Here is a 210,045-nt window from a genome sequence, read left to right as displayed (position 1 = left end):
AGGAAGTTACATCCTTCTAGGTAGGATGAGGCTAGTCCGTGGGTGTACCAGGAGGTGACGAAGGTTGTCCCTGTGAGCCAACCGCCTAGTGCTAGGAAGGCGCAGGGGAATAGTAATAGCCCTGACCATCCTATGAATACGAAGCGATCGCGCTTCAACCAGTCGTCTAGTACGTCAAACCACCCTCTGCTACTCGTGGGGCGGCCTACTGCGATGGTCATCTAAGTAAAATCCTCTTTTTTACTAAAATTGCGACGTTTTTAAGGCAGATTCTTGAGTTTTGTGCCTGGGAATTTCTCCCTGGTATGACTCTTGAATCACTACCGTGAGGAATTCAACGTGTTTTTTGACACTTTTATCTACTGAACAGTAGATAGGTTTCTGAGAATTTGCTGCCGTAATTATTTGGCCATTTCTCAGGATTATGCCATTATCGGTACCATCCACTAGTAATCTAGTTTGTGGTAACTTAATGATTCTTAACTTATCACATTCATCCAGATTTGCGTGGGAGATACGCAAGTGAATTAGGTATTTAAGATATTTATTACTATCAATATCAGAAATTTAACAATCTGACACAACTTTTCTCAGAAAGATCACAACTTGCAATACAGACTCGTGAAGTGGCAGACTTTTAAGGGGAATAACTCATGGGCTAAGGTAGTTCTATGACGGCATCATCAACGATTAATAAAGGCGATAGCGTTCTCCATCAAAACGTTCTCGGTTCTCGTCGGTTTAGTAACTACTGGTGGGCCAGTATCGTCACTTTAGGAGCTTCAGGCTTTTTATTAGCTGCTATCTCCAGTTACCTCAAAGTCAATTTACTCATAGTTACTGATCCAACTCAATTAGTCTTTGTCCCCCAAGGGTTGGTTATGGGCTTATATGGCACTGCTGGTGTGTTGCTAGCCTTGTATCTATGGCTGGTCATTCTTTGGGATGTAGGCGGTGGCTATAACGAATTTAATCAAGAAACAGGTAAACTCACGGTCTTTCGGTGGGGATTTCCTGGCAAAAATCGCCGGATTGAGATAGAAAGCCGCATTCAAGATGTACAATCGGTGCGGATTTATATTAAAGAAGGTCTCAATCCTCAACGTGCATTGTATCTGCGGGTCAAGGGTAGACGGGACATCCCTCTGACTAGAGTTGGTCAGCCCTTATCTTTGTCAGACTTGGAAATTCAAGGGGCTGAGTTAGCTCGCTTTTTGGGTGTACCTTTAGAAGGTCTGTAAATTTTAAATTTTGGATTGGAGATTTTGGACGAGGGAATACCAAACATCAACCCTGCCGTTGTTTAGGGTGGATAATGAACGCAACAAGTTGATTTCATGGCTAAGATACCCTAATTGGTAGATTTCTTGCTTGGTAGCCCTAAAATCCAAAATCTGATCTGGAAAATTTCAAAAGAGAAGTTAAGATACTCTGGTTGAATCAGTAATTGGCAATGCGGTTAAAGTTTTCGCAATTTTTAGTTGCGCTGTTGATGATTGGTACTTTGATGTTGACAGGTTGCTCAACAGGTCAAAGTAGTTCTAATGCTTCTCCCACCTCGACAGCTAACCCCAATGCGGCCGAGACAAACAATCAAACGACTACTGAAACTAAACAAGTAGCAGAAACAACTACACAAGCAACTACACCAGCAAATACTAGTGAGAGTATTCCAGGAATGAAAGATTTACCACGGCTCGAAGGAAAAGCTACGGTAGTAATGACGGTAAAAGGTGCGCCAATTACGATTGAAGTGGATGGAACCAATGCACCAATTACAGCCGGAAACTTTGTAGATTTAGTTAATAAGGGTGTTTACGATGGCTTGATGTTCCATCGTGTGATTCGTGACCCCCAACCATTTGTGGCTCAAGGTGGCGATCCTCAAAGTAAAAATACCAGTGTTGCTGTCAATCGGTTAGGAACAGGCAGTTACGTTGACCCCAAAACTAATGCTATTCGCTATATTCCCCTAGAAATTAAGCCTCAGGGGGAAGCTAGTCCAATTTATAGCAAAACTTTTGAGATGGCTGGTGTAACTAAACCACCTGAGTTAAAGCATAAGCAAGGGGCGATCGCTATGGCTAGATCCCAAATGCCCGATTCTGCTTCTTCACAGTTTTATTTTGCTTTAGCTGATTTAGCTTTTCTCGATGGTAACTATGCTGTTTTTGGCTATGTCACCCAAGGCTTTGATTTAGTTAACAAAATTCAGCAGGGCGATCGCATTGATTCTGCTAAAGTTACCCAAGGATTAGAAAATTTGAAATAAGTGACAGGTGACCGAAGAGGGGTATTGACTGTTTCTATCTCCTCATCACCCTTCTCTATCATGTTCATTGACAGGGACAGAATATTAGCAAATCCTGTTTTTTCAATCCAAAATCTCAAATTCAAAATCCAAAATTGTCCCAGGTTGTTGTTACTGGTATTGGTTTAGTTTCCGCATTAGGTCAAACCCTAGAGGATAGCTGGCAAGGTTTATTAACTGGTCAGACGGGAATTAAGTTAAATCAACCATTTCCTGAACTACATCAGATTCCTCTAGGGTTGATTTCTTCCCAACCATCGGAGTTAGGTCATTTGACGCAGATGCTTGTAGCTGCTGCCTTAGCTGATGGAGAACTGGTTCCTCCTTTAGCAGATTGTGCGGTGGTGATTGGTTCTAGTCGTGGCTATCAAGCTGTTTGGGAAAATATGGCTAGGCAAATGTCTGGTCAAGATGGGCAACCAAGATTCCTAGAAAGATGGTTGGATAGTTTACCCCACATGAATGCCATGGCAGTGGCTCGTCAAATTGGTTCTGTGGGCACAGTTTTGGCACCAATGGCAGCTTGTGCTACGGGGATTTGGGCCATTGCTCAAGCAACTTTTTTAATTCAAACTGGACAATATCAAAGAGCGATCGCTGGTGCTGTGGAAGCCCCAATTACACCGCTCACAATTGCTGGTTTTCAGCAAATGGGTGCTTTAGCTAGTACGGGGGCCTATCCTTTTGACGTTCACAGGGAAGGATTAGTTTTAGGTGAAGGTGGAGCGATATTGATTCTCGAATCAGCAGCATTAGCCCAGCAACGTCAAGCCAAAATTTATGGAGAGATATTAGGTTTTGGTTTAACAGCAGATGCTTATCACCCTAATCAACCAGAACCAACAGGCAAAAGTGCGATCGCTGCTATTCAACAATGTTTGACCCGCAGTGGACTCAATCCTCAAGATATAGATTTCATTCATACTCATGGTACGGCTACTCGTTTGAATGACCACATTGAAAGTCAAATTATTGACCATCTATTTCCACCACAAGTGTCAATTTTAGCCACTAAAGGTAGCACTGGTCATACTTTGGGTGCATCGGGTGCTCTAGGAGTAGCTTTTGCCCTCAAAGCCTTACAACAGAAAACATTACCCCCTTGTGTTGGTTTGCAGCAGCCAGAGTTTGATTTGAATTTTATCTGTACACCGCAAACAACTCCTGTAGAAAAAATGCTCTGTTTCAGCTTTGGATTTGGTGGGCAAAATGCTGTTCTGGCTTGTGGTCAACCTCGGTTATAAATTTATTGGTTGGAGTGGGTAAATATGTTTAACTGCACTCACCCGTTCACCTGGTTTCATCATTAATTCGGCGAGTTTGCGGACAGCGCCAGTAGAAATACCCATAATAATTTCGTTTCTGTAGCTGAAACAGCTACCGGATGCTTGTCTGTAGGTAATCCAATAAACTTTAGGTACTTCTGTCCAAGCTAAAAGACCTTGTTCGGCATTTTCATAGTTACCCATAATTTTTCCGTTACCTTGAAGTAGATTGCAGCCTGAGAATTTAGAGTAGATATTTGGAGAGTACGGTACATTTGTGGAAAAATCGTGGAGGAGGATGTGGAAATTTCACTCCCACCATGGATGATCATCAAGGTGGAAGTGCGGAAATAAGCGATCGCTCTCTTGTGGAATTCAAGCAGCACAATAAATAGGGGCAGGTTGTGAACCTACCCCCATTGGTTCTGATATTGTCCGTCCTACGGCTGTGGCTACTGGCTTTAAACTATTGACTAAATTAGCCATATCTGCCAAGGAAAGGGCTTGACGAGCATCGGAAACGGATTTTTCTGGTACTGGGTGACATTCGATAATTAAGCCATCCGCACCACAAGCCACCGCAGCCTTAGCCACAGGTGCAATTAGTTCCCGCTTACCAACAGCATGGGAAGGATCGACAATTACGGGTAAGTGAGTGATTTGTTTCAGTGCTGCTACTGCCCCTAAATCTAAGACGTTACGGGTGTAATTATCGAAACTGCGAATCCCTCTTTCACAGAGGACGACATCAGGATTCCCGTGACTTAAAATATATTCGGCAGCCATGACAAATTCTTCAATGGTGGCTGCTAATCCCCGTTTGAGTAATATGGGTTTACCAGCTTGTCCCAAAGCCTTGAGTAAGTCGAAGTTTTGCATATTACGGCTACCTACTTGCAGCATATCCACATGGGCAGCGACAACTTCAATTTGGGAAATAGACATAACTTCTGTGACTACTGGTAAATTGTAGAGCGATCGCACCTGAGCCAAAATCGCTAAACCTTCTTCACCTAGACCTTGGAAAGCGTAGGGAGAGGTGCGTGGTTTATAAACACCACCCCGCAACCCGTGAACAGATGTAGCTGCCAATTCTTGAGCGACGGTCTCCATTTGTTCCCAACTTTCCACCGCACAGGGGCCACCAATAATCACTAATTCCTCTCCCCCGAAAGCCACTGTTTCGGAAAGTTTGACCACAGTTTGGTGATCACTATGGGATTGAGCAGCCAGTTTAGCGTTAATCATCTTTTGAGTCTCCTTACAACAAAAAACCCGGACTCTTGAGAGTTCCGGGTGCGTTCTGATTCATTCACATGACGCTATCTACCCGGAACTGAGGCTGGGCCAAAAGTAAAAGCCATAAAACCAGTTAGTTAGATAGGACATGATCGGGAAATTTTCTCCTAAAAAAACAAAAACCGCAGAGTTCGCTCTGCGGTTCACCGGGCAGTTTCCATCAGGAAACTCGATTCACCCCCGGTGAACCACCCTAAACCAAAAATAAAAATAGGAATTATTGCTGAACATTTGTGTGGCGTTGCCTAAGAAAAGTTTATAGACTTATTCACAGACGTTAACAAAAAGATTCTTGGCTGTCAAGATCCCCATCTCAGGACAAAAAGCGATAGACTCATTACAACTGTGAGAGTTACGGGTGTGCGACAGTCTAAAATAAAAGGCTCAATAACTTTTAGTTTCAGGTTTGGCACAGCTTTAGATTGTAGCTCTCTATGAGCTTTTTCAATATTGAATCTTGGATTTTTGATTTTTAATTCCGCCTAGCGGTACTCTAGCTTGTTCATGAAATTCATCTTCCAGCAGTACCAGGTTGATTATGTCCAAACCCAAAATTTTTGCTACACCTTTAAACTTTCATGAGGATTATCCTTGTCCTGTTTGTCGCATTGGTAAAATTTCCCATATGCCGATGATGGAGGCTATGTCTTGTGATTTTTGCCAGGAGATTTTTACTGTTAATCTAGAACTTCAGCAAATCAAAATGCCCTCTAGAGAACCTCCTCTCATGTGGCGGTGGAATGGTGTAAAGTGGACAGAGGCTCAGTTAGAGGGTGTAGAACTAGGCTGGGGTTATGGATTAGCAGCGATCGCGTTTGTGATTTTACCCACAGCTTTAATTGGGTTAGGAGCTTATTATTTTCCCCCTACTCCTCATGCTCCTCTCACCTGGATTCCCTATATTTGGACAATCCTAACTTTTTTGTTACATTTGTCAATTATTATTTGGATTTTTATTGAAGTTTATCAAATTCCTATTTCAGCTTATTTCCGTGCCATCACCCGGTGGAGAAATAGAGCCACTAGGTAAAATTAAAAATTACAAATTACCAGTTAAAAATAACAGTCACTCTTACTTTGTCAATATCTGAATCATCATGAATAAATACCTACCGTTTTTAGTAGTATTTTTTACTAATTGACAGCCCAAAAACTAACCTTGATTGCCAAAGAATTTAAATATTCACCAGAAATAGCAAATAAACTAGAAATTTACTCAATGTCTATACTGACAGATGGCTATTTTACTCATAATAATTAATTTAATTATGATCTGATTGTCTACCAATACATCGTATGAGCGAAATGGAGCGGTATTATAGAGTCTTGGAATTGGAGCCAGGAGCCACATTAGAAGAGGTAAACCAGGCTTACAAAGATTTGGTCTTTGTTTGGCATCCCGACCGCCTTCCTAAAGACAATATCCGCTTACAGCAAAAAGCACAAGAAAAGCTCAAAGCGATTAATGAAGCACGGGATAAGTTGCGGTCTATTAAAGATAAACCCCATACAAACCACTACTCTACGGCTTATCAGCAACCGACAAAATCATCCAGCTACAGTTACCAAAGTCAAAGCAAGTATCAAGCACCACAACCAAATCAAGACTTGAGTGGTCAAAACTTCTGTCGTGCTAATTTGAGTAATCGAGATTTATCTGGACGTAACTTGAGTTATGCAAATTTAAGCGGTGCAAATCTCAGTGATACATTTATGCACAAAGTCATCCTCAGAGGTGCGGACTTGTCAGAAGCGAATTTATTTAGAGCCAATTTGTTGTTAGCTGACTTGAGAGAGGCAAATTTACGTTCAGCGAATTTAATTGGTGCTGATTTGAGTGGTGCGGACTTACGGGGTGCTGATTTGACAGGGGCAAGGATTCGCTCAGGCGATCGCCTACTGGTAAAATTAATAGGCGCTAACTTAGCCGGTGCAATTATGCCTGATGGTGCTGTTCATCACTAAAATCAAACCCAGATAAAACTACCGGCTATATGGAAGATTTGGCAATACTCTCTCACTAGTCATAGATATTGCCAATACTTATAAGTAATTAGTCAATAGTCAAAATTTCTGCGATGATTGAAAATTGACTAAAAATTAGTAATTTATTTTTCTTAAATAATCATGAATATAGCAATTATTGGTTGTGGTTATGTGGGTTATGCTTTAGCTCGATATTGGCAGCAAAATCATAATTTTGTCCTCACTGTCACCACCACAACCCCTGAGCGCATACCAACATTAGAAAATGTCGCGCACAAAGTCATCCTCACTCGTGGTAACGACCTAGAAGGATTAAAATCAGTTTTACAGAATCAAGATGTTGTTTTATTGAGTATGGGAGCAAAAAACGGTAATGCCTATGAAGAAACTTATTTAGAGACTGCTAAAACCTTAGTCACTAGCTTGCGGCAATTTACTAATATTCGTCATTTAATTTACACCAGTAGTTATTCAGTATATGGAGATAGAAATGGTGTTTGGGTAGATGAAGAAACACCACCAGCACCTCCAAATCGCAACGCTCAAATTTTGCGAAAAACAGAAGAGGTTTTACTAGGTGCAGAAAATGAAAATCTCCGGGTGTGCATTTTTCGCTTAGGAGGAATTTACGGACCGGGTCGAGAATTAATTAAAATCTTTGGTAGAGTAGCTGGTGCAACTCGTCCTGGCAATGGTGATGAAATCACCAATTGGATTCATTTGGATGATATTATCGGGGCTGTAGAATTTGCCCGTCTGCATCGCTTACAAGGTATTTATAATCTTGTTGATGATGCTCATTTAACCAGTCGTGAATTAATTGACCATGTTTTAACTAAAAATAATTTACCCACTGTAATTTGGGATGCAGCTAATAAAAGTAACCGTTCCTATAATACATGGGTATCAAATCAAAAACTCAAAGATGCAGGATATCAATTACTTCATCCTCAAATTATGTTTTAAATCCTGCTGTGATAGTGATAATTTTTGATGGAACGGGTTTTATTATTACCCGTTCTCTATCGTTCTAGTTAATATGTTGTGGTTAATATTTTACTTTTAGACAGATGTTAGAACCTACATTTGATGAACAAAACTCATCTTATCCCCAGTTTTATACTTGGCAGAATTATCGTTGTGCTTATGAAGTTCACCAACCTAAAAATACTAGTTCTACAGGTACTCCCCTATTATTAATTCATCCTATTGGAGTAGGTTTATCAAGACTATTCTGGCAAAGATTTTGTCGGGAATGGTATCAGACAAATCATCAAAACTTAATTTTTAACCCTGATTTATTAGGCTGTGGTGACAGCGACACACCTTGCAAGGCTTATAAACCTATTGATTGGGCCGAGCAATTACAATATTTTCTCCAAACAGTAGTAAAACAACCTGTTATCTTAATTGTCCAAGGTGCTTTACTACCAGTAGCCATTGAATTAGTCAAATTAGCACCTAGTTTCATTGCTGGTGTGGTCATGTCTGGCCCACCACCTTGGAAATTGATTACTAAAAAGCCTGTAAAATGGCGGCAAAATTTACTTTGGTCTATTTTTAATTCACCTATCGGTAATGCGTTTTTCCGTTATGCACGTACTCGTAATTTTCTACGTTCTTTTTCTGAAGAAAGATTATTTGCATCATTAGAAAACGTTGATGAAGATTGGTTAACAACATTATTAAAAGATGCACAAAATATGGGTGGACGCTATGCAGTCTTTGCTTTCTTAGCGCGATTTTGGCAACGGGACTATACTGATGATATTGCCAAGATTGAGCAACCAACATTAGTGGTGGTTGGAGACACAGCATCAAGTATTAATAAAGATACAAATCAAGAAACACCAGATGAGCGTATATCAGCTTATATGGCTGGTTTACCTAATGGTCGGGGGATAAAAATTATCGGTAGAAATGTTTTACCCTATGAATCAACGACTGAATTTGTCGCAGCAATTTCTCCCTTTATAGAAGCAATAAATTAAAAATTCCACATGGGAAATGTCTGATTTTATGCCTAACCAAAGGCCGCGGGAATATATTCTTGCAAATCCAAGCGGTATAAATCAGTGGAGAGGCTAAATAGAGATTTTGGAGTCATTTCTATTTTTTGTAATGATGGGGAGTTGGGTTGACAAAAAACAATAGCTACGTCAAAGCGACATGGATAGTCGGCTTTTTCTGGATACTTAGCTAAAAAGATTTCTGCTGTGTGCCAAAGTTTCTCTTGCTTTTTGGCTGTGATAGCATTTCTCCCTCCTGCATCCCAACTACCTCGACTCCGGGTTTTGACTTCCACAAAGGCTAATGTTGACGGCTGGGTGCGATCGCCTGATACTGTGGATGCTATATTGTTTCCGTGATACTGTGCAATTAAATCTATTTCTCCCCACCGACAAGCAAAACGACGGTGTAGAACTTCCCAACCCGTAGATTCTAACCACTTGGCTACTAAGTCTTCGCCCAAGTGACCAATATCTAGTGGATAATTAGATGGAGGAGGGTTAGGCATTAATTAAAAATAGCATGAATACTCATTTCTACAAGCGAATTTGGACTGTTTGCCTTAGTCTGACAATTTTGGCAATTATTTATACTACAACACTTTTAGGTATTGTGCCTGCTGCTTCGGCGCTACAATACAACAAAGAAATTTTAGTTGAATCTGATTTTTCAGGACGAGATTTAACTGATTCCAGTTTTACCAAAGCAAATCTCCGTTATAGTAATTTTTCCCATGCTAATTTGCGTGGTGTCAGCTTTTTTGCTGCTAATTTAGAATCTGCAAACTTGACTGGTGCTGATTTGACTAATGCGACTTTAGATTCCGCAAGGTTAATTAAAGCCAATTTAACCAATGCTGTTTTAGAAGGTGCATTTGCAGCTAATGCCAAGTTTGACGGTGCTATAGTGGATGGTGCAGATTTTACTGATGTGTTACTGCGTAGTGATGAACAGGCAAAATTATGCAAGTCAGCACAAGGAACTAATCCCGTCACTGGTAGAGAAACACGAGATACTTTGTTTTGTGATTAGCGGTTGTAGGAATAATTAAAATATCTCTTTGAGCACATGCCCAGGTAATGTTGAGTCTTCTGTGAAAGTTCTCTAGTCTTTTGGATCTTTATCCTCATTAAAATGTTCCTGAACCTTTTTAAATCAAGACTATCACGGTACATTGTTACCTGGGTATTTACCAGCATTATTGTCATTGAAATTATCATTCTCATCCCTTCCTATTGGCGGCGTAAAAATGAACTTTTAGGGAAAATAGAAAAGATTTCTGATGAAGTTTTTGCAACTTTAATTTATCAAAATCATTCGGAAGCTGATGCAAGAAAATTGCTAGAAGAAATATCTCGAAACCTCAAGCCAGAATCATTAATTAAAGGTGGAGTGCTGTTAAAAAGAGATGGTAAATTAATTAGCAAATTTGGCGAACAACCAGAAATAGCATCTCAAAATTTTTCCAATCTTCCAGTCATGAGAGCGATAAATAAACAGGGAAATCGCTATGATATTGCTTGGATTGTTCCCATGCATCAAGGAAAATATTTGTTAGTTATCCGTCATGATGCTACTGCCGTTCAAAAAGAATTATTTGCCTTTTCCTTAAGAATATCTGGGTTGATTATTATTATTTCTATTTTTGTCACCCTCACAACCATGCTGACCTTGGGAGTAGTAGTCATCAAACCAATTTTACAATTACGTGATGACCTAGTTGCTGCGGGAGAAGCTATTAGTGAAAACGGTGATGATCCAAAATTTACTACATTATCTCTTCGTCGTGCTGACGAAATGGGGGAAGTAATATGGGCATTTAGTCAAATGTTTTCGCGAGTGAGACAAGAAATTACTAATCGTCAGAAAGTAGAATCTTGTTTAAGAGATGAACAGGACAAATCAGAACGATTATTGTTGAATATTTTACCAGCAGAAATCGCCCAAGAATTAAAGAAGGAACAAAGTACAATCGCTTCGGGAAATGAACGTAGTGCCATTGCCCAACGCTTTGATGAAGTGACTATTCTCTTTGCTGATATTGTCAGTTTCACAAGTTTAGCAACCCAAATTTCCCCCATTGAATTAGTTAATTCTCTCAATCAAATTTTTTCTAGCTTTGACCGTCTCGCAGAAGCTTATGGTTTAGAAAAGATTAAAACCATTGGAGATGCTTACATGGTAGTCGGTGGTTTACCCACTCCACGTGCTGATCATGCGATCGCTGTTGCTAAAATGGCATTAGATATGCAAAAATCCATCTCCCATATCCAAACGACGACAGGACAATGCTTTCAACTCAGAATAGGCATTAATACAGGTGCCGTTGTCGCGGGAGTTATCGGACTGAAAAAATTTAGTTATGATTTATGGGGTGATGCAGTCAATTTAGCTAGTCGCATGGAATCTCATGGTGTAGTTGGCAAAATTCAAGTTTCAGAAGCAACTTATTCCTTAATCAAAGATGCCTTCCAAGTAGAAAAGCGGGGAGTAATTCCCATCAAAGGTCGAGGAGAAATTTGTACCTACTTCTTGCTTGCTGAAATTTAGATTTACAGTAGATTTCACATTAATAAGATAAAAATTTGAACCACACAACAGTAATTGCGGTAATTAGGAACTGTTACACCATCACGTAACTGGACTTAGCAATAAAAGAGACAAAAAAGGTGATGATGCAGAGATAGCATATTTTGCCAACCCTTTGAGAAAAGGAACTTCAGCCATCAAATCAACCTTGTCAATCGGGAAAGTTTTTTAGACTCCAAACCGTAGATTTATTATACAGCAAAGCCTACAAGCTGTGACAGTATATCCGCACGCCAGGCGTTCAGATGAACACTTCGATGATTGCTTCTCTTACTTCTTACGATTTCATTCTTGAAGCTTTATTTAGCGCAGCTTCATAAAGAATTGGTATTACATGATTTCTTGGTAAAGAGAGATAAAAATACATAGGCATGATGTTATTATATTATCATTGCAATTACAATGTTAATAATAATACCTTTAGATTGAAGTTAAAAAAATTACAACCATATAAAAGTAATAATTTATACGATTTTTAACTAAAATCAACTCAAAATCAAATTTAAAAAGAACTAAGGTCAGGTTATGAAATCGGAAGCACAAAAGCTAGTATCTAAAAACCAGAAATGGCCTTACTTGATGGCTTTACGTCCTCGACAATGGACAAAAAACTTAGTTGTTTTTGCTGCGCCACTTTTTGGTTTTAGCTTAAATTTACCAATACTTTTTGGTAGTTTGATGGCATTTGTACTTTTTTGTGCCACATCAAGCAGTTTTTATCTAATCAACGATATTGCAGATGTGGAATCTGATCGTCAGCATCCTGTGAAGTGTCAGCGGCCGATTGCTGCGGGATTAGTAAATATTAGAGTTGCTTTGGTAATGGCTGTAGTGTTACTAGGTGCTTCTCTCCTGATTAGCTGGTGGAGATCGCCCTATTTAGGTGCAACTATCACAGCTTATGCCATCCTGCAAATAGCCTATAATTTGAGGCTAAAACGTTTGGTAATATTGGATATTGGTGCGATCGCAACTGGATTTATTTTACGTGCATTAGCTGGCGGGGTAGCTACAGGAATTACACTATCACCTTGGTTTTTACTGTGTACAGCTATGTTAGCACTTTTCTTAGGCATAGAAAAACGCAAAGCTGAACTGCGTTTGACACAAATAAAAGGTACAAAACCTCGTTCTGTACTAAAATTCTACTCTTTATCCCTGTTGCATCGGATGGAAAATGTGGTAACAACAGGTGCAGTTTTAACCTATGCTCTTTGGAGTGCAGGACCTTACTTAAATGGAGCCTCAACGTCTTGGATGCTCATCACATTACCATTTGTTTTATATGGTATTTTCCGTTACCAATTAATTAGTGAACCAGGAGAAAATGTTGCCAACAGTGAACAAGAGCAACCAGGAAATCGGGCTGAAAGACCAGAAGAAGTGTTATTAAAAGATGTTCCAACCTTACTCACGGTAACAGGTTGGATTTTCACCTGTTTTTCGATTCTCTTGCTCAAACAACAAGGAATAATTCAGTAAAAATTTTAGACAGTTTTCTCAGCCATATTTAAGGAATAATAAATGATAAGTATTCGGAAAATATTATCTAGAATATACAAAAATTATTTTCATAATCATAAATTTAAATCATCACAATCAGTATATAAATTAGCCCAAATAAATATTCACTTATTAACTCAATTAGGCATTAGAGGAGTTATCCTTGATTTGGACAACACCATTATTTCTGAAGATGATCGCTATTTATCTCCTTTGGCTGAAAATTGGCTAACACAAGCAAAATTAGCAGGATTAGAATTTTTTATTCTCTCTAATGGTAAACGCTTATATCGTGTTAAATATTGGTCTGAAACTTTAAATATTCCAGCTATTAGTCCGGCAAAAAAACCTTTTTCTAAAGCATTTAAACAGGCAATGGCTAAAATGCAACTACACCCAAAACAAGTAATAGTTATTGGCGATAGTTTTCATACAGATGTTCTGGGAGCTTGGCTGTGTGGATGTTATTGTATTCAAGTTGCTACATTACCCCATCCACCAAGATGGTGGGAAAAAATCGCTGGTAAATGGGTGCAAAAACCTTACCCAAACCATAGTGAACTAGGATACTTTAATAATCATAGCGAGTATAATAAATTCAAATAAAATCAAAATTTGATGTTGAATATGAACCATCCATTTATTTTATTTTTTCTGATTTTAATTACAGTTGTTCTGAATACAATCGCCCAAAGTCTATTAAAATTAGGCTCTGGACAAAATCCATTAAATATTTATTTAATAGGTGGAATTTTATCTTACGGACTTAGTACTGTTGCTTATATCGCAGTCTTATCTAAATTTAATCTATCCTTTGCTTATCCTGTAGTTATAGGTTTGACTATTTTGGCCACAACATTTGTAGGAATTGTACTTTTGCACGAGAAAATTTCCATAAATCATGGAATAGGAATAGGTTTGATATTAACTGGTATTTGGGCTATTCTTTTGAAGAGATAATCATTTAATTAATGTTAATGACAGTGAGGTAAATCTTGTAATTGTTTAAGGAGTAACCATTTAAATTCATGATTAACTCTGCTGAATTTTGTAAAGCTTGGGCTAAAAATAATAAACTAATCGTTAGTTTGTGTACAATTATTTTATTAGGCATAATTGTATATTTTCTATTGGCTCATCACATTATCACAGCAATTTATAGTGATAAACTGCCAGCATTGGATTTTCTGATTAAACATAAATCTCAAAACCCTCTAGATTTTTATTTGCGACGTGCAGATAGTTTTTTTATTAAAGGCAATATTTTCATTTTTCTGGGTATATTAGGTATATCCTTTTTGTCAAAAATTTTTATTAAGGATAAAGTCAATTTAATTACCATTCTTGGCAATGAAATCACCAAATTTAAAACCTTAATTATTGATAATAGAAAAATACTATCTTTTTTGACTTTGTTGTCTGTTGGCTTTTTTGCTTTATACTTAGCGCTTGGTCTCTCACTAATTCCAGGCTACGCTTACAATAAATTTACTTTTTTCTTTGCCGATCAGGGAGATTGGATCAAACTTGAATGGAGTAAATATCATAAGGGTTCCCATGCTTTGAGATTGCTAATTTTAGCTCCCTTTAGCGTTCTCAAGTTGATATCTCCTCCAGTACCGAAAATAGTGATTGCTATCATCATAAATGCTTTTTGTGGCGCGATGAGTGTTTTTTTAGCATCGCTTTGTTTCTGGAATATAAGCAAAAAGCGTATAGTCACTTTTCTGTGGACTTGTCTTTTCGGACTGAGCATGACCCATCTATTTTTTAGTACATTGGTTGAAGCTCGTGCTCTTGGTACGGCAAGTATAATTGCTACTTATCTACTATTTATTATTTCTTGGCAGCACCAAAAGCTCTATTTAGGGTATTGGATTTTAGCTGGATTATTCTCCTTTGGTGTGACAATAACTAATTTTTCAAATACTATTATATGTTTTTCTGTCTTACTTTTTGGGTTAAAAAATAACAATAAAATTACGAGGATTCTTGAGTATCTAGGAGGGATTTTTCTGATAGCTTTTTTCCTCAGTCTTGTACAAAAAAGGTTTTTTGGCGGCAAGTATTTTTTTGTTACCGAGACTCTTGATACAGAATTGGAGTGGGTGAAAGTAACTATATTCAATCATCCGCTACTAGTGTTGTCAGAGTTATTTAAACACTTTTTCTTAGTCAGTGTTGTCTCACCATCACCTTTTCCAGAGAAAATTGTTCCTGGTACTAAAATAGTTTTAAACTTCTTTGATCAACCCATGCTGTATAGCGTAGTTGGTTTAATCGCTGTAATTCTCTGGATATTATTTCTAGTGATTGGTTTATATAAGAACTTTCGAGATATTAATCAAGAAGGCAACCTGTATTTTTTAGGTGCAACTCTTTTAGCGACAGTATTTAATATCTGCTTCTATTCAGTATTTGATACGCCCGAAATGTTTATTTTCACTTCTTACTTTAGTTTTCCCTTTCTACTACTCATATTGAATACTTCCATCATGAAGCAGCGTTATTATATGCTAGGAACAATTTTATTAATTGTTTTGTTAGGTATTAATAATTTGCATATTATGCAACAAATTATTTATTTAGCCCGAACTTAGATGCTGTCTAGATGCGATAATTTTATATCGTAAAGAAATAGCCTTTCTAAAGGACTCTAAGCATCACCAAAAGTGTGCAAATGTTTAGTTTCCCACCTACGTCTAAACCCGTCAGTAAGCTGATGCCAAAGAATAAAAGTATAGGCAAAAACACCAAGATAATCAGCTATATAGCAACAGCCACTAAGATTAGGACGTAAAAAATTATAATTTGTAGGGGTTTAGCACTGCGCTTTACCTCTACAACTGAAGATGATCTAATGTCCTAATTATCTTGGCTACAGTTATATCACACTAAAGCAGCTTCAGGTATGGCACCCTGCATTTTTTCAAAGGCATCAATTAAACTATTTAACTGTTGTTCAGCTTTAAATACTCCTAAACCTCTTGCTGTGATTTTCCCAGGAGAATAAACAAACCGACTACGCATAGTTTCAGTTAAATTCTCTGCTAGTAAGTTCCAAGCTGGTTCTTCCATCGGAGTTTCTAACACTATATGCTGTTTATTTTCTGGTTTGATGCGGCTAAAACCTAATTTTTTCGCTAATTGCTTCAATTCCATCACCCGCAATAGTTGATTTGCCGGGACGGGAATGGTACCATAGCGATCGCTCCATTCTCCAGCAATGGCTTTTAATTCCTCTTTGGATTTGGCAGTGGCTACAGCCCTGTAAGCACTCATCTTTTGGTCAATATCCGGAATATATTCGGAAGGAATAAACGCAGTTAAATTCAGGTCAACTTGGGTATCGTCAACCTTGGGAATTTCTTGACCACGAATTTCGCGAATGGCTTCTTCTAGCATTTCCATGTACAAATCAAAGCCAATTGCATCCATTTGACCGGACTGTTCTGCACCGAGTAAATTACCCACCCCGCGAATTTCCATGTCCCGCATGGCTAATTGATAACCGGAACCCAGTTGAGTAAATTCCTGAATCGCTCGTAATCTTTGCCGTGCGGCATCAGATAATACTCGTTGTTTGGGATAAAATAGCCAGGCGTGTGCTTGAATACCTGCGCGTCCCACACGACCACGTAATTGGTATAATTGAGCTAATCCAAAACGGTGGGCATCTTCAATTAAAATAGTATTTACACGGGGAATATCTAACCCAGATTCAATAATTGTTGTACAAACGAGAATATCCGCATCATTATTGCTGAAGGTGAGCATGGTTGACTCTAACTCACTTTCATCCATTTGACCGTGGGCCATAGCGATACGCGCCCCTGGTATCATTTGCTGCAAGGAAGCTGTGGTTTCTTCAATGCCTTCAACTCGTGGTACTACATAGAAAACCTGTCCACCCCGGTCTAATTCTTGGCGAATGGCACTGCGGACAGTTTCTGGGTTGAGGGGTGCCAGATGGGTTTGAATGGGTCTGCGGGTGGGGGGTGGAGTGGTAATTAAACTCATTTCCCGAATTCCCGACAAGGACATATATAAGGTGCGGGGGATGGGAGTTGCAGAAAGGGTGAGAACGTCTACTTGGGTTTTCAGACTTTTGATTTTTTCCTTTTGGTTGACCCCAAATCTTTGTTCTTCGTCTATGACTAACAGTCCCAAGTCACGGAATTGGACACTTTTGCCTAAAAGTTGATGTGTCCCCACCACGATATCTAATTCCCCAGTTGCCAGACGTTTGAGAATATTCCGCTTTTCTTCTGCGCTGCGGAAACGGTTGAGTAAACCGACATTCATCGGGTATGGTGCAAACCGTTCTTTAATGGTGTGGTAATGCTGCTGGGTGAGAATGGTGGTCGGTGCGAGGAGTGCCACTTGTTTCCCTGCTGTGACGGCTTTGAAAATAGCACGAATAGCTACTTCTGTTTTGCCAAAGCCTACATCACCACATACTAACCGATCCATGGGGCGATCGCTCTCCATATCCCGTTTCACATCTTGGACGGCTTTTAGCTGGTCTGTGGTTGCTTGGTAGGGGAAAGAATCTTCTAATTCTTCTTGCCAAGGCATATCTGGGGGAAAAGCATGACCTTGTTGTTGCGATCGCGCAGCATACAACTTCAATAAGTCTACCGCTAATTTCTTGATATTCTTGCGGACTTTATTTTTGGTATTATCCCAAGCCTTACCAGTCATTTTGTGCAGTTCTGGGACTTTATCCCCTGCACACCGGAACCGGGACAAGGAACCCACTTGGTCAGCAGCGACTCTCAACAAACCATCAGCGTACTGCACCACCAAATAATCACGGGTTTCGTTATTAATGGTCAGACTTTCTAATTTAACGAATTTACCAATGCCGTGACTGCGGTGGACAACATAATCACCAGGACGTAGTTTATTGGGGTCAACTTGTTTAGAAGCAGCTTTGCGACGTTTGCGGATATAACCGAAACTAGCTAAGGAATGTTGACCGTAAAATTCTCTGTCGGTGACAACAACCAAGCGAAATGAAGGGAGAACAAAACCTTCTAATTCTGCTAAACCGGAATATTTAATTGCTACAGGAGTGCGGTTGATTTGTAATTTTTCAATTGCTTGATAGTCACGGGGATTAGGAATAAATTGGGCTGGACAATCGTGTTCTTGTAATAATGAGACAGAACGGGAAGGTTGGGCAGAAAGTAGCCAGACAGAAAATTTTCGTTCCCTTTCTTGACGAATTGTTTCGGCTAATTTAGCAAATTGATGGGGAGTAACGGGAACTGGTCTACTAGCTAGATTCATCCCGCCATTTTCTTCAGCTAATTCTGATAAATATAAAGTATTAAATTGATTAAATGCGGCTAAACATTCATCAAAGGAACGATGGATTTTTGGTAATGTCTGAAATTCCCTGACCAATTGCCATTGTTCTTCAGCATTTTCCACCCAGCGATCGCTATGGGCATGACACTGTTCTACCTCATCAATGGCTAAAATGGTATTTTCTGCTAAATAATCTAATAAAGACGCAGGTTGATCAAAAGCTAAACCTAAAAAACGTCTGCTGCCTTCCAATTCTGAATTGGTAAAGTCTTCAGTATCAGTATTTAACTCCCTACTCAATACATCCAACTGTTGACTATCTTTCAGTGCAGCCATCACAATGGGTGAAAAGCTAGTGGGAGTCAGGGAAATTTTCTCAACTTTATCTAAGGCAGAACGTTGGGTTGTGGGGTCAAATTCGCGAATTTGTTCTATTTCATCCCCAAACCATTCCAACCGCACAGGTAACTCGGAAGATACAGGAAACACATCTACAATATCTCCCCTGCGACTCCATTGACCTTCTGTTTCTACCAAAGGAACTCTTTCATATCCTAAGGTCGTAATTTTTTCAGCAAATTCATCTAAATCAAATTCCATCCCCTTGTTTAAGGTCAAACAAAAGGATTTAAAGACGGATGGTGGTGGTAAATGGGGTTGTAATGCCCCAATAGTAGCAATTACCGCCGTATTTTTCCTAGCAGACTGACCACCCACTAAATCAGCCAAAACCTGCATTTGACCCCAACTCAATTCATTTTCTGGGTCAAATGGTTCATAGGGTGAAGCTTCGGAAGTGGGGTAAAAATGTACAGTTTTCCATCCCATCCCTTCCATTTGCGCGTAAACTCGACCAGCTTCTTCTAAAGTCGCACAAACTACGCATAAATCCCTATCTTCATAACTGGCCAATGCAGAAGCTATTAAACCTTTGGGCAAGCGGGGAATGCCATTTAACCGTAATTCCTGCTGTTTATTGAGTTTGGTTGTGAGTTCTGAAGTGAGAGGCGATCGCACCAAAGCACGCACAATAGAAGAAAAAGCCATAGACTCTACACTAAATGGAAAATCATTCTTGTTACCCTGTCACCCTGTCACTGCCTATCACCTCTATGAGTGTAACCGTTCTCATCCCGAAATCTTGGCACATGAAAATCGTAGCTGAATTAGTGAAAACTATTTCAGATGGGTACAGACCAAGTGTATGTTAGCTTAGGTCAACAGGAAAATGTTAGCTTTACTGAATGGAGAGATACAAGCCAGGGTGGCATCCCCATACTAGCACAGCCCTAAACTTCTCTTTTTCCACTCAGCATTTGCCAAGCAGGAGGATTCCATGAACAGCTGTATTGTCACTGCGGAAATTTATGATAGCCCTCAACTCCGTCATACACCAGATGGGTTGGAAGTCACGGAAATGATAGTACATATCTCTGGACTCAGACCAGATGACCCATCCCATCCACTAAAGGTAGTGGGTTGGGGTAATTTAGCTAAAGAAATCCATCAAAACTATCATCCAGGCGATCGCGTCATTTTGGAAGGGCGCTTAGGGATGAATACTTTTGAAACTCCCCAAGGATACAAAGAAAAGCGTGCTGAGTTGACACTACAACGCATTCACAATATTGGTGCCACTGTTCCTTCTCCTACTAGAACCCCAGTTGCTGCACCTCCCCCATCCCAACCTGCACCATACCGTTCTCCAGAGTATGAAACCACCCCACCAGCACCAAATCCCAGTTTTACAGCTACTCCTGAACCAACTTATCAACCAACTACCTTTGACCGTCCCGCCTACACTACCACATCAGTAACAGAAGCTGAACCAGACCCAGATGATATTCCCTTTGCACGACCTGTTTATGCTCACACCAGTTTAGTCAATGAACTGTGGGATACATGTGAGGTAGGAGCGAATTCTTCCTGGGAAGGAATCAAACAGATTAAACCTTAATGAAAAAGGCTATGCAGAAACAACCCAACAGGTCAGTTAACCCTGCAAGCTAGGGATTTAATTGTGATTTAACCTAGCCCCAAGTTGTATCTGTTCTTTGTCTATCCCACTGCAATCACATAAAACTTAACTATTGAATTTACTACGAAAATAGGGAGGTAGAGGCTGCCAAAGACAGCCTTAAATCTGATGTTGAAGACCACCAAATCAGTTATCTAGACTGGGATTGAATTCCAGTTAATAATTAATCTCATTAGATATCTGGTGGTAATTAGTGGTAATTAAATGTGCATGGTTTGAAACCCTTGTAGAGACGTGCTGGTGGCACGTCTCTACATTCATTTTTGGATATGTCTATTTGGTCAATTTACACTTACAAAGCAAAATGTGAATTTTTGTACAAGATCCGATGAAAATGAAATTAATACTGGTACAAGCCTCGTCAGCTATTGTAAACTTTATTAAGTATTTAGAGTTACCATCAGCATTTCCTGAAAATTAAAAAACTTAGGAATAATGCCAAAATATTCACTGTTCTTCACAGTTTTTCGCATTTATATCAAAAAAATCTATTCATTTTTATGAGGGGGGAATCAAATCATGATTTTTTCAAAACGTCATCCCCTCAAATATTTTTATTCTCTATTGGATAGAGTTTATGCCAAACTGCCTTTGAGAGCAGTTCTTATTGTGCCTTTTGTATTACAAATTGGTGGTGCAGTCGGGTTAGTAGGCTATATTTCTTTTCAGAATCAGCAAAAATCTATTAATGATTTAGTTACTCAATTACAAAATGAAGTTAGTAATCGGATAGAACAACATCTTTATACTTATTTAGCTACACCTCACCAGATTAATCAAATTAATTTAGATGCTATTAATCTGGGATTACTCAATCTTAATGACTTTGAGACTACGAGTAATTATTTTTGGAAACAAATGCGGGTTTTTAATGTTGGCTATAACAGTTTTGCCAATCCTCAAGGTGAGTTTATTGGTATTGAAAGACTAGACAATGGCTCATTATTAATTAATGAAGTTTCTGAAAAGAAAGGATTAGGTAAACTGTATGTTTACAATTCTAATCAGCAGGGGAAACGAAATGTTTTGCAGGAAACAAAGGAATACGACCCTCGGTCAGAGGCTTGGTATTCAGATGCTGTTAAAGCTGGTAGGCCTGTATGGAGTCAAATTTATCAATGGGAAGATAAGCCAGAAATCTTATCCATTTCTTCCAGTTATCCAGTGTACGACCAAAATAAGCAGCTAATGGGGGTAATTAGCATTGATTTATTACTATCTCAAATTAGTGATTTTCTCAAACAATTAAAAGTTGGTAAATCTGGTAAAACTTTTATTTTAGAACGTTCTGGACAAATAGTAGCTACATCTACTGGTAATCAACCTTATGTATTAGTCAATGGCAAGCCAAAACGCCTACTGGCAATTGAAAGTCAGGATTTTTTAATTCGTCTCACCGCACAGCATATTCAGGAAAAATTTGGTAACTGGCAGAAAATATTTGGTGAAAATCAACTAATTTTTCAACACCAAGGTTTGTCCTATTTTGTGCAATTAAAAAATTGGCGAGATCGTCTCGGACTAGATTGGTTAATTGTGGTTGTACTTCCTGAAGCTGATTTTACACAGGAAATTAACGCGAATAATCATATGACAGTGATTATTTGCCTAATTGCTTTGGTACTATCCACAATCGTGGGTATTTTTACTAGTCGCTGGGTAATTCGACCAATTTTAGAATTAAATACCTCATCCCAAAAAATCGCTGCTGGTGACTGGAATAACTTAACAAGAATGAATCGCATAGATGAATTAGGTGAATTAGCAAATTCATTTAACACTATGGCACAGCAATTACAAAATTCTTTTTTAGAATTAGAAGATAAAAATCAGGAATTAAATTCCTTAAATACCGCTTTATCTGAAAGTCAGATGTGGCTCAATAAATTCTTGGAAGCCATGCCCGTGGGTGTATTTATTACTGATGCCAAAGGTACTCCTTACTATGTCAATCATATTGGTGAAGAGATTTTGGGTAAGGGATTAGTTGCAGATGCGTCTCTAGAAAATTTAGTGACAGCTTATAAAGTTTATTTAGCTGGGTCTGACCAACTTTACGATAGTCAGGAATTGCCAATTTTTAAGGCATTACAAGGAAAAAGTGTCAAAGTTGATGACATAGAAATTCATGTAAATAATAAAAAAATTCCCTTAGAGGCTGTAGGTGTTCCTATTTATGATGAAGCTGGCAATATTACCTTTGCCATTGCGACTTTTTTTGATATCAGTGAACGAAAACATACGGAAAAATTATTAGCTGAATATAATCGGGTTTTAGAAGCTAATGTCAAACGTCGTACCCAAGAATTACTCAAGGTGATTCAGGAACTACAAAGCACTCAGAAACAGTTAATTGTTGCTCAAAAAGTAGCTGCTAGAGGAAAATCGGCTGCTGAACAAGCTAATCGAGCTAAAAGCGAATTTTTGGCGAATATGAGTCATGAATTGCGTACACCCCTAAACGCAATTCTTGGCTTTACCCAAATTATGAGTAATGACCATTCTTTGTCTGAAGAAAATATTCAGAATATAGCCATTATTAATCGGGCAGGTGAACATCTACTGAATTTAATTAATGACATTTTGGAAATGTCAAAAATTGAAGCTGGAAAAACTACATTGCACCTGACTGATTTTGATTTAGCTTGTATGTTAGGTAATTTGGAATCAATGTTAAAACACCGGGTGCAGTCTAAAGGTTTAGAGATGGTGTTTGAATTAGCACCCAATTTGCCGAAATATATTAATACTGATGAGAATAAATTACGTCAAGTTTTAATTAATTTGCTGGGTAATGCAATAAAATTTACAGAAACAGGGACAATTACTCTCAGAGCTTTTGCTGACCAAGCGGAAGGAGAAAATAACCAGAAAATACTCCGCTTTGAAGTTCAAGATACAGGTTTGGGAATTGCCGCAGACGAATTGGAAATTTTATTTTCTGCATTTGGACAAACAGAAACAGGGAAAAAATCTCAACAAGGAACAGGATTAGGATTAGCCATTAGTAGAAAGTATGTACAACTGATGGGAGGAGATATTACTGTTCAAAGTAGTCCTGGAGTGGGTAGCACTTTTGCTTTTAATATTCAAATTCATCTAGCTTCAGTTACCGAACTTCCTACTCAACCCAGCAAAGAAGAATTTATTAAATTAGCACCTGATCAACCAACGTATCGAATTTTAGTAGTGGATGATGCGAAGGAAATTCGATTATTGCTAGTAAAAATGCTATCTTACGTAGGTTTTCAGGTAGCAGAAGCGACAAATGGTCAAGAAGCGATCGCTCAATGGCAATCTTGGCAACCCCATGTGATACTTATGGATATGCGAATGCCTGTCATGGATGGTTACGCAGCCACAAAAGCGATTAAAGAGCACCCAGAAGTGGCTAATACGTTGGTTATCGCTTTAACAGCTAATGCTTTTGAAGAAGAACGACACAAAATTCTTGCTCATGGTTGTGATGATGTCATTCGCAAGCCGTTCACCCAACAAATCTTATTAGATAAACTCCAAGAATACTTGGGTGTAAAATATAGCAGCAATGTAGCAACTACCCAAGCACCACTCCCAGGGACTACACCACAAGTTTGTGCTAATGATCTGGAAATACGTCAGCATTTATCAAAACTGCCCTCAGATTGGCTACAACAAGTCAATCAAGCCGCAGCTATAGGTAGTGATGACATGATTTTAGAACTTTTGCAGCATTTAACATCAGAACACAGCCAAATTTGCGATTTGATTAGAGACTTAGCTCAGAATTTCAAGTTTGAAACCATCATGGAAATGACTGACATTTCTGTCTAGCTTTTCCCTCTCTACTCTTTTAGCCTAAGGAATTTCTTTTTAGCTGGGTGTATAGTTACTAGGGTGTAGACTATGGGAATAATCATCATATGCACTCTTGGGTAAACGCGATCGCTTACCACGAAAATCGTTTTTGAGCAAATGCTATCACATCAAGATCATCAAAAAGGGAATATTTTAGTAGTAGATGATACTCCAGATAATTTACGGCTTTTGTCTGCTGTGTTGACTGCTCAAGGTTATGATGTTCGCAAAGCCTTAAGCGGAAAAATGGCACTGACAGCATGTCAAACCAAGATTCCAGATTTAATTTTGCTAGATATTAACATGCCAGACATGGATGGCTACCAAGTATGTCAGGAATTAAAATCTGATCACACAACTAGCCATATACCAGTAATTTTTATTAGTGCCCTGGACGATGTTTTAGATAAAACAAAAGCCTTTCAATTGGGTGGTGTAGACTATATTACAAAACCTTTTCATAGTACAGAAGTTATATTAAGAGTTGAAAATCAACTTAATGTCCGGAATTTACAATTAAAATTACAAGAAAAAAACCTGTTATTATCTCAAGCTTTAGTAGATTTAGAAGCCGCCCAAGTCGAGCGTATTCAAAAAGAAAAAATGATATCTCTCGGCAGATTAGTAGCCGGTATTGCCCATGAAGTCAATAATCCCATTAGTTTTATTTACGGCAATCTTCAATATGCCAGTCAGTATGTCCAAGACTTGGTAGATTTAATCGAAGTTTATCAACAAGAATATCCCCAACCCACAGCCAAAATTCAAAGTATTTTTGAAGACATCGACTTATATTTTGTGTTTAATGATTTGCAAAACTTGATGTCAGCTATGCACCGAGGTGCAAATCGCATTCGGGAGATTGTCCATGCTCTGCAAAATTTTGCTCGACTAGATGAAGCAGAAATGAAAGAGGTAGACATTCATCAAGGAATTGAAAGTACCTTGCTGATGCTAGAACATCGGTTGAGGAAAACTGAATCAAGACCAGAAATTACTATTATCAAAGATTATAGTCAATTACCTTTGGTGGAATGTTACGCTGGTGAACTCAATCAAGTGTTAATACATCTTTTGAGTAATGCTATAGATGTATTTGAAGTACCAGAGATAGATGCTAGCCTGTCAAAATTAGGAGAAAAGAATAATTCCCAGCGACATTATTTAGAAGTAAATCTTTTATCAAAACCAATTGAACATCCCGAAATTCGCATCACTACCCAGCTAACCACAGCACAAACAGTGAAAATAGCGATCGCAGATAACGGGCCAGGCATACCAGAAGCAGTGCGATCGCGTTTATTTGACCCCTTCTTTACTACCAAGCCAGTTGGTAAAGGCACAGGACTAGGACTATCTATTAGTTATCAAATAATTGTTCACAAACATCACGGCAAACTCACCTGCAACTCGTCTCCAGGTGCAGGTGCAGAATTTGTTATGGAAATACCCATCCAACAACCCCAGATGGAATAGGGAGTAGGAAAGACTGAAAGTATCCTACCTGCTCCTCCTCGCTTATTTATGGCGCTGTTGATGCCATTGCCAAGCGTGGGCAACAATATCTTTAATGCCTGGATAGCGGGGTTGCCAACCAAGGGTATTAATGGCTTTTTGACTGGTACCTATCAGCATCGGTGGATCTCCAGGACGGCGATCGCACTCTTTAACTGGTATGCTTAATCCAGTTACATCTTCTGCCGCAGCAATCACTTCCCGTACAGAAAAGCCGTTACCGTTACCTAAATTGAAAATTTCGCTGTCTCCATCTGCCAATAAATATTCCAAACCTAGAACATGAGCATCTGCTAGGTCGCTGACATGAATATAGTCCCGAATACAGGTGCCATCGGGAGTAGGATAATCTGTACCAAAAATTGAGATGTTTTCCCGTTTACCTAAAGCTGTGAGTAAAACTAAAGGGATTAAATGGGTTTCTGGATGATGGTCTTCTCCTAGCAAACCACTAGGGTCAGCACCGGCAGCATTAAAGTAGCGGAACTGCACGGATTTTAAATTATATGCCACATCAAAATCAGCCAGAATGCGCTCCACCATCAGCTTAGTAGCCCCATAGGGATTGATGGGATGTTGGGGATGGGTTTCTGGGATGGGAATAATTTCTGGTACACCGTAGGTGGCACAGGTGGAAGAAAACACAAATTTTTGAATGGAAGCGGCTACCATAGCCTCTAATAAAGTGAGAGTACCGACCACATTGTTGCGGTAGTATTTGGCGGGGTCTGTGACTGATTCACCTACATAGGCATAGGCGGAAAAGTGCATGACTGCGGCAAATTCATAGGTTGTAAACAATTGATCTAATAAAGAGCGATCGCTAATATCACCGATCACTAGCTCAACCTGCAAAACTTTTTCTACCAAGTCACGATGCCCATAGACCAAATTATCCAGGATAACTACCTCATAACCTGCTTGTTTCAGGGCTAACACGGCATGAGAACCAATATATCCTGCTCCCCCTGTCACTAAAATCCTGGGTTTTGGCGACGACATAGTTTTTCCTTTTTAGTTGACAATTACTCAACTAATCTAATTCAATCCCGCTCCCCTCAGTTTCTAATATATCCACAGACTGATAAGGCTTTGTCATTACAGCTTCGAGGGTGTAGTATATGCAAACACCAGCGGTTCAAATTTTGCAGATAGACTTTGTGTTGTTCGCTGAATTTGCGGCTTTGGTGCCAGGAATAATCACTGGTGATACATTACTCCTGTATAAATTTCTGAATAATAGCCCCAGTGTCAAAAAATTGCACTAAAATCACTACGACGGTAGTCTTTGGGTGTGAGGTTTGAGATATTTTTTCAGTCAGCTTATGGAGAAATTACTGTTTGACGATAAAATTCATCCACTTCTCGCTGCCTCTTGGCTGACCGCACTAGAAAATTAGAGAGTGAATCTATGTTTCAACTGCTAAGCCGGGTATTGCTTTGGCTACTTATAGGTGTTGTAGCCTTTTCTCTGTTCCAGCGATTTTATCCTACAGCAACCTTTGTTGGCAGATTTGTCTTAGGGTTGGTGATATTTTTGTTAGCTTTAGCTTTTCTGAATCCTAATGAGCCTGCCGTTGCGTCTCTATGGCGGATGATTTCTTTTCCACTCAAGCCCCTAGGTGCTTCAGTGTTGATGTTATTTGTGGCCGCTCAAAAGATTAAAGGTGGTGGAATAGATAAACCAGGAGGCTATTTATTAGGATGGGCTTTGGCAGTTTTACTGTTAGCTAGTACCCCAGCTATTGCTTATTTTTTAGTCAGGTCTCCTATTGCTACTACCACTGCCGTTAACCCAAGCACATTAGTAGCTTTAAGCCCAACAAATTCTACCTCTAACATCTCAGATGTAGGCAGCAATAACATCTTACCTGCGGCAGATATGGGTGAAACAACCGTAGCCTTAGCATTCAGTCCTGTGGAAGTGAAAATACCGACTTATTTGCTACAAAATCCTCAAGAAATTAGAACCAGAGGTTTACGGGTAGAAGATTTTGTCCCCAATGCGGAAACACTACAACTTACTACCCAAGTTTGGGAAAGTTATCTAAACCAAATTTATATTTTCTTACGTGGTCGTCCTGCCTAAGATTCAACAATTGATACTCACAAGGCCGCTATGCTCACAGCGAATAGCTGGCCTTATTTTTGTGCCTTGTTTGCGATGGCTTTGTCATCGGCTAGAGTAGGTTATTACAGGGTGCTGAATAGAAGAAAAAACGATCAAATCTTGCATGGCACAATCTCGACGACTAGGAAAAATTGGCAATTATTTACGTCCCCATTGGCAACAAACGACATTGGGTATTATTGCGCTATTGTCCGTAAATGGATTAGGTGTATATATCCCTTTATTGATTCGCTCTGGGGTAGAAAAACTCTCAAAAAACTTCAGCTTAAATCAAATAATTAATTACGCAGTTATTATCATCTTGCTCAGTTCGGCGATGTGGCTGCTGCGAATGGCTTCTCGTATCTGGATTTTTGGTGTGGGTCGTCAGGTAGAGTATGAACTGAAACAGCGAATTTTTGAACATCTCCTGAAATTAGAGCCATCTTACTTTACTAAGAATACTCCTGGAGATTTAATTAGTCGCGCCACTAGCGATGTTGATAATGTGAGACGGTTGGTAGGCTTTGCGGTGTTGAGTTTAGCTAATACTGTCTTTGCCTATGCTCTAACATTACCTGTAATGATATCGATTAGTTGGGAATTAACTATATATGCTCTAGCAGTGTATCCAATTATGTTCTTTTTGGTACACTTATTTAGCGATCGCTTGCGCCGAGAGCAAGCTGAAGTCCAAGAACAACTTGCCGATATTAGCGGACTGATTCAAGAAGATATTAGTGGCATTGCATTAATTAAAATTTATGCTCAAGAAGAAAATGAGCGTCAAGCTTTTAATCAAAAAAATCAGCAGTTATTAGCGGCTAATTTGAAACTGGCCCAAAGCCGCAACACTTTATTTCCGTTGATTGGTGGTTTGGCAAATCTCAGTTCCCTAATTATTATTTGGTTGGGAACAATGCGAATATCCGCCAACACTTTAGCTATCGGCGATTTTTTGGCTTTGTTGATTTATGTGGAAAGATTGGTGTTTCCTACCGCTTTGTTAGGTTTCACCATTACAGCCTATCAACGAGGTGAAGTGAGCATTGACAGACTAGAATCCATTCTCAGTGTCACACCCAAAATTCAAGACTCTCCCGATGCTATTCATATTGGGGAAGATAAAGTTAAAGGTGAATTGACGGCTAAAAATTTGACTTATACCTATCCCGAAAGCACTACCCCAGCTTTAGATCGTATCAACTTCACCATTGCACCTGGAGAAATTATTGCCATTGTCGGTGCCATTGGTTCTGGTAAGTCCACCTTAGCTAATGCCCTACCCAGGTTATTAGATATTGAACCGGGACAATTGTTTCTAGATGGCATCGATATTACCAAAATAGCCTTAAGTGATTTACGGAGTGCGATCGCTTATGTGCCCCAAGACAGCTTTTTGTTTAGCACCACCATTCAAAATAATATCCGCTATGGTGACCCAGTTAGCGAGCAATCATTAGTTAAGTCCGTGGCCACTCTCGCACAAATAGATGCAGAAATCACGAATTTTCCTCAGCAGTATGAAACACTAGTCGGTGAACGGGGAATTACCCTCTCCGGTGGTCAAAGACAGCGTACAGCCTTAGCTAGAGCCATGCTCATCGATGCACCAGTGCTTATCTTAGATGATGCTCTTTCTAGTGTAGATAATCAAACTGCTACACAAATTCTCAACAATCTGTCTTTGGGCAATCAAAAGAAAACCGTGATTTTTATTACTCATCAACTATCTGCTGCGGCTACAGCTGACCGAATTTTTGTCATGGATAAAGGCAAAATTATCCAAACCGGTAAACATTCTGAATTGTTAACACAGCCAGGACTTTATCAAACTTTATGGAGTCAGCACCAAATTGAGGAATTGCTGCGTTAGTTATAGCAGGTGACAGGTAACAGGTAAGCCAGCGCGGTCTTGGGGGTTTCCCCCATGAGCGACTGGTGCACCCCTATGGCTAACGCCACGCTCCGCGAACAGGGTGACAGTGCTAAAAGCCTTTTGCTGTCTAAGTTTTATTCTTATACCCATTCCATAAAAGAATGCGACAGATGCGTAGGTTGGGTTGAACAAAGTGAAACCCAACGTTTACAAGGTTTTAGAGTGTTGGGTTTTGTACCTCAACCCAACCTACATCTGTAACAATCATTTTTTAAATTGGTATTAGTTAATGTCCTAACCGCTCTGTCCATTGCTATATCGGCTAAATTTGCTCATCGTCATATATTTACAGCCGAGGGGAAGAGACACAGAGCAGGGTTCAGATTGTCCCTTATAGACCTGAAATCAACTGTAAGTCTTGTGGTGCGGGCATCTTGCCCGCCAGCCTGATATAATAGTTGCAAAAATCAACATCAATATAATGAGGATCATTAGGGCTATATCATGATTAAATATTTACCAAATCTCGCTTTCTAACTGTGCGATCGCTACTGGCATTTTTAATAGTTTCAAAATATATACTACAAGCATTGTCTAGAATATTTTACGTATTTACTATATTTACACAGTTTGGTTTCTTAATTGTGACTAACTTCACTAATTAAAGATTTCAATTTTGCTTCCACTGTTGGCGGTTTTGAGGTAAAAGAAATATAAAAATTTCCTTGACTAGTAGGCTTTGTTAACACCTTAGCATAGACATCTTCATCAGCTAATTCATGCAGAGGAAAACTTAATAAGTTAAGTTTGATATTGGTTAACTCGGCAGGTAATTCTTCTGGTGAAATATTTTCTACACACACTTCTGCTTCCTGACAAGAGAGTTTAATGAAACTGCCTTTAAATAAAGTGTCACATATATCTTTGCCATCGAGAACCGCATATTGAATGGAAATAGGTTGTGGTAGAGTCTTTAATTCTTCTTTTTTGCTTGGTAAAACAAGATTATATGGATCACTAATCCCACCAATTTGATAAATTGTAATTGGTTCCTTTACTCCTTGGGGTTTGACTTGTTTTTGTCCAATCACCATAGCGATTGAACCCACTTCCTTTAAGGTAGATTCGGAAATTAAAATTTGTCCACCAATTGTATAACCTTCAATGCGATAGGTAAGATTAACTTGGTTGCCAACAATGCCGTATTTGGTGCGTTTTTCTGAGCCAATATTACCAACTACTACAACACCTGTATTAATACCAATACCCATTGCTAGTGGTAGTAAACCCCATTCCTGCATTTTTGTATTCACTTTCTCCATAGCTAATTGCATAGCCACTGCACAAGCCACGGCTCTTTCTGCGTCATCTTTTCTTTGGGTGGGAGCGCCAAACAAAACTAAAATCCCATCACCCATAAACTCATCAATGGTTCCTTGATACTGGGTGATTACATCTGCCATACATTCCAGATAAAAGTTGAGGATTTTCACTACTTCTTCTGGTTGTAATCGCTCTGATGTGGCTGTAAAGCCTCTTAAATCAGAGGTGAGAATGGTGATTTTGCGACGTTCACCACCTAGTTTTAATCCTTCTGGACTTTCTAATAAGTTAGCGACGACTGCTTCATTGAGATAACGTCCAAATATTTTGCGAATGTCAGCAACTGAACGAGCTACAAAAGCTGTAATACCAATGGCAGAGCTAATGAGAGCTATTAAGGCTGGGACGATGGGTAACCACCAACCCCAAATAAAGGCAATATAGCCACTTCCTAACAGAATTCCCAGAGTGATAATACTGCAAACAAATCTTTCCAAGGCAAAGATTGAGTGATACCGTAATTGCCAAGTGAGGGTAGCACCAACGAAACTCCAGAAAAAGATCCACAGCCATTCTTCTGGTTCAGTCCGACTTTTAAATAAAGAGCGGTTGTCTAAAGCTGCGCTGATAATTTGGCTGGTGAGATTGGCGTGAATTTCTACCCCTGTCATGGGTTCTGGCAGACTGAGGAGGGTGCTGCTGTAGGGAGTAAAGAAAAAGTCTTTTGAACTTTCAGCTACATTCCCAATTAAAATAACGCGATCGCGTCCCCAATTTTTTGGTACTTTATCTAGGAGAACATCGGTCATGGAAATGCTCTCAAAGTAGCGACTGCCCCCTCGATAGTTGATTAGTATTTGGTAACCTTTGGCATCTGCTCTCACATACCCGCCATCATAAGCCTCAAAGGGACGAAATTGGGCTTTCCCTATTTGCCAATCCTTATTAGGGAAAATTCCTTCTTTTTCTAGATAATGGAGAGCTAAATGGAGACTGAAGCTAAATACTGTTTTCCCGTTGTTATCTGTGAGGTAAAAGAAACTGCGTCGAACTTTGTTATCGGCATCAATGACGAGATCATTTGCTCCTACTTGATCTCGTTCCTTGAGTATAGGTGGTGGAGCCACGATATCACGATCGCTTTTACCAACTACTTTTTGAATCCCCACTAAATTAGGGGTAGAGGTAAATACTTTCGCTAAGTCTTCATAACCGTGGTCTACAGGTAAATCTCGATAAATATCTAAACCAATAGCTCGCGGCTGTTGGGCTTTGAGTTTATTGAGTAGTTTGGCTAAAGTTGCATCAGAAATGGCGGAACGCTGGAGATGATGAATATCTCTGTCGTCAATACTCACAATGACAACGCGATCGTCTTTTGGTTCCTGGGGTCGCCAACGCATGTATAAATCGAAAACTCCCCATTCCCAGGACTGTAATAGACCGAATAAGCGGAGCAGGATAATCAAACCTGTCACTGTGGGAGTAGTGATCCAGACACCGCGCCATTGCCAAACTAAATTTTTGACCTTTGTCCACATTGTCAGATGCGTCAAAATCAAGGTTTAGGTATACAGCAGTCAAAAATTGGCTCTTTTGCGATCGCTTTTAAGTCCACTGATTCTAACAACTCTTCCCATTCAGCAGGTTGTTGAGTACGAATTTGTGCTACCCGGTCTAAAGTGTCATACCAAATTTTATACTGAGCGTAAATTTTGGCTTGCTTGAGAGGAGCAGAACGATCCAAATAATTGTCTAAAGAAGAACTGAGTGTAGTCCGTTGAATAGAACCAGAAACGAACTGATTTTGACTCCAATCATCAGTATCACACAACATCGTGAAATACCATTGATAGTTTTTGCCGATTTTCAGAGAAGTAGTATTGGGAAGACTAAATCTGACAATGCTAGCAATATCCGGTAACTTCACATTTGCTTTGTGAATTTCTTCTCCCTGGTCATCAATCAGCACAAATTCTCCCATTTTCGCTGTAGTTTTGGGGACGTACCAATAAAATGTGGGATGTTCAGAAATAGTTTGCCCCGCATTTTCCTTAGTTGGCATTACAGCAGTTAAAGAAGGCTTTCCTTCCTCCAGACTCAAACAAGAAGGACTCCTCGTTCCTCCTCCAATAGTGCGTTGCGGAGCACCTCTATCATCAACTACTGGAAATTTTAAACTGATTTCCATGGGTGAAGATTGGGCTAGCAACTCTGACGGCAAACCAGCAACAATTACTAAAACAGGAGCAACTGTAACAGCTATTTTCTGGATAGGATGTATATATTTTTGTAAATTCATCATACTAATACTGAGGCTTATCGTTTGATTAAAACCTGCATATCACTAATTATATTGGTATTATTTTTCATTTGCCTATGCTTTTCGCATAGCCAACATAGTAATATCATCGTATTGTGGCGCATCGCTAATAAAAGCGAATAATTGAGTTTTAATTGACTCCAGCAACGCAGTAGCTGAAGGTGCGGATTGGTCTAGTAAGGCTTTCAACCGATGAGCAGTAAATAATTTACCATCAGGATTTTTGCCTTCTGTGACACCATCTGTATAACCAAATAATATATCCCCTGATTCCAGCTTCACCTGCTGAATTTTAAATTTCATGCCTGATATCATGCCTACAGCGGGGCCGGTTGATTTCAGGATGTTCTTTATCCCTGATTCATTCACAATATACACTGGTTCATGACCACCATTAATATAAGTAAGTAAGCCTGTTTCCGGTTCTAACACACCAAAAAAGATAGTAGCGAACATATTCAACTGCCAATGATTGAGGGCTACATATTCATTGGTACGAGAAACAGCTTGCAAAGCACGCACATGGGCTAGGTTAGTATGAACAGATTCACCAATCCAACCACCAACAGGTTCATTAACTTCTAAAAGATTTAATTCTGTATCTTGTATTTGACTTTCTGTAGAAAATATCCGTAACAAACTCCTAATCAAGGGCATAAACAGTGCCGCACACACACCTTTGTCGCACACATCAGCAATCACCAGTCCGATATGATGATTAGGTAATTCAAAATTATCGTAAAAATCCCCAGCTACCTGACGTGCAGGGTAGAAACAAGCTGCAATTTCCCAATTAGGTAATTGCACAAGTTGATAGGGGAGAAAACCGATTTGGATTTGTCGTCCTTTTTCTAACTCTGCATCTAAAGCCTTAGAATATTTTTCGAGTTTCGAGTACAGCCTAGCATTTTCTAACACTAAAGCCATTTGATCAGCAGTTAATTGCATCAAATTAGCAGTTTCTGGACTAAAATGTCTTGGCTGGGGATGCAAAAGGGTAATAATTCCTAATAACTCTTCACCCCGCAAAATCGGCACAGCCAAAGCAGAACGAACAGTATAGGGCTGATTTGGTAAAGTTAACCACCTTTGGTCATTTTCCGTATCCATAATTAGTCCCACTTGACGATGACGGATGACCCAACCCGCTAAACCTTTATCTAACACGCTGCCAATCAAATTCTGACGCTGTTCTGGTGTCACTTCAGACCGGGACAAAATGGCATCCGAGACTTTACCAGAAGGTTCTATCAAAAAGAGGCTACCTTTTTCTGAAGCTGTTTGCTCTGTAGCCACATCTAAAGTAGTTTGTAAAGCTCCTTTTAATACCTCTTCTTCTGAAGAAGACCTAGCGATGGATACTAATTTTTCTAATAGTTTACTTTGGGCTTTGAAAGCTGCTTCTTCATTTTTGAGTCTGGCTATCTGTTGGCGTAATATTTCTATTTCCTGCAACTCATCTTCATCAGATTGATTATTAAAATCCATATTCCCCCGATAGCAAATGATTCAAATTTTTAATTGAACCTGTGTTTTTGAATAGATATCTCCGACTTGGCAATACAGCCTGTAGCAGGTTCATGCAGTACAACGATGAATCTTATAAATCTTGTCTTGCAGTCATTTCCCCGCTATGGAACTGCTCTACTTTCTGGTTTAGAGATGTCTAATAGATGCGTGCAACCTTTGTCTAGTAAAACACAATTGAGTAAATTTTTGGTACGTAGGTTCTTATCTAGTCACAAAAACATTACTAAGTGATGAATTAACAGAGTATAATATTATGATGTTAAGCCAGTATATTTTTTAGCAGTAAATCCTACACACGGTTGACTATAAAAATGTTGCGATTTCTGTTTTCTACCCGTTCATACAAATACTGATCAACACATTGAATTGCCAAATATACACCTAATCCACCGATTTTTCGTTCTTCTAAGGGTCGGCTTAACTCTTCCGTGGTAACAGTGTTCATGGTATGGGGGTTATATTCAGTACCAGTATCTTCGATCACAATTGTTAAGTGATGCTCATTCATATGAGCAGATAAGCTTAATTCTCCATTTAAACCTGCTTCTTCATAACCATGAATAATAATATTAGTGGCAATTTCATCAATAGCTAACCGCAGTTGATAGGATGCTTTTTTATCTAAGCCAGCAGATAGTGATGCGGCCTTGACAAATTCGGCGATCGCACTCAAAGAGTGGAGTGTTCCCGATACTGTAAGATTTTCCATAGACAGGTGCAGTAATCATCAATAAATCCAGCAACCTTGATATCAGAGGTAATGGTAAAAAAGATGAGTCAGGAAGGTATTAATTTCTTAATTACCAACCTCAAAGCTTTCTATCTTGTTTGGGTGATACTCATCTTGTCCAATCATGGTGGGGTAATAAATGTATATTTATTGACTTAATCAACGACGACACAGCGATCGCCTAACCATCTCCCTGAGTGCTGACTCGTGAATAATTCCCTCTATTTCAGCGCTTCTAAACCTTGGGTAATGGTTTCGCTAGTGGGAAGAAATTCTAGGCATCCAGTCACAGACATGGTGTCTTTAATATCTTCTGTTAAACCCACGAGTACCAACTTACCTTTTTTAGCAGCAGTTTCCCGATACAAAGACAGCAGCATCCTCAGTCCGGCACTAGACATATAGGATACTTTATTCATATCGAGTAGGATTTTACAACCTGGTTCCACCACAGGTCGAATAGTCTCTGTAACTGATGGTGCGGTACTAGCATCTATGTCACCTGCAACCACCGCTAAGGTTACGTCTTCAATTGTCTGGATATTAATGTCCATGTTGCCGAGTTCCACTGAATTCGTAATTTTCAACTGGGGAATAAAGAAGAAAACTTATTCTCCATTGTTTCATTGATCACTATACAGGGACAATCTGTCCTTTAACTTTTACCCGGTGATTGATTTTGAGGAATGCTTGGATTATAAGTTACTTTTTATACAAATGTATACAAATGCCACATAATAATGATAAAAAGTGGACAAATATTGTCAACACCAACCTATGAAACCGAGCAAAACTTTTGTTCGATGGAGTTATTACTTAATCCTTTTATTGACTTATCCAATAGATATAACCTTTGCACAAATCATTCCTGACCAAACCCTACCCCAACCATCAGTAATAGAAACAGGATGTAATTCTAATTGTCAAATTACTGGTGGTACTCTTATTAGAGACAATTTATTTCACAGCTTCAAGGAATTTTCTATCCCCACTGGAGGGGTAGCTTATTTCAACAATAATGCAACGATTCAAAACATATTCACTAGAGTTACAGGTAAATCTATTTCCCATATTGATGGGCAAATTCGAGCTAATGGTAGTGCCAATTTGTATTTTCTTAACCCTCACGGAATAGTTTTTGGTGCCAATGCCAGCTTAAAAATAGGTGGTTCTTTTATAGCTAGCACGAGAGACAGTTGGCAATTTACTGATGGTAGTGAGTATAGTGCTACTAATCCTAAATCCCCACCATTATTACAAGTTAATGTTCCCATGGGTGTGCAATGGGGAGCAGATTCTTTAGGAGAAATTAGTAATGCCGGAAATTTAACTGTATCACCAGGACAAAGGCTAACTTTATTAGGAAATACCGTCACCAACACGGGTTCCTTGGTGGCACCAGGAGGAACAATAGAAATTATCGGCACAAATATCAATTTGTTGAAAAATAGTCGCATTGATGTGGCATCGATGGAGAAAAACCAGGAATTATCATCTCGAAATCCACATATAAATTTGCAAGCAAGTAATGATATTACAATCAAAGATTTAACTGATAATCAGTTGAATTTCATCACCAATGGGGGTCAGATTGATTTCACTGCTGATGCAGATGGTAATGGTATTGGTGGTGTGGTGATGACTAACTTGGGCGATACTATCAATACCCATGGTAGTGATATTGCTATTTCTGGGGCAAGTTTGCAGTTGGGGAATATTTATGCAGGTGTAGAGGGACAAAATCGTCATGGTGGGGCGATCGCTCTCCACGCTACCAATGGTGATATTATCACTACATCTTTGGATACTTCTGCCTTTTCCTTATTTGGTGAACCTGGCAATGGTGGCAATATATCTGTACTAAGCACAGGCAAGATAGAGACATTATTTGTGGATACTTCCTCCTATTCTGCATCTGGTTATGCTGGTGTGATCGCTCTCCATGCAGAAGGAGATATTAACATCAGTAAGTATGGCATATTTGCCTATGGCAACAGTCCAAATATCAATCAAGCTATTAATAACAATATTAATATTATTAGTAATACAGGATTAATCACCCTCGACAACGCTTATATTAGTAACATTTATACTGGTTTGACTAAAGGCAGTGATATTAATCTCACAGCCACATCTGGGTCAATTTTGATCAAAAATGGTGGTCGTATCCAGACAACCACAATTAGCAAAGGTGATGTAGGTGCTGTCAATGTCTATGCTAAAAAACAAATTGCTATTGATGGAGTAGGTGAAAATATTCTTACTAATGAATTATTCACTAGTCAAAAAATTAACAGCAAAAAACTGGATTTTCTGGAACAAGCAAATAGCAATATTGTTTATAGTGATATTTCTAGAAACCGCACAACCAGACATGAAAAAAAATTAGTCAACACAAATTTTCTCCCTAGTGGAATTTTCAGTAATATCGCAGCCCTAGCCGAAGGAAATGCTAGGGATATGCATATAACTGCCGAATCCCTCTCTCTTTCCCAAGGTGGTCAAATCCTTGCCAGTACATTTGCTAAAGGAAACACAGCAAATATTCATATTCATACCGACAATCATATTTCCTTAGATGGAACAGCTAAAAATAATTTATCTTCTGGGGTATTTACTACAGTCCAAGCAGGCGCGAAAGGCAACGGTGGTGATATTAACATCACTACTACTTCCTTATCAGTGACGAATGGTGCACAAGTCAATGCCACCACCTTTGGTAAAGGTTTAGCAGGCGATGTCCTCATTCATGCCAAAAATCAGATTACCTTAGATGGAGTAGGTATGAGTGGTAAGCCCAGTGCAGTATTCAGTATAGTAGAAACCGACGGTAGAGGTGATGGTGGGACTGTCAACATTCAAACTGGCTCACTGTCTGCTAGTAATGGGGCGCAAATAGCTGCTGCTACTCGTGGAAAAGGAGATGCAGGTAAGGTCATTATTCATGCTCAAGAACATATTTCCTTTGATGGAATTGGTAATAATCAATTTTCTACGGGAGTATTCAGTTCAGTGGAAGAAAATGGAGAAGGCCAGGGAGGTGATATTGAAATTAACAGCCGTACCCTATCAGTTAGTAATGGAGCTTTCTTAACTGCTAGTACCTTGGGAAAAGGCGATGCAGGTAAGGTCATTATTCATGCTCAAGAACATATTTCCTTCGATGGAGTTGGTACTAATGGTTTTGGCAGTGGAGCCTACAGCAATATTGAACCGGGAGGAAATGGAAAAGCCGGCGGTGTCAATATCACTACTCAGTCTTTATCGGCTACTAATGGGGCGCAAATAGCTGCTGCTACCCGTGGGAAAGGAGATGCTGGTAAGGTCATAATTCATGCCCAAGGGGATGTTTCCTTCGATGGCCTAGGTACGAATGGTGTTGCCAGTGGAGCATTTAGCTCAGTAGAACCAGGCGCAGAAGGACAGGGGGGTGATATTAATATTGTGGCTCGTTCTCTATTTATGAATAATGGTAGCCAATTGAATGCCAGCACCAGTGGAAAGGGAGATGCAGGCAGTATCACTGTTAAGACTAAAAACCTTTTTTCCGCAGAAGACAGCAGAATATTTAGTGTAGTGCAACCGGGAGCAGAGGGTAGGGGAGGAGGAATTAAGATTACTACAGGTGATTTATCTGTGAGTAGAGGAGCACAGATAGCTGCTGCTACTCGTGGCCAGGGGGATGCAGGTACAATCGTGATTCGTGCTGATAATCGTGCTGCTTTTGATGGAATAGATGATAAGGGATTGTTTAGTGGAGTGTTTAGTACAGTGGAATCAGCTGGAGAAGGTCTAGGAGGAAGTATTGATATTACCGCTGGTTCTTTATCTTTTTCTAATACAGCTACAGTCTCTGTCAGTGCGGTGAGAAATCAGGCAGGAAATATTAAAATTACGGCAGATAAACTATTTCTTAATAAAAGTAAATTATTAGCAGTAACTGGCGCAAATGAAACCACAGAAAGCGGAGAAATTAGCTTATTTGTCAAAGATTTACTCCTAATGAGAAATAACAGTGGGATTTCAGCCCAAGCTTTTAACAGTGCTAAAGGAGGAAATATTAATATTGATGCTAATAGTGGTTTTGTAGTAGCGTTGCCCTTGGAGAATAGTGATATTATTGCCAATGCCAGCAAAGGTAACGGAGGCAATATTAATATTACAACTCAAGGCATTTTTGGTTTAGCGGCTCGTCCTCAAAATACCTATAAAAGTGATATTACTGCTAGTTCTGAGTTTGGTTTAAATGGGGAAATCACTATTAATACATTAAATATTGATCCAGCCAAAGGATTAATTAATTTGCCTGTTAATTTTTTAGACAATAAAAATCAAGTTTCTCCCAGTTGTGGTACTAATTCAGGCAACCAACAAAACAGATTTATTGTGACTGGTAGGGGAGGAGTACCATCCAATCCTAATGAGTTATTCACAGGTGCAAATTCTTTAGTAGATTTAGTAGATTTAGTAGATTTATTACCGGCCCAGAAAAATCACCAGACTGTCAACATGACTAGTGCTTCTAGTCCAACCATTCCTATGATTCAAGCACAGGGTTGGGCTGTTGATGCTCAAGGTCGTGTTTATTTAGTTGCTCATACTCCTAGTGCCAATCCTACTGTTCCTCAGCCTCAATCTGCTTGTTCTAGTTTTCTTGAAAATCAATAGGATGTGCTGAATCAATGATTGGGCTTGTGCTGAACCCTTGAGTGGCGAAGTGGGCAAAAAAACTCAAGCAGAGGAGTTGCAATTTGTTACATCTATCTGAGAAAATGAAAGAAATATGAAAAATACTTAATGGACTGCCTGTGAAACTTGACTCTGCACCTTTAAAAATCGCTGAAGTATCGGCAACTGATGGTCAGTTAGCACTAAAAGAAAACAATCATGCTCAACCCCAGTCTGGATTAAGCACAGGTAGCAAAAAACAGGAGTCTGTTTGGGCAGTATTTGCCACTACCTTTATTACCATATTTTTAGCGGAAATTGGTGACAAAACTCAACTCTCAACTTTATTAATGAGCGCAGAATCCCATCAGCCTTGGGTCGTGTTCATTGGTTCAGCACTGGCCCTCATCACTACTAGTTTATTAGGTGTGCTGTTAGGTGGTTGGATAGCTAGCAAACTCAGCCCGAAAACCGTGGAAAAATCAGCTGGGATGATGTTGTTGCTGATTTCTGTGATGTTGATTTGGGATGTAATCCAAGGTTAGACAGTTATTAAATCTCTGCACAAATTTATCTGCACAAATTTGAATTATGAATTGGCATCTTTTAGGACTCAGCTTTATCACAGTGTTTTTATCTGAATTAGGTGACAAAAGCCAGTTAGCAGCGATCGCTCTTTCTGGTCGCGGTCAGTCTCAAAAGGCAGTTTTCTTTGGTACAGCCGGGGCACTGTTATTAACCAGCTTTTTAGGTGCATTAGCTGGAGGTGCAGTGGCAGAAATATTACCAACCAGGTTATTAAAAGCGATCGCTGCTTTAGGGTTTGCTGTCCTGGCTATTCGCCTACTTTTGCCCAGCAGTGAAGCAGAATCAGAATCATAGTTGTTAAACTTCCCGCCAGCACCAACTCAACAGCGTGCCACCTGCCACTAATTTCAAAGTTTCCAGCAGAAAATAACCACTATGAAGTAAATTCATGCTGGTGGGAACAGGATTTGCTGCTGTAAATAAATTGAAATGACTGCCCAAAGCACACATTTGCGGTGTGAGAAAGTAAGTATCTAGGAAAGTTACTGTTAAAAGCAATCCAGATAACAAGATACAGCTAACACGCCAGTGGGACTGCAATTTACTCACAGCCAAAACGCCAGTAAAGATAGTCGCTGCTGCTAATATTTCTAAGCGATTAAAGTTCCAGAAAATTGAATAGCCAGCGGTGGCAAAACTCGCCTCATTCATCATGCCTGCAAAATAAAGAATAGGCATGATTACCCAATCTAAAAGCAAACTTGCACTTAGCCACAAGCCCAAGGTCAAGGCAATAGCTGTTTGCCAACCTGGCCGATGAAATTCCAGTTTAGAAATAGTATTCATAAAGCATAATTGCCAGTGTTATATTCTTTTAGTTTCTAACCTCAAGAATTGATTTGACAATAAATATCAACTATCCTTTACAAAATAGATATATTAGATACAAAATCTTGAAAATTCTTTTTACTTTGCCCTGGCTTGCTAAATCCTACCAATTTCTCCTAACCTGTTTTTCTCTTAGTGCTATCTTTACCTACCAAGCTGCATCAGCAACTATCACTGTACCTGTACGCAGCAAAAAGGCTATGGTAGTTTCTGCACACCCTTTGGCAACGGCAGCAGGACTATCAATATTAAAAAAAGGTGGAAATGCGGTTGATGCAGCAGTGGCTACAACTTTTGCTATTTCGGTAGTGGAACCTTTTTCGGCGGGTATTGGTGGTGGTGGTTTTTTACTTTTACATTCTGGCAAAACAGGGTCAATTCAAGCTTTAGATTTTCGGGAACGGGCACCCCTGACAGCTACTAAAAATATGTATTTGGATAGAGAGGGGAAAGTGCGTCCTAATGCTAGCACTACTGGATATTTAGCAGTAGCCACACCGGGAACTGTGGCAGGTATGTATGAAGTGCATCGGCGTTATGGCAAGTTACCTTGGCCAGATGTAGTTAAACCTGCGATCGCACTAGCAAAAGACGGTTTTATAATTAGTAATAAAAGTTCTTGGCGTTCTCTTTCTGCCTTTTCCATTCGTAAACAGGCTATTCTCAACAACTTAGCCGCCAAACAAATCTTCACCCGCAACGGCGAATTTTATCAACCAGGAGAAAGGTTAATACAAGGTGATTTAGCTAAAACTTTAACCAGTATTGCTGAAAATCCCCAAAGTTTTTACACAGGTAACATCGCCCAAACTATCGCCGCAGATATGGCGAAAAACGGCGGTTTAATCACTCTTGCAGATTTAAAGGCATATAAACCCATTTGGCGCACCCCTGTATGTGGTCAATTTCGCCAAGCTAGGGTTTGTTCTATGCCACCCCCATCATCTGGTGGTGTCCACCTATTGCAGATTTTAAATATGATTGGTGACACAGATTTACAAGCGTGGGGATGGCATCACCCGAAGGCTTTACATTTGTTAACAGAGTCCATGAAACGGGCCTATCGCGATCGCGCTGAATATTTAGGCGATCCTGATTTTGTCAAAGTTCCCGTTTCACAACTGATTAGTCCGGCTTATGGTCAAAAGCGCCGCCAGGAAATTAATATGGATGTGGCTACACCTTCGACAGATATTAAACCAGGACTAGATACAAGGCAAAATTCCCTCATCAAAAGTCGTAAATTTTCTCGTCTTCCTCAAGAGTCAACAGAAACTAGTCATCTGAATGTTATAGATGCAGATAAAAATGCCGTCAGTTTAACTTTCACCATTAATTTAGGTTTTGGTGCAGCCATTGTCACACCAGGAACAGGAATAGTTTTGAACAACGAAATGGATGACTTTGCTATTGCACCGGGAGTACCTAACGCTTTCGGTTTAGTTGGCAATGATGCCAATGCCATAGCACCAGGCAAAACTCCTCTATCTAGCATGACTCCTACTATTGTCACCGAAAGCGATCGCCTGCGAATGGTAGTAGGGGCCCCTGGTGGTAGCACCATCATTACTCAAGTATTGCAAGTGATTTTGAATATTCTCACATACAACATGGATGTGGGCGCAGCAATATCCGTCCCACGCATACATCACCAGTGGCTTCCTGATGAACTGCGTGTAGAACCTTGGGGTTTAGATGCCCTAACGCTGCAAGACCTAAGCCGTCGGGGACATAAAATTAAAGAAGTTATGCCTTGGGGGAATGGAAATGCGATCGTTGTTCAAAAAAATGGTAATCTAGAAGCAGCAGCCGATCCTCGCGGAGAAGGAACTGCTCAAGGCTATTGATTATGTACAGTCGATTCTGCATAAACAGGATTGGCAAATTCACTAGCTCTGGCACTAGGAACTAAAGTCCAACCAACCTTTAACAGTTTTTGATAGGTTGCCCAACCTTTAGAACCCCCAGGAATCCTGTAATCTGGCACTGAAAACTGAGGAAAAGCTGTGTAAGGTCGCCAAGGTTGACCAGGTGCAGCTTGCAAGTACAATATTTTTTCATCATCGCCATTAGACTTAGACAACCAGCACATTTGTCGTTGCATGGCAAACTCCTTTGCATTAGCGTATGTTGCATAATGACCGACTACGGTGAAGCAATACCTCACCCTTGCGGTGTACTTTATGGCTTCATATCCAATATAAAGCCCTTAAATCATTATTCTTTGCAGGGAAATTACTGAAATCTGCCTACTCCTTTGGGTGGCTAATCTGCCAATGGGGAAATAAACATGTACAAAAAATGTTCCTTTGATTATATACATCTCCTGTAAGGAGAAGATTTTTTTAATGTTATCTACGGTTTTGGGAAATGTATGTAACAAGTAATACTATTTTTAGAGAAATATGGAAAATTGATTAATTTATCAGGACTTACGCAACTGTCACAAGCGACGGTGGCCAGTGCCAAACAACTAGACAATAAGCATGGGAACATCCAGCTGTTTTAGTTGCTGAACTAAATAATTTGACAGTAAGGAGTGCTTAATTTGATAAATTGTTTGACCAGTTTTATACACTATATCTTTGAGTCGAAGCCAGAGTAATAGGGACAGAAGTTATACCAATTTTAGACAAGAATCAAACAGATGAGTAGGCTAGGTGGTAGCTTGCTTCCCGCAGATTACGAAGTGATACCTAACCCAGAAAAACTATAAAAAAAGAGAGATAGAAATCACTACCTCTCCTTGGGGGATAAATAACTTAAATTAAACCAACTCAGGTTTTAGTATCTGTTGGGTTTGTGAACGATGAAGCTGAGGATTTGGCATTGCTTAATGTTGTCAAAACCTACAACACGGATGTAGTGGGTAGGATATTGAGAACGGCAAGCTTGAACTTCACCCAATACTTCACGAGTGGTTTTTGCATTGAACAAAGGTAACTTCCACATTGTCCAGAAGAACTCAGTAGGTTCGGAAGTTTCGTTGAATTCAATCGCAGGAATATAACCTTGGTTCAGAATGTACTGAACTTGCTTTTCGATTTGTGCGTCAGACAGGGGGGGTAAATAAGAAAGGGTTTCGTAACGACGCTCTTTTGGTAAGGTCTGCATAGCTAAATGATGAGTGGCTATTGTTTACTACTTAATTAAGGCGCTAACCGGATATGTTATCCGAGTTAGAATCTGTTTCTGGGGTGGGTTCAAATAAACTCAATTGCGTAATGCGTTCAAGATGCTGCCGACGTTGTTCCATATTGGCTTGTTGAATACCCGCGCGCACCATTTCTGGTAAGAAATCTGTCACTTCTTCAGCGATATGCTCTCTTACAGTCATAATCCGCAGGGCTAAATCTGGCTTCTCTCGAAACAGTTCTTCGATGTATCTTTCTCCATCCTGAACTTTTCCCGCAGAAAAGTTATGTAACCAGATTGCCAATGGTGGATTTGTTTCATCTAGCTGTGCCAAAACAGTCCTCAGCGCCTGATAAGTCAGATAACTTTGGAGAGTTTTGGCCGCGTCTTTCGCAATTTGCTTGAGATTCATGCTTGACCCGTCCCCTCTATAGGATGAAGAATGCAGTTTAAAGGATGAGGTTATTATCATTAACCTTCATCCTTGCACCTTCAGCCTGGATCAGACGGTATCAACTGTCTCAAACTCGAACTTGATTTCTTTCCACAGTTCGCAAGCAGCAGCCAATTCAGGAGACCACTTAGCAGCTTCGCGGATGATGTCGTTACCTTCACGAGCCAAGTTGCGACCTTCGTTACGAGCTTGGATACAAGCTTCCAGAGCCACACGGTTAGCGGTAGCACCAGGAGCGTTACCCCAGGGGTGACCCAATGTACCACCACCGAACTGTAGTACGGAGTCATCACCGAAGATTTCTACTAGTGCGGGCATGTGCCATACGTGGATACCACCGGAAGCAACAGCCATTACACCAGGCATGGAAGCCCAATCTTGGGTGAAGTAGATACCGCGAGACTTGTCTTGTTCAACGTAGTTTTCACGCAACAAATCAACGAAGCCCATGGTGATAGCGCGATCGCCTTCCAGTTTACCAACAACGGTACCGGTGTGGATGTGGTCACCACCAGACATCCGCAGAGCTTTAGCCAATACACGGAAGTGGATACCGTGGTTTCTTTGACGGTCGATTACAGCGTGCATCGCACGGTGGATGTGCAACAGAATACCGTTATCACGACACCAACGAGCCAATGTGGTGTTAGCGGTGAAACCTGCGGTTAGGTAGTCATGCATGATGATGGGCATTCCGAGTTCTTTAGCGTACTCAGCCCGTTTCAGCATTTCTTCACAGGTAGGCGCAGTTACGTTCAAGTAGTGACCCTTGATTTCACCGGTTTCTGCTTGAGACTTGTGGATAGCATCAGCTACGAACAAGAAACGGTCTCTCCAACGTTGGAAAGGAGCAGAGTTGATGTTTTCGTCGTCTTTGGTGAAGTCCAAACCACCGCGCAAACATTCGTAAACAGCGCGACCGTAGTTCTTAGCAGACAGACCCAATTTAGGCTTAATTGTACAACCCAACAGAGGACGACCATATTTGTTCAATTTGTCGCGCTCTACTTGGATACCGTGAGGAGGCCCTTGGAAGGTCTTCAAATAAGCTACGGGAATCCGCAAGTCTTCTAGACGCAGTGCTTTCAGAGCTTTGAAACCAAATACGTTACCTACAATGGAGGTAAACATGTTGGTTACAGAACCTTCTTCAAACAGATCCAGAGGATAAGCAATGTAAGCAATAAATTGATTATCTTCACCAGGAACTGGTTCGATGTCGTAGCAACGACCTTTGTAGCGATCAAGGTCAGTTAACAAGTCTGTCCATACAGTTGTCCAAGTACCTGTGGAAGACTCAGCGGCTACCGCAGCACCTGCTTCTTCAAAGGGAACTCCAGGCTGGGGTGTAACACGGAATGCAGCGAGAATATCTGTATCTTTAGGAGTGTAATCGGGTGTGTAATAAGTTAGTCTGTAATCTTTAACCCCGGCTTCATACCCAGCTTTAGACTGAGTCTTCGTTTGCGCGTAAGACATATTTTCCTTCCAAGAAGTCACTCTTTTTACTATCAAATCACGTTATGTGCTAATTACTCTCACCCTTTTTTTTCTTCCTTTCTCATAGCTGATATAAGGAAAACTTATATTTTGGGGCGAACTTTAGGACAGGATCTGTGTTGATGCAAAAAACCACTTTATACGCAGTAAAATACAATACCTTTTACATTTACTTATAGGTACTCAATTTTGGACGCAGTAGTTTTTCATTCTGATCACTAAATACTAAAGTTTTTTTATCTGTCCTAATTACCTGACTAAACTGACTCAACACCATAGGAACTTCTGCCGTTTTTATTATGTCTGGGCAGTTATTCTGGAAAATTGGGTAGTTTTGAAGGGGAGTTGGCTTAATTGCTGATTCTCCTATTTTTTCTGATACCTTTCCTTTGCCAAGGAACGATACACATAATACTTGCAGTTTAGTAACAGGTGGGACAAGGATAAAAAGGTTGCACACCACGAAATTTGTAACTTGTCTCACAATATATCAAGATTTCAATAAGTTATTCTTTGAAACTTTTTAACTTATTCATTTAAATTTCTTATTAAAGAAAGTTTTCAATATTTTATTAAGAATGCTTTACAAAGGACGGCCTTTAGTTGTAAGTGCGGAAGTTCAGGAGTGAATTTGACGCTGTACCATCAGCAGTGAGCAGATTAAAAAATTTTTAGCTCAAAAAGTTTAAAAAATGCTAATAAAGGGAACACTGGTAATGAATTTTCAGCCAGTTTAGGCAATAGTTATCTAGTTATAGTCATTACTCTGTAAAGGAAGTACGATTGTGGCCTTGTCTTTCAGGTGTGCTAATTTATTCATGACATCAGCTGTGCTGGGGTTAATAGCGTTACCGAGCATCATCTTTCCAGCAACTGCACAAAATCAAACTGTTAACACCAACCCTTATCGTTCTCTCAATTCCCAACCTGCCTATCCTGCCGTACCTCCACCACCACGGATAGATAGACTACCCAATGAGCGGGATGTGGAAGAACGCTCTCTAGAAACAGATTATCGGATTAGTCATCTATTGGGAGATGTTACAGGTAATCTTTGGGTGGGGTCTTGGCGAGGTTTATCGCGGATTAACCCAAATACAGGCAGAATTATTTCTCGGATCAGTTTGCCTAACATTACCATTGACGCATTAGCCCAAGATAAAGTCGGTAGGCTGTGGGTGGGAAACTATGAAGGTTTGACCAGAGTTGATCCACTTACTAACCAAATTACTGCTCAAAATTTATTGTTGCCTTCCAAGCGAGTTTTATCACTGTTAGTAGATAAGCGTGGTTATTTATGGACAGGTACTGATAGCGGCTTAGTTTTGATTAGTCCCGACCAAGGTTTAATCATGACTACTTTGAGAAATCTGCCTGGTGTCAGTGCCAATGCCATGACTTTAGATGCAGATGGTCAACTTTGGGTAGGTACGTTGGATGGATTAATACGGGTAAATACCGCTAGTGCTTTAATCATGAAGCGCATTGATAATTTACCAGGGGCAACAGTGCAAGCTTTAGCTATTAGTCCAGAAGGATTAATTTGGGCGGGAATGCCAAACCAATTGTTAGTAGTTAATCCTAAAAATGGTATAGTGTTGCGGTCTGTTACTCCTCTGCGCGGCAGAAGTGTAACATCGATCAAATTTGCTAAAGATGGTAGTGTCTGGGTAGGAACTACTAATGGTTTATTAAGATTAAATCCCCATACAGGATCTGTGTTGGATATGGTGACTGGACTACCTTCTAGCCAGGTAGTGACTCTAGCCGCAGATATGGGTAATAAATTGTGGGTAGGAACTAGCGAAGGTTTAGCTTGGGTCATGCCTAATATGAGGAAAGCAGAACCTCACCTGGCTTTTGGTCGGGCAGTGAAGTAGGGATTGGTGATTGGTAATTGGTAATTGGTAGTTAATGATGGTCATATGTTTTATTATTTCTTAACCCTATTGCCTCTTACCCATTACCTCATCCAAAATCTAAAATCCAGAATTTAAAATCACTTATGGCAGTTACCAACCAGCAATTAATTCAATGGAAACAGCAGGGACGTGCTATTGTGGCCTTGACTGCCTGGGATTATGCGATCGCTCAGTTGTTAGATGCAGCTGGTGTAGACTTAATCTTAGTAGGTGATTCTATGGCGGCAGTTCTCGGCTATGAAACAACACTGCCAATTAGCTTAGAGGAAATGATTTATCATGCTAAAGCTGTACGTCGCGGGGTAAAACGGGCTTTAGTAGTAGTTGATTTACCGTTTTTGACTTATCAAGAAAGTATTTCCCAGGCCATGCACTCGGCGGGGAGAGTGTTGAAAGAAACAGGAGCGCAAGCAGTAAAATTAGAGGGTGGATATCCAGCAATGGTGGAAACTGTAGGACGGCTGGTACAGGCAGGTATTCCCGTGATGGGTCATGTGGGTTTGACACCCCAATCTGTTCATCAACTAGGTTTACGACAACAAGGCAAAACCCAGGAAGCAAGCGAGAGAATCTTACAAGAAGCGATCGCCCTAGAACAAGCAGGAGCCTTTGCGGTAGTATTAGAACATATTCCCAGTCAGTTAGCATTAGAAATTACACAAAAATTACGAATTCCTACTATTGGTATTGGTGCTGGGGGAGACTGTGATGGTCAAGTTCTAGTTACTTCTGATGTGTTAGGACTAGCAGAAAGACATCCTCCATTTGCCAAAGTTTATACAAATCTGCGAGAACAAATTACTACAGCCGTAGCAACTTACGTTTCAGAAGTGAAGGAAAGAAAATTTCCCTAATTGGGTAATTAATTAGTGCCCCAAATCCCACATACTATTTACTACGGAGACAAAACATGGTTCTGCAAACTCCCCCCATTCCCAAAAAACCCACTATCACTTGGGAAGCACTTCCCGCAGACTATATTTTACCTGACGACCCCGTGGAAAATATCCAGCAACCAACCCTAGCTGCGGCACTAACAGATGCTTTAGGTAATGCAGGACGCATTCAACCTCAAATGCTCATTGGTTCCAACTTTGGACTAGTAGCCACGGTTAACAAAAAAATTATCGTTAAAGCCCCTGACTGGTTCTATGTACCACAAGTACAACCTGTAGCAGCAGATATTATTCGTCGCAGCTATACCCCCAACTTAGAAGGTGAACAAGTAGCGGTAGTGATGGAATTTCTCTCTGATACAGATGGTGGAGAATTATCTGTGCGCTCAACTCCACCCTACGGTAAACTTTACTTCTACGAACAGATTCTCAAAGTTCCCGCTTACGTTACCTATGATCTTTACGAACCGAGTTTAGAAGTGCGGTACTTAGAAAATGGCAAATATACCTTACAATTAGCAGATGCCAACGGCAGGATATGGATTCCTGAGATAGAGTTATTTCTCGGCATTTGGCAAGGTGAAAGATTATGCCAAACCACAAATTGGCTACGGTGGTGGGATAAAGAAGGAAATTTACTTCTTTGGAGTCAAGAACAAGCAGAACAGGAACGCCAACGGGCCGAACAAGAACATCAACGGGCCGAACAAGAACGCCAACGGGCTGATTTATTAGCCCAACAGTTAAGAGAACTAGGTATTGACCCTAACTCAGTCAGTTAAAATTTATCCTCAAAGCCTAAAACTCATGCCCAGCCCTAACCATACTCCTGTTCGCGTAGCGTGCCGTAGGCATACTTCTGAACTCCTGAACTTCTGTAACTCCTGTTCGCGCAGCGTGCCGTAGGCATACTTCTGTAACTCCTGAACTCCTGTTCGCGTAGCGTGCCATAGGCATACTTCTGAACTCCCAAATTTCTATGTCACAATCTTTGATATTCTAGGATTCTGTGGTATTTCAAATCTACCGACACTCGGTGTTCATCAACCGATGTTGTCTGGTCAAACATACAGACTCTTAACATCAGTCAGGAGTTTGCTGAGACTGGTTTGATATAAAAACACATAATTTTTTGCTGAAGGGCAACAGATAAAGACTAAACTTAAAAGTCTTGTCCAGCAAAATTTGTAACTTTAAATGACCTAATTATGTCCAAGGTTCTTGTCTCCGATCCCATTGACCAGGCTGGTATTGACATCCTTTCCCAAGTGGCAACAGTTGATGTCAAAACAGGTCTTAAGCCAGCAGAACTAATCGAAATTATTGGTGAATATGACGCACTGATGATTCGTTCTGGAACTCGCGTCACTCAAGAAATAATAGAAGCTGGCACACAATTAAAAATTATTGGTCGTGCTGGTGTGGGAGTGGATAATGTGGATGTTCCCGCCGCTACCCGTAAAGGTATTGTAGTTGTAAATTCCCCTGAAGGCAATACCATTGCTGCTGCGGAACATGCTCTAGCAATGATGTTATCGTTATCCCGTCACATTCCAGATGCTAATGCTTCTGTGAAAAAAGGTGAATGGGATCGGAAAACTTTTGTTGGCGCAGAAGTATACAAAAAAACTCTCGGTGTGGTGGGTTTAGGGAAAATTGGCTCCCATGTAGCGAATGTTGCTAAAGCAATGGGGATGAAATTATTGGCTTATGACCCCTTTATCTCCACAGAACGGGCTGAACAGCTGGGTTGTCAATTAGTAGATTTAGATTTGCTGTTCCAGCAAGCAGACTATATCACTCTCCACATTCCCAAAACACCAGAAACAACTAATTTAATTAACGCTAAAACCTTAGGGAAGATGAAACCTACAGCCAGAATTATTAACTGTGCTAGAGGTGGAATTATTGATGAAGCAGCTTTAGCAGCAGCAATTCGTGAGGGTAAAATTGCGGGTGCAGCGTTGGATGTGTTTGATTCTGAACCATTGGGTGAGTCAGAATTGCGATCGCTTGGTAAAGATATCATCCTCACTCCCCACTTAGGTGCATCCACCACAGAAGCCCAAGTCAACGTAGCTATTGATGTAGCTGAACAAATTCGCGATGTTCTCTTAGGACTACCAGCCCGTTCCGCAGTGAATATCCCTGGACTAGGCCCCGATGTCTTAGAAGAACTCAAGCCTTATATGCAGTTGTCAGAAACCTTGGGTAACTTGGTGGGACAATTGGCCGGAGGTCGGGTAGAAACCTTAACGGTGAGACTGCAAGGGGAACTAGCAACCAATAAGAGTCAGCCTTTGGTAGTAGCAGCTTTGAAAGGATTACTTTATCAAGCTCTCCGGGAACGAGTCAATTATGTTAATGCCACTATCGAAGCCAAAGAAAGAGGCATTCGGGTAATTGAAACTAGAGATGCTTCTGCCCGCGACTATGCAGGTTCAATTCATCTGGAAGCTACAGGTAGTTTAGGAACTCACTCTGTTACAGGTGCTTTGTTAGGTGATAAGGAAATTCACCTCACAGATGTTGATGGTTTCCCCATTAACGTCCCCCCCAGCAAATATATGCTATTTACCCTCCACCGAGATATGCCAGGAATTATTGGTAAACTCGGTTCCCTACTAGGCAGTTTCAATGTGAATATTGCCAGTATGCAAGTAGGACGGAAAATTGTCCGTGGGGATGCAGTTATGGCATTGAGTATCGATGATCCATTACCCGATGGTATTTTGGATGAAATCACCAAAGTTCCTGGCATCCGTGATGCCTATACTGTCACACTGTAACTTTAGATTTTGGATTTTGGCTGGAAGATAGCTAATTGGTAAGTGGTGATTGGTAACTTAAAAGATAGTACCGATTACCATTACCAATGGGAAATCAAAAATCTAAATTTAAACTTTTATGGCAAATACCTGGTGGGAACTGAAAATTTTATGTGAACCAGACCTAGAAGATTCTATCTTTTGGCGACTGGAAACATTTGGTTGTCGTGGAACAGCTTCGGAAAGTAAAGGTAATTCTTCATTAATTAAAGGTTATTTACCCAGTTTTCAAGCCCAATTGCTAGATTTAGGGGCACTATCCTTATGGTTGCGTCAGGATGCCCTCTGTGTGGGGCTTTCTGCACCGATATTGCATTGGCAGTTAATTGATGAGGAAGACTGGGCCAGTAGCTGGAAACAATATTGGCAACCCCAAGAAATAGGCGATCGCTTTCTCATCAACCCCGCTTGGCTACCTTTTCCAGCTTCAACAGAACGCCTTGTCATTCGTCTTGACCCTGGAGTAGCTTTTGGGACAGGTAACCATGCGACAACTCAGTTGTGCTTAGAATCACTGGAAATGCGTCTGAGTGACCTGCCTAAATCTTTTATTGGGTCAGATGAACAAAACGAACCACAAATTATTGCTGATATTGGTTGTGGTTCTGGAATTCTCTCCATCGGTGCATTGCTGTTAGGTGCGAAAAAAGTTTATGCCGTTGATAACGACCCATTAGCAGTACAATCCACCATTAGCAACCGCGCCCTCAATGATATTACATCAGATAGATTGATAGCATTACAGGGTAGTGTAGAGGCTGTACAGGCGCAAATTGATGCACCAGTCAATGGTGTTGTCTGCAATATTTTGGCTGATGTAATTATCGAATTACTACCAGAAATTAGCAGCATTACGGCATCCAGTAGTTGGGGTATTTTTAGCGGTATTCTCCTTGAACAATCTAAGGCTATTGCTGATGCTTTGGAACAGAATGGTTGGATTGTAGCTACTCTTTGGAAGCGGAAAGAATGGTGCTGCTTCAATGCCCGTAGGATTTAGTTTACTCGTTAATTTTGCTTTCTCGTCATCCCCTAGATATGGGGGATGACGATAATTTAATCAAAATAACTGCCAGCTAGCAAAATTTTTTACACAACCTATCTCTGAAAATAGTTGTGACTAAAAATTGGCAAATAAGCTTGATTAAGTATGAGATGGGTTTTTGGCTTTCAATTTAATTTTCATACCCAATAGCAGTAATGTAGTCCCCATCAAGACCATACCTGCTGAAGAATCGGGTTCAGGAACAGGACAAGCCCCAGTAGCATAGGCTGGGGTAATTAATAAACCTAAAACAGAGTCTAATAACCCCCACGCAAATTTAGAACCTGATGTTTTGTTAGAGTGAAGTTCTACTTTTTTATCAGGGCTGGTTAGACAAACTTTTTTTCCGTCAATTGTCCAATAACTCTTGGCATCAACAATACTAATAGCTTGTGTTCTTTGATCTTGTGCGTTATACCCAAAACCCATCAAATCCTGAAAACTCCATATCGGTTTATATTCAGTAGGTTCAGTTCCTGCATTGAAAAAGAAATCTGTTTTCAGTTCCTCATTTTTCCCAGTGTTCTTGTTCAGAACACTAAGTGTAATATGTAAATCATTTATCTTGTTTGATATATCTAAATCCTTTATTGCCTGACTTTTAACACACCCACCAATTGTTAAGGATGTTGGTGGAATTGCTTGAGATATATCCAAACTACATGTTCCACCCAACCATGTTAGCGTAGCAGCAGAGGCAGGAATTGAAGCTAAAGAAGTGATAGGTAAAGCTAAGAGTAAAGACCAAAATGAATTTGATTTAATTTTCATACAGCACAGCAATTTTGATGTCAGTGAAATCTATAAGGGCAGGCAAAATGTCTACCCCATCATCTTGATGGCATTCAGATAGCAGTGTCCTTTATTTACATGCAACGTACTGTAAGGAGACCAATCTGAATTACTTAAAGTTGAGCACCTGATGAGACAACTAGAAAATGTACGTAATTTTTAAGTATCACGATTTATGGTCAGTAAAAATTATGAAGATATAACTTCATAAATAATTTATATTTTTCTGTAAAGTTTAGAACAAGAAATATCTATTTAATAGCTTGATAGACTGAAAAGTAAATCAGAAGTGGAAATTCTTATCCTGAAAGAATAACAACTATCAAAAACAGTTAATAACATTATGTTTAGTCATATCAAATCTTGCTATTTAAATAAAATTACGAAAATCACTTATCTTTATCTAAAATTCATAATATAAATTTTTCTTAAGTAAAAACTACATATTCCCAAACTAAAAAGCCACCTTTTGGTTTTGGCTAAATTAACCATTACCATCTAGTGGCTAATTAATGCTGAGGCTTGTCAAGCTTTATAGGTTACTATGAGCAGATAAAATAATTCTTTCTGTTTCTTCCCAACTAATACATTTGTCGGTTACAGAAACACCATATTTTAAATCTTCCCGTTTACCAGTAATTGCTTGATTGCCTTCATATAAATGGGATTCCAACATCATTCCTACAATGGAATTATTTCCATCTATAATCTGTTTAATTACTTGCTCAAATACGGCTGGTTGTAATCTGTAGTCTTTGTTCGTATTGCCATGGCTACAATCAATTACTATTCTGGGAGGTAAATTTTCAGCCTTTAATTGTTCCTCGACTATTTTCACGCTTTCTACATCGAAATTAGGTTGATTTCCACCCCGTAAAATCACATGGCCATAGTCGTTACCCCTAGTTTGAAATAAGCTTACTTGTCCTTTTTGATTAATACCTAAAAAATTGTGGGGGGTTTTTGCAGATTTCAGGGCATTTAATGCTACTTGAATATTACCATCAGTACCATTTTTAAATCCTACAGGCATGGACAAACCACTAGCCATTTCTCTGTGGGTTTGTGATTCGGTAGTACGTGCCCCAATGGCTGACCACGAGATTAATTCACTAATGTATTGAGGAATAATTGGGTCTAGGGCTTCTGTGGCTGTGGGTAATCCTAGTTCAGCGAGTTTTAATAATAAATTTCTCGCCATTAAGATACCTTTTTCAACATGGAAAGAATCATCCATATCTGGGTCATTGATTAGCCCTTTCCACCCTGTTGTTGTTCTTGGTTTTTCAAAGTAAACTCGCATAATTAATAGGAGTTTATCTTTGACTTTTTCTGCTAATACTTTTAATTTATCAGCATATTCTAGGGCTGCTTGTGGGTCGTGAATTGAGCAAGGTCCAACTACAATGAATTTTCTGCTATCTTTAAAATCTAGAATATGTTCTAATTCTTGTCGATACTTTAAAATAGTATGTTCAGCAGTCTTCGTTAAAGGTAATTTCGCCTTAACTTCATGAGGTGTTAATAAGACGTGAGAACTTTTAATGTTAGTGTTAATTAATTTGTTCATAATCCAAGCTTTTGGTTCTGTGTGTGCAGATGCAATTTAGTAGGGTAATTATTAAATATACACATTTTTAAGTAAAAATACAATATATTAGACATCTCCAGAAAAGATTATAGAGACTTTCCATGGAAAGTCTCTACAAGGTTTCTAGGAACAACACATTTAATTTTCACCAGATACCTATTATATCTAATTAGTATAAATAAGGGTGAGCAAAATACTCACCTCAAAGCTTTATAAGCAGCAATAAATTATGATTTTTCTCTGTTAATTAGACTGGGTAGCTAACAATTTCATATGGCTTAATAACCAATTTGCTGCCGTTGCTCTCCGAGTTTGTCTTGGTCCAAATTCTCCAATTTTATAACCTTTAAACCCTAGTTCTTCTTTCAAAAGTTGTTTGTTGGGTTGGGGAATAGAACGAGTTAATTTCATGGTAGCTGGACGAGATTCTAGAAAGTTTGGGGGTTCGGGGTACTCTTCTTTCCACTCTGGTGCAACTTGACTAGTGTCCCATTGATCTGTTGTTAAATTGTAGCGATAACCCAAGTAATACCAAACTAATTGATTAACTGTGTGATCATCAATTGTATCATTGATAATTGCCCAAAGTGTGTCTGTGTTGAGTGGTGGAAGGCTAGACATGATAGGTTCAAAATCTGTAATTATAGAGATGTTGTTTGTGAGTATGTATCTAAATCATACTGAATCTTGAAAAAATATCACAATTCAGTTTTAGATAGGGGATGAGGGAAGATATAAATGATATTAGTTGTTCAAAAATTAATTATTTGCTTTAGTGACTACAAGATAAATTAAAAATTAGTAAAATTACACGGTGTTGATGAGTATGTCTACAATAGGATGTTTATAATTTTAATGTATGACTTCCATTAATATCCAATATACTGGAGTATAAGTCATCAAAAATTATCATTCCCTAACTAAAATCATGACGCAGTAACTGTTGAAAATAGTGGAAAAGAATGTCAAGATTAGCTTTTTTACATTTTTAATTAAGCAGATTTGTTTATGCAAAATAGTTCACCACCAAAACAAGTACGCGCCCATGTTTTTATTGCCGGTCGAGTTCAAGGGGTAGGATATCGCTATGCCACTGTAGATACTGCCACAGAATTGGGTTTAACTGGTTGGGTGCGAAATTTGCCTGATAGCCGTGTGGAAGCAGTATTTGAGGGGGCTAGGGAAGTTGTGGAGGAAATGGTAAGGTGGTGTCATGCTGGGCCACCTGCGGCAATGGTGAAGGAAGTGGTACTGGAATATGAGTCACCAGAAGGGTTGTCGGGATTTGAGGTGAGGCGTTAGCAGTTAGTTTCAGTATATTGGTGCTAAGTTTCATCGGTCTATATTCCCAAATGTTGAAAAGTTTATGGACTCCCCTCCATGCCCAAGTACACCGCACTATCCGCAGCCGTTGTTTATTTAAACATAACCAAAGTTTATTAGTGGCTGTTTCTGGTGGTCAGGATTCTCTATGTTTAATTAAATTACTATTAGATTTACAATCAAAATGGGGATGGAATTTAGGTATTGCCCATTGTGACCATCGGTGGCGGAATGATTCCCAAGCTAATGCGATACATGTGGAAAATTTAGCGCAAGGTTGGAATCTACCATTTTATTTAGCTGTAGCTGAAGAAGATGTTTCTACGGAAGCAAAGGCGCGAAATTGGCGATATCAGGCTTTAACCAGAATTGCCCAGGTTCATAATTATCAATATATCGTCACTGGACATACGGCGAGCGATCGCTCGGAAACCCTACTTTATAATTTAGTGCGGGGTACTGGTGCCGATGGTTTACAAGCCTTAACTTGGCAACGTCCTATAACAACAGCAATTACCGTCGTCCGTCCACTTTTAGATGTTACCCGTTCCCAAACTGAGGCATTTTGCCAACAGTTCAACTTACCCATTTGGGACGATTCTACTAATCAAGACTTACAATATGCTCGTAACCGCATCCGTCTCGATTTAGTGCCGTATTTGCAACGAAATTTCAACCCCCAAGTAGAATTAGCCTTAGCACAAACGGCAGAACTCTTACAAGCAGAGGTAGAATACTTAGAAGAAATTGCTCAAAAATTACGAGAAGATGCAGAGGAATTACTGGAGGAAAATGACCAGGAAATCTGGCGTTTAAACCGCAAAAAATTAAAAAGCGCACCCTTAGCCTTACAACGGCGAGTGATGCGTCAAACCTTACAAGCTATATTGCCACAGGCACCAGGGTTTGAACATATTGAAAAATTAACAGCTTTAATTACTGCCCCTAACCGTTCTCAAACAGATCCTTTTCCTGGTGGTGCGATCGCCAAAGTAGAAGGAGATTGGATATATTTTATACTAAATTAAACTAGTTCTTGTTTTAATTTAGTGGGTATAGGTCTTAAAGGTTGCAAAGGTGTGGATGATAATATCTCTGTATCCGTTAAAATTTGCAAACTATTCAAAGCTGCTTGACGAATCACTTCTTCTTCTTCTTGAGTCAGTAATAGCTGCAAACATTCAATTACATCTTGCTGTATAGCTGTATCAACCTGGGGACGGCTAAGATATTTGGTCAACTGACGAACTGCAACCAAACGTTTTAAAGGGTCTGGTGCAGTTAAATTATGTAATAGCTGTTCTAAATAATCTTCTTCTCGCTTACCATTGAGACTGAAGATTTGCCACACCAACAGCACTAAAGTTAAGATTGTCCCTATTCCTTGGACAATGGCACCAGCAGCAATCCAATGACTTTGAGCATCAACCCAGATGGATGCAGCCATATATGTCACAACTGTAGCTATACCACCACTGGTAACAGCTAAAGCTAACCGATGGTTAGCACTATCTAAAAACTTACGGATTTCTAACCAACTGAGTTGCCAATTCCATTTTTGCAGGGAATAAGCACAAGTCATGACACTAATACCCACTACTAGTGCTAATAACAGCTTCCAGTTCCAGAACAGCATAGCGACAATAACTGTTAGCAACCCAAGCAGCAATCCTGGTTCTGAAAAACGCTGGAGATGACGCTGCTTTGCGCTTCCTGTTTTCATTCCTGGAACTTGATTGATTAATTGCCACCAAGAAGAAGCCTGTGTCACCGTGTGTACCTACGCGAATACAAGATCAATAACTTTACAATCTTTACCTAATATCAGGCTAAGGAGGAAAAACAAAAGCGAAATTCATCAATTGTAAATTGCCCATCAAAGGCACAGAAAGTCACGCTTTTGATATCCTTTGCCTCTAATGATAATAATGTATTCGGTGACATTGCGGAGTCGGAATTTGCCAGATTAGCGGTCGGTAAAGTTGATTGAGTCAGTAGCTGGCCAGTTTTGTTGTAAGCAGAAAATATCAATGGTTGTGAACTGGTCACTAAGGCACTCACCCAAGCTACAGGTTCGAGAAATATGACTTCTAATACTCCATTTTTAGGAGAAGCCATTAATACTGTTGCCCCTGAATTGGTTGGAAATGCGGGATTAGAAGGCTGTATAGCTAGAGAATTATTAAAGATTACACCCCAGGACTCATATTGACGTTCAACAACTTCAAAGGATTTAAGATTATCAAAATTAATGCGAATACATTTAGAAGTATCACTATGAGAAGGGTCTATGTATTCTTCAACGTTATTTTGACAAATGGGGGTGACAATTGGGCTTGGCAAATCAAAGTTGTCAAACTCTTGATTTAGTTCTTCAAAACTGAGCATTTTTTCCGCTTGCAGAGTACCCAGATTGCCCATGACAAAGTGCTTTTCCCTACTTTAAGTTTTTATCTTTATCAACCGATTGTTTTGTGGGATATACGATCGCCTACGCGGTTCAACACAACAAATTTATTTTCGTAAACCGAATTAATACTGGTTTTTTAATCAAAATAGCATAAAACCCCATGCCCCTGTTCCTCCCTTAGTGACAGTTTATATACTTGTACATGGTTAATACATGGGAACCGGAAAAATTTGGTGAATAAATCCCTTGTCACCTCTGATTTACCTTCAATTTAGCGATCGCTATCCTCAGTCAACCGATGTAATATCAGACAACTATGGTCTCTGTAGGCAAAGAACAACCAATGAAAAAATACGGCCACAGCATCCAACGCTAGTGAGAAGCAGGGAAGGGATTGGTTAGTTGATAATAAACAAGAGAGATTAATTAATCATTCAAGTTGACACTTGATAATTTCGACATAACAAAAAATACTTATGTTGCAACCACTGGGATTTGAGCAACGCTCCATCAAAACTTCTCTAGGCAGGATGGTATACTATACTGCCGTAGGCGCACCTTGGCAGGATGAAAAATTAACATCTGACCGAGAAACTTTAGTATTTTTACATGGGTTTGGTGGTGGGTCTTCTGCCTATGAGTGGTCTAAGGTATATCCAGCTTTTGCCTCAGAATACCGAGTCGTCGCACCAGATTTAATCGGTTGGGGTCGTTCCGAACATCCCCAGAGAAACTATAAACTTGATGATTATTTGACCACGATTCAAGAATTTATTAGCCAAATTAGCAACGGGCCAGTAGTAGCGATCGCCTCTTCTCTCACCGCAGCCTTTACTATTAGAGTAGCGATCGCTTATCCTCAGTTATTTAAATCTCTCATTCTTGTCAGTCCTGCTGGACTCTCAGACTTTGGTGAAGACTACACCCGCAGCATTTTTGCCCAAATAGTCAGTGTTCCCATTGTTGACCGTCTATTATATAACACTGGCATTGCCACAGAAGGAGGAATTCGGAGCTTTTTAGACCAAAGACAATTTGCTCAATCTAATCGAGTCTATCAAGAAATTGTCGATGCCTATCTCCAATCTGCCCAGCAACCAAACGCTGAATATGCAGCACTATCCTTCGTGCGTGGTGACCTATGCTTTGACTTGTCCCTCTACATTCAACAGTTGACCACTCCCACAGCGATTATTTGGGGTCAAAAATCCCAATTTACTGGGCCAGATATTGGTCGTCGTTTAGCACAAATTAATCCTCAAAGTATCAAGTTTTTCCAACAATTAGACAATGTTGGTTTAACACCACAATTAGAATTACCAGCAGTAACAATTGGCTTAATTCGCAAGTTTATCAAGTTGTTAGCTGAGTAAGTAAATAAGTAGTTATGCAAAATAGGGAATAGGTGATATTGTTTCACTTTGATAATTGTCATTTTGCATAAATATTTTTTGTTTTACGTAGTCTTCGCTGGCCACTCCAAGCGATCGCTCGTCCTGGTGAAATCAGGTTTACTGATGCTTTGCCGAAAACGCGATCGGGTATTATGCGTCGGTTGTTGCGGAATTTGACTGCTGGTCAGGGGGTGTCGGGGTATACTTCGACTTTGGAAGACAGCAGTGTTTTAGATAAATTACGGGAAGGTGCATAGTTTAGGTTAGTTTCGCGCAAAGACGCAAAGGCGCAAAGTGTTTTTTGTGTCTTTGCGTTTTTTAATCATATTTCAAGTCAAGTTCACCTTCGGGGTAAATTAAGTTATGCAGAATTAATGATGAAAAGTGGACGCGCAACCGAGAGATATTCAAAACTACATCACACTAGAAGGAAAAATTCCTTTTGAAGAATGGCTTGATTCACTGCGAGATAGAACGGCAAGAGCTAAAATAAGAAATAGGCTCAAGCGAGTAGAATTAGGTAATTTAGGAAACTATCGTGCAGTTGGGGAAGGAGTATGTGAACTCAAAATTGATTACGGGCCAGGTTATCGTGTCTATTTTGGTCAGATAGGAACTACAATCGTACTCCTGCTTTGCGGTGGCGATAAAAGTACACAAGAAAAAGATATTTTGATAGCTAAGGAATATTGGAGAGATTATGAAAGAAGTAATAACCCCAACAAGTAAAAGTTATAAAGAATATTTAATTTCATCTCTCCAAGATGTTGAAGAAGCAGCTGCATATTTAGAAACTTTTTTAGAATCGAATGAAGAAGGACGTGAACCTGAAGTCTTACGTTCTGCATTAAAAGATATTATTGACTCCCGATTGGCAGCAAATAATCTTTCGGAAACAGCTAAACAGAAATATCAACAACTTGAGCAGATGCTGTCTGAAAATTCTGGAAATCATCTTTATACTTTGATTGAATTTTTAGACGCTTTAGGATATCGAATTAAGTTAGAAGTTAAAGATAGTTAGTTTTAGGGTGATATTAGGGTAGGGGTTTGGATAGATTGTTTGTGAGGATGTTGGGTATTTTATTTGTCTGAATCAAGATGTCCAGGATTTTAGGATTTACAGGATGTTTTTTGATGATTGTCTTTAAATGATTATAAACAATCTAAAAATTACGGCTCTTTCGGATATTTTATGGTAGTTGAGAATTGATTATCATAAAACCCTTACGGGGCAAGGGTTATAAACAATTATGCCCATATTTTCAATGAAATGCCGACACAATAAGACTTTCAATGATTTTGAACTGGGTTCTCCATAAAAAGTACCGAAGAACCAAAATTACCATCCTGTTCATCCTTTAATCCTGGTTATCCTGATTCAGACAAATATCATTATGGTGAGAAAACTTGAGTATGAATGAGCGCACAGAGTTCTATAACAAGAATCAGGAAGTTAGATTTTTGTCAAGGGGTGGAGAAATATTTTTTTAGAGAATAACTCATTGGGAAAATACAAAATCTCCAAATGTTTGTATTTATTTAGAAAACCGTTTAAAAAGCTCTGCGTATTCGTCAACTTTAATTTCTTCAATATTTGCACCAATACGTTGATAAAATTTTCCATCGTATGATATTGGGTTTTCTCCAGCTTTTAAACAAAATATCAGTACACTTTTATCGTAATAATCAATTATTTTAATCTCTCTACCTATAGTGTCTTTAACTGTTTGATGAATAGGTTCTGATTTAATTTGTTGAGTAATCCAGCGATAAAAATTATCAATATTCCCCTGTAATTTCTTGGCTTCGTGTTCTATTCCGGTTATCTTAAAATTTTTATATTCTATTGGTTCAATATTGTATAAATTTTTTATCCTTTCTGCTGTCTGATCATTATCTGCTACTCCAACACAAACATAACCAGTTGCACCAGGCGAATGATTTGCCATTGCAGTTAAAGTTAGAATTATTTTACTAAAACTGTCTTGATCAAATTGTCCTCGTTCATTTAGTTGTGTAAAACCTTGTTTAAAATCATATAAAGTTTGTTCTGTTTTTGATTGAGTTAGTAGAGTTTCAAACTCTGTTAACCATGAATCTTTAGCAGGATCGTTATTATCTCTTACTTTAAAAAATTCTCTAATAATACCTTTAACCTTGTTAATGTTACGTCTTTTATTTTGATAGCTCCATGTTTGTCCACTAGTGATATCTATATCTTGATTAATATTTCTTAAGGATTTTATTAATCCATCATAATTAGCTATTTCCATTTTCTCACGAAAAACCAAATCGTAAAAACTGAAAAATATTACTTGAAAAGGACGAGGCATATATTTCAAATTGTTTAAAGTAATTAATTCACTAAAATTTCTTTTTGATTCTTGTAATATCTCACGAATATGATTATATATAATCATAAATTCTTTTCTAATAGATTCAGGTTGCTTCAACACTAATGAAGTTTCTATTTTTTCCTGATGTTGACCATTTTTAAAGCCATAATATTCATCCGAGATAGATGCACTACTTCCAGGTGTCTCAGGTAACAGCATATATGCAATAATATCAGCAACAATTTGTTCATCTCTTGACTCTCTCAGCATTTCTTTTGTTAAAATTTTGTTTTTCACCCAAAAAATATCATCAACTTTAATACCATATTCCAGTTCTTTATTAGTAATACTAATTTTTTTCATCTCATTAAGAAGAACAATATCTGAAGCTGATGCATCTGATCTTATTTCGCTTGAGATTATTCTTACTAAATTAGCAAATTTAGAAGTTGCACCTGCTGAACGTAATTCCTGTTTTGATAAATGTTTACCATTAGAGTTAATCCTTCTAAAAACTTCATCCACTTTATCATTATCATCAAAGGAATAAACAGAAAGTGGAAGAATATAACTGCCTATAGTTTCACAGTATTTCCTTTCGAGAACAGGAGTTTTTTGTACTAACTGTTGTTGATCTAATCTAGATTTTGATTCTATCATTGTCTGCAAATCAAAATATTTACCTTGAATATCAAATTCTCCTTCAATAAAGGCCGTAATAGCATTTAATCTTTGCATTCCATCTATAATTTCAAATACAGATTTCTTATCTTTTTCTGTTTCTGCTAATAAAATTATAGGCACGGGAAAACCTTGTAAAATTGAATCTATAAATGCCCTTTTTTCTTCTATAGTCCAAACTAACTTTCTTTGATATCTCCTATTAGCATAAAATAGATTATTTACATAAAAATTATAAATTCGTTGTACACTTTCACTTCTAATTGAAAGTTCTCTTTGAACAGGAGATGATTGAATGTTGCTTGTACTCATAATGATTACCCTTCCTAAAAACTACTATTTCTACTATTTTTTGTCAAAATTTAAGATCATTACTTGTAAAATAAATATAATACCAGACAATCAGTCAAGTGATCACTCTTAATATTAAATTATTAAATCAAATCAACATCCTGTAAATCCTTTAATCTTGGTTATACTTATGACTTCCTTTTACGAAGTAGCAAAAGCACAAGTCGAAGTTTATCATTTGGTGGATAACAATTATCAATTAATGACACCCAATGAACGGGGACATTACTCCATTGCACCTTTAGGAGTAGAGTTAGGAATTTGGCAAGGTTTATATCAAAATGCTGATTTACCTTGGTTGCGTTGGTGGGATGAAAAAGGGAATTTATTGTTAACAGGTGAGGAACGTGCAGAAGTTGAAAAGCAAAAAGCAGAAGTTGAAAAACAAAAACGATAACAACTTGTAGAAAAATTACGCGCCCTTTCTCTTGAACAACTTAATGCTTTAGGAATTGATCTAGAAATGTTAAAATAAATAAAGCAAATTTCAGATCCCCGACTTCTTTTATTAATCTTTCTATTTTACATATTAATTATCTTAGAAATCAGGGATATTTGATTACAAAAATCCTGTAATTTCTTTAATCCTGGATATCCTGATTCTGACAGTTAAACCTAAAAACATACCTCAGACAGATGAACAGCTATAAACTCAGCGTCTAAAATCTGAATGCCGGATTGATACCAAGGGTATGAATTCAAACTTTCATATTTGGACGCTGACACCTCCAGATGTCTACAAGACTCTAGCAACTACTCCTCAAGGTATCAGTGAAACAGAAGCAAGTTTAAGATTAAAACAATTCGGTTATAACGAACTTCCCGAACCACAAACACGCCCTTTAATTCTGCGTTTTATTGACCAGTTAACCCATTTTATGGCCTTGCTATTGTGGGTAGCGGGAATATTAGCTTTTATTTCCCAAACACCGGAATTAGGTTGGGCAATTTGGGCAGTAATTTGGATTAATGCTATTTTTAGTTTTTGGCAGGAATATCAAGCGGAAAAAGCTTTATCAGCTTTAAAAAAAATCTTACCTTCCCAAGCTAAAGTTTATCGAGATGGGAAATTATCGGTAATTGCTGCCCGTGAATTAGTTAGCGGCGATGTGATGCAGTTGGAAGAAGGTGATAAAATCTCCGCTGATGCCAGACTGATTGAAAGTCAATCTTTATATGTAGATGTCTCCGTACTCACAGGGGAATCTTTGCCAGTTCCCCGCATTAGCCAACCTGTCACCGCCGCAAATATCCACGCTTCAGACGCTAGTAATTTGGTATTTGCAGGTTCTACCGTGGCAGCTGGTCGGGGACTGGCAGTAGTTTATGCCACAGGTACTCATACAGAATTTGGTCAAGTAGCCCATCTCACAGCCCATGTGCAGCGGGAAGCCAGCACTTTAGAAGTGCAGATTTCTAGAGTAGTTCACATCATTACCATCATTGCTTTGAGTATGGGGGTAGTGATATTTTTACTGACTAAGTTGTTGGTGGGAATGCAACTACGAGAAAGTTTCATTTTTGCGATTGGGATTATTGTGGCATTTGTCCCGGAAGGTTTACTACCTACTGTGAGTTTAGCTTTAGCCATTGGTGTTAGACGCATGGCTACTAAGAATGCTTTGGTGCGGCGCTTGTCTGCGGTGGAAACTCTGAGTGCAACCACTGTTATTTGCACTGATAAAACTGGGACTTTGACTAAAAATGAAATGACTGTCCGCCAATTGTGGATTCCTAATACTCAGATTAATGTGACTGGGGTGGGTTATGAACCCAAGGGAGAAGTAGAAATTACCTCTAGTGAATATCAGTCTCAGGTGCGGTTAATGTTGGCTGGTGCTGCACTTTGTTCCAATGCGCGGTTAAATCATCCCCCTAATTCCAATCAATGGCAAGCAGTAGGTGACCCTACGGAAGCGGCGTTATTAGTGGCAGCAATTAAGGCTGGGTTGAAGTTGGAGGAGTTGCAACACCAAGCGCCCAGAGTTCGGGAAATTCCTTTTGATTCTCACCGTCGGATGATGACGGTTTTGTTATCAGGTAATTTGCAGTTAGATAATGTTGAAAATTGCGAGTATTTGATTTTTACCAAGGGTGCGCCTTTGGATGTGTTGCAACATTCCCGGTATTTATGGCATTCAGGGGAAAACCTGGAATTGACGGAAACCCAGCGCGAGGAAATTGTCGCGGCTAATGATCAATTAGCAAGTCAAGGTTATCGTGTATTGGGGGTGGCGATAAGGCAAGGTAGAACGGAATTAAACCAGGCAGATAATAATTTATTGGAACAGGATTTGACTTTTTTGGGATTGGTGGCGATGATTGACCCACCACGGCCAGAAGTTGCCGATGCGATCGCTCTTTGTCATCGTGCCGACATTCAAGTTACGATGATTACAGGTGATTATGGTTTAACAGCAGCTGCGATCGCTCAAAGAATTGGTTTAGGTAACGGTAAACCGAGAATCATCACCGGTGAACAATTAGGACATCTTTCTGATACTCAATTGCGGCAAATACTCCACAAGCACAAAACTGGATTAGTATTTGCCAGAGTCATACCAGAACAAAAACTCAGGTTAGTTGAAGCATACAAAACTCTTGGTAATATCGTCGCTGTTACAGGTGATGGTGTTAACGATGCCCCCGCTTTACGCGCTGCTAATATCGGTATTGCAATGGGAATTAGCGGTACAGATGTTGCCCGTGAAGCTGCTGATATTGTGCTGATAGATGATAACTTTGCAACTATCGTTGCCGCAATTGAACAGGGTAGGGCAGTGTATCAAAACATCCGCAAGTTCATGACTTATATTCTCGCTTCCAATATGGCGGAGTTTCTACCCTTCCTCGCAATGGTGTTTCTGAAAATACCCCCAGCCTTAGTAATTTTGCAAATCTTAGCCATTGATTTAGGTACAGATATGTTGCCCGCGCTGGCATTAGGGGCAGAAAAACCAGAAGCTGGTGCAATGGAGTTACCACCACGAAAAAAATCTCAACCACTGTTAGATTTACCTTTATTGCTGCGTGCGTACTGCTTTTTAGGACTGTTGGAAGGTTTGGCAGGGATGGCAGGATTTTTCTTAGTTTGGTGGACAAATGGCTATAACCTTTCCCAATTGCAGGCATTCAGCCCCAGTATTTTATCTCACTCAGCTAATGCCACCACAATGGCTATATATCATCAAGCCACGACAATGACTTTAGCGGTAATTGTTGCTTGTCAAGATGGTAACGTTTTTGCCTGTCGTTCCGAACGGTTTTCGATTTTGCGTTTGGGCTTTTTTACCAACCGTTTGATTTGGATAGGAATTGCTGTGGAATGGTTTCTGATTCTCTCAATTATTTACTCTCCTACCCTCCAAAAAATCTTCTCAACAGCACCTTTAAAACCATCATATTGGCTGATATTATTGCTTTGTCCACCGTTGATATTGATAGCTGACGAACTACGAAAACGAATTATTGTCCAAATCAACCGTGACAAAGTTCAGAATAGTAACGGCTGATATAGCAGGTGACCGGTAACAGGCTTCGCCGTGAGTTTCGACAACGCTCAACTACCGCGTCAACCGAAGGGTAACAGTGCTAAAAGCCTTTGGTTATCTCAGTTTTAGCTGTAATTAATGTCTTAACTGCCTTGTCTACGGCTATAAAATTAACATCCAAATAGCCTACTGAACTTTATCTAAAAAAGTTGTTTACGGCTAAAAAAGTATCTATTAATTAGCCGTAACGGAAGATAATTGATTGGTGTATGAAACGCCAGAAATTATTTATCTTTGAGGCGAATATCAATCACAGAAGCATTGAAATTATAGTTAAAACCTTCTAATTCAAAAGGCATCCCAATTTTGACTTTACTGTTACCTAAAACAGGCCCGCTATCTGTAACTTGGGCTTTACCTTCTAAAGTTAATAGAAAATCTGTACTGAAATTATTACTCTTGGGATCTGGTAACTCTTTCACCGTGCCGTCGGGTTGGAAGACATTTACAGTTCTGGGTAGCATTTGAATGGATTTAATCGCAATCTGACCATAGGGTTGATTGCGGATAATGACGTTAGTTTTTCCATCTTTCTTCAAGCCGTTGTTAAATAACTGTTCAGGGTCGCGCACATTCAACCCACGCACGACTAAATCAACCTCCATAGGTACTGTTTTTGAGCCAACTTGAGCAACAGAACCGGAAGTACCAGGAAAAACAAAGATGCCGAATATCACCAGTAAAATTACTAATGTAGCACCTAAATCAAGGATGTTAATTTTCCCAAACAAGCGACCTTTAGAATCTAAAATAGCCATAACAATTTTCCTGAGATGACGGCGAAGTTATTGTAGCAGTAGGTTTTTCCAAGAGAGTGGCAATCTTGTGATTTTTTACCTAGCACTTCACACCGATTTAAGGCAATCCTACACCATCACTTTACAGGGTGGTAGTTAAATATTCTCGACTGTCTACACCCCCCATTGTCAGGGTAAATTGTATATGTAGTGCTATATTTATATGCAAATAAGCGTGACAGGGGGAGATTGGGGAGGTATTGGAAGTTCAGTTAGTTTATGAGAATTGACGTTTTTTACGCAATGATTCAAGATTATTACGATAAAGTATTGTTCTGGGATGATTGGCACCTAACTTTAGTTCAGCAATGGCTAACGCTTGTATATACAACGGCTCGGCTTGTTCATACCGCCTTTGGTAGTCGTAGAATGCAGCCAAATTATTCAGGCTATTGGCGACATCAGGATGTTCTGCTCCCAACAGGCGTTGTCTCATCTCCAATGCTTGCAGATACAAAGGTTCAGCTTCCTTATACTGCCCTTGATAGTCGTAGAGTAGTGCTAAATTATTCAGGCTATTGGCGACATCAGGGTGTTCTACTCCCAACAGGCGTTGTCTCATCTCCAATGCTTGCAGATACAAAGGTTCAGCTTCCTTGTACCGCCCTTGGTAGTTGTAGAGTGTAGCCAAATTATTCAGGCTAGTGGCGACATCGGGGTGTTCTACTCCCAATAGGCGTTTATATATCTTCAAAGCTTGCAGATACGACGGTTCGGCTTGTTCATACTGCCCTTGGTTATGGTAGAGTCCAGCTAAATCATTCAGGCTAGTGGCGACATCAGGATGTTCTGCTCCTAATAGGCGTTGTCTCATCTCCAATGCTTGCAGATACAAGGGTTCGGCTTGTTCATATCGCCCCTGGTCTTCGTATAGTCCAGCTAAATTATTCAGGCTTTGGGCCACATCTGGGTGTTCTGCTCCCAATAGGCGTTTATATATCTTCAAAGCTTGCAGATACAAAGATTCAGCTTCCTTATACCGCCCTTGGTGATGATAGAGTATTGCCAAATTATTCAGGCTAGTGGCGACATAAGGATGTTCTGCTCCCAACAGGCGTTTATACATCTTCAAAGCTTGCAGATCCAAGGGTTCGGCTTGTTCATACCGCCCTTGGTGATGATAGAGTGTTGCCAAATTACTCAGGCTAGTGGCGACATCAGGATGTTCTGCTCCCAACAGGCGTTGTCTCATCTCCAATGCTTGCAGGTACAAAGATTCAGCTTCCTTATACCGCCCTTGATAGTCGTAGAGTCGTGCCAAATTATTCAGGCTAGTGGCGACATCAGGATGTTCTGCTCCCAAGCGGGATTTTAATTCTGATACGCATTGCTCCAGCCAAGGTGCAGCTAAGTTATACAAACCCTGTTCCTTATAAAATAGACCCAACCCAACAACAAAAACCAACATTAAATTGTCATCACTGACCACATGAAGTAAATTTTCTGCTACTTCTACTAACTGGGGGATGGCATCTTTAACAGAATTAATTTTTTCTAAAGTGAGAGTGCCAGGTATTGTTTGAGCAATAGCGACGAAAATATCAGCGAATGCTGTTTGTAATTTCTCAGCTTGTCCTGAAACTGCTAGTTTGGTTTGGAGAAACTGTCTAATTAAGGGATGAATGTTGTAGCCTTGCTCCCCATCTTCCACCAAGTTGATTAAATGGCGCTCATAAAGTTGCCAGTTGGCCGTTTCCACATCTTCAGTATGCCAACTTAACTGACTAGCCGCAGCTTCTACCCACTCCCAAGCAATTACGGAAGGGGCAAATAAGCTTAAAAATTGCGCTATTTCTTGGGTATGGGGTTCAAGTTCTTGCCAACTTAACTCAAAAGCTGCTTTTACTCCGCGTTGGGCTGTACTCAGGGTTTTGTAAAGTTCCTGGTTGAGTGCTTCATCTTCAATACTCTGGGTTTTTAGCCGTTCTAATATCTTGGCTAAAGTCCATTGTGGGGGTTTTTTCGCTAAATACCGCCCCACTAACTCTATCCCCAATGGTAAATATCCCAACCATTTACATAATTCTTGGGCTGTTTCTGGTTCCCGTTGTACCCGCTTGACATCTAAAGCTGTCAGCAGTTGCAATGCTTCCTCCTCTGACAGCACATCTAAAGGTATTTCCCGAATATTGGGGTCGAGGTGGCGTAATCTGGTGGTGATGAGAATACGAAAGCGGTTAGATGTGGGGAAAAAGTCTCGACAGTGAGCTAAATCTGTTACATCGTCTAAAATTACCAGCACTAACCCCTCTGGTGGTTGCCAATGTTGCCAGCACCAAGCCACCTGTTGAGTCAGATTTAATGGGTTTCCCAATACGTCCTTTTGGGGGACTTCCAATTTCAGATCATTTTGGGCAAACTGCACAATAGCCCCAGCCAGATTTTCCCCTCTCGCATCTAACCAACAAATGCCACCAGGGTATTCTCCTTGATGTTTGTGGCTGTAGCGACTAGCTAACTCGGTTTTTCCCACGCCACCCATCCCCGCAACCGCGGAAATAGCGACGATTTCCGGCTGCTGTAATTGTTGTTGTAGTGCTGTTAGCTGTGCTTCCCGTCCGACAAAGTTGGGGTTATCTCGATAGGGGAATTGTTTGACTGGTTGAATGGGCGAATGTGGGGAAAAGTTTAATGTTGGGTTGTGAATATCGACTTTTCCGCCTGTAGTGATTATTCCTTGGGAGTTTTCTATATTCATTACAATTGGTATTACTCAATTGATCTCTGCCTGAGAATGAATTCTCAGTCTAATAGCAGAAGTCGGCTTAAGCCGACTAAACAAAACTCTCTGAAATGACAATTTATCAAATCAGTCAGCTTTAGCTGACTTGAACTATAAGACTCAGAATTCATTCTGAGGCGGACAGTTTTGTGTCCAGATTATTTTTGACCAAAATATAAATTAGGTTGATTAATAGTCACAGTTCCACCTGTGGTAATTATGCCTTGACTGTCAGTAATAGTAGTTGTTTGGCGTTGAGCTTTCACAACTTCTATCAAATCTTGAATTGCTTTCTCTAAATCTGGGTTGGTTTTCTGTGCAGTCTCAGCCTTAGTATTTAATTCCTCAAAGGCGGTTTTAATTTCTGTGTCTTCTTGTGCTGCGGCTTCTAGTTTTTCTACTAATACTGCTTCCCCGACATCTTCCCGTTCTCCTGGGGGTAAAGCACGACTTTCTAAGGCTGCTTCTATTTCTGCTACCGTTGCCGATGATTTGTGTTTAAGTAATTTCAAAATATGGTCAAATGCTTTCCCAAGGGAGATTTCGACGGTTTTTTCGAGGGTTTTTTCTCCCAAGAGAGTTAAAAAAGCGAGTATACCAACAGTTACAGGTTCCATTGACTACTTACGCGCAAATGTAGTCTATTAATATTACATACCTACTATTACATATTTGAAAATTTAAACTTTTTTCCATATCTTAATTCCTGCGTTAGGGAAGGCAAGCTACAGGTAGGATGCGTCCCCTCACGCGAAAAACTACCTTTTCACCACTTGTAAACGCTGGGTAATCATGGTGACACCACCACCTCTGACGATAACCGCAGAAATCCATTGATTTCCAGGGGTGGATGGTGCGCGTCCAACTTTAAAGAGTCCTCCAGAACTAAGTAATTCTAAGTTGACGGTGGTGGGGTTGAGAAATTTGTTTGGTTGTACAGATTCTTGTATGGCTGAACCTAAAAGGAAATCTTCGCCCAAGGGTTCCTGAACAATAGCATCAAAACTATATTGCTGTCCGACTCTGACCTGTTGTGGCAATTTAATTTCTACTTGAGGGGGTTTGCTACCAGAAGTTAATTGAGTGCGTTCTGACAAAATATCTTGCTGGACAATTTTGGCATCGGTGAAACGCTGACGAGATTTAATGGTGGAGTTGAGGGCGATGTTATTACTGTTAGCTGTGGGTACACCTGTGATGGTGGTGACGGTTTCTGCCACAATGCTTTTCCCTTCCGACTTCCAAGATTGGATGCGGGTGTTGTAACGTAGTTGGGGATATCTTTTCCACAGTGCTGTCAAGGACTGTTCTAGACTCTGACGGTTTAACCCATCACCATGAGTGAAATTAGGGCTGTAAAATTGCATTACTCGTTGTACATCCCCTTGACTTGCGGCTGTGTCAATCTGAGATAACAGTGTGGTCAATTCGGGGGGTGCTTTGTCTGGTGTATTGGCTTGAACAACTTGACCAACACTGGTAAAACCAAGTGTCAGTAGAAAAGTTAGCAGAGAAATGGAGGGAGAAAATTTTCTGTTGCGTTTTATTAAAAAAGCAATAATGTTACTCATCGTCAAATTTTACTGATGTAATCAGAGAAGATAGGAATTTGTTTTATCTTAGTTAAGCTAAACGGTAAATGGTATAGCTTTGATGGCAAACGCACAAATAAAATTACTTATAGCCGCGAGTGGTACAGGTGGACATTTGTTTCCAGCGATCGCCCTGGCAGAAAAATTACCTGATTATCAAATACAATGGTTGGGTGTGCCTAACCGCTTAGAAACTCAACTTGTCCCTCAGCAATATTCTTTGACTACTATTGCTGTAGAGGGTTTTCAGCAAGGTTTAAGTTTTTCTTCCTTACGAATTTTCCTGAAACTAGCTGGTTCTATTCTCACCGTCCGACGCATTCTCAAACAGGGAAAATTTCAAGGTGTGTTTACAACCGGTGGTTATATTGCTGGCCCCACAGTCATTGCTGCCCGTTCCTTGGGTTTACCGGTGATTTTCCATGAATCTAACGCTTTACCTGGAAAAGTCACCTGCTTTTTTGGCCCTTGGTGTACGGCTGTAGCTTTAGGTTTTGATGTAGCAGCCAAATATTTACCCCGTGCCAAAAATGTCTGTGTGGGTACTCCCGTGCGATCGCAATTTCTCGAAATAGAAGCCCCTAACACCCTAGACTTACCAATTCCCGATGGTGTTCCCTTAATTGTTGTATTTGGCGGTAGTCAGGGGGCTGTAGCGGTGAATAAATTAGTGCGTCAAGCTGCACCTGCTTGGTTTGCGGCTGGTGCTTATATCGTCCATTTAACAGGGGATAAAGACCCAGATTTTGCCAGTCTGGAACACCCCCAATACATCAAATTACCTTTTTATGACAACATGGCGGCATTATTACGCCGTGCGAATTTAGCTATCAGTCGTTCTGGTGCCGGCAGTTTAACAGAATTGGCAGTGTGTGGTACACCAGCAATTTTAATTCCCTATCCCTTTGCCGCAGAAGACCATCAAACCTATAATGCCCAAGTGTTTACCAAAGCTGGTGCAGCTATAGCTTTTAAACAATCAGCATTAACATCGGAGATATTACAAAATCAAGTGTTGCAGTTGTTGCAGTCTCCCACAGAGTTAGCGAAAATGGGAGAAAGAGCAAAAGCGATCGCAGTTCCTGATAGTGCTGATAAGTTAGCTTCTCTTGTGCGGGAAGTGTTGGAAACTTAGAGTTATGGGTAAGGGCAGGGGAAACAGGAGATAAACAAAAACTACCTATTCCCCAAAAGTCACGCAAGGACTATCAACTTCCACCAATGGTTGAAAGGAACTACAAAAAGTCACTGTAGAACAATTCACCCCAGCTTCGTCAGGATGAACACATTCGACCATGTTGTTTACCAATACTTGAAAAGCACAATCTTCACAGATAGTTTTCTGTGTTAATTTTGTTGATTTGCATGTCGAATTATCCCCAAAGTCTGCGCCCGGCATTGCCTTGTAATCTTTCATGGGTGTCTTTTAATAAATCGGGAATCGCTAAATTTTCAGGACATCTTGGTAAACAATCACCACATTCTGTACACCGATTAGCTTTCATCCCTGGAAACCAATGTCCTGCATTTTCAAACATACCATAACGGTATTTACTAAAGTCTTCCATGTCATAGGCTACGGCTAAATTACGTAACCTTAAAGCTTCAGGAATATTGATATTTTCAGGACAAGGTAAACAAGCAAAACATTGACTACATTTATCTGTGCCTAATACAGTGTTTTGTTCCTGTTCTAATCTGTGAAAAACATTAATTTCTGCTGGTGTTAGTTCACCCACACTATCAGCTACTTTCAAAGGTTCTATTAATTCTGCCGGGTTAGCTGGCCCCACACTCAAGGTGGTAATGCGACTGTCACTCAGCAGAAAGCGATAGTTCATTTCTAACGGTGTTAAAGGTTGACAAAGTTCTCTTAATTTATCTGGGGGTGTATATAGTCTTCCTCCCTTATCCGCAGGAGAAATAATAAAAATACCCATATCTTTTTGGGCAGCTAGTTCAATGGCAGGTAAATTTCTTTGGAAAAAATAATAATAATGCAAATTGACGAATGTAAATAAATCAGTATTGATAGCTGCCAGCAAAACATCTAAGGGTGCATGGGTAGAGAAACCAACATGTCTGACTTTGCCATCCTTAACTGCTTCCTGCACGGCTTGCATACAACCGTTTTTATTTTTGACCCATTCTAAATGCTCAGCTGTGTTGATGCCATGAATACCTAAGCAATCAACATAATCTGTATTTAAGCGTTGTAAAGATTCATTGATCTGCTGACCCATGGTTTCTGCGTCGGGTGTGGGAGAAATTTTGGTCATCAGATAGAACTGACTGCGAGGGACTGATAACCCTGTTTTAATCGCTTCACCAATATATTCTTCACTTTTACCGTAGCCCCTAGCGGTTTCAATATGATTAATGCCTAAAGAAAAGGCTTTTTCGATAGTTTGGTAAGCATTTTTGCTATCAGCTAAATAGCGCATTGCCCCCAAGGAAAAAACCGATAAATGTAAATTAGTTTGACCAAAGCGTCGATATTGCATAATTTAAGTTCTGAGTGGTGAATAAAGAAAGAAAAATGAGGAATTAAAGACAGGAGAATCAAGAAATGAATTCCTTTATCTCTGCTTGATAATTCCTTCTTTTATTCTTCATCATTTCTGCTTTTTCAGCACTCAGTACAGACCATAGTTTACTCAACTGTCACCATTACCAAATCGCTTAATCAAATCCTCTGGACGAAGATTAGAAACAAACTCCCGGAAGGCTTGTTGTTCTGCTTCGTCAGCGTCGCGGTCAACGGGAATGGAAGCATCAGCGATTACTTCTTCCATCACCCAAATGGGGGTATTTGTACGGAGAGCAATAGCGATCGCATCACTAGGACGGGCATCGATTTCTTTTTTCGTCTCTCCTTGCTGAAGAATCAATACTGCATAAAAAGTATCCTTTTGTAGGGAATGGATGATGACCTTATCTAAGGTCATATTCCATGCCCCCATAATATTGACTATCAGGTCATGGGTTAAGGGTCTAGGAGGCTTCTGATTTTCCAAAGCACCCATAATTGCCCTAGCCTGTTCCTGACCGATATAAATGGGCAAAGCGCGACGATCTGACCCATCTTTAAGAAGCACGATGGGGCTGCGGGTGATGGCATCTAATGCTATGCCAGCGACTTTCATCTCAATCATTGGCGAAGCCTCTACAATTTTGGGAGAGCTTGGGTGCTAAGTAACAAATATTACTCATTTTTGGCGTAAATTGAACGGAAATAAACATAGGGCTTTTATTCTCTATAATTGCTTCTATTAAACTGCGAACTTGTAGTGAACACTAGAGTAAGTCAAATTGCTCTTGTCAGACAAGAACCTTCTTACCCAAGTATGCCTTGAGATTGATGATCATGTGTTAGCATTCATCTATCAAAAAAGAGCCAGAAATTATACTCACAAGTTTTACATTTTTTGTCAGAATTACGAGTTAATTTCCCCCAAAATTAAGCAATAAATAGAGTTAGTTTGGCAAAAAGCTGTGTTTACAGGATTAATTCAAGCGTTAGGAACCATAAAACCTTTAAGTGAAGATAGTTGGCAGATTACTTGTGTCAGCCATGGGGATGCGATTATGCAAGATATCGCCGATGGCGACAGTGTAGCGGTAGATGGCGTATGTTTAACTGTTGAAGAAATATTAAAAAATGGATTTATCGCCACTGCTTCACCAGAAACCTTACGCCGCACTGTCCTGGGCCAAGAAGAAACCCAACACAGGTATGTGAACCTAGAAACTTCGCTGCGGGTAGGTGGCAAAGTTGGCGGTCATTTTGTCATGGGCCATGTAGACGGAGTGGGTCAATTAGTTTCCGCCCTCCAAACAGCAACTTCTTGGGAAATGACTTTTACCGCACCCGATGCGATCGCTCGCTATATTGTTCCCAAAGGAAGTATTACTGTCAATGGTATTAGTCTGACTGTAGCTACCTACGCACCAGAAATTTCCCAGTTTACAGTCGCAGTCATTCCCCTCACCTATGCAGAAACCAACCTCCGTCAGTTATCACCTGGCAGTTGGGTGAATTTAGAAGGGGATATTCTCGGTAAATACGTGGAAAAATTCCTCTCTTCAGGAAAAAGTAGCAAACACGGCAAAACTGATCAGGATGAAAACGAAATTACACCCGCATTCTTGATAGAACACGGGTATTTGTAAAAGATATAGCAGGTGACAGGTGACAGGTGACAGGTGACAGAAAGAGAGGGGGAGGAAAAAGAAGATATTCTTCTTTGTCGTCCTTGTCTCCCTTGTCGTCCTTGTCCCCTTTGTCCATTTCTATAAAATTGGAGATTTTGGATTTTAGACGCATCTAAAATCCAAAACCTATCACCTGGTTTATCTGCCTGGTTCTTGGGCAATTTGGGCAGTACGTAAACCGCGTACTAACTGGCTAAGTCCAGCTTGTAGTTGTACACCAGGGTCAACTGCTACCCATCCATTTTGGGTGAGGTGACGGACTTCAAAGTGGAGGTGGGGGCCTGTGGAGTTACCAGTGCTGCCCACCCGACCGATAACCGTTCCTGGTTCCACCCATTGACCAGGGCTAACAAAGATTTCCGACATATGCCCGTAGAGGGTTTGTTGGGCAGAACTGTGGCTGAGGATGACCGTTAAACCATAGCCACCTACCCAGTCAGCAGTTTGCACTTGACCCTTTGCTGCCGCTAAAATTGGTGTGCCCATAGGAGCGCCTAAATCTGCACCAGCGTGAAAACGGCGATCGCCTGTAATCGGGTGAATCCTCCAACCAAATAAGGAAGTAATGGGGGCAGGAACAGACAAGGGGAACACCATCCCAGAACCACCCGCAGCATAAGCAACAGTGGGGTTATAGGGCACCTGAGGCAGCACAGAGGCTAGAGAAAAGTCATAGGAAACTGTACTTGGACGCGGTGCGACATTGCCCTCTGCCATTGGTGCAGGTAAAGTTCCCGCACTGGGTGCAATGGGATTAGCACTCACGGTAGTAGTGGCAAATTCGCTGGGGCTAGGAATAAACCGATTGGGACGATATGCGGTTTTTGTATGACCTGTTCCACCAGTAGAGGACATTGCCCAATTTCTGCTATTCACACTGTTAGCTAAAGGTTGAACTACACGTTCATTGGTATTGCTAACTTTCGTTTCTGATTGTTTAACTGATGGCACATTAGCTAAAGTAGCGGTTTCGCTTTTCTTCAACCAACTAGGTGCTTCTTTCTTCCCATTTTCCGCAACACGGGGAGTTTGAGGTGCCTTAGCACAAGCACCACTAGCGCCTTGTCCCACCTTTAACACTGCACGACAGCCACTAGCGCGTTCTGTAATCACAACAGAACTGGGGGCTTGATAATTACCTGTAGCCCCATTGCTGTAATCTGTCGGGTCAATATAGGCGTTATTAAAATCTCTGGTTTTTTCCCCACCTACATTGATATTAACTTTGCTATCATTACCGGATTGAGCTACTTCCGGCAGCTTTTCGGGGGTGGGAACCGTAGGTTTAGGAGATACAGCTGTGTTATCTTTTTGGGGCTGAGAATTTCTGGTACTAGCCGCAGCTTCAGAATTTTCTATTTTGCGTTTAGAAGTTCTGATTTTCACGATGGGTTCAGAACTTTCAGCCTTGGGAGTGGAAGTCCTCACCGTCACAGCTGGTTCAGAACTTTCAGCTGTGGGTTGAGACTTTTTCACCGGTGCAGCGGCTTGAGAATCTTTTTTCTGCTGGAGTTTCCGTTCTAGTCTGGTTCTCCGTTCAGAAAATTCTACCTGTGGCTTTTCTGGTTCCGACACCGCAGCCTCTTTCTTGACTGGGTTAGAAGCTGCTGTTGATTGGGAATTCTCAATAGTTGGCACAATATTATCTATTGAAGAAGGTTCGGTTTGAGCAAACACGAAACCTCCACCCAGCATACTAATGCTACCCAACCAACATAAGCTTTGCGCTGGCAAAGTAGAGGCAAAGCGTTTAGGAGTGTTATCTTGCTGTCTGGAGTTGTGCAACTGCTGGTGGGCAGATTTTTTGCGCTGCGTCATTTGTTCCCTCAGTTGTGTGATTAGCAAATAGAGATGTAGTAATTTGTCTAAAGAAGGAGTTGAGAAGTTCAGAAGTTCAGAAGTCAGTAGGGGCGGGTTTACAGATATCATCAACTATGAACGAGAATTTTGGTAAACCCGCCCGTACAGAAGTATGGCTGTGCCACGCTACGCGAACAAACAAGAGTTAAAAAATGCAAGAATTCAGTAGCAATCCTATGAATTATTCTGTAACTCCTGCAACTTCTGCAACTTCTGTAACTTCTATCTTCTGTAACTTCTGTCTTCTTCTCTCTGTCACCTATTCCCGTTTAACGGCGATTAAACCAGAGATTTTTGATAACCCAGGCTGATAGTACCGGGTTGGACAGAAATTTCTGATATTACCGCTTCTGTTGTATCATATGCTGTTGTTCTTAAGCGGAGATTACCTTCAGGGGTAACACCGACTACTGTTCCTAAAAGATTATCGACATAAACGCGATCGCCCATGTTTGTGAGTAAATCAATATAACCAGTTAAGATGTGGCTAATTCCTGTTTGAGTTAGACACTCTATCCCGGATTCTATACCTAATAAAACAGTGGCGGCTAATGTTTCTAAACAAGGAATAAATTGAGAATTTTGAGCTTTTTGCCACAATTCTAAATTAATACCTGTGTCTGGGACGGGATTTGTCCAGTTAATGCCTACACCAATTACCGCTTGGGTGATTTGTCCTTGATGGACTTTGGTTTCAGTCAAAATACCGCCGAGTTTGCGACCTTCTAATACTAAATCATTAGGCCATTTTATTCCCACACTGACACCACATTTTTGTAATTGTCTGGCAATTCCCCAAGCTGTGGCTAAGGTGAGTTGATAACTTTGGGTTGCTGCTATTTCTAGGGAAACAGCTACAGATAAATATAAACCACCTTGTAGCGATACCCACTGACGGCCCCATTGTCCTTTGCCAGCAGTTTGTTGTGTGGCCATAACTACAGTGCCTGATGTTGCACCTTGGTTGAGTAAGTTCCACAAGGTTTGGTTGGTAGAAGGTAGACTATCAAAAATTTGTAAATTGAAGGGTAAATATGGATACTTGCGTTCTGCTGTTAAAGCAGTTTCTAAAATTTGCCGATTGAATTTCACAGCAGTTCCCCTAAATCCCGTTGTTCAAGTTAGCATTAATTGGCGGTTTTTAATTTTTTGTTTAGGTTTGAAGCAAGATGCACACTTGGCACTGGTGTAATTGGGAAGGACTGCCTTACCTGAATTGTAGTTTGTTAGAACTTTGGCCCCATGGTTTTTTTACTCAACAGTTTTGGCCGCGTCCACCACAAGAGTTAACAAAAGTGCTGGAACCAGAGGCTACAACTTATCGTTTAAAACAGGTTCATGGTAATACTGTTCTGACTCCCCAAGAAGTTGATCACCATTTAAATAGCACCGACGAAGATTTTGCTTTGGCAGATGGTTTAATCAGTGAACAACCTTTACAGGCTGTGTGGGTTGCTTCTGCTGATTGTACACCTGTGTTGATTGGTGATGTGAAAACTGGACAGGTGGCAGCTTTGCACGCTGGTTGGCGAGGTACAGCAGCTAAAATTGTCCCTCAAGCGATCGCTCGAATGCAATCCCAAGGTAGCAAACTTGCAGATTTATGCTTTGCTATGGGCCCTGCTATTGCTGGCGAAGTTTACCAAGTTTCCTTTGAGGTAGCTGCGGAAATAGGAAGCTCAATTATACCACATGATGACCCACAAAAAATTGTTGCTGCTGTACAAGATTTGCCTAATTCTCCTTTATTCCCTGATCCGGAACCGGGTAAAGTGCGTGTAGATGTGCGACAAGTGAATGCGATTCAATTAGAGCAATTGGGAATTAGTAGAGAACAAATAGCGATCGCACCCTATTGTACCTACCAACATGCAGATAACTTCTTTTCCTATCGACGAGAAAAAGAGAAAAAAGTTCAATGGTCAGGAATTGTCAGTAAGTTGTGAAAGGAGGAAGAAGAAGACAGAAGTTACAGAAGACAGAAGTTGCAGGAGTTACAGAATAATTTAATGCGATTGCTGCTGAATTCTTGCATTTTTCAACTTCTGTTCGCGCAGCGTGCCGGAGGCATACTCCTGAACTCCTGAACTTCTGTCTTCTGAACTCCTTCTTTCCTCACTTTTTAACTAAAATATAGGCATTTGTATATTCAGGTAACTGCCGAATATATTGCTGAAAATCCTGTTGACTTTGAAAAACACCTGCCAAAAAGTCTAACTGATGTAAATTTGGTAAAAAAGCCCCACCTGTGTCAGCAATAATTCCCATTTGTAATTGTTTTCTTCTACCTTTGTTACTCTCAATTACAATAATTCTTCCCAAACCAACATTTAATACATCTCCGGCAAATGTTACACCTGGTTTAATGGAAATTTTTGCATCAATTTTATAACCATAGCCTTTGATAGCGTCAACTTGCTTAAAATACCAATAGCGTTTTTGTTGAGTCGCTTTTAACCCTGGTACATAGGACATACCATTATTTTTATCAACATTAAAAAATGCCTTAGTACCATCAGTAAAATTCACTAAAACTGTTCCTTGCATCAGTGCTTCTTCTAAACCTTGGCGCGTCAGATAGGCAATTGGTTCAACCTTACCAAACTCTTTACCACCTGGTTCATAAATACCTGATAAAACATCCTGTTTTGTATACTTTGTATAAAATTTATCGCCTTTATTTTCATCTTTTAAAGCATAAAGCGGTGTATTATAAGTTGCTGTCTTTTTATGGGAACCAGGATGGGTAAAAGCTGCATATTTTGTCAATCTTAACCGCTTTTGCTGAGGTTTGTCTGGATGATTAGCAGTCCATTTAATTACCCGAAAGTTTTTATTAATGAAATCAGCATCTTGTAACCTTGTCACCCGCTTATTACTAATATCTTCTTCTAAGACATTAATCATAAAATCCAAGGTTTTTAAAATATCTGCAACAGTCACACCTTGACTACCCAGTATTCCACGACGTTGAGTATCTGGATCATCCTCTGCATGTTCTTGAAAATACTGTCGTGTATTAATGAGAACTGTTAATAAATCTGTTTGTTTAAAATTAATTTTAGCATTAGGTAATTGGCTAGGTGATAATACCTGTTTGACATCCACACTATATCTATATTTTTTCCATTCATCGATTACTGAATAAAAGGTTGTTGGTGCTGGATTATTTTGAGTAAAGTTAATAGCTGGTTGTTGACGATTAACTGGAGCTAGGCTAGTAGCTGCTAAATTAGCATTAAAAGTAGATGCAGTTGTCATCTTCTGCGACTGTATCAATGCTTGGTGATAAGTAGGTTCTTTTAAATATTGGTTAGCAAAATTTACTAATAATAAAGTACAAATCCCAGCAGTAATTTGTAACTTGTGATTGAATAAGATACGCATATAAGCAATTGGCGGTGATGAATAATTTACGGTTGTCGTTCCGTGTGATTTCAACCCAACAGTATATACTTAAAATTTGGTTATGCCAATGGTCGTAGAACCTCTAGAGAAATTACAGCATATTCATTACAGGTGAGGAATTACAGAATAGGTGAATTTAAATCGGAGATGGTTAGCTAGGATAAATTGATACGACAATTAAATTTTTAGAAGATAAAATTCGATTTTATGGTTTGGGAATAAGAAGATGAACTGATTGTAAGTTAATGCAAATTAAATCACCAGAGTTATGGTGGAAGATACATCTAACAAGCAGTTTATTTATTTTAGAAAATATACAAATTCAATTAATCAGCTTATCAGGAAAATAATGTATTTTTTTGCTAATACCAATTTTGTCTGAAGACCCACATGATAGAACCCCCCTGTAGTCCCCCTTGGCAAGGGGACTACAGGGGGTAAATATATGCAGGCACATAAAGAAACGGTATAAGAAGTATTAAATATGATGCTAATTATGCTATACAAACCATAATATGGCTAAGTGGTCAATTTTTGGTGATAGCTAAATGGGATTGTCAAATATTGCTGCACAAGTACGAGTCAAAGAAGTTGAACAACTGAAGTTTTTGCTTCTTCGTAGTTTGATTGCTTCTGTGTTTCTCCATGTTGGTGTGTTGATGCTGGATGTTAGTAATTTCTGGTTGTCAAAAATTTCCCCAGAAACTGAACCTATTGAAGTAGCAGTCATTGAACTACCACCCACAGAAAAAACACCAGCGAAGTCACCAGAAGCAGAGAAAATATCGGGTGGTACAGGTGGTGGAGGACAAAAATTAGACCAATTTCTAAAATCTGCTGTTGTTTTAGCTAATAACTCTCCACCATCACAACCTTCAGTAAAGCTTAAACAACAATCTAGTCCATCTATACCGCAAACTCAGCCTGTAGAAGCTGCTGAAAATAATATCAAACCACAACCAATTAGTCCTGCAAGAACCTCAACCCCTGTTATTCCGCAACAACCTGAATCCCAGACAGAAGTATCAAAACCAGAAATTGCAGTCAAACCAGACGCGGATGCTTCACTAGTACCTACACCTCCGGCATTAACCCCTAAGTCTAGCTTACCTTTCAGTAGTGACAGATGGCGATCGCTCTTAGCTGAAGCCAGAAATAATCTTTCCCCAACAAATACCACAGCTACAGGCAATCACAGCATTAGAGATAATGCTGGTATTGGTACTCCAACTTCTAACAATATTACAGGCAGAGGAAGCGGTTCTGGTACGGGAAATGGCACAGGAAGCGGTTCTGGTACGGGAAATGGCACAGGAAGCGGTTCTGGTACGGGAAATGGTATAGGAAATGGTTCTGGTGATGGAAATTTTGGCAATGTAAAATCCCCAGAAGAACAAAAAATTGCTGTTGCACCAGCACCAAAAGCACCCCCAGTCGCAATTACCAATAGCAAATTAAACCCAGCTGATTGCCAAGAGTGTAAAATCAAGTATCCCGACAGCGCTCGCAGAAGGGGAATAGAAGGCAATCCAGAAGTATCAGTAGATTATAATGATAAAGGTATAGTTACTAAAGTTGTACTTAGCCGTTCCAGTGGCAGTGAAGAACTAGATAATGCCCTAATTGAACAAGCTAAGAATTTTCAACTCAAACCCAGTGAGGGGGGAAGAACTGGAGTCCGTGTATTAGCTAACTTTGCAATTCAAGGTTCTCGACGTTATCGGCAATTACGCGATCGCCAAACATCTCGTCAACGTCAACGTGAAAATTCCCAGTCTAATTCTAACCAAACTGAGGCGAAACCAGCAAAATCTTCTCTGCAAAATCCCACTGCTGATAGTTCCCCCGATATCCAAAGACGACAGAATCAGGAAAGAACCATAAATAATGATGTAACTCCTCAGCGTCGTCTCAATTCTGATCATTCCCCAACCAAACCCAAAAAACGCCGTTCAGTAGAATCTAGCAATTCCAAAGAAAAACCTTCTGTGCATCGTCGTTTGCGTCTCAATAAACTCAAACCTCGTCCTACAGAAAAACGTCCAACGGAGGACACACCAAATAAATTCAGACGACTGCGAGAAGCTTTAAATCGCAACCAACCTGCTAATACACCAACACAAGAACAGTCCGTTAGTAGTGACAACAATTAATTATCTTCCTGGTTATCATCTCAAAATGGAGAAATTAGGGTAAATCTATGCGACGAATTCATTACTTACAACACGTCCCATTTGAAGGACTCGCTAGTATTGAAAAATGGGTAACAAAATCAGGCCATACTATTTCGGCAACCAAGTTTTATCAAGATGATACTTTACCATCTATAGACGATATAGATTGGCTGATTGTCATGGGTGGTCCGATGAATATTTACGAAGATAGTAAATATGCTTGGCTAAATCCTGAAAAACGTTTTATTGAAGCAGCAATCGCGCACAATAAAGCAGTAATTGGTATTTGTTTGGGTTCCCAACTAATCGCAGATGTTTTAGGTTCTCCAGTTTACAAAGGGTCAGAAAAAGAAATCGGTTGGTTTCCCATTACCATGACCCCAGAAGCACAAAATTATCCTGCTTTTGCTCCACTACCTCAATCTTTTCAGGTTTTTCATTGGCATGGTGACACCTTTGATTTACCATCAGGTGCAGTCCGACTGGCTTATAGTCAAGCCTGTGCAAATCAGGCATTTATCTATGGTGAAAAAGTTATCGGTTTGCAATTTCATCTAGAATCAACTCAGGAAAGTGTGAGGCAAATAATTGAAAACTGTGCTGATGAATTAGTACCAGGAAAATATATACAACAACCTGAAGACATGCTGTCTCAAGATGATAATTTTTCACAAATCAATAATTGGATGCAGCACATTCTAGAACAGGTTGCTATTTTAACTTAATTGTTAGCATTGATAATTACTCGTTCATTTCTTTTAATGTTGCTAAGGCAGAAGGAGATAAACGACTCAGATAACGGAAAATCCAATATTTAAATATAGTATCTAAAATTACTGGAAATGTGGCAATAAATAGGAAAATCCCATTTCTATTAGCCGCTAGACCCAAATGTTCTGCTAAACCTTCTAAAATGACTTCCCAGCCATGGGGAGAGTGGAAACCTACAAAAATATCAGTAAATAAAATAATCAAAAAAGCCTTGGCACTGTCACTTAAGCCATAGACAATTTCATCCATAAAAGACTTGAGAAAAACTATATCTTTCTTACTAAAGAAGATCACTAAAGCAAAGGAAATTAGGGAAAGTACATCGGCAAAAGCATTACTAATCGCATTACTACTTTTCTTTCTTGATGCTGCTGCTATCTCCACAGCTTTCTCTTTAACTTTTGCTTCTATTACCTCTGGGGTTATCTCTAAGGTCGGATTAATCAGTTTCTCAAGTTTTAATATGGCTTCAAAATGCCTGATTTCTTTAAATGCTTCTTCCTCCATATCAGTATTGATAAAAATTTGTGCTGCTGCTTCTCCTCTCACTCGTTCGACCATGGGATTAATCAGGACTATTTTCGAGATGTTTTGAGTAAGGAGGGGCACAATAATTAATAATATTAAAAATCTAACTGACCGTTTAGTTCTATTTCTAGAAACTGCGTAATTTTTTAAAATATCCTGCTCGGCACGGGGGGATAAATCTCTGCTGATTCTTTTAAAAGTTCTGCCAATTGAGCGCGGAAATATTCCTGTTTTTTGAGAAATTTTAGGTAATTTTGAAGCATGAATATTGTTTTCTGATGATGTACCATTATTAATAGTTAAGTTAGTGGGATTAGATTCAATTATTGTGCTTGTGCCGGGACTTAGCTCTATTTCTTCATCTTGACTTTTATATTTATTAATGACCTCATCAATAAATTTTAATTTTTCTAGGAAATCAATATCATCATTTTTAATGAAAGACCGACTTAATTGAAATTCTGTCAGTCGAATGTTAATATTATTTAAATTTCTCTGAAGACAGCCTTGCCAGTAAGTCATTACACTCTCAGATAATTTATCTGAATCAACAGTAATTTTCTGTCCATTAAAATGTTCTATTTCTATATTTCTGATTAGTTGTGCTGATGTGTAAGCTTCCGTTAAAGCTCTGATGGGAGTTGTCATCAACCAGCGATTCCATAAATGCCAAGAATGTTTCATTTTATGACGGATGAATGCAGTATTTATTCTGAAAGATGGTACTTTCATTGCTGATATATAAATGGCAAAAATGATGGCGAGAGAATTAGAATTTAATATGTTTACACAACAAATACGTACAAAGCGCAAAAGCTTTTATTAGTGTTCAACTAATTCATGAACTACCTCATGTTTGTTGATTTTATTAGTTAATTCCATAATCAATAATGGCATATTTTCTCAAAATTTTTGCCTAGATAATGACTATTTAATTTTTTAAAAATTAGGCTCGTGAGGTCAAAAGTGCAACTTGATTTTTGCGGGGTGGTACTGACGATGCTATACTACCTGTTGAGTTAATCTTGAAGCACTACATTGCTGCTTTCAAAGGTAAGTTGTGGTGGATTTAATTTGTATAATTCTAGCTGGCAAGACTTGTACTGAGCTTGTCATTCGCGTAGCTTGGCATTAACCATAGTATACACGCACCACAAGAATTAACTATCTTAAGATGATAAAATTTAGCTACGTAACAGTCAATCAAGTTACACTATTCACCCTGCACGTTGAAATCACTTGTGTAATAAAATAATCCATAGAATCAAAAATACTTAATTTTTAGAGTTATTTTTTTATTATTATGAAACTTAGCCTGTGCATGATTGTTAAAAATGAAGAATCTGCTTTACCTAAATGTTTGAGTAGTGCCGTCAATGTAGTGGATGAAATAGTTATTCTCGATACAGGTTCAACGGATAAGACTCCGCAAATAGCTCAACAGTTTGGGGCACATGTATATCATTTTGAATGGTGTAATAATTTTAGTGCGGCTCGTAATGAAGCTTTGAAATATGTCACAGGTGATTGGATTTTAGTGTTAGATGCTGATGAAACTCTCAAACCAGAAATAATTCCTCACTTAAAAGAGGCAATCAAACAAAAAAAATATATATTAATTAATTTACTCAGACAGGAAATAGGTGCAACTCAATCACCCTATTCCCTGGTATCTCGACTATTTCGTAATCACCCCAAAATTAATTTTAATAGACCTTATCATGCTTTGGTTGATGATAGTATTACGGCGATTTTAGCACAGGAACCCCATTGGCAAATTGGTTATCTTCCTGAGGTGGCAATTCTCCATGCTGGCTATCAAAAGGCTGTAATTAATCAACAAAATAAATTTGCTAAAGCAGCCTTAGCCATGGGAGAGTTTTTTAGTGCTAACCCCAATGACCCTTATGTTTGTAATAAGTTGGGTGCTTTATATGTGGAAATGGGGAAACTTCAGGAGGGAATTGAACTATTGAAAAAAGGATTAAATGCGGTTATTGAATTAGAAGAAAGTAAAAATCCAGAACAACCTAATAACTCGAACTATGAAATTCTCTACGAATTGCATTATCACTTAGGTATTGCTCACGGGAGTGTAAAGGATTATGCTTGGTCGATTTTTCACTATCAAGCGGCTGTAAATTTGCCGATTTACCCTCTTCTAAAACTGGGAGGATATAATAATTTGGGAAATTTACTGAAAATATCAAAAGACTTTGCGGGTGCAAAATTAGCTTATGAAATGGCAATAGAAATAGACCCTAATTTTGTTGCTGGTTATTATAACTTGGGGATGGTCTGTAAAGAAATGGGGTTATTTGCAGAAGCGATTAATGCCTATGACCAAGCAATTCTCTTAAATCCTGATTATGCGGAAGCTTATCAAAATTTAGGAGTGGTATTACTGAAGGTGGGAAATGTTCAAGCTAGTTTAGAAGCTTTTGAAAATGCGATCGCTCTCCACGAACTCCACAACCCCCAGGAAGCGCAAAGATTACGCCAAGGTTTACAGGATATGGGAATACTTCGTCAATAAGGGAACAGGGAACAGGGAATAGGGAAATGAGGGAAACGGAGAACAAGGGATATAAGGAACATAAGGGGACAAGGAAGAATATCTTCTTTTTCCTCCCCCTCTCCCCATCTCCCCCTCCTCTCTACTCTGTCACCTGTCACCTGTCACCTAATTAAATGCGAGAACGCACGAACTTCTCTAATCTATCCATTCCCTTTTCAATAGTCGCCATATCAGTAGCGTAGGAAAGGCGAATATTGTGATCAGCACCAAATGCACCACCGGGAATAACCGCAACTTGATGTTCTTCTAATAAAGCGTTGCAAAATTCCAGGGAATTCAATCCGGTTTTGCTGATATCAGGGAATAGATAAAATGCACCATCTGGTTTAGCGGTACTTAAACCAGGAATGGCATTGAGTCTATCTAACATCACCTGACGGCGTTTCGCGAAGGCTTGACGCATTTCCTCCACACAGTCTTGGGACTCTTCCAAAGCAGCGATCGCTCCATATTGAGCAAAGGTACACACATTTGATGTACTATGCCCTTGGATGGAACTGGCGGCTTTAATAATCTCCACAGGCCCAGCTAAATAGCCCAGTCTCCACCCTGTCATGGAGTAAGCTTTAGCAAAACCGTTACTAATTAAAGTCCGGTCAAAAATTTCCTTACCCAAGGAACCGATGCTGATATGTTCTGCACCGTCGTAGAGGATTTTCTCGTAAATTTCGTCAGAAACAACGAAGATATCTGCATCAACTACTACCTTAGCCAGTGCTTTGATTTCCTCTGGTGTATACACCATCCCTGTGGGGTTAGAAGGAGAGTTGAGAACAAATAACTTGGTTTTGGGGGTAATGGCTTTTTTCAGTTGTTCTGGCGTGATTTTATAGCCGGTGGAAGCATCTGTTGGCACGATTACCGACTTACCACCCACCAATGTCACCATTTCGGGGTAACTCAGCCAATAAGGTGCAGGAATAATTACCTCATCACCGGGGTCAATCAACGCCACAATCAAATTATAGAGAGAATGCTTACCACCATTGGTGACAATCACATTCTCTGCCTTATAATCAAGACCATTATCATTTTTTAACTTGCGGGCGATCGCTTCCCGTAATTTTGGTTCCCCAGCTGCCGGGCCATATTTGGTTTTCCCTTCGGCCAAAGCTTTCGCTGCTGCGGCTTTGATGTGTTCCGGGGTGTCAAAATCTGGTTCTCCAGCGCTAAAACTACAAACGTCTATACCCTCTGCTTTCATAGCCTTAGCTTTAGCTGCGATCGCTAAGGTGATTGAGGGTGTCACCTGACTTACTCTTGCTGCCAGCTTCATTCTACTTTATTCGGCGAATCTCATCCTATCTAAGGATATCCCAGAATCCCAATCGAGATTTGCCTATGTGGGGAAAGTTTAGGGAAAGGGTACAGGAGGAGAACAATATCATCCCCATAGGGGAGTTTTGTATCGGTCAACTTTTAAACCAAGGTTATCCGTCTACAGTCCGATTCCTGAAATTTGATAGCGGAATTCAGACCTTGAGTATAACTTTGCCGAATAGGTATTTTGATCACAAATTCCGTGCCTTGTCCATGGGTAGAAATACAGTCTAACTCTCCACCATGTCTATCTGTAATAACTTGATAACTAATAGACATGCCCATTCCTGTCCCCTTGCCGATGGGTTTGGTGGTGAAGAAGGGATTAAAGATTTGTTTTTGCACTGCTTCTGGTATACCCACACCATTATCAGCGATCGCTATTTTCACATAGTCAGAATCGATTAATGAGGTGTGAATAGTAATTGTTGGCTCAAATGGTTCTTTAGTCCTTCTCTCTTCAACTGCATCAATAGCATTGGCGAGAATATTCATAAATACCTGATTGAGTTGTCCAGCATAGCACTCTAGCAAAGGTAATTGACCGTAGTCTTTGATGACTTTAATTGCTGGACGGTTCGGTTGTTCTTTCAAGCGATGTTGCAAAATTAGGAGGGTACTTTCCATCCCCTCATGAATATCCACAGCTTTAAACTCCGCTTCATCCATGCGTGAAAATGTACGCAATGATAAAACAATTTCCCTAATTCTTTGGGAGCCAATTTTCATGGAATTCAAAAGTTTAGGTAAATCATTTTCGATATAATCTAAATCAATATCTTCTAACAATAAATCAACTGCTTGATTACCATTTGGATGTTGATTTTGATATAAATGAATCAATTTTATTAAATCTTGTATATATCCTTCTAAATATTGGATATTGCCATAAATAAAGTTAACAGGGTTATTAATTTCATGAGCCACACCCGCTACCAGTTGTCCTAAACTGGACATTTTTTCATTTTGTACCAGTTGGGTTTGCGTTCTTTGTAATTCTAATAAAGTTTTTTCTAGCTGTTCAGATTTACTTCTTTCCCTTGCTTCACTTTCTCGTAACACTGACTCTACTTTCAGGCGTTGGATAATCTCTGCCTTGAGTTTTTCGTAAGCCTCTAGTTGTGTAAATGCCGATTGAAATGTATTTGCTAAAAATTGAATTTCCTTAGCTGATATTTTCTCTGGCATGGAGAAAGTAGCAGTTTCCTTACTCAGCAACACAGCTTGATTTAAACTATCCAGAGGTGCTAATAACTGTTTGCGAATTAACCACCAGATTAACAGCAAAATAATCACAATTCCTACTAACATGGTGATGGTGGAAGTCAAAAAAGTTTTGCCGACTTCCTGCTTCATTTGTCTCAAATCAATAATAGCGATCGCTAAACCCCGTCTACCTGAAGTGCCAAATAGCAGACTGTTGAAGGGTAAAATGTAGACTAACGCTGATTTCTGATGGAAGGTAATCTCACGGGAAACTTCTATTCCTGTACTTGCAGCTTCGTTAATGGCAGATAATAGTTCTGTATATTCAACCCCATAGGACAGTTCTTGTTTACTGCCTTTACTATCAGCTAACACCTGGCCATCTGGATTAACAATAGCAATTTCCACCACAGTGGGTAAAGTAGCATAATTCTGCACTACTCGCCGCAAAATATGCCGCTGTTCTACTTCTAGTAATCCCTCAGTTGCAAATTCAATTGATTGGGTAATCGATTGAGCACGTGTGCGAATTTGTTTCTCTAAGTCTGATTGAATTAATTGATAATTAATTAACAGGGTTCCCAACCCCACCGTTAACAGAGATAAACCGCTATTGACGAGGAGTTGCTGGGACAGACTATGTTTTTTGAACCAAGATAATCCCTTCAAGGTTTCCAAGCCTCAATAGCAGTTGTAATAAGTTCTCGATTGATTTCTAGGTCTTGACGTGGTAAACGTCCTGCTCTTTGATCAGATTCCAGCAACTGATTCATCTGTTTAAGAGATTCCTGTAATCGACTTTGGTCTTGAAACATGCGTTTTTGCATAGCAATATCGCCCTTTTTTAATCCAGCGTAGTCACTAGCAAATGATTGGGGTGATTGTTGCAGCAATTGACCAACTTTTGTATAAACTTCTGTTGGTTTGGTTTCCACTGCGGACATCACATCTAACCAAGCTGAGAGAAATTGAATGATTTCTGCTTTTTTCTCTTGGATTTTTTGAGATGATGTGAGCAATGTATCAATTACTAAACTGTCAACTTCCTTAGTTGTATAAATAATATTGCCCTGAACCTTCTTGGCAGTTTCACCTAATAATGGTTGCCAAATGACAGCAGCATCAAGTTTTTTCTGTGCCATCAACTGAGCAGAAGTTTCATTGGCAATATCTTCTATTCGCACCTGATTTGGTGGTAATTTGTATTTATTTAAGGCTTCCAGTAAAATTAAATGGTTAACTGTGCCTAGCTTGGCTCCTACTCGCTTGCCCTGTAAATCTTGGACTGATTTCATGGGAGATTGGGCCACTATGCCATCAGCCCCGGCAGAAATATTTGTCACTAGGACAATCACAGGTTTATCATTACCTGGGTCAACCTGGACTGCATCCCAGAGTGCCACAAAAGCCGCATCTAGAGAGCCTCGCATGACTGCTCTGGCAGAATCTTGTTGATTTTCAAACCGCACTAACTCTACTTCTAAACCCCTACGTTTAAAGAGGTCTGCTGCTTCAGCATATAAGACAATATCAAAGCCTGGCCAGGTGGTAATTCCTATTTTCAAGGGTTGCAGCTTGGTATTGAAAGCTATGCCACAACCATGTAACATTAAACTCACGCAGAAAGCGAGGGAAAACAGGACACCAAGCGATCGCTGAACTTTTTGTCTCATACCTGACAGCAGCGTATTTTTAAGTAGAGGAGACATAGATTTACTCTTTGGGATTGAGATTCAACGTATAATTACATAGAAGTCTAGTAATCTTTTTTGTAAATGCCTGATGTAAATAGAGTTAATCACCTGAAGAATTGCCAGGTTTTTATTTTAGCTATGAAAAAACTATAATCCTGATAAAACATAGTTATCAACAGTGAAAACACTCACAGGTTTTTAGTTTTTGAGCATCTACTGCTGTGAGTAATTACAAATGTTGACTCGATTTCTTTAACTGGATTTGCGAGTAAAAACTATAGTAATCAGCACTGAAGGAAAAACTATCTATATTCCCAAGTTATATGGGTGATTCTCTCAGATGCTATCACTGGTGATGTTGACTTAAATCCTTCTCAGCTTGAAGCCAATTTTCTAGAGACTGTCCATCAGGACAACCCTGTTGTTGCCAAATTTTATAAGCTTGCAGCCGAATTTTTTCTACATCTGGACGATTACTTATAAAGTCTTTACAGGAATTAGAGACAAAGTTATAGGGTGTGTGTACAAAGAAATCTTGACGACCGCAAATTTTGGATGTGAAGCGGAAGCAACTGTGTTTAATTGGGCAATTTTTCCCTGGACACATGGTCAAATCATAGGGCATAGATAACCATCTTATTGATATTGTTAAAATCAGCTAATAAACCTTTAATTTACATAACCAGTAAGGTCAGGATGCCTACACCGCAAGAGTTATTATTTTAGATAATATACAAGTTAAATGTCCAACATCTGATGATCAAGGGTAAATTTTCATATATTTTTCTGAATAAAATTATTCATATGCTAAATTCATAATAGTTTTATCTCTGGAAGATATAAAGTTTTCGCCTCAATCATTCAGTTTCCAACCTTACATCCCCCAGGCAGAGAAACATTCTCACCCACCATTAAAATCTAAAGGTAGTGCGGAGAACTCCAGTAAAAATAGTATCGTTATTACTGTTGTGTTCTGGGTTAAATATGACAATTAATCCTGGTGTGATAGAAAGATTGCTGTTTACTTGATAACGATACAATGCTTCTAAATGATAGGAAGTATCATTGTCTACTCGTCTATCTGCCACTAGATTGGTAGGAGATACAGCAGATGAGCCAAAGTCATTACTTGTCACCTTTGGTGGTTGTCCAAAGATAATCCCACCCAAGTTACCTTTTTTACCTAAATCAGGGAAAGCTAAGGTGACGGCCCAATTCCAAATTTCTGCTTGGTCTCCCCTTTTAACGTTAGCACCAGCATTATTTTCTGCGATCGCTTGGGTGTATCCCAACCACCCGGACAAGGTAAACTGAGGGTTGAATCGATAGCTGGCTTGCAACCCATAATGATTAGTGGTGGTATTGACAGAATTAGCAGCACTAGAGTTAAAGGGATTATTGGCAAAAGCACTACCGTAGGAACCTGAAACTACTACATCCCCATCATTATTTTCCCCTCTCAGGTAAGAATGGGCATAGGTTAAGCCCAAGGTCAAGTTATTATTGGGTTGAAAAGTGATTTGTCCCAATGCACCGTAGGTGCCATCAAATAAGCCTTTTCCTGTGGAGGGATCACTACCTCTTCTCGCTAAATAACCCCCTGATAAAGTAATAGCATCATTGATTTTCCAGTTGGCACTAATCCCCGAACCTGTATTACTTGCAGAACTGGTATTACTAGCACGATAAATCGGAGAAAAGCGACCAAAGCGAGAAATAGCACCGATGGGAGTCGAAGATAAGAGGGGGTTAATGGTGTTGAAGTTGTCGTAAAATTCACCACCAACAGCATCGACGATGACGTTGATTTTATTTCCAATGGGGAAGCGATAATACAGTTTACCTAATTGCACACTATTGTCGGCACTATTTGTAGTATCCCAAGATGTACGAGTCATATTCGTACCAGTGACTGGTGCATTAAAAGCCGTACTATTATTAGCTTCAAGTCTGGCAAATAACTGGTCTTGGCCTGTAAAACTGCTAATCAAGTTCAATCGAATGCGATCGCTAAATGTTGTATTATCTTGTAATCTCCTGCCTCCAGAACCGTAAGCAGCATTTTTAGCAGATTCTCGATTTGCAGAACCATTAATCTCATTCCATTGGTCAGAATTTAGTGCCCTATCTCCACCAAACACACCCCCCAAGCTCATTATTACTTCTGCATTTAACTTGGTAGTTGTGGAAAATTGTTGACTTTCTAATACGGCAGTACGACTTTCTAAGCCATCCACTCTCCCCCCCAGTTCTACCAACCCATCACTAAATTCCTGTTGCAATCTTTGCAAAATCTCTAAATCTTCCTTCTTCACTGCATCCGCAGTATTATTCGCAATTAATTCTTGCACCCTATTTAAACAAGCATCCAACCCAGCAGCGAACTCATAGCGCGTCATCGCGCGATTTCCTCGAAAAGTACCATTAGGATATCCAGCTATACAACCATAACGCTCAACTAAAGACTGCAACGCTTGAAAGGCCCAATCACTTGGTTGCACATCTGACAATTGCGACACAGATGTTACCTGTTCTACCTCTCCCTGTTCATCCTCCAACAACGCTTCTATATCCTGTGTAGGTGCAGCTTTTGCCCCCGCTGTTGTTAAAACTTGAGTAATTAATAAGACTGGGAATACATATAACAACTTGCAAGTCAATCTAGACATCTACATTCACTCCTCATCAAACTATTGCCAGTAACTGGTTGGTAATTATTACCAACTAAGTAAGTAAATTATCACAGATACCCTATTTTTGTTAATCAATTCTCAAATTGATATGTTGTATTTTTTTATACTTAAATTTAACTGCGTTTTGCACAAAATTAGCTGTTTTTAACTTACTGCTGTAAATTTTGGTATGAAATATATCAATTTGAATTTGGATCTTTTATACTCGATATAGTATTCCTCAATTCATTGAGAATCTATTCTGTTCCCTGTTCCCTGACCAAACCAATCCAGATGCCCAAGCCATAGAAGTAATGAAGAATCACTCTAGATTCTGCAAAGCTTTTGTATATACATTTGCCATGATTAACTTCTCCAGAACATATCAATGGCATAGATTATTTTTCAACCCATAAATAAATCGGCTAGAGAAATTACTACATGGGAAGTTGATTTATATCAACTTGATACTTATAAATTCCCAGTTATATTTTTATGGTTATGACACCTCGTAGAAATGGTGAGTATTTAGTTAATTGATATCCAGTGCTTATTCTCTAGTAATGCAGATGATATATGCCTGAAAAATCATTTCTCGTCATAGATGATTCAGAAATTCGCCTAATTGCAGAAATTTTAGCGGAAGAAGGGGAAGTTAACTTTCTACACTATAAATTTAATACTCTGAAACGTCGTATCCATCATCGTTGTTCAATTATTGGCTGTAACAACATCAATGAATATATTCAGACGCTGCGGGATTCTGAAGAAGAACGCAAGCAAATGCGTCAAGATTTATTAATTAGTGTTACTAGCTTTTTCCGCGATCCAGAAGCATGGCTATATCTGGATACAGACATTATTCCTCAAATATTAGAACCAATACAACCAGGTGAACAAATTCGATGTTGGATAGCTGCTTGTGCTACTGGAGAGGAAGCCTACTCCCTCGCCATACTTTTTGATGAAGCTATTAATCGCTGTGCATTAGATGTTAGTTTCACAATTTTCGCTACTGATATTGATACTAATGCCTTAAACCAAGCATCAAGAGGTATCTATCCTCCTAGCATTATCAAAGATATTACACCAGAACGTTTAAAACGTTATTTCCTTAAACGTGAAGAAAACTACGAAATTTCCCGCCAATTAAGAGAAAATATTGTTTTTGCTCCTCATAATTTGGTGCGAGATGTGGGTTTTACCCGCATGAATTTAATTACCTGTCGCAATGTGTTGGTGTATTTACAACCTAAATTTCAGCAGCATGTATTACAAATGTTTCACTTTTCATTAATCAATAAAGGTAAGCTATTTCTAGGTAAATCAGAATCTCTAGGTAACTTAGAAGAAGAATTTACACCTCTAAATAAAAATTGGAATATCTACGAGAAAAGACGTAATGTCTGCCTACCTTTTGGAATTAGGACATTTTATGATACCTTAATTCCTAATTACTATAATAGAACCTCTCCTAAAGAAAAATCGAAACCCAATATAGAAAGAATGTTAGAAATCGCCTTCAAAAGCTTCTTGATGAACCGAGAAATGACCTGTTTTTTGGTCAATCAAGAAAATAAACTTTTATATGTTGTTGAAGATTTAGCTAATGTACTACAAATACCCAAAGGAATATCTACTAATGATATTACTAAAATGGTGATTACACCATTACAATTACCATTAAATACCGCCTTGTATCGCTCAAAACGTAATCGTCAGACAGTGATTTATGAAGGGCTACAAATTAAATATGATAATTTTTCACACATCATAAAAATGACTGTTACCTATCACCCTCATACTTCTATGGGAGAGGATTTTCTGATGGTAAGCATAGAGAGAGAACATAGTCAAGAAATTAATGGTAAAACCCAAAGCTTAGATATAAATACAGAAGCTACACAAAGAATTATTGAATTAGAATGCGATTTAAAGCATTCACAAACAATGCTGCAAACTACCTTAGAGGAGTTAGAAAATAGAAATCAAGAGCATCAAGCCGTATGTGAAGAATTAATTGCCTCTAATGAAGAACTACAAAGCACCAATGAAGAATTACATTCTTTGAATGCTGAATTATCAACCATTAACAATGAATACCAACTCAAAATCCAAGACCTCACCCAATTAACTAATGATATAGAAAACTTACTTGCTGCCACAAATATAGGTGTTGTCTTTTTAGATAGCCAGTTAAAAATTAGGAAATTTACACCCGCTGCTACTCAAGTCATTAATTTACTAGACACTGATATAGGTAGACCTATTGCCCATCTTTCCCATAATTTACACTGCGATAATTTTATGGGTCTATTAGATGAATCTTTAAAACTACAGCAGGAAAATAAATACGAAGTTAAGCTGAAACATTCAGATATTTACCTATTAATGCGAATTCATCCTTATCGCCTTCCTCATATTAATAAATTTGATGGATTGGTCTTAACTTTCATAGATATTAATGAAATAAAGAAAACTCAGGAAAAATTACTGAATACAAATTTAGAATTACAACGCAGCCAATCACAGCTACAAGCAATTTTAGATAATTCACCAACAGTGATTTATGTGAAAGATTTAGAAGGTAGATATATTCTCACTAACCGCCAATCAGAAAAATTATTGAGCTTGAAGAATGATGTAGTTATCGGTAAAACAGACTTTGAATTATTACCCCAAGAAATAGCCACAATATTTTGGCAAAATGACCTACAAGTTCTAGAGCAAAAATGCTCACGGAAATTTGAAGAAACACTCCTTCTAGAAGATGGGATTCATACCTATATTTCTGTCAAATTCCCCTTGGTCAATCAAAATAGAGAAATTTATGCAATCTGTGGCATTTCTACTGATATTACAGAACGCAAACAAACAGAGCAAGCTTTGCTTCAAAGTGAACTAAAACTCAAAGAAAGTGAAGAACGTTATGCCCTAGCAGTACAAGCAACAGGAGAAGGATTATGGTATTGGAATCTACACACCAACGAAATTTATTTTTCTCCTCGCTATGAAGAAATTCTTGGATATCAACATAACGAATTAACTGCTAATTACGAAACTTGGATCAGTCTATTACATCCTGAAGACCGTGAACTAGTGGATTATACTATCAATGATCATTTAACCTCTGGCGCCAATACCTCCTATAAAATTGAATTTCGTATTCGCAAAAAAGACCATACCTATTGTTGGGTAAAAGGCACAGGACAAGCTTTATGGAATGCACAGGGAGAACCTATTCGTATGGCAGGTTCTCTACAAGATATTACCGAAAGGAAAAAAGCCGAATTTGAATTACAGAAACTGACTGAAGAACTCCAACAATTAAATCTAGAATTAGAAACTAGGGTAGAGACTCGGACAGCACAACTACAAGCAGCGAATGACCAACTGAATATTGCTAATAATGAACTAGCTCGTGCCACACGCTTAAAAGATGAATTCTTAGCTAATATGAGCCATGAATTAAGGACTCCTTTGAACTCGATTTTGGGTTTAACAGAAGTTCTCCAAGAAGGAATTTATGGAACAATGAATCAGAATCAACTAACAACGATAGAAACCATCGAAAAAAGTGGTAATCACCTCCTGGCTTTAATTAATGATATTCTGGATTTAGCTAAGATTGAATCAGGTAAAGTTGAACTAGTCATTGCACCCACAGATATTCGTCAATTGAGTCTGTCTAGCGTAGCTTTTGTCAAAGAAATAGCTTTCAAGAAAAATATCAACTTAAATATAGATATTGCCACAGAAATATCCAACTTCAATTTGGATGAATTGCGGATGCGTCAAGTGTTAATTAATCTACTCAGTAATGCCGTGAAATTCACCCCAGAAGGTGGTAATGTGAGTTTACAAGTCCAACTAGAAAATGATAATTATTTAGTCTTTTATGTAACAGACAATGGTATCGGTATTGCTCCAGAGAACCTAAATCAGCTATTTCAAACTTTTGTACAAATTGATAGTAGTCTCTGTCGTTATTATGAAGGAACTGGTTTAGGACTAGCTCTGGTGAAAAGGTTAGTTGAACTTCATCATGGTACAGTAACAGCTACTAGTGAGATAGAAAAAGGTAGCTGTTTTGTAGTTCGCCTACCTGCTATTACTGAAGTTTCTCACCCCGAAGATAATCCTGTAAATACATGGAAAGCAATCAATCATAGTTCAAAATCTCCTAATCTGATGACAAATTCCTCCCTAATTCTGCTCGCAGAAGATAATCCTGATAATATCCAAGTCACACAAGACTATTTGACTCATTTTGGTTATCAACTCATTGTGGCTATGCAGGGTTCTGATGTGATTCCCATGGCTAGAAAAGAAAAGCCAAAATTAATTTTAATGGATATCCAAATGCCAGAATTAGATGGATTAGAAGTAATTCGTCTCATTCGCGTGGATGAAGATCAAGATTTGGCAAATATTCCCATCATCGCCGTGACAGCACTCACCATGAGAGGAGATGAAGAAAGGTGTTTAGCCGCAGGTGCAAATGATTATTTATCTAAGCCTGTATCTCTAAAAACTTTAAGAGATAAAATAAATTATTGGTTAAATTTAGCTGAAAATAATGATTAGTCAGTAGATATAATCTACACATTTAACCCGTAATTGTTAATAGTATTTAGAGAAATGTCAGGTAGATTTAGTAGCATTTCATCCCATGTAAGATGATTTTGTAACTTTTCCACTACTAATGGCAGTGGTGCTGGCAAAATATTAGTGAATTCTGCTTCCTCTGGAAATCTAATTTTAAAAGCTAATTGTTCTGTGGGTGGGATAAATTGGGCATTGACACCTGGTTTATTGCCCCTTGCATCAACACGATACCAGCCAATAGATGGTAAATATATTGCATTAAATCCGTGTAAGCTATAGGGTTCACCATTTTCATAAAGACTCAATCTTTGATAGCAAAAACCTGCGGGAATACCATTAGCTCTTAGCAGTGCTGCTAACAAATGACTTTTGGCATAACAATAACCTGTTTTGAATTGGAGGACATCTGAAGCCTTACAGGTGACTGGATTCATTTGATAATCAAAACTATGATGAATTTCATCTCGCACCCATTCAAAACAAGCTTGAGCAATTTTTTCAGAATTTGGATATGAAGATGCTATTTTTTGTGCAGTTTCCCAGACGAGAGGATGTTGCCAATCAATAATTTCACTAGCCTGTAAATATTCTTCCATGTAGTTACTATTTAAAAATCTATTTATTTCAATTTTGCTGTTATACAATACACATTTAGCAGACAAAATGGCTGCGATACAAGAGTTACATTATTGAAGTTTATACGTGATTTGAATAAAATCTACTTTATGTTTTCTATATTTACTCATTCCTTTAATAATTAATTATTAATTCTCTACGTAAAATCATGAAAAATGAGCTATTGCAGCGTCAGGAGGGGTAATTAGTAGGAAAACCGTACTTAGGAGAGAGGTTTTCATCACTGTACTTGAGAGTTGAAGTCGATACAATCAAAACATAGCTAAAATAATGCTGTTGCCTACTGAAATTTACAAAAAATCATGCAGCATTAGCAGGAGATAAATATATGGGAAATCAATTCAAGACTGCTGCGTTGCTGGCTGCGCTAAGTGGCTTGTTGATTGCTATTAGTTATTGGGTAATTGGTGGTACAGGTGGCTTAATTATCGGGATTGGTTTAGCAGCAGTTACTAATCTGTTTTCTTGGTATCAATCAGATAAAATTGCTCTAGCAGTATACAATGCCCAACCTGTCAGTGCGGCTGAAGCCCCAGGGCTGTATCGTATGGTTGAGAGATTATCTGCTCGTGCCAATATTCCCATGCCAGGAGTGTATATTGTTCCTGATCAAACCGCTAATGCTTTTGCTACAGGACGTGACCCAGAACATGCTGCTGTGGCAGTAACAGAAGGGATTTTAAATATTTTGCCAGAAGATGAATTGGAAGGTGTAATTGCTCACGAACTGACTCACATCGTCAATCGTGATACCTTAACTCAAGCTGTGGCTGCTACTGTGGCTGGTGCTATTTCTTTCCTGGCACAAATGTTGAGTTACAGCCTGTGGTTTGGTGGTGGTTCACGGGATGATGACAGGGGTGGAAATCCTTTAGGAGTGCTGTTAACCGTGGTGTTGGCACCTGTGGCAGCGACGATTATTCAGTTGGCTATTTCCCGAACTAGAGAGTTTTCTGCGGATGCTGGTGCGGCTAGGTTAACAGGTAATCCTCGTGCTTTAGCTAGGGCATTGCAACGATTAGAGGCTGTTGCTAGACAAATGCCTTTACATGCTAACCCAGCCTTTGAGTCTCTACTGATTATAAATTCCATTTCTGGACAGTTTTTAGGGAATTTGTTTTCTAGTCACCCAGCAACAGAAGCCCGTGTCCAAGCTTTGCTGCAACTGGAACAACAACTAGCAAATCATTAGTCTAGTAGTTCAAAAATACTAAATAAATCGGAAAAAGGCTGGTCTTGTCAAGGACACAGCCTTTTTGATTTTCGATGGTGATGTCAGTGAGAAAGAAGTAGAAATCCAAAATCAGGTGAAAAACCCTTGACTTCTGAGAAAAATATGAGAAGCTAATAGTTAGATATTCTAATTATTCGTAACGGAGTGTATTGCACTCGTGGCCAAACTGATGGGGAAAACAGACCTGTCTCAAGGGTCTGCATCTATTCCAAATTCATTGATATTGACAACCCAATCTCTGACACGTTGCTTTGACAATTTCACGGCTGTAGATGAGTTAAATATTTCTGTGCAGACTGGAGAAGCTTTTGGTTTATTGGGGCCGAATGGTGCTGGTAAAAGCACTGTGATAAAAATGTTAACAACGCTACTGCCACCTAGTCGAGGCAAAGCCCATTTAGCTGGTTATGATATCAGCGGTCAATCTGATGGGGTGAGAAGGGTAATTGGTTATGTACCTCAAGCTCTTTCTGCGGATGGTAGTTTGACAGGTTATGAAAATCTGTTAATTTTTGCCAAGTTATATGATATACCTGCCCGGAGGCGAGAAAAACAAATTCGTGAAGTGCTGAGTTTTATGGATTTGCAATCAGCAAGCGATCGCCTGGTGAGAAATTATTCGGGTGGGATGATTCGCAAGTTAGAAATCGCCCAAGCGATTTTACATCAACCGCAAATTTTATTTTTAGATGAGCCAACAGTGGGACTAGATCCAGTTGCCAGAACGCAAGTATGGCAGCTTGTTCAAGAACTGCGCGTTAACTTTGGCACAACCATATTTTTAACTACCCACTTTTTAGAAGAAGCAGATAGTTTGTGTAACCGTGTCGCCATTATGAATCAGGGGAGAGAGATCATCACTGGTTCACCCGCAGAATTAAAAGCAGCGATCGGCAAACCAGATGCAACTTTAGATGATGTCTTCATTCACTATGCAGGTAATCAATTAACATCGGGAGTGAGCTACAGTGAAACCGCAAGAACTAGGCGTACAACTCAACGGTTGGGTTGAGACAAGACATACAACCCCCAAAGGGATGTTTTCAGCCATTCGGGAATTGTGGACTAAAACTCTAGTGATTACAGAGTTGGAAGTGCGAAAACTCCGCCATGACCCAACAGATTTAATTATCAGGGCTGTACAACCGGCTTTATGGCTAATTATTTTTGGGCAAGTGTTTACCCGCACTCGTGCTATTCCTACAGGTGATATCCCTTACTTAGATTTCATGACACCCGGAATTCTCGCTCAGAGTGCGCTGTTTGTGGCGATTTTTTCAGGAGGGATGACGTTGATTTGGGAGCGTGATTTGGGAATTGTCCAGAAATTCCTCTCTGCACCCATCCCCCGTGCAGCCATTGTCTTGGGTAAAGGTGTGGCTTCTGGTGTGCGTTGCTTTTCCCAGGTGATTTTTATTTACCTGTTAGCTTTGTTGTTGGGTGTACACCTCAATCACAATCCCATAGCTTTCTTGGAAGTAGTGCTGATTGTGTTTTTAGGGGCTGGTTGTTTTTGTACTTTTTCCCTGATTATTGGCTGTCTGGTGAAATCTAGGGAACGGTTTACGGGGATTGGTCAATTGATTACCATGCCGTTATTTTTTGCCAGTAATGCTATTTACCCTATTTCTCTCATGCCTGATTGGTTAAAGCTCATTTCTCACATCAACCCTTTGACCTATGAGGTGGATGCTTTACGCGGTTCAATGCTGGCTCATGGGGCAAGTATTTATGGGTTTGGGTTAGACTGTACAATTCTCTTGTTAACATTAATAGGTTTAACCTTCATCTGTGGACGAATTTATCCACGGGTGGTGATGTAATCAGGAGTAAAATTGTCCCATGAGTTTGGATAAACCCACTGAAAAATGTGCTGCTAGGGTCATGGAAACTATCCCCCTATTAATGCGGTTTATCCGAGCAGATATGCGGACTCACAGTTCTGATTCCTTATCTATCCCTCAGTTGCGATCGCTTGCTTTTCTCAATCGCAATCCTGGCGCTTCTTTATCTGAGGTAGCAGACCACCTTGGTGTCACCTGTGCAACGGCATCTAGCACCATCGAAAGATTAGTACAACGTCATTTAGTGCAACGCACCGATAACCCTCAAGAAAGAAGACGAGTAGTTTTAAATTTGACGAGAGAAGGGAAATCGCTCTTAGAGCAATCTCAAGAAAAAACTCGCGCCCATATTGCCGAAATTATTGAGGGTTTAACACCGGAACAAGTATCACACATTGAAGAAGGTTTAACTTTACTAAAAAATGTCTTCGAGCAAACAGAAAGCAACTCTCCACAACGCTAAAACTGGTCATGACCCTTTTGCAGCCCTGAGATTTCGAGATTACCGACTATTTACCATTGGGCGTGTACTCCTGTTCACTGGGGGACAAATGCAGACTGTAGCCCTGGGTTGGGAGTTATATGAACGCACAGGGTCAGCCATGGCATTAGGGGGCATAGGGTTAGCCCAGGTGCTACCGATGATTGCCCTGACTATCATTTCTGGTCATGTGGCTGATAAAAGCGATCGCAAAACCATTACCTTACTGTCAATTCTGCTGCTCATTTTTTGCTCATTAGCCTTAACGGTTATTTCCTATCATCGCGGTGCGGTTTTTCTCGTTTATGGTTGCTTACTCCTAACAGGTGTAGCTAGGGCGTTTCTGAAACCTGCTGGTGATGCCCTGATGTGGCAGTTAATACCTACCAGTGCCTTTACCAATGCAGCCACTTGGAATAGTAGTAGCTTTCAATTAGCATCAGTAATTGGGCCTGCTTTGGGTGGGTTAGCGATCGCTCTGTTTGGTAGTGCCACAGGAGTGTATATACTAGCAGCATTAGCAGCTTTATCCTGTTTTGCCCTCACCGCAGCCATTAAACCCCAAACAACTACCTTTGCTAAAGAACCAATATCTTGGAAATCTCTAGCTGCTGGGGCGGAGTTTGTCTGGAAAAATCAAATTATTCTCGCTGCTATTACCCTCGACTTATTTGCAGTTTTATTGGGTGGTGCTGTAGCCTTATTACCTGTTTATGCCAAGGATATTTTGCAAGTAGGGCCTGTGGAGTTGGGTTATTTACAAGCAGCCCCATCTATAGGTGCATTGATCATGGCGGCATTGTTAGTCTATTTGCCACCTATTCAGAAAGCTGGGCCAGCCCTACTTTGGTCTGTAGTAGGCTTTGGTGTAGTGACAATTATCTTTGGTTTTTCCCGTTGGATGTGGTTATCGTTGTTGATGCTGGCATTAAGTGGGGCGTTAGATAGTATTAGTGTGGTTGTTCGCCATACTTTAGTGCAAATCCGCACTCCTGACCATTTGCGGGGTCGAGTTGCAGCTATTAATAGTGTGTTTATCAGTGCATCCAATGAGTTAGGGGGTTTTGAATCTGGTGCGGTTGCTGCTTTATTTGGGCCTGTTTTCTCTGTGGTTAGTGGGGGTATTGGGACGATTTTGGTTGTGGTGGCAACGGCGTTGATTTGGCCGGAGATTAGGAAGTTAGGGGCGTTGCATGAGGATTGATAAAGGAAAAAGTCTCACGCAGAGGCGCAGAGGCACAGAGAACTGATAAATTACAGATGTTAAATATCCTGAAAGTGGAACTAAAGATTAATGAGGATATTTCACTTTGGTAATAATTTACGTTAGCAACTGACCCTTAATTTGCATCCAGAAAAGTCCCAATCAATGTTAATAATTTATCTTTTCAAATTTATTTAGATAATTTATTTAGATAATTTATTTAGATAAATTTCAATGATTTCAGTACCTGTTCATAAGCTTTGCGGTAGATTGCATCATTATTACCAGAACCAATTTGAGATAAAGTGACAATGATAATTTGGGAATTTTTGGGGTTAATTACGGCAATATGGGTATTTTCGTATAAGCCACTGGCTTGAAATTGGATGGCATTTCTACCTGCGATTTTTACTGTCTTAAATTGTCTGTCCGCTGGGAATTGCTGACTTTGTTGAATCCAGGTTAATAGGGGGAAACGTTGAGAATTTTTGTAAACATTGACTTGAACATTTGCAGGGTATTCTGTGCCACCTTCATAAACTCCTGCTTTAATTCTTTGCGCGTGTTGTTTAGTCCAAATATCCACAGTTGCTAAATTTACGTCTGAACTGCGTCTAGAAGTCTGATAATTGACTACAAAATCTTTGGGGGAGTAGTTAAACTGAAACCGAAAGCGATCGCTCTTGTAAGTACCTTGACTGTGATATGCTAGTTTTTTTGTACTGATGGTAGATGAAATGTTAGTATTACCTGCACTGAAAGATTGAACAGGATAAGATGCAATCATGATTCCTGCCATCATTACTATTGATATTGGCCTCAACAGTTGTTTGTGAATAGATTGATTCTCTGTCTTCATAACTCACTCTTTGCTCTCAAGTATCTGGTTTGTTGGTTTTCTTAGATTCAACCCTGACAACAGGCTTTTCTTAATTTCCAGCGTGTGAGAATCAATATCTATCCTGAGGAATAGGTCAAGAGTAAGCTGCTGTTATGACAGTGAATAGGATGAGTATATGACTGAACAAAGCTTTTATCACATTGGTTTTGGTAAGCAAGATTTGGGTTCACAACCTCCCACCATCGCTTTATTATCCGGTGACCCCCAACGTGCTGGTTTAATTGCCCAAACCTATTTGCAGGATGTGAAAGTTTTATCGGAAAATCGTGGACTGCACAGCTATTTGGGATATTTACCCAATGGTCAACCAATTTTATCTGCTACCAGTGGTATGGGTGCGCCTTCTTTGAGTATTGTGGTGAATGAGTTGGTACAGGTAGGTATCCAGAAAATTATTCGCATTGGTACTTGTGGCTCAATTCAACCTTATATCCCTGTGGGCAGTATAGTTATTAGTAAGGCTGCTTTGTGTCGTCAAGGTGCAGCTAATGATATTGCACCGGTAGAATATCCAGCAGCAGCAGACCCGTTTATCACTGTGGCTTTGGTGCAAGCTGCACGAGCATTGCAGATAGAGCATTATTTAGGAATTACAGCTTCTGTAGATACTTTTTACGAAGGGCAGGAAAGAACTGATTCAGCAAATCCCTATTTGATGCGTAGGCTAATTGGAATTACAGAAGAATATCGCCATTTGCATATTTTAAATTATGAAATGGAAACTGGCACTTTATTGAAAATGGCTGGTGTCTATAATTTTGCTGCGGCTTCTGTTTGTGCTGTTGTGGCTCAACGTACTATGGGGGAAGAGGTGATTTTAAATAAGAAGGATATAGCTATCGAAAATGCAATTTTAACTGCTATTAATGCTATTAAATATTTAGATATATAGATTGATTTTCATCTTAAAAAAGAAGATTGAAAATATAATCGCTACAAATTTTACTTTACATATCTATGGTAATTACAGCCGGAAACAAGGCAATTTAGATGTAGGTTGGGTTAAGCGCAGCGCAACCCAACAACAATATGTGAGTTGGCAACTCTTATAGAGACGTTCCATCGAAACGTCTCTACTTTTGAAGGAGTTTCTAATCTATAAACCTAGCCAACGGTAGCTGCTACTTGATAATAAGCAGGTTCATTACCTGGTTTCCATTTAATGTTGCAGCCAATACTGGGTTTTTGTTCCCAAGTAATTTCTTCATCAGCTAACACAGCATTAATTGCTTTGCGTAAATCTTCACCGGTTACGGGTAAACCATTTTTAGGACGACTATCATCTAATTGTCCCCGATAAACCAGTTTTCTATGAGCATCAAATAAGAAATAATCAGGAGTACAAGCAGCGAAAAAGTCTTTGGCTGTTTGCTGAGTTTCATCAAAAAGTAGAGGATAGGCTAAATCTAATTCTTCAGCAAAGGCTTTGAGTAATTCTGGTGCATCATCAGGATGACTGTTAATATCGTTAGCACTAATAGCTACAATACCCACATTTCTATTTTTATAGTCCTGACCCAGTTTTGCTAATTCAAATTTGATGTGTTGTACAAAGGGACAATGACGGCTGAGAAAAATAACCACCAAGGCTTTTTTATCTGCAAAATTAGCCAGAGAAATTGTTTTACCAGTCACCACATCTGGTAAATGAAAATCAGGGGCTAAAGTACCTAAAGGTAACATGGTCGAAGGTGTTAAAGCCATAAAATATAACTCCTTAATTTTCAAATACTAAACTCTGTAATTACAGTGATGTTCGCGTCAATGAAGCACTCCTTGATGAAAGTTTCGCGCAAAGACGCAAAGACGCAAAGGAAGAAATTAATTTTGGGTGTTGTCTCAATACGCGAAAATTGCTGTAATGAAATAGTGAGGTAGAGACGCTCTATAAAACATCTCTACTGTATATTCTATCTAGAGCGTGAGGCTTACTACCTAGAAGCACTAACTAATTCAGGTGCGTCTGCAACTTGAGTAAATTGATTTGCAGGTCGTGGTAAACCCAAATTTTCCCGCAGTGTTTTACCTTCATACTCGGTGCGGAATAGTCCCCGACGTTGTAGTTCAGGAATGACTAAATCTACAAACTCATCTAAACCACCTGGTAAATAGGGAGGCATTATATTAAACCCATCTGCACCACCGTTGACAAACCAATCTTCTAATTGGTCAGCGATGGTTTGGGGAGTCCCTAATATAGTTCTATGTCCTCTAGCACCTGCGATCGCTAAATATAATTCTCTAATGGTTAAATTGTCTCTCTTTGCCAAATCCGTGAGCAATCTTTGACGGCTTTTACCACCATTTGTCTCTGGTAGGTCTGGTAATGGGCCATCTATGGGATATTGAGATAAATCAAATCCACCTATCATCCCGGAAAGTAAGCCCAAACCAACGTAGGGATGAATCAATTCTTGCAGTTGGTCGTATTTTTCCTTGGCTTCTGCTTCGGTTTTACCAATGACAGGAAAGACACCAGGCATAATCTTCACATGGTCTGGGTTACGTCCAGCTTGGGCAACTCTGGCTTTCACACCACCATAAAAAGCTTGGGCTTCCGCTAGGGTTTGTTGGGCAGTGAAAATCACTTCTGCGGTATGTGCTGCTAAGTCTTGACCATCTTCAGAAGAACCAGCTTGAATAATCACCGGATATCCTTGGGGTGGACGGGCGACATTTAAAGGCCCAAGGACGGAAAAGTGTTTACCTTTGTGGTTAGGAACATGGTGTTTATCCGGGTCAAAGTAAATTCCTGATGCTTTATCTCGAACAAAGGCTTCATCTTCCCAGCTATCCCATAGCTTGGTGACGACATCTACAAATTCTCTGGCTCGTTCATAACGTAACCCATGTTCCATATGTTCGTCACGGTTGAAGTTGTGGGCTTCTGCTTCCGTTGCTGAAGTCACAAGATTCCAACCAGCACGACCACCACTCAAATAGTCTAGGGATGCAAACTTGCGGGCCAGGTGATAGGGTTCGTTATAGGTAGTAGAGACAGTTGCCGCTAAACCGATATTTTCTGTCACCACAGATAAGGCAGAAAGTAGGGTTAATGGTTCAAAATGCACGACTGCGGAACGACTAACCGCATCTAGCCCTTGCCCCCGTTGACGCACTGCCACACCATCTGCAAAGAAAATCATATCAAACTTGCCCCGTTCTGCGGTTTGGGCAACTTTGCGAAAATGGTGGAAGTTAAGACCACCATCAGCAGGTGTTTCTGGATGTCGCCAAGCGGCTACATGATGGCCAGAACTCATTAAAAATGCACCTAATCGTAATTGTTTTTTTTGCTGACTCATTTAATGGCACAAATAATTAAGAATCAATGGACAAAAAGATAATCAGGATTAGCTAAAATCCCGATCTGGGATTGGTATTACACGGCAACTTTACTGGGGATGTATGCTGAGGAGTCACCCTTAATCGCTTCGCTGTGCTTACCATCAATACCCACAGGAATATCACCAGCAATGGTGACTCGTTGAACACGACGGGGTTGATCACCGTAATCAGCGATCGCATAATGTTGAGTAGCGCGGTTATCCCAAAAAGCCACATCCCCTACTTGCCAACGCCAACGCACAGTATTCTCTGGACGAGTCACATAGGACTGTAAAACCCGCAGCAATTCAGTTGATTCAGTTGGTGATAAGCCGCGAATTTGCCGCACAAAACCACCGATAAACAGCCCCTTCTCTCCAGACTCAGGATGGACTCTCACCACTGGATGTAGGGTTTCATAAATAGTGGAAGTAAATACAGCCCGGTAAGCTTTGATTTCTTCTGGTAAATCAAAGGCTGTGGCATAGTCATAAGCATTGCTATGAACAGCCCACAATTGGTCAGCCAAACTCCGCAGATGTTGAGGTAAATCTTGATATGCAGTCACAGAGTTAGCCCAGATAGTATCACCACCAGCCGGGGGAATGACTAAAGCCCGCAACACAGAACCAAGAGGAGGACGGTCTACAAAGGTGACATCGGTGTGCCAGTTATTTGCACGGGCAGAAGTACGGCTATAATCCAAATCCAACACCTCTGGATGGTCAGCGAGGGAAGAAACTGTAGGATGGGCTGTGGTAACTTCACCAAACCGACGGGCAAAAGCGACTTGTCCGTTAGCATCTAGTTGCTGACGACGGAAGAAAATAACTTTGTATTTAATTAATGCTTGGCGAATTTCTTGAATTAGTTCATCGCTGAGATCAGCACTCAAATCAACACCAACTATTTCTGCACCAATACGTCCGGCAACTGGTTGAATATCAAAGCTACTCATTTCTCGATTGCTCCTGGTTATCTACAAATGTGTTTATTTGTGATTGTTAATGCTGGAATATTTCTACTTTTGATCAGCTAAACACATCTATTTTGCATAACAAAAATGTCAATAACTCTTGTGGGGTGGGCATCTTGCCCGCCCTAATTATGCAATTTAAATGTGTAACAGCTTAACTTTTTTTCATGTCAAATCCGCCTATCTATCATTGAGAAAGTAGGCTTCCAGCAGAGATAATTCTCGCCATACACTATTAATTCATGTTTGCAATTAGTGTATTATCGACAGAATTTTCTCGATGAAATCAATAGCTCATGAATGCAGAATTTCAAAAGCTCATGATAAAAAATGACATTTTCAGGAAAATTAATTAATGATGATTTTTGCCACAACATATGTGACAACACATGATTTTACTCATAACAAATTACTCTCATTAACTCACAGTCAATTAATGGCAGAAGTTTGATTTTTTGCTAATACCATTTCTTCAGCAAAGCTGACTTGATGCAACCATAGATGGGCTGGTTCTACAGAATTTAGCTTCATGCAGCCTCACATAGAATTGGCATTGCTTGATTTTATTAAATACTAATTATCTACCGATTTACCGGTGATTATTGTTATAATTACATACATCCACGGAAAAAACAAGAGCTTAGTCAATAAAATATGTGCTTGACTAAGCTTACTTCTTACTAATTATTAGAATATCTAAATATAGCCGTAGACAAGGCAACCTGTCACCCGCTACATATACTCCAGCATGGTCTATCCCAAAAACAGCTTGTATGCTGGGTTGTGGCTTTCATCCCAATATTGATAACCCAAGGTGTCAAGAAAAGCTTGCCATTCCTGGGTTTCATGGGGTGGAACTTGCATTCCTACCACAATACGACCGTAGTCTGCCCCATTGTTGCGGTAGTGAAATAAACTAATATTCCAATCTGGACACATAGAAGTGACGAACTTCATCAATGCACCAGGACGTTCAGGAAACTCAAACCGATAGAGTAATTCATTATTAGCCAGGGGAGAATGTCCACCGACCATGTGTCTTAGGTGCAGTTTGGTCAACTCATCATCGGTCAAGTCTAGGGTTTTAAAACCGTGACTTTCAAATTTTTCGACCATTTTGGCAGCATCAGCACGGTTTTCTATTTGCACACCAACGAAAATATGAGCAATCTTTTCATCAGCAATGCGATAATTAAATTCAGTTAAATTGCGATCGCCTATACATTCGCAAAACTTCCGCAAACTACCCCTTTCTTCAGGAATAGTCACCGCAAAAATTGCTTCTCGACGTTCCCCAAATTCTGCCCTTTCTGCCACAAACCGCAAGCGGTCAAAATTCATGTTGGCCCCACAAGCCACAGCGACTAGGGTTTGTCCTTGAATTTGTTCTCGTTCCGCATAGGCTTTAGCCGCAGCTACAGCTAATGCCCCCGCAGGTTCTAAAATTGAGCGAGTATCCTCAAACACATCTTTTATCGCTGCACAGGTATCATCCGTATCCACCAAAATAATTTCATCCACATATTGCTGACATAGCCGGAAGGTTTCTTCCCCCACTTCCCGCACCGCTACCCCATCAGCAAATAAACCCACCTGAGACAACCTTACTCTTTTACCTGCTTGCAGAGATTGGTACATAGCACTTGCGTCCACAGGTTCCACACCAATAATCTTGATTTCTGGACGCAACCGTTTCACATAAGCAGCGATACCCGCAATTAACCCACCCCCACCAATAGCCACAAAGATAGCATGGATAGGTTGTTGATATTGGCGAAGAATTTCCATCCCAATAGTCCCCTGACCAGCAATAACATCAGGGTCATCAAAGGGATGTATAAAAGTTAATCCTTTTTCCGCTTCCAATTGCCGAGCATAGGCATAGGCATCATCATAGGTATTACCATATAACACCACTTCACCCCCCCGCGCTTTTACAGCATTTATCTTCACTAAGGGTGTGGTAACAGGCATAACAATAATTGCTCTCGTTCCCAAGCGAGTAGCAGATAAAGCGACACCTTGGGCATGGTTCCCCGCAGAAGCAGCAATAACACCTTGTTTCAGCAAATCTGGTGTCAGGTTAGCCATTTTGTTATATGCCCCCCGCAGTTTGAAGGAGAAGACTGACTGCATATCTTCCCGCTTCAGCAGCAGTTTGTTATTGATGCGGTTCGAGAGATTAGGAGCATATTCCAGTGGTGTTTCCTGGGCTACATCATAGACGCGGGCAGTGAGGATTTGTACCAGGTAGTCGCAATACATGGGTGATAGATGCAATTTGGAGATGGATGTTAATTCTACCGCTTGTTGGGTAGTTGGGGGATGGTTTCTGGAAAGTGGTGTCGCACCTCTATTAGCTCGTGTACACGCTATAATCGTGGTTAGCTATTTATGAAGACTATGGATTAATTTATTTTCTCTTTTTAAGTTAAATATAATATTATAAATTTTAAAAACTATATGAAATTACATTCTTTAGAAATAAAAAACTTTCGTGCTATTCAATATATTAATTTAGATTTTACAGATTTACTGGGTCGTCCTCGACCTATTAATTTAATTGTCGGGCCTAATAGCTCAGGAAAAACCTCTATTTTAGACGCGATTCATATAGTAGTTAAAGTATTTGAAAATCCACCAAATCCATCCTTAAGAGAGGGATTAGAATACAACGTACAACAATTAGTTAGAGGGAGAGGGAATATAGCCCAAATCACATTTGAATATTCTATTGAAAGAGATGAAGCAGAAGCTATTAATGAGGTCTATTTTTCACTAAAAAAGAAGCAACACTTTAATTTATCAAATACATCTCCACCTTTAGAAAGTCCAGCAAAAGTTGTTTGGTCTTTTCCCAACAGAGAACCATCTATTAAGAGTTCATATCACTATAGTTATCTACCTAAAAATTCTATTAAAGTTCTAGGTGCACGAGGACGTGCATCTCAAGCGGTATCATTAAATCTTCAAGACTATCAGGTATTCGATAGAATTGGCGGTGTTTGTTATTTAGATCAAAGACGCACTGTTAGATTATTTAAAAGTTTTAGTCCTCCAGATCAGGAAATAAACAATGCACATAGTGATGTTTTATCATGGTTAAATGAATATTACCGTAAACACTTAACTTGGAATGAAGAAAAGTTCGGAGAATCTTATTGGAAAAGAGTGCAAAGATTATTTAATAAAATTTGTTTTCCTTCAGAATTGATAGGGTTGGAGTCAGGGCCCGCTTCTGATACTCTAATTCTGAAAAGAAATGGTATGGAATATGATTTATTACAGATGAGTTCCGGTGAGCATCAAATTCTAAGAATTTTGGTGGGTTTAGCAGCAGATACGGCTAAAAATTCGATTGTTCTCATTGATGAAGTAGAACTACATTTACATCCTGCTTGGCAAAAACGATTAATTCAGGTTTTGCGAGAAGACGACTCTAATAATCAGTATATTTTTACCACCCATTCCCCAACTGTAGCAGAAATGTTTTATGATTCGGAAATTGTCAAATTGGGTAATTTGGAAGAAAAATAATGCAAGTCCTGGATAATTTTTTATATATCTTAATTGAAGGTGAGCCAGAAAGTCCTGAAGTTGCATTTATTAATAGAGTGATTAGCAACCTCATAAATCAAGAATTATTATCGAAAATAAATTATAAAGTCCAGGAAATAGGTGGTAGTGGTAATTTTAACGCTATAGGTAAATTAATCTACTCAAAAAGTAACTTACACCAAACTTTACCAATAATTGCAATTTCTGATAGAGATTTCAGAACACAAGAAAAAATTAATGAAATGGCTTTAAGAACAGATAATGATTTTATCCAAAAAAACTCTAAATCGGTAAAAATAATTTATTGGTCAAGACATGAATGGGAAAATTTCTTACTAGAAGAAACAGAGATTATAGCTAATTTATTAAATCAGATACCTACAACACGCTCAGAGTCTAAGCCATTTAGAAAAAATGTTACCAATAGTTTAACTAAAGCCCAACTAGATGAATGGCTAATACAATATTTTCAAGCGTCGATTATGCAAGAGCTATTGGAATGTTTAAGGTTTCGGTTTCGAGAGAAAACAAATTTGAGGTTAAGTTTAGATAAACCGACATCTTTATCTTTGCCAAATATGGAAATTTGGTTTAGAAATCAAATATTTATAAAAGCTAAAGAATCTAGAAGAAATATTTTTTCTTTAAAACCCTTGTTGCAAAATAAATTGCAAGAAAATTTTTGGCAATCATATATTAATAATCCACAAACTCTTGATTTTCATCAAGCCAAAATATTTTTTAGAGGTAAAGAAGCACTGAAAAGTTTATGTAAGCGAGCCATTCAATATCTTTCGATAGAAAATTTAAGTGATGATAAATTTTGTAAGGAGTTACTTTTACCTGAATTGGAGAAGAATAAAAATTCTCTGATTGTTCAACAACTAGGTGTGATGTTAAAACCTTATTTCCAACAGGCTGCTAATTTGACAGGAATATAATATAAAAATGCAACATCCCTATAATTCAGTTTATAGTAAATTACTGTCTCAGTATCAATCGCAAGTCATCAAAACTGAGGAAGAAAACGAGTATTCTTTGGCAGTGGTGGAAGATTTACTTTCTTGCTCTGATTTGTTTGTTACCTAATAATTAGATTTCCCCTTTATTTCTAGATTTTAATCAAAATCTGATTCAGGGATAAGATATCCTGAAAAATTTGGATCGATTTCCAGAGTAAACTTTTCATAAATGCGTATTAAAACCTGAGTTTCTAAGTAAGCTCTTTGCTGGGTTTCATCACCTTGAGCCACAACAAAATCTGACGGCTGTTGCAGTGATTCATTCATCAGCATTTCATCCTCAGAAAATGCGCTTATCCGAAAAGCGAATTGCTCTTTTATATGATAAGGTTCATCTGCTGTAACCGGTGCATATTGAACGAGCTTGCCTAAGTGATTTCTATCAATAACAAGAATAGCTTGCTCTGGAAAACCTTCTTCTGTTGGTATCCGATTACAAAAGTAATTAAAAACTGGAATTTTATAGTTTCCATAAATATATGAACCCAGGAATTCAGGAATATTTATGTCTGTCTCTCCATCAATTCCCTTTACCTTAAAACGAGCATAATCATATAAGAAGTTATCAAAGCTAGCATTAACTCCAATGATGAGGAGATTATTTATATCATTACCATTACTCGCAATGTTAATGATATTGTCTAAAGTAATATTTTCACGTAGATGACAATGCTTCAAAATTTTAACTATTAATTCTGCATTTTCCAGGTTTGCTAAGTCTTTCCCATAAAAGAATCCTAGATTACCATAATCTACATACCATTCGTCAAAAAATATTGGTTTTTCATCAATTTTATTTAATTTGAATAAATTGAGATTTATATCCCCTATCTCATGAGTTCTGTCCTCATATAAACCAAAATGATTGAATAGATATCTCAATGATGCTATTTCATTATAGCCTTTCAAGAATTCTGACTTAAACTCTTCCACCTTTGTATTACTTATCTTCTGGCTATGTACTTGTTTCTCTAACTGTTCATCAGCTTTAATTTTTAAACTGTCAAGAAAAACAATCAGTCCATATTCGATAGCATCATTCAGTTGATTTATATCAAAATTTAGTATCTGAAGTGATTCAGATAGGTTAATAAGTTCTCTCGCAATAGGAATAAGGTGATTTACCTTGTATGGAATGTTACTTAAAATACGAGAATTAATATCATTTGGGATCTGAAAGGTATTAACAATATTTTGTCTAGCTTGATTAGTCGTAACTTGCGAGTTTAAAAATTCGCGCAATAACAAGATTAAGAAATATTGGTCAGAATACTGGCTACCTCCGTGATGATTTTCCGATGATATTGTAGAACCAAAAGGGTTTTGAAAATAGAAATTGAACAGACCAAGTAAAGAACCTGGTATTATGTCATATCCTAGCCAAGTCGCATCTGCATCATGCGGTTGCTTAAAATAAATATAGTCATAGCGATTTTTAAAAATACAGTAAGCACCAACATTAAAAATTAAATAAATTAAGTTATTGAATTTGAAGCGAAATTCAACGTTACGATAGATTGTTGATAACTGATTCTGAATTTCCTCTTGATATTGAAAGCCGCGATGAATAATATCTTGTACTTCTTTAAATAACTCTAAGCACTGATTTAATTGCTCTTGTGTCCACAATTGACCTACTGAAAACTTTAGGTATTTCAGTTTTTTACCAAGCTGTTTAGTTTGAGCTAATTCTTGATAGAGTTCATAATTTATTTGACGTAAAAAGTTTTGAAGACTTTCAATAGGATTTTGGTTTGTATATTGGAGTTTGATGAATTCAGATTCATCATGAAGTATAGAAACTAATTGCTCAAATATTTGAGTTTTACCACTGGAAATAATTTCACCAATACCATCGTAAAAGTACCTATCAAATGCCCTTAGATATCTAAGGTTAAAATACTTCTGAAATACAACTTTTGTGTACACAGTAACATATAATTCATAAGTCAATTCGTCCTGAATTTGTCGGTTATTATAGCGTAGATCAGCTAGAACTTGCAGTAATGTTCTTATGGAGTGGTCATGATTCATTTGTTGAGATAAATCTCTTAAAAGCCAGATTAAGTTTCTCAATGACAAATTAGCAATTTCATAGTTTTTAATTTCCTGTGCAGCTTCATGTATGCGGAGGAATTGGTTTACTATAGCCATAAGCGCAACTAAATATTTTTCTGGAGAAACTTCTAGCTGCGATGATGGCTTATGCAACTGAAGTATTTCATGAGAATAGAGTAATTTTTCAAAATTTTCAGAATGGCTATTTTGTAGTGCAAAAAACTTTTCAGATATCTCATGAATTTGTTTCAGACTCTCAATGATATACTGGCTGTTTTTGCGGTTTTTAGTCTCAAATACTAAGATATCACCAATCCCTTCTAGGGCGCTAATGAATTCCTCTTGATATTGTTGTAATGCCTTATCACTCATCTGTCGGTTGATAGTAACAGGACGTAAAACTTGATTCAGATCATCGAATAGCCTATCCAATAAAAACTTAGTTTTAGTTGCATATTGCCGGAGCATGTTAAAAAAAGCAAATAATAAAATATTGGTTACTAAGAAAAGTAGGAATATCAGCCAAGCAAGTATCTTCCACCCAGCATCTATCTTTGAGTCTACAAAAAATTTTAGTGTAACCCCTGACAGTGCATTAGCAATTACCAAAACCAGCAGCACTTTTAGCTGCCACTGTCGATTAAACTCTTTAGTAATTACCCCTGACTGGTAGCGTTCAGAGATTCGAGAAATGATTTCTAAACTAAGGGGTATCGCAATGGCAATAATGGCTGCTTGATATGCAATCACATCAGACACAAAACCAAGACTGGGTGAGAAACTCATGAAGAATGAGGAGACCTGTATCAACCAGTTTTTAAGTGCAGCAAACTCCCAATGATGAGAAAATATCTCGTGAATTCTAAGTAAACCCAGTCCATAAACAATCAGCATACCTAAGATAAAAGTTCCAATGAATAATAAGATTTGCTTATTTCCCCGTTTTTTCTGAATCCACTTATCAAGTGTTTGCTTAACCCAGTTTCTTATAATATTCATGTATCAGTTTTCCTAGTCTATATAACAATGAATCAATGTATTAACTCACCATTTCGATATGCAGGGGGCAAATTTTACGCCCGCAAGTTAATTTTAGAATATATTCCTCCCCATTCTTGTTATGTTGAACCGTTTGCAGGTGGGGCTTCTATATTTTTTGCTAAAGATAAGGTTGAAAAGAATTGGTTAAATGATATTGATGAAGAGTTAATGAATGTTTATTTATTTATTCGTGATTATCCAGAAAAACTAATTGATGCTCTTAAACTGGAAGTAGCGACCAAAGACAGGCATAGTTTTTACAAACATGAATTTCACCCCACTAATAACCTAGAAAAAGCCATACGTTGGTATTATCTCAACCGCACTTCTTATTCAGGAATTATGAATAAGAAAAACTGCTATTGGGGTTATGGAGAAAAATATAGTATGCGTCCTGAAAATTGGGGTAAAAATATTCTGCGTACATCGGAAAAGTTGCAGAATGTGTGTTTAACTCAATTAGATTTTGAAGAAGTTTTAGAACAAGTTGAAGAAGGGGCATTTTTATTTATTGACCCACCTTATTTTAATGCAGAACAAGACAAATTATATAACTATTCTTTTTCTCAAGATTGCCATTATCGGTTGATGAAGTCGCTGCAACGGTTAAATTCTAAATTCCACTTTCTATTAACCTATGATTATAGTGATGAAATTCAATCACTGTATTCATGGGCTAAAGTTATTCATCAAAAGGAATGGGATTACAGGGTGAATCGCACTGATGACCAAAAAGTGACTAAACAAATCAAAGAAGGACAATTAGAAAATCAAGCAGTGAAGAAAGGTAGACGCTACAAAGGTAGAGAAGTTTTTATTACTAATTATTTTCCTGATGCAATTAATAAAAAACTGGTGCATTAGGCTTGGTTTTAACACACCATTTCATCAAAAATTTACTTATTTAGGTTACTTATTTATTTTTAAGAAACTTCTGTACCAAAAGCTATCCGCACTCCCCAAAAGACAATTAAAATCCCAATAGCAAACCAGTCAAATTTTCTCAATTTTAAATCTTGCCATTGAACTCTATGTTCATTAGGACTGGTGAAGCCACGCACCATCATGGCATTAGCCATTTGTTCAGCCCGTAAAAGCAAATTTTCTAACAATCTCTCTGTGACAATTAACCAAACCTTAGTTCCTCCCTTCAAACCTAGTTTTTTCCAATTAATTGCTCTCGTCATCACGGAACGTACTAAGTTTTGAATTTCTTCTAAAACTAGGGGGATAAATCGCAAAGATAAGGTCAAGGTTAAAGCAATTTCTGTGACTGGTATTTTGAATTTTCTTAATGGCTGCATCAGACTTTCCATTCCGGAAGTAATCTCTTCTGGTGCAGTTGTTAATAAAAACAAGTTGGTGCTGTAAATTAAAGTAAAGACAATTGTGCTTAAACTTGTGGCGACCGACAAAGAGCGTCGATTGATTCGCACGAAGCTTTTATCAAACAGAACGTAACTATATTTTTGGTGGCTATATTGTGTGGTTGTAATATTATTTTTGGCGTTGGGTGGTTGAGTTAAAATTTGTTCATTGGCTGGGAGACGTGGCTGATAATTAATGCTCAGTCCATCGGGACTCATGGAGCCAATTAGTAATACTAAAAATGATAATATTAACAACCACCCCATTTGCTGCCGCCACACTCGTAGGGGGACTTGTGCGAAAATGGTAATCACTATTAAAATGACAACCAAAAATATCCGCCAATAGTTGTTAGCTACTACATAACTAGAGAGAAAGCTCATCAACCAAACAAACTTGACTCTGGGGTCAAGTTTATGTAGCCAAGTTTGTGGTTGTTCTAAATATAATCCGAGAGGAAGCGATCGCAGTAAATCCATATTCTCATTTTAGATTTTAGATTTTCGATTCAAAGGCTATTGTTTAATCTCAAGGGTTTTGATGGTGTATCAATTTCTGCTCATCTCCAATCTAAAATCCAAAATTCACATTTTTACACGCGCGTAGCTCGGTTGACACTACCAACTTCCATTTCCCGTACCTTTTTACTCCGCCACAGTAAGCGTATGGGTGTACCTTTAAACCCTAATTGTTGGCGGAATTGTCTTTCAATGTAGCGACGATAGTTGTCGTTAAATCTTTTTGCTTCATTGACAAACAGGGCAATTGTCGGTGGTTGGGTGCTAACCTGGGTACCATAGTAAATCTTACCCTGACGACCACCTCTAGTGGCTGGAGGAGAATGCCAACTCACTGCATCGGTGAGAACTTCGTTAATTACCGATGTGCTGACACGGCGTTTGTGGGACTCGGCGGCCTGGTTCACAAATTCTAAAATCTTTTCCACCCGCTGTCCTGTTTGGGCGCTGACAAAAATGGTGTCAGCCCATTCAGTAAAATGTAGGCGTTGCTCTAGATTTTTTTCGTAGTCGTAGATGGTGTAGGAATCTTTTTCTACAGCATCCCACTTGTTAACGACAATAACGCAAGCTCGCCCTTCTTCAATGATTCGCCCTGCTAGTTTTTGGTCTTGTTCGGTGACTCCATCTAAGGCATCAATGACCATGAGAACTACATCTGCACGGCGAATAGCTTTAAAAGCGCGGTTAATACTGAAGAATTCTGTGCCGTATTCTATATGTTTCTTTTTGCGAATACCAGCCGTGTCAATTAATCTGTAGCTTTTCCCATCTCTTTCAATGAGGGTATCAATGCTGTCACGGGTAGTGCCAGAAATAGGGCTAACAATTGCCCTTTCTGCACCAACGAAAGCGTTTAATAAACTCGACTTGCCGACGTTTGGTCTACCGACGATGGCGACCTTAATCTCGTTATTTTCCGGTACATCTTCCACAGCCGGGATGTAATTTAGTAACTCGTCGAGAATTTCCCCCGTACCGCTACCGTGAATGGCGGAGATGGGATAGGGTTCTCCTAGCCCCAATGACCAAAATTCTGCGGCTTGAATTACTCCTTGTTCTGGAGATTCGCATTTATTCACCGCTAATAAAACAGGAACAGGCTGTTGACGCAACCATTCGGCGATTTCTTCATCAGCGGGAATTGGGCCTGATTGCCCATCGACTACAAATATAGCTGCACAGGCTTCTGAGAGGGCTGTTAAGGCTTGTTGGCGAATTAAGGGAAGAAATTCGGTGTCGTCGTTAAATACTAAGCCGCCTGTATCGACAACTAAAAATTCGCGATCGCGCCAAAATGCCGGTCGATAAGTGCGATCGCGTGTCACACCCGGTTCATCGTGGACAATCGCCGTTTGTTCCCCGGCGAGACGGTTAACCAGGGTCGATTTGCCCACATTGGGGCGGCCGATAATTGCAACAATTGGCAGTGCCATAAACCAGTGTTATTTAATGCTGAGTGCGTAGAATTGGTGCTGAGTTCAATTGCTACTTTTTTCACCCAGCACTATTTCAGAGAACTATCTATTATATCACTGTTTTCAAACATATTGCCAGTTTTACATAATTCATGCTGAATTCTAGCTCCTGACTTCTGTATTCTGTTTGATAATAAATTAATGGACAAACGCTCTTTTTTACAAATTAGTGCCGCTATCCTGGGCACTGCTTTTTTCTCACGCTATATCGACGGGAGTTCAAACACTATGGCGGCTTCTAATACCAAATTTGAAGTAACAAAAACAGACGAAGAATGGAAAGCGATTTTAACACCGGAACAGTATCATGTGCTGCGGAAGCATGGTACGGAACGTTCCCATACCAGTCCACTCGATAAGAATTATCAGCCAGGGACTTATGTCTGTGCTGGTTGTGGACAAGCTTTGTTTACTTCCGATACCAAGTTTAACAGTGGTACTGGCTGGCCTAGCTTCTTTCAACCCATTGAAGGTGCGATCGCTACTACTGTGGATCGGTCATTTTTCATGACTAGAACCGAAGTACATTGTAGCCGTTGCGGTGGACATTTAGGCCATGTGTTTAACGATGGCCCCCAACCCACAGGCTTACGCTACTGTATGAACGGTGTATCGTTAAAGTTTGAACCTGCATAATTTCTCGCGATCGCTCTGATTTTCTCATGTGTGGGGAATGGGGCGATCGCTAATAATCCAACTTATTCAATATCATCACCCTTACCAGTTTCCACAACAGCAGCATCTCAGTCACAAAGTCGCTAACAACTCCTGTAACCGTTCTTTCCCGTCTCGGAACACAGACCAACCATCACCCACTAATACAGTTTCCACCTTTTCTAAACCTGCTAATCTGCGAACGGAAGCCACCGCTTCATCTCGATTCAGTAACTTATCATCTGGTAAAAGTGTCAAGCTACCTGCTGAACGTGCCCGTACCAAGTCACCAGTGATTAAAGTGGTTTCTTCCAACAACAGTGCTAATTCACCAGGGGTTTTGGAACCTTGCATTTCAATCACCTTTAACCCAGGGACAAATTCTTCTCCATCAACCAACCAGCGATCGCATACAATCGGAAAATATTCCTTCTCCCCAGCGGGGCCAGCAATCTTAGCGTAAGTTTGATTAGCAATTTCCTTCGCTGACCGCAAGTGATCAGAATTCGTCAAAATAATCCAAACCACACCACCGAGAGATTCTAGATGTTGCCAATCATGATTTGATAGGGCCACCGGATCAATTAATATATTCCCCTCTGGACGAATCCAGGCAAACCCGTTGAAATCAATGTTTCTTGCAGGATTGAAACAAGACCAACTGTATAAATCAGGACGGTGTAGAGATTTCATGGTGATTTCAGCATCATAGGGCAGCATCAATTAATGTATCAATAATTCAATCTGTAGTTCAAAACTTGTATTTCTAAGATAAAAATTACTATACTACTGTAAATCTATCGCTTTTGTGTTGTTTATGGATAAAGCCCAGCTAAAGAAGTTTTCATCAGTCTCCATCAACCAAATTTCTCAAACGCACCCATTTTCCTCACGTACCAGGAGGCATTATGGCCACCTATGACAATATCCTCCAAAGCATCGGTAAAACACCCCTAGTCAAACTCAACCGCGTTACCGAAAATATCGCCTCTGCTATTTACACAAAAGTTGAATATCTCAATCCCGGTGGCAGCGCGAAGGATAGAATTGCCTTAGCAATGATTGAAGCCGTAGAAGCAACCGGACAATTGCAACCAGGTGGAACCATCATCGAAGCTACTGCTGGTAACACTGGTGTTGGGTTAGCACTGATTGCAGCAGTGAAAAAATATCGTTGCATCTTTGTTATGCCCGATAAAATGAGCCAAGATAAAATTAATTTGCTCAAAGCCTATGGTGCAGAAGTAGTAGTCACACCCACATCAGTACCTCCTGATTCACCAGAAAGTTATAACGGTGTAGCAGAAAGACTAGCAAAAGAAATTCCCGGTGCCTACAGACCAAATCAATTTGAAAACCCCTACAATCCCCTTGCCCATTATCTCACTACTGGCCCAGAAATTTGGGCAGATAGTCAAGGAAAAATAGATGTATTTGTTGCTGGTATGGGAACAGGTGGAACAATTTCTGGTGTTGCCAAATATCTCAAAGAACAAAATCCCAATATTATTATTGTTGGCGCAGATCCTGAAGGTTCTATCCTCTCTGGAGATAGTCCTAAATCCTACAAAGTAGAAGGAATTGGCGAAGATTTTATTCCCAAAACATTCAACCGACAAATAGTCGATGAAATGGTACGAGTGAGCGATAAAGAGTCATTTAATATGGCCCGTCGTCTAGCGCGGGAAGAAGGTTTATTAGTAGGTGGTTCCTGTGGTACATCAGTAGCCGCAGCTTTGAAATATGCCGCCCGATTAACCCAGCCAAAATATATTGTTGCCCTTTTACCAGACACAGGTAGAAACTACATCAATAAGATTTATTCTGATGTTTGGATGCAAGAAAATGGTTTTTGGGAAGGTACAGAAGCCAGAACTATTAAAGTTGGACAAATTCTCTCTCAAAAAACAGATTTTCCTTCATTAATTGCGGTTAGTTCCCGTGATACCTTAACTACAGCTACTAATTTACTGCAAAAGTTAAATATTTCTCAGCTACCTGTGATTGATAACAGCCATGTAGTTGGCAGTTTAAATGAAGCATCTTTAATGAAGTTTTTACATGACGGAATCAACTTTTCTAATCAAGAAGTTTCTGCCGTAATGGGAAAACCTTTACCATTACTTGATGAAGAAGTAGATATTTCTGAAGCCTACCGAGTCTTGTTATCTGGGACAACAGGAATTATCATCACCCGTGCAGAAATTCCCATCGGTTTAATTACTAGAGCCGATTTAATTAGATATTGGATTAGTCAAACTAATTCATAATTACAAACTACAAAATACGAAGATGGAATTTGCAACTAAAGCTATTCATGCAGGTCAAGAACCAGACCCCCAAACCGGTGCAGTAATTGTACCAATTTATTTAACTTCCACATATGAGCAAGAAGCAATTGGTCAACATAAAGGTTTTGAATATTCTCGCACAGGAAACCCCACCCGCCAAGCGTTAGAATCAGCTTTAGCTGCTTTAGAAAATGGTAAATTTGGGTTGGCTTTTGCCTCTGGTCTAGCAGCGACAACAACAGTGTTAAATCTGCTGAAAACAGGCGATCATATTATTGCTGGAGATGATTTGTATGGTGGTACTTATCGACTACTAGAAAAGGTAGTTAAAAATTGGGGTGTAACGACAACTTATGTAGATATTGATCATCTTAATGATTTTGAGGCTGCTATTCAACCCAATACTAAATTGATTTGGATTGAAACTCCTACTAACCCCTTATTAAAAATCATTGATATTGCTGCCTTAGCAAAACTTGCTCATCAAAATAATATCATTTTGGTGGTAGATAACACCTTTGCTAGTCCCTATTTTCAACAACCTTTAAACTTAGGTGCAGATATTGTTGTGCACAGCACAACTAAATATTTAGGTGGACATAGCGATATTATTGGTGGTGCGGTCGTAACTTCTCACGAGGAATTGTACACCCAACTTAAATTTTATCAAAATGCCATTGGTGCAGTTCCTAGCCCTTTTGATAGTTGGTTAGTTTTGCGTGGCATTAAAACCTTAGCTGTAAGAATGCGTGAACATGAAAAGAATGCCTTACTGTTAGCCAAATTTCTAGAACAACATCCTAAAATTGATCGTATTTATTATCCAGGTTTACCCAGCCATGAACAATATCACCTTGCGAAAGCACAAATGTCTGGGTTTGGAGGGATGATTAGTGTGGAGTTAAAAGGTGGTTTTTCGCAAGTAGAAAGATTTGCATCTCGTCTTCAACTATTTATCTTAGCTGAAAGTTTAGGAGGGGTAGAATCATTGCTGTGTTATCCAGCAAAAATGACTCATGGTTCTCTTCCCGAAGCGGAACGAATTAAAAGAGGAATTAAGGATAATTTAATCAGGCTATCAGTGGGAATCGAAGATTATCTAGATTTACAGAGTGATTTAGAAAATGCTCTAGCTTAACAAGTATACCAGGGGACAAACTAAGGGTAGTTTCGACTACGCTCAACTACCGCGTTAGCCAAACAGTAAGAGTGCTAGTTGATTTGACGATCTCAAGAAACTGCTTGTACAAAAGAGAAATAACTTGCTGTTAAATCTAACCCAGAGTTAATTCCCTGAATCATAGCAATCAAATCATCACTACTACCATCAATACCCTTTAAATAAAGCAGAGTACCGTCTGAAAAAGTTTTCAAAGAATATTGACTAGCATCACCATACATTTGAATTGCATCATTTTGACTTAAACTAAAATCTTCGATGCGGGCATAATTACGCGCACCTAAATAATTATAGAAAACTCCATCGATACTGCCTAAAACAAAAGTATCTGCCCCTAATCCCCCTGTCAAAATATCTATATCTTGTACAGTATCAACAGTAGTGCCAATGATTAAATCATTGCCAGCACCACCAATGATTTGATCGTAACCTATCCCTCCTATCAAAGTGTTATTACCTCTATTTCCAGCGATCGCATTATTTAGCTCATTACCTGTACCACTGATGTTTCCATTACCAGTTAGCCTCAAGTTTTCAACGTTTTCAGCCAATGTGAAATTCAACGCAGAAGAGTAAACTGTGTCAATGCCAGCACCATTGTTTTCCTTCACCACATCCAAGAGGTTATCAACATAATAAACATCATTGCCACTGCCACCATGGAGAGTATCAGCACCTTTTCCACCGTTTAAAGTATCATGACCATTACCCCCTCGGAGGATATTTTTGCCACTATTTCCCCTGAGTAAATTATTCAAATTATTGCCAGTGCCATTAATATTATTTGTGCCAACAAGATTCAGGTTTTCAAAGTTCCGAGCTAGGGTAACATTTACTATTGAAGAATAAACGGTATCAATACCACTAGTATTGATTTCATTCACCACATCTGACGGACTATCAATGTAATAAACATCATTACCATCTCCGCCGTTGAGTCTATCATAGCCTGCACCACCATCGAGGGTATTATTACCACTATTACCTATAATCACATTATTCTGGCTATTCCCCGTACCACTAATATTTTCAGTACCCAGGAGGGTGAGGTTTTCAATATTCTCAGCCAGGGTAAAACTCAGTGCCGAAGAGTATACTGTATCAATCCCAGAAGCAGTTTCTTCTACTACATCTAAGGAACTATCGACGTAATAAACATCATTTCCTAAACCACCAATAATGGTATCGCTACCTTCATTACCATCGAGAACATCATTTCCCCTATCACCATAGAGAAGATCATTTCCTCTACCACCATATAGGCTGTCACTTCCATTGAAACCCCGCAAAATATTATCACCACTATTACCTGTGAGCAGATTATTCAGGGTATTGCCATAACCTTTGCTATTTTTAGTCCCACTTAAAGTTAATCTTTCTACATTTCCAGGCAGAATATAGCGCCATAGAGAAGATTTAACTGTATCAATTCCGGTATTGCCTATTTCATTAACTGTATCCAGGAGATTCTCTACTAAATAGAGGTCATCACCATCTCCTCCATTGAGTTTGTCTGCACCTATCCCACCGTCAAGAGTATCATTGCCCTTGCCACCGACAAGAATATCATTACCTTGGTAGCCCAAAAGGCGATCGCTTCCTCTACCACCATTTAAAGTATTAACAGCACTATTACCACGAATAGTATCATTACCATCTCCACCAAAGGCTTTTTCAATCACCGTCCCTGCGGCAATAGTCAGCTTATCTCCCCCTAAGGTACTAACTGTACCTGGATTGAGATTCAAATTCAGATGAGATGTAATAGCGGCTGCATTGATGATATCTATACCCCTGTTATCAGTCAGAGTTTTGCGACTAACATCAGCAGCAGTGGTGAACTGGGAAAACTCATTAGTGTATATGTAAGTGTTGTTATGATTAATTTCACCTCCATAGAGATTCAGTGTCCAACTATTGAGCTTCCCAACATCAGCACCTTGAACATCTTTAACCTTTAATCTCCACCGACCAACTCCTGTTTCCCCCCAATGATGAGTAGTGGAAAATCGGAATTTGATATCTTCATCATCATTTGAGCCATTGGGAGGTCGATTTACCAGTATACTCTCAGTCCCATCTGGAGAAATGAGGGTGACAACTAAATCTGCGGCCAAGCTATGAGAAATATCTAGGTCTACCTCCACACGGTCAATTAGTAACCCAGAAGTAATAGTAATAGTATCGGAGATACCACTGGGATTATCATCAGGAATGGCTAAATTAGGGGAGGACGACGCACTCACCACTTGTTCTTGTTGTCCTACCGTTGAGTCTGCTGCTGTACTTTGCTGATGCCAAGTTTCTGCTAAACGTACCGCAGCCAACGCATCTATTAACCCAAACCCATAATCATGATTAACGTGCAGTCCTCCCCCGTTCCAGTTTTTAGCACCATTAGTAGCCCAACCAGGATTACTCGCATCATTTTTGCGTGCAGAATAAGCTAAGATTTCTTGAACATCCCGATATCCTAAATGGGGATTAGCTTCTAACATTAAAGCTACTACACCTGACACCATCGGGGTCGCTGCCGAAGTGCCATTAAAATCATTAGTATAATTGCCTGAATCATAACCAGCCGCACCCACACGGTCAGTGGTAACAATACTACCTGGAATATCGCTACCGAAAGCTGATATCAATACTGCCGCACCAGGTGTACTGTAATAAGATGCTAACCCATTGTCTAAAAGAGCAGCGACAGCTATGGTGTAACGTAATCTCTGGTAGGTGTAATAGCCTGTATTGAGATTATATTCATATTCATTGCCAGCAGCAAAGACAATCACTGTACCTTTTCCACCACGGCCATTGGTCACTGCATTTTCTATTGCTGTTAGTGCTAGGGAAAAAGGTGGACTCTGAAAATTATCTGAAAAAGCGTAAGGATAGCCCCAACTATTGCTAGCGATATCAACGTTCATCAGGTTATCGAATACACGGCCTTCTTCTGTAGAGCTATCAATACTATCACCAGAAAAACCTAGCCGAAAACTAGTGAGGGTAGCATTATAAGCAACACCAACTATACCTATACCATTGCCACCTTTAGCACCGATAATGCCTGCTACGGATGTGCCATGACTATCACCATCAGTTTTGGGAGCACCATTATGATTGTCCTGTGCAAAATCATAGTCAAGGTTACTGTTGTAATTGGGTGCTAAATCTGGGTGCGTATAATCCACACCATCATCTACCACTGCCACAATTACCCCTTTCCCTGTGTAGTCCTCCCATACATTGACTACATTGATATCAAGACCAGGTATACCACCAGATTGACCTAAATTTTGCAGATACCACTGCTGGGAAAATAAAGGGTCGTTAGGAATCTTGGACATGAATTGAGTTGCCAATTTAAACTTGTATATTACACAAGACGATAATCTTAGATAGATTTATACTCTTTCTTGTATAAATTAACTTATTGATTTCTTGTTAATATCCTAATTTTTTTAATATAAATATGTTTAATTAAGTTGTGTCACATTACCACTCAAGGTTTTATCGCTGAAAGTACATCACTTCCCTAAACCCCCTTGGTGTTCACAGTTAAAACCTCGTCTTTCCCAAGTTGGTAAATCAACATCAACTAGTTTGATTAAGTGGGAACACTGGGGTTGAATAAATTGACTAACTACAGCCCAACCCAAGCTTCGTATTAAATCTAACATTGTTTTTAATAAATTTTCCTTATTTCCAGGTACACCTATTTCCTGGACATCATCTATGTCTACCCAAATACCATGAGATGAAAAGAGAATTTTGCTGATTAATGTAGCTCTAAAAGTCTGCTTCGCTGAAGTGATTAATTTAACTCTTTTGACTTTCCATGCTTGCAAAATAGGTATACCGTAATAAAAATTATCAAAGGTAGATTTAGCGCAACTTTCTAACCATACTTGCTGAGAATTAGCTGCTTCACGCTGAAATATCAACCAAATACAGGGGTCTTTAGAACCACTGGAAATGAGGATTGGCGTTTGGGGAAATTGTTTAGATAATTGAGCTACATAAATCTCCCGTCGAATGCTACCTCCTAGCACAAACAAGGCATCTACTGACCTGGAAGAAGCAAAAATCAAATTTACGGTTATATAAATCAGCCAAATAGCTAGGACTAAACATAAGCTGCGCTTAAAAAAATGTAACAATTGCCACAGTTTTCTTGATTTTCTGACCAGGAAAAATTGTAATTGAGTGGTAAATTTAGGCTTCATAAATTTAGATCATAAAAACCTTATTTTTTCATATATGAAAGTCCTGCCATTCAACTAACAAAGTGCTATCTTATAAAAATAATCAAGGATATCAGGAATGCACTTAAACAGGTGTAATAATATTTTGCGCTTTTACGGAAAAACCGAGAGTGCGCTTGTTTTTAGTTAACAAATAAAAACTGTGTTTTCTACAAGATTACCCCAAGGCAAAAATTCATGAATGGAATATAACTGAAAAAAGAGGACATCAAAACTTAAATATCTCCAGGAAGCCTGATTGCTAAACTGTCAACAACTCAACTATTTCAGCTGATATACATGAACCAATCTGCGAAACGTTACTCGCCGCTCCAAGTAGCTTTGATTGGGGGAGCGATCGCCACAAGTGCTACTATATCTGTATTTGGTCAAGCCTGGACGCGCTGCGTTCATGCGGCATTACAGGACAGTCCCAAAGCGTTAGTTGACCAAGTATGGCAACTGGTAAATCGCGAATATGTTGATGACAAATTTAATCAACAAGATTGGCAAGCAATTAGGCAAAGTCTCCTATCTAAAGACTATACCTCTAAAGAAGAAGCTTACGTATCAATCCGTGAAGCTCTGCAAAAGCTGGGTGATCCCTACACCCGCTTCATGGACCCCAAACAATATGAGGCTTTGACTAGTCAAACCTCAGGAGAAGTGTCTGGTATTGGCATTCGTATGGAAGTGAATGAAAAAACCAAACGCCTCACCGTAGTAGAAGCCATTGAAAACTCACCAGCCCTGAAAGCGGGAATTAAAGGTGGTGACGAAATCTTAGCCATTGACGGTAAATCAACTCGGAATATGAAAGTTGATGATGCCTCTAAGCTAATTCGTGGTAAAGCTGGTACTCCTGTGAATTTAAAACTGGGAAGACCAGGAAAAGCTGACTTTGATTTAAAACTCACTAGAGCGACAATTGAAGTCCCAACCGTGCGCTATACCCTCAAGCAAGAAAATAATCGTCGCATTGGTTACATTCGCCTCCGAGAATTTAGCGCTCATGCGGCTGATCAAATGCGTCGCGCAATTCGGGAATTGAATAAACAAAATGTAGATTCCTATGTATTAGACTTGCGTGGTAATCCTGGTGGATTATTGCAAGCTAGTATTGAAATCGCGCGGATGTGGCTAGATAACGGTGGCATTGTCAAAACAGTTGATAGACAAGGTATTAGTGAAGTTACTAAAGCAAATCGCACGTCTTTATCCAACTTACCTTTAGCGGTATTAGTAGATGGTAATTCTGCTAGTGCCAGTGAAATTTTAACAGGCGCACTTAAAGATAATAAACGTGCTGTAGTGGTTGGTAGCCAAACTTTTGGTAAAGCATTGGTGCAATCAGTCCATGAATTGGCAGATGGTTCTGGTTTAGCTGTGACAATTGCTCATTACTACACCCCCAGTGGCACAGATATTAACCACAAGGGAATTACACCAGATATTCCGACAGAGTTGACAGAGGCACAAGAACGGCAGTTAGCTTCTAACCCGAATTTAATTGCCACTCAAAGCGATCCTCAATATGCTCGTGCGATCGCTGTTCTCTCCAATAGCAAATTAGCACAACCAGCACCCACTCAACCTAATCAATCCTTTTTACCAGTCAGTTCCCGTGCTGAGGACTTAAAGTTATAACCAGTCTGATTTGATAGCTAGTTGAATAATTAAGGATAATAATTCAATTATTTGCAATGAATCTCATCCAGTTTATGGGTGGGATTTTTTACTAAAGTTATATAAAAGTACAATTTTAAAATTTATGGTGAATGATCAAAATAGCTTCCTACCTAAAGTCTCGGTAGTAATTCCTATTTATAACGGTGAAGCAGATTTACCAGATTTAATCAATTGTTTGTTGTCGCAAACTTACCCCAAAGAACAGGTAGAGTATTTGCTGGTAGATAATCATAGCTGCGATCGCACCCTTGCTATTCTGAAAGCCACTGCTGAAAACTCTGCCATCAACCTTCAGCCCTTGAGTGAAAATCAAATTCAAAGTTCTTATGCTGCCAGGAATACAGGCATTAGAGCCGCTAATAGTGAGATTATCGCTTTTACCGATGCTGATTGTCGTCCCCAACCCCAATGGCTACATTCATTAATTCAGCCCTTTGTCAATCCAGAAGTCGTAATTGTGGCTGGGGAAATTTTGGCATTACCAGGGGATAGTTTGTTGGAACAATTTGCAGAGCAGCAAGAAACTTTATCCCAAAAGCATACCCTCAACCATAAATTTTGTCCCTATGGTCAAACTGCGAATTTAGCAATTCATCGTCACGTCTTCAATACATCTGGTTTATTTCGTCCCCATCTTACCACTGGGGGAGATGCAGATATTTGCTGGCGAATTCTCAAAGCAGATTTAGGTCGATTAGAATTTGCCCCTGATGCCATTGTTCAACATCGCCACCGCCAAACCCTCCAGGAATTATCCAGCCAGTGGCGGCGTTATGGTCGTTCTAACCGCTATCTCCATGATTTACATGGTGTAGACTTAATGCCGGAAATGAAAGGTCAAGAATACCTTTATAGGTGGTTACGTTGGCTGTTAAAAGAAGTCCCTCAAGCTAGTTGGCAAGCGATCGCTCACCAAGGTAGTTGGGTTGACCTATTCACCACCCCCATTGGTTTATATACTGCCAGAGAGCGCTCCCTTGGGCAACGTACTGCTCAATTACCAGAACAGGCCAAAATAATTGACTGGTTGTAGATGAGGAGAGAAAAGGAGAAATCAATACTGTCACCTTTCACTCTCACCTATTCCCTATCACTACCAACTTTCGCTAAATTGGAAAAAGGTACACTTAAGGAAAATTTTCATGTCAGCACAACTGTTACTGGTAGATGATGAACCGGCGTTAAGGGAAGCCGTCAAAGAATATCTACAAGAGAGCGGTTTCAGCGTTCAAGTTGCCAGTAACGCCCGTGAGGGTTGGGAATTGATGCAACAAAATACACCTGATTTAGTAATTTCGGATATTATGATGCCTCAGGTGGACGGCTATCAGTTTCTCAAGCAACTACGAGAAGATCCTCGTTTTCAAGCTTTGCCAGTGGTGTTTTTAACAGCGAAGGGGATGACAAGCGATCGCATTCAAGGCTATCAAGCTGGTGTGGATGCCTATCTACCTAAACCCTTTGACCCTGATGAATTGGTGGCTATTATCGAAAATTTACTAGTCAGACGGGCTGTTAAACCTCCAGTAGCCACAGAGGAAGGGGAAACTCCAGATATTGCGGAGTTAGCTAACCAAATTGCCCAAATCAAGGCTTTATTGACCCAAAGAAACGCGATTTCTCAATCTCCAGCCCCCTTTAAAATTGACTTGACTCCCAGAGAGCAAAGCGTTTTAAACTTGGTTGCAGAAGGATTGATGAATAAAGAAATTGCCCGTCGTTTAGACACCAGCGTCCGCAATGTTGAAAAATACGTCAGTCGTTTATTCAGCAAAACTGGTACTAATAGCCGCACAGAGTTAGTGCGGTTTGCCCTTGAACATGGTTTAGCTCATTAATTTGCCTGGGCAATTACTGTTTTCCGGCAGAGAAAAAGGGAGAAATGGGGAGAAAATTCTGACCATACAGTCTTTTTTCTCTGTCATTTGCTATATTTTCTCATCCTCAATATCTATCACCAAAGTAGAGGGATATTTGATATCAATTTGCGAATTTCGGTAATTATGGACAGAAATGACCATTAGACAGACATTTCTCAATCCAAACCCCAAAATCTCTATTCCTAAGTTCTATAAGTAGTTTGTGTTTTAGATAACAGTAAAAGTTTTGGATTACACTTTAAAATTTGAACAAAAAATAGGTAAATGGCACCTGGATATTTTATTTGTCAAGTGGAGTGAGTAAATTTCGTTACAGATTACTGTTGAATATGATCCTAGCTATGGACAAAACTCTAGCTTGCTTTCTGGCTAGAACTATATACTCACAAGCCAACTGTTGATAAAAAAATTAGTAGGGCAAATTCAAACATTAATCTACTATTTGATACCAGCAGCAATATTTGCCACTACTTCCAACAACACTTTCACTATTGAGTATTTTCTGCAACATTACGCAAACGCAGCAGTTGGCGACGCATCTGTGGTGAAGCCTTGAACTCGGAAATTTCTTGAGCCTTGACGGAAGCTTGTAAAGTTTCCAAAAAGTCATCAGAACCTTCGGTCAAAGCATCTAGTAGGACCTGCAACAGTTGCTCGCGATCGCCCAATAGACTCTTTTCCTCAATCAAGCGGAATTTGAGGTGAATTTCGCACTCATAAACACCCACTTCAAGATTATTAATTTGGCGCGGTAATGCTTTGGAGTTCATAGTTTGTGAGGATTCCTGTATTTGGTGGTCGTAAGGGTGAGGAGCTAGATATCTAGACAAAATTCTTTATATTTTATTTTGAATCCAAAGTGCTTGAGTTAAGAATTATTGCTTATCCAGAACAGTTGTATTTCATCTGATTCCCCCTGTATTTTTGGCAGGTAGATTTTTACTACCTAAGTTTGATGTTCCTGTACTAGTTATCGCCTATCTAAGTCATAAATTATTATTCTTTTTTTGTGATTGTCTACAATAAAGTTTCTGTAAGAACTAATTACACCTTTTTAAAGGTTTTTACATCAAGTTTATGGAAACGTCAATAACAGTTTAAGTTTTTACTAGATTTTGAGCTTATATACGTAAGTAAAAATTATGTATACTTTAGCTTTATCAATCTAGATACGCAAGTCAGTAAACTAAATAAAATCACTAAATATCGTATTTTATTAATTGTCAATCAAGGAAAAGTTCGTTGTTGCAGTGATGAAAAGTAAAAATTCACTGCCTCAACATTACACATATACTGAAACAAATGATTCTGCCCTCAGAATTTACTCAAATAGTTCGAGAAGTTTTAAAACTTACAAACTCTACTGAGAAGTCTTTCTTTGGGGATTTTTGGTCTCTTGTTGACAATATTGCGGGAAAATTGATAGTTGCGCTTCAGTAATCCCATTAGTTCTGATTGTTGCCAGTGTTCACAACAAATTTCTAAGTTAGGCTAACCGAAGCAATGGTCAATTTCAGCAGCAAGAATTAACTTACACTTCAACTGAAGTCATGGGCTGACAATCAGCCCAACTGCAACCCAGAAACAGAGATTTTCCTCTATTGTGGTCATAAATTAGACTGATGGTATAGAAGCTACTGAAAATCAGGCATAGGGGAAATTTTCCCCATCCTGAATATCTCCAGCTAAGAAGCTCTAGCATAACGGTTAAAATGACAAGAGAGTAACCCAACGCTGACAAAGTTTTATGGATAACCCGATGCTGCTCAAGTCCACAACTCGGCACATTCGCATTTTTGCCGCCGAGATTGACCAGGAAGAATTGATTCCTAGTAATCAGGTTTTGACCTTAGATGTTGACCCAGACAACGAGTTTAACTGGAACGAAGATGCACTACAAAAGATTTATCGCAAATTTGATGAGTTAGTAGAAGCATCAAGCGGTCAAGACTTAACCGATTATAACTTACGCCGCATTGGCTCAGATTTGGAGCATTATTTGCGATCGCTCCTGCAAAAAGGCGAAATTACCTACAACCTCTCTAGTCGAGTAACCAACTACAGCATGGGCTTACCACTCGTAGCGGCAGATAGCAGTCTCTAGAGTTAACGCCATCATTGGCTCATTCATTCAATTTCCGCAAAATTGTAATTCTCCACACTTGAGGGGCATGGGTCAACATGCCCCAATTTTACGGTAGACAGCTACAGCATAAATTAGCCATAATAACCCACAGTTCCCAGTGCTAGAAGACATCAACCGCCACACCGCGGAGCTATGCTGATAGTAAAATCCTTTCCCCCACCTATGGTTTCCCACTCACCTGCTGATACTACTACTTTAGAGGTCATGCTTTACTGACAGGGCAAGAGATACTGGCTATTATAGCAAGTCGTCCTGCTAAAAAGGCTATGATCAGGCTGTAGAGTTGGGAGGGGAAACAGTGATTTGACCAGGTAAATTGCAATCAGTTCATAATTAGCACCAAATGCTAACTAAAATCCTGTAAATGATCAATTACAAGCGCAGTCTTAATTACCTCTGCCAATGCTATTGAGGAAATTGCCAATCGCTGATCGGTGGGAACACTATGGAAAATGACGCGGCAACGCTCTACTGCCCAAATGAATATTGTCAAGCTGCTAACCCCCTAACCCACAAGTTTTGCCAGCGATGTTCCACACCTTTACCTAAGCGTTACCTCTGGGTGGCTGGGAAAGATGTAAATTTGGGTAGTCCAGGCACAATTGTAGGCGATCGCTATTTAGTGATTGATAAGTCAATATTGTTGGATATCAAGCCTGGAACTTTGCCCCAAATGCCAGAATTACATAATCTCCAGGCCATTAGACCCTACCTGAAACTCATTCCCTATCGTTTACACATACCGCAAGTATACGGCGTATTGTCTCTAGCCCAAGAAAAATCTCTTCAATGGTTATTATTGCTAGAAAAACCGCCACTATTATTTGATGGTATCCATACTCAAGTGCAGTTAGCTGCTCCCTTGGTCTCCGCTTGGGCTAATGCTTCATCCATGCGGCAAATCCATTGGCTGTGGCAACTAGCTCATTTATGGGAACCTCTATTAACTCAAGGAGTAGCCTCAAGTTTACTAGACCCCTATTTATTGAGAGTAGAAGGGGCATTAATACGTCTGCTGGAATTGCATTTCGACCACGAAAAAACGCCGTCTCTAGTCCAATTAGGGGTGTTTTGGCAACAATTTGTCAAGGATGCCAAACCTGCAATCGCCAATATTGTTAAACAAGTTAGCGATGCGCTCATTCAAGGAGAAATTACCCTGATTGAGCAATTAATCAAAATTTTAGATCAAGCATTAGTCAACCTAGAACAGTTTCAACATACCCACGTTAAAATCATCACTCAAACCCACACAGGCCCCAGTCGTCAGCGCAACGAAGACGCTTGTTATCCCACCAGTGGATTAATAGTCAGTAAACCACCCCAGCCCTCAGCCCTGGCTATAGTCTGTGATGGCATTGGTGGTCATGAAGGTGGTAATGTGGCATCTAATTTAGCCATTGAAACCATTCAACAGCATGTTAAACAACTGACTTCCGTTCCCTATGAGAACATAGACGCTTCCCTGTTGTTGTCTGACCTAGAACATGCCGTAGCCATCGTCAACGATAAAATCAGTCACCGCAACGACACCGAACATCGTCATGGGAGACAGCGGATGGGCACTACCATTGTTATGGGTTTGTCCATTGCCCATGAAATGTACATTACCCATGTTGGTGACAGCCGTGCCTATTGGATTACCCGTCAAGGCTGTTATCAAGTGACCTTAGATGATGATGTTGCATCCCGTGAAGTTAGATTGGGCTATGCCACCTACAGAGAAGCCGTTCAGCAATCGGGTGCAGGTTCTCTGGTACAAGCCTTAGGTATGAATAAAAGCAGTTCCCTCCATCCCACTGCCCAACGGTTTATCGTTGATGAAGATGCGGTTTTTTTACTCACATCCGATGGTTTAAGTGACTTTGATCGGGTAGAAGAGAATTGGGAAACGGAAATACTACCTATTTTGTTTGGGGAAATTGATATAGAAAAAGCATCCCAAAAACTAATAGAAGTTGCCAACACTAAAAATGGCCATGATAACGTGACCATCGCTTTGATACATTATCATGTGCAATACTCTGAACCGGAAATTACTCTCAATGCTCAAATTCCCACAGTCTCTTCACCAAAAACAGTGAATTTGACACCTACAACCACTCAGGAAACCAAAGTTGAGCAACCAAACCAAAAAACTAAAGTCATTCCAGAGCGTCAGTCTACCACTGCTCCTCAATTACCACTACAGTTAATAGTTATCTTGGTGTTATTATTGGCCGCGGGTTCGATAGGTTATTGGTTTAAGCTACAAAGACAAGCTCAATCAACTGATGGTTCCCCATCTGATGGTTTATCAACTCTAGCACCCCAAAATGTAGCTCCTAGTCCTCTACCGCTGATTTTAGAAAACGTTGCTGCTGGTTCCATCATCCAAATTAATGAGGCACTGGTATGGAAAAATCAATCTTTTCCTGCAAAAAGCTTTTTTCAAGTGACACAAACAAGAGCGATTAATAATGCAGGAGAAGATGCGGAACTGTATATGCGTGTATGTGGCAAAACGCCACCTGGTACGAAAAGAGAACCAATCGTTTTAAAGTTCTCAAAGCTGCAAGACTTTGACGTTGCCGTTTGGTCTACAAATCCCTTGAGTCCTTGTCAAGGTCAACAACCATCGGAAAATGGAACCAGGAACAATCTTTCCACAGGATCTAAAACCCGATAAACTGGTTAAAACCTGAAATAATACAGGTAATAGCCAAAGCTGCAAAAGTCGTTTGGTGAAACTTGCCGATTGGCAGAGCCTGTATTTTTAAATTTATTTGTATTTGTTCTTGATTTGTTTAGTTTTGTGCATCCATGCCATCCTTGAATCTGGCGATCGCTCGTCTAGTCAATACTGGTCCCGATAACTTCGCCATCTGGGTGGTTAAAGCGCCCTATCCCAGTGGTTATGTTCTGCGTGACTGTGTTTTTTCCGCAGAACTAAGTCAGGCTTGGCAAGAATGGCAACAGATGTTTGCTGGTCATAGTCACTTGGATATTGCCTCACACCCCACATCTGGTAACACTCATTTCTCACCCCTAGATTTAACTGTGCCATCCCTTGGTTCAGCCCCTAACCCCTACAGCAGTAGGCTGATGCAATATTTAGGTATTAGTTTATGGCGTTGGGTCTTTGATGGTCCAATTCTGGGCAGTCTAGAACGAAGCCGGGGTATGGCTATGGGTCAGCATAAGCCATTACGCTTTCAATTGGAAATTCGTGACCCAGATTTAATTGCCCTACCTTGGGAAATTATGCAGCGTGAACCTGGTCAATCAGCAATTTCTCTGTCCCAAGACATCTTGTTTAGCCGCACCACCAGTGAAGTGGAACCACTTCCCCATTTACGCACAGACCAAGCGTTAAATGTCTTGTTGGTGTTAGGATATGACGAAAATCTGGAATTAGATCGAGAAGCGGCTTTACTAGAAAAAACCTTGCTCGACAATAGCCCTTCTGGGAAAACCACCACAGGATATGCTCCTTGTGTAGTCAAAACCCTGGTGCAACCCACACCCCAAGATTTAATTCAAGAACTAGAAACCAAGGCTTATAACGTTTTCTTCTACGCTGGTCATGGACTGCCTGCTCCAGATGGTGGTTTGCTATATTTAGCTCCCAATATGACCATCAATGGGATAGAATTAGCACAAGTATTAAAACACACAGGTGTGAAGTTGGGAGTGTTTAATGCTTGTTGGGGCGCGCAACCAGCAGCAATTAATCACCAAGCTATACCTGCTAGCAGTTTAGCGGAAGTGCTGATTCGTCACGGTGTACCAGCGGTGTTAGGGATGCGGGATGAAATCGCTGACCGAGAAAGTCATAGTTTTATTCAAGCCTTTGCCGAAGCTTTGCGATCGCGTAAACCTATAGATGAAGCTGTGTCTGCCGCTAGACAAGAACTGCTGACTTTGTATAAATTTAATCAACCGGCTTGGACACTGCCAGTGCTGTACTTACATCCTGATTTTAATGCTGAACTGATTAAAAGCTTGGATGAAGGAATTACCGAACTACCCGATACTGCCATTTATGGTGCAACTTCTTCTTCTCCGAAGGCCCGCTTACGCTCTCTCTCTGGCAACGGTAAAAGCTGGTCACTGCGTTCTGGTGTCACCCGGATTGGTCGCACTAAAGATAACGATATTGTCATCCCTGACCTTTATATTTCTAAACGTCATGCAGAAATTTTATGCCGCAATACCCAAAACCGGGGTAACTCTGCACGCACCTATTATCTTCAAGATTTTTCTACCTATGGCACAACTTGGTATTTAGGTGCTGATGGTTGGCAACAAATCCTGCGGGAAGAAGTACCCCTAACATCAGGAATGCAGCTAAAGTTTGGCAGTGTACAAGGAGAAGTTTGGGAGTTTATTATTGATGATTCCTCCCTCTAGACTTATCCCTTACCCCTTTGGTGACTGTTAAGCTAATTACACCATTGTCAACAGGAATCTACTTCCTATTTTGCGGAAAACAGATTGTTCCACTTGTAGCTGTCAACAGAGCTAATTAATTAATTGTGAGGCGAAAAATGACAAAGCAAATCAACAATTCAGACACTTTCTATACCGTACCATCATTAGTCGAGCTAGATTTGTTAGAAACTTTGCTGACTTCAGATACCCAAGCTTATCCGTGGAATCCATCAGCACCAGAAAGCGAAGCTTATTTTCACCAATTAGAAGAAGAATTTGCCTGTGAAGATTTATTTGATGCAGAACTGACAACAGGTAGCGCCAATTTTTATCACCAGTTAGATCATCTTTGGTGCCAATTCTCCGCTCCTGAGATGGACAGGGAGACGCAAACAGTGGAAAATAAACTGCTAGCTGCTTTACATCATCATTTTACCAACTTGATGCCAGCCAATTTGCTCAACACTATTGCCCAAAAAGCCACTGAATTGGTGAGTCTGACCGATGCCACCAGTGACAAATTAGTTCAATGTGTGCAATCTTTACTCCCCAACTGGGAAAATGATGATTTGTTAGTCTTAGCTCGACCCTATGCTTATGCTATGCGTAGCAGTGAAAAACAAAATCTCACATCCATAATTAATAACTGCGGTGAACGTGAGTGGCATGAACTGTCAGAGATTGAACAAGCAAAAATTAGTTTAGCGATCGCTCATTATGCTTTTCAACAACTGCAAGAATCGGACACAGAAGCTTAAGTTGCAGAGTTGTTGAAGCTGGCATAGCCCTAGACAAGGCAGTTAAGACATTAACTAAAACTAAAATATAGACCATCAAAGGTTTTGAGAATTGTCACTGTTCGGCTGACGCGGTAGTTAAGCGTAGTTCAAACTCACGGCAAGCCTGTCAACTGCCATATTATAGAAGCCTTCTATTTAATTTTTCCAGATATACTCCTCTATCTCCCTTTCTTTCCCTGGTAAAGTTCCCAGTTGGTTTTGGGATTACCTGTATGGGGATGAGATACATTTCACTTTGGATTAATAAACCGAGTCGCGAAATTTTGCGATCGCGTTGGTGATAAGGCCCTAGCTTTAAGAATTGCTGCCATCAAAAAGGCGTAAGATAAAACCCCTACCACTACTAAAAGCAAAGCATTAATAGAACCTGTAGCATTCCACAAAGCATGAAGTCCAGCCGCACTCAAATAACCAACAGCAAGAATTTGCCAGCCCAGGGACGGTTTCAGGACAGCTAAACCAATAAAATAGCCTAAATAGCCACTATAGGCCATATGTCCAGCTACAGAACCTAAAATACGGGGAATTAGTAGCTGTAAACCCACAAGCTGACCAGTTCCCACCCCTGCTTGTTGAGTCACATTTTGGGTAATTACTGGTACATATTGACCAAGGGTTTCTAATAACGTAAAACCCACAGCCGAAGCAGTCCCTAAAAGAATTCCATCTAAAGGTTCCTGAACCCCAATCCTTTCCCGCCAAGGTGAAGGTAAAGAATTAGCAATTAAATATACACCTAAAACTGGTAAAGCTTTGAGAGATTCTTCCATTAACCCAGCCCCGAAAAACATTCGCACTAGTAACTCTGTGAAAGTTATTGGTTCTTGGGGAGAAGGCAAACTACCAGGTAGAATCACCCGAAAGACAAAAATAAAGAAATCTAATAGTGGACTGAGGAGAATTAACATTGTGGTCAATGCCATCGACATCAGTATCCACCAAGGCTTAGTCTTGCCACACAATTGATAAACAAAATAGTAAGCAGCAAAAGCGATATAAGAACCCACAATCACTTGATTGGCTTTGGGATGACCAACAGTAGCAAACATCAGCACCACAAAAACTACCGTGAGGATACCAGGAATCAGGTAAGCCTTGCGGGTTAAGTCTTTACCAGTGGAAATAATCGGAAATAGTTGAGTAAAGCTAACAGAATCTGGCTCTAAAGGAGTGGATGAGAGGGATGTGGCTTGACTAGTCATCACCGTTGGTTGAGAGACAAATTCATATTCAAAGATGAATTGTGGCCCATCTGCACCGAGAGAAATGCGATCGCCTAAATGTAACTCTTGGCATCCTTCCAAAAGTTGCCCATTTAAAAAAGTGCCATTGGCACTATTTAAATCGCAAATTACCCAAGTGGATTTTCGGTCTGGAGATAAAGGCAGAGGGCGAACTACTGCATGACGACGAGATACCATCCGGTACATCATGGCATCCAAGACAACTTGGCAGCTAGAGTCCCTACCAATCACCATCTCATGATTAGAAGGGAGTAAATAGCGAGATTCTGGCCCAGCAGCAGATCCATTACTAGACACTAGCCGCAGAAATGCATTATGTCTTGCGTTTTTGCCTGTCATCGAGTTAGTGAGGGTATCTAAACAAGTTCTAGTTGTGGCAGTAGACTGAACCTTAGCTACATAAACAGCAGCAGTATTGCTAAATTCCACTATAGCTTTACTCAATGGGAAGAAATGGAAAATTCCCTACGCAAAATTGAAAATAGTTCTAGCTTTTACTGCTTGCTTGTTATTAGTCAAGTTATCATAACCTCACTTTTGATCGGGTGTGGGGTGTTATACCAATTAAAAATGAAAAATTCAAAATTAAAAGTTGGAAACCGATGATTTACCAAGGGTTTCCGGTTTATAAAATCGCCTGGTAAAAACAAATGGGTATTAGCTATCACAGCCAGAAAAGTCAACAAAATTAAACTCAACTCAATATTAAGTATTTTGTATTACTTCTCAATCGCTTTTACACCATTCCTCACCTAAGTCAAAATTATTTCTGCCTTAAATTCACACCTAAACTAAACCAAATTCTGCCATAGCATGAGGAAAGTTTTTATTTTCATGCCCTGAGCGACTCAATTTAATTAAGGCAAACCTTTGTAATGGTGTTAAAGCTAACCATTGTTCTCCGGTAATTGTGACACCAATTGATTGTGCTTTTTCTTGAACAGTTTCCGGGATATTTGGATTTAGCCAAGGTGGGTGAGGTTCAATTAATAACTTACTAGCAGGGATGTTCGTCCGTGCGAGAATTAATTGTTCTACGTAATCTTGATAAGCTTGAATTTCTGCTGGTGTTGAGCAGGGTAAAGTAACTAAACTTTCCCGTTCATCAGTAGTCATTTCATGCCAAGCTGATAATTTGAGCTTAATACCACAGGTATCTAATTTGTATCGTACCTGCATAGGAATGCAACGTAAGGAATCTACAAAATCTGCTTCAAATGCAAAGAATTCCGTCATGGTTTAACTTCTCCTTCTTTCTTCTAATTTCAATAGCATTTCTGCGTGCATTTCACGGGTGATAGGATAGAAAAAAGTCAAAATTAAACCCACAATTAAGCAAACAGTTGGGATTGGCCCAACAGCAATACGAATAGCTAAAAGTGCTGAATCTGGTTGTATAGGTAATATACTTTGTCCTGGCACAGCTTCCTTAAAGCCTGATATTTGTAAGGAATTACCTACTAGAAATAAACCAAATGCTAAACCAAATTTTTGTAATAACACCATGAACCCATAGAAAATACCTTCGCGTCTTTTTCCTGTTTGTAGTTCATCTAATTCAATCACATCTGGCATCATTGACCAAGGTACAAGGTAAGCTGTAGAAACTCCACACCCAGCCATCACTGCCATCAAATACATCAAACCTATTTGATTTGGTTGGAGGAAAAATAAACCGGCAGCGGCAATAATCCACAAAATCATACCGAAAAAATACACCAATTTTTTGCCTATTCTGCGACTTAAATAACTCCAAACAAACAACATCAGTAACGCTGTACCTTGAACAGCTATCATTAGAGTGGGTACATCCGATTCCTTCAGTTTCATGCAGTAAATAACAAAATAAGGAATGATACTAGCTGTAATTTGTACACCTAACCAAGAAAAGAGATATATAGCAATTACATAGAGAAAAGGCTTGTTAGTAAAGGCAATTTTTATTTGCTCAAGAAAAGAGATTGATTCTGATTCCTCCCGTTCCAGCCTTTTGGCTTCAAAAGCTAGAATGCGATCGCGTGTGCCAAATACGCACCAATACAAAGATAGAACAGAAATCACTGTGCAAATGGCTGCTAACACAACATACTGCTGTTGACGGTCAGCCACATGATCAAAAATAACCTTTGATAATACCAAAGAAAGAATACTGCCACCAATGGAAAAAGTGAAGCGAAAGCTATTTAGGCTAGTGCGTTCATCGTAATCTTGAGTTAATTCTGGTGTCATTGCCGTATAAGGCAAATTCACCACTGTAAAACATGCTTGAGATATCACACCAATGGCGACATAGTACCAGAATAATGGCCAAATATTCTCATTGGGAACACTGCTAAACTGGGGGACAATCCACTGCAAGAAAAAGAATAAACCAAAAGGAATTGCTCCATATAATAACCAAGGCAGACGACGACCCCAGCGACGAGATTTAGTCCTATCAGTTAGTAATCCTACAAATGGGTCATTAACCGCATCCCAAATTTTCCCAATCATCAAAATACTGCCAGCTAAACCTGCGGGAATCCCAGCAACATTAGTAAAGAAAACCATGAGAAAAAAGATAGCAATATTGGAAGTAATTGCTGGGCCTAAATCTCCTGCCCCATAGGCTAATTTAGTAGGAAAATCTAATTTTTCGGATGTTGATTTTTTGTGTAAATCACCATCGTCGTCAAAATCTTTTGTCATAAATCGCGGTTGTATTAAAATATAAAGTTTGCATTAGCCTGAACTACTACATCACAATCACTTCCCTGAGTTTTATGCCAGACCTTTACATCTCTTGGTCAGATTATCACCATAAAATTGAACAATTAGCTGTCAAGATTTATCAATCGGGGTGGCAATGCAACCAAATCGTTTGTCTTTCCAGGGGTGGATTACGGATAGGAGATATTCTGTCCCGTATATATAACCAACCGTTAGCTATTTTGGCAACCTCTTCTTACAACGGCCCTGGTAAGCAGGATCGGGGCAAGTTAGTGATTGCTCCTCACTTGACCATGACTACGGAGCAATTAGGGTCAAGAATTTTGTTAGTAGATGACTTAGTTGATTCTGGCATTACCCTGGAGCAAACCGTTCCTTGGCTGAAACAATATGGTCATGGCCAAGTAGAAGAAATTCGTACTGGTGTAATTTGGTATAAAGCCTGTTCAGTGGTTGCGCCTGATTATTACGTAGATTATCTACCGGATAACCCTTGGATTCATCAACCTTTTGAACATTACGAACAAATCACACCTGCACAGTTGATGTAAGAGGAGTTCAGAAGTTCAGAAGTTCAGGAGTTCAGGAATTCAGAAGTTCAGGAGTTCAGGAGTTCAGGAGTTCAGGAGTGGAACTTTCAAATTGGCATGAAATCCCAAGTTTTAGTAAAGCCATAACCAAAAGGGCAGAGTCACTAACAACAAAATCACTCCCATTGCTAAAGCGGTTACTGCTAACTCACGATCTAAACCAAAGTTTTCAGCCATAACTAGGGTAGCGAAGGCTGGAGGCATTGCCATCTCTAATAGGACTACTTTTGCAGGTGAACCAGTCACTCCTAACAAAGGCAAAATACTGCCTAAAAGCAAGGGGACGATGAGCATTTTAATTGTCAGGCTACTGCCGGCTTGTGGTAATTTATGCCAAGAATTCAGGCGTGAGAGTCGCATTCCCATTAAGATGAGGGTCAAAGCTACGCAAATCCAGGCTAATTTTTCTAGTCCAAATTCCATGAATGGGGGAATGGAAACTTGCCGAAAGAGCAAGCCAAAGCCAAAACTCCATAGGGCAGGATTAAAAAAGATAGCCTTGGTTACTTGTTGCTGGTGTTCGGTTGCGTTACCAAAATGGGCAGCTAGGGCGACACCAACCACATAAGCGCCCAAAAAAGAGCCTAATAAATCATAGAATAGGGCCCAAGCAAAGTATTCTTTTCCCACCAGGGCTAAAACGACGGGAAAGCCTACATAACCTGTATTTCCCACCATAGCCGCTAGAATCAAACTCCCCTGAGTAGATGGTTGGGGTACAGAATTTGTGAAATACTCTTGACCTTTAATGCCTAACCAAGCTAGAAATGCCCCTAGTAAAATGGCCAAGTGGGCGATCGCTGGAGCAATCCAAATCTGCCCAGATAAATCCGTTAATCGTAAAAAAGATACTATGCTGATTGGTACTCCTACCCAATATAAAAACTGCCCTAATTGGTTAGGAGATTTAGCTGGTAATATTCTGCCCAGAAAACAGCCTAGTAGGACTAATCCCACTAACCTCACGTATAGTGCTAAAAGATTTGTCAAGATTTTGTCTAGGAATGCAAATGTAAAATGATACCTATGATCTTGATTTTTTTCCAGTCTAAAATTTTTAGTAAGTTTTAAATACAAGCAGGAGCAGAAACTTGAATAAAGCAGGGTTTTCTGGAAAACCGCAACACTCATCAGGCACTGGAGATGATATTCCAGTCGCTTTTCGCGAAACTCCTGATGTAGTTTCCAAAGTAAGCATTCCACCTTTATTTTTACTGGCTGGTGGTGTGGTCGGATTTATCCTGCTTGCTGTCATTAGTGGTTTCTTGTTTTATGTCACATCACCTCAAAAAGCCACAACTAATTCCCCAACCACTCCTACCACCTCTCCTACTAACAACAGTGATGCAGTATTAGGGCATTTGGCATATCCAGAAGCACCAGAGTCAGAATTAGTGCCAATTACCGCTGATGGACGGATGAGGATGAGAAAAGCCGCTGCTCAAAAGTATCAAGAAATGGCGGAAGCTGCCCGACGGTCAGGTGTAATTTTGGTACCAATTTCTGCCTTTCGCTCTATTCAAGAACAACAGCAATTATTTTTTGGGGTTGGTGCTCAACGTAATCAAAGACCTATCGAAAGAGCAGCTTTAAGTGCGCCTCCTGGTCATAGCGAACATCATACAGGTTATGCAGTAGATATTGGTGATGGGGAAGTACCAGCTACTAATTTGCAGCCAAATTTCGACAATACTAAAGCTTATAAATGGTTAGAAGCTAATGCCGCTCGTTTTAGCTTTGAATTGTCTTTTCCCAAGGATAATCCTCAAGGTGTGAGTTATGAGCCTTGGCATTGGCGTTTTGTTGGTGATAGTGCCAGCTTAGAAACTTTCTACAAAGCTAGAAATGTTAAACCGGTGCAGACACCTTAAACCAGGGTTGAGGGTAAGAGAATATAAATTAATATACATCTGGTGAAAATGAATGTAGAGACGTTCCGACGGAATGTCTCTACATGGCTTTAAAACCATGCATATTTAATTACCCCCAGAAGTGCAATGGATTAAGGTTTGCGAATATATCCCCATTTTCCACCTAGAAAGTGCGTTTGACCTGTTTGATTATCTACTTTTATTTCTCCTCCCACATTTACCAATCCTAAACCACCAGAAAAAGGTTTAGCACAGTTGAAATTGGCTGGAATCAACAATTCACCATATTCATTAATATATCCCCATTTACCTGATATTTTGACAGGGGCTAATCCTTCTGAAAACATATCTCCATCATCAAATTGTGGCTCGATCACAACTTGTCCAGTGATATCTATGTAGCCAAATTTTTTACCTGTTTTGACTAATGCCAAACCTTCAGAAAAATTTCTAGCTTCATCAAACTCAGGAAAAATGACCGTACCACCTGATTTATTAATGTATCCCCATTTACCTGATATTTTGACTGCTGCTAGGTCTGATACAAATGATTTAGCCTCCTCAAATTGAGGATTAATAATAATTGTGCCGACTTGATCAATATATCCCCATTGATTAGCGATTTTGACTGCTGCCACACCTTCGCTAAAGGATAAGCCATCATCTAATTTTAATTTAGTAATTCGCTTGGCAGTTTTATCAATATAGCCAATATAAGGATTTTTATAATTATTTATTTTGACTAGGGCTAGTCCTTCTGTAAAAGGTGTAACTGTATCATATTCAAGGCGACCAACCAATTTTGCTGTTTTATCAATGTAACCCCATTTATAACCCATCTTTACAGCCGCTATTCCTTCAGAAAATGGCTCAATCCAGTCATACTTTAGTTGGGAAATTCTTTCTGGTGAAGAATCATTTAAATAAATATAATTATTAATACGCCGATGGGTAAATGTATTATTTTTAATCGCTTTAGGGTCAAATTTACCCGGTGATTGAGAATAAACAGTAGCTTTGAGTAGTTTTGCTAACGCATCATCATCTTTGCGTAAATCTTCATAAAAGAAGAGAACTTCACCTGGAATTCCCGCTTCTCGATTATATTTTATGGCGGAAACAATGAAATGTTCTTTCTCATTTTCTCCTTGTGTTGGGTTTGATGTTAGAGTCTTTTGTAATAAAAGACCCGGAGTTAATAGAGGTAATTGTTGTTGCGTAAATTGTTCTTTTTTGAGTGTATCTATGGTACTATTATAAGCAGCAAATTCTCTTCTATATAACTGGGGATGAATTAAATCAACTAATCCCAAATCAACCCAAGTTTGAGAGTCTTGGAGGTAGTTCTCATAACCCCAAGGATAAATACTAGGTGACATGGAAATAACTAATTCGGGATTAACATTAATTATTGCTCGATACAAGCGATTTAAGAAATTGGAAAGGATATCAGCCCGCCATCTTACCCATTGTTTCCATTGTTGTATCCATAGTTTATCTTGCCATAGTGGATCTTGAGAATAACCCCTAGTTGGAGGTTGTGGTGGTTTTTGATTAAACTCTTTTTCATAACGTTGAATATTGTTATCGTTATAACCACCTTCCATGGGTAAAGCGATAAAATGATCGTCTCCTTGGACTCCAGCAACTGCATACTTTTTAGCAACTTCTAAGAATAAACTTAACAGAAAGTCCTGGACTTCATTATCAAGGGGATTTAACCAGTAAAAACCGTTAAGATGCAAATTCTTACCATTATAATCACGGGCTGCCCATTCTGGTTTTTTCTCAATAATTATGCCACCGTTTTTGCCCTGATAAGAACTCATAAATCCATATTCAAACCAAGGGATAACGGCAATATCAACTTTTTGAGCTTCGGCAATTAATTCTGCTAATGGATCTCTATCTTTAAATTCTCTCCGTTCTTTAATTTCGATGCCAAATTTTTCTAGCATTACTTGGCTACGATAATTAGTGGAACCGTTATTCCAAACCACAGGAAATACAACATTAAATCCTGTGTCAGCCAGGAATTTCATTGCCTCAGCAATATTTTTTGGATCATCTAAAACTTGACTATTTGTTGTGGTAATCCAAACACCGCGAATTTCCATAAATTAGCCTTCTCTCACTACAGCTAATCCCTCTACAAAAGCATTAGCTTCATTGAATTGTGGGGGAATGATGAATTTTCCAGTTTTATCGATATAACCCCACCGATTATCCTTTTTTACTCGTGCTAATTCTTCTACAAAGGGGTCAGCAGCATCAAATTGTGGAGGAATAACAAATAATTCTAAACCTGGAATATACTGTGCAGGTACGGTAGGAATTTTGAGGACTCGACAAATAAATGTAGCAATTTCGCCTCTTGTGGCGTTTTGATTAGGCTGTAAACGTCTGATGTCTGGGTAGTTAACAACTATATGGTTTTCTGTTGCTGCTGCCATTGCATTCATGGCATAACTGGGAATTTGCCCGAAATCAGTATAATACTTTTTCAAGGTAGCGATCGCCTCTCCTGCGACCCGATAATTTAACCCTGATACTAAAGCCGTTAAAGCTTGCACGCGGGGAATGGCTTGATTGGGTTTAAAAGTGCGATTGGGATAGCCAGAAAGATAATTAGTCTGATATGCTGAAGCGATCGCTCCAGCAGCCCAATGATTAACTGGTACATCGATAAATGTCATCCCAGGACGAGAAGATGGCTGTTTTGGCAAAGCTGTATAAATAATTGCTGCAAACTCCGCGCGATTTACAGGTGCATCAGGGCGAAAAGTTCCGTCTGGATAGCCTTTTAATATATTAAGTTTTGCAGCAGCGAGAATCGATGTTTTTGCCCAATGATTTTGAATATCTGAAAAAATTGACTCGTTCACCATAAACATGGATATTAGCCCACATTTAGGTAATAATATCTTGTCATCATCAGTTTAGACAAAATACTTTGCAATTAGTAGTATTTTTGCAACAATGCGTTACTATTAGCTCAACTTTAGTTGCTTTTATAGACTAATACCTGTTTTTTAACTTTATTAATCAGTGGTTTTTCAATATAAGAATGAAATAAACATCCTACAATTAAAGCCACGAATAAGATTAATAATTTAGATATATCATTTTGAAAAAATGTTTCTATCTGTATTTTTTTGATTAAAAGAGTTAAATTATTAATAATTGTTCCATGTATCAGATAGATAGAATAAGAAGCATCCCCTAAATAAACCCAAACTTTAGGCACTTTAATTTCTTGTACTAATTCTATTGATGCTGCACCCAAAATTATGAGAAATGAAGGTATACCATAGTAAATAAAACCAAGCTCTTCTAGAGATGTTTTAATTCCTTGTGCTCTCATCACAGGTGAGGCTAATGTGCTATCGGCGATCCCATTGATATAATTAACAGTTGCTATTGATGATAAAGTGAATAAAATCATCCCTGTAGCTAAGATTATTTTCCCTGATTTAATTTTATATTCTTTGACTATATATGCTGCCAAGCACCCAAAACCAAACTCTAGATGATGATAACTAAAAATAAATTTAAAAATTAAATTGTTTTGGTTAAAAGCAAAAATATTAGCTGTATATAATAACCAATAAATTCCTAACAACCCTAACCAAATTATAACTACTACTTTGAGATATCTAAATCCAGCAATCATCGTTAAGCTAAAAATTAAGTAAAAGAAAATTTCATAGCTTAAAGTCCAGCTAACATTAACTAGAGGTGGATCAGGATAAGGAAATAGAACTATAGAACTCAAAGCAGTAAATATATCAATCTCTTTTCTGCTCACTAACAGTCTAGGAATGAGTACCAACCAATATACTGGATAAACTCTAATAAATCGTTTAATCAAAAAATCCTTAAGCTTATGTTTTTTACCTATATCAATTTTATGGATATAAAAAATAATAAAACCACTCAAGACAAAGAAAAAGTTGACTCCTACATGAGCAAAAACAAAACTATTACCAAAAAGCACCTGTTGTAAATTAATAGCAGTCATAGTCGTGCCATGATAAAGCAACACTAAAATTGCTGCTAAACCTCGAAATGCTTGTAAAAGATTTAGTTGCTTTCTTGATAATGCACTCATGATAAAAAATCCTTAGATATCGCTATACATCTTGATTAATTACTTGTTCATAAATATTTATCAATTGGTGATAATTCGCTGCTGGTGTATACTTACTTTGATAAGTTAATTGGGCATTTTTTCCCATGTTTATCATGTCTTGAGGATGATTTTTTGCCCAAATAATGGTTTTAGCTAAAGCCACAGAATCTCCTGGTGTATAATGTAATCCTGTTACTCTATCTTCTATAATCTCTGCCATACTACCTAGTTTAGGGGCAATTACAGGTAACCCACAGGCAAAAGCTTCAGCAATAGTCAAAGGAAAACCTTCATACCAAATAGAAGGAAATACCAAAAATAGGGCTTGATTCATTAAGTTTAAAACTTGATTTTTATCCTGAAATCCTAGAAATGCAATCCATTCTTTAGCTCTACTATTAACAACCTTGGCTTCTAATTCTTTTCGTAAAGGTCCATCACCAACAATTTTCAAAGGAATAGATATATTCTGTTGAATATAAGCATCAATTAAAACTGAAACTCCCTTTTCTGCCGAGAGTCTACCCACAAAAATTAGATATTTTTTGTCCTGTTCATGATCTTGGTAAAATTGTTCATTAAACACGAAGTTGGGCTTAATATGAAACTTATCTGCTGGTAAACCAGCTTGTATCATTTTTTCTTTTTGAAAGTTAGTAAATACAATATAAGCATCTACCTTTTCCTGCCAGGTATGCTGTATTCGATGCCAAGCATTCATGGTCATCACCACTGCGCTTTGTAGGTGAGAATTGCGATAACATCCATGTATAACACTAGATACCTGTACAGTTTTACCAATACAATTTTCGCAAATTTCACCATCTCGAAATGGCATCGCTTTAGGACAAGCAAGTCTGTAGTTATGTAGAGTTTGAACTACAGGTATTTGATGAAATTTGCAGGCATCATATATAGAAGGAGATAGCAGCGGAAAGAAGTTATGAACATGTACAATATCTGGACGAAATTCAGATATTTTGCTATTCACCATAGCCTTGGAACTATGGGAATAAATAGCATTAAAACCAGTTAAAGCCTTATCTAATATGTTCTTAATATCATGGTTGTCAACTTCTAGTAAGAATACCTGATGACCATAGCTTTCTAACAACGATTTTTCTGCTTGTACCACCCCATCTTCACCACCTTGTAGTTGGTATCTGTTGTGTAATAATAAAATTTTCATATTTTTATATTCGACTTAGTATTTGATAGCAAATTTATTGTTATGTTCATTAACAAATAAAGATTGACAATAAACCTTCATTTCTTTTCGACGACGACTACCAATCCCTAAGGAAGCTCCAACCATTATTCCTAATGGAGCCATAACAAATATGTAAACGATGACGTTATCAGTAATCATAGCCAAGGCTACCCCAACTAACGCTAAAAAACTTGCTAAATGAATGTGGGCATTTTCTCTGTCATGTTTATCTGACCATTGCCAGTTTTGCCAGGTTTTAATCATTAGTTGCCCATATCCTAATAGCCACAATACCAACCCAATTAAACCGAAATCATGAAATAAGCGTAAATAATCATTATGTGGGTGTGTAAACGCAGAACCAACTCGTTTTTTTAACATCACTCCCACAGAACCAGGTCCTTTACCAATCAAAGGAGATTCCATGGCTGAAGAGTATGTAATTGGCCAAGCTTCACTGCGACCGGATGTGTTAATTTGCACTCCACCAACTGTGGCATTATCTCCTACTTGAGTAAAGCGAGAACGGATAGGTTCTACATAATTAAAAGCTGAATAGGAAACAGTAATTATTAAGAAAATAGTCATACTCATCCTTAACCATCCTTTGAAAGTAGTTAAGGAAATTTGTGATAGAGGCACTAAAATAAGTGCAATCAATAAAGCTGTACGAGAAAAACTAAAAGCTATAGTGAGAATAGTAAAAGTTGTCCATTTTAAACCACCCTCTAAGCGATATCGCCATACTGCTAAATACCAAGTAACCCCAATAATTGCAAATAAAGCAAAAGCACGAGCACCCATAATTCTGCCCGTACCTGGTCCACCAATCAATAAACTTAAACTATATAATCCTACGGATATTTGAATTGCTTTAGGTAATACTTGACTGATATATTCTGGAACTTCCCTGCTACGGTGGCTTTGGACGGTACTCAAAACTAGAAAACCGATAAAAGCCAGATATACAAATAGATTTTGTACCACCATGACCGGTGACAATTGGGAGTAATGCCAGAGCCAACTAATGAAAGCAATGATAAGAAATGCACATAGCCAAGACAACAGTAAAATTATTTTGGGTAACTTATAACGGCTAAAAATTAGTAACCAACAACAGGGGGCTACTAAAATTGTCATAGCACCTAGAGCCGTGATACCCCCTAAATTCACCACTCTGATTAAATCTGTCAATCCATTGAGGATTAGTGTTAGAGATAAGAAAATTTGATAAACATTCATATTAGCTCTAACCTAATTGCAAATTTGGTGAATTTTTGGCAACTACTTCTCTATATAACTGAGCTAAATACAAGCCTTTATTTTCCCAGCTAAAAGCTTTTTTCACCCGTTCTTGTCCAGCTTTACTCATAGATAATCTTAGTTCTGAGTCCTGTGCTAAATATTCCATAGCTTTAGCTAGGTCAGAGACAGTCTGTTTGGGTGTGTACGCTTTGATTTTAAAGCCCGTTTCCGTTGTTACTTGAATCCCTGGGCCTCCTAAATCTAAGCACACTACTGGTAGTCCTGCGGCCATTGCTTCTAAACAAACAAATCCTCCTGATTCATGTAAGCTGGGATGAACTAAAACATTACAAGATTTAATTTTATTTAAGGTTTGTTCACGAGATAAATTACCCCAAAATTTAACTTTTTCACTAATGCCTAAATCTTGAACTAATTTTTCTAAATTAGCTCTTTCCCTACCATCACCAATAATCCAATATTCAGCATTTGAGACCTTAGCTTGGGCAAATGCAGTTAATCCCAGATGAAATCCTTTCCAATGCAAAAGTCTACCAACACTGATAAATTTCAGATGGGAATCATCTCTCAAGGCATTTTTTGCTAGTTGTTCTATTTCCTCCAAAGATAAACCTAGCTGGGAATGAATTTGGATATTTTTTGTGCCAATTTGCTGTAAACGTTGGGCAGTATCTTGAGTAGTTGCCCAGGCTACAACACTACGTTTAGCTGTGAGATGAACTGACGGGTCTTTCTCACCCACCCATCGGGCTAAATTACGGAGATTTTCATACAATTTACCACTCAAACTAAAGTCTTTCCAAAAGCTTTGAGGTGCTGATTCTCCACCACCTACTGGACCCCAAAGAAAGGGAATTGGTAAGAGTGAAACAAAACTAGGGCTGGAATATCTCACATATGTAACATGATGAACGAGATCAAAGCCAATTTGTTGATGAAGAGAACGGCTAATCAAATAAGCCCAAATTTGCCACAAGTAGTGATGAAAATGCACGACTTTATTGGTGAGTTTATGTTGAGGATGCCAATTTAAGTACCAATTAAAGGGATCTAAATAAATAAAATGTAAGTTTGATATGGGATTTTGAGTAATTTCAGTTTCTATCCCTGGACGATGACAGTTAGAAGTGAGTACCCAAACTTGGTGATATTTACTAATTTCTTTAACCACATTCCAACCTACTCCTGGTTCTGACCCTTGATGGGGTTCGCAAGCATATGCGGAAATGAGTATTTTTAATTGTTTTTTGTTTTGGGTATTCATAAATAAAATTAAGTAGGTAAATGTACAAAATACAATCGCAGTTAGCACTGTATCTTTTTTATCAGGCAACTAGCTGTTGATACTTCTGTAAGGCTACCGATGCAATTTTGTCCCACTGTAAATGTTCAAGGGCATAATGCTTTCCTGATAAACCCATTTCTGTCCATTGTGAACGCCGTTGCAGTAAGTTTTTGATTCCTAAAGTCATAGCTGATACTTCCGGTGCTACAACTACACCACAACCGCTAGCTTCAATATGGGGAGCAATTCCTGCTACATCAGAAATCAACAATACCCGTTCTACTAACATTGCTTCTAAAGCAGCTAAACTAAAACCTTCAAACCGGGAAGGAATACAAATTACTTGATAATTTTGCATAATTACTGCCGGAGGAGTCTCGAAATCAGGGTCGATGAAAGACACCTGATGACTAATATTTAATTTGGCAGCTTGTGTTTGTAAATTTTGCTTGTCTCCCTGGTCTGGTCCCTGAATTGTCAAATGAATATTTTCAGTCTGAGCAATGTTAGCGAATGCTGTTAGTAAAATATCTAAGCCTTTGTTGTAAGCATCCAATCTGCCAAAAAATAAAAACTTAACTGGGCTATTTGCTGTTAAATTTGATGGGGCTATGTCTTTAGGTATTTCATGAAGAGCAAAACCATTAGGTAAGGAGAATACTGGCACACTTATGTCTAATTCTTTGATAAATTGACTTTGCCGAGAATCTAAAACTTGAATTGCTTGAGCTTTTCTGAGTAAAGTTTTTTCAAAAATATGCCAATAAGGCCATTTTAAATGGGGATTTTTATTAAAAATAGCAGGGCTGTAGGGATTATGTGGTGCCAGAATGTAGGGAATTTTATATTTGTTGAGGAATCGTGATAAGGAGTAAACACTGGCATGAAAAAGTCCATTTAAAACGACAAGACTATGACTATCTAAAGAATTCCGCACAAAATTTTGCAACCCTTTAGCCAGTTTAAAGCTAGGACTACTACCATGGGGGTTAGCAAAACATCTAATTTCATAACCAGCTTTAGTTACATACGCTGTCTCTGCAAATGTAGAAGGTTGATGCTCACAAAGAATAGTCACTTTTGCACCACAGTTAACCAACCCAGATGCCAAACCATGTACGGCTCTACTGGTTCCATCATTGAGTTTTTCACCGTAAGGGTCAAAATGTTTTAAATAAAGATAAATATTCATGAAACTGATATTAATTCATTATTTATTTGAGCAGCTAATTCGTTAACTAAAGATAGGACTTTAGCTCTTGTCATTGACATTTCTGAAAAATCAATCGCCTCTAGTTGTTTGTTGATACTTTCGTGTTGTAGTAGAGTAATTGCTTGGTTAATTACTTGCTCATCTAAAGCAGATAAGCTGTAGGATGATATGCCAAGAGAAGAGAAAAATCTGTTGATTTTGGTATCTACAGATAGACCAATAACAGGTACACCTTCTGCCAACGCTAAAATAGCTGAATGTAGCCTTGTAGCTATTACGGCATAACTAGAACTCAGGCAGTTTCTTAACTGTTCTAAATTGGCAAAGAGATGAAAAGTAACATTTTTAGATGGTAATTGTTCCAAAATGATTTTAGCTCTAGCTATATCGCCTATATCGCCAGTAGTAAAGAGTTTTACTTGATATTTTGCATGTTCATCTTTTTGAGCTAACCACAAGTTAATGATTTGAATTAAAACTTGATCATATTGCTGTTGATATTTGCTTGATTGGTTGGAGAATTCCATAATATTGACAGCTAATATTCGCTGTTCATTCTCTGAATTTGGCGCTCTGGTTTTCTGCATATCAATTAAAGCAAAATCACCAAAAATAGGCACTGACTCGTTGAGTATTTCTGCCAGTCTACTAGCTGTACCACTATCTCTTGTGGCTATAAAATCACAATTTTGAATAAACTCAGTAATGATTTTACGACCTTGTGGCGACCATTCACCTTCAGCACTACATCCTAAACAAATTAATGGCAGTTTTAGTTGTTTTGCTACCCAGGTAACTGCCGCTAAAGATTGAGGGAAATGTAAATCTAAATCTGATAGTAATGCTCCTCCTCCTACTAAGATAGCGTCAACGCTTTTAAGTTGGGGTATAAGACGTTGAATTAATATCCTTTGACGTAAAGGTCTGAGGGAGAGTTTGAGTAGTTTAATTGTTTGTTGAGGAAAGCTGTGATCATGTTTTACAGATTTATCTCTAGTGATTATTTTATCTACTGGAGGAAAATAAATCTGACTTGATTCTGTGGCTGAATTCTGAGATTTGGGGTGATGTTGAATAGGACGTAATGAACCAAAAGTATAGGGTTGAACTAAACACCCATGTTGATTTAAAAAATCAGTTACACCTTGAAGAATAGCTCTATCTCCTAAGTTGGTTGTATCCCATTCTCCAAAGGCTGCTATTTTCAATTTCTGCTTATTAATAGTTTGCTTTTGATGTTCACTCATAGATTTTTGCACCATGATTAATTACCTGGAATTAAGTTTTATAGGAAGAATGTGAAATAAAAATGTTTTATATCGATTTTTGAGAATTTTGAAATTTGCGTAAGAGAACAATGCCAATTGTAACTCGACCAAAACCGGAAACAATACTGCCAATAATTGCTCCTAATGCACCAATAAAGGCTGCTAGTGGTAAACCCACAAAAACAGCAGATGTAATACTGGCACATTGAGCTAAAAATACAGATTTGTTTTCTTCTAAACCTTGTAAAGTGGCACCAACAACTTGTGAAAAATAAACTAGTCCATACACTAAAACTACCAAGCGGAGCATTTGCTCAAATTCTAAGTATGGAGAGTTAGACCCATACAATAATTCAATGACTTTTCTGGGGAAAACTAGAATAAAACTGTAGATTGGTAATAAAAAAAGTAAGCCTTGCGCGGTGTAATTTTTCACGACTTGCCACACAGCTGGCATTTTTCCTTCTAATCTGGCTTTAGCAACCGAGGGGATAATTAAACTGGGTGTGCTTTGCAAAATTGGGTTGGTAGATCCTAAGATGTTGTTAATAGCTTGGAGTGAAGCGACTTCTCCTGTGCCATGAAACATGGTGAGTACCCAGGGAGGTGCATGAATATTAAAGATAGTTGCCAGGTTAGATAATAGTGACCATCTTCCTAAATCCCAAGCTGTGATGGCAAAGTGCCAAATCTGTGGGGAGGGGATAGGTTTGGCTTTGAGTTGAGCAAGTTGTGTAATTGCTGCAATGCCAGATGTCACACCAATAATGATGAATGCAGATTCAACTGAAAGTTGACCTTGTTGTGCTAAAAACCAGACTAACCCTGCTTGTCCCAGATAGCTCAGACTATCTCCCCATACTGATTCAGCATAACGTAGGTGCGACATAAGCGATCGCCTGACTGATTCCTGATTTTGCCACAACCACAAAGCGCAAATAGCCATTGGTGCAATTTCTATTCTGTGAATAAACGCAGTGGCAGCAACTATCACTAAACTGAGAAATAACCACAGAATTGTTGTCAATATCAAAGAATCTCCTGTTAACCGACGTAAATCTTTTTCATCTGCTATCGCTCCTTTTACTGAGAGCGGATAAATAATTAAAGAAGAGTGCAGAGAATTTAAAAAAATTAATACGCCATAAATCAAAACATAGGTGCCGTATTCCGATTGAGGTAGATTCCGGGCTATCAGAATATTAGTGAGAAAGTTACCCAAACTGACTACACCTTGGTCAATTAAGACCCAAAGAGCAGGTTTATGCCTGAAACTGCGGATAAATTTGAGGGTTTTGATAATTTTGTGAATGCTTAAAGTTCCTATCAAAAAAACCACTTCACCTCCCCTACTTCTGGTTGTTGTAACTGGCTCAATTTAGGTCAGCTATCCTCAATTTCAGAAATACTCAACTAATAACTTCCTAATCACTACTAGCATTTGAAAAAACAGAACCAAGACGACTAGATGATATTAACTGTTTGGTTGCTAACCAAATAAATGGAGGAATTGTTTTATAGTATCGACCCCACAATCTGCGTGGTTCTTGCAACCAACGATACAGCCATTCCAAACCTAAATCTCGAACCATTTGCGGTGCGCGTTTATGAATTCCTGCGTACACAGGAAAAACTCCACCTACTCCAATCATTACCGCTTTGATTTTGCCTCTATGTTGAGCAATCCATTTTTCCTGTTTTGGACATCCTAAGGAGACAAAAACTATACCTGCACCACTAGCATTGATTTTTTTAATTAAGGCTTCGTCTTCAACTTCAGTGAGGGAACGAAATGGCAGAGGTTCCATAGCTGCTATTTCCAAGGCAGGAAATTCTTTTTCTAATCTTTTTCGCATTTTGGCAAGAATTTCTGGCTGTGAACCTAAACAAAAAATACTAATGTTTTCAGTAATTCCTAATTGACACAAAGCTACAAATATATCCATACCAGCCACACGGTCTTGATAAGATATACCCATTTTTCGCATCATCCAAACTAAAGGCATACCATCAGGTGTTACCAGGTCTGCGTATCTCAATATTTTGGCAAAATCTGGATTCCAATGAGCCTCCATTAACATGTGTACATTCGCTACACAAACTATTTTGCTTTCACGACTACTAGCCCAATTTATGATTGTTCTTATTTGCTCATCAAAGCGCAAGGCAGTAATAGGAACATCAAGCACTTTTTGAGTTGGTAAAAGCACTCGTCCCACCATAATATGACTCCTTGTTTCCAAGAGAAATTTCATCAGTATTTAACAACATTTGTGCATAATTAAACGGACAGTTTGTATTTTCCTGACTGCCTGAAAACTCATTAGTTTTACTTATTAAAGAATCCTAGAAGATTTACTAGATTGTTGAATGAATTATTGAACGTACTGAACGTACTGAACTTAAGTAAGTGATCGGTAACTGTATTTTAGTTTCATAGTTTGACACAGAAATTTCCGAATGTCAAAAAAAATTTCATCATTACTTTATCATCTGTTGATGTTTTTTTGATGTGAATCTGAAAATATAGGGACAAAATTTTTAAATACTAAATTCAACCTAGAGATACTACTTAAGTAAGATTTTTTTAATTAAGAATAGAATTAATTTTGCCACCGTGATATTACTTAATTATCCAATTTGTTGTTGGAGACATATGATAAAAATTCAAAAAAATAGGGGGAAGATAATGTTTTTCTTCCCCCTGGTTATTGTGATTGTTATTATCTCTATTTTGATTGTCTTTGAGTTTCTTTTTGAGCATTTGTCTTTGTTTTTTGAGTTGTCGCTTTCTGGCAGAACCGCCTCTACCTTTGTCATTTCTCCCTTCGCGACGGGGAGATTCCCATCGTTTTAGTCGCATAGTTTGGAAAAGTTGTTGATATGATTTGGAAAATTGTTACCGACACCAAAGCATCATACACAATATGATGATACTTTTTTCGAGTTTAAGCTATTGAGGAATAGCTAAATTTATCTGCGTCAAAACCACAGATACACTCAGTAGACGTTGAAGTCAGCAGATTTGTTCCTGGGTGGCAAAAAATTTTTTGATCAAATTACAGAAGTGTAATGTGTGCAGTGGGTAAGCTGTCATTTCCAAGCTATTTGATGGGAAATGTGAACACCACTAGCTTACGAGATAGCTGATGAAGATTTATTCTGTGATAACTGTAGTCACAATTCCAGTTTTGATTGGTATCTTCGGTTCTGCTACACCGAATTATGCTTATGCTGCAACTCCACCCAACCAGCATTCAGAAGTGAAACCGCAGCAACCCCATAAAAAACCACAAATCAAGGGTCGCAAACACCATAAAAAGCGTCAGTTCCATCGTTCAAGCGATCGCGCTCATCTGATGGATAGACATCGCTTGTAATCGATTTTAGACACATGGGGACGACTCTATCAATGTCCCCTGTTTTAATTCCGTTATAGCGGGTTTTGATATTTGATGTTGTGTAATATCATCTATATAGTTTTAATACAGTGAATTTGTATTGTATACACATTTTTAAAATCGCATAATTGCAATATTGCATGTTTGCACGATTTTAGAATAAATATTTCGTTTATCAATAAAGATAATCTAGCAATAGTCTGAGCGATAGGGATGCGATCGCACATCTTTCTCCAGTATCATTTTTACCTCACGCAAAGTCGCAAAGACACAAAGAAAGAGCCATACCTATCCCTATGGCACGCTACGCTAACGCGCTCCCTCAAAGCAATACCTTTCCTACGGAACACGATGTGAACAGTCAGCTATCTCTTCCATTTCCGTAAGGGATACGCTATCACACTTTTTATCCAACATCACTTTTGTAGTGGCAAATTGTTAAAAAAAACAGTATGATTAATTAGTAAGATAAATAAGTAAGACCTATGATGAAAATCACAATTACTTTAGAAGAAGACATTATCAGATTTATTGATAAACAAGCAAAAGGTAATCGTAGTGCTTATATTAATGCACTATTAGCAGAACAAAGACGCAAAATTTTAGAAGAAGAAATAATTGCTGCACTTCAAGAAGATGTCAAAGATTTAGAATATCAAAATGAGATTTCTGCTTGGGATAATGTAGCTGGAGATGGTATTAATGCCAGAGGGTAATTTAACATATAAAAGGGGTGAAATTCGCTGGGTAAATCTTGATCCAACTGTGGGAGCAGAAGCACAAAAAATTCGTGCTTGTTTAATAGTTCAAAATGATATTATGAATCAATATGGATTATTAACTATTGTGATACCATTTCGACCAGGAAGTAAGCAAGCTCCCTATATTGTCAACGTAAAAGCAACAGCAACTAATGGATTAGATAAAGATCGTTTTATTGATTTTGCTCAAATTCGTTCTGTAGATAATCGTCGCGTTTTGGGGTTGGTGGGTATTTTAGAATCTGAATATTGGGAAGGAATTCGTACTGCTTTAGATGTGGTTTTGGATTTTGGGATTTAAATTTTTATCAAGGAGAAAACTATGACACATCAATCTAGGATATTAACTAATAATCTTTATGCAGAAGATTATAATTTATGGATTGAACAAACCGCTTCTTTATTAAAGAATAAGCAGTTTTCAGAATTAGAATTAGAAAATTTAATTGAAGAAATTGAAAGTATGGGAAGAAGTGAAAAAAATGCTTTAAAAAGTAATTTACGAGTTGTAATTATGCGCTTGCTTAAATACAAGTTTCAACCTCAAAACAGGTCAAACAGTTGGTTGTATACAATATATGAACATCGTCAAAGATTACAAGAAACATTTTTAGATAGTCCTAGTTTAAAAGGCTATTATTTGGAAGTTTTGGATACTTGTTATCAACACGCTCGTAAAGAAGCATCTATTGAAACCGGACTTCCTTTATCTATTTTTCCTCAAGATAATCCTTTTTCCTCTGATGAAATTTTAGATGCTGATTTTTTTCCAGTTTAATCATAATTTCTTTTGTCAAGCGATCGCATCCCTTCAACTTCCCAAACAGCGATACCGACGGTAAGCTACGCTAACACCTGAGTATTTAGTACAATTGTATCAACAATTAATTTCTGTCTGCTCAATATTATTAAGAAGACGATGCCAGCAAAAGATATTTACCATGATGCTGTTAAAAATGCTTTAGTTAGGGATGGTTGGACGATTACTGCCGATCCTTATAAAATTAAATACAAAGATGCTGAATTGTTTGCTGACTTATCTGCTGAAAAACCGATTGCAGCATAACTAAATGGACGTAAAATAGTTGTTGAAATCAAGAGTTTTCTGAGTCCTTCCCCTATGAAGGATTTTGAATTAGCTTTAGGGCAATATATTTTATATCGTAATTTAATTAATCTTACAGAACCAGAATATAAAATTTATTTAGCTATTAAAGAAAGTACATATCAAAACTTTTTTACAAGAGATTCAATCAAAGAGATTGTCGAACTAAATCAAATTTTAATGATTATAGTGAATGTAGAAAAAGAGGAGATATTGCAATGGATAAACTAGAACAATATCAAATAGCAATTAAACAAGTGCTCACAGAATATCATAATTGGGTTTCTGGTGCAGCAAATTTAACTGATGAAAGTTGTTTGGTTTCTGATGATAATAATCATCACTACATTTGGTGTTTTTTGGGATGGGATGAGAAGAAAAGAACTAATAATATTCAAGTTAATGTCAGAATTAAAAATGATAGAATTTGGATAGAGGAAGATTGGACTGAGGAAGGAATAGCTAATGAGTTAATGAAGTTAGGTATTTCTAATCTTGATATTGTTTTAGCTTTTCATCCTCCTGATGAAAGGAAATATACTGAATTTGCTATTGCTTAAATATTATAGCGATCGCATCCTTTCAACTCCCCAAACAATGATACCTATGTCTTGGACACGCTGCGCGAACGAACGCTAAGCTATCTCTACGAGACGCTATCGCGAACGCTAACTTCCCAACATCCATTTTTACCTCACGCAAAGATGCAATCTCCGTCATTAACTCGCGCAGGGTAGACGCAAAGGAGTGATACCTACTGTAAACATCGTATTTTGGTTATTTCCAGAAATTTATGATATTATAGAATGCAAATAAATTTTCATTATGTACTAACAATATACTTATGAGTAATCAGCAATCAATTACAGAAATATCCTCAACTACTCCTAGTTATAATCTATTATTAGAAATCGCCCAAATTCCTGAAGAATATATACCAGAGTTTTTGCAAATAGTTCGGTTATTTCGTGAAAATCTTATAAGAAAACAGTCTTCCATAAATGATGATAAAAATATTGAAACAGGAGAAAATCATCAATTATCCTGGCAAGAATTTATTAATAAAACCGCAGGTAGTTGTGCTGATGATCCTATTATTATAGATGATTTGGGTATTGATGATACCTTGGATGATAGGCTAGAAGACATGATTATTTAGTTAGAAATAAAAACCCATGAAATATTTATTAGATACTAATGTTTGTATTCAATATCTTAATCAAAAATCAGAAAAGATTATTCGGCGTTTTCAAGATTTGTCCGATATAGATATAGTAGTTTGTTCTATTGTGAAAGCTGAATTATTTTATGGTGCAATGAGAACTAATAATCCTGCTAAAACTCTACAAAAGCAGCAGGAATTTTTAGGGAGGTTTGTTTCTTTGTATTTTAATGACCAATGTGCTTTAATTTATGGCGAAATTCGGAGTAAATTAGCTGCTAAAGGTACTCCTATAGGTAATAATGATTTACATATTGCTGCTATTACAATAGCTAATAATTTAACTCTTGTTACTCATAATAGTAGAGAATTTAGTAGGGTTGATACTCTAATATTGGAAGATTGGGAAATTTGATAAATAAGCGATACCTATGTCTTCGACACGCTACCGCGAACGCTATCGCACCCCCTCCACTTCCAAATATCCCTTTTTTATCTCACGCAGAGAACGCAGAGGATCGCACTTTTCCCCAGCATCCTTTTTAAACGAACCACGAAGACACGAAGAACACGAAGGAAGAAGAGAAGAGAGAGCGATAGCACTTTGAGAATTATGAACAAGATACATTAATTTAGCTAATTTAACCCTTCTTTTTTCAGTACAAATCCAAGTCCAAGAAACTCTACTTTTGCGTCATAATCACCTATACTAATCTTCCATCTGTTTTCCATAAAATTTATTAGCTTAATGCCTCGCTCAAGTATTTCTTTTGCTGTCCAATGTTCGTACAAAGCAACTTCATTCTCAGAATAAGAACCGTATCTATATCCAACATTATTTATATCATTACATTTTTTATCAGGGAAAGCTTTATTACTACAACTAGAATTTTTAGCTTTTGAAAGAGGTAATAAATTACCTAGAGAATTTTTTAATATAGTTTTTTCTTTAGGTGTATAGCTACGAAAAGTATCAATCCAATATTTGTCTTTAGCTTTTTGTGGATATATATGTTCAATAGTTCTATTACTTAAATTTATTGATTTTTCTAATGTATTAAATCCATTCAATCGTAATATCGCGTAAGATGGTAGCCCAATTAATACGCTAAAAAACATTAATAATTCTAAAGTCTTTAAAAATTTTACTCTCTTTTCTCGGTTAGGTTCTTTCTTGAAAAAGACCATAATTAGAGGTGCAAAAGAAACAGTGTCATTATTTACTACTCGGTTGAGCTTATCTAGCCAAATTTTCTCATTTTCAGAAAAATCACTAAAATAAGGATTAGAGATTTTATACCATAACTCAACTGATTGTTGTAAATCTTGTACATAACTATTGATAAATTTAGTTGTTAAAAGAAGAGAATTATTATTACTATTATTTTTTGCAATATTTTTAGCAGTAAATATTTCTTCTAATAAAACTCTAGAGTAGTCAGATCGGAAATTGTAACTTCTTATGTTAATACCAAACAACTCAACCGGAGATATTTCATATTCAGGTTTAGTTTCTTTCCCAAAATATAAGACAAAATGATTAAATAAAAATTTGTCGTCATCTAATGGATTTTCTTTGTTTTTACCTAAATTATGATATACAGTCTTCCATGATTCATTAATTATATTTCTGAGACTTATTTTCTCATATTCCTCTACATTTAGCTTTGTTGAAAGATAGATTAATCTGTTTTTTAATAATTCTAGAACAGAAAGAGGCTTACCTCTATTATTCATAGTTTCAAAGGCAATAAAAACATCTATATCATTAGAAATAGTATATAAGTTAAATAACAACTTCTGTGTTAGTTTAAGAAAAATACTTTCTTTTTCTTCATGACTAATTTCTGATAGTCTTTCGCTAAAAAACCTCTTAGCTGATTCAAGATTATGAGTGTAAATTGTTTCTTGAATTTGGGATTTAGTTACAGAATCTTCTCTAAAAATGTTTATTTTCAAAAATTCATAACTAGGATTATCTTTTTCATAACCAAAGATATAGGATCTAGATATGCCATCATCCTTAGAATCAAAAATGTATTTTTTACGTATCTCATCCAGAGTATGTTAATTTAACTTTTGATTTGGTTCTATACACTCAATAAATGCTTGAATGAGAATTATTGAAGTAGTTAATCTCTGCTGTCCATCAACTATATAATATGAATCATAACCTTTAGATTGTATGATCCATGAATCATCATGCCAATTATTAATAACTTGTATAGGAACTTCTTCTAAAGTTAAAACTCCTAAATAATGATTTTTTCGATTTTCTAATTGTTGTAAATCATTCCAAAAATCCTTAAGTTGTTTTAGACTCCAAGCATACCCTCTTTGATAATCTGGTATTCTATAGAGTTTTTCTGTAAAAATTTTCGATAGCGAATATAGTTCTTTTTCCATAATATATATTTGGCTGAACTAAAAATATTAGTTCAAACTTAGTAGTAGTTATTTTGTTTATAGTTATAATATATAAGTAAAATTACTGATTTGCCAACGTCTAAAAGCTAAGTCTAAATATAAGAATTGTTAAAATTATAATTCGTATGGTATATCTCTGCGCCTCTGCGAGAGAAAAAAAGGGCATAGTCCACAAACTACACCCCCTAAAATTAACCTAAAGCTGCTTCACCTCACTAACCAACTTAGCCACCATATCCTTAGCACTACCAAACAACATAGTCGTCTTATCCTTATAAAACAACTCATTATCCACACCAGCAAAACCAGCACTCATACCGCGCTTAATCACAATAGTCTGCTTTGCCCTATCAACTTCTAAAATTGGCATCCCATAAATCGGACTATTCGCATCACTACGGGCCGCAGGGTTAACAACATCATTAGCACCAATTACTAAAGCTACATCAGCTTGTTCAAACTGCGGATTAATATCCTCCATATCATATAACTGCGTATAGGATACATTAGCTTCTGCCAATAATACATTCATGTGTCCTGGCATTCTCCCCGCAACCGGATGTATGGCATATTTCACATCTACACCCATACGTTCTAGTTGGTCTGCCAACTCGCGGACGCTATGCTGTGCTTGAGCAACCGCCATACCGTATCCTGGTACAATCACCACAGAACGGGCATATCCCAACATCATCGCCCCTTCTTCCGGGTCGATACTGCGGACTGTTTGATTAGTTGCACCAGCAGCACCACCACCAGTAACAGTAGAAGCTGAACCAAAGGCACTAAACAGGACACTGAATAATGACCGGTTCATGGCCTTACACATAATTTCGGTAAGGATGATACCTGACGCACCCACCAAAGCACCGGCGATGATTAACATATTGTTCATCACCACAAAACCCGCAGCCGCCGCAGCTACACCTGAGAGGGAGTTCAACAGCGAAATCACCACCGGCATATCACCGCCACCAATGGGCAGTACAAACATCACCCCCAACACCAAGGAAACCGCCACCACCGCTAAAAAGATGAGTAAGCTGTCCGGTGAGATGATTAAATAGGCACTTCCCGCTAGATATGTACCTAACAGCAACAGGTTAAAAGGTTGCTGGAAAGGAAAGGTAATAGGAGTACCACTTACTAAACCTTGCAATTTGGCAAAGGCGAGAAAACTACCTGTAAAGGTAACGCCACCGATTAACACATCCAATAACATGGAAATGTTGATATCGAGGGGAATTGGTTGAGAAGCATCTAACAACCGCCAAAATTCGGCCACTGCTACCAGTGCGGAAGATGCACCACCCAAACCGTTGAGTAAACCCACCATTTGGGGCATTTCTGTCATTTGCACTTTGTAGGCAACAACGGCACCAATAACTGAACCGATGGCCAAGCCTAGCAAAATCATCTCGTAGTTGAGGACGTGCTGGTCTAGCAATGTGGCGACAATTGCCAGCAGCATTCCCACAGCAGCAATAACGTTACCATTGCGGGCAGTTGCAGGAGAACCAAGTTTTTTCAAACCGAATATAAATAATGATGCGGCTAATAAATAAGTTAGCTGTATCCCAGTAGGTATAAAGTCGCTCATGCTTTAATTTCCTTTTTTTTAAACATTTGCAGCATTCTGTCGGTAACAAGAAAACCACCGACTACGTTAACCATTGCCAAGATGACGGCAATTAAACCGAGAATTACTGATAAACTGGTGTTTCTCTCCCCCGCAGCGAGAATTGCACCAATGACGGAAATACCGGAAATGGCGTTGGAACCGGACATTAAGGGTGTGTGTAAGGTGGGGGGAACTTTGTTAATGACTTCAAAGCCGATGAATGAGGCTAAGACGAGTACGAATAAAGCTGCGAGTAATGTTTCTGTCATTTCGATTTTGGAGTTAAAAAGTTTCGCGCAAAGACGCAAAGGCGCAAAGGAAAGAAAGATATCCCATCTGTGTATCCGCGTTCAAAATCTGTGTTTGCTGGTGGTTAAACCGTTACTGTTTGCAAAGCTTCTTTTACCCGTTGGTTTCTAATTTCTCCACCATGAGTAATACAAGCGGCATCTATGATGTCGTCGTCAAAGTTGATTTGTAATGCTTTATCTTTGATCAGCAGTTGCATTAATGAGGTGATATTTTTCGCATACAGTTGGCTGGCGTGTACTGGCATTGATGAGGGTAGGTTAATCGGCCCGATAATGGTTACGCCGTTCCAAACGATGTCTTTTCCTGGTTCGGTACAAGCGCAGTTTCCACCCTGTTCGGCGGCTAAGTCCACGATGACGGAACCGGGTTTCATTGCCTTTACCATCTCTTCTGTTACTAAGATGGGGGCTTTTCTGCCTGGTACTTGGGCGGTGGTAATTACTACATCGGAATTTTTGACGTGGGTGGCTAGTAGTTCTTGGGTACGTTTTTTACTGTCTTCGGAGATTTCTTTGGCGTAACCACCAGCAGCTGTGGTTTCTTCTTCTAGTTGGACTTCGACGAATTTTGCGCCTAAGCTTTGTACTTCTTCTTTGACGGCTGGGCGAATATCAAAGGCTTCTACGACTGCGCCTAGTCTTCTTGCAGTTGCGATCGCTTGCAATCCGGCTACACCTGCTCCCATAATAAATACTTTAGCAGGGGCGATCGTGCCCGCCGCAGTGGTTAACATGGGGAAATATTTTGGTAATGCTGCGGCTGCTAAAAGTACGGTTTTATACCCCGCTAGTGATGCTTGAGAAGATAAGGCATCCATGCTCTGCGCTCTGGTAGTACGAGGTATTAATTCCATACTTAAGGCTGTGATTTGCCGTTGTGCCAATTTTTGCGCGATCGCTGGATTACCCAAGGGATTAAGAAAGCTAATTACAATTGCTCCTGGTTTGAGGAGGTCAATTTCTACCCTGCCATCTTCTCTAATTTGGGGTGGACTCACCTTGAGTAAAATATCAGCTTCGTGCCACAAAGTCTCACCATTGCTGATAATTTTCGCTCCTGCTGCTTCATAGTCAGCATCACTAAAAAATGCTTTTTCTCCTGCACCAGCTTCTACCCAAACTTCTAAACCTTGTTTGACTAATCGCGCCACAATATCCGGAATTAATGCTACACGGCGTTCACAAACTTCTATTTCTTTAGCAACTGCTATTTTCATGCAATCTCCTAGAGATAAATACTTAAAATCTCTCTGCCATTTCTACATTTACTGAGGCTACGTTTTTCCTACCAATAGACTATAGGCAGGATTTTTAGCCATAATTTTTGCCTGTCCAATGGCTCTAAAACCTTTCCTGTCTTTACTTTGGTCTCTTTGCCAAATCCTCACAGTTAAACTGGCAAATATAACAAGCACAGATATTTGCAATTGGGATTAGATACTGCACATCCTATGCCGATCCCCACATTTTGTGTATGGTTCTTCAGATTATTTTAGAAATTCAAAAGCTTTTATCTTCCTGACACCATATTACTAATATTCATAAAGTGTGGAAATCTTGATAGTGACGACCATTAACTGTTAATTTTTGCCGCTTTTGTACTAGTTTGGCCATAGTAATCTATTTCTATCGAAATAGCGATCGCTAATAGAATATTTCAACTTTTATCAAGGTAAATTTAGATTTATATATACTAATCAATATTTAGAAATAAAAACTTATTGTGATTGTCTATCATCCCCAGATGTCCTTCCTAGTAGATACTTGCTGGATGAGTGCAGCCAAATTGTTACCAGGCTAGACCTAGCTGGTTTTTTCTATGCACAATCTCACAGCTAAAAACTACAATGAGCTTAGGTGTGGTCGCAAATACACCTTAAATTTCACATTAGTGGCACTTTTTTATCTATTTCGCGTCCAATGGCAAGAACAGAGTAGTAAAGTTTAGTAAAGATTGCTAAAGCTCAGTAACTGAGATTACAAACTAAAGTATCTATTAAAGGAAGCTCAATTATGAGACGTGTATTTTCTGCCTTAGCTGTTACAGGCTGCTTAGTGACTGGTTTCCCGGCTCTCACTTTTGCCCAAAGTTTACCTGGTTTAACTTTGTTTAGCGGTGTCAAAAGTGAAAATCAATTACCTTTCCGCCTAGATTTTGGTGGACAAGCTAATAGTTGGGATCGTTACATCCTCAGAATTCCCGCCAGTAAAATGAAATTGGCAGTAGCTCAATTTGCCATTACCTATCCCAATTATTACAGAGGTACTTTTGACCCCAAAAGTGTAGAAGTTCGTGTAAAAGGCAAAAGCTTACCTCTCTCAGAAGTGAAATGGAATAAGGAAGCACGAGTCATCGAAATCTTTCCCCAAGAGCCAGTACCCGCAGGGAGCAAAGTAGAACTAGTCTTATCCAATGTTCAAAATCCGGCTTTTGGCGGTATGTACTATTTTAACTGCCAAATTCTCTCTCCTGGCGATGTGCCATTACTACGTTATTTAGGTAGCTGGGTTTTAAGCATCACTTGATATTCCGGGTGGTGCGGGGAAACTGATTGCTCCACACCTAAATAGAGTAATAACAATTTCCCCAATGATGGCACCGGCTGGATTGATAGAACCTAGAACCAAAAAGTTACTCTCAATCCCCAATCTAAAATCCAAAATTGTCTAAACCAATCTTCTATCCACCCATTGAGTAATCCTGGCAATTTTATTCGCGGAAATTTCCTTGGTTCTCTATAAAAGTGATAAAATAGCGGATTGTGACTTTTTATGTACATCGCTTAAGAGGAGAGTAGTATGCAAAGAACCTTAGGAGGAACCTGCCGCAAGAGAAAAAGAACATCTGGTTTTCGTGCCAGAATGCGGACTCCAGACGGCAGAAACGTGATCAGCGCTAGAAGAAAGAAAGGACGTTATCGTCTGAGCGTTTAGGGATAATCCAACGATTAGAATATCTGTGGCGTTGCCCAAAGCACATAGATTAAAATCTCGTCATGATTTTCAGGCAGTTTTCCGGGAAGGAATTCGGCGACATAGTTCTCATTTCACTTTGAGAGCTTTAAAACCTGCCGTGGCAACAGAACCTTCTTTGGATACTGCCTCCCCAACAGCCAATTATGCCAGTACCAAGATTGGTATTTCTATTAGCACCAAAGTTAGCAAACGTGCAGTAGTTCGTAATTTAATTAAAAGACGAATTACGGCAGCTTTTTATCAGTTATTACCCAAATTAGCACCGGGATGGCGGCTCGTGGTAATTGTGAAACCAACGGCAGCAGAATCTAAGTGCGGAAGCCAACAATTTCTGCAAGAATTAGAGCAGTTGTTGGCGCAAGCTGAGGTATTAAATGGGCATTCGTGAAGAAATCTATTTTGAGGGTGGCCCTCATATTGGGGATTTGATTCTCAATCTCCTAATTGGCTTTTCTGTAGTGGGTTTACCTTTGACAGTGGGAGCCATTGTCAGAGCTTTGTGGCTACGCTATCGCATTACTGATCGCCGGATTACAGTGATTGGGGGTTGGATGGGACGCGATCGCTCTGATGTTATCTATTCAGAAATAGTCAAAGTCGTGAAAGTTCCCCGTGGTCTTGGCATTTGGGGAGATATGGTCATTACCCTCAAAAATGGCAGTCGGTTAGAAATGCGGGCTGTGCCTAAATTTCGCGAACTATATGACTACATTAACGACAAAGTTGCTGCTAAAAATCCCCAATACAGCAGTGCGAAGTAGACAGCTTACAGGTGTTGAGTTCCTAACTATTAAGTCAGAGTTAGATGCTGTTTTTGCACATCTTTATTTTCTCAAGACTTACATCGCTCAGCACTTATCACTCTTATTTAGCATTCATCTTTTCAGATCGTGTGCGGCTATCCGTAGCGAGGAATAGTCGCAGACAAATCATGATTTAGATAAATTAGATTCAGTTCAGTTTACAGTACCTCAGGTTGAATTCAGGATAATGGATTTTGGTATCGGGTTTCTCTCGAACAACGTGATGTTGCCAATCATAGACCTTTTCTATGGTATTGTGCCTAGCTATGGATTGGCGATCGTCGCATTAACATTGATCATCCGCTTTGCGCTCTATCCCTTGAGTGCTGGCTCCATTCGCAATATGCGTCGGATGCGGATTGTTCAGCCCCTCATGCAGAAGCGGATGCAAGAAATTAAAGAACGCTATAAAGATGATCCGCAAAAGCAACAAGAGGAAATGGTCAATGTCCAAAAGGAATTTGGCAACCCTCTGGCAGGATGTTTACCACTACTGTTGCAAATGCCCGTGTTGCTGGCACTGTTTGCCACCTTACGTGGTTCACCTTTTGCTGGTGTTAACTATTCAGTCAACCTGCAAATATTTCCTGCCGATCAAATCGAACGGATTCAACCCCAAGCATTTGCTACCCCTCCACAAAACATTTACATTGCTGATGGAGACCACACCAAAATTACAGCGATTTTACCCGGTGGCAACAAGCTAGCAGTTGGTGAAAACACTAAGATCCAATATCAAACCATGGAGGGCAAACCCTTTGATTTGCTCTTAGCTGAACATCCAGAAACCAAGTTGACTCCAGAATGGAAAGTCACCAAGGGAGAAGACAGAATTAAAATTGACGCTGAAGGTAATATAGAAGCCTTACAGCCAGGTGATGTCACCATCCAAGGAACAATTCCCGGACTAGCAGCGGACAAAGGATTTCTCTTTATTGATGCCTTGGGTAGGGTAGGGGCGATTGATCCCGATGGTAAAATCCACTGGGATATTGTGGCCATGGTCATCTTCTTTGGTATCAGCCTTTACGTAAGCCAAGTTCTTTCTGGCCAAAATTCCTCCGGTGGTAACCCACAGCAAGACACAGTTAACAAAATCACCCCAGTGATTTTTTCTGGAATGTTTTTATTCTTTCCCTTGCCTGCTGGGGTATTAATGTATATGGTGATTGGAAATATTTTCCAAACCTTACAAACCTACATTCTCTCCCGCGAGCCTTTACCAGAAGAATTGCAAAAGATTGTTGAATCTCAGGAAAAAGTCGCCCAAAGTGCAGAAGCCAAAGCTTTACCATTTGAACCCAAAAGTTCTAAGAAAAAGGCTGCTGGTTGATTATGAGTAACATTGCTATGCAACGTGGTCAAGAATGGTTACAAACGCTGCTTAAACTGGCTAATGTCTCTGCTCCAGTGAACGCTAATGTAGGCACTATTCCTGAATTAGGTCATGACTTGCCGGAGCCTAATAGCTATTGGTTGACTATTGATGAAACTAATTTAACACCTGAACACATTAGAGTTTTAATTGGTGTTGATGGTGCGGTGTTAGATGCTATTCAGTATCTGGCAAATTCTGTTTTGAATTTAAGCCAACCAGAAACTGATCAGGCATCCTATACCATTGAATTAAATGGCTATCGTCTGAGAAGACAAGCAGAAATTCGCTCCTTAGCGGAAACAGCAGCCGCAGAGGTACGTTTTTATGGTCGTGAAGTAGAAATTAAATCCCTCAGTTCTGCGGAACGCCGACAGATTCATACTTTTTTGAAGGAATTTACTGACTTAGAAACCTTTAGTCGTGGTAAAGAACCTTTTCGCAATTTAGTTGTTCGTCCAGCGGGTGGATTACCAGACCCACTTGAGTACCACAGAGCTAACAGCTAAACTAAAAGATGAACTAACAGCAAAACTGCTGATTATTAACACCTATTCATCGTGAGGATCTCTCACAAATCCTATGGACGCTATTTTTATTCCGCAGCTAACTAAAGCCCCGGAGCGGACAGAGGAAATTCAAGTTAAAGAGTTTCTGCCTGGGCTAGAAACTTTAACCCCAGTACGTGGAGTTATTCGTGTACAACATCAGGGTAATTATTTAGAAGTTTCCTCTCAGGCAGAAGCAATTATCACTTGTACATGTAGCCGATGTTTACAGCAGTACAATCATCGCTTGGTGTTGAATACTAAAGAAATTATCTGGTTAGATGAAAATGCTAATCAAGTAGAAGACTTGCCTTTAGAAAGGGAAGTAGCTGTAGAAGATTTAGTAGAAACTCTCTCACCTGATGGTTATTTTCATCCCAGCGAGTGGTTGTATGAGCAGCTGTGTTTAGAGTTGCCACGTCGTCAGCTATGCGACTTGAGTTGTCCTGGTATTTTAAGTTCTGAAGCTAGTCGTCAGGAACAACAGCCAGAAAAAGCTATTGACTCTCGCTGGGCTTCTTTGGAAGCATTAAAAAAACAGTTTCCTAGTAGTTAAAACCAACTATTTTAGTGGCGATAGAGGGATTTATTCCCAGCCATACCCATAGAGATTTTTGATCCAGAAATCTCATAACCTACACAGTGTCAGGTATCGGTGATTAGTTTCTTCATCTCGACTCCCATAGAAATTAAACAGGGACACGAAAGACCGTGTCCCTAAAAAAGCTGATGGACAATAGCACTATAGGTTTAACCAGAGGATTATTTCCGCTTGCTGGTGCTACGTCGGGTTCCGCGTTTTTCTTCATCTTGGCGACGGCGATCGCGCCAATCTGCCCAAGTTAAATAGCCAATGCCACCAGTGACTCCCACTAGCAACACTACGGCAATTAAAGCCAAAATACTCAGGAATGGACTTTCCACAGTGCCTCTACAGTCCGTTGCGTCCCCAAACTACCATTGCAATTGACCAAGTAAACACGACCAACAGTGATACCCAACCCAATGTCAAAATCATAGTTCTACTTTTCAAATAATTACAAAACGTCTCTAATACTTATCATACTGGGAAAAGGCGGTTAATTCTTCAAAGCTCGGTTAAGGAGGTTGGGTAAAAGAATGAAATTGATGGCGGAACGGATAGAATCTCTGAAAGCAGGATTAATTGGTGCTTTTTCTCTGGGTTTAGCTTTTTTAATCACTATTTTGGTCAATATTCTCGTTTTGAGCAAGTATTTTCCCACTTTAGCTGTGGTTGCACCAGAGCTTGGGGATCTACATTTTTGGCTGAATGGATTGATTGCTGGTTTTTCTGGCCTGTTGTTTGGAGTGACTTACCGCTATATTATCCGCTCCGACCAAAATTCCCATCTCCAAGCTGGTGCCGTGTGGGCTTTTGGTTTAGTACGAGGACTAAGCCAAATTGAGACTGGTTGGCATGGTGAGGTGGCAATAGCACCTTATTTAATTTTGGCTGGTGAAAGCGTATTTTGCTTCGCGCTAGGGGCAATTAGTTTAAATACCGCCATTTCCCAAGGTTGGCTTAAACCCTTTGGCTTGATTAGTGAATAGTAATGTTGATTCGGAATTTGGGATTGTTTGAGTAGAAATCAGATTACCGATCCCAATTTGGGATCAGACAAAAGACAATCTGAACACAGATGTTCTTAACCATAATCAAAGAAAATAAATTGTAACAAAAAATACAAAATCAACATTTATTGCCAAAAATCAGGATAAGCTAACCATACAGATCCAGTTGAGCAAGCGATCGCGGTGAGGGATGTAAGACCAAATTAAAAAAATTCAGGTTTTACGAAGGTTTCTGAGTTGGGATCTGTGGCTTAACTTTGGATAATTGGTGTAAATCTATGGTTACAACTTCTATTCCTGTCTGGGAGACTCATTCTCCTGCCCACATTTGCCCATTTGACCAAGCTTGTAGTTATTTAGACTGGGCAGGTAAAGAATTAAAATTAGATGCTGGTTTATTAGAAATTCTCAGCCATCCCCGAAAGGTAGTGACAGTTTCCATTCCTGTGAAACTGGATAGGGGAGAAATTCGGGTGTTTGCTGGACATAGAGTCCAACATTCGGATGTTTTAGGCCCTTATAAAGGGGGAATTCGTTATCATCCTGCTGTCACTCTGCGGGAAGTTTCCGCGTTAGCAATGCTGATGACTTGGAAATGTGCATTGTTAGGCATTCCCTATGGTGGTGCTAAAGGGGGAATCCCCATTGACCCAAAACAATTTAGTATTGGTGAATTAGAAAGAATTAGTCGTCGTTATATCAGCGAATTAATTAAAGATATTGGCCCCTCTGTTGATATTCCTGCCCCAGATATGGGTACTTCTGCCCGTGAAATGGCTTGGATGATGGATACTTACTCTGTGAATGTTGGTCATGCTGTCCCTGGAGTAGTTACTGGTAAGCCCATTTCTATTGGTGGTTCACGGGGCAGGGAAATGGCAACGGGACGAGGTGTAATGATTATCGTCCGGGAAGCTTTGGCAGATAGGGGTCAATCTTTAGCTGGGGCGAAAATTGCCATTCAAGGCTTCGGAAATGTCGGTGGTGCTGCGGCTCAATTGTTACACCAAGCCGGAGCAAAAATTATTGCTGTATCTACAGGAAATGGAGGTGTATTTTCTGAACATGGTTTAGATATTCCAGCATTAAAAGCCTATGCAGCAGAGAACCGACGCAGCATTTTAGGTTTTCCTCACGGCACATTTATTAGTAATGCAGATTTATTAACTTTACCTTGTGATGTTTTGATTCCCGCAGCCTTGGAAAATCAAATTACGGAGGATAACGCCTCTCAGATACAAGCAAAGATGATTGCTGAAGCTGCTAATGGCCCAGTCACACTAGAAGCTAATCATACTTTGGAAGGGAGGGGTGTGATTGTGCTACCAGATATTTTGGCTAATGCTGGGGGTGTGGTAGTTAGTTATTTGGAATGGGTACAGGGTCTTTCTTATCTGTTCTGGGATGAGGAACGGGTAAATCGAGAAATGGAACATTTGATGGTGCAAGCTTACCGACAAGTGATGCAACAATCAAAGGCGCGTCAGGTGAATTTACGGTTAGCGGCTTATACTTTGGGTGTGGGTCGTGTAGCCCAAGCTTTAACTGATAGAGGTTTGTATCCTTAGTAGCTGTTAAGATTTCAATTTGACTTTGGTGAGTAACTCCTCTTTAATTCTGTTCAAAATAGAAGTCTCATCCAAAGTGGATAAAATTTTATTCACTACTGCTTTTGGCCCCTCTGGTCCCCAAGTTGCCCCATTGGCTAGATAAGCTTTGGTGACTTGTCCAAGCCCATAGGAAGAAACACCAGCTACCCCTGCTTGGGTTACAGCCACAGATAGATAGGGGCCTAAAACTACACCGGATGTGGCTGTGGCAGACACACCTAATAAAGTTTTTAAGCCACTCAAACCCAAATTAGCTAAAAGTTCACTAGCACCAATACCACCCATGCTCAAGGCGATTTTTTGTAGCAATTGTACTGCACCAGCTTCAGTCATGGGAATGTTGTACAGTTTAGATAAACCTAAAATTAAGGTGATATCAATAACTACGCCACTGAGTATATCTATCACAGTAACGGGATTGAGGGCGATCGCTATAGCTTTGGTCATCACCGCTTTCCAAATCAACTGATTTGCGTTCTCATCCCGAATCATCAGTTTACGTTCGACCACCTGCTCATTCACCGTATCAGCATACAGCATGGTATTTAAAGCCACTAAAGCTTTACCCTCTCGCTGGAGAATTTCCAAAATCTTGAGCTTGAGTTCTTCTACTTGAGCATTTCCTTTCTGCAACTGTAAAGCCCTAGTCCCATCAGGACGAAGCACAGCTGTTTTCACCAATGGTGAAGCCGCAGCCATGACAATTTCATCCGGTGACAGCAACTCTCTAACTCTGTCGTCACGAATTTTTTGATAAATTGCCAGTCGGTCAGCTTCAGGATACTGGTCTACTTTATTAAATACCAAAATTATCGGCTTTCCTGCCTCTCGCAACTGTGACAAGGCCAGCTGTTCCACCTTGGTCATATCTCCAGTAATCACAAACAAAATCAAATCTGCTTGCTTTGCTATCTGTTCAGCTAATGCTGCCCTAGTTTCTCCATCAATTTCATCTAAGCCAGGAGTATCGATTAATTCCACCTGAGATTGGCCAGTAGCAGGTAAAGTTACCCTCAAAGCCCGTTCAGTTTTGCCTATAGCTTCTTCCGTAATAGTCCAATTTACTCTTTGGGCTGCACGAGTCACACCATGCAAAGGGCCAGTTTCAAAGACTGATTCACCAACTAAGGCATTGAGAAGGGAAGACTTACCACGTCCCACCATACCAAAAGCAGCTATTTGCACCACCATGCTTTCCAACTTCCCCAGCATGGTTTCTAAATCCGCAATTTCCGCTTCTAATCCAGATTTTTCCTGAGAAGTCAAGTCGAGATTATTCACTAAATTTCTCAATGCCGTTTTTGCTTGTTGATAGTTCAATTCCGCTTGAATATCTTCAAAACTGAAAATGGCCCGGTCTAGTTCTTCTTCCCAGTTGGGTGAATCACTGTGATGAGGTTCTGGCAATGTGGAAGTCATGTCAAATTAGGATGATTGATTTTAGATATACCTCGTTTTTAATCCTAGTTATTTTTAGCAGGGGTTTGGGTGGAAGGAAAGGGGAGTACCAAGGAAAAGTGCAGGGAGAAAGTAAAAGATAGGTTAAAATCAATACCATTATTGACGACATCAGCTAGCAATTAGCTACCATCCAGTCGAGAATTAAGAGACACTAATCACAAATCTTTAAAGAAAGGAGAACTCATGGCTTGGACTAAAGTTCTGGCATCTAATGCCATAGCACCGGGTGAAAGACAAGTGGTGTCAGTGGGTAAACGTAATATTTTGGTGTTAAATCACGAAAATCAGCTTTATGCAGTAGAAAACACCTGCCCTCATTTAAAGTTACCCATCAAAAAAGGGAAAATTGAAAATGGAGCGATCGTTTGCCCTTTCCACCGTAGTGCGTTTGACCTGAAGAGTGGAGAAGTTACCAACTGGTGTCCTTGGCCACCTGGAGTTGGTAAGGTATTGTCTCTAGTCTCCCAAGCAAAAACCCTGCCTGTGTTCCCTCTGCGTGTGGAAGAGGGCAATATTTTGATTGATGTGCCAGAAGAATAAATCATAATCAAGGAGATGGGGTAGATTTGGAAGATATGATTTCCTTTTCCTCATCTCCCTACTTGTTCTGTATGAATGAACCACAAATAGACATCCGCCAAAAAATTAAACAGCTAGTAGCGCAATCAGACCCTACTGCTTGGTTTGAGGTATTATATGCTGATTCTCAAGGTGATGCCAATCAGGTGCCTTGGGCAAAATTAGCACCCCATCCCTATTTACAAGATTGGTTAATTAATCATACTCCCCAAGGTGAACAGCCTTCTGCTTTGGTCATTGGTTGTGGGTTGGGAGATGATGCACAAGCTTTAGCAACAGCTGGATATCAAGTGACAGCTTTTGATATTTCTCCCACCGCTATAGCTTGGTGTCAAAAAAGATTTCCTGATACCAATGTGAATTATCTAGTGGCAGATTTGTTAGCAATTCCCTCTCAATGGCAACAAGCTTTTGATTTAGTGTTTGAATCGCGGAATATTCAAGCTTTACCTGTGAACATACGTTCTCAAGTGATTCAATCAGTTGCATCTTTAGTTGCACCAGGAGGAACCTTATTAGTTATTACTGGTTTTCGGGAAACAGAAGCCGAACCAGATGGCCCACCTTGGTTTTTATCTCAGTCAGAACTAGCAATGTTTGCAGAGATCAATTTTACAGAAGTTAACAAATTGCCCTTTTTGGAATTGGAAAGACTGCACTTAAGGATTGAATATCAACGCCAAACTGCTAATTAAAGCTACAAAATATTACTGTCCCTTTACTTAATCAGTTTTGTAGTCATTTTGGGATGATAATAAAATTATAGGGAAACAGAGGCTAGGTATAATACTTGCTCTATTTCCTTCATTAACCACCACTTCTTCCCTGCCTCGTGGTAAATGGAGGTAAAATTATGACTACTCATGATGTACTTGTCCCCAACCTTACTTCATACTTGATGATCAAGATTGCTATCTTAGTGTTAGCTTTGTTGATGTTTATGATTGTTGCCGCAGCACCAGTTGTTTAAAGCGGGTGGTGCTTATTTGCGGTTTTGAGACGTAAGATCATTGATGATGCATCTTCCCTTTCTCATGGCTACATTTGAATAGAATTTACTCAATTTGGTAGTTAATGAACTGCCATATTGGGGTGGATTACTGTTGTTATATTGATATTAGCAACACTGGCTTTGAGATGATGATGTGGAAATTTTTGTTCAGATATGCAATGGTGCGATCGCACCACACCCCCGCATTAGCCTACACGCGCGATTGGACATCATAAAGCTTATCATATTAAAGCAATTATTTTTAAAATTAAATTATCATATAATGATTCATGATTACTGGTGATCAAAGACTAGCAATTTTGTAATTATGAATCAATCCCCAAATATTGGAATACTAGAAAAATTTGTCAATGTAGTGATGGGAGTAAAAACGGGAAATACCCAAACATTTGGCAAACCAGCAATAGCAACTACTGAAGAATTAGATATCAAAGCAGTTATAGTTTATAAACTAGGAACTATCCTGCAAATAGCAGCGATACTTCTGGCATTACTGGGAATGGAAAAATTAGTATCGTTAATTGATAGTAATACTTCCTTTCCTGGTTGGTTCAGCACTTTAATAACTGGATTATTTTTTGCCTTATTAAGTGTTCGTTCCCGAATTTTTTCACTGTTAGATAATACCCGTTCTAGTCGAACCTATGACCAAGTAATCAGACCCAAATGGGCCCCTCCACCTTTAGCCTTCCCCATAGTTTGGATGATAATTGCAATTTTGCGGGTAATTTCTTCTGTGTTAGTTTGGCAGCAATTTCACCATCAATTTTTAGTTTTGCCTTTAATCGTGTTTGTGGTACATCTGGCCGTAGGAGACACTTGGAATACAATTTTTACTGTAGAACGGAGATTAGGTGCGGCTGTTCCTGTAGTAATTTTAGGACCTTGGTTATCCGCTATTGTAGTGACTGCAATTTATTGGCAAACTAGTCCTTTAGCGGGAATGACTTTATCATTTTCTTGTGTCTGGTTAACTATAGCTGCTGCATTGGTATTTAGAATTTGGCAATTAAATGGATCTGAGCCATTGTATCCTTTAAAGCTTGTACCTGTAGAGAAATAAAAAACACCCATAAAAAAGCGGGCTAACCGCTCTCGAATTGGTTAACCCGTTCAGCTTTGGGAACGCGCAGAGAAATTGTTATTGCAATACCAATTTGACATTGGCGTTTTGCAAGCCGCGCTGTTTTACTTCAGCCAAGGTCTTGTTAACGGCGTATTTTTGGTTAATGGAGTTAATCAACTCAGTTTGATTGTGCTTTTTAGCTACGCCCCACAGGTCAGCAATGAGGTCAAAAGAACCATCGCTGTTGCGAGACCAGCCTAAATCGTACTCGCCTTCCAAAACTGCAACGATGTCGGCACGTACACGCTGGCCGTTGTAACCACGTACATCAGCTTCTGTCTTCACGCTGATTCCCAGGTCGCGCAAAGAGGATTTGAGGATTTCGGCATCGGTGATCTTGGTACGCAGAGTGCTAAAGTGAGACATTTGGGTTTCCTCCAATGAGAAGAGTGAGAAAAACGACAACGGTTTGTTTTTAGCGAAGCCGCGTTTTGTGGGAGCGGCCTTTCCTTCGTAACCGCTAGTCTTGGGGACTAGCCTTTCCCCCTGGCATCCAGAGGAAAGCTTTTAGAACTCCATACGCTGGTATTCAGCTACGGAGGCTGCGGCAGGTCTAGCGCGTTGTCTGGCCCAATCTCTCAAGGCCGTGACTTGTTCTTGCATCGTGCGTGACAACGGCAATGTCGCCTTCAGTGCAGCTATAATATCTAGTTGTGTGAACTCCCGATCTTGGGCAAAGGCTTCATACATAGCCGCCACGATCGCTTGTTCAATTTCTGCTCCAGAAAAACCATCGGACATCTTCGCTAATTGCTGCAAATCAAAGCGAGTAATTTCATTCCGACGCTTGGATAGATGGATAGTGAATATATCCTGTCTTTCTTCTGGGGTGGGTAAATCCACAAAGAAAATCTCGTCAAAACGTCCTTTCCTTAAGAATTCACCTGGTAACCGCTCTACACGGTTGGCTGTCGCCATGACAAACACAGGTGATTTCTTCTCTTGCATCCAGGTGAGGAAAGAACCAAAAATTCTGCTGGAAGTTCCGCCATCAGAATCACCGGAACCTGCACTACCTGCAAAAGATTTATCCAATTCATCTATAAACAAGATGGCTGGGGAAATAGATTCGGCGGTTTTTAAGGCATTACGCAGATTGGCTTCACTACGTCCTACCATTGAACCGTCATAGACCCGCCCCATATCCAACCGCAGCAGTGGTAGTCCCCATAATCGGGATGTGGTTTTGGCTATCAATGATTTACCGCAACCTGGTACACCTAAAATTAGCATCCCTTTTGGTTGGGGTAAGCCATACTCCCTAGCTCTTTCCGTAAAGGCGTTAGAGCGTTGTTTTAGCCATTTTTTTAATTCTTCTAAACCACCTACCGCGTCAATGGTTGCATCTTCTTCAATGTATTCTAAAATACCATTGCGACGAATTAGTTGTTTCTTCTCAGATAATACTATATCTACTTCATCTTCCGTTAAGCGTCCAGTTGTTACCTGTGCCTTACGGTATACTTTCTCAGCTTCATCTTTAGTTAGACCTAAAGCTGCCCTGAGAAGCTTTTCTCTGGCCTCGGTGGTCAACCTCCGTCCCCGATTTTGCTCTAAATGATGAGTTAACACTTTATTTAACTCGCTCATATCAGGCAATTGGAAGTCGAGAACAACAACTTCTTTTTCTAGTTCAATGGGTACTTGGTGCATAGGAGACATCAAGATGATGTTCTTTTGCATTCCTTTGAAACTAGAGATGGCATCCCTGAGGGATCTAGTTGTTGCAGGCGCATCAATAAATGGATGTAAATCTTTAAGAATAAATATACCGGGTTCTTTCTGGCGAATAATCCACTCGATTGCCGCTTCTGGGGAAACGGTGTTGTGTTGAGTGACATGCCTGGGTTGACCGTACTCGACAATGCCGTGAGTTACTGTCCAAACGTATACTCGGCGTTGGGGCTTTAATAGTTGAGCGATTGTATAAATTGATTGCTCTGCCCGTTCTTCCTCGGAGGTCACAAGGTAGATTAAAGGGTATTGAGCTTGAATGAGGATATTGAGCTCTTCTTTCATACGATCGACCTACTTGAGACCTTATTAGAGACAGTACCGAATCATGAATTGTCCATTCATAATTCCTATCTAGCAAGGAACTAATTCTTCCTCACCCTTGGGATGGGTTTGTTCTTGTTCCATGTTGTCAATGGATAGATGGTCTTGACCAATTACACCTGGTTGATTGCCCAAGGTCACTAGTTCACCATTACGCAACACGAGGGAGCTTTCGCAAGTGGGACAGGAATAAACCCGATGAGTTCGCCCATAAGTAGACTCTTCTAGTTCTTCTACTAATTCTGAGTTTGTCAGGTAGAAATCTAGGGCCCGCTCTGCCAAATCTGACATTGGCTGTGAGTCAACTGCGGCACGTATCTTTAACTTTCTGTGCAGCTCTGGCGATAAATACAAAGTAACCTTTTGCTTAGTTTGCATATAACTCTTTACTGGTCTTACCCGGGTATGTATTTAACGTTATCGAGTCCTCGATTCCTTGTCAAGATGGTAAGACGTTTTAACGCTAATTTCGTTACATTTGTTAATAAAATGTGGGTAAAGAGGTTAGTGACATGATAGGTAAAGTTAAGTTATGTATGAAACAATTGCTATATGAGAAATTTGAGTGACTGAATGTCTATTGCCATGCCCAAAACCTATAGTTGGTGGGAGATTGTGAGTGCGATCACCACTGGTGTGAGTACAGCTATGATTTTGTCAGGGTGTGGTAACATGAGCCACCAGTCTTCTGAGCAGAAATGGCAGACCTACAGCAATTCTCGTTATAAATTTGAATTTCCCTATCCCAGCCATTGGCAGTCTTTAAAACCCCCAGATAATAGAGATGGCATTACTTTAGTGTCACCGCAAAACCCTACTGTAGAGATTCGCGCTTGGGCAACAAATAACTTGTTCACAGCCGAAACAGAGAGTAGAAATACTCAAAATATTAATTATAATTTTCAGACCAATCAAGGTTTACCAGGGGTAATGATGGTAGAAGTTGGTCAGCAAGTTAGCACTATCAAACTAACCATTACCCAAGGCAAAGTAAAATATTATTGGCAAGGACAAAGCAACAGTAAAGAATTTCAAAATTACTATCACATGTTTTATTACATTGCCAAGCAATATCAAGTGAAATAAGTTGAAAATTGGAAATGCTGATTTACAACCAATTGCCAACAATTACAAAAGCTGACCAATAGTAGGGATGAGCAAATTTTGGATTTTTAAATATTGCTATTTGAGCATTGCGGAGTGCTTCAGCTTTGGTAAGTTTGCTATTTGTTAGTTCTTGATAAAATTGACTCATTAACAGGGTAGTTGCTTCATCATTGACGTACCACAAACTAGCAATTGTACTTCTCGCTCCTGCTCTCACAGCCATTCCTGCTAGTCCTAAAGCGGCTCTATTGTCACCGGCAGCAGTTCTACAGGCACTCAGTACCAGTAATTCAATAGGGCGTAATTGATTGGTGTCAGAACGCAAAATTTCATTGAGTTGATCAACGTTGAGTTTGTTATCCCAGGTCAATACAAAAGTTCCTGCGGCTTGAGAACTAAACTCTCCATGGGTTGCTAAATGGACAATTTGATAACTAGTTTCCTTAACTTTTTGCTCTAATTTCAAATCTGTAAATGATTCATTTTTGAGGAGAACTGAACTAGGAATTTCTGATTGAATCTGCTGTAATTCATTGAGGACGTTGGGTAGTGCAGGAAAACCTTGACGGGCTTCACTCATACCACCACCAAGAATTTGTATGTCCTCTCTGACTAAGGCTTTGGGGTCAATTAATTGTAGGCTAGGGGCGATGGCAATACTGTATTTTTCAATTAAATATTGATTACCGTCATAAAGAATAGAAACGGGAATGTTACGTAATGCTCCGTCAGGAATAAAGACTAAATTCTTGATATTGTTTTTTTGTAAGTCACTTTCAACAGGGCTAATTAACCAATTATAAATTTGTTGAGAAATTTTCAATCTTTTTTGATTAAATACTCGTTCTCTAGGGCTAGCTAAAGTACCACGTAGTTGGTTAATATTCCTATCAATTTCTGACTGGGTTAAGTTGGTAGTATAATGGCGTAAAGGTTGGTTGGGTAAGGCAACAATTACTTCTAAGGTATCTTTAAGAATGATGGGGTAAAAAATAGCAGAGGTGGGATCTAGCTTGTCAATTTGGACTGGCTTGGCATCTAAACAAGCATTGCGGAAAAAGTTATCTAATTCTGCTAGTTGTAGAGATTCAATCACATCTCTAGCTTGTTTGAGTTCATTTTGACCAGGATTTTTTTGCAAGAGAAGGGTAACGAGTTCTCGATAAACTGGTTCTACACTTTCCCGGAAGGAAAATTGGATATTGGAGTCGATGGCTACTAGGTCAGTGCGAAGAGATTTAAGGGTTTTGACAGATTGGGAATAGGCAGCGATCGCACTTTTGTCTTCTCCTTGGGCTTTGAGAATTCTCCCTAACTGCCATTGCCATTGATAGCTCAAGTCTGAGGTATTATTGGCTTGAGCAATGAGTAAGGCTTCCTCGGTGAGTTTCTTCGCTTGTGGATAGCGTTGATTTTGTTCGTAGAGTTTACCTAAAACTCCCTTGGCAAAACTTTCTGCTCGTTTGTCTCCTAACTGCTGGGCTAATTGTACTGCTGTGGCTAACTTTTGTGCCAGTAAGGATTGGGAATAATACTGTTTATTTTCGGGTTTGAGGAATAATTGCCCAAAGGTGATGCGCGAATAAACGGCGGTGCGAGTGTTGGGTAATTGAGTTAGGGTCTTCTCGATTTGGGGAATTAATAGTTGGGCTGCATCAGCTTGTTTTTGGTCTAATAGTAACTCTAATTGATTGAGAAAAGCCTGAATTTGTAAATCGGCAGTTGGGGCTTGTTTTGCTGCTGCTTGGTAATATTCTAAGGCTTGGGGGAAGGCATTCTGTAAGCGGGTGGTTTTACCCAAACTCAGAAGGGTTTCAGTAGTGGCAGCAGGGGAGGATAATTTTTGAGCGATCGCTAAACTTTTTGTTAATACCTGTGTAGATTCTTCTAGTCTACCAATACCCCGCAGCACATCACCTAAGCTTTGCAAGGCTTTCGCTTTTAATAGGCTATCTGGTTGTTGATCTAAGGATTGCTCTGTGACAGTTAAGGTCTTAATAGCTTGATTATATAACCCCAATGCTTGCAATGCTTGGGCTTGATTGATTTTGCCCCTGATTGTACCAGTGGAGTCTCCTAGCTGTTCATAGGCTTCTGTAGCTTGTTTCCAAGTCTCCAACGCTGCTTGGGAATTACCCATGGATAATTGCAGTTGTCCTTGCACTTCCCATGTTTGGGCTAAAAACTGCTGTCGTTGGCGTTTATCGGCGATTTTATTGATTTGATTGAGACTTTTAGATAATACTTGGCTAGCCTGTTGCCAGTCACCCTGACGTTGATAAACTAAACCTAAATTCCTCTGGGCTACTACTTCACCAATTAAATCACCTTGTTGAACATAGTTAGCGATCGCTTGTTGCAAGAAAGGGATAACTTGGTCATACAGTCCATTTTGATAGAGTTTTTGGGCTTCTTGCTCCAAGGATTTGGCATCTTGTGAAGATAGGACAGGAGAATTAGGGATAGAATTAGCGATCGCTTTTCCTCCATCCACACTAGATAAATATAAAATCCCTAAAATTAAAACAACTATTTTTTGCATATTATTTATAATCCTAAAGAATAAAATTATTTTTGTTTTTTTAATTCATCAATTAATAAATTGAGAAGTTTTTTAGCCACCGCAGGAGTTTTGAAGGTAAAGCGAATGTAAAATTCCTGGTTATTTGCCGGTTTATCTAGGACTTTAGCATAAAGTGCATCACTGATTTCTACAGCGCCATCTTCATTTACACAAATTAAATTTAATTTAATATTGGTTAATGGAGATGGTAAAGAATTTTCCTGGATTTTATCAGTGCGGATAATTGCTCCTTGGGCAGAAATTTTGACCAATTTACCCGTAAATAATTTATCGCTTGCCTGTTTACCCTCTATTAAAGAATATTGAATATTAATAGCCTGGGAAATTGGTAAAAACTTTTCTTCTTCCTTGGTGAGAAATAAGTTATATTGTCCACCCATACCAGCAATGTCATAAATGGGAATCGGGTGTTTCACACCTTTAGGTTTCACTAATCTTTCTTCATTAATTTTTAGGAGGGATTTGCCTACCGCTTCGAGAGTTGAGTGAGAAATGAGAATTTGGTTGCCAGTAGAATAGGTTTCAATCCTAAATACCAAGTTCATTTCTCTCCCAATTACTGTATATTCTGTATGGATTTCCGAACCAATATTCCCAACAATTACTTCACCAGTATTAATCCCGATGCCCATTTCTAAAACTGGTAAACCCAAGTGTTCCAATTTTTCATTAACAGCGGGCATAGCCAACTGCATAGCTAGAGCACAAGCAACTGCTCTTTCTGCATCATTTTCTCTCGGCACAGGTGCACCAAACAAAATCACAATGCCATCACCCATGAATTTATCTACAGTTCCTTGATAATCGGTGATGACATTTAACATCTGTTCTAAATAGATATTGAGGATAAGAACAACTTCTTCAGGACTCCATAATTCTGATAAAGCAGTGAACCCTCTTAAGTCAGAGGTAAGGATAGTAATCTGCTGTTTTTTACCACCTAATTTTAATCCTTCTGGACTTTCTAACAATGTGGAAACGACTTCATCTGAAAGGTAGCGACCAAAGATTTTCCGAATGGAATCTGCTGTGTAAGCAATGTATGTTGTAATCACTGTAGCAGAACCAGCAAATGCTAATAATGGCGAAACAATTGGTAGCCACCAACCATAAACAAAGGCAATATATGTAATACCAAATAAAGTAGCCGTGGCACATAAAAAGCCTGTGCTTCTTTGTAAAAATGATATATTGAGAATTCCTGCAATAAGTTTATGGTTTTTGATGAGCGAGGATTTACGATTTTGTCGCCAATGCCAAGTAATAATTCCCCCAATTCCCGACCAGAAAAAAATCCATAACCACTCGATTGGTTCAGAGTAACTTTTAATTAAACTAGGAGCATCGAGGGCAGAAGTGATAATCTGACTAATGAGGTTAGCTTGCACTTCTATCCCCGACATGGGTTGGGGAATAGACAACCACCCACTACTATGGGGAGTAAACACATAGTCTTTAAAACTTTCACCGACTGAACCGATGAGGATAATGCGATCGCGTCCCCAATCTGGTGGGACTTTATCTTCTAACACATCCCGCAAGGGTACGGTTTCAAAAGAGCCTCTGGGGCCTCGATAGTTTAATAAAATTTGGTAGCCATTAGTGTTAGCACGAATATAGCTACCATCATTGGGTTGTAAGGGGATAAATTCTGTTTTACCTAATTTCCAAATATTTTTATTTGCACTATTTTTAGTTTCACTAATTTCTGGGAAGATATTTTCTTTTTCTAAATAAAGTAATGCTAAATATAAACTAAAGCTGAAAAAAGTTTCGCCTTGATTGTTTTGTAGATAAATCAGTCCTCGTCGCACTGTATTATCTGCATCGGCAATCACATCATTGGCACCCACCCGATTTTTTCGCTTCAGTGCAGGTGGTGGTGCTACTACTTCATGGTTGCGATCGCCTACTACTTTCTGAATGCCGATAATATTATCACTAGCTTCAAATACCTTGACTAATTCGGCGTGACCTGGTTCAAAAGGAACATCCCGATAAATATCTAAACCAATAGCTCTTGGTTGTCTAGCTTTGAGCTTTGTCAACAATTTAGCATATACACCATCGGCAATATACCCCTGATTCAGATATCGCATGTCAGCTTCATCAATACCAACAATGACAATTCTGGGATCACGGGGTAGCAATGGCCGCCAACGCATATATTGATCAAAAGCTGCCCATTCCCAGGACTGGAAGGCACCCAGCAGCCGCAATAGTATGACTAATCCAGCAATGCTAGGACTTGCGATCCAAACAGAACGCCATTCCCAGAGAAACTGTTTTAATTTGATCCAGTTCATTCAACAGTCAGGTGGTGATAAGAGTGCTAGTACAAGCAGAAAAATTTACCCCAAGTATAAAATATACACCTTGATTTTCCCTGCGGTGAGCAGATTTTGAACCATAGGAATTACTCAAAAACCTCTAATTTTCTGTAGGGCTAGAAGTAATCCGACAACAATCAATAATTGATACTTTCGCCAATGCACCTAGCTGTACAGAATCTAATAAATCTACCCATGCAGCTTGTGCTTGTGGATTGCGATCGCGCAAATTTGCGAGAATATTCAGCGTTTCATCCCACAATCCATCTTCTACATATAGCCTCGCTTGTTCCAGAGATCCTGGTTCTACCTGCTGAATGCTTGTCGCCTTATCAGTACTCAAGGTTGCTCGCTCAAACCATCCTTCCACCCCTTCGTCAGCTTCTCGATTATTAGGATCACAAATCACAAAAAATTGCCACTGATAAATTTTACCTGCATCTAGTTGCACACTAGCAGGCAAACTGAGCTTGACAATACCGGGAGTATTACTAAGTGCTAGTTGAGACTTGTAAACAACTGTTTCTGTTTGTAACTCCAACACTCGAAATTCTGCTTGCTTATCCTTGGTTTTTGGTACATATACATAAATAGATGGATGAGCCGATAAAGTTTTTACGACATTATTTTCTGGTGTTAAGGCCGTGAGAGGAATGCGACTATCAGCCAGCATGGTGGATAAGGGTACATTCTTATAATCTTGAGTTCTACAAGCCGGGCCTCTCACTCCTGTTCCTATAGTCCTGGGAGGTGCGCCTCTTTCGGCTACAGGGGGAAATCTGAGACTAACTCGCATCCCTGGAGATAGCTGTGCTGAGGTTGATATGGGCAAACTCGCCGCAGTAAAGATAATTGTAGATATGCCTCCAGTCAAGGCTTTAATTTGCAAAATATTCATTTTGGGATTCATAGCGGAACCAGTTCTAATTCATGAAGTTAGGTATGGTCGCATTGGACAAGGGATGTAGGATCTGAGATTGCCATCAACCAGAAAATCACAGCTAATCAATGGGGAATGGCAAAAGCCAATCCTTCCCCTAGCTGATTGAATATATTTTTGTAAAGCACCCCAATGACAGGACATCGACCATGATGATGGCAGAAACACTTGTCCCCGTTATCTGTGACTTTTTACCTTTGTCTCTTCAGAGAAATTCCAACTCTGACTGTAAAATTCCTGATGATATAAGAAAACTATATGCTATGTGAGTAGAATCGCCAATATGGAAGGGAAGATTTACTTACTTAATTTTCGGTATTGCCAAGGATCGATAAATTGGGGATCACTCCAAATACCAATTTTTCGTTTTTGGGCTTGAGTTTCGGCTGCTTCTACTATGTCTTTACTGGGACATTTACGTAAATAGGGTCGATAAACTTTCGCTAGTCCTTCTTGTAACAAAATTTGCTGAAGAAATGTTCCATCTGCCAAGCGTACTTCTGCAACTTTGCGGCCATAGCGATCGCTATCTGTAATATTGAGATTAACGAAATTGCCATTTTCTTTGATTAATTGTTCTATTCGGGTTTGGGCTTTGTTGCCCCAATTAAATTGGTTGACATCTCGATTCAGCTTACTTTCCCGTTCCCGTTTGGAGTGGGGGACTTCTGGTGCATCGACACAAGCGAAGCGCACAGTAAATTTTGCACCGTCAACATTACTAACGACTAAGGTATCACCATCACTCACCTTTTCCACATACTCTCCTGTGGGTCTAGGTAAGCGATCGCATCCCATTAAACTCAATACCAGAATAGCAATACTGACCAATATGAAGACTTGTGGCATAAATTTTTTCATAGATTTTAAGTTGCACTAAACATCAATAGTGATCATGCCTTCATCTGTGCAACAAAGTGCTTTCATGAACAGTTTTTAAGCATGTTGTTCAATGACAAGAACAGAAAACAGGGTTTTTACTCTTGGCTTCCTTAACAATTAGTGTATAAAATTGATACTGGGGTAACTCATGGTTAGCAGATAGCTATTCAACATCGTATATTTTGGACTTGAGCGGCTGTAAACCGAAATTAAACTCCTCAATTAACGTTTCTCTAGTTAAGACTATGAAACCTACCGATCAACACCAGCGCCAGGCTGCATCCCAGTGTTTTCAACAATCTCTGAATCAATTAGAAGATATTCTGCAAGAGAATATGACTGGTTCGGAAATCAAAACCACAACTGGAAATGCAAATAAAGCAAATTCTAGCAACATTAAAAATCAGGAAATCATTGATTTAGCTGCCTTAGAAGATGCTGTAGCAGACATAGAAAAATTTTTGCAACAAAAACATAGCAAAAGTTAATAGTGCATTAGCCATAGGTTAACTGTCTTTGGGCTTCGTACAACATTAAAGCACCAGCGATCGCTACATTCAAAGACTCCACTCCTGGACTCAGGGGAATTTTTACTTGTGTATTAGCCATTGCCACCACATCGGCTGACAAACCTGCACCTTCATTTCCCAATAAAATTAAACTGGGTTGCCGCCAATCAACTTCCCAATAGGTGAGATTTGCATCAGGCAAGGTGGCTATTACCTGCATACCTGCCTGTTGACATTGTTGAATCGTTGCTCGTAAATCCGTAGTTACTGCCTTATTTAAACGAAACCATTGTCCGGCAGAAGCCCTTAAAACCTTAGGATGATCTAAATCTACACTATCATCACTCAACCATAAACCAGAGGCTCCCGCCGCTGCCGCAGTGCGAATAATCGTGCCTAAATTTCCTGGATCTTGAATAGTTTCTAGAGCTAACACACACCCAGTCGAAGGAACTTGTGAAGGTAATTCCTGCCGATTGGCTGTGGCTACCACACCATCAGGGTTTACCGTCGTAGCTATAGCTGCTAAAACTTCTTCGCTGACAATTTCGGCGCGATCGCATCGACTACATACATCTTCCCACAGTTGAAGATGCCCAGCTTGCCATTGTTCGGTACAACATACTGTAACTAACGGATAATTGACCGCACAAGCTTCAATTAATAAATGAGTCCCCTCCAATAGCATTAACTGCTGCTTGTGCCTCTCCTTGGTGGAGTGTAACTTGCGGATTTGTTTAACTAGGGAATTTTGTAAACTGGTCAGCACGAGTTGATATTTAAATAAGGCAAAAGTTAAAAGTATACAGATGGGTTAGCTCTTGATTTAAACTAACCACCTGCATAAGACTGCTTTACATAGCAGTAGCAATGAGAATATTGAAAATCTGAGATAAAAGTGCGGAACCCGGGACTTGAACCCGGAAGCCTTGCGGCACTAGAACCTGAATCTAGCGCGTCTGCCAATTCCGCCAGTTCCGCTGGCATCATATTATTGACATTTATTCATTGTTGCGGAAATATTAGAGCTTGTCAAGTCCAAAATTCCAGATATACTTCCTCCTGGAGAGGCAAAACCAAAGCAACTCCAATTAATTCACCAAACTGAATACTCCTCTAGCTTGAAGCTAGGGAAGTGTCAATGTAGAATCAAAACCAACTTCAATCCTATAAGATTACGTATTTTTTTGGAGGTAGGCTTATTAATTCTTCTAGCAGCTTACCAGATGCTAAGACTTCATCTGAAGCAGACTCCTCAGTCTTGCAAATTTGGGGTGGGCATCCTTTGCGCGGTCATGTCAACATTAGCGGTGCGAAAAACTCCGCACTTGTCATCATGGCTGGAGCCTTGCTGTGTTCCGGTGATTGTCGCATTCGCAATGTGCCCTTATTGGCAGATGTAGAACGGATGGGGCAGGTTTTATCAGCCCTGGGTGTACGTCTGACCAGAGAAGGTGACATTTTGGATGTCAATGCCAGTGAATTGATTACATCCAAGGCTCCCTATGAACTAGTGACCCAACTCCGGGCTAGTTTCTTTGCCATTGGCCCCATTTTGGCACGGTTGGGCATAGCACAGATGCCATTACCTGGTGGTTGTGCCATTGGTGCTAGACCTGTGGATTTACACGTCCGGGGGTTACAAGCCATGGGTGCAGAAGTGCAGATTGAACACGGCATTTGTAACGCTTATGTACCAGGAGCTAATGGCAGGTTAAAGGGAGCGAAAATTTATTTAGATACTCCCAGTGTCGGTGCGACAGAAACATTGATGATGGCAGCTACCCTAGCGGATGGTGAAACCATCATCGAAAATGCTGCCAGAGAACCAGAAGTAGTTGATTTAGCTAATTTCTGTAACTCCATGGGGGCAAAAATCTATGGTGCAGGTACAAGTACCATTACCATCACCGGAGTTTCTCAACTACATTCTACGGACTACAGCATCATTCCTGATCGCATAGAAACAGGGACATTCTTAGTTGCTGCTGCCATCACGCGGTCAGAAATAACCCTATCACCTGTAGCTTCCGACCATCTCATCCCTGTGATCGCTAAGTTGCGTGATATTGGTGTCCCCATCATTGAAGAAGGCACAGATTGTTTACGCATCCTCCCAGCGGAATCTCTCAAAGCCACAGATATTGACACCTTACCTCATCCAGGGTTTCCCACAGATATGCAAGCGCCTTTTATGTCCTTGTTGGCATTAGCAGAAGGTGACAGCATTATCAACGAATCTGTGTTTGAAAATCGGCTGCGTCATGCTTCCGAGTTAAACCGTTTGGGAGCAGATATTCGTGTTAAAGGTAACACTGCCTTTGTTCGAGGAGTGTCAGTGTTATCTGGTGCACCAGTTATTGGCACAGACTTAAGAGCATCCGCAGCTTTAGTCATTGCTGGACTGGCAGCAGAAGGTAAAACTACTATTCAAGGATTACGCCACCTTGACCGTGGCTATGATCGCCTGGATATGAAATTACAGCAACTAGGGGCAAGAATCCTCCGTGTAAATGAAGCATCAGCAGATGCAGAATTACCTAACAACAACAGTAATCCTCCTGCCTCAGTATCACTCTAGGGTGAGGGGATTTGGCAGACCTCCTTTGATGGTGGTGTTTGGTTCTTTAATGGCGATCGCATTTACTAGTTGATCAAAGATCCAGTTGGTAACTTTCGCCATTAACTGACTTTTTTTTGGCAGTGGCAATATTCCAGCAAATAGTTTTTTATTTCCAAGCGAGACACAAAGAGTTAGAAATAATTACTTTAAATCTCAGACGATGAGATTTAGCAATCGAGCTACATAACATAGGCATCGCATCTAAAAATTTTTAGACTTTCAATCCGAAAAATACTTTTTTCTCACTGCTGTTGTTTGAGCAGCTAACAAATTCTAATCGCTATACTAGCTGTGGAAACTGTATTTTTTATTGATTGCCATAATTATGTCTTTATTCAAAACTCCACTGATTGGTTTACAAGCTGACTCATTTCGTCATCCCTTAGACCTGGAAGCGACGAGAACTCTCAAGCAAATCCCAGGTATAGATATGATGGTGCGAAATTGGCTAGGGCCAATGGCAGAACAGGTGTTTTATGTAGAAAATATTGCTTCTAGTGTGTTGGTGGGAGAAAAACAATTACCTGATTTACACAATTTATTATTAGAAGCTTGTAAAACCTTAGATATTGAGCCACCTCAATTATATGTGCGTCAGCATCCGGCTCCCAACGCTTACACTTTTGCGATGCGTGGTAAGCAACCTTTTGTAGTTTTACATACATCTTTAATCGATATTCTTACCCCTGAAGAAGTTCAAGCAGTAATTGCCCATGAATTGGGACACCTGAAGTGTGACCACAGCGTTTATTTAACACCTGTGAATCTATTAGTTTTAGCCGCAGGAATTCTACCAAATGTGGGGGCTGTGGTAGCACAAGCTTTACAAGCGCAATTACTAGAATGGGTGCGCTGTGCAGAATTTACATGCGATCGCGCTGCTTTGTTAGCAACCCAAAACCCCAAGGTTGTGATGTCAGTATTAATGAAGTTAGCTGGTGGTTCTCCCACCTTAGCACCCCAACTCAATCTCGATGCCTTTGTAGCCCAAGCCCGTGCTTACGACGATATCAGCAAAACTGAACTCGGAGAAATGGTTAAAGCTGCCCGTACAGCCCAGTTAACCCATCCTGTGCCAGTATTGAGAGCTAGGGAAATTGACCGTTGGAGTAGTAGTTTAGAGTACCACAAATTACTGCAAAACCACGGCTTTAAGTCTGATTCTGAAACAGCACCCAAGGGCGGTTGGCGTAATTGGTAAATTATTTGTACTCTATTTACAGCGATTTTCTGCTCAATAAACATGATTCCGCGAACAGGTTCGCGGATATTTCACTTTTCAAACACCCTCTTAATAATAAATTTAATGGATTTCCATCTGCTGAAGTTTCTCTATTAAATCACCGCGTCGAAAAGTGGCAGAAAGCTGTTGTAAAGAAATTTCCTGCGTTCCGTAAAGCTCTTGAAGTGCTTTTGTAACGTCTTGTACTGAATCATTGAAATAAGCCTCTCCGTTTTGCTCGATCAACTGATTGGCATCCTGGAAATTGCGGTGGTTAATTTGCTCTATTTGGAGATTCATTTCATGGAGAAGCCTTCGCCCCATCTGCATCGCAATAAAGCATGAAGCATAACGGACACAAGCAGGATCATTTGGGTTTGGTCGTTTGCGTCGGTTTTCAGCAATTCTATACAACTGTACAGCGATTACAACTTGTGCGCCATTAAGCCGTTCAGTAAAAATTGCATCGTATAGTTTACCAAAATGCTCACGAGTAAAAAACTTAGCTTGATGGGGCTTTTGTCGCCAAACTGCCAGTACCGCTTCAGCTGCTACCCCCGAAGTAATATCTGTAGTTGATCTGGCACTGGTATCAGAGCGTTTGCGGCGATAGTTAAATCCCAGTTGTTTGATATCCATTTCCAGTCTTTGCTGTAGATGATCATTAGCTCGGAGATCCTTTAGATCCACAGGGTTCTGACTATTGGTAGCATAAGTAATTTTTTGGACTAGATCGTCATTATCACTGGGTAATTGATAAAGCCTTAACAAAAGATATGCTTGGTGATTTTGCTGTAATAGCTCTGAATCTTGAAGAGTTTTAAAAATTGTCATACAGGTTTGACCACCATTAATAATTTGCAGGTTTTCAACTTGTACCGGATGGTCACTATTTTGCAGCGCATTGTAGGAGAATTTGTCACAAGTTAAAGTGATGCCATTATTGTAAAAATAGAAATTGTTCCTCTCATCGCTATTTAAAGTATCCCGAATACCTTCGTTAACCCGGTTGCCTTGCAGCCCTAAGTAACGACGAATATTACGTTCTAGCAAGCGTTCTCCGTGCCTTTCAATGAGTGCGGCAATTTCAGCTACAGAAATTCTTCCCACAAGCACCCGACTAAAATTCATATCTTCAACCACTGCTTTGCCACTTAGTTGCAAAGTGTCTTTGACTGGTCGAGAAGCTTGTAGAATTTTTATTAGCCGTTCATGATTAACGTGTTCCCACGTTACCTGATCACCAAATTCTGTACGATTAATCGCTTCTTGAGAAGATGTGTTCCATTTTAAGCCATTATTACAAGCTAATGCCCGAACTTGAGGAATATATCCATCCCGAATTAAGCTACGGGCTTCTTCTACCTTGGTAAGTAAGCGTTGATTAATATGTTCCAATTTTGCACCAGGATCAAACAAAAATCGAATTGCATTGATGAGAGCATTGATGCCATTTTCAGGAAAATTCGCGTTTCCTTGCAGATCATTTTTGTATTTTGCTTGAAATAAACTAACTGTAAACTCGCCATCATGTTCTTCAGAAATGTGCATGGCATCGACACCAAAGTCTCCACCACCCTCCATCAAACAATCAAAGGCATTAGAATCATCTAAATCGAGAATAGTTTTCACGCAAAAATAGACAAATGCCAAAGATTTAAGTTTGCCAGGATCATTAATACGTAATTCTTCAGCAGCTTGTTGTCGAATAGTATCAGCCACTGATTCCAGACGTTGATCAATAATAGAGGCATTAATATTCATGATTTTTAACTATTCGAGAGTCTTTCTACCTATTCTCTTTATTTATAGCTACAAGTCTAAGGTGCTATCAAATGAACTCACCTATCAACTTATTTGAATATGAAAAACTAGCCAAAGCACATCTTTCCCAGATGGCTTTTGATTATTACAGTAGTGGGGCGTGGGACGAAATTACTTTGCAAGATAATCGTGCTGCTTTTGCCAGAATTAAGCTCAGACCTCGGATGCTAGTTGATGTCAGTAACATCAACTTGACAACCAAAATTTTAGGTGTACCTTTACAACTACCTTTACTCATCGCCCCAATGGCTTTTCAATGTCTAGCTCATCTTGACGGAGAAATGGCCACGGCTGAAGCTGCGGCTGCATCTGGTATAGGCATGGTCTTGAGTACCCTATCTACCAAAAGTTTGGAAGAAGTTGCCACCGTGTCCAATGGGTTGCAATGGTTTCAGCTTTATATTCACAAAGACCGGGGCTTAACCCGTGCTTTGGTGGAAAGGGCTTACAGGGCAGGTTACAAAGCAATATGCTTGACTGTAGATGCACCTGTCCTGGGAAAACGAGAACGAGACCAACGGAATGAGTTTACTTTACCCCCTGGTTTACATCCCGCGAATCTGACTCAGATGGCTGGGTTAGATATTCCCCTAGAGAAAGGTGAATCTGGTTTGTTGACTTATTTTGCCCAACAAATCAACCCTGGTGTAACTTGGCAAGACTTGGAATGGTTACAATCCATTAGTCCTTTACCTTTAGTTCTGAAGGGGATTTTGCGGGGAGATGATGCGGTTCGGGCTGTAGAATATGGTGCCAAGGCGATTGTGGTTTCTAATCATGGGGGAAGACAATTAGATGGGGCGATCGCTTCTTTAGATGCCTTACCAGAAATTTTTGCCGCTGTTGATGGTCAAGCACAAATCCTGCTAGATGGGGGAATTCGCCGTGGTACAGACATTCTCAAGGCTCTAGCTTTGGGTGCAGATGCGGTTCTCATTGGCAGACCGATATTATGGGGACTAGCTCTAGGAGGAGTTGCAGGGGTATCTCAAGTGATTTCTTTGTTGACAGCAGAACTCACCACAGCGATCGCTCTCAGTGGTTGTGCTAGTCTACAAGATATTGATTCCAGCCTGGTGAAATTGCCTTGACCTAGATAGCCAATCAAAAAAATGCCAAATTTCTTTTCACGACTTGCTCCAAAATCAAAAAGTAGGTTATAATAGGCAAGTGCCATTCAAGGGCGGGTGGCGAAACTGGTAGACGCACCACACTCAAAATGTGGCGACCTTGCGGTCATAGGAGTTCGATTCTCCTCCTGCCCATAGTTTTAGGAATAGAGTTGTGCAGCGACTAATTATCTGTCATCTGTGACAAATTGTTGTCGTTGCGGCAGGCTTATGCTTCCAGTTTTTCTCTCATGTTTCCAGGGCATTTCTAGGAAAATTTTGGGCTGATATTCCGTTTTTCGGCCTTTAGGTTGACTTTCCTTTAAATTTTCGTCTTCGTCTAAGCGTTTGAGGAAGATAAGAAAAGAGAATAGTTCGTTAGCATCCATTGGGTTGCATAGAACACAAGTCCAGAATTTAGCCTACAGCTGCTCTGCTGTGTTAAACTTCTGTTCGCAGTGTTTTTCAATTAAGATTATTATGTTTTGGCAAAAAATACATGAATTGTAAAAATATCTTTCACTAAATCCTAAAAAGTTATCATATATTGGCTCTTCAAATAATAGTTTATCTCCATTAGCTCTTTTCTTAATCTCCTTGAATTTTTGCTGATATTCTTTTTCTCCCATCCAACTACTATGTATGCCAGCATTACGGCGTAAATACATTTCATAGTACTGTAATTTGTATAATCTTAGTAACTTTTTTTCTGCTTGTAAATAATCCTCTAGTTTATCCAACTGTTCTAAGGCATTCTTATTCTTCATTATATCGGTTACAACATCATAAATTTGTTTATCGAACCAATCAATAATATCTTTTTCTTGAGGTAATCCTAGTTGTTGAGGTAAATCCGTTATCCTTTGTAACTTATTTAAAAATGTGTTAAATTCTAATGGGCTTAACTTTATTTGTTTTTTGGCAATTTTTTCGGGATAAGCTTTTAAAATTAAAGTAATTAACTGTGCGAAAAAATCATCTAATATAGAAATCATTGATAAGAAAAATTGGTGATACATATAAGTGAAAATTATTTTACTACCCTCATTCTTAAAATCAAGATGTCTATTTTCTATTTTACGAAAATCTTCTGGTATGCCTCCAGATGCTAAATTCAGATTTCCTTGAATTTCAGTGAGATTAAAAAGATTTATAAATTCTTTTACTTGATTATCATCAGAACAGTTAGAGATTGATTCCTTATATCCTAATTCAATTTGACATTCTATATTTTTAAGAGAATTTCTTACAAATGAATAACAATAAACTATGGACTGTATGTTACTTATTCTATTGTCACAAAGCCCTTTAATATCATTCAATAATGAATTTTTACGTGTTGCTATAAATTCAAAGTTATACATGATAATTCTCTAGATTCAAGATTATTCTTAACAGACTTAGGTAATAGCTATTATGAAAAAATAATCGACAGTCAGAAAAATTTTAGATATGGCTGGCAGATTTTTTAGCAGTTCTGAGAAAGTTATCAGCTAGTTAACTAAATAGCTTCTCAACGTGAACGTGAACATCAGTAAAAGCTAAGGGAATAATCACACCTACACTAATAGTGCGCTCAGTTAAATATTTACCATTTTGCGGTTCTCGAAAGACGATGACGTTTTTTGAACCTAAATACATTACCCAATACTCTGGTATTCCTGCTTCTGCATAAATAGCCGCTTTAATTTCTAAATCCTTTTGCAAACTCGTATCAGCAACTTCAATCAGCCAAAATATATCTTTTGCTTGTGGGTGACGCTCATTGTAAGCTGACTCAGGTAACCGCACAATGGCTATATCTGGTTCTGCTTCGGAAGATGAGAGAGTAATAGGGCCGCGTAACCGGACATCAGCCTTATCTGCTACTAACTCCTTCAGATAATTTGCACCACGTTTGGTGGTGTTGTAGTGAATGGGGGTTTGTGGAGACATTTCGACTATTTCGCCTGCTAACAATTCTACAGAGCGATCGCCCAAAATTCCGGCGGCAATCATCTGATGATAATCATTTACAGACCATTTTGCTAGGGTTTTCATGGCGTAACTTTTATTTTTTATGGGATAAATCCAACAAATTCGCCAATTTATAGACTATTCGCGCACCAACATTAGCGTCCCATTCGCTGTTTCCCACTTCGCAAACATCAAAACCGATAATTTTTCTCCCGCTATTTATGACTTCTCTAAATAAGCAATAGGTTTGCTCTAACTCTAGTCCACCGGGAACAGGAGTACCTGTATTTGGACAAAGTTTCGGGTCTAAACCATCTACATCAAAGCTGATATAAACATTTTCTGGTAAGTTATTGACGATTTCTTTGGCTAAATCAATCCAGGTTTTACCACCATACTGCTGTTGTTTAATTGTTGCATCATAATAAGCCACGATGCGTCCATTTGATTGATTAATGATTTCGATTTCATCCAAACAAATATCCCGTAAACCCACCTGCACTAACTTAGAAATTTCGGGAATTGTGATGGCATTAAACATGATGGAAGCATGGGAAAATTCAAATCCTTCATAGGCTGCACGTAAGTCTGCATGTGCATCTATATGGAGAATACCAAAATCATCATATTTAGTTGCCAATGCTTGCATATAACCCAAGGGTGAACTGTGATCACCACCAATTACGGCCACTTTTTTACCCAAATTCATGGCTGTTTGAGCCTGGGAAAATAACCATTGATTGACTTGCTCACCAGCCTGATTAATAGCATTTAATACAGGCACTAAATCCGGTTCTTCTGTTAATGCTTGTCCTGAGGCTTGTCTTTCAATAATTTTGGTTGCTTCCTCGCGATAATAATCATTTTTTTCTAAAATATATTGCGGAATTTCTACTAAGAAAATTCCCTGTTTCCAACCATCAGGATGATCAAGGTCAAATAAATCGATTTGGTAAGAAGCATCTAAAATCCGTTGGGGTGCGCTGGCAGTTCCTCCACCATAGGATACTGTGACTTCCCAAGGCACAGCAAAGACGATTAAATTGGCAGATTCATAGTTAAATGGCAATCCTAAGAGATTACCATTCATTTCGGCGATCGCACTGGGATTGTAATTTTCGAGTAGATTGTCCATTGATAACTTTCAACAAAATGATTGGCAATCTCTTAATTGTAGTCTTCTCCGTAAGAATTCTATTCTCGCGGTAACATTTGTTTGATATTGTCTGGCAGCACATCCCCTAAGAAGGTTTCAATCCTGGTGCTATAACGCTGATATAATACTCCTAAATAAATTATAAATATACCTAAAACCGTTAAAGCAAAGGGGAATAATACAGCATCTTGAAAGATTGTATAGGCTAAATGTCCGAAGTAACTAAAAACGCCGATAGCTCCAAAGACAATAAAAACTTTGCGTTTTAACAATACTGAGAGTATCATTAACCCTAAATTAATTAAACAGTAAATGAATTTTTGGAATTCATTACTATCTCCCTGCAAAGTTAGACCAAACCAAAAAGACATTAACCCAAACAAATACAACCAAAAAGCAAAATCTCCATCACGTCTGCGGATGCGAATATCCACCAGGTAGGCAACTATTAAACAAGCGATGCCAAACCACATGGATACTAATAATCTCAGTCCCCAATCAAACTCCTTTCCACCAAATAATAATGGAGTAATATCCATTGACATCAGGTAGAGAGACAAGGCAATGGGGGCAGTTAAAAAAGGAAAGCGGATATATTTCAAGGCAATTAATCCACTGATAATAGTTCCCAACTCCATCAAGAACCAACTGCCTTTAATCCAAGTATAAAAATCTCGATATCCCCAAGTATCACTTTGCTGCCAAAATCCTGTTACTCTTTGTAATCCATAAATAGCCAAAGGAGTCATGGACACAGCAATGGTATATAGCAGTCCCCCAGCAATTTTGGTATTTTCTCCAGCCCATAGGGTTCCACCTGCTAGGACAAAGCATAAGGCATAAATACAGGCTAAAACAAAAAGGCCACCACCACCAAAGGATTCCCACCCCAGGTTCATAAACCAAGTCATGGCACAGATGACAATTAAGGCACCAAAATAAAAAGCGAAATTAGCAAAGTTAAATTGGGGACGAATACCTTCGGTTTTGGGTTCAGGGCGATCGCTTCTATGCTCAACCAATGCTTGCCATAGAGGCTCTACTTGCTCTAAATCAATTAAACCTTGACCAGCAGCCCATTCCAAATCTTGTTTATCAATCTTCATGGTCAAAATCTCATTATTCTGACTCCTGAATTTTGACACAGTTCAAATTGAGTGTTGCTTTAGTTTTGCTCAAACTTAATACCATTAATTTCTTTACATTTTGCCTCTGCGGCTTGGAAAGCTGCCAAATATTCCTGACCCCCCAACATCACATCGCCATAATATTCATAGGGTGCAGCACCATAGATAGGTAAAGGATCATCTTCTGGATAATCTTCTTTCGATTCCTCAATGATGGCTTTCAATTTCTTTACACTGAGAATTTGCGCCGGGAAATACCATAAATCCTGAGGATTTTGGGATAAATAAGGTAAGGTTGGGTCAATAATTACATCCCCTAATTCCAACCAACCATGTTCAATCGGTTTATAAGGTTTACCAGGAAACACCAAAAAACCTTGCACATATTTAGCACCTTCTGTTACCAAAGCCGCTTTATAAGCATTATCAAAAGCTTTTTTGGCTTTACTTTTAATATTTTTGGCTATTTCCTGAGACAGAGATTCATCTAATAAATTACTCATACTGACACCTCGACTTTTTGATCATTCCTTCTCTAAACTCAATACCCATGCCCTAGCCCCTTCTCTCAGCTTATCTGTTTATCTGTGATGTTAATAGCCCAAAGGTAGAATTTGCAGATTGGCAGAAAGTTCAACAACAATATGTATTTCTTTATACTAATAGCTACCATAAAGCAGTAATTACCAGATGGAAACTATCTCTGACCAAGGTAATTCCCAGCAAAACTGTCAGATAGCAACATCCCAGCATCTAGGCAAGCTATAATTCTCTTGCGGAGGAACGTAACAAAACTTTATGACTAACCCACTAGTACAAGCATTTTTTGTTGGTAGAGCAGTAGCGGAAGTAATTAATGAACGTCTAGAGGTCGCCTTGACCGATGCGTTGAGTGAATTTGGTAAATTTGATGCAGAAGCCAGAGAACAACTGCGCCAATTTACAGAAGAAGTAATTACCCGCGCTAATCGTGCCGCAGAAGCCTCTGGCACCACCACAGGGACTACTACATCTGCTACAGGTTCTTTAGACTTACAAGCAGAAATCGATGAATTACGGGCAGAAATCGCCTTGTTACGGACTGAATTGCAAAAGTATCGTAACAGTTCATTGTAGTGGGCAATATCCATGCAGGGCTTTTCGGTCTGGAAATTTCAGATGAGAGAATAGAAACTAAAAATAGATGTGATTTATCCTCACCCTGTGGGCAAAATAAATTAACATCTAAAATCTCAAATCTAAAATTGCCTGACTGAAGGCTGTTTTGGCTCAAAGTCGATTAAAAAGTTTAGGAATCAGAGTGTCTTTTCTTACTGGTGATTCGGTTAAACCCCAACGGTACGCACAACCTATGGAAAAAAATTATTCAGATAAAGCTTACCGTTGGAATCGTGAAAACTACTCTAGCAAACGGCGCTTTATTGACATTTGGTCTTTTGTCTTGACCTTGATGTTCAAAATTTGGCGTTACAACAAGGCTTGGAGTTACCCTGGCGGTGTGACTGAAGCCAAGCAAGCAGCTAGACGCAAGGCGCAAGCTATCTGGATTCGCAACACGCTTTTAGACTTAGGGCCGACTTTTATTAAAGTTGGGCAGCTGTTTTCTACTCGCGCTGATATTTTTCCTAGCGAATATGTAGAGGAACTATCAAAGTTACAAGATAGAGTACCTGCATTTAGTTATGAACAAGTAGAGGCCATTATTGAGCAGGAGTTAGGGAAAAAAGTTCCTGAGCTTTTTCAAAGTTTTGAACCAGTACCCCTAGCAGCAGCGAGTTTAGGACAAGTACATAAGGCGGTACTGTATTCAGGAGAAGCAGTAGTTGTCAAGGTACAGCGTCCAGGATTAAAAAAACTTTTTGAAATTGATTTACAAATTCTTAAGGGAATCGCTCGTTATTTTCAAAACCATCCCAAATGGGGGAGGGGAAGAGATTGGATCGGGATTTATGAGGAATGTTGCCGCATTCTCTGGGAAGAAATAGATTACCTGAATGAAGGTCGCAATGCTGATGCCTTTCGGCGGAATTTTCGTGCCTACAGTTGGGTGAAGGTTCCCAAGGTTTACTGGCGTTATGCTTCCTCTAGGGTGTTGACTTTGGAATATGTGCCAGGGATTAAAATTAGTCAATATGATGCCCTGGAAGCCGCAGGAATTGACCGTAAAGCGATCGCTCGCTATGGCGCTCAAGCATACTTACATCAACTACTCAACAACGGCTTCTTCCACGCTGATCCCCACCCAGGCAATCTAGCAGTCAGTGCTGATGGGGCACTGATTTTCTATGATTTCGGCATGATGGGGAAAATTAAATCCAACGTCCGGGAAGGACTGATGGAAACTTTATTTGGCATCGCCCAGAAAAATGGCGATCGCGTCGTCCAATCCCTGATCGATTTGGGGGCCATTGCCCCCGTAGACGATATGGGTCCCGTCCGTCGTTCTGTTCAGTACATGCTGGACAACTTCATGGACAAACCCTTTGAAAATCAATCTGTAGCTGCCATTAGTGACGATTTGTATGAAATCGCTTACGATCAGCCCTTTAGATTTCCTGCCACCTTTACCTTTGTCATGCGCGCCTTCTCTACCCTGGAAGGAGTAGGCAAGGGTTTAGATCCAGAATTTAATTTTATGGAAGTTGCCAAGCCATACGCAATGGAATTAATGAGCAATCAAAATGGGTTAGAGGGGAATAGCTTCTTGAATGAACTAAGTCGGCAAGCAGTACAAGTAAGTAGCACTGCCTTAGGATTACCACGTAGGTTAGAGGATACACTAGAAAAATTAGAAAGAGGCGATATTCGTCTGCGCGTTCGTTCTGTAGAAACAGAGCGATTGCTCAGGAGGCAGAGTAATATCCAACTGGGAACTAGCTACGCCTTGATGATCAGTGGATTTACCCTTTCAGCCACTATTCTATTAGTTAATCATTATGTATGGTTAGCAGTATTGGCTGGTTTAATAGCGGCCGGAATCTCCGTAATACTGATTCGTCTGCTGTTACGCCTTGACCGTTATGATCGTATGTATTAATAGTTTCCGCAAAATTTATGAAAATTACTTTCACGGGTTGTACCGATCCGGGACTTATTCGTTCTAATAATCAAGATGCTTACTATGTAGACCCTGAAGGGCGATTTTTCATAGTTGCTGACGGTATGGGTGGTCATGCAGGAGGCGAAGAAGCCAGCCGCATTGCTACACAACAAATCAAAGCCTATTTGGCTGCTCACTGGGAATCACCTAAGTCAGCATCACAACTGGTAGAGCAAGCCTTATGGGAAGCTAATACAGCTATTTTAGAAGACCAGCAAAGCAATCCTGAGCGTGCTGACATGGGTACAACCGCAGTGGTTGTAGTTTTTCGCGATCCTGAACCACCTGTGTGTGGTCATGTCGGCGATTCCCGTTTATATCGCCTCCGTGGCTCCGAATTGTCGCAAATAACAGAAGACCATACCTGGATAGCTAGAGCCATTAAAACAGGCGATCTCAGTGCTGATGAAGCGAGATTACATCCTTTCCGCCATGTTCTCTCCCGTTGTTTGGGACGTGAAGACTTAAATCAAGTTGATATTCAACCCCTCGACCTGCAAATAGGCGATCGCTTACTGTTATGTAGCGACGGTTTAACCGAAGAACTCGTTGATCCCCAAATTGCTAACTACCTTCAGGATACACCTTGGCTAGATAAAGCGGCCATATCATTAGTAGAAGCAGCAAAAGAACAAGGGGGGCACGATAACATCACCATCGTCCTCGTTGCTTTAGAAGAAAATTCCTAAATTAGGTAATTACTTATCAACTTCAGTTGTCAGTTGTCACATGAGCAACAACTGGCAATTGACTGCTGACTAGCAGTATAAAGTAAATATACTCAAGATTTTGTTCAGCCTGAGCATTTTTATAAATAACAAATTGATAAAAATATTTTTAACCTCCTAAGTTCCCTCAGGAGGTAAAATTTAGATAATTTGAAGTTTGACATCTTGCACTTAATAAGGTATGGCGACTATAATTCACGCTTAATACCTCTATTATCACTCCTATGTCTCTCCCAAAGACAAAGGAGCAACCGCTATATCCCCAAAATCACAGGTTTATTGCCGAATTTACCCGTGCTGACTTGGGTTCTATATCAGCAGTGTTAGGTGCAAGTTATCGAAGCTGAAAAATTCACCAAAAGGATATGGGCATTTTGCCCAACAATTGTTATCTTTCTTAATACGGAGTAACAAATGTATGGGGTAATCCCAACCCAAATTTATATCCTTACTGGTTACTGATTCAGCACGATCACCATTAGCGTTGTTTTTTAGGTATCCACTATGAGTCAACCAATCGAACTTTCCTTAGAACAGCAATTCAATATCCGTTCATTTGCTACACAAGTCCAGGAAATGAGCCATGAACAAGCAAAGGAATTTCTCGTCAAACTCTATGAGCAGATGGTAGTTAGAGAGGCAACTTACAAGGAGTTGCTCAAGCATCAGTGGGGACTAGATTCAGGCTCCACTATGGCATAGATTAGTTACCCTTGTGTCGCAGTGGGCGACCTCCTTCTCTTGCTCCGTTCCAAGAAGGAAAAGGGCTGGGGATGCTGGGGCGTCAACTTCGCTCAAAATCCACCAATTACCTAGAGTTGGTATTTGATTTATTTCATCCCAGACACAACAGCACAGACTTGAGTATACACCACATGTAATCTCTGCTATATCTAGTCTGGAAATTACCCTGTGCTGTCACCAAAGCCATAAATGCACAACATACAGTCAACTAGAACCAATATCTGCTGCGCCCTCATACAGTTACCACTTCTATACTCAGTACAGAAAGTGAATTATCCTATACAGGGGTACGGACTAAAAAAGCCAGTATTTTTATGGTCTCTATTTTATATAACTAGAACTTGTCCGCAGAAACACCTTTTGTTTATAAAACTTCATATTACTCAATGTCGCTTAACAAATATCGGGATGCTAACCAGACAGGTCAAAAGGAGAATCAGTATCAATCGTTTCTAACTTATTCAAGATTTGTGCTTTTATTTTTTCATATTCTTGCTTCAGGAAGCTCTTACTAATTTGTGGATCAGCTGAACCATTAATACTATGACTAGCCTGGAGCCAATCTAGCAACCTTTGGCGTTGGGCCGGGGCAATACTAGACGGTAAAACATGGCAGCAGTAACTAGGAGATTCTCTGGCAAAAAACAGCAAGCGGTACTGACCAGTATGTTGTAATAAGCGGACTATTTCTTGGCCAAAATTACTTTTGAGGTCTAAGTAGTAAGGCAGCCATTTAGGACCATGCTGACGGTTATAAATGACCGTGATCCACAGCAGCATGGGATGAGGTACAGCTAGAAACAGAAATTGATTATAACGAGTACAGATTAACCGCTTTTGAATTTCCCTCTTAGGTAACATCACCCATAATGCGGCAGAAGTTTCGCCGTTGTGATAAATGGTCTGGGGAAAAACAATATCGGCAATAGGTTTATTGGGTGGCCAAGAAGCAAAGCGGGCAATATCATCTGTAACTTGAGATAAACGTACTTCTGTTTTGGCACTTTTTTCTGCTGGGGGTGCAGGAGGAACTCGAAGGCTAGTTCGAGTCTTCACTTCTGGTTTAGGAGGGATGGCAAATGTTTGATTAGCAGGTTCAATTTCTGGGCTGGAATTGGGAGTTTTTTCCTCTTGTTCTACATTAACTAAAACATTAATAATTTCTCGAATACTTTGAGGTCGTTCAGCAGGTTTTTTAGCTAAACAACTCATTACCAAATCTTGTATTGGCTTGGGTATTTGTAAATTAGGTGCTACTTCCTCAAAGGAACGTGGTTTTTCAAATTGATGGGCTTTGTACCAAGCACCAAAAGAGTTAGCTGATACCACTAAGGGCATTTTGCTAGTCAACATTTCAAACATCATCACTCCAAAACTGTAAATGTCGGAGCGATTGTCTAGTTCTTTACCTTCGATTTGTTCAGGGGAAGAGTAGGCTAATGTGCCTAGATAAAATTTAGTTTGGTCACTGTTCGACATGAGTAATTTAGCAATACCAAAGTCGAGGACTTTGACCAATTCACCAAAACTAGGGTCTTGTGTCACCAGGATATTACTGGGTTTAATATCTCTATGGATAATTGGATAAATTTTGCCATCCACAGGAATACCATCATGGGCACACTGTAACCCCAACCCAATTTGACGAGCCATACTTAAGAAGCGAGTAATCGTCAAATTTTGAGCGCGGATGACATTACTTAAACTTTGTCCTTGTAAATATTCCATGACATAATATGGAGTATTCTTTTCATCTACTCCATAATCCATGACTCGGACGATATGAATACTTTTTTGTCCAAGTAAAGCACAGGTTTTTGCCTCTCGCTCAAAGCGTTCTTGTAAACGCATTTTTTCATTTTGCATAGATAAAGCGAGGAATTTAACTGCAACCGGCACTCCTCCTAGCAAAATATCCTTAGCACGATAAACCCGACCCATTGCTCCAGAACCAATTAAATCCTGAAGCTGGTAGCGTTTTCCCAGTAAGCGACCAATATTGGGGTCTGGCATAGAAAATTCGACTCCAATGTTTCACAAATGTTATGAATTAATCCTGATGGAGGATCAGGGATAGTCTTGGCATGGCAAGAAACAAACCAATAAATTGGATTGACATCATCATCTTAAAATTTATGTATATTTACTGGTGTTATTTTCACTCATCCTGAGGTGAAGCTACAGGTAAATTCCTGGTGCTTATTGATAATATGTTTGTCCGTAGGGCATAGAACTAGGTTGATAAAATAAAGTATCTCATTTTTGATTATGTAATCTTGATTAATAGACATCTCCGAAAAAGAATGAAATTATGATATAACCAGATAAAATAGCGTATCTACCCTGGTATTATGAGCAACATAGTCGAGTATATTCATAACAATCCTGAAGAATCTCAAAGATTATTAGGACTGCATTATGAACAGTTAAAACAACTTA

The 210,045-nt window shown here is 39.4% G+C and carries 185 protein-coding genes, 2 tRNA genes and 4 pseudogenes; 98 read left to right on the top strand and 93 right to left on the bottom strand.

Going from position 1 to position 210,045, the window contains the following annotated elements; all coding sequences use genetic code 11:
* Positions 1–221, bottom strand: a pseudogene (locus H6G73_RS07725) (photosystem II D2 protein (photosystem q(a) protein)); the annotation flags it as partial.
* 450 nt (positions 222–671) lie between these two features.
* Between H6G73_RS07725 and H6G73_RS07720 the strand changes: the two are divergent.
* The 3 genes from H6G73_RS07720 (at position 672) to H6G73_RS07710 (ending at position 3,555) form a co-directional block, all read left to right on the top strand.
* Positions 672–1,241, top strand: a complete 570-nt coding sequence (locus H6G73_RS07720; RefSeq protein ID WP_190602908.1) for a photosystem I assembly protein Ycf4 — start codon at positions 672–674, stop codon at positions 1,239–1,241.
* A 212-nt stretch (positions 1,242–1,453) separates the two neighbouring features.
* Complete coding sequence (locus H6G73_RS07715) at positions 1,454–2,272, top strand: peptidylprolyl isomerase (protein ID WP_190602906.1); 819 nt, start codon at positions 1,454–1,456, stop codon at positions 2,270–2,272.
* Between the two features lie 134 nt (positions 2,273–2,406).
* Positions 2,407–3,555, top strand: a complete 1,149-nt coding sequence (locus H6G73_RS07710) for a beta-ketoacyl-ACP synthase (RefSeq protein ID WP_190602904.1) — start codon at positions 2,407–2,409, stop codon at positions 3,553–3,555.
* Here H6G73_RS07710 and H6G73_RS07705 read toward each other — a convergent pair.
* On the bottom strand, positions 3,550–3,780 hold the full coding sequence (locus H6G73_RS07705; RefSeq protein ID WP_190602902.1) for a hypothetical protein: 231 nt from the start codon (positions 3,778–3,780) through the stop codon (positions 3,550–3,552). The genes H6G73_RS07710 and H6G73_RS07705 overlap by 6 nt on opposite strands.
* Before the next feature lie 53 nt (positions 3,781–3,833).
* Here H6G73_RS07705 and H6G73_RS07700 point away from each other — a divergent pair, with 53 nt between their 5' ends.
* On the top strand, positions 3,834–3,971 hold the full coding sequence (locus H6G73_RS07700) for a hypothetical protein (protein ID WP_190602900.1): 138 nt from the start codon (positions 3,834–3,836) through the stop codon (positions 3,969–3,971).
* Here H6G73_RS07700 and aroF read toward each other — a convergent pair.
* Positions 3,952–4,824 (bottom strand): 3-deoxy-7-phosphoheptulonate synthase, encoded by an 873-nt coding sequence (gene aroF, locus H6G73_RS07695; protein WP_190602898.1) that lies wholly within the window; start codon positions 4,822–4,824, stop codon positions 3,952–3,954. The two genes, H6G73_RS07700 and aroF, sit on opposite strands and share 20 nt — an antisense overlap.
* Before the next feature lie 589 nt (positions 4,825–5,413).
* Here aroF and H6G73_RS07690 point away from each other — a divergent pair.
* The 4 genes from H6G73_RS07690 to H6G73_RS07675 all read left to right on the top strand — a co-directional run bounded on the left by H6G73_RS07690 (position 5,414) and on the right by H6G73_RS07675 (position 8,852).
* Positions 5,414–5,905: a hypothetical protein gene (locus tag H6G73_RS07690; RefSeq protein WP_190602897.1), complete on the top strand. Its 492-nt coding sequence runs from the start codon at positions 5,414–5,416 to the stop codon at positions 5,903–5,905.
* A 266-nt stretch (positions 5,906–6,171) separates the two neighbouring features.
* Positions 6,172–6,840 (top strand): pentapeptide repeat-containing protein, encoded by a 669-nt coding sequence (locus tag H6G73_RS07685; RefSeq protein WP_190602894.1) that lies wholly within the window; start codon positions 6,172–6,174, stop codon positions 6,838–6,840.
* 162 nt (positions 6,841–7,002) lie between these two features.
* The gene (locus H6G73_RS07680; RefSeq protein WP_190602892.1) at positions 7,003–7,827 is read left to right on the top strand and encodes an SDR family oxidoreductase; all 825 of its coding nucleotides are present in this window, start codon (positions 7,003–7,005) and stop codon (positions 7,825–7,827) included.
* Positions 7,828–7,931: 104 nt separating this feature from the next.
* Positions 7,932–8,852 carry an alpha/beta fold hydrolase gene (locus tag H6G73_RS07675; RefSeq protein ID WP_190602890.1) on the top strand — a complete coding sequence of 307 codons (921 nt, stop codon included), beginning with the start codon at positions 7,932–7,934 and terminating at the stop codon, positions 8,850–8,852.
* A 32-nt stretch (positions 8,853–8,884) separates the two neighbouring features.
* Here the strand turns inward: H6G73_RS07675 and H6G73_RS07670 are convergent, their stop codons facing one another.
* A complete protein-coding gene (locus H6G73_RS07670) occupies positions 8,885–9,379 on the bottom strand; it encodes a YraN family protein (protein WP_190602888.1) in 495 nt (164 codons plus the stop codon).
* A gap of 14 nt (positions 9,380–9,393) precedes the next feature.
* Here H6G73_RS07670 and H6G73_RS07665 point away from each other — a divergent pair, with 14 nt between their 5' ends.
* The 6 genes from H6G73_RS07665 to H6G73_RS07640 all read left to right on the top strand — a co-directional run bounded on the left by H6G73_RS07665 (position 9,394) and on the right by H6G73_RS07640 (position 15,563).
* On the top strand, positions 9,394–9,903 hold the full coding sequence (locus H6G73_RS07665) for a pentapeptide repeat-containing protein (RefSeq protein ID WP_190602886.1): 510 nt from the start codon (positions 9,394–9,396) through the stop codon (positions 9,901–9,903).
* A gap of 102 nt (positions 9,904–10,005) precedes the next feature.
* Entirely contained in the window at positions 10,006–11,421 is a 1,416-nt protein-coding gene (locus H6G73_RS07660) for an adenylate/guanylate cyclase domain-containing protein (RefSeq protein WP_190602884.1), read from the top strand.
* A 564-nt stretch (positions 11,422–11,985) separates the two neighbouring features.
* The gene (locus H6G73_RS07655; RefSeq protein WP_190602883.1) at positions 11,986–12,942 is read left to right on the top strand and encodes a decaprenyl-phosphate phosphoribosyltransferase; all 957 of its coding nucleotides are present in this window, start codon (positions 11,986–11,988) and stop codon (positions 12,940–12,942) included.
* Between the two features lie 42 nt (positions 12,943–12,984).
* The gene (locus H6G73_RS07650) at positions 12,985–13,569 is read left to right on the top strand and encodes a YqeG family HAD IIIA-type phosphatase (RefSeq protein WP_190602881.1); all 585 of its coding nucleotides are present in this window, start codon (positions 12,985–12,987) and stop codon (positions 13,567–13,569) included.
* Between the two features lie 21 nt (positions 13,570–13,590).
* On the top strand, positions 13,591–13,923 hold the full coding sequence (locus H6G73_RS07645) for a DMT family transporter (protein ID WP_190602879.1): 333 nt from the start codon (positions 13,591–13,593) through the stop codon (positions 13,921–13,923).
* A gap of 68 nt (positions 13,924–13,991) precedes the next feature.
* Entirely contained in the window at positions 13,992–15,563 is a 1,572-nt protein-coding gene (locus tag H6G73_RS07640; protein ID WP_190602877.1) for a hypothetical protein, read from the top strand.
* Between the two features lie 289 nt (positions 15,564–15,852).
* Here H6G73_RS07640 and mfd read toward each other — a convergent pair whose 3' ends face one another.
* The gene (gene mfd / locus H6G73_RS07635) at positions 15,853–19,326 is read right to left on the bottom strand and encodes a transcription-repair coupling factor (RefSeq protein WP_190602875.1); all 3,474 of its coding nucleotides are present in this window, start codon (positions 19,324–19,326) and stop codon (positions 15,853–15,855) included.
* Between the two features lie 289 nt (positions 19,327–19,615).
* Here mfd and H6G73_RS07630 point away from each other — a divergent pair, with 289 nt between their 5' ends.
* From H6G73_RS07630 to H6G73_RS07620, 3 genes are all read left to right on the top strand, one after another.
* A complete protein-coding gene (locus H6G73_RS07630; protein WP_190602873.1) occupies positions 19,616–20,236 on the top strand; it encodes a single-stranded DNA-binding protein in 621 nt (206 codons plus the stop codon).
* Positions 20,237–20,836: 600 nt separating this feature from the next.
* Positions 20,837–24,130 carry an ATP-binding protein gene (locus H6G73_RS07625; RefSeq protein ID WP_190602871.1) on the top strand — a complete coding sequence of 1,098 codons (3,294 nt, stop codon included), beginning with the start codon at positions 20,837–20,839 and terminating at the stop codon, positions 24,128–24,130.
* Positions 24,131–24,271: 141 nt separating this feature from the next.
* Positions 24,272–25,630: a hybrid sensor histidine kinase/response regulator gene (locus tag H6G73_RS07620; protein WP_190602870.1), complete on the top strand. Its 1,359-nt coding sequence runs from the start codon at positions 24,272–24,274 to the stop codon at positions 25,628–25,630.
* Positions 25,631–25,672: 42 nt separating this feature from the next.
* On the opposite strand, the gene galE is transcribed toward H6G73_RS07620, so the two are convergent.
* The gene (gene galE / locus H6G73_RS07615; protein WP_190602867.1) at positions 25,673–26,671 is read right to left on the bottom strand and encodes a UDP-glucose 4-epimerase GalE; all 999 of its coding nucleotides are present in this window, start codon (positions 26,669–26,671) and stop codon (positions 25,673–25,675) included.
* Between the two features lie 119 nt (positions 26,672–26,790).
* Here galE and H6G73_RS07610 point away from each other — a divergent pair, with 119 nt between their 5' ends.
* From H6G73_RS07610 to H6G73_RS07595, 4 genes are all read left to right on the top strand, one after another.
* Positions 26,791–26,937 (top strand): hypothetical protein, encoded by a 147-nt coding sequence (locus tag H6G73_RS07610; RefSeq protein WP_190602865.1) that lies wholly within the window; start codon positions 26,791–26,793, stop codon positions 26,935–26,937.
* A gap of 143 nt (positions 26,938–27,080) precedes the next feature.
* Complete coding sequence (locus H6G73_RS07605; RefSeq protein ID WP_190602863.1) at positions 27,081–27,758, top strand: hypothetical protein; 678 nt, start codon at positions 27,081–27,083, stop codon at positions 27,756–27,758.
* Positions 27,759–27,903: 145 nt separating this feature from the next.
* Positions 27,904–29,655 (top strand): ABC transporter ATP-binding protein, encoded by a 1,752-nt coding sequence (locus H6G73_RS07600; RefSeq protein WP_190602861.1) that lies wholly within the window; start codon positions 27,904–27,906, stop codon positions 29,653–29,655.
* A 75-nt stretch (positions 29,656–29,730) separates the two neighbouring features.
* On the top strand, positions 29,731–29,919 hold the full coding sequence (locus H6G73_RS07595) for a hypothetical protein (protein WP_190602860.1): 189 nt from the start codon (positions 29,731–29,733) through the stop codon (positions 29,917–29,919).
* Positions 29,920–30,296: 377 nt separating this feature from the next.
* Here H6G73_RS07595 and H6G73_RS07590 read toward each other — a convergent pair whose 3' ends face one another.
* The 5 genes from H6G73_RS07590 to H6G73_RS07570 all read right to left on the bottom strand — a co-directional run bounded on the left by H6G73_RS07590 (position 30,297) and on the right by H6G73_RS07570 (position 36,118).
* Positions 30,297–32,522 carry a CHASE2 domain-containing protein gene (locus H6G73_RS07590; protein WP_190602938.1) on the bottom strand — a complete coding sequence of 742 codons (2,226 nt, stop codon included), beginning with the start codon at positions 32,520–32,522 and terminating at the stop codon, positions 30,297–30,299.
* 17 nt (positions 32,523–32,539) lie between these two features.
* Entirely contained in the window at positions 32,540–33,286 is a 747-nt protein-coding gene (locus tag H6G73_RS07585; protein WP_242034141.1) for a DUF928 domain-containing protein, read from the bottom strand.
* Positions 33,287–33,358: 72 nt separating this feature from the next.
* Positions 33,359–34,792 (bottom strand): PP2C family protein-serine/threonine phosphatase, encoded by a 1,434-nt coding sequence (locus H6G73_RS07580; RefSeq protein ID WP_190602857.1) that lies wholly within the window; start codon positions 34,790–34,792, stop codon positions 33,359–33,361.
* 331 nt (positions 34,793–35,123) lie between these two features.
* On the bottom strand, positions 35,124–35,543 hold the full coding sequence (locus H6G73_RS07575) for an ATP-binding protein (protein ID WP_190602855.1): 420 nt from the start codon (positions 35,541–35,543) through the stop codon (positions 35,124–35,126).
* A 242-nt stretch (positions 35,544–35,785) separates the two neighbouring features.
* Positions 35,786–36,118 (bottom strand): STAS domain-containing protein, encoded by a 333-nt coding sequence (locus tag H6G73_RS07570; RefSeq protein ID WP_190602853.1) that lies wholly within the window; start codon positions 36,116–36,118, stop codon positions 35,786–35,788.
* Positions 36,119–36,341: 223 nt separating this feature from the next.
* On the opposite strand from H6G73_RS07570, the gene H6G73_RS07565 reads away from it, so the two are divergent.
* The 3 genes from H6G73_RS07565 (at position 36,342) to H6G73_RS07555 (ending at position 41,114) form a co-directional block, all read left to right on the top strand.
* Positions 36,342–40,232, top strand: coding sequence for a two-partner secretion domain-containing protein (locus H6G73_RS07565; RefSeq protein ID WP_190602851.1), 3,891 nt, complete (start codon positions 36,342–36,344; stop codon positions 40,230–40,232).
* 140 nt (positions 40,233–40,372) lie between these two features.
* Positions 40,373–40,777 carry a TMEM165/GDT1 family protein gene (locus H6G73_RS07560; protein WP_190602848.1) on the top strand — a complete coding sequence of 135 codons (405 nt, stop codon included), beginning with the start codon at positions 40,373–40,375 and terminating at the stop codon, positions 40,775–40,777.
* Positions 40,778–40,823: 46 nt separating this feature from the next.
* Entirely contained in the window at positions 40,824–41,114 is a 291-nt protein-coding gene (locus H6G73_RS07555) for a TMEM165/GDT1 family protein (protein WP_190602846.1), read from the top strand.
* 3 nt (positions 41,115–41,117) lie between these two features.
* Here H6G73_RS07555 and H6G73_RS07550 read toward each other — a convergent pair whose 3' ends face one another.
* Positions 41,118–41,606 (bottom strand): DUF4149 domain-containing protein, encoded by a 489-nt coding sequence (locus H6G73_RS07550; RefSeq protein ID WP_190602844.1) that lies wholly within the window; start codon positions 41,604–41,606, stop codon positions 41,118–41,120.
* Positions 41,607–41,848: 242 nt separating this feature from the next.
* Between H6G73_RS07550 and ggt the strand changes: the two genes are divergently transcribed.
* On the top strand, positions 41,849–43,495 hold the full coding sequence (gene ggt, locus H6G73_RS07545) for a gamma-glutamyltransferase (protein ID WP_242034140.1): 1,647 nt from the start codon (positions 41,849–41,851) through the stop codon (positions 43,493–43,495).
* On the opposite strand, the gene H6G73_RS07540 is transcribed toward ggt, so the two are convergent.
* From H6G73_RS07540 to H6G73_RS07525, 5 genes and pseudogenes are all read right to left on the bottom strand, one after another.
* Positions 43,489–43,752 (bottom strand): hypothetical protein, encoded by a 264-nt coding sequence (locus H6G73_RS07540; protein WP_190602842.1) that lies wholly within the window; start codon positions 43,750–43,752, stop codon positions 43,489–43,491. The two genes, ggt and H6G73_RS07540, sit on opposite strands and share 7 nt — an antisense overlap.
* Before the next feature lie 369 nt (positions 43,753–44,121).
* A pseudogene (locus H6G73_RS25205) lies at positions 44,122–44,259 on the bottom strand (IS701 family transposase); the annotation flags it as partial.
* A gap of 173 nt (positions 44,260–44,432) precedes the next feature.
* Complete coding sequence (locus H6G73_RS07535) at positions 44,433–44,762, bottom strand: ribulose bisphosphate carboxylase small subunit (protein ID WP_190602839.1); 330 nt, start codon at positions 44,760–44,762, stop codon at positions 44,433–44,435.
* Between the two features lie 43 nt (positions 44,763–44,805).
* Positions 44,806–45,195, bottom strand: a complete 390-nt coding sequence (gene rcbX, locus H6G73_RS07530; RefSeq protein ID WP_190602837.1) for a RuBisCO chaperone RbcX — start codon at positions 45,193–45,195, stop codon at positions 44,806–44,808.
* A gap of 90 nt (positions 45,196–45,285) precedes the next feature.
* A complete protein-coding gene (locus H6G73_RS07525; RefSeq protein ID WP_190602836.1) occupies positions 45,286–46,716 on the bottom strand; it encodes a form I ribulose bisphosphate carboxylase large subunit in 1,431 nt (476 codons plus the stop codon).
* A gap of 839 nt (positions 46,717–47,555) precedes the next feature.
* Between H6G73_RS07525 and H6G73_RS07520 the strand changes: the two genes are divergently transcribed.
* The 5 genes from H6G73_RS07520 to prmA all read left to right on the top strand — a co-directional run bounded on the left by H6G73_RS07520 (position 47,556) and on the right by prmA (position 53,383).
* Positions 47,556–48,617 carry a ligand-binding sensor domain-containing protein gene (locus tag H6G73_RS07520; RefSeq protein WP_190602834.1) on the top strand — a complete coding sequence of 354 codons (1,062 nt, stop codon included), beginning with the start codon at positions 47,556–47,558 and terminating at the stop codon, positions 48,615–48,617.
* 125 nt (positions 48,618–48,742) lie between these two features.
* On the top strand, positions 48,743–49,513 hold the full coding sequence (gene panB / locus H6G73_RS07515; protein ID WP_190602832.1) for a 3-methyl-2-oxobutanoate hydroxymethyltransferase: 771 nt from the start codon (positions 48,743–48,745) through the stop codon (positions 49,511–49,513).
* Between the two features lie 56 nt (positions 49,514–49,569).
* Positions 49,570–50,337, top strand: a complete 768-nt coding sequence (locus tag H6G73_RS07510) for a Uma2 family endonuclease (RefSeq protein ID WP_190602830.1) — start codon at positions 49,570–49,572, stop codon at positions 50,335–50,337.
* 426 nt (positions 50,338–50,763) lie between these two features.
* The gene (gene serA / locus H6G73_RS07505; RefSeq protein WP_190602828.1) at positions 50,764–52,344 is read left to right on the top strand and encodes a phosphoglycerate dehydrogenase; all 1,581 of its coding nucleotides are present in this window, start codon (positions 50,764–50,766) and stop codon (positions 52,342–52,344) included.
* 118 nt (positions 52,345–52,462) lie between these two features.
* A complete protein-coding gene (prmA, locus tag H6G73_RS07500) occupies positions 52,463–53,383 on the top strand; it encodes a 50S ribosomal protein L11 methyltransferase (protein ID WP_190602826.1) in 921 nt (306 codons plus the stop codon).
* A gap of 144 nt (positions 53,384–53,527) precedes the next feature.
* Here prmA and H6G73_RS07495 read toward each other — a convergent pair whose 3' ends face one another.
* The 3 genes from H6G73_RS07495 to H6G73_RS07485 all read right to left on the bottom strand — a co-directional run bounded on the left by H6G73_RS07495 (position 53,528) and on the right by H6G73_RS07485 (position 56,432).
* Entirely contained in the window at positions 53,528–54,199 is a 672-nt protein-coding gene (locus H6G73_RS07495) for a hypothetical protein (protein WP_190602824.1), read from the bottom strand.
* 553 nt (positions 54,200–54,752) lie between these two features.
* Entirely contained in the window at positions 54,753–55,793 is a 1,041-nt protein-coding gene (locus H6G73_RS07490) for a 3-deoxy-7-phosphoheptulonate synthase (protein ID WP_269468937.1), read from the bottom strand.
* A gap of 261 nt (positions 55,794–56,054) precedes the next feature.
* Complete coding sequence (locus H6G73_RS07485) at positions 56,055–56,432, bottom strand: DUF1823 family protein (protein ID WP_190602820.1); 378 nt, start codon at positions 56,430–56,432, stop codon at positions 56,055–56,057.
* Between the two features lie 387 nt (positions 56,433–56,819).
* Between H6G73_RS07485 and H6G73_RS07480 the strand changes: the two genes are divergently transcribed.
* Both H6G73_RS07480 and tilS read left to right on the top strand, forming a co-directional pair.
* Positions 56,820–57,113: an acylphosphatase gene (locus H6G73_RS07480; protein ID WP_190602818.1), complete on the top strand. Its 294-nt coding sequence runs from the start codon at positions 56,820–56,822 to the stop codon at positions 57,111–57,113.
* 50 nt (positions 57,114–57,163) lie between these two features.
* Positions 57,164–58,162: a tRNA lysidine(34) synthetase TilS gene (gene tilS / locus H6G73_RS07475; protein WP_190602816.1), complete on the top strand. Its 999-nt coding sequence runs from the start codon at positions 57,164–57,166 to the stop codon at positions 58,160–58,162.
* Here the strand turns inward: tilS and H6G73_RS07470 are convergent.
* Positions 58,159–58,905, bottom strand: a complete 747-nt coding sequence (locus H6G73_RS07470; protein ID WP_190602814.1) for an armadillo-type fold-containing protein — start codon at positions 58,903–58,905, stop codon at positions 58,159–58,161. The genes tilS and H6G73_RS07470 overlap by 4 nt on opposite strands.
* A 53-nt stretch (positions 58,906–58,958) precedes the next feature.
* Complete coding sequence (locus H6G73_RS07465; RefSeq protein WP_190602812.1) at positions 58,959–59,555, bottom strand: hypothetical protein; 597 nt, start codon at positions 59,553–59,555, stop codon at positions 58,959–58,961.
* 465 nt (positions 59,556–60,020) lie between these two features.
* Between H6G73_RS07465 and H6G73_RS07460 the strand changes: the two genes are divergently transcribed.
* The 4 genes from H6G73_RS07460 to H6G73_RS07450 all read left to right on the top strand — a co-directional run bounded on the left by H6G73_RS07460 (position 60,021) and on the right by H6G73_RS07450 (position 61,962).
* Positions 60,021–60,917 (top strand): alpha/beta fold hydrolase, encoded by an 897-nt coding sequence (locus H6G73_RS07460; RefSeq protein WP_190602810.1) that lies wholly within the window; start codon positions 60,021–60,023, stop codon positions 60,915–60,917.
* Positions 60,918–61,066: 149 nt separating this feature from the next.
* A complete protein-coding gene (locus H6G73_RS24750) occupies positions 61,067–61,195 on the top strand; it encodes a hypothetical protein (protein ID WP_256443807.1) in 129 nt (42 codons plus the stop codon).
* A 127-nt stretch (positions 61,196–61,322) separates the two neighbouring features.
* Complete coding sequence (locus tag H6G73_RS07455) at positions 61,323–61,667, top strand: type II toxin-antitoxin system RelE/ParE family toxin (protein ID WP_190602808.1); 345 nt, start codon at positions 61,323–61,325, stop codon at positions 61,665–61,667.
* The gene (locus tag H6G73_RS07450; RefSeq protein WP_190602806.1) at positions 61,639–61,962 is read left to right on the top strand and encodes a helix-turn-helix domain-containing transcriptional regulator; all 324 of its coding nucleotides are present in this window, start codon (positions 61,639–61,641) and stop codon (positions 61,960–61,962) included. The genes H6G73_RS07455 and H6G73_RS07450 overlap by 29 nt, the downstream gene beginning before the upstream one ends.
* Before the next feature lie 514 nt (positions 61,963–62,476).
* On the opposite strand, the gene H6G73_RS07445 is transcribed toward H6G73_RS07450, so the two are convergent.
* Positions 62,477–64,270, bottom strand: a complete 1,794-nt coding sequence (locus H6G73_RS07445; RefSeq protein WP_190602803.1) for a GmrSD restriction endonuclease domain-containing protein — start codon at positions 64,268–64,270, stop codon at positions 62,477–62,479.
* A 181-nt stretch (positions 64,271–64,451) separates the two neighbouring features.
* On the opposite strand from H6G73_RS07445, the pseudogene H6G73_RS07440 reads away from it, so the two are divergent.
* Both H6G73_RS07440 and H6G73_RS07435 read left to right on the top strand, forming a co-directional pair.
* Positions 64,452–64,784 (top strand): annotated as a pseudogene (locus H6G73_RS07440) (Uma2 family endonuclease); the annotation flags it as partial.
* 217 nt (positions 64,785–65,001) lie between these two features.
* Positions 65,002–67,821 (top strand): cation-translocating P-type ATPase, encoded by a 2,820-nt coding sequence (locus H6G73_RS07435; protein WP_190602801.1) that lies wholly within the window; start codon positions 65,002–65,004, stop codon positions 67,819–67,821.
* Positions 67,822–68,084: 263 nt separating this feature from the next.
* Here the strand turns inward: H6G73_RS07435 and H6G73_RS07430 are convergent, their stop codons facing one another.
* The 4 genes from H6G73_RS07430 to H6G73_RS07415 form a co-directional block, all read right to left on the bottom strand.
* Positions 68,085–68,618, bottom strand: coding sequence for a DUF4330 domain-containing protein (locus H6G73_RS07430; protein WP_190602799.1), 534 nt, complete (start codon positions 68,616–68,618; stop codon positions 68,085–68,087).
* 256 nt (positions 68,619–68,874) lie between these two features.
* Positions 68,875–71,355, bottom strand: a complete 2,481-nt coding sequence (locus H6G73_RS07425) for a tetratricopeptide repeat protein (protein ID WP_190602797.1) — start codon at positions 71,353–71,355, stop codon at positions 68,875–68,877.
* A 182-nt stretch (positions 71,356–71,537) separates the two neighbouring features.
* A complete protein-coding gene (locus H6G73_RS07420; RefSeq protein WP_190602796.1) occupies positions 71,538–71,996 on the bottom strand; it encodes a hypothetical protein in 459 nt (152 codons plus the stop codon).
* 141 nt (positions 71,997–72,137) lie between these two features.
* A complete protein-coding gene (locus tag H6G73_RS07415) occupies positions 72,138–72,950 on the bottom strand; it encodes a nuclear transport factor 2 family protein (protein WP_190602794.1) in 813 nt (270 codons plus the stop codon).
* 82 nt (positions 72,951–73,032) lie between these two features.
* Here H6G73_RS07415 and murG point away from each other — a divergent pair, with 82 nt between their 5' ends.
* A complete protein-coding gene (gene murG, locus H6G73_RS07410) occupies positions 73,033–74,106 on the top strand; it encodes an undecaprenyldiphospho-muramoylpentapeptide beta-N-acetylglucosaminyltransferase (protein WP_190602792.1) in 1,074 nt (357 codons plus the stop codon).
* Positions 74,107–74,344: 238 nt separating this feature from the next.
* Here the strand turns inward: murG and H6G73_RS07400 are convergent, their stop codons facing one another.
* Positions 74,345–75,475 carry an aldo/keto reductase gene (locus H6G73_RS07400; RefSeq protein ID WP_190602790.1) on the bottom strand — a complete coding sequence of 377 codons (1,131 nt, stop codon included), beginning with the start codon at positions 75,473–75,475 and terminating at the stop codon, positions 74,345–74,347.
* Between the two features lie 153 nt (positions 75,476–75,628).
* Positions 75,629–76,126: a bifunctional nuclease family protein gene (locus H6G73_RS07395; RefSeq protein WP_190602788.1), complete on the bottom strand. Its 498-nt coding sequence runs from the start codon at positions 76,124–76,126 to the stop codon at positions 75,629–75,631.
* A 340-nt stretch (positions 76,127–76,466) separates the two neighbouring features.
* Between H6G73_RS07395 and H6G73_RS07390 the strand changes: the two genes are divergently transcribed.
* Positions 76,467–77,144: a riboflavin synthase gene (locus H6G73_RS07390; protein WP_190602786.1), complete on the top strand. Its 678-nt coding sequence runs from the start codon at positions 76,467–76,469 to the stop codon at positions 77,142–77,144.
* A gap of 180 nt (positions 77,145–77,324) precedes the next feature.
* Here H6G73_RS07390 and H6G73_RS07385 read toward each other — a convergent pair whose 3' ends face one another.
* Entirely contained in the window at positions 77,325–79,004 is a 1,680-nt protein-coding gene (locus H6G73_RS07385) for a M23 family metallopeptidase (protein ID WP_190602784.1), read from the bottom strand.
* 321 nt (positions 79,005–79,325) lie between these two features.
* Positions 79,326–80,138, bottom strand: a complete 813-nt coding sequence (locus tag H6G73_RS07380) for a biotin--[acetyl-CoA-carboxylase] ligase (RefSeq protein ID WP_190602782.1) — start codon at positions 80,136–80,138, stop codon at positions 79,326–79,328.
* A gap of 77 nt (positions 80,139–80,215) precedes the next feature.
* On the opposite strand from H6G73_RS07380, the gene pgeF reads away from it, so the two are divergent.
* Positions 80,216–80,992, top strand: coding sequence for a peptidoglycan editing factor PgeF (pgeF, locus tag H6G73_RS07375; protein WP_190602780.1), 777 nt, complete (start codon positions 80,216–80,218; stop codon positions 80,990–80,992).
* Positions 80,993–81,161: 169 nt separating this feature from the next.
* Here the strand turns inward: pgeF and H6G73_RS07370 are convergent, their stop codons facing one another.
* A complete protein-coding gene (locus tag H6G73_RS07370; protein ID WP_190602778.1) occupies positions 81,162–82,433 on the bottom strand; it encodes a hypothetical protein in 1,272 nt (423 codons plus the stop codon).
* A gap of 569 nt (positions 82,434–83,002) precedes the next feature.
* Between H6G73_RS07370 and H6G73_RS07365 the strand changes: the two genes are divergently transcribed.
* Complete coding sequence (locus H6G73_RS07365; RefSeq protein ID WP_190602776.1) at positions 83,003–84,607, top strand: energy transducer TonB; 1,605 nt, start codon at positions 83,003–83,005, stop codon at positions 84,605–84,607.
* Positions 84,608–84,654: 47 nt separating this feature from the next.
* Positions 84,655–85,353 carry a type 1 glutamine amidotransferase gene (locus tag H6G73_RS07360; RefSeq protein ID WP_190602774.1) on the top strand — a complete coding sequence of 233 codons (699 nt, stop codon included), beginning with the start codon at positions 84,655–84,657 and terminating at the stop codon, positions 85,351–85,353.
* Positions 85,354–85,369: 16 nt separating this feature from the next.
* Here H6G73_RS07360 and H6G73_RS07355 read toward each other — a convergent pair whose 3' ends face one another.
* The gene (locus H6G73_RS07355; protein ID WP_242034139.1) at positions 85,370–86,740 is read right to left on the bottom strand and encodes a proton extrusion protein PcxA; all 1,371 of its coding nucleotides are present in this window, start codon (positions 86,738–86,740) and stop codon (positions 85,370–85,372) included.
* 490 nt (positions 86,741–87,230) lie between these two features.
* Here H6G73_RS07355 and H6G73_RS07350 point away from each other — a divergent pair, with 490 nt between their 5' ends.
* Positions 87,231–88,463: a glycosyltransferase family 2 protein gene (locus tag H6G73_RS07350; protein ID WP_242034138.1), complete on the top strand. Its 1,233-nt coding sequence runs from the start codon at positions 87,231–87,233 to the stop codon at positions 88,461–88,463.
* 151 nt (positions 88,464–88,614) lie between these two features.
* Here H6G73_RS07350 and H6G73_RS07345 read toward each other — a convergent pair whose 3' ends face one another.
* From H6G73_RS07345 to H6G73_RS07320, 6 genes are all read right to left on the bottom strand, one after another.
* On the bottom strand, positions 88,615–89,781 hold the full coding sequence (locus tag H6G73_RS07345) for a pyridoxal phosphate-dependent aminotransferase (RefSeq protein WP_190602772.1): 1,167 nt from the start codon (positions 89,779–89,781) through the stop codon (positions 88,615–88,617).
* Positions 89,782–89,924: 143 nt separating this feature from the next.
* Complete coding sequence (locus tag H6G73_RS07340) at positions 89,925–91,709, bottom strand: sensor histidine kinase (protein ID WP_242034137.1); 1,785 nt, start codon at positions 91,707–91,709, stop codon at positions 89,925–89,927.
* Entirely contained in the window at positions 91,697–92,740 is a 1,044-nt protein-coding gene (locus H6G73_RS07335; RefSeq protein WP_199317643.1) for an ABC transporter substrate-binding protein, read from the bottom strand. Before H6G73_RS07335 ends, H6G73_RS07340 begins: the two co-directional genes overlap by 13 nt.
* Positions 92,741–93,071: 331 nt before the next feature.
* Complete coding sequence (locus H6G73_RS07330; protein ID WP_199317642.1) at positions 93,072–93,350, bottom strand: DUF2934 domain-containing protein; 279 nt, start codon at positions 93,348–93,350, stop codon at positions 93,072–93,074.
* A gap of 286 nt (positions 93,351–93,636) precedes the next feature.
* Positions 93,637–95,394: an iron uptake porin gene (locus H6G73_RS07325; protein ID WP_190602770.1), complete on the bottom strand. Its 1,758-nt coding sequence runs from the start codon at positions 95,392–95,394 to the stop codon at positions 93,637–93,639.
* A 260-nt stretch (positions 95,395–95,654) separates the two neighbouring features.
* Entirely contained in the window at positions 95,655–95,792 is a 138-nt protein-coding gene (locus H6G73_RS07320; RefSeq protein ID WP_190602768.1) for a hypothetical protein, read from the bottom strand.
* A gap of 181 nt (positions 95,793–95,973) precedes the next feature.
* Here H6G73_RS07320 and H6G73_RS07315 point away from each other — a divergent pair, with 181 nt between their 5' ends.
* Positions 95,974–99,984 (top strand): CheR family methyltransferase, encoded by a 4,011-nt coding sequence (locus tag H6G73_RS07315; protein ID WP_190602766.1) that lies wholly within the window; start codon positions 95,974–95,976, stop codon positions 99,982–99,984.
* A 14-nt stretch (positions 99,985–99,998) separates the two neighbouring features.
* Here the strand turns inward: H6G73_RS07315 and H6G73_RS07310 are convergent, their stop codons facing one another.
* Positions 99,999–100,601, bottom strand: coding sequence for a transglutaminase-like domain-containing protein (locus tag H6G73_RS07310; protein WP_190602764.1), 603 nt, complete (start codon positions 100,599–100,601; stop codon positions 99,999–100,001).
* 368 nt (positions 100,602–100,969) lie between these two features.
* Here H6G73_RS07310 and H6G73_RS07305 point away from each other — a divergent pair, with 368 nt between their 5' ends.
* From H6G73_RS07305 to H6G73_RS07285, 5 genes are all read left to right on the top strand, one after another.
* Positions 100,970–101,833, top strand: a complete 864-nt coding sequence (locus H6G73_RS07305) for a M48 family metalloprotease (protein ID WP_190602761.1) — start codon at positions 100,970–100,972, stop codon at positions 101,831–101,833.
* Between the two features lie 199 nt (positions 101,834–102,032).
* Positions 102,033–102,887 carry an ATP-binding cassette domain-containing protein gene (locus tag H6G73_RS07300; protein WP_190602760.1) on the top strand — a complete coding sequence of 285 codons (855 nt, stop codon included), beginning with the start codon at positions 102,033–102,035 and terminating at the stop codon, positions 102,885–102,887.
* Entirely contained in the window at positions 102,844–103,698 is an 855-nt protein-coding gene (locus H6G73_RS07295; protein ID WP_390839364.1) for an ABC transporter permease, read from the top strand. The genes H6G73_RS07300 and H6G73_RS07295 overlap by 44 nt, the downstream gene beginning before the upstream one ends.
* A gap of 19 nt (positions 103,699–103,717) precedes the next feature.
* Positions 103,718–104,182, top strand: coding sequence for a MarR family winged helix-turn-helix transcriptional regulator (locus tag H6G73_RS07290; RefSeq protein WP_190602757.1), 465 nt, complete (start codon positions 103,718–103,720; stop codon positions 104,180–104,182).
* On the top strand, positions 104,142–105,404 hold the full coding sequence (locus H6G73_RS07285) for an MFS transporter (RefSeq protein WP_190602755.1): 1,263 nt from the start codon (positions 104,142–104,144) through the stop codon (positions 105,402–105,404). Before H6G73_RS07290 ends, H6G73_RS07285 begins: the two co-directional genes overlap by 41 nt.
* Before the next feature lie 220 nt (positions 105,405–105,624).
* On the opposite strand, the gene H6G73_RS07280 is transcribed toward H6G73_RS07285, so the two are convergent.
* A complete protein-coding gene (locus H6G73_RS07280) occupies positions 105,625–106,191 on the bottom strand; it encodes a hypothetical protein (protein ID WP_242034136.1) in 567 nt (188 codons plus the stop codon).
* A 229-nt stretch (positions 106,192–106,420) separates the two neighbouring features.
* Here H6G73_RS07280 and H6G73_RS07275 point away from each other — a divergent pair, with 229 nt between their 5' ends.
* On the top strand, positions 106,421–107,197 hold the full coding sequence (locus tag H6G73_RS07275) for a nucleoside phosphorylase (protein ID WP_190602750.1): 777 nt from the start codon (positions 106,421–106,423) through the stop codon (positions 107,195–107,197).
* Between the two features lie 212 nt (positions 107,198–107,409).
* Here the strand turns inward: H6G73_RS07275 and H6G73_RS07270 are convergent, their stop codons facing one another.
* The 4 genes from H6G73_RS07270 to ilvA form a co-directional block, all read right to left on the bottom strand.
* Entirely contained in the window at positions 107,410–108,009 is a 600-nt protein-coding gene (locus H6G73_RS07270; RefSeq protein WP_190602748.1) for a thioredoxin family protein, read from the bottom strand.
* A gap of 227 nt (positions 108,010–108,236) precedes the next feature.
* Entirely contained in the window at positions 108,237–109,610 is a 1,374-nt protein-coding gene (locus H6G73_RS07265) for an LLM class flavin-dependent oxidoreductase (RefSeq protein ID WP_190602746.1), read from the bottom strand.
* Positions 109,611–109,687: 77 nt separating this feature from the next.
* A complete protein-coding gene (locus H6G73_RS07260) occupies positions 109,688–110,590 on the bottom strand; it encodes a TauD/TfdA dioxygenase family protein (protein WP_190602744.1) in 903 nt (300 codons plus the stop codon).
* Positions 110,591–111,361: 771 nt separating this feature from the next.
* The gene (gene ilvA, locus H6G73_RS07255) at positions 111,362–112,873 is read right to left on the bottom strand and encodes a threonine ammonia-lyase, biosynthetic (protein ID WP_190602742.1); all 1,512 of its coding nucleotides are present in this window, start codon (positions 112,871–112,873) and stop codon (positions 111,362–111,364) included.
* A gap of 198 nt (positions 112,874–113,071) precedes the next feature.
* Between ilvA and H6G73_RS07250 the strand changes: the two genes are divergently transcribed.
* The 3 genes from H6G73_RS07250 to H6G73_RS07240 are packed head-to-tail and all read left to right on the top strand — an operon-like array spanning position 113,072 to position 115,255.
* Positions 113,072–114,145 carry an AAA family ATPase gene (locus H6G73_RS07250; protein WP_190602740.1) on the top strand — a complete coding sequence of 358 codons (1,074 nt, stop codon included), beginning with the start codon at positions 113,072–113,074 and terminating at the stop codon, positions 114,143–114,145.
* Complete coding sequence (locus H6G73_RS07245) at positions 114,145–115,107, top strand: hypothetical protein (protein WP_190602738.1); 963 nt, start codon at positions 114,145–114,147, stop codon at positions 115,105–115,107. The genes H6G73_RS07250 and H6G73_RS07245 overlap by 1 nt, the downstream gene beginning before the upstream one ends.
* A gap of 7 nt (positions 115,108–115,114) precedes the next feature.
* A complete protein-coding gene (locus H6G73_RS07240) occupies positions 115,115–115,255 on the top strand; it encodes a hypothetical protein (RefSeq protein ID WP_242034135.1) in 141 nt (46 codons plus the stop codon).
* 29 nt (positions 115,256–115,284) lie between these two features.
* On the opposite strand, the gene H6G73_RS07235 is transcribed toward H6G73_RS07240, so the two are convergent.
* A complete protein-coding gene (locus H6G73_RS07235; RefSeq protein ID WP_190602736.1) occupies positions 115,285–118,245 on the bottom strand; it encodes a hypothetical protein in 2,961 nt (986 codons plus the stop codon).
* Between the two features lie 27 nt (positions 118,246–118,272).
* Between H6G73_RS07235 and H6G73_RS07230 the strand changes: the two genes are divergently transcribed.
* Positions 118,273–119,151 carry a DNA adenine methylase gene (locus tag H6G73_RS07230; RefSeq protein ID WP_190602733.1) on the top strand — a complete coding sequence of 293 codons (879 nt, stop codon included), beginning with the start codon at positions 118,273–118,275 and terminating at the stop codon, positions 119,149–119,151.
* Between the two features lie 59 nt (positions 119,152–119,210).
* Here H6G73_RS07230 and H6G73_RS07225 read toward each other — a convergent pair whose 3' ends face one another.
* Positions 119,211–120,134 carry an energy-coupling factor transporter transmembrane component T family protein gene (locus H6G73_RS07225; protein ID WP_190602731.1) on the bottom strand — a complete coding sequence of 308 codons (924 nt, stop codon included), beginning with the start codon at positions 120,132–120,134 and terminating at the stop codon, positions 119,211–119,213.
* A 113-nt stretch (positions 120,135–120,247) separates the two neighbouring features.
* Positions 120,248–121,609: a ribosome biogenesis GTPase Der gene (gene der / locus H6G73_RS07220; RefSeq protein WP_190602729.1), complete on the bottom strand. Its 1,362-nt coding sequence runs from the start codon at positions 121,607–121,609 to the stop codon at positions 120,248–120,250.
* 183 nt (positions 121,610–121,792) lie between these two features.
* Between der and msrB the strand changes: the two genes are divergently transcribed.
* On the top strand, positions 121,793–122,287 hold the full coding sequence (gene msrB / locus H6G73_RS07215; protein ID WP_190602726.1) for a peptide-methionine (R)-S-oxide reductase MsrB: 495 nt from the start codon (positions 121,793–121,795) through the stop codon (positions 122,285–122,287).
* A 111-nt stretch (positions 122,288–122,398) separates the two neighbouring features.
* Here the strand turns inward: msrB and H6G73_RS07210 are convergent, their stop codons facing one another.
* Entirely contained in the window at positions 122,399–122,998 is a 600-nt protein-coding gene (locus H6G73_RS07210) for an MBL fold metallo-hydrolase (RefSeq protein WP_190602724.1), read from the bottom strand.
* Between the two features lie 215 nt (positions 122,999–123,213).
* Between H6G73_RS07210 and H6G73_RS07205 the strand changes: the two genes are divergently transcribed.
* Together H6G73_RS07205 and H6G73_RS07200 are read left to right on the top strand one after the other, a co-directional pair.
* Positions 123,214–124,575, top strand: a complete 1,362-nt coding sequence (locus H6G73_RS07205; protein ID WP_190602722.1) for a cystathionine beta-synthase — start codon at positions 123,214–123,216, stop codon at positions 124,573–124,575.
* Positions 124,550–125,734 (top strand): cystathionine gamma-synthase, encoded by a 1,185-nt coding sequence (locus tag H6G73_RS07200; RefSeq protein ID WP_256443824.1) that lies wholly within the window; start codon positions 124,550–124,552, stop codon positions 125,732–125,734. Before H6G73_RS07205 ends, H6G73_RS07200 begins: the two co-directional genes overlap by 26 nt.
* 92 nt (positions 125,735–125,826) lie before the next feature.
* Here the strand turns inward: H6G73_RS07200 and H6G73_RS07195 are convergent, their stop codons facing one another.
* Positions 125,827–129,123, bottom strand: a complete 3,297-nt coding sequence (locus tag H6G73_RS07195) for a S8 family serine peptidase (protein ID WP_190602718.1) — start codon at positions 129,121–129,123, stop codon at positions 125,827–125,829.
* Between the two features lie 180 nt (positions 129,124–129,303).
* Positions 129,304–130,002, bottom strand: coding sequence for a YdcF family protein (locus H6G73_RS07190; protein WP_190602717.1), 699 nt, complete (start codon positions 130,000–130,002; stop codon positions 129,304–129,306).
* A gap of 318 nt (positions 130,003–130,320) precedes the next feature.
* Here H6G73_RS07190 and ctpB point away from each other — a divergent pair, with 318 nt between their 5' ends.
* The 3 genes from ctpB (at position 130,321) to H6G73_RS07175 (ending at position 133,547) form a co-directional block, all read left to right on the top strand.
* Complete coding sequence (gene ctpB / locus H6G73_RS07185; protein WP_190602715.1) at positions 130,321–131,667, top strand: carboxyl-terminal processing protease CtpB; 1,347 nt, start codon at positions 130,321–130,323, stop codon at positions 131,665–131,667.
* Between the two features lie 124 nt (positions 131,668–131,791).
* A complete protein-coding gene (locus tag H6G73_RS07180) occupies positions 131,792–132,742 on the top strand; it encodes a glycosyltransferase (RefSeq protein ID WP_190602712.1) in 951 nt (316 codons plus the stop codon).
* A gap of 109 nt (positions 132,743–132,851) precedes the next feature.
* Positions 132,852–133,547, top strand: a complete 696-nt coding sequence (locus tag H6G73_RS07175; RefSeq protein WP_190602710.1) for a response regulator transcription factor — start codon at positions 132,852–132,854, stop codon at positions 133,545–133,547.
* A gap of 530 nt (positions 133,548–134,077) precedes the next feature.
* Here the strand turns inward: H6G73_RS07175 and H6G73_RS07170 are convergent.
* Positions 134,078–134,359 (bottom strand): Npun_R1517 family heterocyst differentiation transcriptional regulator, encoded by a 282-nt coding sequence (locus H6G73_RS07170; RefSeq protein WP_190602707.1) that lies wholly within the window; start codon positions 134,357–134,359, stop codon positions 134,078–134,080.
* Between the two features lie 977 nt (positions 134,360–135,336).
* Between H6G73_RS07170 and ndhM the strand changes: the two genes are divergently transcribed.
* The 4 genes from ndhM (at position 135,337) to H6G73_RS07150 (ending at position 140,906) form a co-directional block, all read left to right on the top strand.
* Positions 135,337–135,693, top strand: coding sequence for an NAD(P)H-quinone oxidoreductase subunit M (gene ndhM, locus H6G73_RS07165; RefSeq protein ID WP_190602704.1), 357 nt, complete (start codon positions 135,337–135,339; stop codon positions 135,691–135,693).
* Between the two features lie 487 nt (positions 135,694–136,180).
* Complete coding sequence (locus tag H6G73_RS07160) at positions 136,181–138,403, top strand: protein phosphatase 2C domain-containing protein (RefSeq protein WP_190602702.1); 2,223 nt, start codon at positions 136,181–136,183, stop codon at positions 138,401–138,403.
* Positions 138,404–138,537: 134 nt separating this feature from the next.
* A complete protein-coding gene (locus tag H6G73_RS07155) occupies positions 138,538–140,127 on the top strand; it encodes a CHAT domain-containing protein (protein WP_190602700.1) in 1,590 nt (529 codons plus the stop codon).
* Between the two features lie 137 nt (positions 140,128–140,264).
* Positions 140,265–140,906, top strand: coding sequence for a hypothetical protein (locus H6G73_RS07150; protein WP_190602698.1), 642 nt, complete (start codon positions 140,265–140,267; stop codon positions 140,904–140,906).
* Between the two features lie 272 nt (positions 140,907–141,178).
* On the opposite strand, the gene H6G73_RS07145 is transcribed toward H6G73_RS07150, so the two are convergent.
* From H6G73_RS07145 to H6G73_RS07135, 3 genes are all read right to left on the bottom strand, one after another.
* Positions 141,179–142,531, bottom strand: a complete 1,353-nt coding sequence (locus H6G73_RS07145; protein WP_190602916.1) for a PrsW family glutamic-type intramembrane protease — start codon at positions 142,529–142,531, stop codon at positions 141,179–141,181.
* Positions 142,532–142,978: 447 nt separating this feature from the next.
* Positions 142,979–143,428, bottom strand: coding sequence for a nitrate reductase associated protein (locus H6G73_RS07140; protein ID WP_190602696.1), 450 nt, complete (start codon positions 143,426–143,428; stop codon positions 142,979–142,981).
* A gap of 3 nt (positions 143,429–143,431) precedes the next feature.
* The gene (locus H6G73_RS07135; RefSeq protein WP_190602694.1) at positions 143,432–144,880 is read right to left on the bottom strand and encodes an MFS transporter; all 1,449 of its coding nucleotides are present in this window, start codon (positions 144,878–144,880) and stop codon (positions 143,432–143,434) included.
* Positions 144,881–144,954: 74 nt separating this feature from the next.
* Here H6G73_RS07135 and H6G73_RS07130 point away from each other — a divergent pair, with 74 nt between their 5' ends.
* Positions 144,955–145,452, top strand: coding sequence for a phosphoribosyltransferase (locus tag H6G73_RS07130; protein WP_190602693.1), 498 nt, complete (start codon positions 144,955–144,957; stop codon positions 145,450–145,452).
* 111 nt (positions 145,453–145,563) lie between these two features.
* Here the strand turns inward: H6G73_RS07130 and H6G73_RS07125 are convergent, their stop codons facing one another.
* Positions 145,564–146,481, bottom strand: a complete 918-nt coding sequence (locus tag H6G73_RS07125) for an AEC family transporter (RefSeq protein ID WP_190602690.1) — start codon at positions 146,479–146,481, stop codon at positions 145,564–145,566.
* 101 nt (positions 146,482–146,582) lie between these two features.
* On the opposite strand from H6G73_RS07125, the gene H6G73_RS07120 reads away from it, so the two are divergent.
* The gene (locus tag H6G73_RS07120; protein WP_190602689.1) at positions 146,583–147,362 is read left to right on the top strand and encodes a M15 family metallopeptidase; all 780 of its coding nucleotides are present in this window, start codon (positions 146,583–146,585) and stop codon (positions 147,360–147,362) included.
* Positions 147,363–147,493: 131 nt separating this feature from the next.
* Here H6G73_RS07120 and H6G73_RS07115 read toward each other — a convergent pair whose 3' ends face one another.
* The 11 genes from H6G73_RS07115 to H6G73_RS07065 all read right to left on the bottom strand — a co-directional run bounded on the left by H6G73_RS07115 (position 147,494) and on the right by H6G73_RS07065 (position 160,599).
* The gene (locus H6G73_RS07115; RefSeq protein ID WP_190602687.1) at positions 147,494–149,479 is read right to left on the bottom strand and encodes a WG repeat-containing protein; all 1,986 of its coding nucleotides are present in this window, start codon (positions 149,477–149,479) and stop codon (positions 147,494–147,496) included.
* A 3-nt stretch (positions 149,480–149,482) separates the two neighbouring features.
* Positions 149,483–150,250, bottom strand: coding sequence for an S-layer homology domain-containing protein (locus H6G73_RS07110; protein ID WP_190602685.1), 768 nt, complete (start codon positions 150,248–150,250; stop codon positions 149,483–149,485).
* Positions 150,251–150,363: 113 nt separating this feature from the next.
* On the bottom strand, positions 150,364–151,473 hold the full coding sequence (locus H6G73_RS07105; protein WP_190602683.1) for an acyltransferase family protein: 1,110 nt from the start codon (positions 151,471–151,473) through the stop codon (positions 150,364–150,366).
* 22 nt (positions 151,474–151,495) lie between these two features.
* Positions 151,496–152,683, bottom strand: coding sequence for a glycosyltransferase family 4 protein (locus H6G73_RS07100; RefSeq protein ID WP_190602680.1), 1,188 nt, complete (start codon positions 152,681–152,683; stop codon positions 151,496–151,498).
* 15 nt (positions 152,684–152,698) lie between these two features.
* Positions 152,699–153,946, bottom strand: a complete 1,248-nt coding sequence (locus H6G73_RS07095; protein WP_190602678.1) for an O-antigen ligase family protein — start codon at positions 153,944–153,946, stop codon at positions 152,699–152,701.
* Between the two features lie 7 nt (positions 153,947–153,953).
* The gene (locus H6G73_RS07090) at positions 153,954–155,234 is read right to left on the bottom strand and encodes a glycosyltransferase family 4 protein (protein ID WP_190602676.1); all 1,281 of its coding nucleotides are present in this window, start codon (positions 155,232–155,234) and stop codon (positions 153,954–153,956) included.
* 61 nt (positions 155,235–155,295) lie between these two features.
* Positions 155,296–156,447 (bottom strand): glycosyltransferase, encoded by a 1,152-nt coding sequence (locus H6G73_RS07085; protein ID WP_190602674.1) that lies wholly within the window; start codon positions 156,445–156,447, stop codon positions 155,296–155,298.
* A complete protein-coding gene (locus H6G73_RS07080; RefSeq protein WP_190602672.1) occupies positions 156,444–157,730 on the bottom strand; it encodes a polysaccharide pyruvyl transferase family protein in 1,287 nt (428 codons plus the stop codon). Before H6G73_RS07080 ends, H6G73_RS07085 begins: the two co-directional genes overlap by 4 nt.
* Before the next feature lie 52 nt (positions 157,731–157,782).
* Positions 157,783–159,075, bottom strand: coding sequence for a hypothetical protein (locus H6G73_RS07075; protein ID WP_190602670.1), 1,293 nt, complete (start codon positions 159,073–159,075; stop codon positions 157,783–157,785).
* Between the two features lie 85 nt (positions 159,076–159,160).
* Positions 159,161–159,958 (bottom strand): WecB/TagA/CpsF family glycosyltransferase, encoded by a 798-nt coding sequence (locus tag H6G73_RS07070; RefSeq protein ID WP_190602914.1) that lies wholly within the window; start codon positions 159,956–159,958, stop codon positions 159,161–159,163.
* Between the two features lie 401 nt (positions 159,959–160,359).
* On the bottom strand, positions 160,360–160,599 hold the full coding sequence (locus H6G73_RS07065; RefSeq protein WP_190602668.1) for a hypothetical protein: 240 nt from the start codon (positions 160,597–160,599) through the stop codon (positions 160,360–160,362).
* 286 nt (positions 160,600–160,885) lie between these two features.
* Here H6G73_RS07065 and H6G73_RS07060 point away from each other — a divergent pair, with 286 nt between their 5' ends.
* From H6G73_RS07060 to vapC, 8 genes and pseudogenes are all read left to right on the top strand, one after another.
* Positions 160,886–161,116 carry a hypothetical protein gene (locus H6G73_RS07060; protein WP_190602666.1) on the top strand — a complete coding sequence of 77 codons (231 nt, stop codon included), beginning with the start codon at positions 160,886–160,888 and terminating at the stop codon, positions 161,114–161,116.
* Positions 161,117–161,622: 506 nt separating this feature from the next.
* On the top strand, positions 161,623–161,853 hold the full coding sequence (gene mazE / locus H6G73_RS07055; RefSeq protein WP_190602664.1) for a type II toxin-antitoxin system MazE family antitoxin: 231 nt from the start codon (positions 161,623–161,625) through the stop codon (positions 161,851–161,853).
* A complete protein-coding gene (locus tag H6G73_RS07050; protein WP_190602662.1) occupies positions 161,840–162,199 on the top strand; it encodes a type II toxin-antitoxin system PemK/MazF family toxin in 360 nt (119 codons plus the stop codon). The genes mazE and H6G73_RS07050 overlap by 14 nt, the downstream gene beginning before the upstream one ends.
* 21 nt (positions 162,200–162,220) lie before the next feature.
* Positions 162,221–162,676, top strand: a complete 456-nt coding sequence (locus H6G73_RS07045; RefSeq protein WP_190602660.1) for a DUF29 domain-containing protein — start codon at positions 162,221–162,223, stop codon at positions 162,674–162,676.
* Between the two features lie 141 nt (positions 162,677–162,817).
* Positions 162,818–163,234 (top strand): annotated as a pseudogene (locus H6G73_RS07040) (XisH family protein).
* Positions 163,222–163,563 (top strand): XisI protein, encoded by a 342-nt coding sequence (locus tag H6G73_RS07035; protein ID WP_190602658.1) that lies wholly within the window; start codon positions 163,222–163,224, stop codon positions 163,561–163,563. Before H6G73_RS07040 ends, H6G73_RS07035 begins: the two are co-directional and overlap by 13 nt.
* Positions 163,564–163,847: 284 nt before the next feature.
* Positions 163,848–164,162, top strand: a complete 315-nt coding sequence (locus H6G73_RS07030; protein WP_190602656.1) for a hypothetical protein — start codon at positions 163,848–163,850, stop codon at positions 164,160–164,162.
* Between the two features lie 16 nt (positions 164,163–164,178).
* A complete protein-coding gene (gene vapC / locus H6G73_RS07025; RefSeq protein WP_190602654.1) occupies positions 164,179–164,580 on the top strand; it encodes a type II toxin-antitoxin system tRNA(fMet)-specific endonuclease VapC in 402 nt (133 codons plus the stop codon).
* A gap of 221 nt (positions 164,581–164,801) precedes the next feature.
* Here vapC and H6G73_RS07020 read toward each other — a convergent pair whose 3' ends face one another.
* The 5 genes from H6G73_RS07020 to H6G73_RS07005 form a co-directional block, all read right to left on the bottom strand.
* A complete protein-coding gene (locus H6G73_RS07020) occupies positions 164,802–166,124 on the bottom strand; it encodes an HNH endonuclease family protein (protein WP_199317640.1) in 1,323 nt (440 codons plus the stop codon).
* A gap of 108 nt (positions 166,125–166,232) precedes the next feature.
* Positions 166,233–166,571 carry a DUF262 domain-containing protein gene (locus tag H6G73_RS24150; protein WP_199317639.1) on the bottom strand — a complete coding sequence of 113 codons (339 nt, stop codon included), beginning with the start codon at positions 166,569–166,571 and terminating at the stop codon, positions 166,233–166,235.
* A gap of 217 nt (positions 166,572–166,788) precedes the next feature.
* Positions 166,789–168,192, bottom strand: a complete 1,404-nt coding sequence (locus H6G73_RS07015; RefSeq protein ID WP_190602652.1) for an NAD(P)(+) transhydrogenase (Re/Si-specific) subunit beta — start codon at positions 168,190–168,192, stop codon at positions 166,789–166,791.
* Positions 168,189–168,482, bottom strand: a complete 294-nt coding sequence (locus tag H6G73_RS07010; RefSeq protein WP_190602649.1) for an NAD(P) transhydrogenase subunit alpha — start codon at positions 168,480–168,482, stop codon at positions 168,189–168,191. Before H6G73_RS07010 ends, H6G73_RS07015 begins: the two co-directional genes overlap by 4 nt.
* A 104-nt stretch (positions 168,483–168,586) precedes the next feature.
* Positions 168,587–169,741 carry a Re/Si-specific NAD(P)(+) transhydrogenase subunit alpha gene (locus H6G73_RS07005; protein WP_190602647.1) on the bottom strand — a complete coding sequence of 385 codons (1,155 nt, stop codon included), beginning with the start codon at positions 169,739–169,741 and terminating at the stop codon, positions 168,587–168,589.
* Between the two features lie 796 nt (positions 169,742–170,537).
* Here H6G73_RS07005 and H6G73_RS07000 point away from each other — a divergent pair.
* The 7 genes from H6G73_RS07000 (at position 170,538) to H6G73_RS06970 (ending at position 174,782) form a co-directional block, all read left to right on the top strand.
* On the top strand, positions 170,538–171,050 hold the full coding sequence (locus tag H6G73_RS07000) for a DUF2808 domain-containing protein (RefSeq protein ID WP_190602645.1): 513 nt from the start codon (positions 170,538–170,540) through the stop codon (positions 171,048–171,050).
* A 273-nt stretch (positions 171,051–171,323) separates the two neighbouring features.
* Entirely contained in the window at positions 171,324–171,458 is a 135-nt protein-coding gene (gene rpmH / locus H6G73_RS06995; protein WP_190602644.1) for a 50S ribosomal protein L34, read from the top strand.
* 25 nt (positions 171,459–171,483) lie between these two features.
* The gene (gene rnpA / locus H6G73_RS06990; protein ID WP_190602642.1) at positions 171,484–171,888 is read left to right on the top strand and encodes a ribonuclease P protein component; all 405 of its coding nucleotides are present in this window, start codon (positions 171,484–171,486) and stop codon (positions 171,886–171,888) included.
* Positions 171,875–172,261: a PH domain-containing protein gene (locus H6G73_RS06985; RefSeq protein WP_190602640.1), complete on the top strand. Its 387-nt coding sequence runs from the start codon at positions 171,875–171,877 to the stop codon at positions 172,259–172,261. Before rnpA ends, H6G73_RS06985 begins: the two co-directional genes overlap by 14 nt.
* Before the next feature lie 229 nt (positions 172,262–172,490).
* Positions 172,491–173,636 (top strand): membrane protein insertase YidC, encoded by a 1,146-nt coding sequence (gene yidC, locus H6G73_RS06980; protein ID WP_190602637.1) that lies wholly within the window; start codon positions 172,491–172,493, stop codon positions 173,634–173,636.
* 2 nt (positions 173,637–173,638) lie between these two features.
* Positions 173,639–174,187 carry a Jag family protein gene (locus H6G73_RS06975; protein ID WP_190602635.1) on the top strand — a complete coding sequence of 183 codons (549 nt, stop codon included), beginning with the start codon at positions 173,639–173,641 and terminating at the stop codon, positions 174,185–174,187.
* Positions 174,188–174,260: 73 nt separating this feature from the next.
* A complete protein-coding gene (locus H6G73_RS06970; RefSeq protein ID WP_190602632.1) occupies positions 174,261–174,782 on the top strand; it encodes a YceD family protein in 522 nt (173 codons plus the stop codon).
* A 206-nt stretch (positions 174,783–174,988) separates the two neighbouring features.
* On the opposite strand, the gene H6G73_RS06965 is transcribed toward H6G73_RS06970, so the two are convergent.
* Positions 174,989–175,150, bottom strand: coding sequence for a hypothetical protein (locus H6G73_RS06965; RefSeq protein WP_190602630.1), 162 nt, complete (start codon positions 175,148–175,150; stop codon positions 174,989–174,991).
* Positions 175,151–175,157: 7 nt separating this feature from the next.
* Complete coding sequence (petN, locus tag H6G73_RS06960; protein ID WP_103136549.1) at positions 175,158–175,244, bottom strand: cytochrome b6-f complex subunit PetN; 87 nt, start codon at positions 175,242–175,244, stop codon at positions 175,158–175,160.
* Positions 175,245–175,345: 101 nt separating this feature from the next.
* Here petN and H6G73_RS06955 point away from each other — a divergent pair, with 101 nt between their 5' ends.
* Complete coding sequence (locus tag H6G73_RS06955) at positions 175,346–175,798, top strand: hypothetical protein (protein ID WP_190602628.1); 453 nt, start codon at positions 175,346–175,348, stop codon at positions 175,796–175,798.
* Between the two features lie 299 nt (positions 175,799–176,097).
* A complete protein-coding gene (locus tag H6G73_RS06950; RefSeq protein ID WP_190602626.1) occupies positions 176,098–177,387 on the top strand; it encodes a Glu/Leu/Phe/Val family dehydrogenase in 1,290 nt (429 codons plus the stop codon).
* Positions 177,388–177,393: 6 nt separating this feature from the next.
* On the opposite strand, the gene H6G73_RS06945 is transcribed toward H6G73_RS06950, so the two are convergent.
* Entirely contained in the window at positions 177,394–178,848 is a 1,455-nt protein-coding gene (locus H6G73_RS06945; protein ID WP_190602624.1) for a GTP-binding protein, read from the bottom strand.
* Between the two features lie 225 nt (positions 178,849–179,073).
* Here H6G73_RS06945 and H6G73_RS06940 point away from each other — a divergent pair, with 225 nt between their 5' ends.
* The 3 genes from H6G73_RS06940 (at position 179,074) to H6G73_RS06930 (ending at position 181,544) form a co-directional block, all read left to right on the top strand.
* The gene (locus H6G73_RS06940) at positions 179,074–179,430 is read left to right on the top strand and encodes a Rieske (2Fe-2S) protein (protein ID WP_190602622.1); all 357 of its coding nucleotides are present in this window, start codon (positions 179,074–179,076) and stop codon (positions 179,428–179,430) included.
* Between the two features lie 71 nt (positions 179,431–179,501).
* Positions 179,502–180,164 carry a class I SAM-dependent methyltransferase gene (locus H6G73_RS06935; protein WP_190602620.1) on the top strand — a complete coding sequence of 221 codons (663 nt, stop codon included), beginning with the start codon at positions 179,502–179,504 and terminating at the stop codon, positions 180,162–180,164.
* 624 nt (positions 180,165–180,788) lie between these two features.
* Positions 180,789–181,544 carry a TspO/MBR family protein gene (locus H6G73_RS06930; protein ID WP_190602618.1) on the top strand — a complete coding sequence of 252 codons (756 nt, stop codon included), beginning with the start codon at positions 180,789–180,791 and terminating at the stop codon, positions 181,542–181,544.
* Between the two features lie 78 nt (positions 181,545–181,622).
* Here H6G73_RS06930 and H6G73_RS06925 read toward each other — a convergent pair whose 3' ends face one another.
* The 3 genes from H6G73_RS06925 to H6G73_RS06915 all read right to left on the bottom strand — a co-directional run bounded on the left by H6G73_RS06925 (position 181,623) and on the right by H6G73_RS06915 (position 184,043).
* Positions 181,623–181,973 (bottom strand): DUF1257 domain-containing protein, encoded by a 351-nt coding sequence (locus H6G73_RS06925; protein WP_087542520.1) that lies wholly within the window; start codon positions 181,971–181,973, stop codon positions 181,623–181,625.
* 141 nt (positions 181,974–182,114) lie between these two features.
* Positions 182,115–183,626 carry a stress-responsive protein Ycf46 gene (ycf46, locus tag H6G73_RS06920; RefSeq protein WP_190602616.1) on the bottom strand — a complete coding sequence of 504 codons (1,512 nt, stop codon included), beginning with the start codon at positions 183,624–183,626 and terminating at the stop codon, positions 182,115–182,117.
* Between the two features lie 69 nt (positions 183,627–183,695).
* Positions 183,696–184,043, bottom strand: a complete 348-nt coding sequence (locus tag H6G73_RS06915; RefSeq protein WP_190602614.1) for a hypothetical protein — start codon at positions 184,041–184,043, stop codon at positions 183,696–183,698.
* Positions 184,044–184,238: 195 nt separating this feature from the next.
* Between H6G73_RS06915 and H6G73_RS06910 the strand changes: the two genes are divergently transcribed.
* Positions 184,239–184,751, top strand: a complete 513-nt coding sequence (locus H6G73_RS06910) for a hypothetical protein (RefSeq protein WP_190602612.1) — start codon at positions 184,239–184,241, stop codon at positions 184,749–184,751.
* A gap of 22 nt (positions 184,752–184,773) precedes the next feature.
* On the opposite strand, the gene H6G73_RS06905 is transcribed toward H6G73_RS06910, so the two are convergent.
* The 4 genes from H6G73_RS06905 to H6G73_RS06890 all read right to left on the bottom strand — a co-directional run bounded on the left by H6G73_RS06905 (position 184,774) and on the right by H6G73_RS06890 (position 191,487).
* Positions 184,774–187,314 (bottom strand): CHAT domain-containing protein, encoded by a 2,541-nt coding sequence (locus tag H6G73_RS06905; RefSeq protein ID WP_190602610.1) that lies wholly within the window; start codon positions 187,312–187,314, stop codon positions 184,774–184,776.
* Positions 187,315–187,340: 26 nt separating this feature from the next.
* Positions 187,341–189,662 carry a CHASE2 domain-containing protein gene (locus H6G73_RS06900; RefSeq protein ID WP_190602608.1) on the bottom strand — a complete coding sequence of 774 codons (2,322 nt, stop codon included), beginning with the start codon at positions 189,660–189,662 and terminating at the stop codon, positions 187,341–187,343.
* A gap of 124 nt (positions 189,663–189,786) precedes the next feature.
* Positions 189,787–190,584 (bottom strand): DUF928 domain-containing protein, encoded by a 798-nt coding sequence (locus H6G73_RS06895; protein ID WP_190602606.1) that lies wholly within the window; start codon positions 190,582–190,584, stop codon positions 189,787–189,789.
* Between the two features lie 339 nt (positions 190,585–190,923).
* Entirely contained in the window at positions 190,924–191,487 is a 564-nt protein-coding gene (locus H6G73_RS06890; RefSeq protein ID WP_190602604.1) for a thermonuclease family protein, read from the bottom strand.
* A 266-nt stretch (positions 191,488–191,753) separates the two neighbouring features.
* Here H6G73_RS06890 and H6G73_RS06885 point away from each other — a divergent pair, with 266 nt between their 5' ends.
* Positions 191,754–191,996, top strand: coding sequence for a hypothetical protein (locus tag H6G73_RS06885; protein ID WP_190602602.1), 243 nt, complete (start codon positions 191,754–191,756; stop codon positions 191,994–191,996).
* A gap of 7 nt (positions 191,997–192,003) precedes the next feature.
* On the opposite strand, the gene H6G73_RS06880 is transcribed toward H6G73_RS06885, so the two are convergent.
* A complete protein-coding gene (locus H6G73_RS06880) occupies positions 192,004–192,786 on the bottom strand; it encodes a TrmH family RNA methyltransferase (RefSeq protein WP_190602600.1) in 783 nt (260 codons plus the stop codon).
* Positions 192,787–192,916: 130 nt separating this feature from the next.
* Positions 192,917–192,998: transfer RNA gene (locus H6G73_RS06875), tRNA-Leu, on the bottom strand.
* A 220-nt stretch (positions 192,999–193,218) separates the two neighbouring features.
* Between H6G73_RS06875 and murA the strand changes: the two genes are divergently transcribed.
* Positions 193,219–194,598, top strand: a complete 1,380-nt coding sequence (murA, locus tag H6G73_RS06870; protein ID WP_190602912.1) for a UDP-N-acetylglucosamine 1-carboxyvinyltransferase — start codon at positions 193,219–193,221, stop codon at positions 194,596–194,598.
* Here the strand turns inward: murA and H6G73_RS06865 are convergent.
* The gene (locus tag H6G73_RS06865) at positions 194,590–194,727 is read right to left on the bottom strand and encodes a hypothetical protein (protein ID WP_190602598.1); all 138 of its coding nucleotides are present in this window, start codon (positions 194,725–194,727) and stop codon (positions 194,590–194,592) included. The genes murA and H6G73_RS06865 overlap by 9 nt on opposite strands.
* Positions 194,728–194,965: 238 nt before the next feature.
* Here H6G73_RS06865 and H6G73_RS06860 point away from each other — a divergent pair, with 238 nt between their 5' ends.
* A complete protein-coding gene (locus H6G73_RS06860; RefSeq protein ID WP_190602596.1) occupies positions 194,966–195,841 on the top strand; it encodes a M48 family metallopeptidase in 876 nt (291 codons plus the stop codon).
* A gap of 102 nt (positions 195,842–195,943) precedes the next feature.
* Here H6G73_RS06860 and H6G73_RS06855 read toward each other — a convergent pair whose 3' ends face one another.
* Complete coding sequence (locus H6G73_RS06855) at positions 195,944–197,626, bottom strand: AIPR family protein (protein WP_190602594.1); 1,683 nt, start codon at positions 197,624–197,626, stop codon at positions 195,944–195,946.
* A 71-nt stretch (positions 197,627–197,697) separates the two neighbouring features.
* Between H6G73_RS06855 and H6G73_RS06850 the strand changes: the two genes are divergently transcribed.
* Positions 197,698–198,777 (top strand): alpha-hydroxy acid oxidase, encoded by a 1,080-nt coding sequence (locus H6G73_RS06850; protein ID WP_190602592.1) that lies wholly within the window; start codon positions 197,698–197,700, stop codon positions 198,775–198,777.
* Positions 198,778–198,867: 90 nt separating this feature from the next.
* A tRNA-Leu gene (locus tag H6G73_RS06845) sits at positions 198,868–198,951 on the top strand.
* A gap of 32 nt (positions 198,952–198,983) precedes the next feature.
* Here H6G73_RS06845 and H6G73_RS06840 read toward each other — a convergent pair.
* The 6 genes from H6G73_RS06840 to H6G73_RS06815 all read right to left on the bottom strand — a co-directional run bounded on the left by H6G73_RS06840 (position 198,984) and on the right by H6G73_RS06815 (position 203,537).
* Positions 198,984–199,184: a hypothetical protein gene (locus H6G73_RS06840; protein WP_190602590.1), complete on the bottom strand. Its 201-nt coding sequence runs from the start codon at positions 199,182–199,184 to the stop codon at positions 198,984–198,986.
* 33 nt (positions 199,185–199,217) lie between these two features.
* Entirely contained in the window at positions 199,218–200,159 is a 942-nt protein-coding gene (locus tag H6G73_RS06835; RefSeq protein ID WP_190602588.1) for a hypothetical protein, read from the bottom strand.
* 133 nt (positions 200,160–200,292) lie between these two features.
* Complete coding sequence (locus tag H6G73_RS06830; protein ID WP_190602586.1) at positions 200,293–200,835, bottom strand: Uma2 family endonuclease; 543 nt, start codon at positions 200,833–200,835, stop codon at positions 200,293–200,295.
* Positions 200,836–200,845: 10 nt separating this feature from the next.
* Positions 200,846–201,886, bottom strand: coding sequence for an agmatinase family protein (locus H6G73_RS06825; RefSeq protein WP_190602584.1), 1,041 nt, complete (start codon positions 201,884–201,886; stop codon positions 200,846–200,848).
* 59 nt (positions 201,887–201,945) lie between these two features.
* Positions 201,946–203,013: a DUF2157 domain-containing protein gene (locus H6G73_RS06820; protein ID WP_190602582.1), complete on the bottom strand. Its 1,068-nt coding sequence runs from the start codon at positions 203,011–203,013 to the stop codon at positions 201,946–201,948.
* 59 nt (positions 203,014–203,072) lie between these two features.
* Complete coding sequence (locus tag H6G73_RS06815; RefSeq protein WP_190602580.1) at positions 203,073–203,537, bottom strand: hypothetical protein; 465 nt, start codon at positions 203,535–203,537, stop codon at positions 203,073–203,075.
* Between the two features lie 295 nt (positions 203,538–203,832).
* Here H6G73_RS06815 and H6G73_RS06810 point away from each other — a divergent pair, with 295 nt between their 5' ends.
* From H6G73_RS06810 to H6G73_RS06795, 5 genes are all read left to right on the top strand, one after another.
* A complete protein-coding gene (locus tag H6G73_RS06810; RefSeq protein ID WP_190602578.1) occupies positions 203,833–204,150 on the top strand; it encodes a DUF6825 family protein in 318 nt (105 codons plus the stop codon).
* A gap of 235 nt (positions 204,151–204,385) precedes the next feature.
* The gene (locus tag H6G73_RS06805) at positions 204,386–206,071 is read left to right on the top strand and encodes an ABC1 kinase family protein (RefSeq protein WP_190602910.1); all 1,686 of its coding nucleotides are present in this window, start codon (positions 204,386–204,388) and stop codon (positions 206,069–206,071) included.
* Positions 206,072–206,088: 17 nt separating this feature from the next.
* Positions 206,089–206,823 carry a PP2C family protein-serine/threonine phosphatase gene (locus tag H6G73_RS06800; RefSeq protein WP_190602576.1) on the top strand — a complete coding sequence of 245 codons (735 nt, stop codon included), beginning with the start codon at positions 206,089–206,091 and terminating at the stop codon, positions 206,821–206,823.
* Positions 206,824–207,086: 263 nt separating this feature from the next.
* The gene (locus H6G73_RS24745; RefSeq protein ID WP_277925175.1) at positions 207,087–207,209 is read left to right on the top strand and encodes a hypothetical protein; all 123 of its coding nucleotides are present in this window, start codon (positions 207,087–207,089) and stop codon (positions 207,207–207,209) included.
* A gap of 157 nt (positions 207,210–207,366) precedes the next feature.
* Positions 207,367–207,564: an NblA/ycf18 family protein gene (locus H6G73_RS06795; protein ID WP_190602574.1), complete on the top strand. Its 198-nt coding sequence runs from the start codon at positions 207,367–207,369 to the stop codon at positions 207,562–207,564.
* 453 nt (positions 207,565–208,017) lie between these two features.
* Here the strand turns inward: H6G73_RS06795 and H6G73_RS06790 are convergent, their stop codons facing one another.
* Positions 208,018–209,619 (bottom strand): serine/threonine protein kinase, encoded by a 1,602-nt coding sequence (locus H6G73_RS06790; protein WP_190602572.1) that lies wholly within the window; start codon positions 209,617–209,619, stop codon positions 208,018–208,020.
* Positions 209,620–210,045: the final 426 nt, after the last annotated feature.

The organism is Richelia sinica FACHB-800, assembly GCF_014698825.1.
In the GTDB taxonomy this organism is placed as follows: Bacteria; Cyanobacteriota; Cyanobacteriia; order Cyanobacteriales; family Nostocaceae; genus FACHB-800.
Note: the sequence above shows the minus strand (reverse complement) of the source record. Positions and strands in the feature narration are given on the sequence as shown.

Bases quoted from the DNA above. Each gene is read 5' to 3' on its own strand.
- H6G73_RS07720 (WP_190602908.1), top strand. From the start codon at position 672: ATGACGGCATCATCAACGATTAATAAAGGCGATAGCGTTCTCCATCAA.
- H6G73_RS07715 (WP_190602906.1), top strand. From the start codon at position 1,454: ATGCGGTTAAAGTTTTCGCAATTTTTAGTTGCGCTGTTGATGATTGGT.
- H6G73_RS07705 (WP_190602902.1), bottom strand. From the start codon at position 3,780: ATGGGTAACTATGAAAATGCCGAACAAGGTCTTTTAGCTTGGACAGAA.
- aroF (WP_190602898.1), bottom strand. From the start codon at position 4,824: ATGATTAACGCTAAACTGGCTGCTCAATCCCATAGTGATCACCAAACT.
- H6G73_RS07690 (WP_190602897.1), top strand. From the start codon at position 5,414: ATGTCCAAACCCAAAATTTTTGCTACACCTTTAAACTTTCATGAGGAT.
- H6G73_RS07685 (WP_190602894.1), top strand. From the start codon at position 6,172: ATGAGCGAAATGGAGCGGTATTATAGAGTCTTGGAATTGGAGCCAGGA.
- H6G73_RS07680 (WP_190602892.1), top strand. From the start codon at position 7,003: ATGAATATAGCAATTATTGGTTGTGGTTATGTGGGTTATGCTTTAGCT.
- H6G73_RS07675 (WP_190602890.1), top strand. From the start codon at position 7,932: ATGTTAGAACCTACATTTGATGAACAAAACTCATCTTATCCCCAGTTT.
- H6G73_RS07670 (WP_190602888.1), bottom strand. From the start codon at position 9,379: ATGCCTAACCCTCCTCCATCTAATTATCCACTAGATATTGGTCACTTG.
- H6G73_RS07665 (WP_190602886.1), top strand. From the start codon at position 9,394: ATGAATACTCATTTCTACAAGCGAATTTGGACTGTTTGCCTTAGTCTG.
- H6G73_RS07660 (WP_190602884.1), top strand. From the start codon at position 10,006: ATGTTCCTGAACCTTTTTAAATCAAGACTATCACGGTACATTGTTACC.
- H6G73_RS07655 (WP_190602883.1), top strand. From the start codon at position 11,986: ATGAAATCGGAAGCACAAAAGCTAGTATCTAAAAACCAGAAATGGCCT.
- H6G73_RS07650 (WP_190602881.1), top strand. From the start codon at position 12,985: ATGATAAGTATTCGGAAAATATTATCTAGAATATACAAAAATTATTTT.
- H6G73_RS07645 (WP_190602879.1), top strand. From the start codon at position 13,591: ATGAACCATCCATTTATTTTATTTTTTCTGATTTTAATTACAGTTGTT.
- H6G73_RS07640 (WP_190602877.1), top strand. From the start codon at position 13,992: ATGATTAACTCTGCTGAATTTTGTAAAGCTTGGGCTAAAAATAATAAA.
- mfd (WP_190602875.1), bottom strand. From the start codon at position 19,326: ATGGCTTTTTCTTCTATTGTGCGTGCTTTGGTGCGATCGCCTCTCACT.
- H6G73_RS07630 (WP_190602873.1), top strand. From the start codon at position 19,616: ATGAACAGCTGTATTGTCACTGCGGAAATTTATGATAGCCCTCAACTC.
- H6G73_RS07625 (WP_190602871.1), top strand. From the start codon at position 20,837: ATGATTTTTTCAAAACGTCATCCCCTCAAATATTTTTATTCTCTATTG.
- H6G73_RS07620 (WP_190602870.1), top strand. From the start codon at position 24,272: ATGCTATCACATCAAGATCATCAAAAAGGGAATATTTTAGTAGTAGAT.
- galE (WP_190602867.1), bottom strand. From the start codon at position 26,671: ATGTCGTCGCCAAAACCCAGGATTTTAGTGACAGGGGGAGCAGGATAT.
- H6G73_RS07610 (WP_190602865.1), top strand. From the start codon at position 26,791: ATGCAAACACCAGCGGTTCAAATTTTGCAGATAGACTTTGTGTTGTTC.
- H6G73_RS07605 (WP_190602863.1), top strand. From the start codon at position 27,081: ATGTTTCAACTGCTAAGCCGGGTATTGCTTTGGCTACTTATAGGTGTT.
- H6G73_RS07600 (WP_190602861.1), top strand. From the start codon at position 27,904: ATGGCACAATCTCGACGACTAGGAAAAATTGGCAATTATTTACGTCCC.
- H6G73_RS07595 (WP_190602860.1), top strand. From the start codon at position 29,731: ATGGCTAACGCCACGCTCCGCGAACAGGGTGACAGTGCTAAAAGCCTT.
- H6G73_RS07590 (WP_190602938.1), bottom strand. From the start codon at position 32,522: ATGTGGACAAAGGTCAAAAATTTAGTTTGGCAATGGCGCGGTGTCTGG.
- H6G73_RS07585 (WP_242034141.1), bottom strand. From the start codon at position 33,286: ATGATGAATTTACAAAAATATATACATCCTATCCAGAAAATAGCTGTT.
- H6G73_RS07580 (WP_190602857.1), bottom strand. From the start codon at position 34,792: ATGGATTTTAATAATCAATCTGATGAAGATGAGTTGCAGGAAATAGAA.
- H6G73_RS07575 (WP_190602855.1), bottom strand. From the start codon at position 35,543: ATGGAAAATCTTACAGTATCGGGAACACTCCACTCTTTGAGTGCGATC.
- H6G73_RS07570 (WP_190602853.1), bottom strand. From the start codon at position 36,118: ATGGACATTAATATCCAGACAATTGAAGACGTAACCTTAGCGGTGGTT.
- H6G73_RS07565 (WP_190602851.1), top strand. From the start codon at position 36,342: ATGAAACCGAGCAAAACTTTTGTTCGATGGAGTTATTACTTAATCCTT.
- H6G73_RS07555 (WP_190602846.1), top strand. From the start codon at position 40,824: ATGAATTGGCATCTTTTAGGACTCAGCTTTATCACAGTGTTTTTATCT.
- H6G73_RS07550 (WP_190602844.1), bottom strand. From the start codon at position 41,606: ATGAATACTATTTCTAAACTGGAATTTCATCGGCCAGGTTGGCAAACA.
- ggt (WP_242034140.1), top strand. From the start codon at position 41,849: ATGGTAGTTTCTGCACACCCTTTGGCAACGGCAGCAGGACTATCAATA.
- H6G73_RS07540 (WP_190602842.1), bottom strand. From the start codon at position 43,752: ATGCAACGACAAATGTGCTGGTTGTCTAAGTCTAATGGCGATGATGAA.
- H6G73_RS07535 (WP_190602839.1), bottom strand. From the start codon at position 44,762: ATGCAGACCTTACCAAAAGAGCGTCGTTACGAAACCCTTTCTTATTTA.
- rcbX (WP_190602837.1), bottom strand. From the start codon at position 45,195: ATGAATCTCAAGCAAATTGCGAAAGACGCGGCCAAAACTCTCCAAAGT.
- H6G73_RS07525 (WP_190602836.1), bottom strand. From the start codon at position 46,716: ATGTCTTACGCGCAAACGAAGACTCAGTCTAAAGCTGGGTATGAAGCC.
- H6G73_RS07520 (WP_190602834.1), top strand. From the start codon at position 47,556: ATGACATCAGCTGTGCTGGGGTTAATAGCGTTACCGAGCATCATCTTT.
- panB (WP_190602832.1), top strand. From the start codon at position 48,743: ATGGCAGTTACCAACCAGCAATTAATTCAATGGAAACAGCAGGGACGT.
- H6G73_RS07510 (WP_190602830.1), top strand. From the start codon at position 49,570: ATGGTTCTGCAAACTCCCCCCATTCCCAAAAAACCCACTATCACTTGG.
- serA (WP_190602828.1), top strand. From the start codon at position 50,764: ATGTCCAAGGTTCTTGTCTCCGATCCCATTGACCAGGCTGGTATTGAC.
- prmA (WP_190602826.1), top strand. From the start codon at position 52,463: ATGGCAAATACCTGGTGGGAACTGAAAATTTTATGTGAACCAGACCTA.
- H6G73_RS07495 (WP_190602824.1), bottom strand. From the start codon at position 54,199: ATGAAAATTAAATCAAATTCATTTTGGTCTTTACTCTTAGCTTTACCT.
- H6G73_RS07485 (WP_190602820.1), bottom strand. From the start codon at position 56,432: ATGTCTAGCCTTCCACCACTCAACACAGACACACTTTGGGCAATTATC.
- H6G73_RS07480 (WP_190602818.1), top strand. From the start codon at position 56,820: ATGCAAAATAGTTCACCACCAAAACAAGTACGCGCCCATGTTTTTATT.
- tilS (WP_190602816.1), top strand. From the start codon at position 57,164: ATGTTGAAAAGTTTATGGACTCCCCTCCATGCCCAAGTACACCGCACT.
- H6G73_RS07465 (WP_190602812.1), bottom strand. From the start codon at position 59,555: ATGGGCAATCTGGGTACTCTGCAAGCGGAAAAAATGCTCAGTTTTGAA.
- H6G73_RS07460 (WP_190602810.1), top strand. From the start codon at position 60,021: ATGTTGCAACCACTGGGATTTGAGCAACGCTCCATCAAAACTTCTCTA.
- H6G73_RS07450 (WP_190602806.1), top strand. From the start codon at position 61,639: ATGAAAGAAGTAATAACCCCAACAAGTAAAAGTTATAAAGAATATTTA.
- H6G73_RS07445 (WP_190602803.1), bottom strand. From the start codon at position 64,270: ATGAGTACAAGCAACATTCAATCATCTCCTGTTCAAAGAGAACTTTCA.
- H6G73_RS07435 (WP_190602801.1), top strand. From the start codon at position 65,002: ATGAATTCAAACTTTCATATTTGGACGCTGACACCTCCAGATGTCTAC.
- H6G73_RS07430 (WP_190602799.1), bottom strand. From the start codon at position 68,618: ATGGCTATTTTAGATTCTAAAGGTCGCTTGTTTGGGAAAATTAACATC.
- H6G73_RS07425 (WP_190602797.1), bottom strand. From the start codon at position 71,355: ATGAATATAGAAAACTCCCAAGGAATAATCACTACAGGCGGAAAAGTC.
- H6G73_RS07420 (WP_190602796.1), bottom strand. From the start codon at position 71,996: ATGGAACCTGTAACTGTTGGTATACTCGCTTTTTTAACTCTCTTGGGA.
- H6G73_RS07415 (WP_190602794.1), bottom strand. From the start codon at position 72,950: ATGAGTAACATTATTGCTTTTTTAATAAAACGCAACAGAAAATTTTCT.
- murG (WP_190602792.1), top strand. From the start codon at position 73,033: ATGGCAAACGCACAAATAAAATTACTTATAGCCGCGAGTGGTACAGGT.
- H6G73_RS07400 (WP_190602790.1), bottom strand. From the start codon at position 75,475: ATGCAATATCGACGCTTTGGTCAAACTAATTTACATTTATCGGTTTTT.
- H6G73_RS07395 (WP_190602788.1), bottom strand. From the start codon at position 76,126: ATGATTGAGATGAAAGTCGCTGGCATAGCATTAGATGCCATCACCCGC.
- H6G73_RS07385 (WP_190602784.1), bottom strand. From the start codon at position 79,004: ATGACGCAGCGCAAAAAATCTGCCCACCAGCAGTTGCACAACTCCAGA.
- pgeF (WP_190602780.1), top strand. From the start codon at position 80,216: ATGCACACTTGGCACTGGTGTAATTGGGAAGGACTGCCTTACCTGAAT.
- H6G73_RS07370 (WP_190602778.1), bottom strand. From the start codon at position 82,433: ATGCGTATCTTATTCAATCACAAGTTACAAATTACTGCTGGGATTTGT.
- H6G73_RS07365 (WP_190602776.1), top strand. From the start codon at position 83,003: ATGGGATTGTCAAATATTGCTGCACAAGTACGAGTCAAAGAAGTTGAA.
- H6G73_RS07360 (WP_190602774.1), top strand. From the start codon at position 84,655: ATGCGACGAATTCATTACTTACAACACGTCCCATTTGAAGGACTCGCT.
- H6G73_RS07350 (WP_242034138.1), top strand. From the start codon at position 87,231: ATGAAACTTAGCCTGTGCATGATTGTTAAAAATGAAGAATCTGCTTTA.
- H6G73_RS07345 (WP_190602772.1), bottom strand. From the start codon at position 89,781: ATGAAGCTGGCAGCAAGAGTAAGTCAGGTGACACCCTCAATCACCTTA.
- H6G73_RS07335 (WP_199317643.1), bottom strand. From the start codon at position 92,740: ATGTCTCCTCTACTTAAAAATACGCTGCTGTCAGGTATGAGACAAAAA.
- H6G73_RS07330 (WP_199317642.1), bottom strand. From the start codon at position 93,350: ATGCCCTATGATTTGACCATGTGTCCAGGGAAAAATTGCCCAATTAAA.
- H6G73_RS07325 (WP_190602770.1), bottom strand. From the start codon at position 95,394: ATGTCTAGATTGACTTGCAAGTTGTTATATGTATTCCCAGTCTTATTA.
- H6G73_RS07320 (WP_190602768.1), bottom strand. From the start codon at position 95,792: ATGCCATTGATATGTTCTGGAGAAGTTAATCATGGCAAATGTATATAC.
- H6G73_RS07315 (WP_190602766.1), top strand. From the start codon at position 95,974: ATGCCTGAAAAATCATTTCTCGTCATAGATGATTCAGAAATTCGCCTA.
- H6G73_RS07310 (WP_190602764.1), bottom strand. From the start codon at position 100,601: ATGGAAGAATATTTACAGGCTAGTGAAATTATTGATTGGCAACATCCT.
- H6G73_RS07305 (WP_190602761.1), top strand. From the start codon at position 100,970: ATGGGAAATCAATTCAAGACTGCTGCGTTGCTGGCTGCGCTAAGTGGC.
- H6G73_RS07290 (WP_190602757.1), top strand. From the start codon at position 103,718: ATGAGTTTGGATAAACCCACTGAAAAATGTGCTGCTAGGGTCATGGAA.
- H6G73_RS07285 (WP_190602755.1), top strand. From the start codon at position 104,142: ATGTCTTCGAGCAAACAGAAAGCAACTCTCCACAACGCTAAAACTGGT.
- H6G73_RS07280 (WP_242034136.1), bottom strand. From the start codon at position 106,191: ATGATTGCATCTTATCCTGTTCAATCTTTCAGTGCAGGTAATACTAAC.
- H6G73_RS07275 (WP_190602750.1), top strand. From the start codon at position 106,421: ATGACTGAACAAAGCTTTTATCACATTGGTTTTGGTAAGCAAGATTTG.
- H6G73_RS07270 (WP_190602748.1), bottom strand. From the start codon at position 108,009: ATGGCTTTAACACCTTCGACCATGTTACCTTTAGGTACTTTAGCCCCT.
- H6G73_RS07265 (WP_190602746.1), bottom strand. From the start codon at position 109,610: ATGAGTCAGCAAAAAAAACAATTACGATTAGGTGCATTTTTAATGAGT.
- H6G73_RS07260 (WP_190602744.1), bottom strand. From the start codon at position 110,590: ATGAGTAGCTTTGATATTCAACCAGTTGCCGGACGTATTGGTGCAGAA.
- ilvA (WP_190602742.1), bottom strand. From the start codon at position 112,873: ATGTATTGCGACTACCTGGTACAAATCCTCACTGCCCGCGTCTATGAT.
- H6G73_RS07250 (WP_190602740.1), top strand. From the start codon at position 113,072: ATGAAATTACATTCTTTAGAAATAAAAAACTTTCGTGCTATTCAATAT.
- H6G73_RS07245 (WP_190602738.1), top strand. From the start codon at position 114,145: ATGCAAGTCCTGGATAATTTTTTATATATCTTAATTGAAGGTGAGCCA.
- H6G73_RS07240 (WP_242034135.1), top strand. From the start codon at position 115,115: ATGCAACATCCCTATAATTCAGTTTATAGTAAATTACTGTCTCAGTAT.
- H6G73_RS07235 (WP_190602736.1), bottom strand. From the start codon at position 118,245: ATGAATATTATAAGAAACTGGGTTAAGCAAACACTTGATAAGTGGATT.
- H6G73_RS07230 (WP_190602733.1), top strand. From the start codon at position 118,273: ATGAATCAATGTATTAACTCACCATTTCGATATGCAGGGGGCAAATTT.
- H6G73_RS07225 (WP_190602731.1), bottom strand. From the start codon at position 120,134: ATGGATTTACTGCGATCGCTTCCTCTCGGATTATATTTAGAACAACCA.
- der (WP_190602729.1), bottom strand. From the start codon at position 121,609: ATGGCACTGCCAATTGTTGCAATTATCGGCCGCCCCAATGTGGGCAAA.
- msrB (WP_190602726.1), top strand. From the start codon at position 121,793: ATGGACAAACGCTCTTTTTTACAAATTAGTGCCGCTATCCTGGGCACT.
- H6G73_RS07210 (WP_190602724.1), bottom strand. From the start codon at position 122,998: ATGAAATCTCTACACCGTCCTGATTTATACAGTTGGTCTTGTTTCAAT.
- H6G73_RS07205 (WP_190602722.1), top strand. From the start codon at position 123,214: ATGGCCACCTATGACAATATCCTCCAAAGCATCGGTAAAACACCCCTA.
- H6G73_RS07195 (WP_190602718.1), bottom strand. From the start codon at position 129,123: ATGTCCAAGATTCCTAACGACCCTTTATTTTCCCAGCAGTGGTATCTG.
- H6G73_RS07190 (WP_190602717.1), bottom strand. From the start codon at position 130,002: ATGAAGCCTAAATTTACCACTCAATTACAATTTTTCCTGGTCAGAAAA.
- ctpB (WP_190602715.1), top strand. From the start codon at position 130,321: ATGAACCAATCTGCGAAACGTTACTCGCCGCTCCAAGTAGCTTTGATT.
- H6G73_RS07180 (WP_190602712.1), top strand. From the start codon at position 131,792: ATGGTGAATGATCAAAATAGCTTCCTACCTAAAGTCTCGGTAGTAATT.
- H6G73_RS07175 (WP_190602710.1), top strand. From the start codon at position 132,852: ATGTCAGCACAACTGTTACTGGTAGATGATGAACCGGCGTTAAGGGAA.
- H6G73_RS07170 (WP_190602707.1), bottom strand. From the start codon at position 134,359: ATGAACTCCAAAGCATTACCGCGCCAAATTAATAATCTTGAAGTGGGT.
- ndhM (WP_190602704.1), top strand. From the start codon at position 135,337: ATGGATAACCCGATGCTGCTCAAGTCCACAACTCGGCACATTCGCATT.
- H6G73_RS07160 (WP_190602702.1), top strand. From the start codon at position 136,181: ATGGAAAATGACGCGGCAACGCTCTACTGCCCAAATGAATATTGTCAA.
- H6G73_RS07155 (WP_190602700.1), top strand. From the start codon at position 138,538: ATGCCATCCTTGAATCTGGCGATCGCTCGTCTAGTCAATACTGGTCCC.
- H6G73_RS07150 (WP_190602698.1), top strand. From the start codon at position 140,265: ATGACAAAGCAAATCAACAATTCAGACACTTTCTATACCGTACCATCA.
- H6G73_RS07145 (WP_190602916.1), bottom strand. From the start codon at position 142,531: ATGACAGGCAAAAACGCAAGACATAATGCATTTCTGCGGCTAGTGTCT.
- H6G73_RS07140 (WP_190602696.1), bottom strand. From the start codon at position 143,428: ATGACGGAATTCTTTGCATTTGAAGCAGATTTTGTAGATTCCTTACGT.
- H6G73_RS07135 (WP_190602694.1), bottom strand. From the start codon at position 144,880: ATGACAAAAGATTTTGACGACGATGGTGATTTACACAAAAAATCAACA.
- H6G73_RS07130 (WP_190602693.1), top strand. From the start codon at position 144,955: ATGCCAGACCTTTACATCTCTTGGTCAGATTATCACCATAAAATTGAA.
- H6G73_RS07115 (WP_190602687.1), bottom strand. From the start codon at position 149,479: ATGGAAATTCGCGGTGTTTGGATTACCACAACAAATAGTCAAGTTTTA.
- H6G73_RS07110 (WP_190602685.1), bottom strand. From the start codon at position 150,250: ATGGTGAACGAGTCAATTTTTTCAGATATTCAAAATCATTGGGCAAAA.
- H6G73_RS07105 (WP_190602683.1), bottom strand. From the start codon at position 151,473: ATGAGTGCATTATCAAGAAAGCAACTAAATCTTTTACAAGCATTTCGA.
- H6G73_RS07100 (WP_190602680.1), bottom strand. From the start codon at position 152,683: ATGAAAATTTTATTATTACACAACAGATACCAACTACAAGGTGGTGAA.
- H6G73_RS07095 (WP_190602678.1), bottom strand. From the start codon at position 153,946: ATGAATGTTTATCAAATTTTCTTATCTCTAACACTAATCCTCAATGGA.
- H6G73_RS07090 (WP_190602676.1), bottom strand. From the start codon at position 155,234: ATGAATACCCAAAACAAAAAACAATTAAAAATACTCATTTCCGCATAT.
- H6G73_RS07085 (WP_190602674.1), bottom strand. From the start codon at position 156,447: ATGAATATTTATCTTTATTTAAAACATTTTGACCCTTACGGTGAAAAA.
- H6G73_RS07080 (WP_190602672.1), bottom strand. From the start codon at position 157,730: ATGGTGCAAAAATCTATGAGTGAACATCAAAAGCAAACTATTAATAAG.
- H6G73_RS07070 (WP_190602914.1), bottom strand. From the start codon at position 159,958: ATGGTGGGACGAGTGCTTTTACCAACTCAAAAAGTGCTTGATGTTCCT.
- H6G73_RS07065 (WP_190602668.1), bottom strand. From the start codon at position 160,599: ATGCGACTAAAACGATGGGAATCTCCCCGTCGCGAAGGGAGAAATGAC.
- H6G73_RS07060 (WP_190602666.1), top strand. From the start codon at position 160,886: ATGAAGATTTATTCTGTGATAACTGTAGTCACAATTCCAGTTTTGATT.
- mazE (WP_190602664.1), top strand. From the start codon at position 161,623: ATGATGAAAATCACAATTACTTTAGAAGAAGACATTATCAGATTTATT.
- H6G73_RS07050 (WP_190602662.1), top strand. From the start codon at position 161,840: ATGCCAGAGGGTAATTTAACATATAAAAGGGGTGAAATTCGCTGGGTA.
- H6G73_RS07045 (WP_190602660.1), top strand. From the start codon at position 162,221: ATGACACATCAATCTAGGATATTAACTAATAATCTTTATGCAGAAGAT.
- H6G73_RS07035 (WP_190602658.1), top strand. From the start codon at position 163,222: ATGGATAAACTAGAACAATATCAAATAGCAATTAAACAAGTGCTCACA.
- H6G73_RS07030 (WP_190602656.1), top strand. From the start codon at position 163,848: ATGAGTAATCAGCAATCAATTACAGAAATATCCTCAACTACTCCTAGT.
- vapC (WP_190602654.1), top strand. From the start codon at position 164,179: ATGAAATATTTATTAGATACTAATGTTTGTATTCAATATCTTAATCAA.
- H6G73_RS24150 (WP_199317639.1), bottom strand. From the start codon at position 166,571: ATGGAAAAAGAACTATATTCGCTATCGAAAATTTTTACAGAAAAACTC.
- H6G73_RS07015 (WP_190602652.1), bottom strand. From the start codon at position 168,192: ATGAGCGACTTTATACCTACTGGGATACAGCTAACTTATTTATTAGCC.
- H6G73_RS07010 (WP_190602649.1), bottom strand. From the start codon at position 168,482: ATGACAGAAACATTACTCGCAGCTTTATTCGTACTCGTCTTAGCCTCA.
- H6G73_RS07005 (WP_190602647.1), bottom strand. From the start codon at position 169,741: ATGAAAATAGCAGTTGCTAAAGAAATAGAAGTTTGTGAACGCCGTGTA.
- H6G73_RS07000 (WP_190602645.1), top strand. From the start codon at position 170,538: ATGAGACGTGTATTTTCTGCCTTAGCTGTTACAGGCTGCTTAGTGACT.
- rpmH (WP_190602644.1), top strand. From the start codon at position 171,324: ATGCAAAGAACCTTAGGAGGAACCTGCCGCAAGAGAAAAAGAACATCT.
- H6G73_RS06985 (WP_190602640.1), top strand. From the start codon at position 171,875: ATGGGCATTCGTGAAGAAATCTATTTTGAGGGTGGCCCTCATATTGGG.
- yidC (WP_190602637.1), top strand. From the start codon at position 172,491: ATGGATTTTGGTATCGGGTTTCTCTCGAACAACGTGATGTTGCCAATC.
- H6G73_RS06975 (WP_190602635.1), top strand. From the start codon at position 173,639: ATGAGTAACATTGCTATGCAACGTGGTCAAGAATGGTTACAAACGCTG.
- H6G73_RS06970 (WP_190602632.1), top strand. From the start codon at position 174,261: ATGGACGCTATTTTTATTCCGCAGCTAACTAAAGCCCCGGAGCGGACA.
- petN (WP_103136549.1), bottom strand. From the start codon at position 175,244: ATGATTTTGACATTGGGTTGGGTATCACTGTTGGTCGTGTTTACTTGG.
- H6G73_RS06955 (WP_190602628.1), top strand. From the start codon at position 175,346: ATGAAATTGATGGCGGAACGGATAGAATCTCTGAAAGCAGGATTAATT.
- H6G73_RS06950 (WP_190602626.1), top strand. From the start codon at position 176,098: ATGGTTACAACTTCTATTCCTGTCTGGGAGACTCATTCTCCTGCCCAC.
- H6G73_RS06945 (WP_190602624.1), bottom strand. From the start codon at position 178,848: ATGACTTCCACATTGCCAGAACCTCATCACAGTGATTCACCCAACTGG.
- H6G73_RS06940 (WP_190602622.1), top strand. From the start codon at position 179,074: ATGGCTTGGACTAAAGTTCTGGCATCTAATGCCATAGCACCGGGTGAA.
- H6G73_RS06935 (WP_190602620.1), top strand. From the start codon at position 179,502: ATGAATGAACCACAAATAGACATCCGCCAAAAAATTAAACAGCTAGTA.
- H6G73_RS06930 (WP_190602618.1), top strand. From the start codon at position 180,789: ATGAATCAATCCCCAAATATTGGAATACTAGAAAAATTTGTCAATGTA.
- H6G73_RS06925 (WP_087542520.1), bottom strand. From the start codon at position 181,973: ATGTCTCACTTTAGCACTCTGCGTACCAAGATCACCGATGCCGAAATC.
- ycf46 (WP_190602616.1), bottom strand. From the start codon at position 183,626: ATGAAAGAAGAGCTCAATATCCTCATTCAAGCTCAATACCCTTTAATC.
- H6G73_RS06915 (WP_190602614.1), bottom strand. From the start codon at position 184,043: ATGCAAACTAAGCAAAAGGTTACTTTGTATTTATCGCCAGAGCTGCAC.
- H6G73_RS06910 (WP_190602612.1), top strand. From the start codon at position 184,239: ATGTCTATTGCCATGCCCAAAACCTATAGTTGGTGGGAGATTGTGAGT.
- H6G73_RS06905 (WP_190602610.1), bottom strand. From the start codon at position 187,314: ATGCAAAAAATAGTTGTTTTAATTTTAGGGATTTTATATTTATCTAGT.
- H6G73_RS06900 (WP_190602608.1), bottom strand. From the start codon at position 189,662: ATGAACTGGATCAAATTAAAACAGTTTCTCTGGGAATGGCGTTCTGTT.
- H6G73_RS06895 (WP_190602606.1), bottom strand. From the start codon at position 190,584: ATGAATATTTTGCAAATTAAAGCCTTGACTGGAGGCATATCTACAATT.
- H6G73_RS06890 (WP_190602604.1), bottom strand. From the start codon at position 191,487: ATGAAAAAATTTATGCCACAAGTCTTCATATTGGTCAGTATTGCTATT.
- H6G73_RS06885 (WP_190602602.1), top strand. From the start codon at position 191,754: ATGAAACCTACCGATCAACACCAGCGCCAGGCTGCATCCCAGTGTTTT.
- H6G73_RS06860 (WP_190602596.1), top strand. From the start codon at position 194,966: ATGTCTTTATTCAAAACTCCACTGATTGGTTTACAAGCTGACTCATTT.
- H6G73_RS06855 (WP_190602594.1), bottom strand. From the start codon at position 197,626: ATGAATATTAATGCCTCTATTATTGATCAACGTCTGGAATCAGTGGCT.
- H6G73_RS06850 (WP_190602592.1), top strand. From the start codon at position 197,698: ATGAACTCACCTATCAACTTATTTGAATATGAAAAACTAGCCAAAGCA.
- H6G73_RS06840 (WP_190602590.1), bottom strand. From the start codon at position 199,184: ATGGATGCTAACGAACTATTCTCTTTTCTTATCTTCCTCAAACGCTTA.
- H6G73_RS06835 (WP_190602588.1), bottom strand. From the start codon at position 200,159: ATGTATAACTTTGAATTTATAGCAACACGTAAAAATTCATTATTGAAT.
- H6G73_RS06830 (WP_190602586.1), bottom strand. From the start codon at position 200,835: ATGAAAACCCTAGCAAAATGGTCTGTAAATGATTATCATCAGATGATT.
- H6G73_RS06825 (WP_190602584.1), bottom strand. From the start codon at position 201,886: ATGGACAATCTACTCGAAAATTACAATCCCAGTGCGATCGCCGAAATG.
- H6G73_RS06820 (WP_190602582.1), bottom strand. From the start codon at position 203,013: ATGAAGATTGATAAACAAGATTTGGAATGGGCTGCTGGTCAAGGTTTA.
- H6G73_RS06815 (WP_190602580.1), bottom strand. From the start codon at position 203,537: ATGAGTAATTTATTAGATGAATCTCTGTCTCAGGAAATAGCCAAAAAT.
- H6G73_RS06810 (WP_190602578.1), top strand. From the start codon at position 203,833: ATGACTAACCCACTAGTACAAGCATTTTTTGTTGGTAGAGCAGTAGCG.
- H6G73_RS06805 (WP_190602910.1), top strand. From the start codon at position 204,386: ATGGAAAAAAATTATTCAGATAAAGCTTACCGTTGGAATCGTGAAAAC.
- H6G73_RS06800 (WP_190602576.1), top strand. From the start codon at position 206,089: ATGAAAATTACTTTCACGGGTTGTACCGATCCGGGACTTATTCGTTCT.
- H6G73_RS24745 (WP_277925175.1), top strand. From the start codon at position 207,087: ATGTCTCTCCCAAAGACAAAGGAGCAACCGCTATATCCCCAAAATCAC.
- H6G73_RS06795 (WP_190602574.1), top strand. From the start codon at position 207,367: ATGAGTCAACCAATCGAACTTTCCTTAGAACAGCAATTCAATATCCGT.
- H6G73_RS06790 (WP_190602572.1), bottom strand. From the start codon at position 209,619: ATGCCAGACCCCAATATTGGTCGCTTACTGGGAAAACGCTACCAGCTT.